Origin of the sequence: Streptomyces sp. NPDC013187 (assembly GCF_042899705.1) — a bacterium.
Taxonomy (GTDB): domain Bacteria; phylum Actinomycetota; class Actinomycetes; order Streptomycetales; family Streptomycetaceae; genus Streptomyces; species Streptomyces hawaiiensis_A.
The window spans coordinates 302,931-531,604 of sequence record NZ_JBIBAF010000001.1 but is presented as its reverse complement, the minus strand read 5'-3'; the positions used below and the strand labels follow the sequence as shown (position 1 = coordinate 531,604).

The 228,674-nt window shown below is 70.4% G+C and carries 198 protein-coding genes, 4 tRNA genes, 5 pseudogenes and 1 riboswitch (1 of these 208 only partly in view); of the genes and pseudogenes, 119 read left to right on the top strand and 88 right to left on the bottom strand.

The features are described from left to right. Positions 1–14, top strand: the end of a protein-coding gene (locus ACFY5B_RS02480; protein WP_389963339.1) for a DUF5926 family protein. The gene continues 976 nt to the left of window position 1, outside the view; 14 of the gene's 990 nt are visible here — the last part of the coding sequence; its start codon lies beyond the left edge, outside the window; it ends in the stop codon at positions 12–14. 251 nt (positions 15–265) lie between these two features. Here the strand turns inward: ACFY5B_RS02480 and ACFY5B_RS02475 are convergent, their stop codons facing one another. Then, positions 266–1,078 carry a hypothetical protein gene (locus ACFY5B_RS02475; protein WP_389963336.1) on the bottom strand — a complete coding sequence of 271 codons (813 nt, stop codon included), beginning with the start codon at positions 1,076–1,078 and terminating at the stop codon, positions 266–268. Positions 1,079–1,133: 55 nt separating this feature from the next. Then, on the bottom strand, positions 1,134–1,799 hold the full coding sequence (locus tag ACFY5B_RS02470; protein ID WP_389963333.1) for a bifunctional DNA primase/polymerase: 666 nt from the start codon (positions 1,797–1,799) through the stop codon (positions 1,134–1,136). 504 nt (positions 1,800–2,303) lie between these two features. On the opposite strand from ACFY5B_RS02470, the gene ACFY5B_RS02465 reads away from it, so the two are divergent. Further along, positions 2,304–3,818 (top strand): PP2C family protein-serine/threonine phosphatase, encoded by a 1,515-nt coding sequence (locus ACFY5B_RS02465; RefSeq protein ID WP_389963330.1) that lies wholly within the window; start codon positions 2,304–2,306, stop codon positions 3,816–3,818. 76 nt (positions 3,819–3,894) lie between these two features. After that, entirely contained in the window at positions 3,895–5,385 is a 1,491-nt protein-coding gene (locus tag ACFY5B_RS02460) for an aminopeptidase P family protein (protein ID WP_389963327.1), read from the top strand. Positions 5,386–5,412: 27 nt separating this feature from the next. On the opposite strand, the gene ACFY5B_RS02455 is transcribed toward ACFY5B_RS02460, so the two are convergent. Beyond that, the gene (locus ACFY5B_RS02455) at positions 5,413–6,330 is read right to left on the bottom strand and encodes a triphosphoribosyl-dephospho-CoA synthase (protein WP_389963323.1); all 918 of its coding nucleotides are present in this window, start codon (positions 6,328–6,330) and stop codon (positions 5,413–5,415) included. A 285-nt stretch (positions 6,331–6,615) separates the two neighbouring features. On the opposite strand from ACFY5B_RS02455, the gene ACFY5B_RS02450 reads away from it, so the two are divergent. Beyond that, positions 6,616–9,609 carry a glycine--tRNA ligase gene (locus ACFY5B_RS02450; protein ID WP_389963320.1) on the top strand — a complete coding sequence of 998 codons (2,994 nt, stop codon included), beginning with the start codon at positions 6,616–6,618 and terminating at the stop codon, positions 9,607–9,609. A gap of 72 nt (positions 9,610–9,681) precedes the next feature. On the opposite strand, the gene ACFY5B_RS02445 is transcribed toward ACFY5B_RS02450, so the two are convergent. Further along, positions 9,682–10,146: an ATP-binding protein gene (locus tag ACFY5B_RS02445; RefSeq protein ID WP_389963317.1), complete on the bottom strand. Its 465-nt coding sequence runs from the start codon at positions 10,144–10,146 to the stop codon at positions 9,682–9,684. Between the two features lie 244 nt (positions 10,147–10,390). Between ACFY5B_RS02445 and ACFY5B_RS02440 the strand changes: the two genes are divergently transcribed. From ACFY5B_RS02440 to ACFY5B_RS02400, 9 genes are all read left to right on the top strand, one after another. Then, a complete protein-coding gene (locus ACFY5B_RS02440; RefSeq protein WP_389963314.1) occupies positions 10,391–11,212 on the top strand; it encodes a hypothetical protein in 822 nt (273 codons plus the stop codon). Positions 11,213–11,329: 117 nt separating this feature from the next. Beyond that, the gene (locus tag ACFY5B_RS02435; RefSeq protein WP_389963312.1) at positions 11,330–12,073 is read left to right on the top strand and encodes a YcnI family protein; all 744 of its coding nucleotides are present in this window, start codon (positions 11,330–11,332) and stop codon (positions 12,071–12,073) included. A gap of 95 nt (positions 12,074–12,168) precedes the next feature. Next, positions 12,169–12,822, top strand: a complete 654-nt coding sequence (locus ACFY5B_RS02430; protein ID WP_389963309.1) for an SCO family protein — start codon at positions 12,169–12,171, stop codon at positions 12,820–12,822. Further along, entirely contained in the window at positions 12,819–13,292 is a 474-nt protein-coding gene (locus ACFY5B_RS02425) for a copper chaperone PCu(A)C (RefSeq protein WP_389963306.1), read from the top strand. Before ACFY5B_RS02430 ends, ACFY5B_RS02425 begins: the two co-directional genes overlap by 4 nt. 13 nt (positions 13,293–13,305) lie before the next feature. Next, entirely contained in the window at positions 13,306–15,354 is a 2,049-nt protein-coding gene (locus ACFY5B_RS02420) for a copper resistance CopC/CopD family protein (RefSeq protein WP_389963303.1), read from the top strand. A gap of 6 nt (positions 15,355–15,360) precedes the next feature. Then, the gene (gene efeB, locus ACFY5B_RS02415) at positions 15,361–16,659 is read left to right on the top strand and encodes an iron uptake transporter deferrochelatase/peroxidase subunit (RefSeq protein WP_389963300.1); all 1,299 of its coding nucleotides are present in this window, start codon (positions 15,361–15,363) and stop codon (positions 16,657–16,659) included. 62 nt (positions 16,660–16,721) lie between these two features. After that, entirely contained in the window at positions 16,722–17,654 is a 933-nt protein-coding gene (gene pheA, locus ACFY5B_RS02410) for a prephenate dehydratase (protein WP_389963297.1), read from the top strand. 540 nt (positions 17,655–18,194) lie between these two features. Then, positions 18,195–19,472, top strand: a complete 1,278-nt coding sequence (serS, locus tag ACFY5B_RS02405; protein ID WP_389963294.1) for a serine--tRNA ligase — start codon at positions 18,195–18,197, stop codon at positions 19,470–19,472. Then, positions 19,469–20,287 carry an HAD family hydrolase gene (locus tag ACFY5B_RS02400; RefSeq protein ID WP_389963291.1) on the top strand — a complete coding sequence of 273 codons (819 nt, stop codon included), beginning with the start codon at positions 19,469–19,471 and terminating at the stop codon, positions 20,285–20,287. Before serS ends, ACFY5B_RS02400 begins: the two co-directional genes overlap by 4 nt. A gap of 78 nt (positions 20,288–20,365) precedes the next feature. Here ACFY5B_RS02400 and ACFY5B_RS02395 read toward each other — a convergent pair. The 6 genes from ACFY5B_RS02395 to ACFY5B_RS02370 form a co-directional block, all read right to left on the bottom strand. Next, a tRNA-Ser gene (locus ACFY5B_RS02395) sits at positions 20,366–20,453 on the bottom strand. A gap of 336 nt (positions 20,454–20,789) precedes the next feature. After that, the gene (locus ACFY5B_RS02390; protein WP_389963288.1) at positions 20,790–21,053 is read right to left on the bottom strand and encodes a hypothetical protein; all 264 of its coding nucleotides are present in this window, start codon (positions 21,051–21,053) and stop codon (positions 20,790–20,792) included. Between the two features lie 100 nt (positions 21,054–21,153). Further along, positions 21,154–21,873, bottom strand: a complete 720-nt coding sequence (locus ACFY5B_RS02385) for an ABC transporter permease (RefSeq protein ID WP_389963285.1) — start codon at positions 21,871–21,873, stop codon at positions 21,154–21,156. A 9-nt stretch (positions 21,874–21,882) separates the two neighbouring features. After that, positions 21,883–22,794: an ABC transporter ATP-binding protein gene (locus ACFY5B_RS02380; protein ID WP_362045795.1), complete on the bottom strand. Its 912-nt coding sequence runs from the start codon at positions 22,792–22,794 to the stop codon at positions 21,883–21,885. Then, entirely contained in the window at positions 22,791–23,708 is a 918-nt protein-coding gene (locus ACFY5B_RS02375; RefSeq protein ID WP_389963282.1) for an ABC transporter permease, read from the bottom strand. The genes ACFY5B_RS02380 and ACFY5B_RS02375 overlap by 4 nt, the downstream gene beginning before the upstream one ends. Then, positions 23,698–24,666 (bottom strand): ABC transporter ATP-binding protein, encoded by a 969-nt coding sequence (locus ACFY5B_RS02370; protein ID WP_344460895.1) that lies wholly within the window; start codon positions 24,664–24,666, stop codon positions 23,698–23,700. Before ACFY5B_RS02370 ends, ACFY5B_RS02375 begins: the two co-directional genes overlap by 11 nt. A gap of 168 nt (positions 24,667–24,834) precedes the next feature. Between ACFY5B_RS02370 and ACFY5B_RS02365 the strand changes: the two genes are divergently transcribed. The 4 genes from ACFY5B_RS02365 to ACFY5B_RS02350 all read left to right on the top strand — a co-directional run bounded on the left by ACFY5B_RS02365 (position 24,835) and on the right by ACFY5B_RS02350 (position 29,312). Next, positions 24,835–26,592 (top strand): SDR family oxidoreductase, encoded by a 1,758-nt coding sequence (locus ACFY5B_RS02365; RefSeq protein WP_389963280.1) that lies wholly within the window; start codon positions 24,835–24,837, stop codon positions 26,590–26,592. 143 nt (positions 26,593–26,735) lie between these two features. Further along, the gene (locus ACFY5B_RS02360; RefSeq protein ID WP_389963277.1) at positions 26,736–27,284 is read left to right on the top strand and encodes an RNA 2'-phosphotransferase; all 549 of its coding nucleotides are present in this window, start codon (positions 26,736–26,738) and stop codon (positions 27,282–27,284) included. Positions 27,285–27,367: 83 nt separating this feature from the next. Beyond that, the gene (locus ACFY5B_RS02355; RefSeq protein WP_389963274.1) at positions 27,368–28,270 is read left to right on the top strand and encodes an LLM class flavin-dependent oxidoreductase; all 903 of its coding nucleotides are present in this window, start codon (positions 27,368–27,370) and stop codon (positions 28,268–28,270) included. 172 nt (positions 28,271–28,442) lie between these two features. Beyond that, on the top strand, positions 28,443–29,312 hold the full coding sequence (locus ACFY5B_RS02350) for a Cof-type HAD-IIB family hydrolase (RefSeq protein WP_389963272.1): 870 nt from the start codon (positions 28,443–28,445) through the stop codon (positions 29,310–29,312). Positions 29,313–29,406: 94 nt separating this feature from the next. Here the strand turns inward: ACFY5B_RS02350 and ACFY5B_RS02345 are convergent, their stop codons facing one another. The 4 genes from ACFY5B_RS02345 to ACFY5B_RS02330 all read right to left on the bottom strand — a co-directional run bounded on the left by ACFY5B_RS02345 (position 29,407) and on the right by ACFY5B_RS02330 (position 36,631). Continuing rightward, positions 29,407–30,468, bottom strand: coding sequence for a peptidoglycan DD-metalloendopeptidase family protein (locus ACFY5B_RS02345; protein WP_389963269.1), 1,062 nt, complete (start codon positions 30,466–30,468; stop codon positions 29,407–29,409). Positions 30,469–30,569: 101 nt separating this feature from the next. Further along, on the bottom strand, positions 30,570–34,085 hold the full coding sequence (cydD, locus tag ACFY5B_RS02340) for a thiol reductant ABC exporter subunit CydD (RefSeq protein ID WP_389963266.1): 3,516 nt from the start codon (positions 34,083–34,085) through the stop codon (positions 30,570–30,572). Positions 34,086–34,097: 12 nt separating this feature from the next. Continuing rightward, positions 34,098–35,102, bottom strand: coding sequence for a cytochrome d ubiquinol oxidase subunit II (cydB, locus tag ACFY5B_RS02335; RefSeq protein ID WP_389963263.1), 1,005 nt, complete (start codon positions 35,100–35,102; stop codon positions 34,098–34,100). Between the two features lie 20 nt (positions 35,103–35,122). Beyond that, complete coding sequence (locus ACFY5B_RS02330; protein ID WP_389963260.1) at positions 35,123–36,631, bottom strand: cytochrome ubiquinol oxidase subunit I; 1,509 nt, start codon at positions 36,629–36,631, stop codon at positions 35,123–35,125. A 148-nt stretch (positions 36,632–36,779) separates the two neighbouring features. Between ACFY5B_RS02330 and ACFY5B_RS02325 the strand changes: the two genes are divergently transcribed. Next, positions 36,780–37,172: a cyclophilin-like fold protein gene (locus ACFY5B_RS02325; RefSeq protein ID WP_389963257.1), complete on the top strand. Its 393-nt coding sequence runs from the start codon at positions 36,780–36,782 to the stop codon at positions 37,170–37,172. Positions 37,173–37,221: 49 nt separating this feature from the next. On the opposite strand, the gene hisC is transcribed toward ACFY5B_RS02325, so the two are convergent. Continuing rightward, positions 37,222–38,301, bottom strand: a complete 1,080-nt coding sequence (gene hisC / locus ACFY5B_RS02320; RefSeq protein ID WP_389963254.1) for a histidinol-phosphate transaminase — start codon at positions 38,299–38,301, stop codon at positions 37,222–37,224. 431 nt (positions 38,302–38,732) lie between these two features. Here hisC and ACFY5B_RS02315 point away from each other — a divergent pair, with 431 nt between their 5' ends. The 3 genes from ACFY5B_RS02315 (at position 38,733) to ACFY5B_RS02305 (ending at position 42,257) form a co-directional block, all read left to right on the top strand. Beyond that, the gene (locus ACFY5B_RS02315; protein WP_389963251.1) at positions 38,733–39,845 is read left to right on the top strand and encodes a LacI family DNA-binding transcriptional regulator; all 1,113 of its coding nucleotides are present in this window, start codon (positions 38,733–38,735) and stop codon (positions 39,843–39,845) included. 276 nt (positions 39,846–40,121) lie between these two features. Continuing rightward, positions 40,122–41,207 carry a metallophosphoesterase gene (locus ACFY5B_RS02310; protein ID WP_389963692.1) on the top strand — a complete coding sequence of 362 codons (1,086 nt, stop codon included), beginning with the start codon at positions 40,122–40,124 and terminating at the stop codon, positions 41,205–41,207. Positions 41,208–41,390: 183 nt separating this feature from the next. Continuing rightward, a complete protein-coding gene (locus ACFY5B_RS02305; protein ID WP_389963248.1) occupies positions 41,391–42,257 on the top strand; it encodes a hypothetical protein in 867 nt (288 codons plus the stop codon). Between the two features lie 198 nt (positions 42,258–42,455). Here ACFY5B_RS02305 and thiC read toward each other — a convergent pair whose 3' ends face one another. Further along, positions 42,456–44,240 (bottom strand): phosphomethylpyrimidine synthase ThiC, encoded by a 1,785-nt coding sequence (thiC, locus tag ACFY5B_RS02300; protein ID WP_389963245.1) that lies wholly within the window; start codon positions 44,238–44,240, stop codon positions 42,456–42,458. Beyond that, positions 44,233–44,422, bottom strand: a riboswitch (TPP riboswitch). (Overlaps the previous gene by 8 nt.) Positions 44,423–44,494: 72 nt before the next feature. On the opposite strand from thiC, the gene ACFY5B_RS02295 reads away from it, so the two are divergent. Next, positions 44,495–46,264 (top strand): YibE/F family protein, encoded by a 1,770-nt coding sequence (locus ACFY5B_RS02295; RefSeq protein ID WP_389963242.1) that lies wholly within the window; start codon positions 44,495–44,497, stop codon positions 46,262–46,264. A gap of 127 nt (positions 46,265–46,391) precedes the next feature. Here the strand turns inward: ACFY5B_RS02295 and ACFY5B_RS02290 are convergent, their stop codons facing one another. From ACFY5B_RS02290 to ACFY5B_RS02275, 4 genes are all read right to left on the bottom strand, one after another. Next, a complete protein-coding gene (locus ACFY5B_RS02290) occupies positions 46,392–46,826 on the bottom strand; it encodes an SsgA family sporulation/cell division regulator (RefSeq protein ID WP_033309865.1) in 435 nt (144 codons plus the stop codon). Between the two features lie 98 nt (positions 46,827–46,924). Then, on the bottom strand, positions 46,925–47,662 hold the full coding sequence (locus ACFY5B_RS02285) for an IclR family transcriptional regulator (RefSeq protein ID WP_389963689.1): 738 nt from the start codon (positions 47,660–47,662) through the stop codon (positions 46,925–46,927). Between the two features lie 317 nt (positions 47,663–47,979). Then, a complete protein-coding gene (locus ACFY5B_RS02280) occupies positions 47,980–48,192 on the bottom strand; it encodes a DUF5326 family protein (protein ID WP_020271174.1) in 213 nt (70 codons plus the stop codon). Between the two features lie 165 nt (positions 48,193–48,357). Continuing rightward, on the bottom strand, positions 48,358–48,675 hold the full coding sequence (locus ACFY5B_RS02275; RefSeq protein WP_389963238.1) for a cupin domain-containing protein: 318 nt from the start codon (positions 48,673–48,675) through the stop codon (positions 48,358–48,360). A gap of 60 nt (positions 48,676–48,735) precedes the next feature. Between ACFY5B_RS02275 and ACFY5B_RS02270 the strand changes: the two genes are divergently transcribed. The 5 genes from ACFY5B_RS02270 to ACFY5B_RS02250 all read left to right on the top strand — a co-directional run bounded on the left by ACFY5B_RS02270 (position 48,736) and on the right by ACFY5B_RS02250 (position 52,578). Beyond that, positions 48,736–49,113 (top strand): phage holin family protein, encoded by a 378-nt coding sequence (locus ACFY5B_RS02270; RefSeq protein WP_344460579.1) that lies wholly within the window; start codon positions 48,736–48,738, stop codon positions 49,111–49,113. A 6-nt stretch (positions 49,114–49,119) separates the two neighbouring features. Next, on the top strand, positions 49,120–49,611 hold the full coding sequence (locus ACFY5B_RS02265) for a low molecular weight protein-tyrosine-phosphatase (protein WP_389963235.1): 492 nt from the start codon (positions 49,120–49,122) through the stop codon (positions 49,609–49,611). Further along, positions 49,608–50,864 carry a cystathionine gamma-lyase gene (locus ACFY5B_RS02260; RefSeq protein ID WP_389963232.1) on the top strand — a complete coding sequence of 419 codons (1,257 nt, stop codon included), beginning with the start codon at positions 49,608–49,610 and terminating at the stop codon, positions 50,862–50,864. The genes ACFY5B_RS02265 and ACFY5B_RS02260 overlap by 4 nt, the downstream gene beginning before the upstream one ends. Before the next feature lie 194 nt (positions 50,865–51,058). After that, a complete protein-coding gene (locus tag ACFY5B_RS02255; RefSeq protein ID WP_389963229.1) occupies positions 51,059–51,964 on the top strand; it encodes a LysR family transcriptional regulator in 906 nt (301 codons plus the stop codon). A gap of 131 nt (positions 51,965–52,095) precedes the next feature. Then, positions 52,096–52,578, top strand: coding sequence for an NUDIX domain-containing protein (locus ACFY5B_RS02250; RefSeq protein ID WP_033309872.1), 483 nt, complete (start codon positions 52,096–52,098; stop codon positions 52,576–52,578). Between the two features lie 9 nt (positions 52,579–52,587). Here ACFY5B_RS02250 and ACFY5B_RS02245 read toward each other — a convergent pair whose 3' ends face one another. Continuing rightward, complete coding sequence (locus ACFY5B_RS02245; RefSeq protein WP_389963226.1) at positions 52,588–54,228, bottom strand: globin domain-containing protein; 1,641 nt, start codon at positions 54,226–54,228, stop codon at positions 52,588–52,590. Positions 54,229–54,798: 570 nt separating this feature from the next. Here ACFY5B_RS02245 and ACFY5B_RS02240 point away from each other — a divergent pair. Next, positions 54,799–55,662 carry a GNAT family N-acetyltransferase gene (locus ACFY5B_RS02240; RefSeq protein WP_389963223.1) on the top strand — a complete coding sequence of 288 codons (864 nt, stop codon included), beginning with the start codon at positions 54,799–54,801 and terminating at the stop codon, positions 55,660–55,662. A 51-nt stretch (positions 55,663–55,713) separates the two neighbouring features. On the opposite strand, the pseudogene ACFY5B_RS02235 reads toward ACFY5B_RS02240, so the two are convergent. After that, positions 55,714–55,848 (bottom strand): annotated as a pseudogene (locus tag ACFY5B_RS02235) (heme-binding protein); the annotation flags it as partial. A 37-nt stretch (positions 55,849–55,885) separates the two neighbouring features. Next, a complete protein-coding gene (locus ACFY5B_RS02230; protein ID WP_389963220.1) occupies positions 55,886–57,094 on the bottom strand; it encodes an MFS transporter in 1,209 nt (402 codons plus the stop codon). A gap of 142 nt (positions 57,095–57,236) precedes the next feature. On the opposite strand from ACFY5B_RS02230, the gene ACFY5B_RS02225 reads away from it, so the two are divergent. Together ACFY5B_RS02225 and ACFY5B_RS02220 are read left to right on the top strand one after the other, a co-directional pair. Further along, complete coding sequence (locus ACFY5B_RS02225) at positions 57,237–57,701, top strand: MarR family winged helix-turn-helix transcriptional regulator (protein ID WP_389963217.1); 465 nt, start codon at positions 57,237–57,239, stop codon at positions 57,699–57,701. A 62-nt stretch (positions 57,702–57,763) separates the two neighbouring features. After that, positions 57,764–58,216, top strand: coding sequence for a GNAT family N-acetyltransferase (locus ACFY5B_RS02220; protein WP_389963214.1), 453 nt, complete (start codon positions 57,764–57,766; stop codon positions 58,214–58,216). 58 nt (positions 58,217–58,274) lie between these two features. Here the strand turns inward: ACFY5B_RS02220 and ACFY5B_RS02215 are convergent, their stop codons facing one another. Both ACFY5B_RS02215 and dnaB read right to left on the bottom strand, forming a co-directional pair. After that, the gene (locus ACFY5B_RS02215; RefSeq protein ID WP_389963211.1) at positions 58,275–59,660 is read right to left on the bottom strand and encodes a serine hydrolase domain-containing protein; all 1,386 of its coding nucleotides are present in this window, start codon (positions 59,658–59,660) and stop codon (positions 58,275–58,277) included. A gap of 71 nt (positions 59,661–59,731) precedes the next feature. Further along, entirely contained in the window at positions 59,732–61,213 is a 1,482-nt protein-coding gene (gene dnaB, locus ACFY5B_RS02210) for a replicative DNA helicase (RefSeq protein WP_344460601.1), read from the bottom strand. Between the two features lie 460 nt (positions 61,214–61,673). Between dnaB and ACFY5B_RS02205 the strand changes: the two genes are divergently transcribed. After that, positions 61,674–63,011 carry an MATE family efflux transporter gene (locus tag ACFY5B_RS02205; protein ID WP_389963208.1) on the top strand — a complete coding sequence of 446 codons (1,338 nt, stop codon included), beginning with the start codon at positions 61,674–61,676 and terminating at the stop codon, positions 63,009–63,011. Positions 63,012–63,179: 168 nt separating this feature from the next. On the opposite strand, the gene rplI is transcribed toward ACFY5B_RS02205, so the two are convergent. The 4 genes from rplI to rpsF form a co-directional block, all read right to left on the bottom strand. Then, a complete protein-coding gene (gene rplI / locus ACFY5B_RS02200; protein ID WP_389963205.1) occupies positions 63,180–63,626 on the bottom strand; it encodes a 50S ribosomal protein L9 in 447 nt (148 codons plus the stop codon). Between the two features lie 18 nt (positions 63,627–63,644). Further along, positions 63,645–63,881, bottom strand: coding sequence for a 30S ribosomal protein S18 (gene rpsR / locus ACFY5B_RS02195; RefSeq protein ID WP_003949403.1), 237 nt, complete (start codon positions 63,879–63,881; stop codon positions 63,645–63,647). A gap of 45 nt (positions 63,882–63,926) precedes the next feature. Then, positions 63,927–64,520 (bottom strand): single-stranded DNA-binding protein, encoded by a 594-nt coding sequence (locus tag ACFY5B_RS02190; RefSeq protein WP_344460605.1) that lies wholly within the window; start codon positions 64,518–64,520, stop codon positions 63,927–63,929. A gap of 71 nt (positions 64,521–64,591) precedes the next feature. Beyond that, positions 64,592–64,882, bottom strand: a complete 291-nt coding sequence (rpsF, locus tag ACFY5B_RS02185; RefSeq protein ID WP_030847098.1) for a 30S ribosomal protein S6 — start codon at positions 64,880–64,882, stop codon at positions 64,592–64,594. A gap of 261 nt (positions 64,883–65,143) precedes the next feature. Between rpsF and ACFY5B_RS02180 the strand changes: the two genes are divergently transcribed. The 3 genes from ACFY5B_RS02180 (at position 65,144) to ACFY5B_RS02170 (ending at position 67,852) form a co-directional block, all read left to right on the top strand. After that, the gene (locus tag ACFY5B_RS02180) at positions 65,144–65,449 is read left to right on the top strand and encodes a hypothetical protein (protein WP_389963202.1); all 306 of its coding nucleotides are present in this window, start codon (positions 65,144–65,146) and stop codon (positions 65,447–65,449) included. 168 nt (positions 65,450–65,617) lie between these two features. Beyond that, positions 65,618–66,739 (top strand): peptidoglycan bridge formation glycyltransferase FemX, encoded by a 1,122-nt coding sequence (femX, locus tag ACFY5B_RS02175; protein ID WP_031137685.1) that lies wholly within the window; start codon positions 65,618–65,620, stop codon positions 66,737–66,739. A gap of 81 nt (positions 66,740–66,820) precedes the next feature. Next, the gene (locus ACFY5B_RS02170; protein ID WP_053670130.1) at positions 66,821–67,852 is read left to right on the top strand and encodes an alanine racemase; all 1,032 of its coding nucleotides are present in this window, start codon (positions 66,821–66,823) and stop codon (positions 67,850–67,852) included. Positions 67,853–67,980: 128 nt separating this feature from the next. Here the strand turns inward: ACFY5B_RS02170 and ACFY5B_RS02165 are convergent, their stop codons facing one another. Both ACFY5B_RS02165 and ACFY5B_RS02160 read right to left on the bottom strand, forming a co-directional pair. Beyond that, on the bottom strand, positions 67,981–69,492 hold the full coding sequence (locus ACFY5B_RS02165) for a glycosyltransferase family 87 protein (RefSeq protein WP_389963686.1): 1,512 nt from the start codon (positions 69,490–69,492) through the stop codon (positions 67,981–67,983). Positions 69,493–69,613: 121 nt separating this feature from the next. Beyond that, the gene (locus ACFY5B_RS02160) at positions 69,614–71,884 is read right to left on the bottom strand and encodes a transglycosylase domain-containing protein (RefSeq protein ID WP_389963683.1); all 2,271 of its coding nucleotides are present in this window, start codon (positions 71,882–71,884) and stop codon (positions 69,614–69,616) included. Between the two features lie 786 nt (positions 71,885–72,670). Here ACFY5B_RS02160 and ACFY5B_RS02155 point away from each other — a divergent pair. From ACFY5B_RS02155 to ACFY5B_RS02140, 4 genes are all read left to right on the top strand, one after another. Continuing rightward, positions 72,671–73,354 (top strand): PadR family transcriptional regulator, encoded by a 684-nt coding sequence (locus ACFY5B_RS02155; RefSeq protein WP_389963198.1) that lies wholly within the window; start codon positions 72,671–72,673, stop codon positions 73,352–73,354. Positions 73,355–73,398: 44 nt separating this feature from the next. Further along, entirely contained in the window at positions 73,399–74,481 is a 1,083-nt protein-coding gene (locus ACFY5B_RS02150) for an inositol-3-phosphate synthase (protein WP_389963195.1), read from the top strand. An 89-nt stretch (positions 74,482–74,570) separates the two neighbouring features. Continuing rightward, positions 74,571–75,833 carry an MFS transporter gene (locus tag ACFY5B_RS02145; RefSeq protein ID WP_389963192.1) on the top strand — a complete coding sequence of 421 codons (1,263 nt, stop codon included), beginning with the start codon at positions 74,571–74,573 and terminating at the stop codon, positions 75,831–75,833. A gap of 121 nt (positions 75,834–75,954) precedes the next feature. After that, the gene (locus ACFY5B_RS02140) at positions 75,955–76,467 is read left to right on the top strand and encodes a hypothetical protein (protein ID WP_389963189.1); all 513 of its coding nucleotides are present in this window, start codon (positions 75,955–75,957) and stop codon (positions 76,465–76,467) included. A 118-nt stretch (positions 76,468–76,585) separates the two neighbouring features. On the opposite strand, the gene ACFY5B_RS02135 is transcribed toward ACFY5B_RS02140, so the two are convergent. Continuing rightward, positions 76,586–78,031, bottom strand: a complete 1,446-nt coding sequence (locus ACFY5B_RS02135; protein WP_389963186.1) for a CCA tRNA nucleotidyltransferase — start codon at positions 78,029–78,031, stop codon at positions 76,586–76,588. 268 nt (positions 78,032–78,299) lie between these two features. Here ACFY5B_RS02135 and ACFY5B_RS02130 point away from each other — a divergent pair, with 268 nt between their 5' ends. The 7 genes from ACFY5B_RS02130 (at position 78,300) to trxA (ending at position 88,148) form a co-directional block, all read left to right on the top strand. Beyond that, positions 78,300–80,714 (top strand): DUF6049 family protein, encoded by a 2,415-nt coding sequence (locus ACFY5B_RS02130; protein ID WP_389963183.1) that lies wholly within the window; start codon positions 78,300–78,302, stop codon positions 80,712–80,714. Positions 80,715–80,757: 43 nt separating this feature from the next. Next, positions 80,758–83,097 carry a murein biosynthesis integral membrane protein MurJ gene (gene murJ, locus ACFY5B_RS02125; RefSeq protein ID WP_389963180.1) on the top strand — a complete coding sequence of 780 codons (2,340 nt, stop codon included), beginning with the start codon at positions 80,758–80,760 and terminating at the stop codon, positions 83,095–83,097. A 140-nt stretch (positions 83,098–83,237) separates the two neighbouring features. Next, a complete protein-coding gene (locus tag ACFY5B_RS02120; protein ID WP_389963177.1) occupies positions 83,238–84,953 on the top strand; it encodes a protein kinase family protein in 1,716 nt (571 codons plus the stop codon). A gap of 24 nt (positions 84,954–84,977) precedes the next feature. Beyond that, positions 84,978–85,703, top strand: a complete 726-nt coding sequence (sigM, locus tag ACFY5B_RS02115) for an RNA polymerase sigma factor SigM (RefSeq protein ID WP_389963174.1) — start codon at positions 84,978–84,980, stop codon at positions 85,701–85,703. Beyond that, complete coding sequence (locus tag ACFY5B_RS02110) at positions 85,700–86,638, top strand: anti-sigma factor family protein (RefSeq protein ID WP_389963171.1); 939 nt, start codon at positions 85,700–85,702, stop codon at positions 86,636–86,638. Before sigM ends, ACFY5B_RS02110 begins: the two co-directional genes overlap by 4 nt. Positions 86,639–86,801: 163 nt before the next feature. Further along, the gene (trxB, locus tag ACFY5B_RS02105; protein ID WP_389963168.1) at positions 86,802–87,770 is read left to right on the top strand and encodes a thioredoxin-disulfide reductase; all 969 of its coding nucleotides are present in this window, start codon (positions 86,802–86,804) and stop codon (positions 87,768–87,770) included. Between the two features lie 45 nt (positions 87,771–87,815). Beyond that, positions 87,816–88,148: a thioredoxin gene (gene trxA, locus ACFY5B_RS02100; RefSeq protein WP_030847066.1), complete on the top strand. Its 333-nt coding sequence runs from the start codon at positions 87,816–87,818 to the stop codon at positions 88,146–88,148. A 90-nt stretch (positions 88,149–88,238) separates the two neighbouring features. On the opposite strand, the gene ACFY5B_RS02095 is transcribed toward trxA, so the two are convergent. The 9 genes from ACFY5B_RS02095 to rpmH all read right to left on the bottom strand — a co-directional run bounded on the left by ACFY5B_RS02095 (position 88,239) and on the right by rpmH (position 95,184). Continuing rightward, on the bottom strand, positions 88,239–88,856 hold the full coding sequence (locus ACFY5B_RS02095) for a GNAT family N-acetyltransferase (RefSeq protein ID WP_389963165.1): 618 nt from the start codon (positions 88,854–88,856) through the stop codon (positions 88,239–88,241). A gap of 312 nt (positions 88,857–89,168) precedes the next feature. Next, a complete protein-coding gene (locus ACFY5B_RS02090) occupies positions 89,169–90,281 on the bottom strand; it encodes a ParB/RepB/Spo0J family partition protein (RefSeq protein ID WP_389963162.1) in 1,113 nt (370 codons plus the stop codon). Continuing rightward, entirely contained in the window at positions 90,278–91,354 is a 1,077-nt protein-coding gene (locus ACFY5B_RS02085) for a ParA family protein (RefSeq protein ID WP_344460899.1), read from the bottom strand. Before ACFY5B_RS02085 ends, ACFY5B_RS02090 begins: the two co-directional genes overlap by 4 nt. A gap of 265 nt (positions 91,355–91,619) precedes the next feature. Next, entirely contained in the window at positions 91,620–92,336 is a 717-nt protein-coding gene (gene rsmG / locus ACFY5B_RS02080; protein ID WP_351640897.1) for a 16S rRNA (guanine(527)-N(7))-methyltransferase RsmG, read from the bottom strand. Between the two features lie 125 nt (positions 92,337–92,461). Next, a complete protein-coding gene (locus ACFY5B_RS02075; protein ID WP_344460642.1) occupies positions 92,462–92,974 on the bottom strand; it encodes a R3H domain-containing nucleic acid-binding protein in 513 nt (170 codons plus the stop codon). 15 nt (positions 92,975–92,989) lie between these two features. Next, positions 92,990–94,279: a membrane protein insertase YidC gene (gene yidC / locus ACFY5B_RS02070; RefSeq protein WP_389963158.1), complete on the bottom strand. Its 1,290-nt coding sequence runs from the start codon at positions 94,277–94,279 to the stop codon at positions 92,990–92,992. 3 nt (positions 94,280–94,282) lie between these two features. Then, positions 94,283–94,657 (bottom strand): membrane protein insertion efficiency factor YidD, encoded by a 375-nt coding sequence (gene yidD / locus ACFY5B_RS02065; protein ID WP_389963155.1) that lies wholly within the window; start codon positions 94,655–94,657, stop codon positions 94,283–94,285. Continuing rightward, complete coding sequence (gene rnpA, locus ACFY5B_RS02060) at positions 94,654–95,025, bottom strand: ribonuclease P protein component (protein WP_078615240.1); 372 nt, start codon at positions 95,023–95,025, stop codon at positions 94,654–94,656. Before rnpA ends, yidD begins: the two co-directional genes overlap by 4 nt. A gap of 21 nt (positions 95,026–95,046) precedes the next feature. Beyond that, the gene (rpmH, locus tag ACFY5B_RS02055; RefSeq protein WP_005482975.1) at positions 95,047–95,184 is read right to left on the bottom strand and encodes a 50S ribosomal protein L34; all 138 of its coding nucleotides are present in this window, start codon (positions 95,182–95,184) and stop codon (positions 95,047–95,049) included. A gap of 374 nt (positions 95,185–95,558) precedes the next feature. Between rpmH and dnaA (ACFY5B_RS02050) the strand changes: the two are divergent. The 10 genes and pseudogenes from dnaA (ACFY5B_RS02050) to ACFY5B_RS02005 all read left to right on the top strand — a co-directional run. Continuing rightward, positions 95,559–95,909: pseudogene (gene dnaA, locus ACFY5B_RS02050) on the top strand (chromosomal replication initiator protein DnaA); the annotation flags it as partial. A gap of 75 nt (positions 95,910–95,984) precedes the next feature. After that, a pseudogene (dnaA, locus tag ACFY5B_RS02045) lies at positions 95,985–97,700 on the top strand (chromosomal replication initiator protein DnaA); the annotation flags it as partial. A gap of 936 nt (positions 97,701–98,636) precedes the next feature. After that, a complete protein-coding gene (gene dnaN / locus ACFY5B_RS02040) occupies positions 98,637–99,767 on the top strand; it encodes a DNA polymerase III subunit beta (protein ID WP_344460650.1) in 1,131 nt (376 codons plus the stop codon). Positions 99,768–99,972: 205 nt separating this feature from the next. Then, positions 99,973–100,848, top strand: a complete 876-nt coding sequence (gene gnd, locus ACFY5B_RS02035; RefSeq protein WP_389963149.1) for a phosphogluconate dehydrogenase (NAD(+)-dependent, decarboxylating) — start codon at positions 99,973–99,975, stop codon at positions 100,846–100,848. Between the two features lie 73 nt (positions 100,849–100,921). After that, positions 100,922–102,043: a DNA replication/repair protein RecF gene (recF, locus tag ACFY5B_RS02030; protein WP_352097338.1), complete on the top strand. Its 1,122-nt coding sequence runs from the start codon at positions 100,922–100,924 to the stop codon at positions 102,041–102,043. Continuing rightward, the gene (locus ACFY5B_RS02025; RefSeq protein WP_389963145.1) at positions 102,040–102,606 is read left to right on the top strand and encodes a DUF721 domain-containing protein; all 567 of its coding nucleotides are present in this window, start codon (positions 102,040–102,042) and stop codon (positions 102,604–102,606) included. The genes recF and ACFY5B_RS02025 overlap by 4 nt, the downstream gene beginning before the upstream one ends. Before the next feature lie 431 nt (positions 102,607–103,037). Further along, positions 103,038–105,098, top strand: a complete 2,061-nt coding sequence (gene gyrB / locus ACFY5B_RS02020) for a DNA topoisomerase (ATP-hydrolyzing) subunit B (RefSeq protein ID WP_351638148.1) — start codon at positions 103,038–103,040, stop codon at positions 105,096–105,098. Between the two features lie 42 nt (positions 105,099–105,140). Then, on the top strand, positions 105,141–107,735 hold the full coding sequence (gyrA, locus tag ACFY5B_RS02015; protein WP_389963142.1) for a DNA gyrase subunit A: 2,595 nt from the start codon (positions 105,141–105,143) through the stop codon (positions 107,733–107,735). 19 nt (positions 107,736–107,754) lie between these two features. Next, a complete protein-coding gene (locus tag ACFY5B_RS02010) occupies positions 107,755–108,552 on the top strand; it encodes a DUF3566 domain-containing protein (protein ID WP_389963139.1) in 798 nt (265 codons plus the stop codon). Positions 108,553–108,665: 113 nt separating this feature from the next. Further along, positions 108,666–108,739 (top strand) — tRNA-Ile (locus tag ACFY5B_RS02005). Positions 108,740–108,918: 179 nt separating this feature from the next. On the opposite strand, the gene ACFY5B_RS02000 is transcribed toward ACFY5B_RS02005, so the two are convergent. Then, entirely contained in the window at positions 108,919–109,278 is a 360-nt protein-coding gene (locus ACFY5B_RS02000) for a DUF6344 domain-containing protein (protein WP_389963136.1), read from the bottom strand. A gap of 337 nt (positions 109,279–109,615) precedes the next feature. Between ACFY5B_RS02000 and ACFY5B_RS01995 the strand changes: the two genes are divergently transcribed. Then, complete coding sequence (locus tag ACFY5B_RS01995; RefSeq protein ID WP_003999697.1) at positions 109,616–109,744, top strand: DLW-39 family protein; 129 nt, start codon at positions 109,616–109,618, stop codon at positions 109,742–109,744. Between the two features lie 280 nt (positions 109,745–110,024). Next, complete coding sequence (locus ACFY5B_RS01990) at positions 110,025–111,311, top strand: hypothetical protein (protein WP_389963133.1); 1,287 nt, start codon at positions 110,025–110,027, stop codon at positions 111,309–111,311. 157 nt (positions 111,312–111,468) lie between these two features. On the opposite strand, the gene ACFY5B_RS01985 is transcribed toward ACFY5B_RS01990, so the two are convergent. Together ACFY5B_RS01985 and ACFY5B_RS01980 are read right to left on the bottom strand one after the other, a co-directional pair. Continuing rightward, the gene (locus ACFY5B_RS01985; RefSeq protein WP_389963130.1) at positions 111,469–112,938 is read right to left on the bottom strand and encodes a protein kinase; all 1,470 of its coding nucleotides are present in this window, start codon (positions 112,936–112,938) and stop codon (positions 111,469–111,471) included. Between the two features lie 279 nt (positions 112,939–113,217). Then, a complete protein-coding gene (locus tag ACFY5B_RS01980; protein WP_030846998.1) occupies positions 113,218–113,766 on the bottom strand; it encodes a DNA-binding protein in 549 nt (182 codons plus the stop codon). 182 nt (positions 113,767–113,948) lie between these two features. On the opposite strand from ACFY5B_RS01980, the gene ACFY5B_RS01975 reads away from it, so the two are divergent. Beyond that, positions 113,949–114,021, top strand: a tRNA-Ala gene (locus ACFY5B_RS01975). A gap of 156 nt (positions 114,022–114,177) precedes the next feature. On the opposite strand, the gene ACFY5B_RS01970 is transcribed toward ACFY5B_RS01975, so the two are convergent. Beyond that, a complete protein-coding gene (locus ACFY5B_RS01970; RefSeq protein ID WP_389963127.1) occupies positions 114,178–114,879 on the bottom strand; it encodes a DUF5324 family protein in 702 nt (233 codons plus the stop codon). Between the two features lie 338 nt (positions 114,880–115,217). Here ACFY5B_RS01970 and ACFY5B_RS01965 point away from each other — a divergent pair, with 338 nt between their 5' ends. Both ACFY5B_RS01965 and ACFY5B_RS01960 read left to right on the top strand, forming a co-directional pair. Beyond that, positions 115,218–115,745, top strand: coding sequence for a peptidylprolyl isomerase (locus ACFY5B_RS01965; RefSeq protein ID WP_389963124.1), 528 nt, complete (start codon positions 115,218–115,220; stop codon positions 115,743–115,745). Positions 115,746–115,856: 111 nt separating this feature from the next. Then, positions 115,857–116,747 (top strand): rhomboid family intramembrane serine protease, encoded by an 891-nt coding sequence (locus ACFY5B_RS01960; RefSeq protein WP_389963121.1) that lies wholly within the window; start codon positions 115,857–115,859, stop codon positions 116,745–116,747. Positions 116,748–117,001: 254 nt separating this feature from the next. On the opposite strand, the gene crgA is transcribed toward ACFY5B_RS01960, so the two are convergent. Next, positions 117,002–117,256, bottom strand: coding sequence for a cell division protein CrgA (gene crgA, locus ACFY5B_RS01955; RefSeq protein ID WP_030846986.1), 255 nt, complete (start codon positions 117,254–117,256; stop codon positions 117,002–117,004). Positions 117,257–117,395: 139 nt separating this feature from the next. On the opposite strand from crgA, the gene ACFY5B_RS01950 reads away from it, so the two are divergent. The 6 genes from ACFY5B_RS01950 to ACFY5B_RS01925 are packed head-to-tail and all read left to right on the top strand — an operon-like array spanning position 117,396 to position 121,658. Continuing rightward, entirely contained in the window at positions 117,396–118,178 is a 783-nt protein-coding gene (locus ACFY5B_RS01950; RefSeq protein ID WP_389963118.1) for a DUF881 domain-containing protein, read from the top strand. A gap of 20 nt (positions 118,179–118,198) precedes the next feature. Next, the gene (locus ACFY5B_RS01945) at positions 118,199–118,876 is read left to right on the top strand and encodes a class E sortase (protein WP_389963115.1); all 678 of its coding nucleotides are present in this window, start codon (positions 118,199–118,201) and stop codon (positions 118,874–118,876) included. Between the two features lie 17 nt (positions 118,877–118,893). Continuing rightward, positions 118,894–119,091, top strand: a complete 198-nt coding sequence (locus ACFY5B_RS01940; RefSeq protein ID WP_037668147.1) for a hypothetical protein — start codon at positions 118,894–118,896, stop codon at positions 119,089–119,091. Beyond that, positions 119,088–119,726, top strand: coding sequence for an aminodeoxychorismate/anthranilate synthase component II (locus tag ACFY5B_RS01935; RefSeq protein ID WP_104779146.1), 639 nt, complete (start codon positions 119,088–119,090; stop codon positions 119,724–119,726). Before ACFY5B_RS01940 ends, ACFY5B_RS01935 begins: the two co-directional genes overlap by 4 nt. Then, positions 119,723–120,895: a class E sortase gene (locus ACFY5B_RS01930; RefSeq protein ID WP_389963112.1), complete on the top strand. Its 1,173-nt coding sequence runs from the start codon at positions 119,723–119,725 to the stop codon at positions 120,893–120,895. The genes ACFY5B_RS01935 and ACFY5B_RS01930 overlap by 4 nt, the downstream gene beginning before the upstream one ends. Positions 120,896–120,908: 13 nt before the next feature. Next, entirely contained in the window at positions 120,909–121,658 is a 750-nt protein-coding gene (locus tag ACFY5B_RS01925) for a class E sortase (RefSeq protein ID WP_389963109.1), read from the top strand. 99 nt (positions 121,659–121,757) lie between these two features. On the opposite strand, the gene ACFY5B_RS01920 is transcribed toward ACFY5B_RS01925, so the two are convergent. The 7 genes from ACFY5B_RS01920 to ACFY5B_RS01890 form a co-directional block, all read right to left on the bottom strand. Next, positions 121,758–122,789, bottom strand: coding sequence for a restriction endonuclease (locus ACFY5B_RS01920; RefSeq protein WP_389963106.1), 1,032 nt, complete (start codon positions 122,787–122,789; stop codon positions 121,758–121,760). A 196-nt stretch (positions 122,790–122,985) separates the two neighbouring features. Next, entirely contained in the window at positions 122,986–125,022 is a 2,037-nt protein-coding gene (gene pknB / locus ACFY5B_RS01915) for a Stk1 family PASTA domain-containing Ser/Thr kinase (protein ID WP_389963104.1), read from the bottom strand. A gap of 169 nt (positions 125,023–125,191) precedes the next feature. Continuing rightward, positions 125,192–126,670: a peptidoglycan D,D-transpeptidase FtsI family protein gene (locus tag ACFY5B_RS01910; RefSeq protein WP_389963101.1), complete on the bottom strand. Its 1,479-nt coding sequence runs from the start codon at positions 126,668–126,670 to the stop codon at positions 125,192–125,194. Further along, positions 126,667–128,115 carry an FtsW/RodA/SpoVE family cell cycle protein gene (locus tag ACFY5B_RS01905; RefSeq protein ID WP_389963098.1) on the bottom strand — a complete coding sequence of 483 codons (1,449 nt, stop codon included), beginning with the start codon at positions 128,113–128,115 and terminating at the stop codon, positions 126,667–126,669. The genes ACFY5B_RS01910 and ACFY5B_RS01905 overlap by 4 nt, the downstream gene beginning before the upstream one ends. 22 nt (positions 128,116–128,137) lie before the next feature. After that, complete coding sequence (locus ACFY5B_RS01900) at positions 128,138–129,691, bottom strand: Stp1/IreP family PP2C-type Ser/Thr phosphatase (protein WP_389963095.1); 1,554 nt, start codon at positions 129,689–129,691, stop codon at positions 128,138–128,140. A 140-nt stretch (positions 129,692–129,831) separates the two neighbouring features. Next, positions 129,832–130,347, bottom strand: coding sequence for an FHA domain-containing protein (locus ACFY5B_RS01895; protein ID WP_107456460.1), 516 nt, complete (start codon positions 130,345–130,347; stop codon positions 129,832–129,834). A gap of 10 nt (positions 130,348–130,357) precedes the next feature. Continuing rightward, positions 130,358–131,227, bottom strand: coding sequence for an FhaA domain-containing protein (locus ACFY5B_RS01890; protein WP_389963092.1), 870 nt, complete (start codon positions 131,225–131,227; stop codon positions 130,358–130,360). 471 nt (positions 131,228–131,698) lie between these two features. Between ACFY5B_RS01890 and ACFY5B_RS01885 the strand changes: the two genes are divergently transcribed. Then, positions 131,699–131,782: transfer RNA gene (locus ACFY5B_RS01885), tRNA-Leu, on the top strand. Between the two features lie 105 nt (positions 131,783–131,887). Here the strand turns inward: ACFY5B_RS01885 and ACFY5B_RS01880 are convergent. The 3 genes from ACFY5B_RS01880 to ACFY5B_RS01870 form a co-directional block, all read right to left on the bottom strand. Further along, on the bottom strand, positions 131,888–132,421 hold the full coding sequence (locus ACFY5B_RS01880) for a winged helix-turn-helix transcriptional regulator (protein ID WP_389963089.1): 534 nt from the start codon (positions 132,419–132,421) through the stop codon (positions 131,888–131,890). A 69-nt stretch (positions 132,422–132,490) separates the two neighbouring features. Continuing rightward, positions 132,491–134,929: an FtsX-like permease family protein gene (locus ACFY5B_RS01875; RefSeq protein ID WP_389963087.1), complete on the bottom strand. Its 2,439-nt coding sequence runs from the start codon at positions 134,927–134,929 to the stop codon at positions 132,491–132,493. Next, positions 134,923–135,648 carry an ABC transporter ATP-binding protein gene (locus ACFY5B_RS01870; protein ID WP_389963084.1) on the bottom strand — a complete coding sequence of 242 codons (726 nt, stop codon included), beginning with the start codon at positions 135,646–135,648 and terminating at the stop codon, positions 134,923–134,925. Before ACFY5B_RS01870 ends, ACFY5B_RS01875 begins: the two co-directional genes overlap by 7 nt. A gap of 157 nt (positions 135,649–135,805) precedes the next feature. On the opposite strand from ACFY5B_RS01870, the gene ACFY5B_RS01865 reads away from it, so the two are divergent. From ACFY5B_RS01865 to ACFY5B_RS01850, 4 genes are all read left to right on the top strand, one after another. Then, positions 135,806–137,077, top strand: a complete 1,272-nt coding sequence (locus tag ACFY5B_RS01865; RefSeq protein WP_389963081.1) for a sensor histidine kinase — start codon at positions 135,806–135,808, stop codon at positions 137,075–137,077. Beyond that, the gene (locus ACFY5B_RS01860) at positions 137,067–137,726 is read left to right on the top strand and encodes a response regulator (protein ID WP_389963680.1); all 660 of its coding nucleotides are present in this window, start codon (positions 137,067–137,069) and stop codon (positions 137,724–137,726) included. Before ACFY5B_RS01865 ends, ACFY5B_RS01860 begins: the two co-directional genes overlap by 11 nt. A gap of 97 nt (positions 137,727–137,823) precedes the next feature. Next, positions 137,824–138,540, top strand: a complete 717-nt coding sequence (locus ACFY5B_RS01855; RefSeq protein ID WP_389963078.1) for a ScbR family autoregulator-binding transcription factor — start codon at positions 137,824–137,826, stop codon at positions 138,538–138,540. Between the two features lie 118 nt (positions 138,541–138,658). Beyond that, positions 138,659–139,951, top strand: a complete 1,293-nt coding sequence (locus tag ACFY5B_RS01850) for a cytochrome P450 (protein ID WP_389963075.1) — start codon at positions 138,659–138,661, stop codon at positions 139,949–139,951. On the opposite strand, the gene ACFY5B_RS01845 is transcribed toward ACFY5B_RS01850, so the two are convergent. Then, a complete protein-coding gene (locus tag ACFY5B_RS01845; RefSeq protein ID WP_389963072.1) occupies positions 139,952–140,875 on the bottom strand; it encodes an NAD-dependent epimerase/dehydratase family protein in 924 nt (307 codons plus the stop codon). Then, entirely contained in the window at positions 140,872–142,182 is a 1,311-nt protein-coding gene (locus tag ACFY5B_RS01840; RefSeq protein WP_389963069.1) for a ScbA/BarX family gamma-butyrolactone biosynthesis protein, read from the bottom strand. The genes ACFY5B_RS01845 and ACFY5B_RS01840 overlap by 4 nt, the downstream gene beginning before the upstream one ends. Before the next feature lie 157 nt (positions 142,183–142,339). Here ACFY5B_RS01840 and ACFY5B_RS01835 point away from each other — a divergent pair, with 157 nt between their 5' ends. The 4 genes from ACFY5B_RS01835 to ACFY5B_RS01820 all read left to right on the top strand — a co-directional run bounded on the left by ACFY5B_RS01835 (position 142,340) and on the right by ACFY5B_RS01820 (position 146,180). Next, positions 142,340–143,044: a ScbR family autoregulator-binding transcription factor gene (locus ACFY5B_RS01835; RefSeq protein ID WP_389963066.1), complete on the top strand. Its 705-nt coding sequence runs from the start codon at positions 142,340–142,342 to the stop codon at positions 143,042–143,044. A gap of 210 nt (positions 143,045–143,254) precedes the next feature. Further along, the gene (locus tag ACFY5B_RS01830; RefSeq protein WP_389963063.1) at positions 143,255–144,694 is read left to right on the top strand and encodes a DUF2252 domain-containing protein; all 1,440 of its coding nucleotides are present in this window, start codon (positions 143,255–143,257) and stop codon (positions 144,692–144,694) included. A gap of 275 nt (positions 144,695–144,969) precedes the next feature. Then, positions 144,970–145,797 carry a hypothetical protein gene (locus ACFY5B_RS01825; RefSeq protein WP_389963060.1) on the top strand — a complete coding sequence of 276 codons (828 nt, stop codon included), beginning with the start codon at positions 144,970–144,972 and terminating at the stop codon, positions 145,795–145,797. 53 nt (positions 145,798–145,850) lie between these two features. Next, a complete protein-coding gene (locus tag ACFY5B_RS01820; protein ID WP_053670196.1) occupies positions 145,851–146,180 on the top strand; it encodes a rhodanese-like domain-containing protein in 330 nt (109 codons plus the stop codon). Between the two features lie 27 nt (positions 146,181–146,207). On the opposite strand, the gene ACFY5B_RS01815 is transcribed toward ACFY5B_RS01820, so the two are convergent. Beyond that, on the bottom strand, positions 146,208–147,341 hold the full coding sequence (locus tag ACFY5B_RS01815; protein ID WP_389963057.1) for an acyl-CoA dehydrogenase family protein: 1,134 nt from the start codon (positions 147,339–147,341) through the stop codon (positions 146,208–146,210). Between the two features lie 295 nt (positions 147,342–147,636). Between ACFY5B_RS01815 and ACFY5B_RS01810 the strand changes: the two genes are divergently transcribed. The 3 genes from ACFY5B_RS01810 to ACFY5B_RS01800 are packed head-to-tail and all read left to right on the top strand — an operon-like array spanning position 147,637 to position 150,352. Continuing rightward, on the top strand, positions 147,637–148,404 hold the full coding sequence (locus ACFY5B_RS01810) for a DUF5819 family protein (RefSeq protein ID WP_389963677.1): 768 nt from the start codon (positions 147,637–147,639) through the stop codon (positions 148,402–148,404). After that, positions 148,401–149,612, top strand: a complete 1,212-nt coding sequence (locus ACFY5B_RS01805) for an HTTM domain-containing protein (RefSeq protein ID WP_389963054.1) — start codon at positions 148,401–148,403, stop codon at positions 149,610–149,612. Before ACFY5B_RS01810 ends, ACFY5B_RS01805 begins: the two co-directional genes overlap by 4 nt. Continuing rightward, entirely contained in the window at positions 149,609–150,352 is a 744-nt protein-coding gene (locus ACFY5B_RS01800; protein WP_389963051.1) for a TrmH family RNA methyltransferase, read from the top strand. The genes ACFY5B_RS01805 and ACFY5B_RS01800 overlap by 4 nt, the downstream gene beginning before the upstream one ends. Positions 150,353–150,424: 72 nt before the next feature. On the opposite strand, the gene paaN is transcribed toward ACFY5B_RS01800, so the two are convergent. Then, positions 150,425–152,116: a phenylacetic acid degradation protein PaaN gene (gene paaN / locus ACFY5B_RS01795; protein ID WP_389963047.1), complete on the bottom strand. Its 1,692-nt coding sequence runs from the start codon at positions 152,114–152,116 to the stop codon at positions 150,425–150,427. A 160-nt stretch (positions 152,117–152,276) separates the two neighbouring features. Here paaN and ACFY5B_RS01790 point away from each other — a divergent pair, with 160 nt between their 5' ends. Next, positions 152,277–153,794: a 3-hydroxyacyl-CoA dehydrogenase gene (locus tag ACFY5B_RS01790; RefSeq protein ID WP_389963044.1), complete on the top strand. Its 1,518-nt coding sequence runs from the start codon at positions 152,277–152,279 to the stop codon at positions 153,792–153,794. Next, the gene (locus tag ACFY5B_RS01785) at positions 153,791–154,381 is read left to right on the top strand and encodes a TetR/AcrR family transcriptional regulator (RefSeq protein WP_389963041.1); all 591 of its coding nucleotides are present in this window, start codon (positions 153,791–153,793) and stop codon (positions 154,379–154,381) included. The genes ACFY5B_RS01790 and ACFY5B_RS01785 overlap by 4 nt, the downstream gene beginning before the upstream one ends. A gap of 78 nt (positions 154,382–154,459) precedes the next feature. Here ACFY5B_RS01785 and ACFY5B_RS01780 read toward each other — a convergent pair whose 3' ends face one another. Then, a complete protein-coding gene (locus tag ACFY5B_RS01780; RefSeq protein WP_389963674.1) occupies positions 154,460–154,945 on the bottom strand; it encodes an Lrp/AsnC family transcriptional regulator in 486 nt (161 codons plus the stop codon). Positions 154,946–155,135: 190 nt separating this feature from the next. On the opposite strand from ACFY5B_RS01780, the gene pdhA (ACFY5B_RS01775) reads away from it, so the two are divergent. From pdhA (ACFY5B_RS01775) to ACFY5B_RS01750, 6 genes are all read left to right on the top strand, one after another. Next, positions 155,136–156,287, top strand: coding sequence for a pyruvate dehydrogenase (acetyl-transferring) E1 component subunit alpha (gene pdhA, locus ACFY5B_RS01775; protein ID WP_352096433.1), 1,152 nt, complete (start codon positions 155,136–155,138; stop codon positions 156,285–156,287). Next, positions 156,284–157,288, top strand: coding sequence for an alpha-ketoacid dehydrogenase subunit beta (locus ACFY5B_RS01770; protein ID WP_389963038.1), 1,005 nt, complete (start codon positions 156,284–156,286; stop codon positions 157,286–157,288). Before pdhA (ACFY5B_RS01775) ends, ACFY5B_RS01770 begins: the two co-directional genes overlap by 4 nt. Then, complete coding sequence (locus tag ACFY5B_RS01765) at positions 157,288–158,727, top strand: dihydrolipoamide acetyltransferase family protein (RefSeq protein ID WP_389963036.1); 1,440 nt, start codon at positions 157,288–157,290, stop codon at positions 158,725–158,727. Before ACFY5B_RS01770 ends, ACFY5B_RS01765 begins: the two co-directional genes overlap by 1 nt. An 86-nt stretch (positions 158,728–158,813) precedes the next feature. Further along, entirely contained in the window at positions 158,814–159,797 is a 984-nt protein-coding gene (locus tag ACFY5B_RS01760; RefSeq protein ID WP_389963034.1) for an NTP transferase domain-containing protein, read from the top strand. Beyond that, the gene (locus ACFY5B_RS01755; RefSeq protein ID WP_389963031.1) at positions 159,794–161,182 is read left to right on the top strand and encodes a molybdopterin molybdotransferase MoeA; all 1,389 of its coding nucleotides are present in this window, start codon (positions 159,794–159,796) and stop codon (positions 161,180–161,182) included. The genes ACFY5B_RS01760 and ACFY5B_RS01755 overlap by 4 nt, the downstream gene beginning before the upstream one ends. Next, entirely contained in the window at positions 161,179–162,288 is a 1,110-nt protein-coding gene (locus tag ACFY5B_RS01750) for a potassium channel family protein (protein ID WP_389963028.1), read from the top strand. Before ACFY5B_RS01755 ends, ACFY5B_RS01750 begins: the two co-directional genes overlap by 4 nt. 138 nt (positions 162,289–162,426) lie before the next feature. On the opposite strand, the gene ACFY5B_RS01745 is transcribed toward ACFY5B_RS01750, so the two are convergent. Further along, positions 162,427–163,275 (bottom strand): ABC transporter permease, encoded by an 849-nt coding sequence (locus ACFY5B_RS01745; protein ID WP_389963026.1) that lies wholly within the window; start codon positions 163,273–163,275, stop codon positions 162,427–162,429. Then, positions 163,272–164,291 carry an ATP-binding cassette domain-containing protein gene (locus ACFY5B_RS01740; protein WP_389963023.1) on the bottom strand — a complete coding sequence of 340 codons (1,020 nt, stop codon included), beginning with the start codon at positions 164,289–164,291 and terminating at the stop codon, positions 163,272–163,274. The genes ACFY5B_RS01745 and ACFY5B_RS01740 overlap by 4 nt, the downstream gene beginning before the upstream one ends. A 171-nt stretch (positions 164,292–164,462) precedes the next feature. Here ACFY5B_RS01740 and ACFY5B_RS01735 point away from each other — a divergent pair, with 171 nt between their 5' ends. Continuing rightward, positions 164,463–165,452, top strand: coding sequence for an NAD(P)H-quinone oxidoreductase (locus tag ACFY5B_RS01735; protein WP_389963020.1), 990 nt, complete (start codon positions 164,463–164,465; stop codon positions 165,450–165,452). 203 nt (positions 165,453–165,655) lie between these two features. Here the strand turns inward: ACFY5B_RS01735 and ACFY5B_RS01730 are convergent, their stop codons facing one another. Beyond that, complete coding sequence (locus ACFY5B_RS01730) at positions 165,656–165,901, bottom strand: hypothetical protein (RefSeq protein ID WP_389963017.1); 246 nt, start codon at positions 165,899–165,901, stop codon at positions 165,656–165,658. Here ACFY5B_RS01730 and ACFY5B_RS01725 point away from each other — a divergent pair. The 3 genes from ACFY5B_RS01725 to ACFY5B_RS01715 all read left to right on the top strand — a co-directional run bounded on the left by ACFY5B_RS01725 (position 165,852) and on the right by ACFY5B_RS01715 (position 167,350). After that, positions 165,852–166,250 carry a hypothetical protein gene (locus tag ACFY5B_RS01725; protein WP_389963015.1) on the top strand — a complete coding sequence of 133 codons (399 nt, stop codon included), beginning with the start codon at positions 165,852–165,854 and terminating at the stop codon, positions 166,248–166,250. The genes ACFY5B_RS01730 and ACFY5B_RS01725 overlap by 50 nt on opposite strands. Before the next feature lie 247 nt (positions 166,251–166,497). Then, complete coding sequence (locus tag ACFY5B_RS01720; RefSeq protein WP_389963012.1) at positions 166,498–166,725, top strand: hypothetical protein; 228 nt, start codon at positions 166,498–166,500, stop codon at positions 166,723–166,725. A gap of 85 nt (positions 166,726–166,810) precedes the next feature. Further along, the gene (locus tag ACFY5B_RS01715) at positions 166,811–167,350 is read left to right on the top strand and encodes a bacterial proteasome activator family protein (protein ID WP_362043632.1); all 540 of its coding nucleotides are present in this window, start codon (positions 166,811–166,813) and stop codon (positions 167,348–167,350) included. 76 nt (positions 167,351–167,426) lie between these two features. Here the strand turns inward: ACFY5B_RS01715 and ACFY5B_RS01710 are convergent, their stop codons facing one another. Continuing rightward, positions 167,427–169,073, bottom strand: a complete 1,647-nt coding sequence (locus tag ACFY5B_RS01710; protein WP_389963009.1) for a protein kinase — start codon at positions 169,071–169,073, stop codon at positions 167,427–167,429. 357 nt (positions 169,074–169,430) lie between these two features. Here ACFY5B_RS01710 and ACFY5B_RS01705 point away from each other — a divergent pair, with 357 nt between their 5' ends. From ACFY5B_RS01705 to ACFY5B_RS01680, 6 genes are all read left to right on the top strand, one after another. Further along, complete coding sequence (locus tag ACFY5B_RS01705; RefSeq protein ID WP_389963006.1) at positions 169,431–171,023, top strand: protein kinase; 1,593 nt, start codon at positions 169,431–169,433, stop codon at positions 171,021–171,023. Positions 171,024–171,418: 395 nt separating this feature from the next. Continuing rightward, complete coding sequence (gene pdhA, locus ACFY5B_RS01700; RefSeq protein ID WP_389963003.1) at positions 171,419–172,615, top strand: pyruvate dehydrogenase (acetyl-transferring) E1 component subunit alpha; 1,197 nt, start codon at positions 171,419–171,421, stop codon at positions 172,613–172,615. A 1-nt stretch (position 172,616) separates the two neighbouring features. Continuing rightward, positions 172,617–173,594, top strand: coding sequence for an alpha-ketoacid dehydrogenase subunit beta (locus tag ACFY5B_RS01695; protein ID WP_062928023.1), 978 nt, complete (start codon positions 172,617–172,619; stop codon positions 173,592–173,594). Positions 173,595–173,604: 10 nt separating this feature from the next. Further along, positions 173,605–175,062: a dihydrolipoamide acetyltransferase family protein gene (locus tag ACFY5B_RS01690; protein WP_389962999.1), complete on the top strand. Its 1,458-nt coding sequence runs from the start codon at positions 173,605–173,607 to the stop codon at positions 175,060–175,062. A 248-nt stretch (positions 175,063–175,310) separates the two neighbouring features. Further along, a complete protein-coding gene (locus ACFY5B_RS01685; RefSeq protein WP_389962996.1) occupies positions 175,311–177,545 on the top strand; it encodes a glycoside hydrolase domain-containing protein in 2,235 nt (744 codons plus the stop codon). 144 nt (positions 177,546–177,689) lie between these two features. After that, complete coding sequence (locus ACFY5B_RS01680; protein ID WP_389963672.1) at positions 177,690–178,439, top strand: hypothetical protein; 750 nt, start codon at positions 177,690–177,692, stop codon at positions 178,437–178,439. A gap of 206 nt (positions 178,440–178,645) precedes the next feature. Here ACFY5B_RS01680 and ACFY5B_RS01675 read toward each other — a convergent pair whose 3' ends face one another. Further along, positions 178,646–179,545: a D-alanyl-D-alanine carboxypeptidase family protein gene (locus ACFY5B_RS01675; RefSeq protein ID WP_389962993.1), complete on the bottom strand. Its 900-nt coding sequence runs from the start codon at positions 179,543–179,545 to the stop codon at positions 178,646–178,648. A gap of 208 nt (positions 179,546–179,753) precedes the next feature. Between ACFY5B_RS01675 and ACFY5B_RS01670 the strand changes: the two genes are divergently transcribed. Both ACFY5B_RS01670 and ACFY5B_RS01665 read left to right on the top strand, forming a co-directional pair. Next, entirely contained in the window at positions 179,754–180,404 is a 651-nt protein-coding gene (locus ACFY5B_RS01670; protein ID WP_389962990.1) for a GntR family transcriptional regulator, read from the top strand. After that, positions 180,401–181,696 (top strand): nitrate/nitrite transporter, encoded by a 1,296-nt coding sequence (locus tag ACFY5B_RS01665; protein ID WP_389962987.1) that lies wholly within the window; start codon positions 180,401–180,403, stop codon positions 181,694–181,696. Before ACFY5B_RS01670 ends, ACFY5B_RS01665 begins: the two co-directional genes overlap by 4 nt. A 6-nt stretch (positions 181,697–181,702) precedes the next feature. Here ACFY5B_RS01665 and ACFY5B_RS01660 read toward each other — a convergent pair whose 3' ends face one another. Continuing rightward, a complete protein-coding gene (locus ACFY5B_RS01660) occupies positions 181,703–182,437 on the bottom strand; it encodes an SAM-dependent methyltransferase (RefSeq protein ID WP_389962984.1) in 735 nt (244 codons plus the stop codon). A gap of 232 nt (positions 182,438–182,669) precedes the next feature. Continuing rightward, positions 182,670–183,494, bottom strand: a complete 825-nt coding sequence (locus tag ACFY5B_RS01655) for a maleylpyruvate isomerase family mycothiol-dependent enzyme (RefSeq protein ID WP_389962981.1) — start codon at positions 183,492–183,494, stop codon at positions 182,670–182,672. A gap of 181 nt (positions 183,495–183,675) precedes the next feature. Here ACFY5B_RS01655 and ACFY5B_RS01650 point away from each other — a divergent pair, with 181 nt between their 5' ends. Beyond that, positions 183,676–184,473, top strand: a complete 798-nt coding sequence (locus ACFY5B_RS01650) for a carbon-nitrogen family hydrolase (RefSeq protein WP_389962978.1) — start codon at positions 183,676–183,678, stop codon at positions 184,471–184,473. 213 nt (positions 184,474–184,686) lie between these two features. On the opposite strand, the gene ACFY5B_RS01645 is transcribed toward ACFY5B_RS01650, so the two are convergent. Together ACFY5B_RS01645 and ACFY5B_RS01640 are read right to left on the bottom strand one after the other, a co-directional pair. Beyond that, a complete protein-coding gene (locus ACFY5B_RS01645) occupies positions 184,687–185,178 on the bottom strand; it encodes an LURP-one-related family protein (RefSeq protein ID WP_344460791.1) in 492 nt (163 codons plus the stop codon). After that, positions 185,175–186,173, bottom strand: coding sequence for a GlxA family transcriptional regulator (locus ACFY5B_RS01640; RefSeq protein WP_389962975.1), 999 nt, complete (start codon positions 186,171–186,173; stop codon positions 185,175–185,177). The genes ACFY5B_RS01645 and ACFY5B_RS01640 overlap by 4 nt, the downstream gene beginning before the upstream one ends. Before the next feature lie 51 nt (positions 186,174–186,224). Here ACFY5B_RS01640 and ACFY5B_RS01635 point away from each other — a divergent pair, with 51 nt between their 5' ends. Then, positions 186,225–186,617, top strand: a complete 393-nt coding sequence (locus ACFY5B_RS01635) for a cupin domain-containing protein (RefSeq protein WP_389962972.1) — start codon at positions 186,225–186,227, stop codon at positions 186,615–186,617. A gap of 142 nt (positions 186,618–186,759) precedes the next feature. Here the strand turns inward: ACFY5B_RS01635 and ACFY5B_RS01630 are convergent, their stop codons facing one another. The 4 genes from ACFY5B_RS01630 to ACFY5B_RS01615 all read right to left on the bottom strand — a co-directional run bounded on the left by ACFY5B_RS01630 (position 186,760) and on the right by ACFY5B_RS01615 (position 191,291). Next, positions 186,760–187,014 carry a DUF6458 family protein gene (locus ACFY5B_RS01630; protein ID WP_389962969.1) on the bottom strand — a complete coding sequence of 85 codons (255 nt, stop codon included), beginning with the start codon at positions 187,012–187,014 and terminating at the stop codon, positions 186,760–186,762. A gap of 88 nt (positions 187,015–187,102) precedes the next feature. Continuing rightward, positions 187,103–188,425: a M18 family aminopeptidase gene (locus tag ACFY5B_RS01625; RefSeq protein WP_389962966.1), complete on the bottom strand. Its 1,323-nt coding sequence runs from the start codon at positions 188,423–188,425 to the stop codon at positions 187,103–187,105. Between the two features lie 77 nt (positions 188,426–188,502). Beyond that, positions 188,503–190,329: an acyl-CoA dehydrogenase gene (locus tag ACFY5B_RS01620; RefSeq protein ID WP_389962963.1), complete on the bottom strand. Its 1,827-nt coding sequence runs from the start codon at positions 190,327–190,329 to the stop codon at positions 188,503–188,505. Positions 190,330–190,463: 134 nt separating this feature from the next. After that, positions 190,464–191,291 carry an intradiol ring-cleavage dioxygenase gene (locus ACFY5B_RS01615; RefSeq protein WP_389962960.1) on the bottom strand — a complete coding sequence of 276 codons (828 nt, stop codon included), beginning with the start codon at positions 191,289–191,291 and terminating at the stop codon, positions 190,464–190,466. 122 nt (positions 191,292–191,413) lie between these two features. Between ACFY5B_RS01615 and ACFY5B_RS01610 the strand changes: the two genes are divergently transcribed. Then, the gene (locus tag ACFY5B_RS01610) at positions 191,414–191,878 is read left to right on the top strand and encodes an SseB family protein (protein WP_030846788.1); all 465 of its coding nucleotides are present in this window, start codon (positions 191,414–191,416) and stop codon (positions 191,876–191,878) included. Positions 191,879–191,919: 41 nt separating this feature from the next. On the opposite strand, the gene ACFY5B_RS01605 is transcribed toward ACFY5B_RS01610, so the two are convergent. Then, positions 191,920–192,657 carry a TetR/AcrR family transcriptional regulator C-terminal domain-containing protein gene (locus tag ACFY5B_RS01605; RefSeq protein WP_389962957.1) on the bottom strand — a complete coding sequence of 246 codons (738 nt, stop codon included), beginning with the start codon at positions 192,655–192,657 and terminating at the stop codon, positions 191,920–191,922. Between the two features lie 156 nt (positions 192,658–192,813). Between ACFY5B_RS01605 and ACFY5B_RS01600 the strand changes: the two genes are divergently transcribed. The 3 genes from ACFY5B_RS01600 (at position 192,814) to ACFY5B_RS01590 (ending at position 196,626) form a co-directional block, all read left to right on the top strand. Continuing rightward, positions 192,814–194,316 carry an MFS transporter gene (locus ACFY5B_RS01600; RefSeq protein WP_389962955.1) on the top strand — a complete coding sequence of 501 codons (1,503 nt, stop codon included), beginning with the start codon at positions 192,814–192,816 and terminating at the stop codon, positions 194,314–194,316. Between the two features lie 174 nt (positions 194,317–194,490). Next, a complete protein-coding gene (locus ACFY5B_RS01595) occupies positions 194,491–195,468 on the top strand; it encodes a pirin family protein (protein ID WP_389962952.1) in 978 nt (325 codons plus the stop codon). An 84-nt stretch (positions 195,469–195,552) separates the two neighbouring features. Continuing rightward, complete coding sequence (locus tag ACFY5B_RS01590; protein ID WP_389962949.1) at positions 195,553–196,626, top strand: AI-2E family transporter; 1,074 nt, start codon at positions 195,553–195,555, stop codon at positions 196,624–196,626. Here the strand turns inward: ACFY5B_RS01590 and ACFY5B_RS01585 are convergent. Next, positions 196,581–198,719: a SpoIIE family protein phosphatase gene (locus ACFY5B_RS01585; protein ID WP_389962946.1), complete on the bottom strand. Its 2,139-nt coding sequence runs from the start codon at positions 198,717–198,719 to the stop codon at positions 196,581–196,583. The genes ACFY5B_RS01590 and ACFY5B_RS01585 overlap by 46 nt on opposite strands. Positions 198,720–198,897: 178 nt before the next feature. Between ACFY5B_RS01585 and aspS the strand changes: the two genes are divergently transcribed. From aspS to ACFY5B_RS01565, 4 genes are all read left to right on the top strand, one after another. Next, positions 198,898–200,661, top strand: coding sequence for an aspartate--tRNA ligase (gene aspS, locus ACFY5B_RS01580; protein WP_389962943.1), 1,764 nt, complete (start codon positions 198,898–198,900; stop codon positions 200,659–200,661). A gap of 117 nt (positions 200,662–200,778) precedes the next feature. Continuing rightward, the gene (locus ACFY5B_RS01575; protein WP_389962940.1) at positions 200,779–201,747 is read left to right on the top strand and encodes an intradiol ring-cleavage dioxygenase; all 969 of its coding nucleotides are present in this window, start codon (positions 200,779–200,781) and stop codon (positions 201,745–201,747) included. A 179-nt stretch (positions 201,748–201,926) separates the two neighbouring features. Beyond that, positions 201,927–203,270, top strand: coding sequence for an MFS transporter (locus ACFY5B_RS01570; protein ID WP_389962938.1), 1,344 nt, complete (start codon positions 201,927–201,929; stop codon positions 203,268–203,270). A 50-nt stretch (positions 203,271–203,320) separates the two neighbouring features. Next, entirely contained in the window at positions 203,321–203,740 is a 420-nt protein-coding gene (locus tag ACFY5B_RS01565; protein WP_389962936.1) for a hypothetical protein, read from the top strand. Positions 203,741–203,756: 16 nt separating this feature from the next. Here ACFY5B_RS01565 and ACFY5B_RS01560 read toward each other — a convergent pair. The 6 genes and pseudogenes from ACFY5B_RS01560 to ACFY5B_RS01535 all read right to left on the bottom strand — a co-directional run. After that, positions 203,757–203,987: pseudogene (locus ACFY5B_RS01560) on the bottom strand (Uma2 family endonuclease); the annotation flags it as partial. Positions 203,988–204,171: 184 nt separating this feature from the next. Continuing rightward, the gene (locus ACFY5B_RS01555; RefSeq protein WP_389962933.1) at positions 204,172–204,612 is read right to left on the bottom strand and encodes a hypothetical protein; all 441 of its coding nucleotides are present in this window, start codon (positions 204,610–204,612) and stop codon (positions 204,172–204,174) included. Positions 204,613–204,625: 13 nt separating this feature from the next. Next, a complete protein-coding gene (locus tag ACFY5B_RS01550) occupies positions 204,626–205,567 on the bottom strand; it encodes a hypothetical protein (protein ID WP_389962931.1) in 942 nt (313 codons plus the stop codon). Positions 205,568–205,652: 85 nt separating this feature from the next. Continuing rightward, positions 205,653–206,018 (bottom strand): PH domain-containing protein, encoded by a 366-nt coding sequence (locus tag ACFY5B_RS01545; RefSeq protein WP_053670278.1) that lies wholly within the window; start codon positions 206,016–206,018, stop codon positions 205,653–205,655. A 177-nt stretch (positions 206,019–206,195) separates the two neighbouring features. Continuing rightward, positions 206,196–207,911 (bottom strand): methionine--tRNA ligase, encoded by a 1,716-nt coding sequence (gene metG, locus ACFY5B_RS01540; protein ID WP_389962927.1) that lies wholly within the window; start codon positions 207,909–207,911, stop codon positions 206,196–206,198. Positions 207,912–208,058: 147 nt separating this feature from the next. After that, entirely contained in the window at positions 208,059–210,080 is a 2,022-nt protein-coding gene (locus ACFY5B_RS01535) for a VWA domain-containing protein (RefSeq protein WP_389962924.1), read from the bottom strand. 279 nt (positions 210,081–210,359) lie between these two features. On the opposite strand from ACFY5B_RS01535, the gene ACFY5B_RS01530 reads away from it, so the two are divergent. Continuing rightward, positions 210,360–212,456, top strand: coding sequence for a PhoX family protein (locus ACFY5B_RS01530; RefSeq protein ID WP_389962921.1), 2,097 nt, complete (start codon positions 210,360–210,362; stop codon positions 212,454–212,456). Positions 212,457–212,502: 46 nt separating this feature from the next. Here the strand turns inward: ACFY5B_RS01530 and ACFY5B_RS01525 are convergent, their stop codons facing one another. Continuing rightward, a complete protein-coding gene (locus ACFY5B_RS01525; protein ID WP_389962919.1) occupies positions 212,503–213,462 on the bottom strand; it encodes a LysR family transcriptional regulator in 960 nt (319 codons plus the stop codon). A gap of 172 nt (positions 213,463–213,634) precedes the next feature. Here ACFY5B_RS01525 and snpA point away from each other — a divergent pair, with 172 nt between their 5' ends. Then, entirely contained in the window at positions 213,635–214,312 is a 678-nt protein-coding gene (gene snpA, locus ACFY5B_RS01520) for a snapalysin (RefSeq protein ID WP_389962917.1), read from the top strand. Positions 214,313–214,382: 70 nt separating this feature from the next. Here snpA and ACFY5B_RS01515 read toward each other — a convergent pair whose 3' ends face one another. After that, entirely contained in the window at positions 214,383–215,384 is a 1,002-nt protein-coding gene (locus tag ACFY5B_RS01515; protein ID WP_389962914.1) for an endonuclease/exonuclease/phosphatase family protein, read from the bottom strand. Positions 215,385–215,426: 42 nt separating this feature from the next. Beyond that, a complete protein-coding gene (locus ACFY5B_RS01510) occupies positions 215,427–216,236 on the bottom strand; it encodes an alpha/beta fold hydrolase (RefSeq protein ID WP_389962911.1) in 810 nt (269 codons plus the stop codon). Between the two features lie 79 nt (positions 216,237–216,315). Between ACFY5B_RS01510 and ACFY5B_RS01505 the strand changes: the two genes are divergently transcribed. Further along, complete coding sequence (locus ACFY5B_RS01505) at positions 216,316–217,662, top strand: PLP-dependent aminotransferase family protein (RefSeq protein ID WP_389962908.1); 1,347 nt, start codon at positions 216,316–216,318, stop codon at positions 217,660–217,662. On the opposite strand, the gene ACFY5B_RS01500 is transcribed toward ACFY5B_RS01505, so the two are convergent. After that, the gene (locus tag ACFY5B_RS01500; protein ID WP_389962905.1) at positions 217,559–218,527 is read right to left on the bottom strand and encodes a hypothetical protein; all 969 of its coding nucleotides are present in this window, start codon (positions 218,525–218,527) and stop codon (positions 217,559–217,561) included. The genes ACFY5B_RS01505 and ACFY5B_RS01500 overlap by 104 nt on opposite strands. A 151-nt stretch (positions 218,528–218,678) precedes the next feature. Continuing rightward, positions 218,679–219,119: a hypothetical protein gene (locus ACFY5B_RS01495; protein WP_389962902.1), complete on the bottom strand. Its 441-nt coding sequence runs from the start codon at positions 219,117–219,119 to the stop codon at positions 218,679–218,681. A 229-nt stretch (positions 219,120–219,348) separates the two neighbouring features. On the opposite strand from ACFY5B_RS01495, the gene ACFY5B_RS01490 reads away from it, so the two are divergent. From ACFY5B_RS01490 to ACFY5B_RS01470, 5 genes are all read left to right on the top strand, one after another. Beyond that, entirely contained in the window at positions 219,349–220,410 is a 1,062-nt protein-coding gene (locus ACFY5B_RS01490; RefSeq protein ID WP_389962899.1) for a hypothetical protein, read from the top strand. A 124-nt stretch (positions 220,411–220,534) separates the two neighbouring features. After that, complete coding sequence (locus ACFY5B_RS01485; protein ID WP_389962896.1) at positions 220,535–220,870, top strand: hypothetical protein; 336 nt, start codon at positions 220,535–220,537, stop codon at positions 220,868–220,870. 4 nt (positions 220,871–220,874) lie between these two features. After that, a complete protein-coding gene (locus tag ACFY5B_RS01480; RefSeq protein ID WP_389962893.1) occupies positions 220,875–223,403 on the top strand; it encodes a substrate-binding domain-containing protein in 2,529 nt (842 codons plus the stop codon). Continuing rightward, a complete protein-coding gene (locus ACFY5B_RS01475; RefSeq protein WP_389963669.1) occupies positions 223,403–224,815 on the top strand; it encodes an extracellular solute-binding protein in 1,413 nt (470 codons plus the stop codon). Before ACFY5B_RS01480 ends, ACFY5B_RS01475 begins: the two co-directional genes overlap by 1 nt. 128 nt (positions 224,816–224,943) lie before the next feature. After that, positions 224,944–225,516 carry a S1 RNA-binding domain-containing protein gene (locus ACFY5B_RS01470; RefSeq protein WP_389962890.1) on the top strand — a complete coding sequence of 191 codons (573 nt, stop codon included), beginning with the start codon at positions 224,944–224,946 and terminating at the stop codon, positions 225,514–225,516. Between the two features lie 14 nt (positions 225,517–225,530). On the opposite strand, the gene ACFY5B_RS01465 is transcribed toward ACFY5B_RS01470, so the two are convergent. Further along, on the bottom strand, positions 225,531–225,683 hold the full coding sequence (locus tag ACFY5B_RS01465; protein ID WP_389962887.1) for a hypothetical protein: 153 nt from the start codon (positions 225,681–225,683) through the stop codon (positions 225,531–225,533). A gap of 128 nt (positions 225,684–225,811) precedes the next feature. Between ACFY5B_RS01465 and ACFY5B_RS01460 the strand changes: the two genes are divergently transcribed. The 3 genes and pseudogenes from ACFY5B_RS01460 to ACFY5B_RS01450 all read left to right on the top strand — a co-directional run. Then, entirely contained in the window at positions 225,812–227,155 is a 1,344-nt protein-coding gene (locus ACFY5B_RS01460; protein WP_389962884.1) for a tetratricopeptide repeat protein, read from the top strand. A gap of 90 nt (positions 227,156–227,245) precedes the next feature. After that, positions 227,246–228,235: a permease gene (locus tag ACFY5B_RS01455; RefSeq protein WP_389962881.1), complete on the top strand. Its 990-nt coding sequence runs from the start codon at positions 227,246–227,248 to the stop codon at positions 228,233–228,235. Positions 228,236–228,466: 231 nt separating this feature from the next. Beyond that, a pseudogene (locus ACFY5B_RS01450) lies at positions 228,467–228,674 on the top strand (hypothetical protein); the annotation flags it as partial.

The window sequence follows — 228,674 nt, the reverse complement described above, 5'->3', positions numbered from 1 at the left end:
TCACGCTCAGCTGACCCCCGCCCAGGCGTCGGTCCGGCCGGTCCACCGGCCGGCCGCTCCCGGCACCCCGGCGGGTCACAACTCCCGTCGGGGACAAGCCAGTCGGTGACTGGAAAGGCGAGTTCGAATTTGCGAACCGCCGATCTCTTGTTACCGTTCCTGTAGCCCGGTTGCTGGTGCATCCCCCGTCGCCAGCAACCGGGTCTTTTCGTCTCCGCTTCCGTTCACGGAACGCAGCAGCTCTTCAACTGCCTGTTCTCGCAGGCTAGTTGCTTCCCGAGCGCAGCAGCAGCGGCCCCCGCCCGCCCCGCTCGGCGAACTCCGCTACGGCCGTGTACGCCGCCGGATTCCCGCGTGCGGGCTCCCGGGGCGTCTCGCACGTCCCCGGCTCGTCCTCCGCGCCCAGGGCACACGTCATGCGCACCGTGCGGTCGCCAGGGCCCATCAGGCTCAGCGCGGCGTCCAGCGCCTCGCCCGTCGTATTGCGGTAGTAGGTCCGCGCCCAGGTCTCCGCGCCCTGCGTCACCACACAGGTCTGCGCCTCGACGCCGTCGGGTGAGGAGAGTTCGGGACCGCAGCGCACGGCGGTCGACAGGCCCTGGCCGAGCGCCGGAAGGCCGGGCGCGCCGGAGGACGACTCGGGTGCCTTGTCGTCGGCACGTGAGGAAGGCCGTACGGCAGCGGAACCCGACGCGCGGGAGTCGGCACCGGAACCGAACGCGTGGGGGCCGGAACCGGACGCGCGGGAGTGAGCATCGGATTCGGACGCGCTGGAGTGAGCATCGGATTCGGACGCGCTGGAGTGAGCATCGGATTCGGACGCGCTGGAGTGAGCATCGGATTCGGACGCGCGGGAGTGGGCACCGGATTCGGACGTGTGGGCGCCCGCGCCCACCGAACCCGCCGCCCGCTCGGCCCCCGCCGAACCCGCCGTCCGCTTGGCCCCCGCCGACTCCACCGGCCCCGCGGACGCCACCGCAAGCGGCAGTGCGATCGCGCAGGCCGCCACGACGCCCGCGAGGGCGAGCAGTCTGATCTTTCGAGGGTCCCGGGAGCGGCCCCGGGCGTGACGCCGCATGGTTCCGGAACTTAACGCGCCGGGCCGGGCGCGGGGCTCGGCGCGCCCGACAGCCCTAGAACTCGGGCGCGCTCACACCCGTACGAGTGAGGGCTTCGACCACGGCGTCCACCACGGCCTCGACATCGGGCACCCACGGCGAGGCCGAGCCGGGCAGCGGCGCACGCTCCCAGCGGATCTCGCCCTGCCCCGTCTCGGAGGGCGGCAGGGCCAGGTACCCGCCCTCACTGTGGAAGCGGAGGGAGCCGGGCACGAAGTCCTTGGCGTACAGCAGCTCGCCGAGCTGCTCCATGGAGTACGGCTTGACGAGGATCGACCAGCGGTCGGGGGAGGCGACGACCGGGCCGAGCCGCATGCCCATCTGGTCGAGCGCCTTGAGGGCGCGGGCGGCCGGGAGGGCCGGCAGCGAGACCGCGCAGGGCGCGTGACCGCCGGTGGCCAGCACGATCGGCGCCGTCGGCCGGTTGCCCCACCACCAGCGCACCATGCGTCCGTCGGTGGTGGCCGCGAGGAGGCCGGGGTCGAAGGGGTGCGCGCCGGGCACCGTGCAGTCGAGGTCGGGGCAGCTGCAGCGGGAGTGCCCCTGCGGGTCCGCCGCCACGCCCGGGAGTACGGGCCACTGCCACTGCGTCGCGTAGGTCAGGGCCGCGTCGATCAGCTCAGGCTTCCCGTCGCCGCGCTGAGACAAGAGCCTGCGTCGCCTTCCGAGGATCTCGCGCATGAGCGCTCGTTCCTTTCCGTTGCACGCCTGGCAACACCGTGGTCCACATCACATCATGTGTCGATCGCTTCACTGTGCGTACCTGTTGGCGCATCACACCCCTGCGCGAAGCAAGGGGAACCCCTGTGGGTCGAGCTTTGGGCTGCCTCCGCGGCTGTCCCGCCCATACTGCGTCTGTCGAAAGCACGGGCGTGGCGTAGGGGTGGCGAAGTATGGCGTTTGCCGTCGCGCGTATTTCTCTCCGCCTCCGCCACGGGAGGATGGGGCACGGTCGTCGGTGGATAGGACGCCCGGTTCCGTCACCAGGTTCCGGGTGGTTCCCAACCACCCCTGGCCTTTACCGAGTACGTACCCATCACGACCGTTGTGACGCTCCGTCGAGCAAGCCCAGTCGACCGCAATAAGCCGTCCCCTGAGGCAGTTTTAAGCCAACTTTGCATTTCCGCAAGAGGAAGGGGAGTTGTTCCCTCGCACCTCACGGACACCAGGAATCCCGGCAGGACAATGCTGGACATCTCCTCACGAGTGCGTGTACATGTGGAGACACTGCTAGCGACGCAGAATGACATGGGGGTTTGCGATGCTTTTGAGCAGTACGTACCGGTTGGAAGGCCGGACGCCATGAACGCTCCGCACCCTCCGAAAGTGGCCGGAATCGATTCAACGGTTCCGGCGCCCGCACACACTGTCGCGCCCGTAGCGGCGGGCTCGTCCCCGGCCGTACCCGCGAACCCCCCGGCCCCTGCCGGTGCCGTGCTCCAGGACCGTCTCGCCGGCTGGGTCTCCGACCTCACCACCCTGCACGAGCTCACCGAACGCCTGGCCCGCACCACCACGCTCGACGAGGCGCTCCATGAAGTGCTGCGAGCCGGAGCCGCCCTGGTGGGTGCCCGGCGCGGCCTCGTCGTCATGGAACCCGGCGACGGACTCGGCCCCGACACCACCATCGGCCTGGGCCTCGCCCGCGCCGATCTCGGCCACATCGAGACAGTGCCGCGCAGCGCCCTGTCCTACGGCCGGATCCTCGACGGACCGCCGGGCGACGAGGGCGGCATCGCCGACCCCGACCTCTTCGCCCAGGAAGGACTCGACCCCCGCCACCGCGAGGTCGCGGCCCGCCTCGGTTACGCCGCCAGCTACGCCCTCCCCCTGACCGCCGACACCGCCGTCCGTCTCGGCGCCGCGGTCTGGCTCTACGACGAGCCCGCCGAACCGGGCGAGCGGCAGCGCCATCTCGCCGGTCTCTACGCGCGGTACGCCGCCGAGCACCTGGCCCGCCTCCTCGAACTGGAACGCACCCGGACGTCCATGGCCACGATGTCGGACGAACTGCTGCCCGCGCGGCTGCCCCGGGTCGGGGGCGTCCAGCTCGCGGCCCGGCACCGCACAGGACCGCGCGGCGGCGGCGACTGGTACGACGCGCTGCCGCTGCCCGACGCCGCCCTCGGTCTCGCCGTCGGATCCGTCACCGGCTCGGGGCCCAGCGCGGTCGCCGCGATGGGGCGGCTGCGGGCGTCGCTGCGCGCGTACGCCGTGATGGAGGGGGAGGACCCGGTCGCCGTCCTGTCCGACCTGGAACTGCTGCTGCGGCTGACCGAACCGGCCCGGTCGGCCACCGCGCTGTTCGGCTACTGCGAACCGGCCGCGCGCAAGATCACGCTGGCCGGTGCCGGGCACAGCCCGCCGCTGCTGATCGGACAGCGCCGCACCGAGTTCGTCGAGACCTCCGTCTCCGCCCCGCTGGGCATGCTCGCCTGCTGGGAGGCGCCCAGCGTGGAGATCCTCGCCGAGCCCGGAGAGACGGTTCTGCTCTACACCGACGGGCTGCTGCACCGCACCGGCGAGGCCACCGACCGCGCCTTCGCCCGGCTGCACGCGGCGGCGGCCTCAGTGCCGCGGGCCCTGCGCGGCGATCCCGGTGCCATCGCCGACCACGTTCTGCGGAGCGTGCTGCCGGACGGCCTGGACGCGGCCGACGGTGCGGAGGACGTCGTCCTGCTGGCGGTCCGGTTCGAGTAACGCCCCTCGTCATCGCCCTGGGCCCCCTTCCCCGCCGCCGTACAGTGGACGGTGGTCCAGTGCCGTATCGAGGAGGATGACCGTGGCGGAGGAGCTCACACCGGCAGTGCCTGATTCTGCTGTTGACGCAGCGGGCCCGGACGAGAGCGAAGAGCCGATCAAGCAGCGGAAGAACGGACTGTACCCGGGCGTGTCCGACGAGCTGGCCGAGAACATGAAGAGCGGCTGGGCCGACACCGAGCTGCGGGACCTCGAGCCCATCCCCCAGGCCGCCGAGACCGCCGCCCGCCGGGCCGCGCTCTCCGCGCGCTTCCCGGGCGAGCGTCTGGTGATCCCCGCGGGCAACCTGAAGACCCGCTCGAACGACACCGAGTACGCCTTCCGCGCCTCCGTCGAGTACGCCTACCTCACCGGAAACCAGACCGAGGACGGCGTCCTGGTCCTGGAGCCCACGGCCGAGGGCCACGAGGCGACGATCTACCTCCTGCCGCGCTCCGACCGGGAGAACGGCGAGTTCTGGCTGGACGGCCAGGGCGAGCTGTGGGTCGGGCGCCGCCACTCCCTCACCGAGGCCCGGACGCTGTACGGCATCCCCGCCTCCGACGTGCGCGAGCTGGCCGGCGCCCTGCGCGAGGCCACCGGACCGGTGCGGGTCGTGCGCGGGTACGACGCACGCATCGAGGCGGCCCTGACCGACAAGGTCACCGCCGAGCGCGACGAGGAGCTGCGGGTCTTCCTCTCCGAGGCGCGCCTGGTGAAGGACGAGTTCGAGATCGGCGAGCTGCAGAAGGCGGTCGACTCGACCGTGCGCGGCTTCGAGGACGTGGTGAAGGTCCTCGACAAGGCCGAGGCGACCTCCGAGCGGTACATCGAGGGCACGTTCTTCCTCCGCGCGCGCGTGGAGGGCAACGACGTCGGCTACGGCACGATCGCCGCGGCCGGGCCGCACGCCTGCACGCTGCACTGGGTGCGCAACGACGGAGCCGTGCGCTCGGGCGAGCTGCTGCTGCTCGACGCGGGTGTGGAGACCCACACGTACTACACGGCCGACGTCACGCGCACGCTGCCGATCAACGGCCGCTTCGACGAGATCCAGCGCAAGATCTACGACGCCGTGTACGAGGCCCAGGAAGCCGGGATCGCGGCGGTGAAGCCGGGCGCGAAGTACCGCGACTTCCACGACGCCGCCCAGCGGGTGCTGGCCGAGCGGCTCGTCGAGTGGGGGCTCGTCGAGGGGCCCGTGGAGCGGGTGCTGGAGCTGGGGCTGCAGCGGCGCTGGACGCTGCACGGCACGGGTCACATGCTCGGCATGGACGTGCACGACTGCGCGGCGGCGCGGGTCGAGGCGTACGTGGACGGCACGCTGGAGCCGGGCATGTGCCTCACGGTCGAGCCCGGGCTGTACTTCCAGGCGGACGACCTCACCGTGCCGGAGGAGTACCGGGGCATCGGTGTGCGGATCGAGGACGACATCCTCGTGACGGAGGACGGCAACCGGAATCTGAGTGCGGCGTTGCCTCGGCGTGCGGACGAGGTCGAGGCCTGGATGGCGTCCGTCAAGGGCTGAGTTCCGGGTGCGGGTGCATGGCGTCCGTCAAGGGCTGAGTGCCGGGTGCGGGTGCATGGCGTCCGTCGAGGGCTGGGTTCGGGGTGCGGGTGCGTGGGGGCTGTTCGCGCAGTTCCCCGCGCCCCCTACAGGCTTGAGGGCGTCCAGGAACAAGGCGCCTGTGAGCAGGGGCGCGCTGCCCCTCGGGGCCCAGGTGTGTTCCGTGAGGTCGGCGTCCAGGGCTCTCAGCGCCACCGCGCCGGGCTCCGTCGCCGTCCCGCCCGCGTCCAGGACGCCGCGCGCGCCTGCCTGGACGCGGCGTAGCCCCAGGGGCCCCGCTGTGTACAGCAGCTCGGTGTCCTGGAGGGTGGACATCACCGTGAGCAGGGCGTCCAGCCGGGCCTGGGGTTCGGTGGCGCCCTGGGCACGGGTCTCGGCGAGGGCGGTCAGGGCGCGGCGGACGTGCGGGAATCCCGCCCTGGCCTCTCCCTTCGCGCCGGCCGCACCGTAGCGGGCCGACACCGTGGAGCCGCGCGAGGGACGGCGCGGGGCGCGGCGGTCCGGGTGGGCGGCCAGCTGTTTGGCCAGGGCCATGGTGTCGGCCGGTGTGGCTCCCGGGCGCAGGGCTGCCGCCGCCACCAGCAGGCCCAGTGTCCACAGGGCGCCCCGGTGGCCGCCGCCCGCAAGCGCCACCGTGTGTTCCGTGGAACGGCCGATCGCGCCCAGGTCCATGCGGAGGCGGGCGCTGGGCTCGCCCGTGCGGCGGGCTGTGGCGGCCATGGCGATGAGGCCGGGGAGCAGTGCCTGGGCCGACCACCGCAGGTCGCTGTGGTCCCGGGCTGTGCGCTCCCGCGGGTCGGGCAGGCCCGGCTTGGGCGCCAGGGCCAACTGACCGACGAGTGCGTCGAAGGCGATCTGCGCGAGTGCCTCGTCCTCACGGCCGTTGCCGTACTGCGTTCCCGTCATGGGCCGGGACTGTAGGGGTGCCACCCATCAGACTGCTGGGCCCCGACTGTGGGCCGCCTGTGCATCGCCCCCTGGGGGCCGCGCCCCCAAAGGGGCGCGGGGAACTGCGCGACCAGCCACGCACAACCCGCACCCGCCCACGGCGATCCCGTGGCACCCACCCCCCGCGGCCCCTCCCCCGTATGCGTCCGACCGTTCGGTCAAGAAACAGCAGGTCAGCGGTAGTTGACGTATGAGATCATGGCCGACCTTGCCGGTCCGACTCGGGGAACAGGCGCGATCATCATGAAGAACGTATCGACGGCGCTGACCATGCAGGACGCCATCCTCACCCTGCAGAAGTACTGGAGCGACAACGGCTGCATGATCACGCAGCCGCTGAACACCGAGGTCGGAGCCGGTACGGCCAACCCGGCCACGGCACTGCGGGTGCTCGGTCCCGAGCCGTGGAGCGTCGCCTACGTGGAGCCGAGCGTGCGGCCGGACGACTCGCGTTACGGCGAGAACCCCAACCGCCTCCAGACCCACACCCAGTTCCAGGTGATCCTCAAGCCCGACCCGGGCAACCCGCAGGAGCTGTACCTGGGCAGCCTGCGCGCCCTGGGCGTCGACCTCAACGCGCACGACGTGCGGTTCGTCGAGGACAACTGGGCCTCGCCCGCGCTCGGCGCCTGGGGGCTGGGCTGGGAGGTCTGGCTGGACGGCATGGAGATCACCCAGTTCACCTACTTCCAGCAGGTCGGCGGCGTCGCCCTGGACCCGGTGTCGGTGGAGATCACGTACGGGCTCGAACGCATCCTGATGAACCTTCAGGGCGTGTCCCATTTCAAGGACATCGCCTACGCGCCGGGTATCACCTACGGCGAGGTGTTCGGGCAGAACGAGTACGAGATGAGCCGCTACTACCTCGACGACGCCGACATCGACACCAACCACCGGCTGTTCGAGTCGTACGCGGCCGAGGCCCGGCGCCTGCTGGACCTGGAGCTGCCCGTCCCGGCGTACACGTACGTGCTGAAGTGCAGCCACACCTTCAACGTGCTCGACGCGCGCGGGGCGATCAGCACCACCGAGCGGGCCAAGGCGTTCTCGCTGATGCGCGGGCTGACGCACGAGACGGCCAAACTGTGGGAGCGGCGGCGGGCCGCGCTGGAGCATCCGCTCGGGCTGGCGGCGGCTCCGGCCCCTGCCGAGCGCGCCATGCTTCCCAAGGTGCCCGGCGTCGAGACGCTGTTGTTCGAGATCGGCGTGGAGGAGCTGCCGTACGCCGACGTCCCCGCCACCACCGAAGCGGTGCGCGAGTCGGTCACCGCCAAGCTCGCCGCGACCCGGCTGGGGCACGGCGCGATCAACGTGATGGCCACGCCGCGCCGGATCGTGATCACCGTCGACGGTGTGCAGCCGCGCGAGCGCGACACCATGCGGACCGTGCGCGGGCCCAAGGTCGCCGCCGCCTACAAGGACGGTGCCCCCACACCCGCGCTGCTGGGCTTCGCCCGCAGCCAGGGCGCCGAACCGGCCGATGTGCGGGTCGTCGAGGTCAACGGGGTCGAGTACGTGGCGGTCACCCGGCACGAAGAGGGGCGTCCGGCCGTCGAGGTGCTCAGCGAGCTGCTGGCCGAGGTCGTCTCCGGGCTGCGGGCCGGGCGCAACATGCGCTGGAGCGACCCGGGGCTGTCGTTCTCGCGTCCCGTGCGCTGGCTGCTCGCGCTGCTGGGGCGCACTCCGCTGCCCGTGGTGGTGTCCTCCCTGTCGTCCGGCGACACCACCCGGGTGCAGCGGCAGGCGCCCTACCCGGAGGTCCGGGTGACCTCCGCCGAGGGCTACCCGCACTTCCTGCACATGCACGGCATCCTGCTCGACCGGGACGCCCGGCGCGGCGCGGTCGTGCGCGGGGCACTGGAGGCCGCCGCCGAGGTGGGCGGGCGCATCGACGTCGAGGGCCAGGCCGGGCTGATCGACGAGATCACCGACATCCTGGAGTTCCCGTACGCCGTGCGGGGCTCGTTCGACGAGCGCTACCTCGAACTGCCCGCGAGCGTCCTGACCACCGTGATGCGCAAGCACCAGCGCTATCTGCCGGTGCTGGACGGCGACCGGCTCATGCCGCACTTCGTGACCTTCGCCAACGCCCTGTGTGACGACGACGTGGTGCGGGCGGGCAACGAGGCGGTGCTGCGGGCCCGTTACGAGGACGCCGCGTTCTTCTGGCGGGCGGACCTGAAGGTGGCGCCCGAGGAGTTCCGGCGCCGGCTGGACAAGCTGACCTTCGAGGACCGGCTGGGGACGGTGGCCGACCGCGCCGTCCGGCTCGCCTCCCTCGCGCAGGACCTGGCCGGACGGGCCGGTCTCCCCGAGGAGTCGGTGGAGGTCGTGCGGCGGGCCGGCGCACTGGCCAAGTTCGACCTGGCCTCGCAGATGGTGATCGAGTTCTCCGGTCTGGCCGGGGTCATGGCCGAGGAGTACGCCCGACGGGCCGGGGAGTCCGCCGAGGTCGCCCGCGCGCTGGCCGAGATGGAGCTGCCCCGCTCCGCAGGTGGCGCCCTGCCGGCCTCGGACGCGGGGGCGGTGCTCTCTCTCGCCGACCGGTTCGACCTGGTGACGGGCATGTTCCTGATCGGCGCCGCGCCGACCGGGAGCTCCGACCCCTATGGGGTGCGCCGGGCCGCGATCGGGCTGCTCAACGTGTTGCGGAGCGTGCCCGCCGTGGCCGGGGTGCGGGTGAGCGAGGGTCTGCGAGCGGCGGCCGTACGGTATGCCGCGCAGGGCGTCGAGGTGCCCGCCGAGCGGGTCGCCGAAGCTGCCGAGCTCATCACCCGGCGCTACGAGCAGCAGCTCACGGACGCCGGGCACGAGCACCGGCTCGTCCAGGCCGTACTGGTGTGGGCCGACCGGCCCGCCCATGGCGATCGCACGCTCTCCACGTTGGAGCGGCATGTCGGCAGCGAGACGTTCGAGGCGCTCGCCGCCGCCTTCCAGCGGGTGGTGCGCATCCTGCCCGAGGGCGGTGTCGAGGCGGCCGACGGGTCCCTGCTGACCGCGCCCGCCGAAGTGGCTCTCGCCGAGAGCGCGCAGGCCGTACGTCAGGCGCTGCAGGGGCGGGAGGACGATCTCGGCGCGCTGATCGAGGTCTCCGCCCCGCTGGTCGAGGCGATCGGCATCTTCTTCGACGAGGTGCTGGTCATGGACCCCGACCCGGCGGTCCGGGCGGCGCGGCTGGCGCTGCTGACGGACGTGGCGGGGCTGGCACGTACGACGCTGGACTGGGGAGCGCTGTAGGGCTGCCACCAAAAGCGGTGTTTCACGTGGAACACGGCTGTTTCACGTGAAACACCGCCCAGCCGCGGGAGGTCAGACCGCCATCAGCGGGGCGTCGGAACGCCACTTCAGGACCTTGTCGAAGCTCACCACAGCTCCGCCCCGGCCCGGCTTGTTGCCGATGTGGACGTGGTCGGCGAGCTCCTCGATGAGACACAGCCCCCTGCCGTTCTCCGCGTCGGAATGCGCGGGACGGATCGGCGGGCGGGACAGCGCGGCGGAGGCCGCGGGGAAGCCCGGGCCCGCGTCGGCGACCTCGATCCGGCACTTCTCGCCGTCGAGGTACGCGGTGACCCGGTACGCCTCCGAGCCGGGACCCCGCCCTGTGTCCCCGCCGTGCTCCACGGCGTTCGCGCACGCCTCACTCAGGGCGACGGAGAGGTCGTAGGAGATGTCCGGGTCGACGCCCGCGGTCTCCATCGTGCCGATCAGGAGGCGGCGGGCGAGCGGCACGCTCGCAGCTTCGCGCCGCAGATGGAGTGACCACCAGATGCTCATGCTCCAGCCTCCTGGCTGCGGCTCGACATACCGTTACGTATTGCCCCGAGTCCCCCTGTGTAAGCGTGAAGTTGACGTGACGCCGCCCATACGGCGGATGCGCGCTGGTCCTGATCGGTGTATGCGGGGGAAGGTATGGGCGCATCCAGGGGCGCGCGGGACCAGAGCGTGACGTTCCGGTCGTACGGCATCTTGTGGACCTGCCGCACGAGGCCCTCAGGGCCAGTGCGATGATGAGCCCGCCATGACTGCCCCCCACGCGCGCGCGACGCGCTCCGGACACACGGTCCGGATCCTGCGGGCCGCGGTGTTCGCCGCGGTCTGCGTCGTGCTGGCCGGGGCAGGTCACGCGCTCGCCTCCTGCGACGGCATCCCGCTGTGGACGCTGGGTGCCGGATTCACGGGAGTGGCCGCGGTGGCGGCTCCGCTGGCCGGACGGGTGCGCTCGCTGGCGGGGATCACGTCGCTGCTCGCGGTCGGCCAGACGGTGCTGCACACGCTGTTCGGCCTCGGCCAGCACGGTACGACCGCCGTCACGTCCTCGGCGCCGACGGGCGGGAGCGACGCCGCGCTGGTCCAGCAGGCCGCGCGGTTCGTGTGCGGCACGACAGCGGCGGCGATCAGCCCGGCGCAGGCACACAGGATTCTCACCGACGCCCGGATCCAGCCGCCCACGGGTGCGCACACGCATCTGGCCGCGGACGCCACGTCCGGGTCGTCGGCGTCACTGTGGCCGTCCCTGCCGATGCTGCTCGGCCATCTCCTCGCGGCGCTCGCCGCCGGCTGGCTGCTGCGCCACGGCGACCTGGCTCTGCTGCGGCTCACCGAGCTGTCGGCACAGGGAGTCACCGAGGGGGCACTCATGCGCTCCCTGCGGGCCGCTCTGGCCCTGGTGCGCGCCCTGCGCGCCGGGCTTCCGGGAGCCCCGGAAGCCCGCCCGCTCACGGCGCACACCACTCGGTCCGCGCCCCCGATGCCTCGCACGGCGGAGCTCCAGCACACGGTGATCCGGCGCGGCCCGCCTGCCGCCACGGCTTCCGCAACCGCACTCGCCCTCGCCGCCTGACGCGACGCGACCACCAGCACTCCGCTCCCGCGGAGGAGGGGCCGCCGTCGTGCGGCACGCGCGTGTGCGCACCCCTCCTTCCACATCCAGACCGACTCACAGCGGAGTGCCCCTTCCATGAAGGCTTCCCGTATCGTCGCGGCCGGTGCCGCAGCCGGTATCACCGTTCTCGCCCTGTCCGCCCCCGCCTTCGCGCACGTCACCGTGCAGCCCGAGGGCACGGCCGCCAAGGGCGGCTACGCGGTCATCGACTTCAAGGTCCCCAACGAGCGCGACGACGCCTCGACCACCAAGCTCGAGGTGAACTTCCCGACCGACCACCCGCTGGCCTCCGTCATGCCGGAGCCCATGCCGGGCTGGAAGATCGACGTCACCAAGTCCAAGCTGGACAAGCCGCTGGAGATGCACGGCGAGAAGATCACCGAGGCCGTCTCCAAGGTCACCTGGACCGCCGACGGCAAGGGGATCGAGCCCGGCTACTTCGAGAAGTTCCCGCTCTCCGTCGGCCAGCTGCCCGAGGACACCGACCAGCTTGCCTTCAAGGCCCTGCAGACGTACTCCAACAAGGAGGTCGTCCGCTGGATCGAGGTGCCGCAGAAGGGCCAGGAGGAGCCCGACAACCCGGCCCCGGTGCTGGAGCTGTCCGCGGCCTCCGAGGACGGGCACCACGGCTCGTCCTCCGATGAGGACTCCGACGCCAAGTCGGCCGAGAAGACCTCCGCCCACACCGCCGCCGACGACTCCGCCTCCTCCGACGGCACCGACACCACGGCCCGTGTGCTGGGCATCGTCGGCATCGTGGTCGGCGCCGCGGGTGTCGCCTACGGCGTGCTCGCCGGGCGTCGGCGGTCCGACGCCTGAGGCTGCTTTCCGTTGACGGCGCGCGCCGGACCCCCGTCCCCGGGCGGGGGCATCCCCGGTGCGCGCCGGGTCACCGACATCTGGGACATTTTTCTATGCGCACCAAGACCTTCGCCGCGGCCGCGCTGCTCGCCGCCGCCTCCCTCACCCTGACCGCCTGCGGCAGCGGCGACGACAGCGACAAGCCCGTCTCCGTGGTGTCCGAGGAGGCCGGCTCCGACAAGGCCGCCACCGTCCTCGACAAGCCCTTCGAGAAGCCGGACCTTGTCCTCACCGACACGCAGGGCAAGAAGTACGACCTCCGCAAGGAGACCGCGGGCAAGCCCACCCTGATCTACTTCGGCTACACCCACTGCCCCGACGTCTGCCCGCTGACGATGAACAACATCGCCGTCGCCAAGAAGCAGCTGCCCAAGGCCGAGCAGGACGAACTCCGCGTGGTGTTCGTCACCACCGACCCCAAGCGCGACACCTCCGCCGAGCTCGGCAAGTGGCTCAAGGGCATCGACCCCGGCTTCGTCGGCCTCACCGGCGACTTCGCGACCATCCAGGCCGGCGCCCGCACCCTCGGCATCTCCATCGAGCCGACGCGCAAGGACAAGAACGGCAAGCTCATCTCCGAGCACGGCACCCAGGTCATCGCGTTTTCCCCGAAGACCGACGGCGGCTATGTGCTCTACGGCGAGGACGCCACCGTCGACGACTACACCAAGGACCTCCCCAAGATCGTCAAGGGGGAGAACCCGTGAGGCGGCGACTCGTCCCGACGGCCCTCGTCATAGCCGGAGCCCTGGCTCTGGCGGGCTGCGGCGGCTCTGGCTCCGACGGCGGAGGCGACTCGGGGAAGCCGGACCTCTCCGCCGACTCCGCCTACATGCCGCAGCCGGTGTCCGACGACATGGCGGCCGGCTTCCTCACCGTCACCAACAAGGGCGGCGCCTCCGACGAGCTCACCTCGGTCACCAGTGATATCGCCGGGCAGGTCACCGTGCACGAAACCGTGGACGGGGCGATGCAGGAGGTCAAGAGCCTCAAGATCCCCGCGGGTGGCCGGCTGGAGCTGAAGAGCGGCGGCGACCACCTGATGTTCGAGGAGCTGAAGAGCAAGCCGAAGGAAGGCCAGACGGTCTCCGTCGAACTGCACTTCGCGCACTCCGACCCGGTGAAGGTCGAGATGCCGGTGAAGCCGCCGACCTACACCCCGACGACCGGACACTGAGGGAGGGACCTCCGTGACACAGACCATCGCCCCCCGCGTCCGGGCACTGGTGCTGCTGCTCCTGGCCGCGGCCTGCGCACTCCTCGCCGGAGCCGGCCCGGCCTCCGCGCACGCCGCGGTGACCGGCAGCGACCCCGGGCAGGGGGCGGTGGTCGACAAGGCCCCGGCCCGGATCTCGCTCACCTTCTCCGAGCAGGTCGCGCTGTCCGACGACTCGCTGCGCGTGCTCGACCCCGAGGGCAAGCGCGTCGACACGGCCAAACCCGCCAACGTCAGCGGCACGACGTACGCCGTCCCGCTGCACTCGGGACTGCCCGACGGCACCTACACCGTGGCCTACCAGGTCGTCTCGGCGGACAGCCACCCCGTCGCCGGTGCCTACACCTTCTCCATCGGCGCCCCCTCCAAGACCTCCGTGTCGGTCTCCGGGCAGTCGACGGACGACGGGGTCGTGGGCTGGCTGTACGGCTTCGGGCGGTACGTGTCCTACGCCGGGTTCATCGTGATGGCCGGCGGCGCCGCCTTCGTGCTCGCCTGCTGGCGGCGCGGTTCCGGGGTGCGGCCGGTCCAGCGGTACGTCGTCTCCGGATGGGTCGCGCTCACCGCGGCGACCCTCGCGCTGCTGTTGCTGCGCGGCTCCTTCACGGGCTCCGGGAAGGTCGCCGACGTCTTCGACCTGTCCCTGCTCGGGCAGGTGCTGCAGACCAAGACCGGCGCGGCCCTGGTGTCCCGGCTGCTGTTGCTCGCCGCGGCGGCCCTGTTCATCGCGGTGCTCTTCGGCGCGTACGACAAGCGGGAAGACGCCCAGGAGAAGCGGGACCTGACCTTCGGGCTCGCGATCGGCGGCGTCGTCGTGGCCGCCGGGCTCGCGGCGAGCTGGGCCATGTCCGAGCACGCCTCCGTCGGTCTCCAGGCGGGCATCGCCATGCCGGTCGACGTGCTCCATCTGCTGGCCGTCGCCGCCTGGCTCGGCGGACTCGGGGCGCTGCTGGTCGCCCTGTACCGCGCGCCCGCCGAGACGCCCGTCGACGCAGCGGCCGTACGCCGCTTCTCCCGGGTCGCCTTCGGCAGCGTCCTCGCCCTGATCGCGACCGGGACGTACCAGTCCTGGCGCCAGCTCGGCTCCTGGTCGGCCTTCACCGACACCCGCTACGGCCAGCTCCTCCTGGCCAAGATCGCCCTCGTGGTCGTCCTGGTCGGCGTCGCGTGGATCTCGCGCCGGTGGACGGGGCGGCTGGCGGAGACGGCACCGGTGGAGGTGCCGGAGGTACGGGAGAAGGAGCGGGTCGGCGCGCGGGCGGACGGCGTGGAGAGCACCGGAGGCGTGGAGCCCCCTGCCGTCGGCACCGGGGACGCCCCCGGCAAGGGCAATGGGGACGCCCCAGCCGAGGGCGAGGGGGACGACGAGGCCGCCCCCGGCCTCGACACCGACGGGCGACCCGGCCCCCAGCCCGCCGACTCCGAAGCCGCCGGTACCGAACGCGCCGCACAGCTCGCCCGGCAGCAGGCAGCCAGGGACGCCGCACGGCGGAAGCGGGCCCGGGACGCGGACCCGAACCGCTTCGGACTGCGCCGCTCCGTCCTGACCGAGGCGGGCATCGCGATCGTGCTGCTCGCCGTCACCACCTTGCTGACGCAGACCGAGCCGGGACGCACCGAGCAGGAGGCCAAGGCGGCCACCTCGTCCTCCGCGTCCGCCTCCACCGACGCGGGCGCGTCCGGGGCGCTGACCCTGAACATGCCGTTCGACACCGGCGGCGAGGACGGCAAGGGCGTCGTCACGATCGACCTCGACCCCGCGCGGGTGGGCGACAACGAGATGCACGTCTACGTGGAGCGTCCCAACGGCCGGGCCTTCGACATCCCCGAGGTCAAGGTCGAGTTCACGTTGAAAGCCAAGGACATCGGGCCCCTGCCCGTCGTCCCCGACCACCTCGCGACCGGACACTGGTCGGCGAACGGAGTGCAGATCCCCATGGCCGGCGACTGGCAGGTCGACGTGACCGTACGGACCTCCGACATCGACGAGGTCACTGTCTCCAAGAACGCGCAGATCGGCTGAACGACCATGCCTGACCAGTCCCTTCCGAAGGCCCGTACCCCCGAGGCCGGCCCGGGGGAAAGCGAAACGGCCCGCGCCCACGAGGGCATCTCACGGCGGCGGCTGCTCGGTACCGCCGGTGCCACCGGACTCGTCCTCGGCACGGCGGGCGCCGCAGTGGGCTACGCCGCCGCCCCCTCCGAAGCGACCGCTCCGCTCACCTCACTCGGCACGGACCGGGCGATGTTTCACGGGAAACATCAGCCCGGCATCACCGACGGCCTCCAGGCACGCGGCCACCTCGTCGCCTTCGACCTCGCGGCGGGCGCCGGCCGCAAGGAGGCCGCCGCCCTGCTCCGCCGCTGGTCGGAGACGGCCCGGCGGCTGATGGCGGGTGAGCCGAGCAGCCACGAGGACACGGACGTCGCCCGCGACGCCGGGCCCTCCTCGCTGACGATCACCTTCGGCTTCGGCCACAGCTTCTTCGCCAGGACCGGCCTGGAGCAGCAGCGTCCGGCCGCCCTGGACCCGCTGCCCGAGTTCTCCTCCGACCACCTCGACAAGAACCGCAGCAACGGCGACCTGTGGGTGCAGATCGGCGCCAACGACGCCCTGGTCGCCTTCCACGCCCTGCGCGCGATCCAGAAGGACGCCGGCCGGGCCGCGAAGGTGCGCTGGCAGATGAACGGCTTCAACCGCTCCCCGGGCGCCACCTCCCACCCCATGACGGCCCGCAACCTGATGGGCCAGATCGACGGCACCCGCAACCCCAAGCCGGGCGAGGCCGACTTCGACCAGCGCATCTTCGTGCCGGAGAAGCCGGAGAAGGGCGACCCGGCCTGGATGGCGAACGGCTCCTACGCCGTCGTACGCCGGATCCGCATGCTCCTCGACGACTGGGAGCAGCTCTCCGTCAAGGCGCAGGAGGACGTGATCGGGCGCCGCAAGTCCGACGGGGCGGCCCTGTCCGGGGGCACAGAGACGACGGCGATGGACCTGGAGAAGACGGACGCCAAGGGCAACCTGGTCGTCCCGATCAACGCCCACGCCCGCATCACCCGGCCCGACCAGAACGGCGGCGCGGCGATGCTCCGCCGCCCCTTCTCCTTCCACGACGGCATCGACGCGGACGGGGTGCCCGACGCGGGTCTGCTCTTCATCTGCTGGCAGGCCGATCCCCTGCGCGGCTTCGTGCCGGTGCAGCGCAAGCTCGACCGCGGCGACGCCCTGTCGCGGTTCATCCGGCACGAGTCGAGCGGACTGTTCGCGGTGCCGGGCGGGGCCGCGGAGGGAGAGTACGTGGGGCAGAGGTTGCTGGAGGGGTGAGAGTTCACCCCTGTGTGTGCTTGTAGGGGATAGCGCTTCAGCGAGCCCATTAGGGTGAGGTCATGCCAGCGAGCTATGCGTATCTCGGCCCTGAGGGCACCTTCACCGAAGTCGCCCTGCGCACGCTTCCCGAGGCCGCCACCCGGGAGCTCATCCCGTACGTGTCCGTCCAGTCCGCGCTCGACGCGGTACGCGCCGGCGAGGCCGAGGCCGCGTTCGTGCCCATCGAGAACTCCGTCGAGGGCGGCATCACCACCACGCTCGACGAGCTGGTCGCCGGCGCGCCGCTGATGATCTACCGCGAGGTGCTGCTGTCGATCACCTTCGCGCTGCTGGTCCGCCCGGGCACGAAGCTGTCGGACATCAAGACCGTCTCCGCCCACCCGGCCGCGCAGCCACAGGTGCGCAACTGGCTGAAGAAGCACCTCCCGGACGCGCACTGGGAGTCCGCCGCCTCGAACGCGGACGCCGCACGACTGGTCCAGGAGGGCCAGTACGACGCCGCCTTCGCCGGGGAGTTCGCGGCCGCCCGCTACGGTCTGGAGGCCCTGGAGACACAGATCCACGACGCGGAGAACGCCCAGACGCGGTTCGTGCTGGTGGGCCGGCCCGCCCGGCCCGCGGCGCCGACCGGCGCCGACAAGACCTCGATCGTGCTGTGGCAGCGCGACGACCACCCCGGCGGCCTGCGTGACCTGCTGGGCGAGTTCGCCACCCGCGGCATCAACCTCATGCTGCTCCAGTCCCGGCCCACCGGCGCCGGCATCGGCAACTACTGCTTCTGCATCGACGCCGAGGGCCATATCTCCGACCGCCGGGTGGCTGACGCCCTGATGGGTCTGAAGCGGATCTGCCTCCAGGTGCGCTACCTCGGTTCCTACCCGCGCGCGGACATGCAGCCGGAGGATGTGCTGCCGCCGCAGCTGGGGACGTCCGACGAGGAGTTCGCGGGGGCGGCGGACTGGGTCGCGCGGTGCCAGGACGGGCGTTTCTAGTCCGGGTTCCCGCCCGTCATGAGCTGGTCGTACCTGCTGATTGTCGTTATCCACAGAAGTTATCCACAGGTCCGCTTCTCGACCTGGGGACAAGTCGACAACGAAGCGTGGGTCAGTCGACAAATCGCCCTACAGGCCCTTGATGCGCCCATCGCCGGGCAGGTCACCCTTCGTCCACTGTTTTCCCTTGCGTAACCCTTCGAGGTGACCCACTTCCACTCGAAAGTGAGAGAGGAGGGGGTTTGTCACGGGAATTCTTGGGACGGTCCGACCATTCGGAGTGATCAATTCCGTAGTCCACAGATCTTCCACACAGCCTGTGGATAACTCTTGCCCGGATGTGGATCGCTGTGGACAACCGAAGCCCAAGTCCCTTTCCGCCCAAGGGATTAGAGTCAAGAGGACGCCCGTCGGATGCCACGTTTCGGGGAGAGACCTCTCCTTTATTGACACTGCGTGCAATTCACTCATAACGGTACGTAAGGCGCGAGCGGAATAGTGAGTCGTGGGCGGTCGTCCCGCACCGGTAGCCTGGGGCACGTGATTGACCTTCGCCTGCTCCGTGAGGACCCCGACCGTGTGCGCGCGTCGCAGCGCGCCCGTGGAGAGGACGTCGCGCTCGTCGACGCCCTCCTGTCTGCCGACGAGCGGCGCAGGTCGTCCGGCGTCCGCTTCGACGAGCTCCGCGCCGAACAGAAGGCGCTCGGCAAGCTCATCCCCAAGGCGGCAGGCGACGAGAAGGCCGAGCTGCTGAAGAAGGCGGGCCAGCTCGCCGCCGACGTCAAGGCCGCCGACGCCGAACGCGACGCGGCGGCGACCGAGACCCAGGAACTGCTCCAGCGCCTCGGCAACCTCGTGCACCCGGACGTGCCCGTGGGCGGCGAGGAGGACTTCGTCACCCTCGAGACGCACGGCACGATCCGCGACTTCGACTCCGAGGGCTTCGAGCCCAAGGACCACCTGGCACTCGGCCAGCTCCTCGGCGCGATCGACGTCGAGCGCGGCGCCAAGGTCTCCGGCTCGCGCTTCTACTTCCTGACCGGCGTGGGCGCGCTCCTGGAGCTCGCCCTCGTGAACGCGGCGATGGCGCAGGCCACCGCGGCCGGCTTCACGCCGATGCTGACCCCGGCGCTGGTCCGCCCCCAGTCCATGGCGGGCACGGGCTTCCTCGGCCAAGCCGCACAGGACGTCTACCACCTCGCCGACGACGACCTCTACCTGGTCGGCACGTCCGAGGTGGCGCTCGCGGCGTACCACATGGACGAGATCCTCGACGCCGACCGCCTCCCCCTGCGCTACGCGGGCTTCTCGCCCTGCTTCCGCCGCGAGGCCGGCTCGCACGGCAAGGACACCCGGGGCATCTTCCGGGTGCACCAGTTCGACAAGGTCGAGATGTTCTCCTACGTCGCTCCCGAGGACTCGCAGGCCGAGCACCAGCGCCTGCTGGAGTGGGAGAAGCAGTGGCTGACGTCGCTGGAGCTGCCGTTCCGGGTCATCGACGTCGCGTCGGCCGACCTCGGCTCCTCGGCCTCCCGCAAGTTCGACTGCGAGGCGTGGATCCCGACCCAGGGCAAGTACCGCGAGCTGACCTCGACCTCGGACTGCACCGAGTTCCAGTCCCGCCGTCTGTCGATCCGCGTCCGTGAGGGCAAGCAGGTCCGCCCGCTGGCCACGCTCAACGGCACGCTGTGCGCCGTACCGCGCACGATCGTGGCGATCCTGGAGAACCACCAGCAGGCCGACGGTTCGGTGCGCGTGCCCGAGGTGCTGCGTCCGTACCTCGGCGGCCGGGAGGTCCTGGAGCCGGTGGCCAAGTGAGCGACACGGCTTCCCCGGACGCCTTTCCGTACCGGCTCGTCGCCACCGATCTCGACGGGACGCTGCTGCGCTCCGACGACACCGTGTCGCGGCGCACCCGTGACGCGCTCGCCGCGGCCACCGCGGCGGGCGCCGCGCACATCGTCGTCACGGGCCGCGCCGTCCCGTGGACCCGGCACATCCTCGACGACCTCGGCTACCAGGGCCTGGCCGTCTGCGGTCAGGGCGCGCAGGTCTACGACGCCGGCACGCACCGCCTGCTGACGTCGGTGACGCTGGACCGGCAGCTGGCCGGGGTGGCGCTGGCCAAGATCGAGGCGGAGGTGGGCCCGCTCCACCTGGCGGCGAGCCGCGACGGCCTCGACGGCGAGGTGCTGGTGGGCCCGGGCTACGCGGTACAGGGCACTTTGCCCGCCACGCCCTTCACGGACGCGTCGGACCTGTGGTCCGCGCCCCTGAACAAGCTGTACATCCAGCACCCGACGCTTTCCGACGACGAGCTCTGCGAGGCGGCCACGCGCACCGCCGGCGGTTTCGTCACCGTCACGATGGCGGGCGCGGGCATCGTCGAGCTTCTCCCCCTGGGTCTGTCCAAGGCGACGGGGCTGTCCCTGGCGGCTCGTCGGCTCGGTCTGAAGGCGGCCGACACGATCGCCTTCGGTGACATGCCCAACGACATACCGATGTTCGCCTGGGCCTCCTACGGCGTCGCCATGGCGGACGCCCACGAGGAACTGAAGGCGGTGGCCGACGAGGTGACGTCCTCCCACGACGAGGACGGCATCGCGGTGGTGCTGGAGCGACTGCTGGGCTGAACCCCGGGCCCGGTGGCCGGAGCCCGTTGCTCAAGGCCCGTACTCAGGACCCGAGGCTCAGGGCCCGATAGTGCGCGGCGGAGGATGCACGGATCGAACGTGCGCGGGCCTTTCCGACCCGACCACGGTTTAGCAAACCGGTGCCTTACCACTCGGCCAATCCTCCGGGTGGGCGGCCCACGCGATGTGCGATTCGCGTGCTCGAAGCGGCCGCCCCGGGCAGCTCCCCGTGTGGGCGGGTTCCACGGAGGGGTAGTGGCTACTCCGGATCCCGCCGCCGGCTGCCCTGAAGGGAGCTGGACGTACTGCCGTGCATGGACATCGTCCCGCTCCTCTCCCGGCTCGTGACTCCGGACCGATCGGGCCCGGCGCTGACGAGAACCACTCTGCCTGCCGGGCGAATTGGACGCCACTGAATAAATCGGCGGCGGAATCCGACCATGCGGGCGGTCGGTGGCCACCCACCGATCAGCCGTGTGAACGACGCTCCAGGTCGATACAGCTAGCGCCTGCGCCATCTGCGGCGGCGGGCCTTGCTGAAGAACCAGCCCGCGGGCGGCTCGTCGGACCGCCAGGGCTGCGGCTCCGGTTCCTCGCGGCTCCACTTCGCGGCGAGCATCCGGGCCCGGGCGGACGGCTCGGAGGTTTCGGCGGAGCGTATGAAGTCCTCGTCCAGGACGACACCGTCGAGGTCGTCCCGGGCGCCGTCACCGGGCCCGGAACCGTACTCCCCGCGGTCGTCGTACTGAGCGCTCTCGCCCGCCATTCCCGTCCTCCCAGCCGTCCAACTCCCGTGGTGCTTCCCTACATCCCGTTCGCCCAGTGTGCCCGGACGGAGGTGAAGCCCCCGTCAAGGCCGGGGCACGTCACTCCTCGCCCGCGAGCTTCAGGGAGCGCAGCTTCTGTCCGGCGTACCAGGTGGCCAGCACCGTGACGGCGACGAGCAGCACCGTCGCCGTGGTCAGGCCCACGTCCGAGGAGACCAGGTCCCCGCCGGACACCTTCTGGGCCACGGCCAGGGACCACTGCTGGACGCTGAGCGTGCGCGCGCCCGGCACCAGGGAACCGAACAGGGCCTCCCAGACCAGCGCGTAGACGAGGCCGAACACCACCGCGTGCCGGGAGACCGTGCCCAGCAGCAGGAACAGGGCCGCGTACGCGATGGACGCGACCAGCGCGGCCACCGTGTAGGCGACGGCGACCTGCTGGCCGTTGCCGTTCAGGATGAAGCCGGCGATGAGCGTCGGCACCGCGGAGAACACCATGGTCACCGCGATGGCGACGATCAGCTTGGTGAAGATGATCGTCGGCCGTTTGATCGGCTTGGACAGCAGGTACACCACCGAGCCGTCGTCGATCTCCGGGCCGATCGCGCCCGTTCCGGCGATGACGCCGATGATCGGCACCATAGTGGCGAGGGCTAGTCCGCCCAGCAGGTCGGACGCCGTCTGGTCGTCCGCTCCGGCCAGGGCACGCACCGCCACGGCGATCACGATCAGCAGCATCGGCAGGGCACCGAGGATGAGGGCCCGGCGTCGGCCGAGCAGGGCCCGGTAGGTGAGCCGGGCGACTGTGGGGTCGTACATCAGGGCCTCCTACGCCGCGACGAGGTACGAGAAGACGGACTCGAGGGACTCGTCGGACGGCGAGACCGTGAGCAGCCGGATGCCGTGGTCCCTGGCCACCCGCGGCAGCAGGGCCGTGAAGCGGCCGAAGTCGACGGCCTGGATGCGCAGCGCACCCTCGGCGAGGTCGACCTCGATGCCGGCCGTGGACGGGTCGGCGATCAGCGCGGCCGCGAGGGCGCGGTCGTCGCTGGAGCGCACCAGGTAGCGGTGCGGCCGGTCGGTCATCAGGCGGCGGATCTTGCGGAAGTCGCCGCTGGCGGCGTGCCGGCCGGCGACGACGACCTCGATGTGCCAGGCGAGTTGCTCGACCTCTTCGAGGATGTGGGACGAGAACAGGACCGTGCGGCCCTCGTCGCCCATGCGGCGCAACAGGTCCATCAGCTGCATGCGCTGGCGCGGGTCCATGCCGTTGAACGGCTCGTCCAGCAGGAGCAGGGAGGGGTCGTGGACCAGGGCGGAGGCCATCTTCACGCGCTGGCGCATGCCCTTGGAGTACGTCTGGATCTTGCGGTCCTGGGCGTACTCCATCTCGACCGTGGCGAGCGCCTTCTGGGCCGCCTTGGCACCGAGCCCGTGCAGCTCGGCGTTGGCCAGGACGAACTCCTTGCCGGTGAGGAAGTCGTACATCGCCTCCCGCTCGGGGACGACGCCGATGTGCTTGTAGATCTGCTCGTTGCGCCACACGGCCTGGCCGTCGAGGGTGACGGTGCCGGTGGAGGGGGCCAGGAAGCCGCCCATCATGTTGATGAGGGTGGACTTGCCGGCGCCGTTGGGGCCGAGCAGGCCCGTGACGCCGGGGCCGATGGTCATCGTGATGTCGTTGACGGCGACCACGTTGCCGAACCAGCGGGAGACGTGGTCGATGCTGAGCGTGGTCACAGTCCCACCTTCTTGTAGCGGCGCATCAGGAGGCCGTAGCTCGCCGCGATGAGGCCCAGGGCGACGAGGACGTAGACGACGCCCTCCGTGGTGCTCGGGCCCACCCCGCTGGGGGAGGCGGACGTCGCGCCCAGGAACGCGGACTGCACACCGTCGACGATCGTGATCGGCGAGAACAGCCCGATCCACGGCACGGCGTCGCCGCTGCCCTGGGCGTCGGCGATGGCCTGGAGGGTGGAGACCGCGCCGTAGGTGATGGTCAGCACGGCGATCACGGCCGCGATGCCGAAGCCGCGGCGCGGGGTGAAGGACGCGATGACCAGGCCGATTCCGGCGAAGAGCAGTGAGAGCAGTGCCACGGAGACGAGTCCCTGTGCGAATCCCTTGGTCTGGTCGGCGAAGTCGAGCTTCGCCAGCAGCGCACCCACGTAGAGGACGAGCAGGGGCGCCGCGGTGAGGATGAACAGCGCCGAGGCCAGTGCCGCGAACTTGGCGCGGACGTAGTCGGCGGTTTCGATGGGCCGCGAGAAGTACAGCGGAACGGTCTTGAAGCGCAGGTCCCGCGAGACCGACTGCGGTGCCTGTGAGGCGACATAGAGGCTGATGACCGCCTGCATGACGATCGCGTAGCGCGTGTAGTCCAGGGGCAGGGCGTTGGCCTTGGTGGCGACCGCGACGGCGACCATGATGGCCGCGGGCACGCACATCACCACGAAGAGCAGCATCGGCAGCACCTTGGACTTCACCGACCGGCCGAGGCCGTAGGAGCCGCGCAGGGACTGCGAGTACAGGGAGCGGCGGGCGTAGGCGCGGCCGAGACGCGGGCCGTCGTAGCTGCGGTAGCCGATGTTGTGGATGCGGGTCTGGTCGCCCGGTGCCGGGGCGGGTGCCCCCGTGGAGTGCTCAACCGCCATGGCCGACCGCCTCCTTCCGCTGCTCGCGCTCGTCGCTGCTGGTGAAGACCTCGGAGATGTGGTGGCGGCGCTGCTCCATGCGCACCAGGCCGAGTCCGAGGTCCGCGATCACGTCCCGGACGAGGTCGTACGTCTCCTCGCCCTGCGCGGTGAGCAGCAGGACGTGGCCGGCGCCCGGCAGGCCGCTGCCGTCCTCGACGGTCACTCCGCGTGCGTGCAGCGCCTCGCGGACCGCGCGGGTGCCGTCCGGGTGCTCGTCGGTGTCGGTGACCTCGATCGCGAGGGTCGTGGTGGTCTGCGTGAAGTCCGTGGTGGAGCTGGAGCGCAGGAGCTTGCCGCCGTCGACGACGACGACGTGGTCGCAGGTGCGCTCCAGTTCGCCGAGGAGGTGGGAGGTGACCAGGACCGAGATGCCGAAGTCGGTGTGGATGCGGCGGATCAGGCCGAGCATCTCGTCGCGTCCGACCGGGTCGAGGCCGTTGGTCGGCTCGTCCAGGAAGACCAGCTGCGGGTCGTGGACGAGGGCCTGCGCGAGCTTGACGCGCTGCTTCATGCCGGTCGAGTAGCCGCCGATGGGCCGGTAGCGCTCCTCGTACAGGCCGACGTGGCGCAGGGTGTCGGCGGTGCGCTCGCGCGCGGCGGTGGGAGGCAGGCCCGACATGCGCGCCATGTGGACGACGAACTCGGTGGCCGAGACGTCCGGCGGCAGGCAGTCGTGCTCGGGCATGTAGCCGACCCGCTCGCGGATGGCGGCGCCCTCGGTGGCGACGTCGAGACCGAGCACTTCGGCGCGGCCCTCGGTGGCGGGGGACAGACCCAGAAGGATCTTGATCAGTGTGGACTTGCCGGCTCCGTTGGCTCCGACGAGTCCGGTCACACCGGGCCCGACGTCCACGGAGAGCCGGTCAAGCGCGGTCACCCGGGGGAACCGCTTGCTCAGGCTTTCGGTCGCGATCACAGTCACCCCTCGAAGGTAGGGGCCGTGCGCGTGGCGGTCGTCACTCCGCAGAGCTGTATTGGGATCAGCCCTGAGTATTACGGGCCCCTAGGGGAGCTGGTCCTCCGGAGTTACCACGCTCGGGAAGCCCCTATTGACGAACTCTCTAACAACTGCCAGATTCGCCGGATGACGTTGCTGACGGGCGCGCGGGAGCGCTGGGTGCGGACCGGCGAAGTCGAGCTGTGCGTGGCCGAGATGGGTGATCCGGGACGGCCGACAGTCGTCCTGGTGCACGGCTACCCCGACAGCAAGGAGGTGTGGTCCGAGGTCGCCGGGCGGCTCGCCGGACGCTTCCACGTGGTCGTGTACGACGTCCGCGGCCACGGCCGGTCGTCGGCGCCGCGGCCGCTGCGGGGCGGGTTCACGCTGGAGAAGCTGACGGACGACTTCCTGGCCGTCGCGGACGCGGTGAGCCCGGACCGGCCGGTGCATCTGGTCGGGCACGACTGGGGCTCGGTGCAGGCCTGGGAGTTCGCCACCGTGCAGCGCACCAGGGGTCGCATCGCCTCGTTCACCTCGATGTCCGGGCCGTCCCTCGACCACTTCGGCCACTGGATCGACCGGCGGGTGAAGCGGCCCACCCCGCGCCGGGTCGGCCAGCTGCTCGGGCAGGGCGCCAGGTCCTGGTACGTGTACCTGCTGCATACGCCCGCGCTGCCCGAGCTGGCCTGGCGCGGCCCGCTCGGCAAGCGCTGGCCGCGGATGCTGGAGCGCGTCGAGAAGGTGCCCCGGGGTGACTACCCCACCGCGTCCCTCCCGTCGGACGCGGCCCACGGGGCCTGGCTGTACCGGGACAACGTCCGGCCCCGGCTGCGCGCGCCACGCCCGGACGCGCACGCCCACGCGCCCGTGCAGGTCATCACGCCCTTGGAGGACCGGTTCCTCTCGGAACGACTCCAGGATGAACTGGAGCAGTGGGTTCCGCAGCTCACCCGCAGGACGGTCCAGGCAGGGCACTGGATCCCGCGCACCCGCCCGGACCAGTTGGCCTCCTGGATCGACGAGTTCGTGACGTCCGTCGAGGGCGGCCGGGCTCCGGCGGTGGCGAGCGGCGCGCACGCCGAGCGGTTCGGCGGGCAGCTCGTGCTGGTCACCGGGGCGGGCAGCGGCATCGGGCGGGCGACGGCGCTCGCCTTCGCGGAGGCCGGAGCGCGCGTGGTGGCCGTCGACCGGAACGCCGGGGCGGCCGTCAGCACCGCCGAGAAGGCCCGTCTGCTGGGCGCCCCCGAGGCCTGGGCGGAGACGGTCGACGTCTCCGACGAGCCGTCCATGGAGAAGCTCGCCGAGAAGGTCACCACCGAGTACGGAGTGGTGGACGTCCTCGTGAACAACGCCGGGATCGGACTGTCCGGTTCCTTCTTCGACACCACCCCGGAGGACTGGAAGAAGGTCCTGGACGTCAATCTGGGGGGTGTCATCCACGGCTGCCGGCTCTTCGGCCGGCGGATGGCCGAGCGCGGGCAGGGCGGCCACATCGTCAACGTGGCCTCGGCCGCTGCGTACCAGCCGTCCCGGGCGCTGCCCGCCTACAGCACCTCCAAGGCGGCCGTGCTGATGCTCAGTGAATGCCTGCGGGCGGAGCTGGCGGGCCAGGGGATCGGCGTGACGGCGGTGTGCCCCGGGTTCGTCAACACGGCCATCACCTCGACGGCGCACTTCGCCGGAGTCGACGCCCGGGAGGAGAAGCGGCTGCAGAAGCGCGCCGCCCGTCTGTACGGACTGCGCAACTATCCGCCGGAGAAGGTGGCCCGTGCGATCCTGCGGGCGGTGACGCGCAATGTGGCAGTGGCGCCGGTGACACCGGAGGCGCGGGGTGCGCGCTGGCTGTCACGGTGGGCGCCGGGAGCACTGCGGGGCATCGCGCGGCTGAAGCCGCCGGTGTGAAGCGAGGCCCAAAACCCCTGCGGTGAGAGGAAGTTGTCCACAGAACCGCCAATTTCCCTGTGGATAACCATACTTGGCTGTGGATCAAACCTCCGAGATGAAACTCGATCGCGTGATGCGCATCTCTCCCGCACTCTGGAGGCATGGACGAAAGACGCACCGTGAAGGTGTCGAAGTACCTGTCGAAGCATCTGCGCCACCAGCCCGAACGCATCGGGCTCACGCTCGACGAGGCCGGCTGGGTCGAGATCGACACGCTGATCGCCGCAGCCACCGCGCACGGCTTCCGGTTCACCCGCGACGAACTGGACCACGTCGTCGCCACCAACGACAAGCGGCGCTTCGCCGTCGAGGGCACCCGGATCCGCGCCAGCCAGGGCCACAGCGTGGACGTCGACCTCGGGCTGGCACCGGCCACCCCGCCCGCGCACCTCTACCACGGCACCGTCGCCCGCAACCTGGATGCCATCCGGTCCGAGGGACTCCGTCCCATGAACCGGCACGCCGTGCATCTCTCGCCCGACCGGGACACGGCGACCCGTGTCGGAGCCCGCCGGGGGCAGCCGGTCGTGCTCGGGGTGGACGCGTCCGCCATGCACGCCGACGGCCACGTCTTCCACGTCAGCGCCAACGGGGTGTGGCTCACCCAGGCCGTACCGCCGCGCTACCTGCGCTTTCCCGGACCGCACTGACCGGGTGGTGTGACCAGACACTCAGGGTGACTGGTTTCACGTGAAACACGGGTGGCTCACCGGGCTCCCTTAGGCTCGATCTCATGAGTCTGCGCCTGAGCACCGTGATCCTCCCGTACCGCCGCTGGCACGAAGGCGGCCGTGCGGCCTGGACGCGCGCGGAGCAGCTCGGCTTCCACACCGCCTACACCTACGACCACCTGTCCTGGCGCACCTTCCGGGACGGCCCGTGGTTCGGCGCCGTGCCGACCCTCACGGCCGCCGCGAGCGTCACCGACCGGCTGCGGCTGGGCACCCTGGTGACCTCCCCGAACTTCCGGCACCCCGTGACGCTCGCCAAGGAGCTGATCTCCCTCGACGACATCTCCGGCGGGCGGGTCACGCTGGGCATAGGGGCGGGCGGCTCCGGCTTCGACGCCACCGCGCTCGGCCAGGAACCATGGACTCCGCGCGAGCGCGCCGACCGCTTCGCCGAGTTCGTCCCGCTGCTCGACCGGCTGCTCTGCGAGGACGCCGTCTCGTACGAGGGCGACTTCTACTCCGCCCACGAGGCGCGGAACATCCCCGGCTGTGTGCAGCGCCCCAGGCTGCCCTTCACGGTGGCGGCTACCGGGCCACGCGGGATGCGGCTCGCCGCCCGGTTCGGGCAGGCGTGGGTGACCACCGGCGACCCGAAGCTGTACGAGAGCGGCACGCCTGAACAGTCGGTTCAGGCCATTCGCGGCCAGGCCGAGCGGCTCGACGACATCTGCGCCGAGGTCGGCCGCGACATGACCGATCTCGACCGGGTCCTGCTCACCGGATTCACGCCGGACCGCGTCGGCCCGCTCCAGTCCCTGGACGCGTTCGTGGACTTCGCCGGACGGCACGTGGAGCTGGGCCTCACGGAAATCGTGATCCACTGGCCGATCCCCGACTCGCCCTTCGCCGCGGACGAGAAGGTCTTCGAGCAGATCGCGATGGAGGCGCCTGCGCAGCTGCGCTGAGGCGGACGGACGCGTCGGGGTTCTGCGGGGGCCCGCGTCGAGATCTCTCCCTGGGCCCCACCGCGGGCCCCTGCGGAGCGACTGCTCATGTGGGACTCCTGGTGGCAGCGGTATCCACTCACCTGTGCGGAGCCCCGCACGCCCGTGCAGACATGTGCGGGACAATGGCCGGGTGACCTCAGCGACCCGACAGCCCGAGACCGCGGCCGAGACCCTCCCGCCGCGACTGATCGCCACCGACCTCGACGGCACTCTGCTGCGCGACGACAAGTCGGTGTCCCCGCGTACGGTCGCCGCGCTGGCCGCCGCCGAGGAGGCGGGCATCGAGGTCTTCTTCGTCACGGGCCGCCCGGCCCGCTGGATGGACGTCGTCAGCGACCATGTGCACGGCCACGGCCTGGCGATCTGCGGCAACGGCGCCGCCGTGGTCGACCTGCACGGCGGCCCCGGTGCCCACCGGTTCGTGAAGGTGCGGGAGCTGGCCCGGGAGAACGCCCTGGACGCCGTACGGCTGCTGCGCGACGCGGCGCCGGGCACCGTGTACGCGGTGGAGCAGACATACGGCTTCTACCAGGAGCCGGCGTACCCGAAGCTGCACATGGAGATACCGGACAGCCTCGCCCCGGCCGAGGAACTGCTGGGCCCGGACCACCCGGCCGCCGCGGAACCGGTGCTGAAGATCCTCGCCTACCACCCCGAGATCGACCCCGACGCCTTCCTGACCCTGGCCCGCCTCGCCATCGGCGACCGCGCCAACGTCACGCGCTCCAGCCCCAGCGCCCTCCTCGAGATCAGCGGCCCGGGAGTGTCGAAGGCCAGTACTCTCGCGCTGTGCTGCGCCGAGCGCGGCATCTCGCACGAGCAGGTCGTCGCCTTCGGTGACATGCCGAACGACGTGGAGATGCTGACCTGGGCGGGCCGGTCGTACGCGATGGGCAACGCGCACCCCGACGTGATCGCCGCCGCCTCGGGCCGGACGGTGGCGAACAACGAGGACGGAGTGGCGGTCGTGATCGAGCAGTTGCTGACGGAAGTGCCGTAGCCCCCGAGCCGGGGTGCCGCAGAGGGACATCCCGTAGCCGCCGGAGCCGGAGTGTCGCTGAGGGGCACCCCGTAACCGCCGGAGCCGGAGTGTCTCAGAGGGGCACGCCGCGCGCTGCCAGCCACGAGACCGGGTTCACCGACGAGCCTGACTCCGCTGTGATCCGGGCCTCGAAGTGCAGGTGAGGCCCGGTGGAGTTGCCCGTGGTGCCCGACTGGCCGATCCACTGTCCGGGACTGACGTGCTCCCCCGGGTCGACCGCGAGGGAAGCGAGATGGGCGTACTGCGTGTAGTAGCCGCCTGCGTGCTCGAGCACGATCTCCATCCCGAAAGCACCGCCGCAGGACACCCTCACAACCCGGCCCGCGCCCACGGCCCGCACCGGCGTGCCGATCGGCACCGCGAAGTCCTGCCCGGTGTGCCGGTTCGACCAGCGCGCACCACCGCTGCCGTAGGACGCCGACAACTCGTAGGTCTCGACCGGCGCGACCCAGTCGTTCTCGGTGAACCCCGTCGCCGGCTGGTCGAGTCGGACGGCTCCGCGGCACGCCCCGGCGGCGGCCGCGGCGTCCGCCTGCCCTTGGAGCTGTGAGCGGGCCGTCTCCAGTTTCTGCTCGATGTCGGCCTTCAGAGCGGCGAGTCGAGTGTTGCGCCTCTCCAGCGCCTGCCATCGGTCCGCTGCCCTGGCCTCGTCCTTCGCCAGTCGCGCCTCGGCCCGCCGGTTTTTGGAGATCGCGTTGTTCACGGCGAGATCCGCCTGCGAGAAGGCATGCTGACCTCGCATCAGGCTGTCGGGACTGTCGGCGAGGATCATGTGCGCCGCCACCGGCAGGCCGCCGCTGCTGCGGTACTGCGCCCGGGCGATCCGGCCGAGGTCCTCGTGCAGAGCGGCGATGTGCCGCCGCTGCACGTCCAGGAGTTCCTCCGCCCGCTGGACCTCGGCCCGCTGGACCTCGGCCTCCTTGCGGCCGGCCTCGTACTGCTGCGTCGCCACCGCGGCCTCCTCGTACAGCCGCGCCACCTCGGCGCTGAGGGCGGTGTCCGCACCGGTGCCGCTGCCGGGTTCCTCGGGCGCTGCCGTCGGCCGGGCCGCCAGCACGGCCAGCGCACACAGCAGGACCGGAACCAGCAGCCGATGGCGGCGATATGAGCGCATGTCAGCGATCGTCGCCCAGCACCGCGGGCCCGGTCCTGTTCAGGTCCTACGGCCGGGGGACCGGCTGCGCCGAACGGCCCAGTGCACACCGTTCCCGGCCGCTACCGTGCTCCCACCAGCGACTCCGCAGCCGCTTCCCGCTCCGCCATCTCCCGCAGCGGCCCCTCCACTGCCAGCAGGTCCCCGAACCGGCCGCGCTGCACGACCCGTCCCCGGTCCAGCACGATCACCTCGTCGACCGCTTCGAGGCCCGCCATCCGGTGCGTGATGAGCAGCGTGGTCCGCCCCTCGGTGACGGCCAGCAGGTCGGCGGTGAGCGCGTCGGCCGTCGCCAGGTCGAGGTGCTCGGCGGGCTCGTCCAGCACCAGGACGGGGAAGTCGGCGAGCAGTGCCCGGGCCAGCGCCAGCCTCTGCCGCTGGCCTCCCGACAGCCGCGCCCCGTGCTCGCCGACGAGCGTGTCCAGACCGTCGGGCAGGCTGTCCGCCCACTCCAGCAGCCGGGCCCGGCCCAGCGCGGCGCGCAGCTGCTCCTCGGTGGCGTCCTTCCTGGCGAGCAGCAGGTTCTCGCGCAGCGAGCTGTCGAAGAGATGCGCGTCCTGCGCACACAGCCCGACGAGCCCTCGTACGTCGTCGCCGTGCAGCGCGGACGCGTCCACACCCGCGAGCGTGTACGAGCCCGCCTCCGCGTCGAGGAACCGCAGCAGCACCTGCGCCAGCGTGGTCTTGCCCGAGCCGGAGGGTCCGACCACGGCGATCCGGCGCCCCTCGTCGAGGGTCAGGTCGAGCCCGTCGAGCGCCTCCCGGTCCTGCCCCGCGTGCCGGGCGGTCAGTCCCTTGACAACGACCGGGAACGGCGACGCGGGCGCCTGCCGGAGCCGCTCCGGCTCCCTCACGGGCTCAGGGGCGTCCAGCACCTCGTACACCCGCTCCGCGCTGCGGCGCACGCGCTGCCGGTACTGCACGGCGAGGGGCATCCCGAGCACAGCCTCGAAGGCGGCGAGCGGGGTGAGGACGACGACGGCCATGGCCACGCCGTCGAGCCGTCCGGCGGCGACCGCCTGCGCGCCGGTCAGCGCCGCGCCCGTGACGGTCAGCCCGGAGATCAGCGCGGTGAGACCGTCGCCCAGGGCGGTGGCCGTGGCGGCGCGCGAGGCGATCCGGGTCAGCGCCCCGTCGGCCTTGCGGGCCTGGGCGGTCCGCGCGGGCAGTGCACCGGCGACGGTCAGCTCCGCGGTGCCGGTGAGCAGATCGGCCACGCGCGTCGCGAGGACCCCACGGGCGGGTGCCAGTTTGTGTTCGGCCCGCCGGGCCACCGCGCCGGTGATCAGCGGTACACCGACCCCCGCCGCCAGGAGCCCGGCCGCGAGCACCGCCCCGGCCTCGGGGAGCAGCCACGCGGTGAAGCCGGCCGACAGGGCCGACACGACCAGGGCCGCCCCGGCCGGCAACGACCACCGCAGCCAGTAGTCCTGCAGCGCGTCCACGTCCGCGACCAGCCGGGAGAGCAGATCGCCCCGGCGGACCCGGCGCAGTCCGGCCGGCGCCAGCCGCTCCAGCCTGCGGAACACCGCGACCCGGGTGTCCGCCAGCATCCGCAGCACGGCGTCGTGCGACACCAGCCGCTCGGCGTACCGGAACACGGCCCGCCCGATCCCGAACGCCCGCGTCGCGGTGACAGCCATCATCAGATACAGCACGGGCGGCTGCTGCGAGGCCCGCGAGATCAGCCATCCCGAAGTGGCCATGAGTCCCACGGCACTCCCCAGGGCGAGACTCCCGAGCAGCAGCGCGAGTCCCAGCCGCCCGCGCCGGGCACCGGACATCGCGCGGACGCGCGTGAGGACACCGCCGCGAGCCGACCCTCCGACGGACTCGGCCTGGGTGGGTGGCTCGACCTCGGCGAACCGCGTGCCGGCCGACCGGGCCGTGGCGAACGCCGCATCCACGGCAGCGGCGCTCCCGGGTTCCGAGGGCCGTGCCACCGGGTCCATGCCCTCCAGCCGCACCACCCGGTCCGCGACGTCCAGCAGCGCCGGCCGGTGCACCACCAGCAGGACCGTCCGGCCGGCCGCGAGCCGCCGCACCGCCGCGACGACCTCGGCCTCGGTGGCCCCGTCCAGCGCCGCCGTCGGCTCGTCGAGCAGCAGCACGGGCCGGTCGGCGAGAAAGGCGCGGGCCAGTGCGAGGCGCTGCCGCTGCCCGGCGGACAGCCCGGCGCCGTCCTCGCCGAGCACGGTCTCCACGCCCTCGGGCAGCGCGTCGACGAATTCCAGCGCCCCGGCATCCCGCAGCGCCCGCCGTACGGAGTCGTCGTCGGCGCCGGGCCGCGCCAGCCGTACGTTCTCGGCGATCGTCCCGGCGTAGAGATGCGGCCGCTGCGGCACCCACGCGATCCGGGAGCGCCACTGCTCCAGGTCGGCATCGACGAGGTCGACACCCCCGACCCGCACCCGCCCCTCCGCCGGGCGCACGAACCCCAGCAGGACGCTCAGCAGCGTCGACTTGCCGACGCCGCTCGGTCCCACCAGCGCGACCGTCTCCCCGGGCTCGACGCCGAAAGTCACGTTCGTGACGGCGTCCGCCGACCGCCCCGGGTAGCGCACGGTCACGCCCTCGAACGACAGCGCACCCTCCGGCACGGCCTCGGCGCCGGACGCCGGCCGGGGCGTCTCCAGTACCTCGAAGATCGCATCGGCGGCGGCGAGCCCCTCGGCCGCCGCGTGGTACTGCGCCCCGACCTGCCGCAACGGCAGATACGCCTCGGGCGCGAGGATCAGGATGACCAGGCCGATGTACAGGTCCATCTCTCCGTGCACCAGCCGCATGCCGATCGTCACGGCGACCAGCGCCACCGAGATCGTCGCGAGCAGTTCCAGGGCGAAGGAGGAGATGAAGGCGATCCGCAGCGTCCGCATGGTCGCCCGCCGGTACTCGCCGGTGATCCGCCGGATCGACTCGGCCTGCGCCTTGGCCCGGCCGAATACCTTCAGCGTCGGCAGTCCCGCGACGACGTCCAGGAAGTGCCCGGACAGCCGGGACAGCAACTGCCACTGCCGATCCATCCGGGACTGGGTCGCCCAGCCGATGAGCACCATGAAGACCGGGATGAGCGGGAGGGTGCCCACGATGATGGCCGCGGAGACCCAGTCCTCGGTGACGATCCGCGCCAGCACCGCTACCGGCACGACCACCGCGAGACCCAACTGCGGCAGATACCGGGAGAAGTAGTCGTCGAGGGCGTCCACCCCCCGGGTGGCCAGGGCGACCAGCGAACCGGTCCGCTGCCCGGCCAACCAGCCCGGCCCGAGCTCGGCGGAACGCTCCAGCAGCCGCCCCCGCAGCTCGGACTTCACCGCCGCGCTCGCCCGGTGCGCGGCGAGCTCGGTGAGCCAGCCGACCAGCGCCCGGCCGCCCGCGACGGCGGCCAACAGCACCAGGGGAGTGCCGAGTTCGGACACCGCCATACGGTGCTGGAACGCGCCGACCACCACCTCGGCGATGAGCATCGCCTGCACGATGACCAACCCCGCGCCCACCGCACCCAGGGCGACGACGGCCACCAGGAAGACACGGGTGGCGCGGGCGTACCGGAGCAGACGCGGGTCGATCGGTTTCACGTGAAACACACCTCAGTGCGCGGTCTCGGCGATGTGCTGCGTCCCTATCCGCTTGCGGAACACCCAGTACGTCCAGCCCTGGTAGAGCAGGACGACCGGGGTGGCGATCCCGGCACACCAGGTCATGATCTTCAGTGTGTACGGGCTGGACGAGGCATTGGTGACCGTCAGGCTCCAGTCCGGGTTTAGCGTCGACGGCATGACGTTCGGGAACAGCGTCAGGAAGAACATCGCCACCGTCGCCACGATGGTGAGCCCCGACAGCGCGAACGCCCAGCCCTCACGCCCGGCCCGGGCCGCGACCAGGGCCACGAGGAGCGAGGCCACAGCCACGACCATCGCCACGAGCGACGGACCATCGCCCCGGTCGGACTGCGTCCACAGCAGGAAGGCGAGCGCCAGCAGGGCGGTCACCACTCCGACGCGCAGCGCCAGCTTCCGCGCCCGCTCCCGGATCTCCCCGACCGTCTTGAGACCGACGAACACCGTCCCGTGGAAGGTGAACAGTGCCAGCGTGACCAGGCCGCCGAGCAGTGCGTACGGGTTGAGCAGGTCCAGGACGCCACCGGCGTAGTTGAAGTCCTGGTCGATCTTGACGCCGCGCACGATGTTCGCGAAGGCCACGCCCCACAGGAACGCGGGCAGCAGCGAGGCCCAGAAGATCGCCGTCTCCCAGTTGCGCTGCCAGTTCTCCTCGGGCCGCTTCACGCGGTACTCGAAGGCCACACCCCGGACGATCAGGCAGACCAGGATGAGCAGCAGGGGCAGGTAGAAGCCGGAGAAGAGCGTGGCGTACCACTCGGGGAAGGCGGCGAAGGTCGCGCCGCCCGCCGAGAGCAGCCACACCTCGTTGCCGTCCCAGACGGGCCCGATGGTGTTGATCAGCACCCGCTTCTCGGGCCGGTTGCGGGCGAGCAGCTTCGTGAGCACGCCGACCCCGAAGTCGAAGCCCTCCAGGAAGAAGTAGCCGGTCCACAGGACGGCGATCAGGACGAACCAGACGTCGTGCAGTTCCATGACTGTGCAGCTCCCTCGGCCTAGTACGAGAAGGCCATCGGCTTGTCGGCGTCACGGGAGTCGCCGCCGATCTTCGTGGGCGGGTTGAGGTCGGCCTCGGTGAGTTCCGGCGGGCCCGCCTTGACGTACTTGACCAGCAGCTTGACCTCGACGACGGCGAGAATCGCGTACAGCGTGGTGAAGACGACCATCGACGTGATGACCTCGGCCTGCGAGACACCGGGGGAGACCGCGTCGCGCGTCTGGAACAGGCCATAGACGACCCACGGCTGACGGCCCATCTCGGTGAAGATCCAGCCCCAGGAGCTGGCGATCAGCGGGAAGCCCAGGGTGAGGATCGCGATGCGCCAGTACCACTTGGTGAGGGTCGGGCCGAGCGCCTTCTTGGGCAGCAGGACGAGATGCGGTACCTCGTCGTCGCCCACCCTCAGGTGCTGCGGCAGCATGAACTTCTTGCGGGTCAACCACAGCCCGGCCAGGCCGATGGCGAACGACGTCATGCCGAAGCCGATCATCCACCGGAAGCCCCAGTAGGCGACGGGGATGTTGGGCCGGTAGTCCCCGGGCCCGTACTTCTCCTGCTCGGCCTTGTTGACGTCGTTGATGCCGGGCACGTACGAGGTGAAGTCGTCCTTCGCGAGGAAGGACAGCAGGCCGGGGATCTCGATGGCGACCTTGTTGTGGCCCTTGTCGACGTCGCCGATGGCGAAGACCGAGAAGGGTGCCGGCTTCTCGCCGTCCCAGAGCGCCTCGGCCGCGGCCATCTTCATCGGCTGCTGCTGATACATGATCTTGCCGAGGACGTCACCGCTGATGGCGGTGAGGAGGCCGCCGATGACGACGGTGACCAGGCCCAGCCGGAGGGAGGTCTTCATCACGAGGACGTGCTTCTTGCGGACCAGGTGGAAGGCGGCGATGCCGACCATGAAGGCGCCGCCGGTCAGGAACGCCGCGGTGAGCGTGTGGAAGACCTGGGCGAGCGCGGTGTTCTGGGTGAGCACCAGCCAGAAGTCGGTGAGCTCGGCCCGGCCCTTCGCCTCGTTGATCCGGTAACCCACCGGGTGCTGCATCCAGGAGTTGGCAGCGAGGATGAAGTAGGCCGACAGGATCGTGCCGATCGAGACCATCCATATGCAGGCCAGGTGGATCTTCTTCGGCAGCTTGTCCCAGCCGAAGATCCACAGGCCGATGAAGGTGGACTCGAAGAAGAACGCGATCAGTGCCTCGAAGGCGAGCGGCGCACCGAAGACGTCACCGACGAAGCGCGAGTAGTCGGACCAGTTCATGCCGAACTGGAACTCCTGCACGATGCCGGTGACCACACCCATCGCGATGTTGATCAGGAAGAGCTTGCCCCAGAACTTGGTGGCCTGGAGGTACTTCTCCTTCTCCGTCCGTACCCACGCCGTCTGCAGACCGGCCGTGAGCGCGGCCAGGGAGATCGTCAGGGGGACGAACAGAAAGTGGTAGACGGTGGTGATTCCGAACTGCCATCGCGCCAGGGTCTCCGGCGCCAAAGCCAGGTCCACGTCGCCGCTCCTTACACCGCTTGTGAAAGCGTTCACATTCACAAGCCATTATGCAGCACGGACTTTCGAGCACCTTGAGGGGGGCCCTGTCTCCCCCGTCACAGTCGAGCCCTTGGCCCAGACTTCAACATATTGTTGAATCGTCGGCATGCAGTCACCGATACCGCTACAGATACGGATCTCCTGGCCCGCGGGCCATCTCGACGCGTCGCTCGACGACACCCCGACCAGCCAGGCCCTGGTCAAGGCGCTGCCGCTCGTCTCCACCGCCCGCACCTGGGGCGAGGAGGTGTACTTCGACACGGGGGTGTCAGTTTCACGTGAAACAGGCGCCCAAGAGGTCGTCGAGCCGGGCACCGTCGCCTTCTGGACCGACGGCGATGCCCTCGCTCTCCCCTACGGGCCCACTCCGATCTCACGGGGTGATGAATGCCGCCTCGCCGGCCCGTGCAATGTCCTGGGCCGCTTCGACGGCGACCCCGGGCTGCTCGCGACCGTTCGGGACGGAGACCCCGTCCGCCTGGAACTCCTGGACGCCTGACCGGGCTGACGGGGAGTCGCGACTCCTCGCCGCCTGGCGGGCACAAGCCCTACTGCTCCTTGCGGAACCCTTCCGACACCTTCAGGAAGATGTCGTTCGCCTCGGCCTCTCCGACCGTCACCCGCACACCCTCGCGCGGGAACGGCCGGATCACCACACCCGCCTGCTCGCAGGCCTGCGCGAACGCGACCGTACGCTCCCCCAGCCGCAGCCACACGAAGTTGGCCTGGGTCTCGGGCACCGTCCAGCCCTGCGAGCGCAGCCCGTCGACCACGCGCGTGCGCTCACACACCAGCGAGCCGACCCGGCCGAACAGCTCGTCCTCGGCTCGCAGTGAGGCGATCGCCGCCTCCTGCGCGAGCTGGCTCACGCCGAAGGGAACCGCCGTCTTGCGCAGCGCCGCGGCCACCGGCTCATGGGCGATGGCGAAACCGACGCGCAGGCCGGCGAGGCCGTACGCCTTGGAGAAGGTCCGCAGGACACAGACGTTGGGCCGGTTCCGGTAGATCTCGACGCCGTCCGGCACCTCGGGGTCGCGGATGAACTCGCGGTACGCCTCGTCGAGGACCACCAGCACATCGCGCGGGACCCGGTCGAGGAAGCGCTCCAGCTCCGCTCGCCGCACCACCGTGCCGGTCGGGTTGTTGGGGTTGCAGACGAAGATCAGCCGGGTCCGTTCGGTGATCGCGTCGGCCATCGCGTCGAGGTCGTGCACATCCCCGGGCGTCAGCGGCACCTGGACCGACGTCGCGCCGCTGATCTGCGTGATGATCGGGTAGGCCTCGAAAGAGCGCCAGGCGTAGATCACCTCGTCACCGGGGCCTGAGGTCGCCTGGATCAGCTGCTGGGCGACACCGACCGAGCCGGTTCCGGTGGCCAGGTGGGAGAGAGGCACCCCGAACCGCTCGGACAGCTCGTTCATCAGGCCCGTACAGGCCATGTCCGGGTAGCGGTTGAAGTTGCAGGCCGCCGCCGTCACGGTCTCCATCACGCCCGGCAGCGGCGGATAGGGGTTCTCGTTGGAGGACAGCTTGTAGGCCACCGGACCACCTGCTGCGGCGGGCTTGCCCGGCTTGTAAGTGGGGATCCCCTCCAGCTCGGCGCGCAGCTTGGGGCTCGTCTCGCTCACCGCAGTCCTCCTCGTGAAGACCGGCGGCCCATGACCGCCGCCGACATCCAATACTCCTCACCTTATGAGGATTCGGCGCTGCTGCGTATAGCCACGACCGAGCGGCCGGCCTCGTCCTCCCCCGTCTCACTGGCATCTGGGGCATCACCGCACCAAGGCGTACGAATCCGGGGGCGCGCCACACATATATCTATGCGCCGGTGGTGCACGCCGTGGCGCGCATCCCCCGTGCAGGTGAGTTGAGACCTCTTCGCAACCTCGGCCAGTTGGCAGGCCCGTGCGCGCCGACACAACACGTACTGCTAAGAAAGCGCTCAACACCCATGACTTCCAAGGCAATTGAGGTTGAATGATCATGCAGAAACGTGCCTGTCAACGCGTGCATATGCGTCCGCACTACCCCACCGCATGAGCCCTACTATCGGCTCGCCATGACAGCAGCAGGGAAGCACCAGGTGAGCCGCGCGGAAACCTCACGACGAGGCAGTCGGCCGGGTCGGGCCGGCATCAGAGACGTGGCCGCCGCCGCCGGAGTCTCCATCACGACCGTCTCCGACGCCCTCAACGGCAAGGGACGACTCCCGGACGCCACCCGGCGCCACGTCCGGGAAGTCGCCGACCGCCTGGGCTACCGGCCCTCGGCCGCCGCCCGGACCCTCCGTACCGGCAAGTCGGGCCTCATCGGCCTGACCGTGACCACGTACGGGGATGAACCTTTCACCTTCACGGAGTTCGCCTACTTCGCCGAGATGGCGAGGGCCGCCACCTCCGCCGCGCTCGCCCGTGGCTACGCGCTCGTCATCCTGCCCGCGACCTCCCGCCACGACGTGTGGTCCAACGTCGCCCTCGACGGCACGGTCGTCATCGACCCCTCCGACCAGGACCCGGTCGTCAGCGAGCTCGTCCGGCAGGGCCTGCCGGTGGTCTCCGACGGCCGCCCGGCCGGTGAGCTGCCGGTCACAGCCTGGGTCGACAACGACCACGAGGCCGCCGTCCTCGGCATCCTCGACCACCTGGCCGACGCCGGCGCCCGCCGCATCGGCCTGCTGACCGGCACGACGACGGACACCTACACCCACCTGTCGACCACCGCCTACCTGCGCTGGTGCGAACGCGTCGGCCAGGATCCGGTGTACGAGGCCTATCCCGCGCACGATCCATGCGCGGGCGCCGTCGCCGCGGACCGGCTCCTCGCCCGGCCCGACCGGCCCGACGCGGTCTACGGACTGTTCGACCCGAACGGCACCGATCTGCTCGCCGCCGCCCGCCGCTACGGCCTGCGCGTCCCCGACGACCTGCTGCTCGTCTGCTGCAGCGAGTCCACGGTGTACGCCAACACCGAGCCACCCATCACCACGCTCTCCCTGAAACCCCGCCGCATCGGCACAGCGGTGGTACAGCTCCTCATCGACGCCATCGAGGGAGTGGAAGCCGACCACCCGGTGGAGCAGGTGATACCGACGGAGCTGATCGTGCGCACCTCGTCCCAGCGACGCCCGCCGCGCACGACGGTCAGCCCTCCGCGATCGCCCGAAGGCACGTAGGTTCCGCACGGGTAAGAGGAAGGTCGCCCTCCTGGGGAGAAACAGGGCCGGTCCCCCGGAGAGAAGGGATCGTTCTCGCGAAGAGAAGAAGAGCGCGGGCGGTCACACGATGGTCAAAGCCCGGCCCAATCGGGGCGAAAGCCGCGGTGAACTGGACTCTTGCTCTGATTCACCACCCCTGGGTCATCACATGGCGCGATCCGCATTCCTATGATGGGCCCACGACACCCGCGGGCCGCTACGACCAGGCAGTCCGATGCGGTGCAACGCGGCGCGATGGTGGAGGGGTCGATGACTCAGGGGGCCGGTCAGGGACCCGAGGTGGAGCGGACGGCGACGTTGCGCGACTTCCGGGTGCCCGCGTACGTCCACGAGGCCGGTCCGTACGTCCACAGCGTCCACCCCGAGGGCACCCCGCCGCCCGAGGAGACGTACCCCGAGGGATACACGCCGACCCAGCGCGACCTTCCCGTCGTCAACCGGGGTGACACTGTTCAGGTGACCGTGGATCCCGAGACCGCCGCCCCGCAGTCCACCACCGGGCAGGGCCCGCTGTACGTCGTGGGTGACGTGCACGGCTACCTCGACCAGCTGGTGTCGGCCCTCCAGGAGAAGGGCCTGCTCGACGCCGCCGGCAGCTGGTGCGCGGGCACCGCCCGGCTCTGGTTCCTCGGCGACTTCACCGACCGCGGCCCGGACGGCATCGGCGTCATCGACCTGGTCATGCGGCTGTCCGCCGAGGCCGCCGCGGCCGGCGGCTACTGCAAGGCGCTCATGGGCAACCACGAACTGCTGCTGCTGGGTGCGAAGCGATTCGGCGACACCCCCGTCAACTCCGGCGCGGGCACCGCCACCTTCCAGGCGGCCTGGCTGCTCAACGGCGGCCAGAAGACCGACATGGACCGCCTCCAGGACCACCACCTGCAGTGGATGTCCCGCCTGGACGCCGTCGAGGAGGTCGACGGCCACCTGCTCGTCCACTCCGACACCACCGCCTATCTCGACTACGGCCGCTCCATCGAAGAGGTCAACGACACCGTCCGCGAGACGATCACCCGCAACGACGCGGACGAGGTCTGGGACCTGTTCCGCAAGTTCACCAAGCGGTTCTCCTTCCGCGACGAGGGCGGCGCGGCCGCCGTGCGCTCCCTCCTCGATACGTACGGGGGCACCCGCATCGTTCACGGGCACAGCCCGATCCCCTATCTGCTGGGCGAGGTCGGCTCCGAGGACGACGAGGACAACCGCGACCCCGTGATCGAGGGACCGCACGTCTACGCCGACGGACTCGCCATCGCGATGGACGGCGGCGTGACCATGGCCGGAAAGTTGCTGGTCCAGCAACTGCCGCTCCATACGTGAACGTTCACCGGGCAGGCGTTCCCGGTCGGAGGACCGGGCCGGTGCGGGGTCAATTTCGGTAAACCCCCTGTCACCGCATACCGTCACCGCTCTACCATCGGCTTATCCGTAGCAGGCTCCCCTCCGTTTCTGCCCGACGGCTCGTCAGCATGCCGAGCCCCAAGCCCTACGGAGCATCGGGGGATGCACATGAACAGCGTTCCGCAGCACCTGCTGAGCGAGGACCGTCAGGAATACGAGCGGATCCTCGATGAGGCGCTGCGCTCCGCACCACACCGTCCGGAACTGGCCGCTGTCGGACAGCGGCTCAACCCCGAACAGCTGCGCACCATGGCGCTGAGCGCCACCGCGCTCATCACGGCCGCCGCCTCGACGGAGTACCAGCACTACGTCAAGGTCCGCGACGAACTGCGTCAGCCGGCATCGGCCGCCTCACCGGCCGTGCGCGGGTCCGACTCCTCCGAGGCGGGCTCGGGTGCGTCGGGGCTCGCCGCCACCGTGGGAGGGGTCGCCGAGACCACCGGCGCGGGCGCCGTCGCCGTCGTCGCCGTCCTCGCACCCGTCCTGGCCGGTACCGCCGCGGCGATCTTCCTGCTCGTCGGCTACATCCTGCGGATGCTCGACCCCGAGCAGGGGTTCGCCCGGACCATGCTCACCACGGGCTGGGTCTTCGGTGCCGTGACCGCGGTCGCGATCCTCGTCGCCGCGGTGGGGCTGCTGCTCACCGCTCTGCGGAACAAGCCCACGGCCGAGGGCGGGCCGTACGGCGAACTGCAGGGCGAGGTGGCCCAAGCCAAGGAGGCCTGGCACGAGGCCCTGCTGGAACGCGGCATCCTGCCTTTCCTGCGGGAGGCACTCGCCGACCCCGGCGCGGCCGCCGCGCTGCAGCACACGCCCTCGTCCACTCCGGTCAGCCGCATGCCGCACCTCGGCTACGACCGCCCGGGGTTCACCAGCCCGGACGACGGCGACCGCGGCTCGCGCCCCAGCTTCAGCAGCCCGGACTACACGAGCCCGGACTTCGGAGGGCCGGAGCACCAACCGGAGTAACCGTCGGAGCCCATGCCCGGCAACCCCACCCTTCACGGGCAGGCCGGAGTAACCGTCGGAGCCCGTCCGGGTACCCCGCCCTCCACGGGCGGAGAGACCCGGGCGGCTCCTCGCACGGCACCTCCACAGGCCGGGGCCCGTCGGCCCCGGGTCTGTGCGCGGCGCGGGGCCGGCCGGCCCCAGGCCTGTGCGCGGCGGTCAGTCCGCGATGGGCAGGTACACGCGGTTCCCGCTCGCCGCGAACTCCTTCGACTTCAGGGCCATGCCCTCCTCGACCTCGGCGCGTGTGCCGCCGTGTTCCCGGCGGATGTCCTGCGAGATCTTCATGCTGCAGAACTTGGGACCGCACATCGAGCAGAAGTGAGCCGTCTTGGCGGGCTCCGCGGGCAGGGTCTCGTCGTGGAACTCCCGTGCCGTGTCCGGGTCGAGGGCCAGGTTGAACTGGTCCTCCCACCGGAACTCGAAACGAGCGTCCGACAGCGCGTCGTCCCACTCCTGCGCACCCGGGTGGCCCTTGGCGAGGTCGGCTGCGTGGGCGGCGATCTTGTAGGTGATCACGCCGGTCTTGACGTCGTCACGGTTCGGCAGACCCAAGTGCTCCTTGGGCGTGACGTAACACAGCATCGCCGTGCCCCACCAGGCGATCATCGCGGCACCGATGCCGGAGGTGATGTGGTCGTACGCCGGGGCGACGTCCGTGGTCAGCGGGCCGAGCGTATAGAACGGAGCTTCATCGCAGATCTCCTGCTGAAGGTCGATGTTCTCCTTGATCTTGTGCATCGGGACGTGGCCCGGGCCCTCGATCATGGTCTGAACGTTGAAACGCTTCGCGATCCGGTTGAGTTCCCCGAGCGTGCGCAACTCCGCGAACTGCGCCTCGTCGTTGGCGTCCGCGATCGATCCGGGCCTGAGGCCGTCCCCGAGCGAGTACGTGACGTCGTACGCGGCGAGGATCTCGCAGAGCTCCTCGAAGTTCTCGTACAGGAACGACTCCTTGTGGTGCGCGAGGCACCAGGCCGCCATGATCGAGCCGCCCCGGGAGACGATGCCGGTCTTGCGGTTCGCCGTGAGCGGCACGTACGGCAGGCGTACACCCGCGTGGACCGTCATGTAGTCCACGCCCTGCTCGGCCTGTTCGATGACCGTGTCCTTGTAGATCTCCCAGGTCAGCTCCTCGGCCCGGCCGTCGACCTTTTCCAGGGCCTGGTAGAGCGGCACGGTGCCGATGGGCACGGGGGAGTTGCGCAGCACCCACTCGCGGGTGGTGTGGATGTTGCGGCCGGTGGACAGGTCCATGACCGTGTCGGCGCCCCAGCGGGTCGCCCAGGTCATTTTCTCGACCTCCTCCTCGATGGAGGAGGTCACCGCCGAGTTGCCGATGTTGGCGTTGACCTTCACCAGGAATCGCTTGCCGATGATCATCGGCTCGATCTCCGGGTGGTTGACGTTGGCCGGCAGCACGGCCCGACCTGCGGCGATCTCGTCGCGGACCACCTCGGGCGAGACGTTCTCCCGGATGGCCACGTACTCCATCTCGGGCGTGATCTCGCCGCGGCGGGCGTACGCGAGTTGGGTGACCGCCTCTCCGCCCCTGCCGCGGCGCGGCTGGCGGGGCCGGCCGGGGAAGACCGCGTCCAGGTTGCGGAGACCGCCACGGGGCGAGGTGTGCTTGATGCCGTCGTCCTCGGGACGGACGGGGCGGCCCGCGTACTCCTCGGTGTCGCCGCGGGCGATGATCCAGTTCTCGCGCAGCGGCGGCAAACCCCTGCGGACGTCGGTGTCGACGAGTGGATCGGTGTAGGGGCCCGACGTGTCGTACAGCGTGACCGCCTGGCCGTTGGTGAGGTGCACCTGACGGACCGGCACGCGCAGGTCGGGGCGGGTGCCCTCGATGTACGCCTTGTGCCAGCCGATGGACTTCCCGGCCTCCTGGGACGTCTCGTCCTGAACGGAGGCAGGCGTGCGTGCGTCCTTGTTGGTCATGAGACCTACTCCCTACGCCGGCATTACCCGGTAACAGGTTCGGCGGTCGACGCAGCGGTTTCCGTCCGGCGATGCTTCGTGTGAAACATCACTCGACTCCAGCGATGTTTCATGTGAAACATCGCTGGGACGGAGGTCAGCGCCCTCTCAGCCCGGTGCTCCGAGCTCCCGCGTGTACAAAAGGTGCCCCCACGCTAGCGGCAATTCTGGCGCGGTGAACAGAGGGCCCCCCTCGTTCTTGCGATGATCGGGCGGTGACCACGACGCAGCGTTCCTCCTTCCCACCGCCCGAGCCGCCCCGCGGATCCGGCGCCGGAAACGGCAACGGCCGTGGTGACGGCCATGATTTCGCCGCCGGGGCCGGACAGGGACCCGCCAGGGGGCAGGAACCGGCCAGAGAGCAGGGGCCGGCCAGGAGACAGAGCCCTGAGCTCGGGTACGGGCGGGACGCGGGGTTCGGTCCTGGTGACCCCGGTGGGTATGGGCCGGGCTCCGGCGGCGGCCGGGGCACCGGTTATCCCCGCGGTCATGCGGACCACAGTGGTCCCCTCGGTGGGCAGGGCTCCGGACCTGGCACCGGTGGCGGGTACGGATCAGGCCCCAGCGGAGGCGGCGGTCACGGCCACGGCGGAGGCGCCGGGGACGGCCCCGGTCCCGGCGGAGGCAACGAACAGGGTCACGGTCAGGGCGGAGGCGACGGGCACGGCCCCGGTTCCGGCTCGGGTGGCGGGCACGGGCATTCTCACAGTCACGGCCCGGCCACCCCGGTCTCCCTGCATCTGCGCAAGGTCATCGCGGCGATCCTGATCCCGTTCGCCGCTGCCGTGCTGGTCGGTCTCGCCGTGCTGTGGCCGGGCGGCGCTCCGGCGCACGAGCGCACCGGCGTCGGTTTCGACCGGCAGACGCAGGACGCCACGGTCACCAAGGTGGTCGAAGTGAGCTGTAAGGAGGCCGGCGCTTCGGGCGTGCCGCCGACCGGTGACACCTCCACGGCCGAGGGTTCCTCCGCGGTGCAGGAGGAGAAGGGCACCTGCAAGCGGGCGACGATCCGGGTCGACAGCGGTGACGACAAGGGCCGTACGTTCACCGAGATCGTCCAGCCCGACCAGTCCCGCCAGCTGCACGAGGGCCAGGAGGTCGTGGTCGCCTACGAGCCCTCGGCGCCGAAGGACCTGCAGTACTCGGTCACCGACATCAACCGCCGTCTGCCCATGGCCCTGCTCGCGGGCATCTTCGCCCTGGCCGTGGTGGTCGTCGGGCGGATGCGGGGTGTCATGGCGCTGGTCGCCCTGGCCATCAGCTTCATGGTGCTGAACTTCTTCATCCTGCCCGCGATCCTGCAGGGCTCCAACCCGCTGGTCGTGGCGGTGGTCGGCGCGAGCGCCATCATGCTCATCGCCCTGTACCTGTGTCACGGTCTGTCCGCCCGGACGTCCGTGGCGGTGCTCGGCACCCTCATCTCGCTGCTGCTGATCGGCATCCTCGGCTCGGTGTTCATCGACTGGGCCGCCCTGAGCGGGAACACCGACGACAACACCGGGCTGATCCACGGCCTCTACCCGACGATCGACATGAGCGGTCTGCTGCTGGCCGGCGTCATCATCGGGTCGCTCGGCGTGCTCGACGACGTGACGGTGACGCAGACCTCGGCGGTGTGGGAGCTGCACGAGGCCAACCCGTCGATGGGCTGGCGGGGCCTCTACCGCGCGGGCATCCGGATCGGCCGCGACCACATCGCCTCGGTCGTCAACACGCTCGTCCTCGCCTACGCGGGTGCCGCGCTGCCCCTGCTGCTGCTGTTCTCCATCGCGCAGAGCAGTGTGGGGACGGTGGCCAACAGTGAGCTGGTCGCGGAGGAGATCGTGCGCACGCTGGTCGGTTCGATCGGCCTGGTCGCCTCGGTGCCGGTCACCACCGCCTTGGCGGCGCTGGTGGTCTCGGCCGACCGCCCCGGCACGGAACCCTCCCCGGAGGCCTCCGTGGTCCCGGCCCGCGGGGGGCGGGGCAGGCGCCGCAAGCGCTGACGCCTGAGTGCCCGAGGCGTCCCGCCCGGTCGGAGGAAGATCGTAGGACGATCACAGGAAGAAGCGTTCCTGCACAGCTCGGCGGCGCCCGGTGAAGCGTTACTCCACCGTGCCGCCGGGCCATGTCTCAGCCGGCGCCCTGCTCGGCGAGGATGCGGTCCAGGGCCTCGTCGAGGTGCGCGTCGAAGTCGGCGAGCGAACCTTCCTGGCCCAGCGGCACCAGCTTGTCCGTACGGTCCAGGAAAGCGACGAGCGGTGCCGTCGAGGAACGGAACAACGCCTGGTCGCTGCCCACCTGAAGCCGGATCAACACCTCGCCCAACGCGTCGGGTTCGACGGGCGTGACGCGCACATCGCCCTCCCCGCACGGCCGGCCGACCCCGTCGATCAGCAACTCCCGCCCAAAAGCCCACGTCACCGGGGCATCACCGGGCAAGTGGAACGTCAGCCTGACGGCATAGGGATCACTGGACTCATAGCGCAGCTCCACCGGAATGCGGAAGGAGAGCTCCTCGGACACGAGAAAGCTCATCATGACCTCTGCTTGTACGGACTCGCGCATCGATAACCCCGTCAATCGCCGTTACTGGCCGGGAACGAACCTCTGACACTTGGTGGAATCTTGCTGAACGTACACAGCAGATCACAAGGAGTGAGTTTTCACATACTGATAGAGAGAGCGAGCGAGCCGAGCCGTCGCCCCATCTCTGCCTGCAACTGCCGGGCCGCGGGCAGCAGCCGGTCGGCCTGGTGTGCGGGGAGTGAGATGGCCATCGTCGCTGCCGTGGTGCCGAGGGTGAGGGGGATCGCGGCGCAGACCGCGCCCAGGGCGTACTCCTGGCGCTCGGTCACCGGCTCCATCCGCCGGATCCGCTCCAGGCGCCTGAGCAGGCTGTGGTTGTCGCGCACCGTGTAGGGCGTGAGGGGCTGCACCGGGTAGCGGTCGAGGTGGTCACGGCGTGCCTCCTCGTCCAGTTGGGACAGAAGGCACTGCCCGACGGCGTGCGCGTGCCCGGTCTCCCGGAAGTCGGCCCATTCCTCGACCGCCGGGTTGGCGGGGGTGTCGGAGACGCACATGACCTCGATCTCGCCCTCGCGGTAGACCGCGTAGTACACGGGCACGCCCAGGGTGTCCCGCCAGTGCGCCAAGGCGTCGACGATCGTGCTGCGACGTTTCTGCCGCGCCCCGCTGCCGCTCAGCCGCTCGGCCGCCTCACCGAGGAAGAACAGGCCCTTGTCCCGGCGCAGATAGCCCTCGTGCACCAGCGTGCGCAGCAGGTGATACGTCGTGGGCAGCGCCAGCCCGGTCTCACGGGCCAGTTGCTTGGCCGGAGCGCCGTACTCGTGCGCGGCGACCGTCTCCAGCAGGCGCATCGCGCGCTGCACGGACCCGATCAGGGTCGGTGGAGGCGGTGCGGCAGCGGGAGCAGGTGACCCGGAGGGCGCCGCCGAGCGGGGTTGCGCGGGGACGGTGCGGAGGTGGACGGGTGCGGTGTCAGCCGGGACCAAGGGGCTCTCCCGAAGCGCGAGGGGGCAGACCCGTGCGGGGAACACGGGTGGGGGTGAATGCCGCTCGCGGGGAAGTCCCCGCGTCGAGTTCCGGACTCTATTCGCCTGCCACCGCGTGCAGACGGCCCCGCCGGGAAACTTCCCCCGCCCGAGGGAACCGTTGATTCCAGGCGTTTCCCGCTACCCCCACCGGTTTCCCACCGGTCTCACCAGTCGCTGCGCGACGAGGAGCTCGAAGTGAACTTGCGTACGACGTAGATCAGCCCGCCGACCAGGGCCACGAAGACCAGCACCTTGAAGAGCAGTCCGATGACGAAGCCGACCACACTGGCGATCAGCCCGCCGAACACGACCAGGGCGATGACCGGCACCGCGATCCACTTCACCCACCACGGCAGTCCCGTGAAGATCTCTCGCATCGCCCTCGTCCTTACCTCTCCGCCCGTTCGAGTGCCGGGTCCTGTCGGTCCTGTCGGATCACTGTTGTCCTGCACTCGATGCTAGGTCCGGGAGGGGGTCGAACGGGTGCCTCACATCCCTTGTCCTCCCCTGACCGACCCCCTAGGGAACCCTGAGACGCCGCGTCAGCTCTCGGGCGGAGAGAAGACCACCAGCACCCTCAGGTCCTCGGTGATGTGGTGGAACTTGTGGGCGACGCCCGCCGGCACGTAGATCACGCTGCCGCGCGCCACCTGCGTCGTCTCCAGGCCGACGGTGATCGCGGCCCGGCCGCTCACAACGAAGTAGACCTCGTCCTGATTGTGCGGCTTCTGTGGATCCTGATCGCCCGCGTCAAGGGCGTACAAGCCGACCGACATGTTCTGCTCCCGCAGAAACTGCAGGTAGGCGCCCTTGTTGGCGGCGCGCTCCGCCTCCAGTTCATCCAGCCGGAATGCTTTCATCGCCTTGTCCGCCCCTGCCTCTTGTGCCCGTGTCCGATCAGGTCTGCCACGATCAGACACATGAAGAATTTCCTAGTCAAGACGATCGCGAACGCGGGCGCCCTGGCGGTCGCCGTATGGCTGCTCGACAAGATCACCCTGACCGGTGACAGCACGGGCAAGGAGTTCGCCACCCTGATCATCGTGGCGCTGCTCTTCGGCCTGGTGAACTTCCTGGTCAAGCCGGTGGTCAAGCTCCTCAGCCTGCCATTGCTGATACTGACCCTCGGCCTGTTCACGCTGGTCGTCAACGCGCTGATGCTGCTGCTCACCTCGTGGCTGGCGGACAAGCTCGACCTGAGCTTCCACGTGGACGGCTTCTGGACGGCTGTCGTGGGAGGCCTGATCATCTCGGTCGTCTCCTGGGCGCTGCACGTCATCCTGCCCGACGGGGACTGAGCGAACATGACGTACCGGGTCTGCTTCGTCTGCACGGGCAACATCTGCCGCTCGCCGATGGCCGAGATCGTGTTCCGCGCGCGGGTGGCTGAGGCCGGTCTCGACGAGCTGGTGGAGGTCGACAGCGCCGGTACGGGCGGTTGGCACGAGGGCGACGGCGCCGACCCGCGCACCGTGGCCGTCCTGGAGGACAACGGATACCCGGGCGGCCACACGGCCCGGCAGTTCCAGTCGTCGTGGTTCTCCCGCCTCGACCTCGTGATCGCCCTCGACTCCGGCCATCTCGGGGCCCTGCGCCGCCTCGCGCCCACCGAGCAGGACGCGGAAAAGGTACGGCTGCTCCGCTCGTACGATCCCGCCGCCGGCGACGACCTCGACGTACCGGACCCCTACTACGGGGGAATGGACGGCTTCGAGGAGTGCCTTGAGATGGTGGAAGCGGCGAGCACCGGTCTGCTCGCCGCAGTGCGCGAGGACCTGGAGGGACAGGCGGCATGAGTGATTCCGCGACGGGTGCAGGAAGTGGCGGGGCAGCTGCCGCAGATGACGCGACGGGTGCCGCGGGCGGGGTGACGGGCGCTGCGGGCCTGGCGGCGGGTGGGGTGACGGGCCCTTCGGGCCTGGCCGCTGGCGCCGGTGACGGCACGCGTGCGGTGCGGGCCGGGCTGCCGGAGCCGGTCAAGCACGAGCCCACCCTGCCCGGCCCGGTGTTCGCGGCCCACTTCCATCTCCCGGGCGACGTGACGGGTCCCTACACGTACGGCCGCGACGAGAACCCGACGTGGACGCTGCTGGAACGCGCTGTCGGCGAGCTGGAGGCGCCGGGCGGGGACGGCGCCGAGACGCTCATCTTCGCCTCGGGCATGGCGGCGATCTCGGCGGTGCTCTTCTCCCAGCTGCGCACCGGCGACGTGTGTGTCCTGCCCGACGACGGCTACCAGGCACTGCCGCTGGTCCGCGCCCAGCTGGAGGCATACGGCATCCAGGTGCGCACGGCGCCCACCGGCGGGGATGCCCAGCTCGACGCCCTCGACGGTGCGAGGCTGCTGTGGCTCGAGACCCCTTCCAATCCCGGGCTGGACGTGTGTGACATCAGGCGGCTCGCCGAGGCGGCACACGCTCGTGGTGCGCTGGTGGCCGTCGACAACACCCTCGCGACACCACTCGGTCAGCGTCCGCTGGAGCTCGGCGCCGATTTCGCGGTGGCCAGCGGCACCAAGCAGCTCACCGGCCACGGCGATGTCCTCCTTGGTTATGTGGTCGGCCGGGACGCCGAGGCCATGGCCGCCGTGCGCCGCTGGCGCAAGATCGTCGGTGCGATTCCCGGGCCCATGGAAGCCTGGCTCGCGCACCGTTCGATCGCGACGCTCCAGATGCGGGTCGACCGGCAGAGCGCGACGGCCCTGGCGGTCGCGAAGGCGCTGCGCGGGCGGCCCGAGGTGGCAGGACTGCGCTACCCCGGACTGCCCGACGACCCCTCCCACGAGATCGCCGCGCGGCAGATGCGGCGCTACGGCTGCGTCGTGTCGTTCACGCTGCCCACCCGCGCGCGTGCCGACCGGTTCCTCGACGCGCTGCGCCTCGTGGACGACGCGACGAGCTTCGGCGGTGTGCGGTCCACGGCCGAACGGCGTGGCCGCTGGGGCGGAGACGCGGTGCCGGAGGGCTTCATCCGGCTGTCGGTGGGCGCCGAGGATCCCGAGGACCTGGTGGCGGATGTGCTGCGTGCGTTGGACGAGTCGGCCGCCTGATCACCCCCACGGACGGTCCGAGCCTCCCCCCTCGTGGCTCGGACCGTCCGCCGGTTCCGCGCGCAAGAACCGCGCGACCAAGGCTAGTTGACTCTCTGTCAGTGTCCAATCACAGTAGCGACAGAGACCTATCGACTTATTTATAGTTGGGCACGCCCGGGGCAGGGAGCAGGGGCCTAAGAGGGGAGTGCGCGGTGGATCTGGCCTTGCTGCGGACCTTCGTGACCGTGCACCGGGCCGGCTCCTTCACCCGCGCCGCCGCCCTGCTCGGCCTCTCCCAGCCCGCTGTCACCTCGCAGATACGGACGCTGGAACGGCAGCTGGGCCGCCCTCTGTTTCTGCGGCAGGCCCGTGGCGTGACCCCGACGAGCATCGGCGACGAACTCGCCCACAAGGCCGCACCTCATCTCGACGCCCTGGTGGAGATCACCGAGACCGGCCTCGACGACGACTCCTCCTTACGGACGCTGCACCTCGCGGGTCCTCCGGAGTTCACCGCCGAACGAGCCCTGCCCGCCCTCACGGAGCTGACCGGCGAGGACGGCCAGGGCTTCGCCCTGCGCGCCTCCTTCGGGACCGCCGAGGAGACGCTGGAAGGGCTTTCCGCCGGGCACCACGATCTGGCCATCAGCACGGCTCAGCCACGCGGCGCCCTGCTCACGGCGACTGCGCTCTGCGACGAGGAGCACGTTCTGGTCGCCGCCCCGCGCTGGTCCGAGCAGATGGGGACCGGGCAGCCCGACCGCAGGCCGGAACCGGCCCTCGAGAAGATACCCGTGGTGGAGGTGCACGAGTCGCTGCCGTTCGTCTCCCGCTACTGGGTCTCCGTCTTCGACTCGCACCCGGCCGCCCCGGGCACCGTGATCGTCCCCGACCTTCGTGCGGTCCTGGCCTGCGCGGTCGCGGGCGCCGGGGTGGCGGTGCTGCCCCGCTATCTGTGCGCGGCGGCGCTGGAGCGGGGCGACGTCGTCGCGCTGCACGAGCCGGCGGTGCCGCCGCTGCGGACGTACTTCCTGGTGGTCCGGACCGGGACGCTCGCGATGCCCCACATCGCGCGGGCTCACGACTGGTTGCTGCGGTCCTCGGCCGACTGGTGCTGAGACGCTCGGAGACGCGCGCCGGGGTGCATTGACGTGCGTTGTGGGCGCTCCGGGCCGTGCCTCACTCTGGGAGCTCGACCGGTGACGTTTCGCGATGTTTCACGTGGAACCAGCCGGGCCACATTTCACTCATGACCGTCCGACCCGTGGTCAAGCGCACCGCCCGCGCCGTTCTGCTGGACGGTGCCGACCTGATCCTGATCAAGCGCACCAAGCCGGGTGTGGATCCCTACTGGCTCACCCCCGGTGGCGGGGTCGAACCCAGTGACTCGACCGTCGTCGATGCCTTGCACCGCGAGGTGTACGAAGAGCTCGGCGCGAAGATCACCGATGTGGTGCCCTGCTTCGTGGACACCATGGAGCACATAGGAGAGGACGGCGGCGCGACCGGGGTGAAGGTGCAGCACTTCTTCGTCTGCCGTCTGGAGTCCATGGACCCCTCCCTGCGCCACGGCCCCGAGGTGGACGAGCCGGTCGGCGAGTACGAGATCGTGCGCGTGCCCTTCACCCGGGTCGGAATCGCCTCCGTCCATCTCGTGCCGCTGTCGCTGCGGCACTACCTGGACGGCAACATCGAGGGAGTGCTCGCCATGCACGCGCCCGACCTGGGCTGAGACGCCTGATCAGCTTCCGGCCGCGACCAGTTCCTCGACGGAGTCGTGCCGTATGCGGTCCGAGGGGATACCGAGGTCCCGTAGGGCGTCCACACCACTGCGGATCATCCCGGGCGGGCCCGAGAGGTAGGCGTCGAACTGGTCCCACGGCCCGTAGGTCCGTATGGCGTCCGGCAGCTGCAGGTGCGCCTGCTGGTCGATGATCGCGCGGACCGAGAGCCAGGGGTGGGTCTGCTGGAGGCGGAGCATGGTGTCGATGTCGTACAGGTCGTGGTCCGTGCGGGCACCGTAGAAGACCTCGACCGACCGGCGGTCCCCGTGCTCGGCGACATCCTCGACCAGGGCCTTGATGGGCGCTATGCCCGTGCCGCCGCCCAGGCAGAGCAGGCCGTTGTCGGTGGTGTGGTCGACGGTCATGGAACCCGCGGGCGGGCCGAGGCGGATGATGTCGCCGGGGCGGGCGCGGTGCACCAGGGCGTTGGAGACCCAGCCGGCCGGGACGGCCTTGACGTGGAACGACAGCAGACCGTCGGACCGGGGCGCCGACGCGAAGGAGTAGTGCCGCCAGATCCGCGGCCACCAAGGCGTCTCCACGCTCGTGTACTGCCCGGCGAGGAACGGGTACGGCTGGTCGGGTCGGACGGTGACCACGGCGACATCCGGCGTTCGCAGGTCGTGCGTGACGATCTCGGCGTACCACCAGGCCGGGGCACGTAGTTCGTCCGCGGCCGCTGCGTCGATCATGACCTGGGAAATCGTGGTGTAGGCCCGGATCCAGGCCGCCTCCATCTCGGCGTTCCACACCCCGGCGGCGTACTTGCTCAGCGCGCCGATGAGGCACTCGCCGACGGCCGGGTAGTGCTCGGGCCGCGTCCCGTACTTTCGGTGGCCCCGACCGAGTTTTTGCAGGTAGTCGACGAGAACGTCCTTGTTGTCGATGTGCTCGGCGGCCGTGAGGAGCGCTCTGAGCAGCCGGTCCCGCTGGGTGTCCATCGCGGCCGGGAACAGCGACCGCAGGTCGGGGTGGCGGACGAAGAGCAGGGCGTAGAAGTACGACGTGACCTTGTCGGCAACCGACGCGACCTCGGCCATGGTGCGGCGGATGAGGAGGGCGTCGGGGGAACCCTCTTCGGCCGGTGCGGTGGCGGCCTGGTTCGGGGGTGGCACCGATGCCTGTTCCTGGGCGGGAACCCTCTCTTCGGGGACACTCCGGGGCGGGGCGACGGTGGAGGCGAAGGGCGTCGGGGTGAGCGCCGTGGGTGCGGGGCCGAGCGACGAGACAGTGGTGGGGCCGGACGCCGCGGCGGGGGACGGAGCGTGCTGTACGGCCGCAGGGGCGAGCGTGGGTATCGCGTCCGGATGTTCACGCCCTTGGTCGGGCCCCTCGGTGCCCGGGCTGCCGGATGCCGAACCGGGGGGCCCGGACGAGGTGTCTGCCGGTGCTTCCGGGACGGTTCCGGGCCTGCCCACCGGGCGTATCGCGGCCGGTCGGCGCCCTTCCGCCGTGCTGTCCAGTGTTCGAGCGGCGTCGCTTTCCGCTGCTGTCGTCGGGTTCTTGCGGGGTGTGAACCAGTCGCCCCCGCCGCCAGAAGTGCCGTTGTCGGCCGACGTGGTGGTCGGAGCGTCCATGGTGTGCCTCGCCTCGAGCATCTTTCGGTCGGTCTGCGCACTTCCGAAGTCGGAAGGTGCCTGCTTCCCCCGTGGACGGTCTGCGTTCCCATCCTTATCGCGGCCAATGCGGCCACATTCAACCCGTATTCCGGCTCCGTACGGACAAGTAGGGCGAGAGTGTGACATTGACCGCACTGGCTCTCGTCGAGCTTCCCACCCGGCTGGCCGCTTCCGGCGTATACCCGGAAACGCGGGTCTTAGATCTCTCCGTCCCGTTAGGCTGCATTGCCCTGCACTACCCCATACAGGACAGGGCGTCCCGTCCCGGATGCGAACCGGACTCGACCCTACCGGCCACTGTTGTGCACACAAGTCCCCCCTCCTCTCGTCACGAATGCGGGCACGACGCGAATCACCAAGTCCGTCAACCATGAGGCCCGAAAGCCCCGTTCAGCGCCTCGGCCGGGCGCCCGGCGTTCTTACCTGTTTCACGTGAAACATCCGGCACCGGTCGGCGTCCTGCGCGAGCGGCGACAACTGGCTAAAAGCTCGTACGTCTCCGCTGAAACAGGTGGACGTCAGGGGCCCTCGTCGGACAGCCTGACCTGCGTGCCGACTCCTTCCCTTGCCTCATTGCCCATCCGCCGTCTCACGCTGCACGATCAAGCCGCCTGCGCCGACTTGTCCGAGGACCGGGGGTGGCCACGGGAGGAGCACAAGTGGGGCTTCCTCCTCACGGCCGGGAAGGGATACGGCATCGACGACCCCGAGGGTGGCCTGGTGAGCGCCTGTGTCGTCACCGAGTACGGACCGCAGAACCCCGCCCTCGCCGCAGTCGGCATGGTCCTGGTCGCCGGACGGCATGCCCGGCAGGGCGTGGGACGCCGGCTGATGCGTCACGTCGTCTCGGCGATGGGCACCACGCCCCTCACTCTGCACGCGACGCCGAACGGCCGCCCTCTCTACGAGGAACTCGGCTTCAAGGTCACAGGACGGGCCGAGATGGTCCGCGGGCGCTTCACTCCCGGTGGATCGGAGCCGGAGGTGACCACCCGCGCCGCGACCGCCGAGGACCTCACCGCGATCCTCCGTCTCGACGAGCAGGTGTTCGGGAGCGACCGCACACACATCGTCACTCGATTGCCGGCTTTCGCCGACCAGTTGCGCGTGGCCGAGGACGGCGGGCGGATCATCGGGTACGCGGCCGCTTGGCCCAACATGGACACCCATGTCGTCGGGCCGCTCATCGCGCGCGACACCTCGGTGGCCCAGGCTCTCATCGCCTCCCTTGCCGCCCGCACCGACCGCCCCCTGCGCACCGACATCGACGTGCGGCACGAGGAACTCCTCGCGTGGGTGAAGGAGCGCGGCCTGCAATCCGTCGCCTTCAACTCGGTGATGGCGTACGGGATCGCCGAGTTGCCCGGCGACTGGAGCCGGCGGTTCGCGCCGGTCACGGTCGCGGCGGGCTGACGAGCCTCGATACGACGACGCCGGCTCCCCCGGGAACACGGAACCGGCGTCGTCGTGGTGCACCGGCACGCCGCCGGCGATGAACAGCAGCGGCCGGTCTAGCGCTGTCGGCAGCGCGTGGAAGAGGCCTCCGGGCTGCACCGCGTCCATCAGGTCGGCGGTGGGCGCATTCAGCCGGAGGGCCGTACCGGACCGTGGGGCCGGTGGGAGGGTGGTTCAGTGCTCAGTGGTGCACAGCGGCGCGCTGCTCGGCTGGTGCGGTCCCCCTGACGACGGTGCTGGGGCCACCGGCGCGGCGCTCCAGGGCAGCCGAGAGGAAGGCCAGGACCAGGGCGCCTGCGGCCAGGGCCGCACCGACCCAGTTGGGGGCGGTGTAGCCGAGGCCCGCCGCGATCACCAGGCCGCCGAGCCAGGCGGAGAGCGCGTTGCCGAGGTTGAATGCGCCGATGTTCACGGCGGAGGCCAGGGTCGGTGCGCCGTGCGCCTGGTCGAGAACGCGCTTCTGCAGCGGCGGCACGGTGGCGAAGCCCAGGGCACCGATCAGCGCGATGGTGATCGCCGAGAGCAGCTTGTCCTGGGCGGTGAGGGTGAACAGAGCCAACACGACGGCCAGGGCCCCCAGGGACACGTACAGCAAGGGCATGAGGGCACGGTCGGCGAACTTGCCGCCGACCAGGTTGCCGCCGACCATGCCAAGGCCGAAGAGGACCAGAAGCCAGGTGACGGAGCCGTCGGCGAAGCCCGCGACATGGGTCATCATCGGCGCGATGTACGTGATGGCCGCGAAGACACCGCCGAAGCCCAGGACGGTCATGGCCATCGCCAAGAGGACCTGCACGTTCTTGAACGCGGCCAGCTCATGTCGCAGACGCACGCCCTCCGCCTTGGGCAGGTCCGGGACGAGCCGGGCGATGCCGGTCAGGCCGACGACACCGAGAGCGGCGACGATGCCGAAGGTCACCCGCCAGCCGACGGACTGCCCGACGAGCGTGCCCAGCGGGACACCGACGACGTTGGCGACGGTCAGACCGGTGAACATCATCGCGATGGCACCGGCCTTCTTGTCCGGGGCGACGAGGTCCGCCGCGACGACCGAACCGATGCCGAAGAAGGCGCCATGGGCCAGCGAGGCGACGATCCGGCCGATCAGCATGACGGAGAAGGCCGGAGCGAGTGCCGAGAGCAGGTTCCCCACGATGAAGAGGCCCATCAGCAGCATCAGCATGCGCTTACGGGAGATCTTGGTGCCGAGCGCGGTCATCAGCGGTGCGCCGAACATGACGCCGAGCGCGTAGCCGGTCACCAGGTAACCGGCGGTGGGGATGGAGACGCCGTAGTCGGCCGCGACATCGGGGAGCAGGCCCATGATCACGAACTCCGTCGTTCCGATCCCGAAGGCCCCGATCGCGAGGGCCAGAAGCGCGAGAGGCATGGCGGGGTTACCTTTCCAGAAGATTGCAGGAGCGCTTAACGTGCGTCCACAATAGTTGCAGACGCGGGCTATATGCAAGCACCGTCAATTGCGGTCCTGCTCTATCCTGGGTGTCAGCCGCTCCGGGACGGAGGAAACGCCAATGACTGCGACGGACCCCGCGCTCACCGCTCTCGCCCAGAGCTGGTGCGCCCTCTCCCTGCTCCACGGGAGGATCGAGGCCCACATCGAGCGCGCCCTGCAGGCAGGGCACGACCTCAGCGCGCGCGAGTACTCCCTGCTGGACGTTCTCAGCCGGCAGCACGACGGCGACGGGGGCCATCTGCAGATGAAGCAGGTCGCCGACGCGGTCGTGCTCAGCCAGAGCGCCACCACGCGCCTGGTCACCCGGCTCGAAGACCGGGGGCTCCTGGAGCGCTACCTGTGCCCCACCGACCGCCGGGGCATCTACACCAACGTCACCGCGGCGGGCCTCGAGTTGCTGGAAGCGGCGCGTCCGACCAATGACGCCGCCCTGCGCGAAGCCCTCGACGAAGCGGCTGAGAACCCCGAGCTGGCACCGCTGGTCCGAGTCGTGGAGACACTGAAGGCTCCGCTGCCCGCATAGGGCACCCGAGCCCGGGCCGAGCGCGGCATCTGCGGACCGCCGGCTGTGCGTAAGGTGCGTCCATGGGAGATCTTGAGATACGTGCCGCCGACGACGACGACGTCTCCGCGATCGTCGCCATGCTCGCGGACGACCCACTGGGCGCACAGCGCGAGTCGCCGGACGACCTCGCCCCGTATCTGGCCGCGCTGGAGCGGCTCAGCGCCGATCCGAACCAGCACGTGGTCGTGGCGGTCCGAGAGGGCAGGGTCGTCGGCACGCTCCAGCTCACGATCATTCCCGGGCTCTCGCGACGCGGTGCGACCAGGTCGATCGTCGAAGGGGTGCGCATCCATGCGGACGAGCGCGGCAGCGGCCTGGGAACCCAGCTCATCGAGTGGGCGATCGACGAATCCCGCAAGGAGGGGTGCCAGTTGGTCCAGCTGACCTCTGACAAGACACGCGCCGACGCCCATCGCTTCTACGAGCGGCTCGGGTTCACGGCCTCCCACACGGGCTTCAAGCTCCAGCTGTGACCGAGGGGCGTGGGCGTCCTGTTCCACGTGAAACAGGACGCCCACGCGTCCCACCGCGCTAACCGATCCCGCGCCATCCCTCGGGGTCGACACCACCCGGCACAGGAGCGCCCTCGTCGTACGGCTGACGCGTGAACACGAACGAGCCGAGGTCCAGGTGGCTCACGCAGCCGTCCGGCCGCCGTACGGCCTTCAGAAGCTCGCCGGCGTAGTAGCCCTCCAGTCCCGTCCAGGTGCCGTCGCCGTTCGCGCGGAACCGAGAGCGACGGCCTCCGCCGGTCAACGGCCCCAGCGACACGAGCCCGTCGGCCGTCAGTCGCAGAGCGAATGCGTGGGTCCCCCAGTACCACTGCCCCGTCAGCTCCAGCAGTGACTGATCGACATCACGGAGCGGCTTCCACGGCGCGGGGATACGCGGCTCCGCCTCGACGACGATTCGGACCAGGTCGGCGGCGACGGGGAACAGCAGCGGTCCTGACGTGGAGTTGGCCAGGGCGATCGCCGCCACATCGTCCTCGACACTGATCATGAGGCACGCGAGGAAGCCGGGCAGCGACCCGGTGTGGCCGACAAGAGACCGCCCGTTCCGGCGCCGGATCTCCATGCCCAGGCAGTAGGCGTAACCACTCGCCACGTCCGCCGCCTCGTGAGGGGCGGCCGGCGTCCTCATCTCCCTCAGTGACCCGGCGCTCAGCACCCGCTCGTCGCCGTTGAGCAGGAAGGAGGCGAACCGCGCCAAGTCACCGGTCGTCGACCAGAGTTGACCGGCCGGTGCCATGCGCCCCAGATCCTCGGTGGGCTCGGGCAGCATCACGTCGGCCCAGGGATGCACGGCCCAGCCACCCGCGTGGGGCGCCTGCGGCCGCACGCTCGTGCGATGCAGTCCCAGAGGTTCGAGCACTTCACGCCGAAGGACGTCCTCCCAGGAAGCCCCGCGGAGCTTCTCGATGAGCGCGCCGAGCAGGGCGTAGCCCGGATTCGAGTAGTGGAACCGGCGGCCGGGCGGGGCCAGACGGGGTCGATCACCCAGTACGTCGGCCAGCTCGGGCCGCAGGGATCCGGGGCTTCGCTCCCACCACGGGCCCGGTGTCTCGGCTGCCAAGCCCCCTGTGTGCGCGAGGAGTTCGGCGACGGTCGCCTCCCCCACGCCGGTGCCCGGCAGATGCTTCTCCAGCGGATCGCCCAGATCCAGAGCGCCCTCGTCGCGCAGCCGGAGTACGAGAACCGCCGTGAAGGTCTTGGTGATCGAACCGATCCGGTACTGCACGTTCTCGTCCGGCGCATGCCCCTCCACCGAGGTCCGTGCGCCCGTCCACACCGTCGTACCGTCCCGCACGACGGCCGCGACGAGCGACGGAGCCCGCCCCTCGGCCTGCGCGACGGCGATCCGGTGCAACAGAGCGCGACGGGTTCCGGGAAGCAACTCTCCCTGAGATGTCGTCATGGGCCCAGTCCACCCGGCCGGGCAGCCCCGCGTCGAGCACATTGGGGCGGGGCCTGTGAGACCTGGTCGGATCAGGTCTGTGCCATGTCCACGAACCGTGAGTAGTGCCCCTGGAAGGCGACCGTGATCGTCGCCGTCGGGCCGTTTCGGTGCTTGCCCACGATGATGTCCGCCTCGCCCGCCCGCGGCGACTCCTTCTCGTACGCGTCCTCGCGGTGCAGAAGGATCACCATGTCGGCGTCCTGCTCGATGGAACCCGACTCACGCAGGTCGGACACCATCGGCTTCTTGTCCGTGCGCTGCTCGGGGCCACGGTTGAGCTGGGAGAGCGCGATCACCGGAACCTCCAGCTCCTTGGCCAGGAGCTTGAGGTTCCGGGACATGTCCGAGACTTCCTGCTGACGGCTCTCGGAGCGCTTGGAGCCCCCGGCCTGCATCAGTTGCAGATAGTCGATGATCACGAGCCTGATGTCGTTGCGCTGCTTCAGCCGACGGCACTTCGCGCGAATCTCCATCATCGACAGGTTCGGGGAGTCGTCGATGTAGAGCGGTGCGGACGAGACCTCGGGCATGCGGCGCGCCAGACGCGTCCAGTCCTCGTCCGTCATGGTGCCGGACCGCATGTGGTGAAGGGCCACGCGGGCCTCCGCGGACAGCAGGCGCATCGCGATCTCGTTACGCCCCATCTCCAGGGAGAAGATGACGCTCGGCAGGTTGTGCTTGATCGACGCGGCCCGGGCGAAGTCCAGGGCCAGCGTCGACTTACCCATGGCGGGACGGGCGGCGATGACGATCATCTGCCCCGGGTGCAGACCGTTGGTGAGCGAGTCGAAGTCCGTGAACCCGGTCGGCACACCGGTCATCTCGCCGCTGCGCGAGCCGATCGCCTCGATCTCGTCGAGCGCGCCCTCCATGATGTCGCCGAGCGGGAGGTAGTCCTCACTCGTGCGCTGCTCGGTGACCGCGTAGACCTCCGCCTGGGCGCGGTTGACGATCTCGTCGACGTCGTCGTCGGCCGCGTATCCCATCTGCGTGATGCGCGTACCGGCCTCGACCAGGCGGCGCAGGACGGCTCGCTCGTGCACGATCTCCGCGTAGTACGCCGCGTTGGCCGCCGTGGGCACCGTCTGGACGAGGGTGTGCAGATACGAGGCCCCGCCGACCTTGTTGATCTCGCCACGCTTGGTCAGCTCGGCGGCGATCGTGATGGGGTCGGCCGGCTCGCCCTTGGCATAGACGTCGAGGACGGCCTGGTAGATGGTCTCGTGGGCCGGCTTGTAGAAGTCGTGGCCCTTGAGGATCTCGACGACGTCGGCGATGGCGTCCTTGGACAGGAGCATGCCGCCGAGGACGGACTGCTCGGCGTCGATGTCCTGCGGCGGTACCCGCTCGAACGACGGGGGCGATCCACCGTCCCACGCCCCGTTGTCCCTGCCCCGCTCGTGCTGTTCGTCGCGGCCCCGGGCTCCGTCACCACGTCGGCGGGAAGCGGGCAGACGATCGCTGGGACCGCTGTCGGCCCACGGGTCGTCCAAGGGCTCGGAAATGCTCACCGAGCCACCTCCTCCCGTCCGCCGAAGCAGACCTAGCCGTGCCCCTCTTTTCTACGGCACGGCACTGACAAATAAGAGGCCCAACTCCGTTTGGCACGCGCCGGTTTTATGGCGTTTTGGAAACCGGCGGACGGAGCGGGCGCCGGACTACCGTAGGCCTGTCGGCACCGTCAGCCAATCTGGTTATCCACAGGCCATGTGGACGACGGCCCAGATGCTGTGGAGAACTCCGCGAAACCTGTGCACGACCCGGTGGACAGGCCTGTGAACAAGCCGCGACTCTCACTAGACCAAGCCCACTGACCTGCACCTTTGCCGTCCACGGGCTGTGCAGAAGAAAAACTTTCCCAACCGGCTCAAGATCACCTCGAACAGTACACAGCAGTGCGCACACCGAGACGAAAAGTAAGGGTCTCAAATCCTTTGCATCTCTTACCTGTGGACGATTAGATTGGTGCACATGACACAGGCCCCCGCGCGCCACCCCTCCGGCCGGAGACAGCACGATCGAGAGATCATCGCGCTGGCCGTGCCTGCCTTCGGTGCCCTCGTCGCCGAGCCCCTCTTTCTCATGGCCGACACCGCCATCGTGGGCCATCTGGGCACGGCACAACTCGCCGGTCTCGGCATCGCCTCGGCCCTGCTGATGACTGCCGTCAGCGTCTTCGTCTTCCTGGCCTACGCCACAACCGCCGCGGTGGCCCGTCGTGTCGGTGCGGGCGACCTTCAAGCCGCCATCCGACAAGGCATGGACGGCATCTGGTTGGCTCTGATCCTCGGCGCTGCCGTCATCGCCGCCGCGCTGCCCACGGCACCCCACCTCGTCGACCTCTTCGGCGCTTCGGACGCGGCAACCCCCTACGCGATCACATATCTGCGCATCTCCGTGCTCGGCATACCGGCCATGCTCGTCGTCCTGGCCGCAACGGGTGTCCTGCGCGGGCTGCAGGACACAAGAACCCCGCTCTATGTAGCCATCGCGGGCTTCGTCGCCAACGGTGCCCTCAATGCCGGTCTCGTCTACGGTGCCGATCTGGGGATCGCCGGTTCCGCGTGGGGCACCGTCATCGCTCAGTGCGGCATGGCCGCGGTCTACCTCGTGGTGGTTCTGAGAGGTGCACGCAAGCACGGGGCCTCACTGCGCCCGGATGCCGCCGGGATCAGAGCCTCCGCACAAGCCGGTGTCCCCCTGCTGGTGCGCACCCTCTCGCTGCGGGCGGTCCTGATGATCGCCACGGCGGTCGCCGCCCGTCTCGGGGATGCCGACATCGCCGCCCACCAGATCATCCTCTCGCTGTGGACCCTGCTGGCCTTCGCCCTCGACGCCATCGCCATTGCGGGGCAGGCCATCATCGGGCGCTACCTCGGAGCCGGTGACACCCAGGGCGCACGAGAAGCATGTCGCCGCATGGTGGAGTGGGGTATCGCCGTCGGCGTCGTCCTCGGCGTCATGGTGGTTCTCACCCGACCGGCGTTTTTGCCCTTGTTCACCAGCGACGCGGCCGTCAAGGACGTGGCGCTGCCCGCCCTGATCATCGTCGCCCTTTCCCAGCCGATCTCCGGCATCGTCTTTGTCCTGGACGGTGTACTGATGGGCGCCGGCGACGGCCCCTACCTCGCCTGGGCGATGCTGCTCACCCTGGCGGTGTTCACGCCGGCCGCTCTTCTGGTCCCGGTACTGGGCGGTGGGCTCACGGCCCTCTGGGCCACGATGACGCTGATGATGACGGTGCGGATGCTGACCCTGTCGCTCCGCACCCGCTCGGGCCGGTGGATCGTGACGGGCGCGACTCGCTGACCGTTTCACCTGAAACGCTGGCTGTTTCACGTGAAACAGGCAGTGCTCCACAGAACGCGGTGTTTCACGTGAAACATGGGGCCGACCGACGAGCCGGTGCCCAGCAGACACGAATGGGGCCGCACCCCTGAGGGTGCGGCCCCATCGCTTACTGCTTCAGCGCGGCACTCAGGCCGAGACGACCTCGATGTTGACCTTGGCGGCAACCTCGGGGTGCAGACGCACGGACGTCTCGTGAGCGCCCAGCGTCTTGATCGGCGAGCCGAGCTCGATGCGGCGCTTGTCGACCTCGGGGCCACCGGAAGCCTTGATCGCGGAAGCGATGTCGGCCGGGGTGACGGAACCGAAGAGACGACCGGCGTCGCCGGAGCGCACGGCCAGACGGACCTTGACACCCTCGAGCTGGGCCTTCACAGCGTTGGCCTGCTCGATGGTCTGGATCTCGTGAATCTTGCGAGCACGACGGATCTGCTCGACGTCCTTCTCGCCACCCTTGGTCCAGCGGATAGCGAACTTCCGCGGGATCAGGTAGTTGCGAGCGTAACCGTCCTTGACGTCGACGACGTCGCCCGCGGCACCGAGGCCGGAGACCTCGTGGGTGAGGATGATCTTCATGAGTCGGTCACCCTTCCCTTATCGCGCGGTGGAGGTGTAGGGCAGCAGCGCCATCTCACGGCTGTTCTTCACGGCCGTGGCGACGTCACGCTGGTGCTGCGTGCAGTTGCCGGTCACGCGGCGGGCACGGATCTTGCCGCGGTCGGAAATGAACTTCCGCAGCATGTTCGTGTCCTTGTAGTCCACGTACGTGACCTTGTCCTTGCAGAATGCGCAGACCTTCTTCTTCGGCTTGCGCACAGGCGGCTTAGCCATGGTGTTTCTCCTGTGTGATCAAGAAGTGTGAGTGCGAACCCACCCCTAGAAGGGGGGCTCGTCCGAGTAGCCGCCACCCTGGCCGCCGCCGGAGTTTCCACCCCAGCCGCCGCCACCGCCCTGGTTGCCACCGGCGGGAGCACCGGTCGCCCACGGGTCGTCGGCGGGAGCGCCGCCACCCTGCTGGCCGCCACCGGGGCCGCCGCCCCAGCCGCCGCCACCCTGGGCGCCGCCACCACCGCCGTAGCCACCCTGGCCACCCTGTCCACCGCGACCGCTGGTCTTGGTGACCTTGGCCGTGGCGTTGCGCAGGCTGGCGCCGACTTCCTCGACGTCCAGCTCGTAGACCGTGCGCTTGACACCCTCACGGTCCTCGTAGGACCGCTGCTTCAGCCGGCCCTGCACGATGACGCGCATGCCTCGCTGGAGCGACTCGGCGACGTTCTCCGCCGCCTGACGCCAGACCGAGCAGGTCAGGAAGAGGCTCTCGCCGTCCTTCCACTCGTTCGTCTGACGGTCGAAGGTGCGGGGGGTGGACGCGACACGGAACTTCGCGACCGCCGCACCGGAGGGGGTGAAGCGCAGCTCGGGGTCGTCGACAAGATTGCCGACAACCGTGATGACGGTCTCGCCTGCCATGGGGGAACCTCTCGGCGGGTTTGCTCTGGCTGCTTGCTACTCGAATCCCGGAATCAGCTGAGCTGGAAAGCTCAGTGGGTCTCGGGACGGAGGACCTTGGTCCGGAGGACCGACTCGTTCAGGTTCATCTGGCGGTCGAGCTCCTTGACGACCGCAGGCTCGGCCTGCAGGTCGATGACCGAGTAGATGCCCTCGGGCTTCTTCTTGATCTCGTACGCGAGACGACGACGGCCCCAGGTGTCGACCTTCTCGACCTTTCCGCCGCCGTCACGGACGACAGAAAGGAAGTTCTCGATCAGCGGAGAGACAGCGCGCTCCTCGACCTCGGGGTCGAGGATGACCATCACCTCGTAGTGACGCATGTGGAACCCACCTCCTTTGGACTCAGCGGCCACGGTCGTTCCGTGGCAGGAGGGTTGTGATGCGTAGCAACGGTATCGGCCACCACTGACAGTCGGGCTTCTGACGAGAAGCCCCCGCCATGACGTGGGCAGACACCGGTGCGGACGGTACAGAGTACCCGCACAGCGGCGTGCGGTTGAAATCCGGCCGTCAGGGCAGCCAATCTGTACACATCGGGTGTGTATGGCGCTACGATGCGCCGACTTCGCAGGAGGTGCCCTATGGCACAGGCATTGCGACCCAACACCGCCGGCGGCCTCTTCGCCACGGACGGCAAGCCCCACCCCCTCCAGGACGCCCTGCTCGCGGTGACCCTGGTGCTGGGCCTCATGTCGTTCCTCACGGCGATCATCGACGAGGACCTGCATCTGCTCAGCTCATGGGCCGGTCTCGTGGGCATCCTCACGGGTGCGTACGGCCAGTGGATCTCGGAGACGACCCGGGAGCGCTTCGGTCTCATCCTGGGCCTGGGCGCATCGGGCGTCGGGTTCTTCCTGGGCATGGCGCACGGCGGCCTCATCGGCTGAGGCCGGGACACCTCCTCATCTGAACACCGGGTCACGCCCCGGCCGGCCTCGGGCCGGGGCGAAGGTCCCGTACGCCCAACCGGCGCGCTCCCAAGGCGCAGTAGGCTTCGCGCGAGAGCCGGAGCCCCTGTACCCATGGGGACACACCAGCCCGAGGAGCGCCCCTAAATGAGCCTGACCCTGAGGACCATCAGTCGCGAGCAGCATCTGGCCTACATCCAGAGCCTGCCGTCGGCGAGCCACATGCAGGTCCCGGCCTGGGCTGACGTCAAGGCGGAGTGGCGCTCCGAGAACCTCGGCTGGTTCGACGACCGCACCGGCGAGATGGTCGGTGCCGGTCTGGTCCTCTACCGGCAGCTTCCCAAGATCAAGCGCTACCTCGCCTACCTGCCCGAGGGTCCGGTCATCAACTGGTTCGCGCCGAATCTGCAGGAATGGCTCGAACCGATGCTGGCGCACCTGAAGCAGCAGGGCGCGTTCTCCGTGAAGATGGGCCCGCCGGTGATCATCCGGCGCTGGGAGGCCCCCTCGATCAAGCAGGGCATCCAGAACCCGGACGTCAAGCGCCTGCGCGACATCGAGGCCGACCACATCGAGCCGCGCGCCTTCGAGGTGGCCGACAAGCTGCGCCGCATGGGCTGGCAGCAGGGTGAGGACGGCGGCGCCGGCTTCGGTGACGTCCAGCCCCGCTACGTGTACCAGGTGCCCTTGGCGAACCGCTCCCTGGAAGAGGTCCACAAGAACTTCAACCAGCTGTGGCGCCGCAACATCAAGAAGGCCGAGAAGGCCGGCGTCGAGGTCGTCCAGGGTGGCTACCAGGACCTCGAGGAATGGCAGCGGCTGTACGAGATCACCGCCGTGCGCGACCACTTCCGGCCGCGCCCCCTGTCGTACTTCCAGCGCATGTGGACGGCCCTCAACACCGAGGACCCCAACCGCATGCGGCTGTACTTCGCCCGTCACAACGGTGTGAACCTGTCGGCGGCGACGATGCTGATCGTCGGCGGGCACGTCTGGTACTCCTACGGCGCCTCCGACAACATCGGACGTGAGGTCCGGCCCTCGAACGCGATGCAGTGGCGGATGCTGCGCGACGCCTACGCGCTCGGCGCCACCGTCTACGACCTGCGCGGTATCTCCGACTCGCTGGACGAGACCGACCACCTCTTCGGTCTGATCCAGTTCAAGGTGGGTACCGGCGGCCAGGCGGCCGAGTACCTCGGCGAGTGGGACTTCCCGCTGAACAAGCTGCTGCACAAGGCGCTCGACATCTACATGTCGCGCCGCTGATGTCCTGTTCAGTGCTTCTATACCTCTGACACACGGAAACCGCCGATACACGGCACCACGAGAAAGGTTCCAGGTCCGGCCATGGCGCTCACGCTCTACGTCGACACCGCGCGCTGGCGTGCGCACCACAAGCACGTGCAGGAACAGTTCCCGGGCCTCGTACCGGTCTGCAAGGGCAACGGCTACGGCTTCGGGCACGAGCGGCTGGCGGAGGAGGCCACGCGGCTGGGTTCGGACGTCCTGGCCGTCGGCACGACGTACGAGGCCGCCCGCATCAAGGACTGGTTCGGCGGGGACCTGCTGGTGCTGACGCCGTACCGGCGGGGCGAGGAGCCGGTGCCGCTGCCGGACCGGGTCATCCGCTCCGTCTCGTCGATAGACGGTGTCTACGGCCTGGTCGGCGCCCGCGTGGTGATCGAGGTGATGTCCTCGATGAAGCGGCACGGCATCAGCGAGCAGGACCTGGCGCAGCTGCACGCCGCCATCGAGAACGTCCGCCTGGAGGGCTTCGCCATCCACCTCCCGCTGGACCGCACCGACGGCTCGGACGCCGTCGAGGAGGTCATCGGCTGGATGGACCGGCTGCGTGCCGCACGGCTGCCCCTGCACACCATGTTCGTCAGCCACCTCAAGGCCGAGGACCTCGCCCGGCTCCAGCAGCAGTTCCCGCAGACCCGCTTCCGGGCCCGCATCGGCACACGGCTGTGGCTGGGGGACCATGACGCCACCGAGTACCGCGGCGCGGTCCTGGACGTCACGCGCGTCGCCAAGGGTGACCGTTTCGGCTACCGGCAGCAGAAGGCGGCCTCCGACGGCTTCCTGGTGGTCGTGGCGGGCGGCACGTCACACGGAGTCGGCCTGGAGGCCCCCAAGGCCCTGCACGGCGTCATGCCGCGCGCCAAGGGAGTCGCCCGCGCCGGCCTCGCGACGGTGAACCGGAACCTTTCTCCGTTCGTCTGGGGCGGCAAGCAGCGCTGGTTCGCCGAGCCGCCGCACATGCAGGTCTCGATCCTGTTCGTCCCGGCGGATGCGCCCGAGCCGAAGGTCGGCGAAGAGTTGGTGGCCCATCTGCGGCACACCACCACGCAGTTCGACCGGATCGTGGATCGCTGACCGTCGGGCGCACCGTCCCTCGCAGTGCAGCAAGAAGGCCGTACACGGTTTCCCGTGTACGGCCTTCGGCGTCCCCGGCTACGGCCTCGCGCTGAGCCTTCCCGGCTACGGCGTCTCGCGCCGTTCGCTCAGAGCGAACCGCCCGTAGCGCCCGGCCTTCCCCACTCGACCGGTGTCGCGTCGAGCCGGGCAGTCTCCTGGTGCCGTGGGCGGGCCGCTGGACCGAGGACGAAAACGTCCTCGGCGCCGTCGAGGACTCCGCCCGAGGGATCGTCGTCACCGGACCGGCGCACCGGATCCCGCTCCGGCATGAAGATGTCGCGCACGACCATCACACACAGGTACAGCGTCCCCAGCAGATGCAGGCCGATGGCCCAGTGGTAGCCGTCGGTGGGCAGACCCTTGTGAGCCTCTCCGCTGGTCGTGTACGCGAGGTACAGCCAGATCCCCAGGAAGTACGCCACCTCGCAGGCCTGCCAGATCAGGAAGTCCCGCCACTTCGGACGGGCGAGAGCGGCCAGCGGCACCAGCCACAGGACGTACTGCGGCGAGTAGACCTTGTTGGTGAGGATGAACGCCGCGACGATCAGGAAGGCGAGCTGCGCGAACCGCGGGCGGCGCGGGGCGGTCAGTGCGAGGGCCGCGACGGCCGCACAGCACACCAGCATCAGCAGCGTCGCCAGGGTGTTGACGGTCTCGGTGCTGAGCGGGTCGTCGGAGTTCTGGGCCATGATCAGCCAGAAGGAGCCGAAGTCGACGCCCCTTTCCTGGCTGAACGTGTAGAACTTCGACCAGCCCTCGAACGCGAAAAGCATCACCGGCCCGTTCACGACGACCCAGGCGACGATCGCGCCCCCCAGAGCCGTCCCGAACTCGCGCCACCTGCCCGCGCGCCAGCACAACACCATCAGTGGCCCGAGAAGCAGGAACGGATAGAGCTTGGCGGCCGTGGCGAGCCCCAGCAGGACGCCGAAGGCGAGGGAGCGGCCACGTGACCACATCAGCATCGCCGCGGCCGTCAGGGCGACCGCGAGGAGGTCCCAGTTGATGGTCGCCGTCAACGCGGCGGCGGGCGCCAGGGCGACGAGCAGGCCGTCCCAGGGGCGCCGGGCGTGGGTGCGGGCCACGCAGACGGCGATGACGGAAGCGCACACCATGAGCATTCCGGCGTTGACCATCCAGTACCACTGCTCCTGGTCCTGAATGGCGCCGCTGCCGGGCGTGAGCCAGGAGGCGACCTCCATGAAGACGCCGGTGAGCACCGGGTACTCCAGGTACTGCATGTCGCCGGGAAGACGGTCGAAGTACGGCACGAGCCCGTCGGCGAAGCCGCGCCCCTGGTAGAGATGCGGGATGTCCGAGTAGCACGCGTGCGTGTACTGGGAGCTGGCGCCGAAGAACCAGGCGCCGTTGTAGCAGGGCGCCTTCTGGACCAGGCCGAGGGCGAACATGCCGATCGCCACCAACGCGATCACCCGCACGGGCGTCCACCAGGACGACCCGAGCAGGGCACGCCGCCCGAGCGGGCCGCCGATCAGCTCGCTGCCGGCCGCGGCGACCTCGTCCTCCTTGGTCGGCCGCACCGGCTCCCGCTCATGGACGCTCGCTTGCGTCGATTCTGCACTGGGCATGCCGCACATCCTGCCGTACGTGCCTAGGAATACGCCGAGGGCCGCCGTACCCCGAAGGGACGGCGGCCCTTGTTTCACGTGAAACACCCTCGCGTTTCACGTGAAACACCCAAGCCGGGCGATCTGTCGGCTATCCCTCAGGGCCTCCGAAGATGCCTCCGTTGCCGTTGCCCCTGCTGTTGCCGCCATCCAGGTTCGTATCGGTCGGCGTGGGCTCGGGGGAGACCCCTCCGTCCGTGCCTCCATTGTCGGTGCCGCCGTTCTGCGCGCCACCGTTGTCCTCACAGCCGAAGAACCCGCAGGTGTCGCTCGGCGACGGCGACGGAGACGAGCTCTCGGTCGGCGTGGGGCTCGGCGACTCGGTCACGGTCTCGCTGGGCTCCACACTGGGCGTCGGGGTCGGCGTCGGGGCGCCCACCTCGTCCTGGATCTCACCGATCTTCTCGGCCTCCGGGAAGCCGGGATCGTTCTCGCCCTTCAGCGCGGCCTTCATGTACTCGGTCCACACCAACGTGGGGACGTCACCACCGTGGATGGACTTCTCACCCGCGGTGCCGTTCATGGAGAGCAGCTTGGCGCTCTTGGGGTCCTCACGGAACATCGCGACCGAGGTCGACAGCTGCTGGGTGTAGCCGACGAACCAGGCCGACTTGTTCTCGTCGGTGGTACCGGTCTTGCCCGCCGCCGTGCGGCCGAGGGAGAGCGCCTTCTTGCCCGTACCGTTCTGAATGACGTTCTCCAGAACGTTCGTGACGTTGTTGGCCACCTGCTCGGGCATCGCCCGCGTGACCCTGGGCGGATCGAAGCCCTCGACCTCCCGGCCGTTGGACTTGACGCTCGTCACCGAGTACGGAGCGGCCTGCTTGCCCGCCGCAGCGAACGTCGCGTAAGCGTCGGCCATACGGATCGCACTGGGAGTCGACGTACCCAGCGCGAACGAAGCGTTGAGACCAGCGAAGCTGCTGTCCAGGATCCCGGCCTTCTCGGCCACGTCGGCCACGTTCTTCATCCCCACATCCATGCCGAGCTGCACAAACGGCGTGTTGACGGACTGCTCCATCGCCTTACGCAAGGAGATGTAGCCCCAGGGGTAGTCACTCTCGTTCTCCTGGAAGAAGGGCGTGTTGTCCTTCTTCAGGACGTAGCTTCCGTCGTTCTTCCTGACCTTGAGATGGTCGTTGCCGTTGTACTTGCTCAGCGGCGACACACCGACTCCGTCGCTCTTGTAAGTGCCGTGCTCCATCGCCGCCGCGAGCACGAACGGCTTCCACGTCGAACCGACGGGGACACCCGAGGTGTCCGCGTTGTTGTTGAAGTGGCCGTTCTCGTAACCGGCACCGCCGTAGAGCGCGACGATCGCGCCGTCATTGGGCTTCACCGATGCCGCACCGAACTGGACGTGCTTGTCCAGCTCGCGGTTCTCCGGGTCGAGCTTCTCCTTCTCGACCTTCTTGACGGCCTTCGCCAGCGCCTCGACCTTCTCCTTGTCGAAGGTCGTCTTGATCTGGTAGCCGCCCAGGTCGAACTGCTTCTCGGAGATGTTCGAGTGGTTCAGGACGTACTTCTTGGCCGTGTCCGCCAGGTAGCCGATCTGACCGGTCATGCCCTTCGACGCCTTTCGCTCGTCAGGCATGGGGTACTTCTTGATCGCGTCCTGGTACTCCTTGTCCGTGATCCTCTTGTCGTTGTGCATCTGCTCGAGGATCCAGGCCCACCGGTCCTTGGACCGCTTGGTGTTCTTGTCCTTGCTCGCGTTCTCGTCGATGCCCTCGTTGCCCGCGGGGTCGTAGTACGTCGGGCCCTTCAGAAGAGCGGCGAGGAAAGCGCACTCGCTCGCGTCGAGGTCATCCGCCTCCTTGCCGTAGTAGGCCTGGGCGGCGGCCTGAATGCCGTAAGCACCACGGCCGTAGTACGAGGTGTTCAGGTACCCCTGGAGGATGTCGTCCTTGGAGAGCTTCGTGCCCACCTTGATCGAGATGAACATCTCCTTGAACTTACGGCTGACCGTCTGTTCCTGGCTCAGGTAGGTGTTCTTGACGAATTGCTGGGTGATCGTCGAACCACCCTGCGTGTCACCGCCCCGGGCCATGTTCGCCAGGGCACGGGCGATACCCATGGGGTCGACACCGGAGTCGTCGTAGAAGCTCTTGTTCTCGGCCGAGATCACCGCCCACCGCATGGCCTTGGGGATTTTCGCGAGTGGGACGTTCTGCCGGTTCTGACCACTGCCCGCCGCGACCATCTGGCTGCCGTCGGCCCAGTAGTAGACGTTGTTCTGCGACCGCGCCGCAGCGTTCTCCTCGTTGGGGACCCCCACCATGGCGTATCCGATGCCCGCCACGGCCACCAGACTGCCGAAGAAGGCGATGCACAGTCCGGACACGAGCTTCCAGGACGGCATCCAGCGCTGCCAGCCGTACTTGCCGGCGCGCGGATAGTCGATCAGCCGCTTCTTGTCGGGAACGGCGGCCACGCGTCCTCTGCCCCGCCCGGGCCCATTCGGGCCACCGGGAGCGGCGCGCCGGCCGCCACGGGCCGGTTCGGCCGCTCTGCGACGGCTGCCACCCGTACTTCTCTGCGCCGCACGACGGGCCTCGGCACGGCCGCCGTACTGACGCTCCTCACCCCCCGAGTCGTAGGAGTCCGACCCATAGGAGTCGGACGGAGACCCGGTGGCGCCTCGCGGTGCCGCGCGGCGGCCGGAAGACGAGCCGGACTGGCCGCGTCGGGCCGCGGCACGTCCGCCTCCCTGCGGCTGCGGCGGTTTGCGACGGTGCTCGCTCATCGAACGACTACTCCTCGGGCAGGCGCACCCTTGCGCGCCTGGAAACGGCGGCTGGTTTCCGGTCCCCCCGAAGTACGGATGCGGTCGGCTCCGCATTCATCGGTCCCGCATGCACCCGTACTACACCGCAGACGACGACGCTCTCAGGCGTCACTCGGTTCCCGGTGATGTGCATGGCGCACAGACTACGCACCACCAAAACCTGCCGAGCCCCGAAGTTCACCTCAAATCAGGCAAGTCGCGTCGGACGAATCGGTGATGTGATCCCGTTCACCCACCCCCCTCTTGTCGCATCCGGAAGGCCGTTCTATCGTCGTGATGTATCGACTCGATACATCAGCTCGACACATCGGCCCGACACATCGGACTGATACACGCGCACCGCGGCGGGAGGAGGCGACGATGAGCCGGCGTTCCGGCATCCTCGAGTTCGCCGTCCTCGGCCTGCTCCGCGAATCTCCGATGCACGGCTATGAGCTGCGCAAACGGCTCAACACATCGCTGGGTGTGTTCCGTGCGTTCAGCTACGGGACGCTCTATCCCTGCCTCAAGACGCTGGTCGCCAACGGCTGGTTGATCGAGGAAACGGGCAGCACCACCGAGGACGCCCTCGCCGCCCCCCTCACGGGGCGCCGCGCCAAGATCGTCTACCGGCTGACGGCGGAGGGCAAGGAGCACTTCGAGGAGCTGCTCTCGCAGACCGGGCCCGACGCGTACGAGGACGAAACCTTCGCAGCCCGTTTCGCCTTCTTCGGGCAAACCTCACGCGATGTCCGTATGCGCGTGCTGGAGGGCCGCCGCAGCCGGCTGGAGGAGCGGCTGGAGAAGATGAGCGCTTCCCTGGCCCGGACCCGGGAGCGCCTCGACGACTACACGCTCGAGCTCCAGCGTCACGGGATGGAGTCCGTGGAGCGCGAGGTGCGCTGGCTGAACGAGCTCATCGAGAGCGAGCGGGCGGGGCGGGACCTCAAGGGTCCGGCCACCGGAGAGCCCGCTTCGCGTGACACCACATCTGGAACGCCGGGCGTCCTGCCCCGGCCGGGGGACGACCCCCGGCCGGATACGCCCGACGACACCGCCACGTGAGAGCCCACACAGGGCCTCACTCGTACACACAGGGAGCAACCGGAATGGGTTCGGTTCGCGTAGCCATCGTCGGTGTGGGCAACTGCGCCGCATCGCTGGTACAGGGAGTCGAGTACTACAAGGACGCCGACCCGGCGTCCAAGGTGCCGGGCCTGATGCACGTCCAGTTCGGCGACTACCACGTCAGCGACGTCGAGTTCGTCGCCGCGTTCGACGTGGACGCCAAGAAGGTCGGCCTCGACCTGGCGGACGCCATCGGCGCCTCCGAGAACAACACGATCAAGATCTGCGACGTGCCCAGCACCGGTGTGACGGTCCAGCGCGGCCACACCCTCGACGGCCTCGGTAAGTACTACCGCGAGACCATCGAGGAGTCCGCCGAGGAGCCGGCCGACGTCGTCCAGGTCCTCAAGGACAAGCAGGTCGACGTCCTCGTCTGCTACCTGCCCGTCGGCTCCGAGGACGCGGCGAAGTTCTACGCCCAGTGCGCCATCGACGCCAAGGTCGCCTTCGTCAACGCCCTTCCGGTCTTCATCGCCGGCACCAAGGAGTGGGCGGACAAGTTCACCGAGGCGGGCGTCCCGATCGTCGGCGACGACATCAAGTCCCAGGTGGGCGCCACCATCACGCACCGCGTGATGGCGAAGCTGTTCGAGGACCGGGGCGTCGTCCTGGACCGCACGATGCAGCTGAACGTCGGCGGCAACATGGACTTCAAGAACATGCTCGAGCGCGACCGCCTCGAGTCGAAGAAGATCTCCAAGACGCAGGCCGTCACCTCCCAGATCCGCGACCGCGAACTGGGCGAGGGCAACGTCCACATCGGCCCGTCCGACTACGTCGCCTGGCTGGACGACCGCAAGTGGGCCTACGTCCGCCTCGAGGGCCGCGCCTTCGGTGACGTCCCGCTGAACCTGGAGTACAAGCTCGAGGTCTGGGACTCCCCGAACTCCGCCGGCGTCATCATCGACGCCCTGCGCGCCGCGAAGATCGCCAAGGACCGCGGCATCGGCGGCCCGATCCTGTCGGCGTCGAGCTACTTCATGAAGTCCCCGCCCGTGCAGTACTTCGACGACGAGGCCCGCGAGAACGTCGAGAAGTTCATCAAGGGTGAGGTCGAGCGCTGACACGCCGCAACCAGTCGCTCCTGCCAGGGCTGTGAGGGTCCCCGGGTCGTACGTCCCGGGGACCCTCCCCGTATGTGAGGCTGGGCCCCATGGCCGTCGTCCGTGACCTGCGCGTCCTGTTGCGCTTCCAGGGTTTCCGGCGCCTGCTCGCCGTGCGTCTGCTGTCCCAGGGTGCCGATGGCGTCTACCAGGTCGCGCTCGCCGCGTACGTGGTCTTCTCGCCGGAGAAGCAGACCTCGGCGGCCGCGGTCGCCTCCGCGATGGCGGTGCTGCTGCTTCCGTACTCCCTCGTCGGCCCCTTTGCCGGTGTCCTGCTGGACCGCTGGCGGCGCCGTCAGGTCCTGCTGTACGGGAGCCTGTTGCGCGCTCTGCTGGCCTGCGCCACGGCCGTGCTGATCCTCAGTCCGGTTCCGGACTGGCTCTTCTACGTCTCGGCTCTGTGCGTCACCGCCGTCAACCGCTTCGTCCTTTCAGGCCTGTCCGCCGCGCTGCCGCGTGTGGTCGACGCCGATCGCCTGGTCATCGCCAACTCCCTGTCACCGACCGCCGGAACGCTGGCGGCGACCGCCGGCGGCGGACTCGCCTTCGTCGTACGCCTGGCGGTGGCGGACTCGGACGCCGCGGTGGTGCTCGTGGGGGCCGGGCTGTACCTGTGCGCGGCCCTGGCGTCGCTGAGCATGGCGCGGGAACTCCTCGGCCCTGACCGGCCCTTGCCACGCGAGCAGATCGGGACGGCCCTCACGGGCACCGCCCGCGATCTGGCGGCAGGTGTACGCCACCTGGCCGCCCCCCAGCGCCGGGAGGCCGCCTGGGCCCTTGCGGCGATGTCGCTGATGCGGTTCTGCTACGGCGCCCTGCTGGTCATGCTGCTGATGTTGTGCCGGTACGCCCTCACCTCGACCACGGACGACGGACTGGCCCTGCTGGGGCTGGCGTTGGGCGTCTCCGGGGCGGGGTTCTTCGCGGCGGCCGTGGTGACGCCCTGGGCCGCGGGACGGCTCGGGCCGGGCCGCTGGATCGTCGTGTGCGCGGCCGCCGCGGCGCTGCTGGAGCCCGCTCTCGGGCTGCCGTTCGCCACCGCCCCCCTGCTGGCCGCGGCGTTCGTTCTGGGGCTGACGACTCAGGGCGCGAAGATCGCCACCGACACCATCGTCCAGTCCTCGGTGGAGGACGGCTTCCGTGGCCGGATCTTCTCGGTGTACGACGTCCTCTTCAACGTCTTCTTCGTCGGCGCGGCCGCGGTCGCGGCCCTGATGCTGCCACCGGACGGCCGATCGGCGCCCCTGGTGATCACGATCGCCGTTATCTACGCGGCAGTAGCTGTATCTATGACCCGCTTTGGCCGCCAGTAAGTGTCACATCAATGACACAGAGCCACTTCTGGCTACTGCGTTGTCAGTGGGGCCCGCTACCTTACGTGAGTCTTATTCGCGACATGTTCGCGTCACTCACCATGTTCGAGGGGGACCCCCAGTGACTACTCCGCCGCCCCAGGGCAATCCGTTCGCGCAGAACCAGCCCGCGGCTGCTCCCCAGGCTCCATTCCCGCCCCAGGGCGGTTACCCGCAGCAGCCCGGGCAGCCCGGCTTCCCGCCCCAGGGCGCGGCTCCGTACGCTCCGGTCCCCCCGCAGCCGTCCGGCCGCAAGCTCAGCTTCAAGACGATCAAGAACATAGTCGTGGTCATCGCCGTGGCCGCCATCGCCATCGTCGGTTACATGACCAGCCGAGACGACGCCAACACGGCCTCCGTCGGCGACTGCATGCACCGTGGCAGCACCAGCGACAACAACCCGGACCTCGAGGTCGTGAAGTGCGACGACGCGAAGGCCCAGTACAAGGTGCTGGCCAAGATCGAGGGCTCGTTCCTCACGGACACCCTGGCTTCGAGCAAGTGCGAGGCGGAAGCCAAGGACTTCCAGTACACGTACACCGAGAGTGGTGACGGCAAGGACTTCCTGCTCTGCCTGAAGGACTACAAGAAGTAGGCAGACGCACCGAGGGGCGCTGTTTCACGTGAAACAGCGCCCCTCGAGCTATGTCCGGCAGGTGGCAGGCCTCCGGCGGGGTCATGTTTCACGTGAAACATGACCCCGTTTCACAGCCTCAGCTCTCCTGCCCGGCCCACCACTCCTTGAGCGCGGCCACCGCGGCGTCGGGCTGCATGGGCCCGTTCTCCAGGCGCAACTCCAGCATGTGCTGGTACGCACGGCCGATGACCGGACCAGGGCCCACGCCGAGGATCTCCATGATCTGGTTGCCGTCGAGGTCCGGACGGATCGAGTCCAGCTCCTCCTGCTCCTGCAGCTTGGCGATCCGCTCCTCCAGCCCGTCGTAGGCCCGGGACAGAGCCGCCGCCTTGCGCTTGTTGCGGGTCGTGCAGTCCGAGCGGGTCAGCTTGTGGAGGCGATCGAGGAGCGGGCCGGCATCACGGACGTAGCGGCGGACCGCCGAGTCCGTCCATTCGCCGGTGCCGTACCCGTGAAAGCGCAGGTGGAGTTCGACCAGACGTGAGACGTCCTTCACCAGCTCGTTGGAGTACTTCAGAGCCGTCATGCGCTTCTTGGTCATCTTCGCCCCGACCACCTCATGGTGATGGAACGAGACCCGGCCGTCCTTCTCGAAGCGGCGCGTGCGCGGCTTGCCGATGTCGTGCAGCAGGGCAGCCAGGCGGAGGGTCAGGTCGGGACCGTCCTCCTCCAGCGCCATCGCCTGCTCCAGGACGATCAGCGAGTGGTCGTAGACGTCCTTGTGACGGTGGTGCTCGTCACGCTCCAGGCGCAGGGCCGGCAGCTCGGGCACCACGCGTTCGGCCAGGCCCGTCTCGACGAGCAGCGTCAGGCCCTTGCGCGGCTGCTGGGAGAGGATCAGCTTGTTCAGTTCGTCCCGCACCCGCTCGGCCGAGACGATCTCGATACGTCCGGCCATCTCCGTCATCGCCGTAACGACCTCGGGGGCGACTTCGAAGTCGAGCTGAGCCGCGAAGCGCGCGGCCCTCATCATCCGCAGCGGGTCGTCCGAGAACGACTCCTCAGGGGTCCCCGGAGTGCGCAGCACCCGCGCCGCGAGGTCTTCGAGCCCGCCGTGCGGGTCGACGAACTCCTTCTCCGGCAGCGCCACCGCCATCGCGTTCACCGTGAAGTCGCGGCGGACGAGGTCCTCCTCGATGGAGTCCCCGTACGACACCTCGGGCTTGCGCGAGGTGCGGTCGTAGGCCTCGGAGCGGTAGGTGGTCACCTCGATCTGGTAGCCGCCCTTGTGCGCACCCACCGTGCCGAAGGCGATCCCGACCTCCCACACGGCGTCCGCCCAGGGGCGGACGATCTTGAGGACGTCCTCAGGGCGTGCGTCGGTCGTGAAATCCAGATCGTTGCCGAGCCGACCCAGCAGCGCGTCCCGTACCGACCCGCCGACCAGGGCAAGTGAGAACCCGGCCTCCTGGAAGCGGCGGGCGAGGTCGTCGGCGACAGGGGCGACCCGCAGCAGTTCACTCACAGCGCGGTGCTGCACCTGGCTCAGGGCACTGGACGTTTCTTCGTTGGCATTCGGCACAACAGAAGAGGGTACGTGGCCCGGCCCGCCGTGAGCTCCTCCTATTTCCAACCTGCGCAAGCGTGGGGGCCCGCCCGCTTTACGCGCACAAGTAGAACTTTCGGTCTGTGGAGAAGCGTCTTCCCCCATAGAGTCCGATACCGGACAGTGAGGCACCCGACCGCGATCTTGTGGAGCGGACCGCGGCACTTCCCCTCAGCGGGCATCGTTACCATGCGTGGACGCACATTCCGACGACCACTGACGACGACTAGGGACGGACGAGCGCGTGGCCGAGGCGGCAGACTTCCAGGGGGCCAGTGCCTCACCTGCCCGCCGCTGGCTGCGGCGCACCGGGGCACTGCTCGCCGGCGCACCGCTGCTGGCCGGACTCCTCCAGTTGCCCGCCGCGACGACGGCGGAGGCGGCCGGGCAGGAGTCCTCGCAGGCCGCCGCCGGCACAGGCTCGGTGTCGGTCGCGGTCAATTCACTCAGCCCCAGTGCCCCCTCCGAGGGGGACACGGTGACCGTGTCGGGCACGGTCACCAACAACGGCAGGCAGACGGTGACCGGCGCCCACGTCGACCTGCAGGTGGGCCCCCCGCTCGGCACCCGATCGTCGATCGACACTCTGGCCAAGAAGAGCGACCACCTCCAAGGGCCCTCCGGCGAGAAGGTCGGCGGCAAGTACACGGAGAAGTTCTCGGCGCTCACCCCGGGCATCGCACAGCCCTTCAGCATCTCCGTGCCGGCCGACAAGCTGGATCTCGGCCGGGACGGCGTCTACCAGCTGGCCGTCACGCTGTCCGGGGAGAGCGCGGCACAGCCCTGGGACCAGGTTCTCGGTGTCCAGCGCACGTTCCTGCCGTGGCAGCCGGAAGAGGCCGGCACGAAGACGAAGACCACCTTCCTGTGGCCCCTCGTCTCAGGCGCCCACATGGCGGCCGAGACGGGATCGAACGAACAGCAGACCCCGGTCTTCCGCGACGACGAGCTCGCCCGGGAGATCGCCCCGGGCGGCCGCCTCGACCAGATGGTGTCGCTGGGCAAGGGCCTCGACGTCACCTGGGTGATCGACCCGGACCTGCTGGCGTCCGTCGACGCGATGACGCGGAGCTACCAGGTCCGCGGCGCGGACGGCACCACCACTCCTGGAAAGAACCAGGAACTCGCCAAGCACTGGCTGGCCGAGCTCCAGCAGGCGGTGACCGGCGAGGAGATCGCCGCCCTGCCGTTCGGCGACCCGGACCTGGCCTCCCTCGCCCACAACGGCACGAACGTCACCGGCTCGCTGAACCACCTGAAGGAGGCCACCGACGTCGCCGACGACACGGTGAACACGATCCTCCACGTGAAACCGTCCACGGACTTCGTGTGGCCGGTGGACGGCGCCATCGACCCGTCGATCGTGAAGGTCGCCACATCCGCGGGCGCCGACAAGGTGATCACCCGCAGCGACAGCCTCCAGGACAACCTGTCGTACACGCCCTCCGCTGCCCGGCCGATCGGCGGCGGCACCACGGCCGTCGTCGCGGACTCCCGGATGTCCACGGCGTTCCAGGGCGATCTGACCAAGGCCTCCGCCTCCACGCTCGCCGTGCAGCGTTTCCTGGCCCAGAGCCTGACGCTCGGCCTGCAGACCGGCAAGCAGCGCAGCGTCGTCGTCGCCCCGCAGCGCATGCCGTCCGTGAGCCAGGCACAGGCCATGGCCGAGGCGCTGGGGGCCCTCCAGGTCGGGAACTGGTCCGAGTCGCAGGACCTCACGGCCGCCGCCAAGGCCAAGCCTGACCCTGCCGCCAACACGAAGGTGCCGACGACGTATCCCCGTTCGTTGCGCGCCCAGGAGCTCCCGCAGGCCGCGTTCCAGCAGATCGCGACCACGCAGGGCAAGCTCGACAAGTTCAAGGTGATCCTGACCCGCCAGTCCCGGGTCGTGACCCCCTTCGGACGGGCCATGAACCGCGAGATGTCCACGTCGTGGCGCGGCAAGGACGTCGCGGCTCTGGCGTACCGCAACGGCATCGAGTCGTACCTGGACGGGCTCATCGACAGCGTGAAGCTGATCGAGAAGTCGGAGACCAAGCTCTCCGGCCGCAGCGCCGTGATCCCGGTGACCGTCCAGAACAACCTGGTGCAGGGCGTCGAGCACCTGGAGCTGCGACTCACGTCGAAGAACCCCACGCGACTCAAGATCGACGGCGACGCCTACGAGGAGCAGCCCGTCACCGTCAACGGTGGCCACGCCCAGTCGGTGAAGTTCACCACGTCGGCCAACGCCAACGGCCGGGCGGAAGTCGTCGCCCAGCTGTACACGGAGGACGGCCAGAGGTACGGCGCCCCGGTCACCTTCGACGTGCGGGTCACAGAGGTCACGCCCACCGTGATGCTGGTCATCGGCGGTGGTGTCCTGCTCCTGGTCCTCGCGGGCTTCCGGATGTACACCCAGCGCAAGCGCGCCGCCGCACGTGAGGCCGCCGAGGACGAGGCCGCCGAGGGCGAGACCACGGAGGCGGACGACGAGGTCGACGAGCCGCAGAGCCGGGCCGACGCTTCGCGGAACCCGGAGGTCTCCGGCGCACGTCTGGATGAGGAGTCCGGCGCCGGCTCGCGGGCGGACACCCCTGAGCAGCCGAGTGACCCGGCCCCGGACACCGCAGCGGAAAGCGCCGACCCGTCCGGCACGGGTGAGAGAGTGGACCGTTGAGAAATCGTGGCCGGTGGGCCCGGGACGATGAGGTGGGGTAACCATGAACGCGCCGTACGACGGTGACCGCGGCCGTGCCGCGGGCAGCTCGGGCTACCCCGATGCGGGCGGGCCCGAGGGCTCACCGCCCGAGCACGGCCAGGTGCCGCCGCAACCGCCCACGGACATCTACCTCCAGGACGCCTACGGTCAGGATCCCTACGGTCAGGACCCTTACGGTCAGGACCCCTACGGACAGGACCCCTACCGCGCTCAGGACCCCGCCGCGCAGGACCCGGCAGGCGAGGCGCACTACGACCGCGCCGCGCACCCGCCGCCCGCTCCCGGCACGTACCGGCCGCAGCAGAAGATGTACGGGCCGCCCGCGCAGTCGCCGTACGCGCCCGACCCGCAGGTGTGGGCACAGACGCCCGCCCCGGAGCCGGAGGGCCCGACGCGGCATCTGCCGTACGGCGACGATCCCCGCACCACCCAGTTCGTGGGCGTGGACGATCTCGTCTCCCAGGCGGGCGAGCCGCGCCAGGAACCGGACGCGTTCGCGCATCTCTTCCGCGACCAGCAGCAGAGCAGCGGTCACCCGTCCTACGAGTCGCCCTCCGTCCCCGGCCCGTCCGCGGCTCCAGGGCAGACGGCACAAGGCCCCTACGCACCGCAGGGCCCGTACGCGGCCACCGACCAGACCGTGGCGGTACCGGCCCTCGCGGACGCGGCACAGGATCCTGAGCCCGACGCCGCGCCCGCTCCGAAGAAGAGCGGCCGCGCGGCGGGCCTGATGAAGTCCAGCGCCGTGATGGCCGCGGGCACGATGGTCTCCCGCCTCACGGGCTTCGTCCGCTCCGCGCTGATCGTGTCGGCACTGGGCGTCGGCCTCCTCGGTGACACCTTCCAGGTCGCGTACCAGCTGCCGACGATGATCTACATCCTCACCGTCGGCGGTGGTCTCAACTCCGTCTTCGTGCCGCAGCTCGTGCGTGCCATGAAGGAGGACGACGACGGCGGCGAGGCGTACGCCAACCGCCTGCTGACCCTGGTCATCGTGACGCTCGGCGGGCTCACCGCGCTCTCGGTCCTCGGCGCGCCGCTCCTGATCCGCGTGCTGTCCAACGGGGTCGCCACCGACCCGGCGGCGAACCAGGTCGCCATTACCTTCGCCCAGTACTTCCTGCCCACGATCTTCTTCATGGGCATCCACGTGGTGATGGGCCAGATCCTCAACGCGCGCGGCAAGTTCGGCGCGATGATGTGGACCCCCGTCCTGAACAACATCGTCATCATCGTGACGCTGGGCATGTTCATCTACGTCTACGGCACCGCGGCCGACTCCGGGATGAAGGCCGCGAACATCCCGCCGGAGGGCCAGCGCCTGCTCGGCATCGGCGTCCTGCTCGGTCTCGTGGTCCAGGCGCTCGCCATGATCCCCTACCTGCGCGAGACCGGCTTCCGGCTGCGGCTGCGCTTCGACTGGAAGGGCCAAGGCCTCGGCAAGGCCGTCACGCTCGCCAAGTGGACGGTGCTGTTCGTCCTCGCGAACCAGGCCGGCGCCATGATCGTCATCCAGCTGTCCACCGCGGCGGGCAAGGCCTCACCGGTCGACGGCACCGGCTTCTCCGCCTACGCCAACGCACAGCTCATCTGGGGCCTGCCGCAGGCCATCATCACGGTCTCCCTCATGGCCGCCCTGCTGCCGCGCCTGTCGCGCTCGGCGGCGGAGGGCGACGGGGGAGCCGTCCGCGACGACATCTCCCAGGGCCTGCGCACCACGGCGGTCGCGATCGTGCCGATCGCATTCGGCTTCCTGTCCCTCGGCATCCCACTGTGCACCCTGATGTTCGGCTCCTCGGGCACCAGCGAGGCCACCAACATGGGCGTCATGCTGATGGCGTTCGGGCTCGGCCTGATCCCGTACTCCGTGCAGTACGTGGTCCTGCGCGCTTTCTACGCCTACGAGGACACCCGAACCCCGTTCTACAACACGGTCATCGTGGCCGCGGTCAACGCGGGCGCCTCGGCGGTCTGCTACTTCGTCATCCCGTCCCGCTGGGCCGTGGTCGGCATGGCCGCCTCGTACGGCCTGGCCTACGCGATCGGCGTCGGCGTCGCCTGGCGACGGCTGCGCAAGCGCCTCGGCGGGGACCTCGACGGCGCCCGGGTCCTGCGGACTTACGCCCGGCTGTGCATCGCGTCCGTCCCGGCCGCCCTGCTCAGCGGCGCGGCCTGCTACGGCATCGGCCACACACTCGGTCAGGGCCCCGCCGGCTCGCTCGTCGCGGTCCTGGCAGGCGGCGCCGTGCTGCTCGGGATCTTCTTCGTCGCCGCCCGCCGCATGCGCATCGAGGAGCTCAACTCCCTGGTGGGCATGGTCCGCGGACGCCTGGGACGCTGAGGCGGGGGGTAGGCGCACAACCATCGTCAGCCACCGCGTGTCGTGCATAGCGGCGGACTGTGGGCACAATTGGTTTCGGCGTCGCTCGGCGCGTATGGGACGCCGGCCGGCGCGTAATGGATGGGGAGGCAGGAACGACGGTGGCGGAACGGAGTACGGCTGCCGTCGACGTGGCAGACAACAGCGACGAGGCGTCGCTGACCGCACAGGCGGACCAGTCCACGGCCGACGGGGTGGCCAAGAACCGGGAGCGGGACACGGACAGCGACGAGGTACAGGAGAGCACCAGGACCGACGGTGCCGGAACGACCTCGCCTCCCGAACTGCACAGCGGTCACAAGCTCGCCAGACGCTACCGGCTCGAGGAGTGCGTCACCCGTCTGGACGGTTTCAGCAGTTGGCGGGCCGTGGACGAGAAGCTCCGCCGTGCCGTCGGCGTGCACATCCTGCCCGCGGACCACTCGCGGGCCCGCTCCGTCCTGGCGGCCGCCCGCTCCTCCGCCCTCCTGGGTGACCCGCGTTTCGTCCAGGTGCTGGACGCGGTGGAGGAGAACGACGTCGTCTACGTCGTCCACGAATGGCTGCCCGACGCGACGGAACTGACCACGCTCCTCGCCTCCGGCCCCCTGGAGCCCTACGACGCCTACCAGATGGTCAGTCAGGTCTCCTCCGCCATGGCTGCCGCCCACCGGGAGGGCCTCGCCCATCTGCGGCTGAATCCCAACGCCGTGTTGCGCGCCTCGACGGGCCAGTGGCGCATCCGCGGCCTCGCGGTCAACGCCGCCCTGCGCGGCGTCTCGTCCGACACCCCGCAGCGGACGGACACCGAGGCCATCGGCGCCCTGCTGTACGCGGCGCTCACCCAGCGCTGGCCGTACGAGAGCGATGCCTACGGCCTGTCGGGCCTGCCGAAGGACATCGGCCTGATCGCGCCCGACCAGGTGCGCGCCGGTGTGCACCGCGGTCTGTCCGAGCTCTCCATGCGCGCGCTCGTCAACGACGGCGCCACCGCGTCCCGGCACGAGTCGCCGTGCACCACGCCGGAGGAGCTGGTGAAGGCGATCGGTGAGATGCCCCGCATCCGCCCGCCGGAGCCGGCGTTCACCGCGCCGCCCGAGTACCAGCGCACGACGTACCAACAGGGCACCTACGGCCGTCAGACCCCGCGCCCCGGTGTCACGTCGATCGCGACCCCGCCGCCCCCGCTCCAGAGCCGCACGGGCAAGGCCCTGAAGTGGGCCGTCTCCGCACTCCTGATCGCAGCGCTGGGTCTCGGCAGCTGGCAGCTGGCAGACGCGCTGATGGACCAGGGCGGCAAGAACGACGAGCCGACCAAGACGCAAGACCACGAGGGCGGCGACAAGAACAAGAACGCGGCGCCGTCGAGGCCGATCCCCATCAAGGACGCCGAGGAGTACGTCGCCAAGGGCGACGCCCAGCACCCCGCCGACGTGGGCAAGACCTATGACGGCAACACTTCCACGGCCTGGCGGACCAGCAGCTACCTGGACGGTCCGAAGATGGTGATAAAGCCGGGTGTCGGCATCGTCTACGACCTCGGATCCGAGCAGAAGATCTCCGCCGCGACCCTGTCGCTGCGGTACGGCAACGACCACACCACGGCCGACCTGTACGCCACGGATTCCCTGGGTTCGTCGACGCCGCTGAGCTCCATGCGGAAGCTCGGCACCGCGACGACAAGCGGCACCTCCCTCAAGGTGAGCGTCGACAAGCCGGTGAAGAGCCGGTACGTCCTGGTCTGGCTCACTGCGCTGCCGTACTCCGGCGACGACCCGGCCAACTACAGCAACAAGGGATACAAGCAGGCCATCACCGAAGTGAAGTTCACGGGCTGAAAGCCGACCGAGGGAGGGGGGCCGATGACAGACCGCACCGAGCACAGCGGTGCCAGTGATCAGGATCTCCTCGCACGGCACGTCGAAGGCGACCCCGATGCCTTCGGCGAGATCGTCCGGCGGCATCGCGACCGGCTCTGGGCGGTCGCCCTGCGGACGCTCGGTGACCGCGAGGAGGCCGCTGACGCCGTGCAGGACGCCCTCGTGTCCGCCTACCGGGCCGCCCACACCTTCCGGGGCCAGTCGGCCGTCACGACATGGCTGCACAGGATCACGGTGAACGCCTGCCTGGACCGCGCCCGCAAAGCGGCTTCCCGGAAGACCTCCCCCGTGGACGACACCGAGCGCCTGGAGCAGCTGCTGGAGCCGCACGAGTCGGCTTCGGCCCCCGCCGAGCGCAACGATCTCCACCGGCAGCTCATCGAAGCCCTGGGGACCCTGCCGGCCGACCAGCGTGCCGCGCTCGTCCTGGTGGACATGCAGGGCTACCCGGTCGCGGAGGCGGCCCGGATTCTCGATGTGCCCACCGGCACGGTGAAAAGCAGATGCGCGCGTGGCAGGGCCAGACTCCTGCCGCTGCTCACCCACCTGCGGCCGCACAGTGGCGAGGAGGGCGAAAACCCGGGCGGAGGACGGAACCGGACGCAGGGGACAGCCGTCCCACCCGCAGCGGGGTCGCGCCGAACGGGGCCCCCGGACACAGGACCGACCGACTCAGCTGCTGTGAAGGGCGGAGGTGGACGAGCGTGACGTCGACGACAGACATGGCCGGGCACCCGGACGTCGCGGAGATCTCCGACCTCGCCGAGGGGCTCCTCCCACCGGCCCGGAGCACCGATCTGCGCGGGCACCTCGACGCGTGCGAACTCTGCGCGGACGTGTACGCCTCCCTGGAGGAGATCCGGGGACTGCTCGGCACGCTGCCGGGCCCGCCGCGGATGCCCGCCGACGTCGCGGGCCGTATTGATGCCGCTCTCGCCGCCGAGGCCCTGCTGAACGCCAACGGTCCGGAGTCCGCGGAGAGCCCGGAACCGGTGAGTGCTCCCCGTTCCGACGCTGCCCGTTCTCCCTCCGGGGACGACAGCGGTGCGCATGTTTCACGTGAAACATCGACACCTGCCGACCGGCCTGCCGGCCGCCCGCGCTCCTCCACCACCGGTCCCGGCCGCAAGGGCCGCACACGCATGGGACGCCACAGGGTCGCCGTCCTGGGAACCGTCTTCACGGTGGCCGCCCTGGGGCTGGGCTCCGTCCTGCTGTCATCCCTCGGCGACAACAAGCCCTCTCATGAGTCGGCAGGCGGACGGCAGACCACCGCCGCGGACACCTTCTCCGAAGGAAAGCTGCAGAAGCAGGTCACCGACCTCCTGGCCCAGGACAAGGCCAAGGGTGGCGGCTCTCGCACCCCCTTCGGCGCGGCGACGGCCCCCGGCACCAATCAGCCCAAGGTATCCAAGGAACCCGTGGTGCCCGGCTGCGTCCGCGAGGGCATCGGGCGGGATGATCCGGCACTGGCCACCGAGAACGGCGTCTACCAAGGGAAGAAGGCCATGCTCGTGCTGCTTCCCGACCCTTCCGACGCCACTCGGGTCACCGCCTACATCGTCGACGCGACGTGCGTGGATCACACGCCGTCCACCGCCACCGGCGAGGTGCTCCTGGAGCGCACCTACCCCTCCGTCTGAGCGAGCGCTCGTCTTCGCCCCAGGATCACCGCTTGGTGCCGCATCTCCGTGTGCCCGGACACAGTGGGAATGCGCGCCCCTTAGGATCCGTTGGGTGGGGTGAGAGGTCCTAGAGACGCTCCCACCGGTCGAACGACGCAGTCCAGAGACGAGGAATCAAGCCGTGAGCGACGTCCGTAACGTGATCATCATCGGCTCCGGGCCCGCCGGCTACACGGCGGCGCTCTACACCGCGCGCGCGTCGCTGAAGCCCCTGGTGTTCGAGGGCGCCGTCACCGCTGGTGGTGCGCTCATGAACACCACCGACGTCGAGAACTTCCCGGGCTTCCAGGACGGCATCATGGGCCCCGAGCTCATGGACAACATGCGCGCCCAGTCGGAGCGCTTTGGAGCCGAACTGGTCCCGGACGACATCGTGGCCGTCGACCTGAGCGGTGAGATCAAGACCGTCACGGACACGGCGGGCACCGTGCACCAGGCGAAGGCCGTCATCGTCGCCACCGGCTCACAGCACCGCAAGCTCGGTCTGCCGAACGAGGACGCCCTCTCCGGCCGTGGCGTGTCCTGGTGCGCCACCTGTGACGGGTTCTTCTTCAAGGACCAGGACATCGCCGTGATCGGTGGCGGCGACACCGCGATGGAGGAGGCGACCTTCCTCTCGCGGTTCGCCAAGTCCGTGACCATCGTCCACCGTCGTGACACTCTGCGCGCCTCCAAGGCGATGCAGGAGCGCGCCTTCGCCGACCCGAAGATCTCCTTCGTCTGGGACAGCGAGGTCGCCGAAATCCAGGGCGACCCGAAGCTCTCGGGTCTGAAGCTGCGCAACCTCAAGACCGGTGAGCTCTCGGACCTGCCGGTCACCGGACTCTTCATCGCCATCGGCCACGACCCGCGCACCGAACTCTTCAAGGGTCAGCTCGACCTGGACGAAGAGGGGTACCTGAAGGTGCAGGCACCGTCGACGCGCACGAACCTGACCGGTGTCTTCGGTGCGGGCGACGTGGTCGACCACACCTACCGTCAGGCGATCACCGCGGCCGGGACCGGCTGTTCCGCAGCTCTCGACGCCGAGCGCTACCTCGCCGCCCTGGCGGACGAGGAGCAGCCCGAGCCCGAGAAGACCTCCGTCTGACCTCCCCCTACCCGCCCCACGCACCAACCAGTTAAGGAGCCCGCCGTGGCCGGCACCCTGAAGAATGTGACTGACGACTCCTTCGAGCAGGATGTCCTCAAGAGCGACAAGCCTGTTCTGGTGGACTTCTGGGCCGCCTGGTGCGGTCCGTGCCGCCAGATCGCCCCCTCCCTCGAGGCGATCGCCTCCGAGTACGGCGACAAGATCGAGATCGTCAAGCTGAACATCGACGAGAACCCGGGTACGGCCGCCAAGTACGGCGTCATGTCCATCCCGACCCTGAACGTCTACCAGGGTGGCGAGGTCGCCAAGACCATCGTGGGCGCGAAGCCGAAGGCCGCGATCGTTCGCGACCTCGAGGAGTTCATCGCCGAGTGAATCGGCTGAGCCGTCGCACCGACGGCGCATGTTTCACGTGAAACACGAATGGGCCAACCCCTCCGGGTTGGCCCATTTCGTTTGACTGCACTACAGCGGTCGCAGCGCCGGCTCTTTCTGCACGGCTCCCAAGAGTCGGTCCAGTGCCATCTCGACGTCTTCCTTCCAGGAGAGCGTCGACCTCAGTTCCAGCCTCAGTCGGGGGTGAGTGGGGTGCTGGCGGACCGTCTTGAAGCCGACAGCCAGAAGGTGGTCTGCGGGCAGGACGCAGGCAGGTTCCTTCCAGCGCACGTCTCCGAAGGCTTCGATGGCCTTGAAGCCGCGCCGCAGAAGATCCTTGGCGACCGTCTGCACCATCACCCGCCCGAGCCCCTGTCCCTGGTAACCGGGAACGATGAACGCGGTCATCAACTGCACCGCGTCGGGCGAGACGGGGCTGGTGGGAAACGCCGTGGAGCGGGGAACGTAGGCGGGCGGGGCGTAAAGCACGAAGCCCACTGGCACGTCGTCGACATACACGACCCGCCCGCAGGAGCCCCAGTCCAGCAGAACCGCCGAGATCCAGGCTTCCTTCTCCGAAGCGGACGTGCCCGTCTCTACCGCGGCCTCACCGCTGACTGGGTCGAGTTCCCAGAAGACACACGAGCGACAACGCTTGGGAAGGTCCTGGAGGTTGTCCAGCGTGAGCGGTACGAGCCGGCGGCCCATGAAGGCTGTTCCTCGCTTCCTTCGCCCGCCGCCGCGTCGCGGGCGGCTGTCAGCGCACTCCGTTCTCTGAGGAGACTGCCGATGAATCCACCGACTGCTCCCAGCCCCAAACCGGCGCTCACCAAACCGGTGCGCCTTATGGTTCGCATGGCCCCTGCCTCCCTCTCAGAGGTGCTGCCCAGTGGTTGCGCCGTACCCAACGCATCGTATCCACGATGCGATTCCATCGATACCGCCAGAAAGGAACAGAGCGGGCCATGTTCCGGCACACACCGGACATCGCCCGCTCCGTCTCTCGCACTGCGGAGGTTCCTACGCCGGAGGCTCAGGATCGTTCTCCTCGGAGTCACCCTCCAGGAGACTCTTCTGCAGGACCGGCCCCTCGCCAGGAGCGAGTGAGCCGAGGATGCGTTCAAGGTCTTCCATCGAGGCGAACTCGACGGTGATCTTGCCCTTCTTCTGGCCCAGGTCGACCTTCACCCGTGTCTCGAAGCGGTCGGAGAGCCGCGTGGCGAGGTCGGACAGCGCGGGAGAGACCCTTGCGCCGGCACGCGGGCCCTTGGGCCTTTGAGTCTTCTGGGGCCGAGACCCCATCAAGGTCACGATCTCCTCGACGGCCCGCACGGAGAGCCCTTCGGCAACAATGCGGTGAGCGAGGCGGTCCTGCTCCTCCGAGTCCTCGACGGAGAGCAGTGCCCGCGCGTGGCCGGCGGAAAGAACCCCGGCGGCGACCCTTCGCTGCACGGCCGGGGAGAGCTTCAGCAGACGCAGGGTGTTGGAGACCTGAGGGCGGGATCGGCCGATGCGGTCCGCCAGCTGGTCATGCGTGCAGTTGAAGTCCCTCAGCAACTGGTCGTAGGCGGCTGCCTCTTCCAGCGGGTTCAACTGGGCGCGGTGCAGGTTCTCCAGCAGGGCGTCCAAGAGGAGCTTCTCGTCCTCCGTGGCGCGCACGATGGCCGGGATCGCCTCCAGCCCCGCCTCACGACAGGCCCTCCAGCGGCGCTCGCCCATGATGAGCTCGTAGCGGCCGGGACCCACCTGCCGTACGACGACCGGCTGGAGGAGCCCCACTTCCTTGATGGAGGTGATGAGCTCGGCCAGCGCGTCCTCGTCGAAGACATCACGCGGCTGACGCGGGTTCGGCGCGATGGAGTCGAGGGGAATCTCGGCGAAGTGCGCGCCGATGGGTGCTGCAGGCGGGGCAGGAGCAGTCGACTGCGTCGGCTCCTCTGTTTCACGTGAAACAGGCGGCAGCGTTGCTACCTTCGCCGCGGCCACCCCACGGTCGTTCGGCAGCACAGGCACTGCCGCGGGGGACGTGGACACAGCGTTCCCTGCCGCGGCCTGGGCCACCGACTTCTCCGTCGGTGCGGCAGGGATCAGTGCGCCGAGACCACGGCCCAGCCCCCTCCGTCGCTCGCTCACTGGATGCCCTCCACCATGCTCGGGTCGTTCTGCTGTACGCCGATATGGGCGTGCGTCGCGTCATAGCTGATGCCGACGCCCTTCAGCGCGATCTCTCGTGCCGCCTCAAGATAGGAGAGGGCACCACTCGATCCAGGATCGTAGGTCAGTACCGTCTGCCCATAACTCGGCGCCTCCGAGATACGGACGGAGCGGGGGATGCTCGTCCGCAGTACCTCGTCACCGAAGTGGGTGCGCACCTCTTCCGCGACCTGGGACGCGAGTCGCGTCCGGCCGTCGTACATGGTGAGCAGGATGGTCGACACATGCAGGGCGGGGTTGAGGTGCCCCCGCACCAGGTCGACGTTGCGCAGCAACTGCCCGAGGCCTTCCAGTGCGTAGTACTCGCACTGGATGGGGATCAGAACTTCCTGGCCCGCCACGAGGGCATTGACCGTCAGAAGACCGAGTGAGGGCGGGCAGTCGATGAGGATGTAGTCCAGCGGCTGTTCGTACGCCTGGATCGCGCGCTGCAGCCTGCTCTCTCGTGCCACCAGGGACACCAGCTCGATCTCCGCACCGGCGAGATCGATGGTGGCGGGGGCGCAGAAGAGCCCCTCGACATCGGGGACCGGCTGGACAACCTCGGAGAGCGGCTTGCTGTCGACCAACACGTCGTAGATCGAAGGGACTTCGGCGTGATGGTCGATACCCAGGGCTGTCGAGGCGTTGCCCTGCGGGTCGAGGTCGACCACCAGGACCCGGCCACCGTGCAGCGCCAGCGATGCGGCGAGGTTGACGGTCGTCGTCGTCTTCCCCACACCGCCCTTCTGATTGGCGACCACGATGATGCGCGTCTGCTCGGGCCGTGGCAGGCCTTCACCGGCACGCCCCAGAGCCTCCACCGCCAGTTGGGCAGCACGACCGATGGGAGTGTCGTCCATCGGAGGCGGTGTTTCACGTGAAACATCCGCCCCCATCGACTCGGTACGGGGACCGGGGACCGGATCGGTCATCGGTCCCGCGATGTTGGCGTCGGACCGCAAGGATTCACTCTCCTCGACTTCAGGCTCGCAATGAACAGAGCCTCCCATGTCTTCGGGGTCGCGAACCAGTGAGGCCTGGCGTTCTGTGGAGAAATCCACCTCTGTGGATACCTCAGGTCCCTCATCGAGTGAACCAAGAGGCTTTCGGTCGCGGGGTTCGGCCGCAGCGCGGCCACGACTGATGATGCCGTGCAGCAGTGAGCGACGTTTCACGTGAAACACGATGCACAGCAGCCGGGGCCGGACTGCCGCGACACTCCGGCTTGCATCTGTTTGGCAGCTTGTGTGGAGTACGTCTCGTCGTCAGGACGGATCAGCGCCGTCGGCGCGTCCGCCCCGTGCGAGCCGCCTTGGCCCGCTTCGCAGCGAAGCGCACACCGCCGGGACTCTCCCCGACCTCGACCCGTACGACGGTGGAGGTCGGGTCCACCACGCCCTCACCCACATGCAGGATGGACGTCTCCACCGCACCCAGCTTGCTCAGCGCCGCCGAAGCGCTCTTCAGCTCCTCCTCGGCGGTGTCACCCTTGAGCGCGAGCATCTCCCCGTACGGCCGCAGCAGCGGAATGCCCCAGGTGGCGAGCCGGTCGAGGGGCGCGACGGCTCGGGCCGTCACGACGTGGACGGGCTGAATCTTCCCCATGACCTCTTCGGCCCGGCCGCGCACGACCGTCACATGGTCGAGGCCGAGCAGCTCCACGACCTCGGTGAGGAAGTTGGTACGCCGAAGCAGCGGCTCCAGGAGTGTGATCTTCAGGTCCGTGCGGACCAGCGCCAGCGGAATGCCGGGGAGCCCGGCGCCGGAGCCGACGTCGCACACGGTCACGCTGTCGGGCACGACCTCCGAGAGCACCGCGCAGTTCAGCAGGTGCCGCTCCCACAACCGGGGCACCTCTCGCGGGCCGATGAGACCGCGCTGCACGCCCGCCTCTGCGAGCAGCTCGGCGTACCGCACCGCATCCGCGAAGCGATCACCGAACACCTCGCGCGCCTGCTCGGGCGCGGGGGGAAGCTCCGCTGCCTCCGTCACGGGGGACCGTCCTTCCGTACCGCGTCAGCGCACCCGGCGCCGACACCAGAACCACCAGAACTATCAGGCTGACAAAGTTCGGCCCCGCCTGCGCAACAGACGGGGCCGGGGAACGCTAGGGCCGCTCAGGCAGGCAGCACGACGACGAAACGCTGCGGCTCCTCGCCCTCGGACTCGCTGCGCAGGCCCGCGGCCTTGACCGCGTCGTGCACGACCTTGCGCTCGAAGGGCGACATCGGCTTCAGCTTGACGGCCTCACCGCTGCTCTTCGCCTCCGCGGCGGCCTTGGCGCCCAGCTCGGAGAGCTCGGAGCGCTTCTGGGCCCGGTACCCCGCGATGTCGAGCATCAGACGGCTGCGATCACCGGTCTCCCGGTGCACAGCCAGACGGGTGAGCTCCTGGAGCGCTTCCAGCACCTCGCCGTCGCGGCCGACCAGCTTCTGCAGATCGCGGCCGCCCGTGTCACTGATGATCGAGACGGAGGCACGGTCGGCCTCGACGTCCATGTCGATATCGCCGTCGAGGTCGGCGATGTCGAGCAGACCCTCCAGGTAGTCCGCCGCGATCTCGCCTTCCTGCTCCAGGCGAGTCAGGGTGTCTGCACCCTCGGCAGCGGCGGAGGTGGTGCCTTCCGTCACGGGATGGACTCCTTCTTACTTCTTGGACGGGGACTTGGGCCGCTGCGGACCCTTGCGCTGTCCGGACTGGGCCTTGCTGCGGGTACCGCCGGCGGGCTTCGCGCCGCCCTTCTTGGCAGCGGCGGCTGGCTTGGCGTCCTCAGGCTCGTCGGCCTTGGTCAGCGACGTCTTCGGCTCGCTCTCACCGGCCGCCTTCGGACCGACGGCGCCGCCGTGCTGCCGCTGCGACTTGCTCTGCCGCTTGGGCTGCTGACGCTTCGGGGTGCCGACGGCGGTGGTCGGCGTACCGTCCTCGGCCTGGGCTGCGGCCGCGGTGTCGCTCTTGATCACGGTGCCGTCGGCCTGGGCGGCCAGGCCGGCCTTGCTCAGGCCGTTGATGAACTTGCGCTCGAACTCGTTGCGGTCGCGGCCCTTGACGACGATCGCCTTCACGATGGCACGGTCGCGGCGCCGACCGACCTTCTCGTGCTGCGTGACGTGCTTGGTCAGGCGGTCGAGGTACGAGGCCTGGGCCTTGGAACCCGGGGTCGGGTTGTTGTGGATGACGTACATCTGCTGGCCCATGGTCCACACGTTGGTGGTCAGCCAGTAGACGAGGACACCGACCGGGAAGTTGATGCCGAAGACGGCGAACATGACCGGGAAGACGTACATCAGCATCTTCTGCTGCTGCATGAACGGGGTCTTCACCGTGGTGTCGACGTTCTTCGTCATCAGCTGGCGCTGCGTGTAGAACTGCGACGCCGACATCAGGACGATCATGACCGCGGTGACGATGCGGACGGTGGTCAGCGAGGCGTCGAGGGCGGCGACATCAGCGCTGCTGTCGGTGAACTTCGCGGCCAGCGGGGCCCCGAAGATGTGCGCCTTCTGCGCGCTCTCCAGCAGGCTCTGGTTGATGACACCGATGGTGTCGTTGTTCGCGATGCTGTTGAGCACGTGGTACAGGGCGAAGAAGAACGGGGACTGCGCCAGGATGGGAAGGCACGAGGAGAGCGGGTTGGTGCCCGTCTCCTTGTACAGCTTCATCATCTCTTCGGACTGACGCTGCTTGTCGTTCTTGTAGCGCTCCTGGATCTTCTTCATCTCGGGCTGCAGCGTCTGCATGGCCCGGGTCGCCTTGATCTGCTTCACGAAGAGCGGGATCAGGCAGATGCGGATCAGGATCACCAGGGACACGATCGACAGGCCCCAGGCCCAACCGGTGTCAGGGCCGAAGAGGGCGCCGTACACCGAGTGGAACTGGACGATGACCCAGGAGACGGGTGTGGTGATGAAGCTGAAGAGGCTGGCAATCGTGTCCACTAATCATGCTCCTTGGGCATGGGACGGTGTCTCTGCGGCCGGGCTCGAAGGACTCGACGGACTGGTGGGAGAAGTCCGTCCCTCGGTGGCCGGTCCGACGGCGGCGGGCCCGCCCTTGCGTGCATGCCACGCGTTGCGCAGCATTTCGTGCCACCGCGGGCGCTTGCGCGGCGGGACATGGTCCACACCGCCCAGCGACCACGGATTGCACCGCAGGATGCGCCAGGCTGTGAGTGCCGTTCCCTTGATGGCACCATGCCGGTCGATGGCCGTGAAGCCGTAGTGGGAGCACGACGGGTAGTACTTGCAGACCGGCCCGAGCAGCGGACTGATCGTCCACTGGTAGAGCTTGATCAGAGCCAGCAGCGGGTACTTCATCGCGCGCCCCCTCCCAGCAACCGCTGGAGAGCGGCGTCCAGGTCTCGGGCCAGCTGTGCATGGTCGGCGTCGCCCGATCCGGGCAGCGCTCGTACGACTACCAGGCTACCGGGGGGCAGCTGGGCGACTCGCTCGCGCATCAGGTGGCGAAGCCTGCGCTTCACTTTGTTGCGCACGACCGCGCCACCCACCGCTTTGCTCACGACGAAACCCGCACGCGTCGGGGGAGCGCTCTCCCCAGGCGCGTGCGGGTCCGTGGAACCGCTACGTAGGTGGACGACGAGGAGTGGGCGTCCGGCCCGGCGTCCTCGTCGTACCGCGGTCGCGAAGTCCTCGCGCCGCCTCAGCCGATGCTCGGTAGGCAGCACGACGTCATGACCTGATCAGGATCAGGCGGACAGGCTGGCGCGACCCTTGCTGCGGCGGTTCGCGAGAATCGCGCGGCCGGCACGGGTACGCATCCGCAGGCGGAAGCCGTGGGTCTTCGCGCGACGACGGTTGTTCGGCTGGAAGGTGCGCTTGCTCACTCGGGGGCTCCAGAAAGAATCGGTGGTTGCGGGGTGCCGTCCTGGCTGTCACCGTGCGCCCACGAGTAGCTCGCAGTTACGCCCGAGTGCACCGCTGACCGATCACCCAAATGATCTGTGCCCATCGGAGGCAGGCGGCAGCAGCCATCGACAACTCGACCTGGTTACGGTACGCGCGGCTACGCCATCCGGTCAAACCGGGAGTCGCCGGGAGACACTTGTCCACAGGCTGGGGACAACAACTTGAACCCTACCGGTCGCGCTGACTACCGTGACGGAACTCCGATTCGTTCCCTTATCCCTGCCCCACCCGATTTACATCCCGAGCCGTCCCAGAACCACACGTTCGTGGGACCTGTGAGAGAGCGTGCCCTGTGGCTGACGTACCTGCCGATCTTGCCGCAGTGTGGCCACGCGTATTGGAGCAGCTCCTCGGGGAGGGCCGCGGTCAGGGGGTCGAAGGGAAGGACGAGCACTGGATCCGGCGCTGCCAGCCGCTCGCGCTGGTCGCGGACACCGCGCTGCTCGCCGTACCGAACGAGTTCGCGAAGGGCGTACTGGAGGGCCGGCTGGCGCCGATCGTCAGCGAGACGCTGAGCCGCGAGTGCGGACGCCCGATCCGGATCGCGATCACCGTCGACGACTCCGCGGGCGAGCCGCCCGCCACCCCCGCGCCCCCGGCCCGCCCCCAGCAGCGCTACGAGGAGCCCGAACTCCCCTCCGCGCGCCAGGACCGCGACGCATACGAACGTCCGGACCGCGATGGCTACGACCGCCCCGAGCGTGACGGGTACGACCGCCCCGAGCGCGATGCCTACGACCGTCCGGACCGTGACGGATACGACCGCCAGGACCGTGACGGATACGACCGCCAGGACCGTGACGGGTACGACGGGTACGGCCGCCACCGCGCCGACCAGGCGCCCGGGCCGTCCGGCGACCAGCTTCCGCCTACGCGCGCAGACCAGCTTCCGACGGCCCGGCCCGCGTACCCGTCCGAGTACCAGCGCCCCGAGCCCGGTGCCTGGCCGCGGCCGTCGCAGCAGGAGGAGTACGGCTGGCAGCAGCAGCGCCTCGGCTTCCCCGAGCGTGACCCGTACGCGTCACCCGGGCAGGACTCGTACGGCTCCCAGGACGCGTACAACCCACAGGACCCCTACGGCTCCGGCTCCCAGAACGCGTACGGATCCAAGGGGTCCAAGGACTCCTACGGCCCGCCCGCACAGGACTCCTACGGCGCCTCCTCCCAGGACTACCGCCCGCAGCCGATGGAGCGCCCCTCCTACGAGCAGCCGCGCTCCGACTACGACAAGCCACGTGGCGACTACGACCAGCGCGACGCGGTGCGCCGGGAGCTGCCCGAGCCGCCCGCCGGCTCGGGCCACGTGCACCGAGGCGGCCCGGTGGGCCCGAACCTGCCGACGACCGGTGCGCCCGGCCCGCTGGCCGCGCAGCCCGCACCGGCGACCGGCCCGGGCGAGCCCACCGCCCGCCTGAACCCGAAGTACCTCTTCGACACCTTCGTCATCGGCGCCTCCAACCGCTTCGCGCACGCGGCCGCGGTCGCCGTGGCCGAGGCACCGGCGAAGGCCTACAACCCCTTGTTCATCTACGGGGAGTCCGGACTCGGCAAGACCCACCTGCTGCACGCGATCGGGCACTACGCACGCAGCCTCTACCCGGGCACGCGGGTGCGGTACGTCAGCTCGGAGGAGTTCACCAACGAGTTCATCAACTCCATCCGCGACGGCAAGGGCGACAGCTTCCGCAAGCGGTACCGCGAGATGGACATCCTGCTCGTCGACGACATCCAGTTCCTCGCGGACAAGGAGTCGACGCAGGAGGAGTTCTTCCACACCTTCAACACGCTGCACAACGCGAACAAGCAGATCGTGCTCTCCTCCGACCGGCCGCCGAAGCAGCTGGTCACGCTGGAGGACCGGCTGCGGAACCGTTTCGAGTGGGGACTGATCACGGACGTCCAGCCGCCCGAGCTGGAGACGCGGATCGCGATCCTCCGCAAGAAGGCCGTGCAGGAGCAGCTGAACGCGCCGCCCGAGGTGCTGGAGTTCATCGCGTCCCGGATCTCGCGGAACATCCGCGAGCTGGAGGGCGCGCTGATCCGGGTCACGGCGTTCGCCTCGCTCAACCGGCAGCCGGTGGATCTGGGGCTGACGGAGATCGTTCTGAAGGACCTCATCCCCGGCGGCGAGGACTCGGCCCCCGAGATCACCTCGACGGCCATCATGGGCGCGACGGCGGACTACTTCGGGCTGACCGTCGAGGACCTGTGCGGCACCTCGCGCGGCCGCGCCCTCGTCACCGCCCGGCAGATCGCCATGTATCTGTGCCGTGAGCTGACGGACCTGTCTCTGCCCAAGATCGGCGCGCTGTTCGGCGGGCGCGACCACACCACGGTCATGCACGCGGACCGCAAGATCCGCAACCTGATGGCCGAGCGCCGGTCCATCTACAACCAGGTCACGGAGCTGACCAACCGCATCAAGAACGGCTGACGGCGACGGCGGAACGCCGCTGAGGGCGCCCTCCTGTGGTTCCGGGGGCGCCCTTCTTCATGTCTCAGGAGGGGCCACAAAGCCTTGCGAGCCCCGCCCGGGGCAGTTCTCGGGCCCCGTCCCCACACATCCCCGGGCACCCGCTCGCAATCCACTGTTCGATTACTCGCCGGGTTACGGCCTCTCTCCACAGATTCGGGGACTTTCTGCCGTCCACATCCTGGGGACCGGGGAGTTGTCCAGATCGTGTCCACAGCGTCCGCTGTTGAAAGACCATCAGACCAGCTCAGGTGGTTGTGGATTGGTGGACGAAGGATCTCCACAGACTGTGGACGACGAGATGATCCACAGGCTGTGCATCGAGTTGTCCACCGGCCACCCACAGGCTGGGGGCAGTTGTCCCCAGCGATCGGTCGCTTCTCCACATGCCTGTCCACTGTTCGGCAACGCGACGCGCCTCCTCACCGGGTCGAGTGAAAGGCGTCACACGAAGGTGCCGGGTTGGGCTGTGGGAAAGCTGGGTAAAGCTGGGGATGGCGCTGGGGAGAACTCGCCTCCCCCTGTGCACGGCGTGTGCAGAACTTTCTGTTCTCCACAGATGCGCCCGGTTGTCCACCGCCTCCACCCACAGGCCCCGTGGACAAAATTCGCGCTCTGAGCTGGGCAAACGAGGTTATCCACGGTATCCACAGGCCCTACTACTACTCCCGACTAGAGAGAGCTGGGAATCCGTTTCGAAGGGGGCCCTGTGCACAACTCGCTCTTCGGTGCCCGGCTGCCCCTCGTCACGACTTGACCCCGAGAGGCACCTACTGTCAGTGCGGTGCGTCAGACTGGTCCCCGGTGTCCTCCCCCTCACAGGGACCGACGGCACCGAGACAGACGACGAGGGCCAGGCAGAGCGAGAAGCGCCGGCAACAGCAGGAGGCGGCAACAGTGAAGATCCGGGTGGAACGCGACGTACTCGCGGAGGCAGTGGCCTGGGCGGCACGCAGCCTCCCGGCCCGTCCGCCGGCGCCTGTCCTCGCCGGCCTCCTGCTGAAGGCCGAGGAAGGTCAGCTGAGCCTGTCCGGCTTCGACTACGAGGTCTCCGCACGGGTCTCCGTGGAGGCCGAGGTCGAGGAGGAGGGCACGGTCCTGGTCTCCGGCCGCCTGCTCGCGGACATCTGCCGAGCGCTGCCCAACCGCCCGGTGGAGATCTCCACAGACGGTGTACGGGCGACCGTGGTCTGCGGCTCGTCCCGGTTCACACTCCACACCCTGCCTGTGGAGGAGTACCCGGCCCTGCCCCAGATGCCGAACGCGACGGGCACGGTCCCCGGCGAGGTCTTCGCCTCCGCCGCCGCCCAGGTCGCCATCGCGGCCGGCCGTGACGACACGCTGCCCGTCCTCACCGGTGTGCGCATCGAGATCGAGGGCGACACCGTCACGCTGGCGTCCACCGACCGCTACCGCTTCGCGGTCCGCGAGTTCCTGTGGAAGCCGGAGAACCCGGAGGCCTCCGCGGTCGCCCTGGTGCCCGCCAAGACGCTCCTGGACACCGCCAAGGCCCTGACCAGCGGTGACCAGGTGATCCTGGCGCTGTCCGGCTCGGGCTCCGGCGAGGGCCTGATCGGCTTCGAGGGCGCCGGCCGCCGTACGACGACCCGCCTGCTCGAGGGCGACCTCCCGAAGTACCGCACGCTGTTCCCGACGGAGTTCAACAGCGTCGCCGTCATCGAGACCGCCCCCTTCGTGGAGGCCGTCAAGCGCGTGGCCCTGGTCGCCGAGCGCAACACCCCGGTGCGGCTCAGCTTCGAGCAGGGCGTGCTCATCCTGGAGGCCGGTTCCAGCGACGACGCACAGGCTGTGGAAAGGGTTGACGCCCACCTCGAGGGCGACGACATCTCGATCGCCTTCAACCCGACGTTCCTGCTGGACGGCCTGAGCGCCATCGACTCCCCGGTGGCCCAGCTGTCGTTCACGACGTCCACCAAGCCCGCGCTGCTCAGCGGCAAGCCGGCGCTGGATGCCGAGGCGGACGACGCCTACAAGTACCTGATCATGCCGGTCCGCCTCAGCGGCTGAGCCGGCCACCGGCCCGGAGTCAGGCCGGGGATCAGGGGGTTGTCCACAGGCTGAGGACAACCCCGCAGGTGAGGGCGTACGACTGAGCGCGTATGCCCACAGATGTGCGCGAGCGTCCGGGTTTAGGGTCGGACGCGGGTACGAAAGTGCCTCGCGGTACGCACGTGCCGCCACGCCACGTCGCAGAACCTAAGGAAAACAACTGATGGAGCTCGGTCTCGTCGGCCTCGGCAAGATGGGCGGCAACATGCGCGAGCGGATCCGCCGCGCAGGTCACACCGTCCTCGGATACGACCGCAACCCGGACCTCGCCGATGTCCACAGCCTGGAAGATCTTGTGGGCAAGCTCAGCGGGCCGCGCGTGATCTGGGTGATGGTCCCCGCGGGCGAGGCCACGCAGACCACGATCGCCCGGCTCGCCGAGCTGCTGGAGCCGGGCGACGTGGTCGTGGACGGCGGCAATTCCCGCTGGACCGACGACGTCAAGCATGCCGAGGAGCTGGCGGCCAAGGGCATCGGTTTCGTCGACTGCGGGGTCTCCGGCGGCGTCTGGGGCCTGGAGAACGGCTATGCGCTGATGTACGGCGGCGACAAGGAGCACGTAGCCAAGGTGCAGCCGGTCTTCGACGCCCTCAAGCCGGAGGGCGACTCGGGTTCGGTGCACGCGGGCAAGGTCGGTGCGGGCCACTTCGCGAAGATGGTCCACAACGGCATCGAGTACGCGATGATGCAGGCTTATGCCGAGGGCTGGGAGCTCCTGGAGAAGGTCGATTCCGTGACCGACGTCCGGGAGGTCTTCCGCTCCTGGCAGGAGGGCACGGTCATCCGCTCCTGGCTGCTCGACCTCGCGGTCAACGCGCTCGACGAGGACGAGCACCTGGACGAGCTGCGGGGTTATGCACAGGACTCCGGCGAGGGACGCTGGACTGTGGAGGCCGCCATCGACAACGCGGTGCCGCTGCCGGCGATCACCGCGTCGCTGTTCGCGCGGTTCGCCTCCCGCCAGGAGGACTCGCCCCAGATGAAGATGATCGCGGCGCTGCGGAATCAGTTCGGCGGCCACGCGGTCGAGAAGAAGTAGTCCAGACGAGAAGAAGTAGTCCACAGGGCTGCACGGCAGTCCACAACCGTCCGGGGAGGTCGGCGAAACGACCATGCACGTCACGCATCTGTCGCTGGCCGACTTCCGCTCGTACCCCCGGGTCGAGGTCCCGCTCGACCCCGGGGTGACGGCCTTCGTCGGGCCGAACGGGCAGGGCAAGACCAACCTCGTCGAGGCCGTCGGCTATCTCGCCACCCTCGGCAGTCACCGGGTCTCCTCCGACGCCCCCCTGGTGCGCATGGGCGCCGAGCGCGCGATCATCCGGGCCCAGGTCCGGCAGGGCGAGCGGCAGCAGCTGGTCGAGCTGGAGCTGAACCCGGGGCGAGCCAACCGGGCCCGCATCAACAGGTCGTCGCAGGTCAGGCCGCGTGACGTGCTGGGGATCGTACGGACCGTGCTGTTCGCACCCGAGGATCTCGCGCTGGTCAAGGGCGACCCCGGTGAGCGGCGCCGTTTCCTCGACGAGCTGATCACCGCGCGGTCTCCGCGGATGGCCGGGGTCCGTTCCGACTACGACCGGGTCCTCAAGCAGCGCAACACCCTGCTGAAGTCGGCCGCGCTGGCCCGCAGGCACGGCGGTCGCACGATGGACATGTCCACTCTGGACGTGTGGGACCAGCATCTCGCGCGCGCGGGAGCCGAGTTGCTCGCCCAGCGGCTGGACCTGATCGCGACGATCCAGCCGCTGGCCGACAAGGCCTACGAGCAACTCGCGCCCGGCGGCGGCCCGATCGCGCTGGAGTACAAGCCGTCCGCGCCCGGTGAGGCGCACACCCGCGAGGACCTCTTCGAGCAGCTGATGGCGGCGCTGGCCGAGGCCCGCAAGCAGGAGATCGAGCGCGGTGTCACCCTGATCGGCCCGCACCGGGACGACCTGCAGCTCAAGCTCGGCCAGCTTCCCGCCAAGGGCTACGCCTCCCACGGCGAGTCCTGGTCCTACGCGCTGGCGTTGCGCCTGGCCTCGTACGACCTGCTGAGAGCGGAGGGCAACGAGCCGGTGCTGGTGCTCGACGACGTCTTCGCCGAGCTGGACACCCGTCGCCGTGAGCGCCTGGCGGAACTGGTCGCGCCGGGCGAGCAGGTCCTGGTGACGGCCGCGGTCGACGACGACGTACCGCATGTGCTGTCCGGGACGCGGTTCGCCGTGTCCGAGGGGGCGGTGGAACGCGTATGACGGAGAACACACCCGGCGGGACCCCGAGTCCCTCTCAGGGCTCCGGCGGGGCGCCGAAGCCTCCCGAGCCGTCCGGTGTCGACCTCGCGCGCGTGGCGCTGCGCGCAGCCAAGGACGCCGCACGCGCGCGGGGGGACGCGGCGCAGCAGAAGAAGCAGGCGCGCCGCGGCGGTCTGCGCTCCGGCGCGCGCGCCGACGGACGCGACCCCATGGCGCTCGGGTCCGCGATCAACCGGCTGATCACCGAACGCGGCTGGGAGGCGCCGGCCGCCGTGGGCGGGGTGATGGGCCGCTGGCCGCAGATCGTCGGCGAGGACGTGGCCAAGCACTGTGTGCCGGAGAAGTACGACGAGGACGAGCGTGTGCTGACCGTGCGCTGTGACTCGACGGCCTGGGCGACGAACCTCCGGCTGCTCGCGCCCACGCTGGTCGCGCGTTTGAACGAGGACCTGGGCCACGGCCGGGTGAAGCTGATCAAGGTGCAGGGCCCCGGCGGCCCCGCCCGCCGCTACGGCCCGTTGCGCGCCCCCGGCAGCACCGGTCCGGGCGACACCTACGGCTGATCGGCACCGGTTTCCCACCCGTCGACAGCACGTGACTGACATCACATCAAGGGCTTCCGGCGGCTCTTCCGGAGCGCCGGAGGCAACTCTGTCGTGTGCCCGCACACGGTTGCGAATCACGACCTGACTCCGAAGTAGCCAAGGGTTGACGGCCGGAAGCGCTGAGTGCCTCCGTGAGCCTCTTGGAGCCCCCATCCGCATATCGGGAGTCGGGCGAGACCCATCGAGGGCGGCACATGCGGACTCAGGTACCGGCAAACCCCCATCAGTGTCAGTGCTACCGGTAGACTGGAAGCAATCCCGCCCCACTCGTGGGGACCGTCCGGGAAAAGCTGAGCAACGCTGATCAAGGCTTACCAACGCAACATGCCGCAGCCGCTCCGGCAACCCGCCGACGAGCCTGGCTCGTGCTGTGCCAGAAAGGGCGCTTCGTGGCCGATTCCGGCAACCCCAACGAGAACATTCCGTCCACCGACGAAGGCGTGAGCAGCGAGGCGATCACCTCCCACAGCGAGGTCACCGCCTCGTACGACGCCAGTGCCATCACCGTCCTCGAGGGTCTGGACGCGGTCCGCAAGCGACCCGGCATGTACATCGGCTCGACCGGTGAGCGCGGCCTGCACCACCTGGTGCAGGAGGTCGTCGACAACTCCGTCGACGAGGCCCTCGCCGGTCACGCGGACACGATCGACGTCACGATCCTCGCCGACGGTGGCGTGCGCGTCGTGGACAACGGCCGTGGCATCCCGGTCGGCATCGTCCCCTCCGAGGGCAAGCCGGCCGTCGAGGTCGTGCTGACCGTGCTGCACGCGGGCGGAAAGTTCGGCGGCGGCGGCTACGCGGTCTCCGGCGGTCTGCACGGTGTGGGTGTCTCCGTCGTGAACGCCCTGTCGACCAAGGTGTCCGTCGAGATCAAGACCGACGGCTACCGCTGGACCCAGGACTACAAGCTGGGCGTCCCGACGGCCCCGCTCGCCCAGCACGAGGCCACGGACGAGCACGGCACCACGGTCGTCTTCTGGGCCGACCCGGACATCTTCGAGACCACCGACTACTCCTTCGAGACGCTGTCGCGGCGTTTCCAGGAGATGGCGTTCCTCAACAAGGGTCTGCGGATCAACCTCACCGACGAGCGCGAGTCGGCGAAGGCCACTGCCGGTGCGGACGAGGCGGGCGAGGACGAGAAGCACGAGGTCAAGAGCGTCTCGTACCACTACGAGGGCGGCATCGTCGACTTCGTGAAGTACCTCAACTCCCGCAAGGGAGACCTGGTGCACCCCACCGTCATCGACCTCGAGGCGGAGGACAAGGACCGGAGCCTGTCCCTCGAACTCGCGATGCAGTGGAACGGCGGCTACAGCGAGGGCGTGTACTCGTTCGCCAACATCATCCACACGCACGAGGGCGGTACGCACGAAGAGGGTTTCCGCGCCGCGCTGACCTCGCTGATCAACAAGTACGCGCGCGACAAGAGGCTGCTGCGCGAGAAGGACGACAACCTCACGGGCGACGACATCCGCGAGGGTCTGACGGCGATCATCTCGGTCAAGCTGAGCGAGCCGCAGTTCGAGGGCCAGACGAAGACCAAGCTGGGCAACACCGAGGTCAAGACCTTCGTGCAGAAGGTCGTCTACGAGCACCTCACGGACTGGCTGGACCGGAACCCCAACGAGGCCGCGGACATCATCCGCAAGGGCATCCAGGCGGCCACCGCGCGCGTGGCGGCCCGCAAGGCCCGTGACCTCACCCGCCGCAAGGGACTGCTGGAGACCGCGTCCCTGCCGGGCAAGCTCTCCGACTGCCAGTCGAACGATCCCACCAAGTGCGAGATCTTCATCGTCGAGGGTGACTCCGCCGGCGGCTCGGCCAAGTCCGGCCGCAACCCGCAGTACCAGGCGATCCTCCCGATCCGCGGCAAGATCCTGAACGTCGAGAAGGCGCGGATCGACAAGATCCTGCAGAACCAGGAGATCCAGGCGCTGATCTCGGCCTTCGGCACCGGAGTCCACGAGGACTTCGACATCGAGAAGCTGCGCTATCACAAGATCATCCTGATGGCCGACGCCGACGTCGACGGCCAGCACATCAACACCCTGCTGCTGACCTTCCTGTTCCGCTTCATGCGGCCCCTGGTCGAGGCCGGACACGTGTACCTCTCCCGCCCGCCGCTCTACAAGATCAAGTGGGGCAAGGACGACTTCGAGTACGCGTACTCCGACCGCGAGCGCGACGCCCTGATCGAGATGGGCCGCAACGCGGGCAAGCGCATCAAGGACGACTCGGTGCAGCGCTTCAAGGGTCTCGGTGAGATGAACGCCGAGGAACTGCGCATCACGACCATGGACCAGGAGCACCGCGTCCTCGGCCAGGTCACCCTCGACGACGCCGCCCAGGCCGACGACCTGTTCTCGGTCCTCATGGGCGAGGACGTGGAGGCCCGCCGCGCGTTCATCCAGCGCAACGCCAAGGACGTCCGCTTCCTCGACATCTGAGTCGGTCTCAGCTGACCGCACCCGGAAGGATTTTCACCAGCAATGACCGACGAGAACACTCCCGTGACGACGCCCGAGGGTGACGCCCTGGCCATGCGCGTCGAGCCCGTCGGGCTCGAGACGGAGATGCAGCGCTCGTACCTCGACTACGCGATGTCCGTCATCGTCTCGCGTGCGCTGCCGGACGTCCGCGACGGCCTCAAGCCCGTCCACCGCCGTGTGCTGTACGCCATGTACGACGGCGGCTACCGCCCCGAGCGCGGCTTCTACAAGTGCGCCCGCGTCGTCGGCGACGTCATGGGCAACTACCACCCGCACGGCGACTCCTCCATCTACGACGCGCTCGTGCGCCTCGCCCAGCCCTGGTCGATGCGCATGCCGCTCGTCGACTCCAACGGCAACTTCGGTTCCCCGGGCAACGACCCGGCCGCGGCCATGCGGTACACCGAGTGCAAGATGGCGCCGCTGTCGATGGAGATGGTCCGTGACATCGACGAGGAGACCGTCGACTTCACGGACAACTACGACGGCCGCTCCCAGGAGCCGACCGTCCTGCCGGCCCGCTTCCCGAACCTGCTGATCAACGGCTCGGCCGGTATCGCGGTCGGTATGGCGACCAACATCCCGCCGCACAACCTGCGCGAGGTCGCCGCCGGCGCCCAGTGGTACCTGGAGAACCCCGAGGCCTCGCACGAGGAGCTGCTCGACGCGCTCATCGAGCGCATCAAGGGCCCGGACTTCCCGACCGGCGCGCTCGTCGTCGGCCGCCGGGGCATCGAGGAGGCGTACCGCACCGGTCGCGGCTCCATCACCATGCGTGCGGTCGTCGAGGTCGAGGAGATCCAGAACCGCCAGTGCCTGGTGGTCACGGAGCTGCCGTACCAGGTGAACCCCGACAACCTCGCCCAGAAGATCGCCGACCTGGTGAAGGACGGCAAGATCGGCGGCATCGCGGACGTCCGCGACGAGACCTCCTCGCGCACGGGCCAGCGCCTGGTCATCGTGCTGAAGCGGGACGCGGTCGCCAAGGTCGTGCTGAACAACCTGTACAAGCACACCGACCTGCAGACCAACTTCGGCGCCAACATGCTGGCCCTGGTCGACGGCGTGCCGCGCACGCTCTCCCTGGACGCGTTCATCCGCCACTGGGTGACGCACCAGATCGAGGTCATCGTCCGCCGTACGCGCTTCCGGCTGCGCAAGGCCGAGGAGCGGGCGCACATCCTGCGCGGTCTGCTGAAGGCCCTGGACGCCATCGACGAGGTCATCGCGCTGATCCGGCGCAGCGACACCGTCGAGATCGCCCGCGGCGGCCTGATGGACCTGCTGACGATCGACGAGATCCAGGCCAACGCCATCCTCGAGATGCAGCTGCGCCGACTGGCCGCCCTGGAGCGCCAGAAGATCGTCCAGGAGCACGACGAGCTCCAGGCGAAGATCAACGAGTACAACGAGATCCTGGCCTCCCCGGTCCGCCAGCGCGGCATCGTCAGCGCGGAGCTGGCCGCGATCGTCGAGAAGTTCGGCGACGACCGCAAGACGACGCTGATCCCCTACGAGGGCGACATGTCCATCGAGGACCTGATCGCCGAGGAGGACATCGTCGTCACGGTCACCCGGGGCGGCTACATCAAGCGCACCAAGACCGACGACTACCGCGCCCAGAAGCGCGGCGGCAAGGGCGTGCGCGGCACGAAGCTCAAGGAAGACGACATCGTCGACCACTTCTTCGTGTCCACCACGCACCACTGGCTGCTGTTCTTCACCAACAAGGGCCGGGTCTACCGGGTCAAGGGCTACGAGCTGCCGGACGCCGGCCGGGACGCGCGCGGTCAGCACGTCGCCAACCTGCTCGCCTTCCAGCCGGACGAGGCGATCGCCGAGATCCTGGCGATCCGCGACTACGAGGCGGTTCCCTACCTCGTTCTGGCCACCAAGGCCGGACTTGTGAAGAAGACGCCTCTGAAGGATTACGATTCGCCCCGTTCCGGCGGTGTGATCGCCATCAACCTCCGCTCGATGGAGGACGGCTCCGACGACGAACTGATCGGTGCCGAGCTCGTTTCGTCGGACGACGATCTGCTTCTGATCAGCAAGAAGGCGCAGTCGATCAGGTTCACCGCATCGGACGACACCCTGCGGCCCATGGGCCGTGCCACCTCGGGCGTCAAGGGCATGAGCTTCCGCGAAGGCGACGAGCTGCTCTCGATGAATGTTGTTCGACCCGGTACGTTCGTGTTCACTGCCACAGACGGCGGGTACGCGAAGCGGACCGCCGTCGACGAGTACCGCGTCCAGGGTCGCGGCGGCCTCGGCATCAAGGCTGCCAAGATCGTCGAGGACCGTGGGTCCCTCGTCGGCGCGCTGGTGGTCGAGGAGACCGACGAGATCCTCGCCATCACGCTGTCGGGCGGTGTGATTCGTACGCGGGTCAACGAGATCAGGGAAACCGGCCGTGACACCATGGGCGTCCAACTGATCAATCTGGGCAAGCGCGATGCCGTCGTGGGCATCGCTCGCAACGCCGAGGCGGGGCGCGAGGCGGAGGAGGTCGACGGCGATGTGGTCGTCGACGAGACCGCTGAGGACGCCGTGACCACCGGCACGGACGAGGGTGAGGCGCCCTCGGCCGAGTAGGCACGAGGAGTGAGTCAGCGTGAGCGGAGCCACGGGCGCCGGACCGGCCGGAACCTCGAGGGGTACGGAAGCGGACGACGGCGGCCGTGGCTCCGCCGCGCGTGCGGCGGACCCGCACACGACCAACCTGAAGGCGATCAAGTCCCCGACCAAGGACGAGCCGTCGCCGGACGTGCATGGATCACAGGGGGGAACTGTGACGGACACCCGAGGTCCGCAGACCAAGCAGGCCAAGGGCGATGCGGGTTCGTCCGCCTCCGGAGGGCAGCCGCAGCCGGCCGGGCAGGAGCCGGGCACGGCCTCGCCCCTGCCCGGGGAGCGGCAGACGAAGCAGCAGGCCGGGCCGTACCACCCGCCGCAGGCCTACCCGGCACAGCAGCAGGCGGCGGCCGGGGACGGCCCCGATGCCGTACGGCGTCCCCGCACAGGGGTGCGTACCACTCCGCGCGTCCGCAAGGCGCGGCTGCGGGTGGCCAAGGCCGACCCGTGGTCGGTGATGAAGGTCAGCTTCCTGCTCTCCATCGCCTTGGGCATCTGCACGATCGTCGCGGCCGCCGTGCTGTGGATGGTCATGGACGCGATGGGCGTGTTCTCGACGGTCGGCGGCACGATCTCCGAGGCCACCGGCTCGAACGAGTCCAACGGCTTTGACCTGCAGGCTTTCCTGTCGCTGCCCAACGTCCTGATGTTCACGTCGGTCATCGCGGTCATCGACGTGGTCCTGGCGACCGCCCTCGCGACGCTCGGCGCGTTCATCTACAACCTGTCCGCGGGCTTCGTGGGCGGCGTGGAGCTGACGCTCGCCGAGGACGAGTGACGTCACCTTCGTCGTTGTCCTGACGGTGGCCCGACAACCGATTTTGGGACTTCCCATGTCGTGCGCTAATCTTCAGGAGTCAGCGCGCGGGACACACCCCCGCAAAGCGCGGCGGGGCTATAGCTCAGTTGGTTAGAGCGCATCCCTGATAAGGATGAGGCCACAGGTTCAAATCCTGTTAGCCCCACAGCGAAAGACCCTCAGTCGAATGCGGCTGGGGGTCTTTGTCGTCTATTGGCTTCGGCGGCCGGGGCGAGGCAGGCCCCGCCCTGAAGTCGGGGCCGTCGGGTCGGGGCATGCGTAAGCCCGGCCGCTCTGCCGAGCTGCCGGGCTTTGTACGCAGATCGCTTGGTGTCGTTCCGGGGGTCAGCGCTGGAGGGGCGTGAGATGGTCCGCCTCGGGATCGGGGTCCTCGTCGGTGCAGTGGGTGCCGGGGGAGGACGCCGTGTCCGCGGGCGAGCGGTGCCGGCAGCGGGGGGTCTTGCCGTGGGCCTCGGCGCGGATGCGCTGCTTCATAGTGGGGGGCAGGGCCTTCGGAGAGGACCGGGAAAACGTCGTCGGTGCCGTCCGCTGCTGCGGGATGCTCGCGCCGTTGCTGTTGCTCTTCTGCTCGGTCTGCGGTACGGCCGCGGCGGCGGTCGTGGTGACGAGTCCGAGCGCCGTGCACAGCGCGAGGAAGGCGGTGACGATGGTGGTCCACAGCTTCATGACCTTGTTCCGGGCCATGGCCCCTCACTTTCGGGTCGGGCGATTTGCGTACTTTCCTCATCATGTGTATGGGGGTCGAGAAGTGGTGGACCTTCGCCCGTGGCGCGTCGATGTTCCGATGAACACCACCCGTATGGGCGCAAGGGGGGTGAAAAGGTGAGGAGAGGGTCGAAGACGGGTCAAAGTCACCGTCCGTCAGGGTGTGATCACCCTCCGATCGGAGCGGTGTACTCCGCTTCTATCCCGTTTCCCGAGAGGGGAGTTGAGGGCCGACTCAGGTCACCGATCGGTATCGGCCGGTGTGTATAGTCGGGCGCCAGAGGTCCCCTACGTCAAGGAAAGACGAGGTCGCGCGGTGAAGAAGCTTCTCCTGGTCGCACTGGCCGCCATCGGCGGGCTCCTCGTGTACCGCCAGATCCAGGCGGATCGCGCCGAGCAGGATCTGTGGACGGAGGCGACTGACTCCGTTCCCACGGGTTCGTGAGTCACGACATCCCAGACCGAGCACACCCCGGCCGCCTCGCGGTCGGGGTTTTGTGTGCCGAGGGCCGGTCGTGACGCCGGCCGGCGCGGCAGGATGGGCCACGGATCACGGCTCTGCGGTCCGGCGACGGTGAGCGTCCGGCGACGGTGTGCGGGGTCCGGCGACGGTGTGGGGTCCGGCCAACGGGGTGCGGTTCGGCGACAGTGAGGGGTGGCGCGTGAGGGGACGGTGCCGTACGGCGTGGCGGCGACGCGCGGGGGCGCGGCGCGGACGTCCGGCCATGGCCGTGCGCGTCGGCGCCGCTGCGGTGATCCTGGGGACGACAGCGGCCGTGGTGCCGGCGCGGGCCTCCGCCGCCGCGGGGCAAATCTCCGGCACACCGAGCCCATACGCCTTCACCCACGGCGCGCAGCACGTCCAGGGAGCGAGGAGCACCGGGGACGCCGAACTCCTGAAGCCCGGCGAGGCCTACAAGAGCTCCCTGCCGGGCAACGGCAAGGTCAACTACCGCCTCGACCTCGACGCCACGTCCAACGCGTACGTCTCCGTCACCGCCGTCCCCTCCCCCGACAGCACCGTCTCCGTCATCGACGGGGTCAAGGTGACCGTGCAGGACGCCGAGGGCAACACCTGCTCCGTCGACAACACGAGCTTCGGGGCCGCTCGCAGCCCCCATCCCGTCGCGGCGTGGGGCATGCGCGAGATCTCGCCCAACCGCCCGCTGTGCAAGAAGCCAGGTGCGTACTACGTGTCCGTCGAGCGCGTCGACCCCCAGGGCGAGGGCTCCTCACCGGACGTCTGGGACCTGGAACTCGTCGCCATGACGGAACCGCGGACGGTGCGGACCGGGGCGACCAGCGCACCCGACGTGTGGAACTCCGCCACGCCCCAGCCGCTCCAGGGCGAGGCCGAGCACCGCAAGGGCGGCGCGGGGTTCACCGGGGCGACCCCCCTCGACCAGGGAGTCTGGCGGGACGACATCCGGCCCGGCCAGACCCTCTTCTACGAGGTGCCGGTCGACTGGGGACAGCAGATCTCCGCCACCGCGGACCTCGGCAGCTCGGGCACCAGCGCCACCGGCTACACGTCCGACGCGCTGGATTTGACCCTCTACAACCCCGCACGCGGTGAGGTCGCCGACGTGGGCGTCGGCTACAACGGCGGCCAGAATTCCAGAAGCCTGCCTCCCCTGCCACCGGTCGACCACGCCAACCGCTACTCCGCCGCCGCGCAGGTGAGCGCGATGCGCTTCGCCGGCTCCTACTACCTCGTCGCCCACCTCTCGGAGGGCGTCGCCGACGCCTTCGGCGACGGGCCGTTCAAGATGACGCTGCGCGTGACGGTGAGCGGGGAGCCGCGGGGCGGCCCCGAGTACGCGGGGGAGTCCGTGCCGAAGGATGTCTTCGAGGTCTCGGACGAGGACCGGGAGGCGGCCGCGGAAGGCGTGGCCGCGGGCGATGACACCGCCATGAGGGCGCTCGCCGTGGGCGGCATCGGCACCGGGAGCGCACTGCTCGTGGGACTCGGGGTGTGGAGCCTTGTGGCCCGACGCAGGAGCGTCGCGTAAGGGAGCGCCGACGGGCCCCCGGGGCTGTCGGCCGACCGATCGCTCCGATGCAGCTCAGGGCTGTCCCATCGCACCGATGCAGGCCTGGACTGCCCGATGGCTCAGATGCAGGCCAGGGCCGCTCGATAGCCCCGATGCGGCCAGTGCTGCCGATCGCTCAGATGCGGGTCAACGCCCAGAAGCCCACGGCGTAGCAGGCCAGCGCGAGGAGCAGCAGCGGTACCGCCACCTTGGCCGGAGGCCCCGGCCGGGACGGCCGGTGTGCCCGGTGCCGGGAGGGGGTCTGACCGCTCGGCGGGGCCGTCGGTGTCCGGGCGGTGTACGAGGCTGTGGAGGCCTCCGTGCGGTAGTGCTCCGCGGGGGGCAGGGGAGGGCCGGAGTACACCGGGGGGAGTGGCTGTGCGGAGGACAGCCGGTGTGTGGGGTCGTAGGAGGAGACGGGTGCCTGCCGGTGCGGGGCGTGGACCGGGGAGGGCTGGGACGGCCCGGCCGTGGGAGACGAGGTGGCGGTGGGCTGTGGCGGCGGCAGATGGAAGCTGCCGGTGTCCGACATGGAGGGCGGCCGCGCCGGGTCGGCGGTGTGCCGCGGATCGGACGACACCGACGGTGCGCGTTGCCGGTGGGGCTCGGAATGCTGCCCGCCCGGGGCCGGCAGCCCGCCCTCGTCGTGCCCGTGCCGAGACTGCTCCCCGCTCGTCCCCGAGTGGTCGGACGGCTCCTCCCTCGGGCCCAGCCCCTTCGCTCTCTCCAACGGCCCCTCGGGCGCGAACCCCCTCGGCAGCGGGCCCAGTTGGTCGAAGATCTCGATCAGCTCGTCGTCCGGGCCGGGCTCCGGAAGCAGCTCCACGGCGGCGGCGAGTGCCTTGCGCGCACCCGTGGCCGTACGGAACCGCGCCTCCGGATCCGGCTGGAGCAGCATGGCCACCACCTGCCACAGCGGCTCAGGAATGCCCTTCGGTGCGCCGGGCGTCCCGTGCTCGGCGAAATACTGGATGAGCGCCTTGCTGTCCGGCTTGGCGCCCTCCAGCAGGTACAGCGCGACCAGTCCCACGGCGAACAGGTCGGCGGGAAAGTCCGGTTCGGCGCCCATCATCTGCTCGGGCGCGAGATAACCGGGCGTCCCCACCACGAGGTTGGTCTCGGTCAGTCGGGGCTCGCCCAGCCGCATCGCGATGCCGAAGTCGGACAGCCGCAGCCGCGGCCGGCCCGTGCCGGTGGCCTCCAGCAGCACATTGGCGGGTTTCACATCACGGTGGACCACGTCCTCCGCGTGCACCGCGGACAGGCCCGACAGCAGCTGGTCGAGCAGCGTGCAGACGAATGCCGGCGGGAGGGGGCCGTAGTCCCCGACGAGGTGCACGAGGGATCCGCCCGCGACCAGGTCCATGGTGAACAGGACCTTGTCGTCGTCGGCGGCCCAGCTGGTCGGGGCGAGCACATGCGGGTGGTCGATCCGCAGAGCCTGTTCCCGCACGAAGCGCAGCAGTGAGTGCGCGTCGCTCTGGAGCAGGACCTTGGCGGCCACATAGCGACGGCGGCGGTGGTCCCAGGCACGCCAGACGGCACCGACCCCTCCGCGTCCGATCGGGTCGACCAGTTCGTACCGGCCGGCGAAGACCTCACCCATGGCTGTACGTCGCTCCTCCCCCTGCGGCTTCCCCCCTTGCTTCCCCCTCGGCGAGCACTACGACTCCCCGACAGGTGAAACGACTCCCCCGAAACCCAGCTCCCCCCGAAACCCAGCTCCCCCGAGCCCCCCGGCTCCCCCGATGAGTGATACATCCCCCTCGCGTCGACCGGTCCCCCGTACGGAACACGCCCCCTCGTGCCCGTCCGACCGCGACGTGTCCCCCGTCACCTCACCCACGCCCGCTGCCGAACCCCCTTCGGCGGCCGGGCGGTGGGATCAGCTCTGGTGGGACTGGTAGTGCGAGACCGCGTCCGAGGTGCGGCCGGCCCCGTAGACCCGGAGGAACTCTGCCAGCTCCGGATGGGTCGGGGCGAGGGTGTCGGCGGCGTCGATGATGTCGCCCGCCGCCGCGACCGACCGCAGCAGCGACTGGATCTCGCGCACGACGCGCTTGACCGTGGGCGCCCCCGAACTGCTCGTCGTCTGCGTGGTGTTGCTCAGCACCGAGCCCCCCTGTGACTTCTTGATCTCCTCCATCCGCTCGGTGGCCTCGGCCGCACTCACGCTGCCGTCCGCGACCTGCCCCGCCAGGTCCTGCAGCAGCTGAACCCGCTGCACCACGGCGGGATTGCCGATCTTCGCGCGCTGACCGCTCATCAGCTGCGACAGCATCGGTGCGGACAGTCCCAGAACCCCCGCGAGACGAGCCTGGTTGAGACCAAGATCGTCGATGAGCCTACGGAAGAGCGCCCCCAGTGGCTCCCCGTACCAGTTCCGCTGCAGTTCCCGCGCTCTTGCGGTCGCTTCCTGCTGTGCGGCGTCCATTGCGTCTCCCCATCGCTTCCCCATGTACGGCGGTTCGCGGTAGCGAACCACGCCGAGCATCTTACGGAGAGTGGTCGACGACGGGGACCCCCAATCTTTTTGCGGAACCACGGGGGTGACCCGGTACTCTGGTCTCCGACGCCCGCCGGGACAAGGTTTTCCCCGGCCGGACGTCCCCTTCCGGGGCCTTAGCTCAGTTGGTAGAGCGCTGTCTTTGCATGGCAGATGTCAGGGGTTCGACTCCCCTAGGCTCCACTCTGAGAACGCCCTCCGAACTGCGGAAACGTGGTTTCGGAGGGCGTTTCTGCGTGCCCGGGCCGATACCGGGAGCACGTGTTTCACGTGAAACAGCCCGGCGGGGCGGGAGACCCTCAAGTCTCCCGCCCCGCCGGGCTGTTGGATCCGGCGCCCTCAGGAACGGTCGTCGCGGCGGGCGGCCTCGTCCTCGGCCTGCTTGGCTTCGACCTCCGGGTCCAGGACCGACGGGCCGGTGCCGTCCACGGACGACAGGCGCCCCGACTCGGGGACCTCCGTCGCGGCCGGCGGCTCCACCAGCCAGTCCGGATTGGCCTGCTTGTCCCACCACTTCCACGCGGCGAAAGCACCGCCCGCGACCGCACCCAGGATCACCAGCGTCTTCGCGGCCTTACCGGCCTTGGCCCGCCGTTCGTGCTTGCGGACCAGCTTCTGGATCTCCTTGGGTGAGACCTGCCCGCGCAGCGCGGACATGGCGGCCATGCTCCGGGCCGCGGCCTCGGTCGTGACAGGCACGGCCGCAGCCACCGCCTGCTCGATCCTCGGTCGCGAGTACTCCGCCGCCTGGCGGGCAGCCTTGCGAGTACGTTCGGCGGCTTCCTGGGCGGCCTGGTCGACCTTCGGCGGCACATGCGTGCGGGCCTGCTCCAGATACGGCTGCACATGGGTGCCGTACTGGACGCGCGCCTGCCCTGCGGCCTGCGTCACCTTGGGCGCTAGCCGTACGCGTGCCTCGTGTGCGTAGTGCGCGGCCCTGTCCTTGGCCGTGTCGGCGTAGGGCGCCACCACTTCCGCGGCGTGCAGCACGCTGTCCTTCGCCGAACCAGTCGCGGCGCGCACGCTGTCGATGCGGGTCACGGGTTCCTCCTCCTCGGTGGCGTACGGTATTTCGACTTTCCACCCTTTTACGGATCATGCCTCCCGGCGCACGACCAGGCATGCGCGGAAGAGCATCCGGGTCACGAGAACCGGCATCCGGAGCCGATCACGTGCGATAGCGGGATGAATAGGGGACAACAGGAGCTTGTCGTCGACAATGCCACGGATCGCTGCCGAGCGCCCCCGCCCCGGGGCTACTCGACTGGTTTTCTGTGAACGCCGCCGAGGGTTTCCCCCCGCTGCACCCAGGCCGGGCGACGCGGCGGCCCGTCCGTGCGAGGATCAGGGAGTCACGGAAAGACAACGGAAGGCACATCGTGGCCGAGCAGCTCTACGCCACCCTGAAGACCAATCACGGCGACATCGAAGTCCGGCTCCTGCCGAACCACGCGCCCAAGACGGTCAAGAACTTCGTCGAGCTCGCCCAGGGCGAGCGGGAGTGGACCCACCCGGAGACCGGCGCGAAGACCACGGACAGGCTCTACGACGGCACGGTCTTCCACCGGGTGATCAGTGGCTTCATGATCCAGGGCGGCGACCCGCTGGGCAACGGCACCGGCGGCCCCGGCTACCAGTTCGAGGACGAGTTCCACCCCGACCTGCGCTTCGACAAGCCCTACGTGCTGGCGATGGCCAACGCCGGCCCGGGCACCAACGGCTCGCAGTTCTTCATCACCGTCTCCCCGACGGCATGGCTGAACCGCAAGCACACCATCTTCGGCGACGTCACCGACGCGGCGAGCCAGAAGGTCGTCGACACCATCGCCACCGCCCAGACGAACCCGCGCACCGACCGGCCGCTCAACGACGTGATCATCGAGTCGGTCGTCATCGAAACCCGCTGAGCGCGAAGGCTTCCACCGGGAACCGCGCGAGGCTCCCGCAGGGAACCAATCGCCCCGCTCATCCGTAAGGATGAGCGGGGCGGGCTTTTCTCACACGACCTAGGGGAGACCATGGACGACCAGGCTGCGGGCAGCCCGCAGGACGCCCACAGCGTCCCCATGTGCTACCGCCACCCGGACCGCGAGACCGGCATCCGCTGCACGCGCTGCGAGCGACCGATCTGCCCCGAGTGCATGGTCAACGCCTCTGTCGGCTTCCAGTGCCCCGAGTGCGTCCGCACCGGCTCCGGCACGGGCCACTCGCCCACGGCCGCGCTGCCCCGGACGATCGCGGGCGGCTCGATCGCCGCCGATCCCCGACTGCTGACCAAGATCCTCATCGGCATCAACCTGGCCGTGTTCATCGCCGTCCAGGTCCACGAGTCGCTGCTGAACGACATCGTCCTGCTCGGCGCCTGGCCACCGGCGCCCTTCACGCCCACACAGGGCGTGGCAGGAGGCGAGTGGTACCGCATGGTGACGTCGACGTTCACGCACCAGGAGATCTGGCACATCGCGTTCAACATGCTCAGCCTCTGGTGGCTCGGCGGCCCGCTCGAGGCGGCCCTGGGCCGCGCCCGCTATCTGGCGCTCTATTTCATCTCCGGCCTCGCGGGCAGCGCGCTGGCCTACCTGCTGGCGTCCCCGACCACGGCGACCCTGGGCGCCTCGGGCGCGATCTTCGGCCTCTTCGGCGCGACAGCCGTACTGATGCGCCGGCTCAACTACGACATGCGGCCGATCATCGCGCTGCTGGTGATCAACCTGATCTTCACCTTCAGCCCCGGCTTCAACATCTCCTGGCAGGCCCACATCGGGGGTCTGGTCGCCGGTGTCGTCGTCGGATACGCCATGGTCCACGCCCCGCGCGAGCGCCGGGCGATCGTGCAGTACGGCACCTGCGCCCTGGTCCTGGGCGTGGTCGTGCTCATGACCGTTCTGAGGACGGCGCAGCTCGCCTGAGCAGGCGTTGTCCACAGCGGGTGCCGGATCTTGTGCATACGGTGCGGGAACACATGTGCCCCCTGTCACCGACCTGCGTATCCGCAGGTCAGGCAGGGGGCGAACATGTTTTCGAGTGCCGGTACTTCCGTCATACCGGCGTCAACGCCCAACGGGTTATCCACAGATCGTCTTCATTATCCCCATGTGGAAAACTGCTGTGGATAACTCAGCGAACACCCCTGGGCAGAACTGCGTTCACCGTGCGGTGACCGCTACTTCCACTGGGTCGAGACGCCGAATCCGGCGGCGATGAAGCCGAAGCCCACCACGATGTTCCAGTTGCCCAGCGAGTCGATGGGCAGGGATCCGTCGGTGACGTAGAAGACGACGATCCAGGCCAGGCCGATGAGGAACATGGCCAGCATGACGGGCGCGACCCAGGCACGGTTGCTGAGCTTGATGGCGGTCGTCTGCTTCGCAGGCGGCGGCGTGTAGTCGGCCTTCTTGCGGATACGTGACTTCGGCACGAGGGTCTCTCCTGTCGATGCGCTGCGTGGCCGCGCAGGTAACTGGGTCGGTCTCGGGGCAGCGTGAGGGGACTCCGATTGCTCCCCCGGGCGTCCGTTAGCGTAGTGCTTCCGCCGCGCCGAAGGAGATAAGGGTACGTTGAGCAATTCTGCCGACTCCCCCGGGACGGGATCCACCCCTGAGCGCGCGCGGCGTTTCCGGCCTGTGCGCATCCTCACGGCGGCCGTGTTCGCTCTCGCGGGGCTCATTTTCTTCACCAGCTTCAACACGGCCAAGGGCACCAACATCCGCACGGACACCTCCCTGCTGAAGCTGTCCGACCTCATCCACGAGCGCAGCCGTGAGAACGGTGAGCTGGACGAGACCAACGGCACCCTGCGCCAGGAGATAGAGACCCTCGCCGAGCGCGACGACGGCAGCACCAAGGCGGAGGACGACAAGCTCACCGCGCTGGAGAAGCGCGCGGGCACGCAGAAGCTCACGGGCGAGTCGCTCTCGGTCACCCTCAACGACGCCCCGCCGGACGCCACCGCCAAGCTCCCCGGCTATCCCGAGCCGCAGCCGGATTACCTGGTCATCCACCAGCAGGACCTCCAGGCCGTGGTGAACGCGCTGTGGCAGGGCGGGGCCAAGGGGATCAAGGTCATGGACCAGCGGCTGATCTCCACCAGCGCGGTGCGCTGCGTGGGCAACACCCTGATCCTGCAGGGTCGCGTCTACTCACCGCCGTACAAGATCACGGCGGTCGGGAACCCGGGCAAACTCCAGAAGGCGCTCGCGGCCTCGCCGGCGATCCAGAACTACATGGTCTACGTCAATGTCTACGGGCTCGGATGGAAAGTCGAGGAGAACGGCCCGGTGACTCTGCCCGGCTACTCGGGCACAGTGGATCTGCATTACGCGAAGCCTGTGGAGCAGTAGCCGGACCGGGGGAGCTGCCGGTGCGCGTGATCGTCAGGACCGTCAGCGAACTCTGCATCACCGTCGGCAGCCTGATCGTGCTGTTCGTCGTTTACGTGCTCTTCTGGACCGGCGTGCAGGCCGACGGCGTCATGGACGACCAGATCGACGTGCTCCGGAAGGAGTGGTCGAAACCCCGTCCGCCGGCCGGCGGCTCGCCCGCGGGCCCTGTGAGACCCGCGCCCTACGCCAAGGGCAGGCCTTTCGCGATCATGTACATCCCGCGGCTCGGTTTCACGTGGAACAAGCCCGTGCTCGAGGGCACCGCCGTCGGCACCCTGAAGAAGGGCCTGGGCCACTATGCCGAGACGGCTCAGCTCGGGCAGAAGGGGAACTTCGCGGTCGCCGGCCACCGCCGTACCTACGGCGACCCCTTCAAGGACTTCCCCGAGCTCAGGCGGGGCGATGCGGTGGTGCTGACCGACGGTACGACCTGGTTCACGTATCGGATCGACAAAGGCCCGTACAAAACAGTCCCGTCCGACATCGAGGTGATCGACCCTGTCCCACGTATTTCCGGGTACACGCGTTCGGGCCGGTATCTGACGCTGACCACGTGCGAACCGGAATGGGGGCATAGTCATCGGCTGATCGTCTGGGCGCACCTGGACTCCACTCAGCCCGTGGAGGCCGGGAAACCAGAGGCGCTGCGCCGTTAGTCTGGTGGCTGTACGGCGTGGGTCTGGTGCCGTGGTACGACGGAAGGGACGGCATGTACGGCTGGATCTGGCGGCATCTGCCGGGAAACACGTGGGCGAAGGCAGTGATCTCACTCGTCCTGGTAGTGGCCGTGGTCTACGTCCTCTTCCAGTACGTCTTCCCGTGGGCGGAACCGCTGCTGCCCTTCAACGATGTGACGGTGGACAACCAGTGAGCGCGCGCATTCTCGTCGTCGACAATTACGACAGCTTTGTCTTCAACCTGGTCCAGTACCTGTACCAGCTGGGCGCCGAGTGCGAGGTTCTGCGCAACGACGAGGTGTCGACCGCGCACGCGCAGGACGGTTTCGACGGGGTCCTGCTCTCCCCGGGCCCCGGCACGCCGGAGCAGGCCGGTGTGTGCGTGGACATGGTCCGGCACTGCGCCGACACGGGTGTCCCGGTCTTCGGCGTGTGCCTCGGCATGCAGTCGATGCAGGTGGCGTACGGCGGTGTGGTGGACCGCGCGCCTGAGCTGCTGCACGGCAAGACGTCGTTGGTCGAGCACGGCGGTGGCGGTGTCTTCGCGGGCCTGCCCTCCCCCTTCACGGCGACGCGCTACCACTCGCTGGCCGCCGAGCCGGCCACGGTTCCGGCGGAGCTGGAGGTCACGGCGCGCACGCACGACGGCATCGTGATGGGCCTCAGGCACCGCGAACTTCCGGTCGAGGGAGTGCAGTTCCACCCAGAGTCGGTGCTGACCGAGCATGGGCACCGGATGCTGGCGAACTGGCTGGTCGAGTGCGGCGACCAGGGTGCGGTGGCGAGGTCGGCCGGGCTCGCCCCGGTGGTGGGCAGGGCCACGGCGTGACCGCGCTGCGCCCCGAGCGCGAGTCCGACACCTCGTACGGGCAGCAGTCGTACGGGGTGTCGGGTGCGTTCGAGGACTGGTCGGGCGGGGGGTACGGGGCGTCGTCGCGGCAGGAGCCGTATCCGTCGGGGCCGGGAGCGCGGCCGCCGTCCGGTGTGCGGCATCCGGGGCAGTACGCGTCGTACGAGCCCGTCCCGGACGAGGCGTATCTGCCGCCCGTCGACGAGGAGACGGTGGCGCTGCGGATTCCGGATCCTCCTGCGGAGGACGGCGATCCCACAGTGGGTTCTGCGGCTTCTTCGGGCGCCCGGCAGGACGGATCCGCCCCCGGTGGCCGCGCGGCCCGCAGAAAGGCCGCCAAACGCCGTCACGGGCGCCATGGGGGTGCGGCGGACGCTCCGGCGGCTGCCCACGGGGGCAGCGCATCCGATTCCGGGAACCGGGCACGGGCGCCGCTGTCGCGGGTCGAGGCGCGGCGGCAGGCACGGGCGCGCAAGCCCGGTCCGGCGGTCGTCGCGAGCCGGGCCATTGGCGAGGTGTTCATCACGACCGGCGTGCTGATGCTGCTGTTCGTCACCTATCAGCTGTGGTGGACGAACGTCCGGGCGCATGCGGAGGCCGGCCAGGAGGCCAGCAGTCTCCAGGACGACTGGGCGAGCGGCAAGCGCAACCCGGGGGTCTTCGAGCCGGGGCAGGGTTTCGCCATCCTGCACATTCCGAAGCTGGACGTGGTGGTGCCGATCGCCGAGGGCACCAGCAGCAACGGCGTGCTGGACCGGGGGATGGTCGGCCACTACGCCGAGGGTGCGCTGAAGACGGCGATGCCCGGTGACAAGACGGGGAACTTCGGGCTCGCGGGCCATCGCAACACCCACGGAGAGCCGTTCCGGTACATCAACAAGCTCGCTCCGGGCGATCCGATCGTCGTGGAGACGCAGGACGAGTACTTCGTCTACAAGATGGCGTCGATCCTTCCGGTGACGCCGCCGAGCAACACGAGCGTGCTGAATCCCGTGCCCACGGGGTCCGGATTCACCAAGCCCGGCCGTTACATCACGCTGACCACGTGCACGCCGGAGTTCACCAGCAAGTACCGGATGATCGTCTGGGGCAAGATGGTCGAGGAACGGCCGCGCAGCAAGGGCAAGCCGGATGCGCTCGTCAGTTAAGGGCAGATGACCAGTGGCAGCGACCACCGACACGGACCACGAGAAGCACACCGGCGGGGCGTCCCGGCCGCCTGCGGCACGCCGCAGGCCCGGTCCGATCGCCATGACGGTCAGCTTCTTCGGGGAACTCCTCATCACGGCGGGCCTGGTCCTCGGCCTGTTCGTCGTCTACTCGTTGTGGTGGACGAACGTGGTCGCCGACCGGGCGGCCGGCAAGCAGGCAGACAAGGTCCGTGACGACTGGGCCCACGGCCGGGGCGGTCCCGGTGTGCTGGACACCAAGAACGGCATCGGTTTCCTGCACGTGCCGGCGATGCGGAACGGCGAGGTCCTGGTCGAGAAGGGCACGTCGAGCAAGATTCTCAACGACGGTGTCGCCGGCTACTACACCGACCCGGTCAAGGCGACCCTGCCGATGTCGGGCAAGGACGGCAACTTCTCCCTCGCCGCCCACCGGGACGGCCACGGTGCGAAGTTCCACAACATCGACAAGATCGAGAAGGGCGACCCGATCGTCTTCGAGACGAAGGACAAGTGGTACGTCTACAAGGTCTTCGGCATCCTTCCGGAGACCTCGAAGTTCAACGTCAAGGTCCTTTCCCAGGTCCCGGAGGAGTCCGGCAGGAAGAAGCCGGGCCACTACATCACGCTGACGACCTGCACGCCGGTGTACACGAGCACGTACCGGTACGTGGTGTGGGGGGAGCTGGAGCGGGTGGAGAAGGTGGACGCGGACCGGACACCGCCGAAGGAGCTGGGCTGACTGCGCTCCTGGTAGGAGGCTGGCCGCTAATATGACGGAGGCCCGAAGCCGCAACTTTGTCTTGCGGCTTCGGGCCTTTGTCACGGTCGGGCCGTCACGTCACTCCAGGACGGTCAGGGCCGCCCCGGCGCTCCATTCCTCCACCAGCCCGCGATGTACGGCGGTGATGCCGCTCTCGGCCGCGATGTTGAGGGCGTCGCGGGTGAAGGGGCAGGTCGCCACGAACAGGGCCACCTCGGAGTCGTGCAGGACCTTGGCCGCCCCGAGGAACTTCTGGATTTCGGGGCTGGTGATGGAGAGGTGGGGCGCGAACCTCTTGCACTGGGCGACGATGCGCCGCCCGTCGGCGGTGAGCGCGGTGATGTCGATGCCCCTGTCCCTTCCGCCGCCTTGCACGATGACGTCGGTGCAGCCGTCGCGGCGCAGCAGCTGGGCGATGTGTTCTTCGAACTCGCGCCCGTTCATGGCGTCCATGGCGGCCATGACTCCGGCGAGGGGGCGGTCCTCCCGGGGGGCTTCCAGCCGCTGCAGCCGGTTGTGGTGCTGCCGGAGCCGCTTCTCGATGCGCTGGACGCCTGCCCGGAGGGCGGTGAGCTCCCGTCGGTGCTCGCCCGAGGTTTCGATCAGGGCGTTGAACAAGGGGACGACGGTCCTGCCCAGGATGTGGGTGATGCGCTGGTCGATGTGTGCGTCGAGGGAGGCGGTGTCGGCCGAGGCAGGGTTTTCCACAGGCTGTGTGCGCGCCAGGTACTCCATGTCGAGGAGGTACACACGCACCTGACGTGCGACGTCGCTGTCTCGGAGCAGCATGGCGATGTTGAGGACGGCGCGGCGGGGGAAGAGCGCGAGGGATCGGGTGCGTGACTGGATTCCACTGAGGTTCTTGAAGGACCTCAGTTCTTCGCCGGTCAGCAACCGGTAGCCGCTTGCTTCCAGCTCGGTTCGGTGGTCCTTGACCAATGACTTGATGGCTTCGAGACCGACGTCGAAGTACGACGCCACCATCGCGGTCGTCACATGCATCCCGTCTGGCAGCAGAGACAGTGCTTTCACCCGGTCGAGCACGTCCGTGCGGTCGAGCACGCTGCCGCGCAGGGTCTGTGATTCCAGCAAGGCCGTTTCGTTGATCACGTTCTGTCCTCCGGCTCGTATGGCCGGGGTGCGGTTCCGATGCCCCACCCCACCGGGTGAACGAGTCGGGACATATGAAGACACGATCGACGGACGCACAGTCTTGCGAGGAAGGATGTCCTCGCCCTTGAAAGGCCAGAGCCCCCGGCCTCTGTGAGGCCGGGGGCTCTGGGGAGGGACGGTGTGGTGGGCGGGGTCAGTCGTCTTCGTTGCTGCCGTTGAGGCCGCCGAAGATGCCGCCGTTTCCGCCGCCGCCGCCGTTGTTGTTGCCGCCGTTGTCCTGGCCGAAGCCGACGGTCTGGAGGGTGATCGTCGTCCCTGCCGGGTCGTCGACCTCCTGGTTGGGGCCGGGGTTCTGGCCGGCGACGAGGGCGTTGTCGCTCTGGTCGCTGCCGTTCGCGAACTGGATGTTGGTGAAGCCCTGCTGCGCGAGGGTCTGCTTGGCCTGGCCGACCGTCAGGCCGACGACCTGCGGGACCTTGACCTTCTGCTGCTGCTTCTTCTTGCCGATCTGGATGTTGACCGACGAGTTCGGCTCGACCGACGTGCCGGCCTGGGGCGTGGTCTGGATGACCTTGCCGACCTGGCTGTCGTCGTCGGTCTCCACCTCGGTGCAGTTGCCGACCAGGTTGTTGGCCTGCATCTGCTGCTTGGCGGCGTTGCAGTCCCGGCCGAGCACGTCCGGCACGGTGGACTTCTGCGCCTCCTTGGCGATGGTCAGGGTGATCGTGGTGCCCTTTTCCACCTCTTCGCCCGTGGTGGGGTTCTGCTCCAGGACGGTGCCGGGTTTCTCGGGGGACGTCCGGGTTTCCGTTTCGACCTCGAACTTGTACTTGTCGCTCGCCAGCTTGTCCTTCGCCTCTTCGAGACTGAGGCCGGTGACGCTGGGCACCGTCACCTTGGGTGCCCCCGTCGACACGACCAGGGAGATGGTGTCGCCCTTGTTGACCTTCGTCTCGGCCGCGGGGTCCTGGGAGCAGATGCTGCCCTTGGCCTCGTTGTCGCAGGGCTTGCTGGAGAAGGACAGTTTGAGGTCGGAGTTCTCGGCCAGTTTCTGGGCGCCCTTCTTCGTCTCGCCGACGAAGTTGGGTGCCGCGACCTTGTCGTTGCTCACGCCTTCGCCGCTGACCGCCCACCGGCCGATCAGGATCGCACCGACCAGGACCAGGATGCCCGCCACCACCAGCAGGATCGTGGAGGTGTTGGACTTGCGCTGCTGACCGCGGCGCCGGTCGGGGCGGTCGTCGTAGCCGTAGCCGCCGTCGTCCGGGTTCATGGGGGGCAGCATGGACGTGGCACCCGCGCCGGAGTCCGCGCGCAGGGCCGTCGTCGGCTGGTCGTCGGGGTAGCCGCCGTAGCCGACCGCGCCCATCGCGGCCGTGGCGGCGACGGGCTGGCCGTCGAGGCAGGCCTCGATGTCGGCCCGCATCTCGTCGGCCGACTGGTAGCGGTAGTCCGGGTCCTTGACGAGCGCCTTCAGCACGATCGCGTCCATCTCGGGCGTGATCTCGGGGTCGAAGACGCTCGGGGACTGCGGTTCCTCGCGGACGTGCTGGTAGGCCACGGCCACCGGGGAGTCGCCGACGAAGGGCGGACGGACGGTCAGCAGCTCGTAGAGCAGACAGCCGGTGGAGTACAGGTCGGAGCGGGCGTCGACCTGCTCGCCCTTGGCCTGCTCCGGGGAGAGGTACTGGGCGGTGCCGATGACCGCGGAGGTCTGCGTCATCGTCATGCCGGAGTCGCCCATGGCCCGGGCGATGCCGAAGTCCATCACCTTGACCTGGCCGTTGCGCGTGAGCATGACGTTGGCCGGCTTGATGTCGCGGTGGACGATGCCGGCGCGGTGGGAGTACTCCAGGGCCTGGAGGATGCCGATGGTCATCTCCATGGACCGCTCCGGCAGCAGCTTGCGGCCGGAGTGGAGCAGCTCACGCAGGGTCGAGCCGTCCACGTACTCCATGACGATGTACGGGATCGACACGTTGTCGATGTAGTCCTCGCCCGTGTCGTAGACCGCGACGATCGCGGGATGGTTGAGCGAGGCGGCCGACTGGGCCTCCCGGCGGAACCGGGCCTGGAAGGAAGGGTCACGCGCGAGATCCGCGCGCAGCGTCTTCACCGCCACGGTGCGGCCGAGGCGGGTGTCATGCGCGAGGTAGACCTCCGCCATGCCACCACGCCCGAGCACCTGGCCCAGTTCGTACCGGCCGCCGAGGCGACGCGGCTCTTCCATAGCTACCTACCAGCCCTCTCCGTCGGTCCCGACCGGCACGCTTGTACGGTCGGAGGCTGCCGTCCGGGCCTACCGTACCCGGCTCGCTTTGTGTGATCTGGCCAAGCCCGTCAGCCGATACAGGACCGGTATCGCAACGTGCACCGATGTGAAGCAGGCGTGAGCGGGGTCACTTCTTGCTGTCGATGACCGCCTCCATCACGTTCCTCGCGATCGGGGCCGCGAGGCCGCCACCGGAGATGTCGTCGCGGACGGCGTTGTCGTCCTCGACGACGACCGCCACGGCGACCGGCGAGCTGTCGTCGTCGACCTTGGCGTAGGAGATGAACCACGCGTAGGGGTTCTCGCTGTTGTCGACGCCGTGCTGGGCGGTGCCGGTCTTGCCACCCACCTTGACGCCGTCGATCTTGGCGTTCGCGCCGGTGCCCTTGTCGACGACCGTCTCCATCATGGACTGGAGCTTCTGGGCGTTCTCGGGGGACAGAGGCTGGCTCAGCTCTTCGGGGTCGGTCTTCGCGATCGGGTCGAGGCCGGGCGACTGGAGCTCGTCGACCATGTACGGCTTCATCAGCTTGCCGTCGTTGGCGACGGCGGAGGCGACCATGGCCATCTGCAGCGGAGTCGCGGCGGTGTTGAACTGGCCGATGGAGGACAGCGCGGTCTGAGACGGGTTCATGTTGTCGGAGAAGACCGAGGCGTTGGCGCGGACCGGCGTGAACTGCTCCTCGTCGAAGCCGAACTTCTTGGCCATGTCCAGCATCTTGTCGTTGCCGAGGTCGGAGCCGATCTTGCCGAAGACGGTGTTGCAGGAGTACTGGAGGGCCACCCGCAGCGTCGCGTTCTTGCAGGGGATGTTGCCCTCGTTGGGCAGCTTGGTGGTGGTGCCCTTCATGATCCACGGGTCGGGCGAGTTGGTCTTGCCGTCCGGGTCGGTGTAGATGCCGTCCTCGAGAGCGGCGGCCGCGGTGACGACCTTGAAGGTGGAGCCCGGCGGGTAGGTCTCGCGCAGCGCCCGGTTGAGCATCGGGTTGGCCGGGTTGTTCTCCTTCTGCAGCTTCTTCCAGGCCTTGGTGTCCGTGGTCGTGGAGTTGCCGGCGAAGGACGACGGGTCGTACGACGGGAAGGAGGCCAGCGCCAGGATCTTGCCCGTGGACGGCTCCAGGGCGACGACGGCGCCCTTGCCGCCCTGCTTCTTCAGCCCGTTGTAAGCGGCCTTCTGCGCGGCGGCGTTCAGGGTGGTGACGACGTTGCCGCCCTGCTGCTTCTTGCCCGTGAGCATGTCGAGGGTGTTGCGGAAGAACAGCCGGTCGTCGTTACCGGTGAGGATGCCGTCCTCGAGGTTCTCGAGCTGGCTGGCGCCGAAGGCCTGCGAGGCGTAGCCGGTGACCGGCGCCCACATGGCGCCGTCCTTGTAGGTGCGCTTGAACTTGAAGTCGCTGCCCGACGATTCGGCGGAGCCGGTGATCGGCTCTCCGCCGACGATGATGTTGCCGCGGGGCGAGGCATAGCGCTCGATGGTGACGCGGCGGTTGTTCTTGTTGGTCCGGAGCTCGTCGGCCTGGACGTACTGGATCCAGTTGTCGCGGATCAGCAGTGCCAGAACGAGCAGGCCGCAGAAGATCGCGATCCGGCGCAGGGGCTTGTTCATGACGGGCGGACCACCTGGGTCATCTCGGCGTCGGGGTTGGCGGCGGGAGCGGGGGCCGGGCGGCGGGCCGTGTCGCTGATTCTCAGCAGGATGCCGATGAGGGCCCAGTTGGCGATCACGGAGGAGCCGCCGTAGGCCACGAAGGGCAGCGTCATACCGGTCAGCGGGATGAGGCCCATGACACCGCCGGCGACGACGAAGACCTGGAGGCCGAAGGCGCCGGACAGGCCGATGGCCAGCAGCTTGCCGAACGGGTCGCGGGCCGCGAGCGCGGTGCGCACGCCCCTCTCGATGATCAGGCCGTACAGGAGCAGGATCGCCATGACGCCGGCCAGCCCGAGTTCCTCGCCGAAGGTGGCGAGGATGAAGTCGGAGTTGGCGGCGAAGCCGATGAGGTCGGAGTTGCCCTGTCCGAGGCCGGTGCCGAGGGTGCCGCCGGAGCCGAAGGCCCACAGGGCTTGCATGGCCTGTTCGGAGTGGACGATGCCGTCCTGGACGCCCGCGCGGGAGAGCTCGAACTCATGCATCGGGTCGAGCCAGGCTTGCACACGCGTCTGGATGTGCGGCTCGAAGCTCGCCACGCCGACGGCACCCACCGCGGACATCAGCAGACCGAAGACGATCCAGCTGGTCCGCTCGGTGGCCACGTACAGCATGATGATGAACATCCCGAAGAACAGCAGGGATGTACCGAGGTCGGTCTCGAAGACCAGGATGAGGATCGAGATGACCCAGACGACGAGGATCGGACCCAGGTCGCGGCCGCGCGGCAGGTACAGGCCCATGAAGCGGCGGCTGGCCAGGGCCAGGGCGTCTCTTTTGACCATGAGGTAGCCGGCGAAGAACACCGCGAGGGCGATCTTCGCGAACTCACCGGGCTGGAGCGTGCCGAGGCCGGGAATCTTGATCCAGATCTTGGCGCCGTAGATGTTCGCGCCGAGCCCGGGCACGAGCGGCAGGACCAGCAGCAACAGCGCGCCGGCCATGGAGATGTAGGTGTAGCGCTGCAGGACGCGGTGGTCCTTGAGGAAGACCAGCACGACCGCCAGCAGGGCGACGCCCATCGCGGAGTACAGCAGCTGACGCGGTGCGGCATCGGCGTAGTTGCTGAGCTTCTTCGACTGGTCCAGCCGCCAGATCACCACCAGTCCGAGCCCGTTCAGCAGGGTCGCCAGCGGCAGCATCAAGGGGTCGGCGTACGGCGCGAACTTCCGGACGACGAGATGCCCGACGCCCGCGAGCAGTCCGAGCCCGAGCCCGTAGCTCAGCAGGCCCGGAGGCACCGAGTCGTGGAGGGCCAGGCCGACGTTGGCGTAGGCGAACACCGGGATGACGACGGCGAACACCAGGAGCGCGAGCTCGGTGTTGCGCCGGCTCGGCGCGCCGATGGCGCCGATCGTGGACGTGTGGTGCGTCGGCGAGTGCGACGTATTCGTACCGCTCATCGTGTGACAGGGCCTCTCACGGCTACTGCTTACCGCACAGCGAGACGACCTTCTGCTCTTCCTCCGAGAGGCTGGGGCCGGGGCTGGGGGTGGGTGCGGTCGTGGTCGGGGGCGTGGACTTCTCCGGGGCCGACGGTGAACCCGACGGGCTGGACGGGTTCGGCGTCGGTGTGGCCTTGGACGTGAAGGAGGCGGGAGTGGTTCCCGTGGTGCCCCCGGCCTCGCCTTCGCCGGTCTTGGAGTTGTTCTTGCTCTCGGCTTCGCGCCGCTGCGCTTCCTTCTTGCACGCGGAGGCCTGCACCGACAGTTCCTGGATCTTCGCCTGGGCGTTCTTGAGACCGCCCTCGGGAATGGTCGCCTCGACCTGCTTCTGCTGGTAGGGCGGCAGGTACTTGAGTTCGATCTCGGGGTGGTCCTTCTCGACGTCCGAGAGCGAGATCCAGGCGAGGTCCTGGCTGATGCCCCGGTACAGCGCGACGTGTTCGTCCTCGGTGCCGACGTAGTACTGCGTCTGCGTCCAGCGGTATCCGCCGTAGAGTCCGCCGCCGACGACGGCCAGCGCGAGGGCGCCGTAGAGGGATCTCTTCAGCCAGCGGCCCTTCTTGCGGCGGGGCTTGGTGAAGTCGTCGTCGCCGTAGTCGAATCCGTCCGCGGGGATGTAGCCGGTGGTGTCGCCGGACCCGGGCGGGCCGAACTCGCCGCCTCCGCCGCCGCGGCCGTGGCGGCCGAGCCCGGAGGCGCGGCCGGCGGGGGTCTGCATGATGCCGTTGTCGTGCAGCTGGTGCTGGTTCTCGGCGACGGCGCCGACCACGACGGGGGTGTCGGACAGCTGGCCCGCGAGGGTGTCGCCGGTGTCGAGGTCGAGGACGTCGGCGATGATGACCGTGATGTTGTCCGGGCCGCCGCCGCGCAGCGCCAGCTCGATCAGGTTCTGGACGGTCTCCTGGGGGCCCTGGTAGCTGGCGAGGGTGTCCTCGAGGGTCTGGTGGGAGACCACGCCGGACAGGCCGTCGGAGCAGATCAGGTAGCGGTCGCCGGCGCGGACCTCGCGGATGGACAGGTCCGGCTCGACGTGGTCGCCCGATCCGAGGGCGCGCATCAGCAGCGAGCGCTGCGGGTGCGTGGTCGCTTCTTCCTCGGTGATGCGGCCCTCGTCGACCAGGCGCTGCACCCAGGTGTGGTCCTGGGTGATCTGGGTGAGGACGCCGTCGCGGAGCAGGTAGGCGCGCGAGTCGCCGACGTGGACCAGGCCGAGGCGCTGGCCCGTCCACAGCAGGGCGGTCAGGGTGGTGCCCATGCCCTCCAGCTGGGGGTCGTCCTCGACCATGGAGCGCAGCTGGTCGTTGGCGCGCTGTACGGCCGTGCCGAGCGAGGTGAGGATGTCGGAGCCGGGGACGTCGTCGTCGAGGGCGACGATGGTGGAGATGGCTTCGGAGGAGGCGACCTCACCGGCCGCCGCGCCGCCCATGCCGTCGGCGATGGCGAGCAGGCGCGGGCCGGCGTATCCGGAGTCCTCGTTGCCCTCCCGGATCATGCCCTTGTGCGATCCGGCCGCGAAGCGCAGTGACAGACTCATGCGCACCTCGCCTGTCGGCTCCGGGTACAGCCGGTCGTGTCGAGCCACACTGCCCACCCTCCGGTCGGGAGCGCGCGGGGGGCCGGGGTGGGGCCCGCCACTGCGTGCTCGCTCCGCTCGCGCCTATCCATGATGTAGCACTACTTCCGCAGCTCGATGACGGTCTTGCCGATGCGGATCGGCGCGCCCAGCGCAATCGGTGTGGGAGTCGTCAGCCGGGACCGGTCCAGGTACGTGCCGTTGGTGGAGCCGAGGTCCTCGACGATCCACTGGCCGTCGCGGTCCGGATAGATCCTGGCATGGCGGCTGGAGGCGTAGTCGTCGTCCAGCACGATCGTCGAGTCGTGCGCGCGGCCCAGGGTGATGGTCTGGCCCTGGAGCGCGACCGTGGTGCCGGTGAGGGTGCCCTCGGTCACGACCAGCTTGGTGGGGGCGTTGCGGCCCCGGCGGCCGCCGGCGGGCTGCTGGCGCTGCGGCGGCGGTGCCTGGCGGGCGGCGGCCTGTTGCTGCTGGCGGCCCGCCTCGCGGCGCGAGCCGCGCTGGGTGACACGCGTACCGAAAAGGTCGCTGCGGATGACCTGCACGGCCACGATCACGAACAGCCACAGTACGGCCAGGAAACCCAGCCGCATGACCGTGAGGGTCAGCTCTGACATTGCCCCCGCTTCACCCTTCGGCTTGCCGGTAAATGATGGTGGTGCTGCCCACGACGATCCGCGAGCCGTCGCGGAGCGTAGCGCGGGTGGTGTGCTGCCCGTCCACCACGATGCCGTTGGTGGATCCGAGATCCTGGATCGTCGAGGGCGTTCCGGTCCGGATCTCGCAGTGCCGGCGGGAGACGCCGGGGTCGTCGATCCGCACGTCGGCGTCGGTGCTGCGGCCCAGCACGAGTGTTGCGCGGGAGATCTGGTGGCGGGTGCCGTTGATCTCGATCCAGTGGCGGGTGCGTCCGCCGGCGGCCGGGGCGGCCGGGGACCGCTGACCGCTCGCGGCGGGCGGGTAGCCGTAACCGCCGGGGCGGCCGCCGGGCGGCGGCGCGGCCGGCATGGGCGGGGCGCCGGAGGGTGCGGCGGCGGGCGGGTAGCCGTAACCGCCGGGGCGTGCGCCCTGCGGGGCGGCGGGCGCGGCGGCGCCGCCTGCCGGGCCGCCCTGCTGGCTGCTGGAGGAGGCGAGCGTACGGCTGCGCACCCGGTACAGGCCGGTGTCGAGGTCGTCCGCCTTCTCCAGGTGCACCTTGATCGGGCCCATGAAGGTGTAGCGCTGCTGCTTGGCGTAGTCGCGCACCATGCCGGCGAGCTCGTCGCCGAGCTGGCCGGAGTAGGGGCTGAGCCGCTCGAAGTCGGGCGTGCTCAGTTCGACGATGAAGTCGTTGGGTACGACCGTCCGGTCGCGGTTCCAGATCGTGGCGTTGTTGTCGCACTCGCGCTGGAGCGCTCCGGCGATCTCCACGGGCTGGACCTCGGACTTGAACACCTTGGCGAAGGTGCCGTTGACCAGACCTTCGAGACGCTGCTCGAACTTCTTCAGGACTCCCATGAGGCACCTCCTCCGTAGCTGCCGTCCTGTGTACTGCCCTGCTTGCCGCTTGGCTGGTACTGCTTACTGATCGTATCCACGCGCCGCTCGATCGGCTGGTTCCCCCTGTCAGCACCGCCGACGGGTGTCGACGCATGACGAAGTTCCCTGTGGAGCTCCTCTTCGAACTCCTCCGGTGGTACTGCTGCGCGTATCCGCCTCCGGTATGCCTGACAAGGATCGTAGAGGCGGCTGAAGACCAGTGTCCCGCACCTGACTGTGGACCCCGACCCCTCCTGCGGAGACGGCGGGTACCGGTACGAGGTTGATACGTGAACCGGTACGCGTTGATACGTGGCAGGGACATCGAAGGTTCGGCAGGGGGTCTGCCTGCGGGGATAAGGGATGTGAACCCACCCCTTCCAGCGTGCTAATGTTCTGGGTGTCGGAAGGCGCCGGCCCCAAGGGGCAGACGCCCAGGACACACCCAATGCGCGGGTGGCGGAATAGGCAGACGCGCTGGATTCAGGTTCCAGTGCCCGCAAGGGCGTGGGGGTTCAACTCCCCCCTCGCGCACCGTCAAGAACGGGCGGCATCGATCAGATGCCGCCCGTTCTTCGTGTATGCGGATGTGACGGTTGTCTCGGGGCCGGTCCGGGTTCCGGCTGTGTGAGGAAGCTCTCAGGCCTGGTCGGCCCGGCCGTCTCCCAGTGTCCGCCCCGGGGCGAAGCGTTCCCGCACGGCCGGGTCGTCGAGGAGGCGGGGCGGGTAGCCGGGGCCGGTGCGGGCGGTCATGTCCCGCTGCCGCAGGGGCTCGCCGCAGGCGGAGCAGACGACCCGGGCCTCGGTGTCGTGGGCGCAGGGCCGGTGGTGCAGGACCACCGGGGCCCCCTCGTCGCCGGCCAGCCAGCGGTCGCCCCAGGCGTTGATCGCGGCGAGGACTCCGAAGAAGTCGCGGCCCTTGTCCGTAGGCAGGTACTCGTGGCGCACCGGGTCCCGCTGGTAGACGTGCCGCCGCAGCAGGCCCTCGGCCTCCAGGCGCCGCAGCCGGTCGGTGAGGGTGTTGCGGGCGATGCCCAGGGTGCCGATGAAGCCGTCGAAGCGGGATTCGCCGTAGAAGACCTCGCGCAGCACCAGGAGGGTCCAGCCGTCGCCCAGGATGTCCGCGGTGCGGGCGATCGAGCAGGGCCAGGTGCTGAACGAGGTCCGTCTCATGAGTTCACTGTAGAAGGCCGTCCCCTTTTTGGTCTCATGATGAGATCGACCCTCCCGGGCGGGGGCGGGTCATTGGCGCATCCCCGCGAGGTCCGCCGGGCGGCGGCGCAGGGCGAGGGCGGCGGGGACGGTCGCGCAGACGACGGCCAGCAGGGCACAGGCGGTCGCCGTCGTGGCGAGAGCCTGCCACGGGAGGGTGACGGTGGGCCTCACCGACAGCAGGCCGAGGGCGCCCCACATGCCGGCCAGGTTGACGCCCGTGACCAGCACGCCCAGGAGCGCACCGGCCGCGGTGGCCGTCAGGGCCTCGGCCGCGGTCAGCCGCAGCACCTGCCGGCGGGTGGCCCCGGTCAGCCGCAGCACGGCCAGGTCGCGGACCCGGTCGGCGGCCGCCATGACCGTGGTGTTGGCCACGGAGATGCCCGTGTAGAGCAGAGCGATGCCGAGGACCAGGAAGACGCCGAGACGGGTGTTGCGGTTGGTTTCCGGCTGGGTGGCGTGCATCCACGCGTCCCGGGTGAGGACCCGGCCGCCTCCCGTGCCGGCCGCCTCGCGCAGGGCGGCGGCCACGGTACCGGGGGCGGCGCCGTCCTCGAGGGCCACCTCCACGCGGTCGACCGTGGCGCCCGGGGCGTTGCGCGGGGTGACGTAGACGCCGTTGCCGCCCGTGCCGGTGGGCATCACCGCGGCGATGCGGAGGGTGCGGGGTGTTCCGTCGCCGAGCCATACCCGGACCCGGTCGCCCACCCGGTGCCGCTGCCACTCCTCGTTGACGATGATCGAGTCGTCGTCGAGGTCGCTTGTCCGGCCCGCGTCGATCGGCAGGCGGCTGGTGGCCGCCAGGTCGGCGGGGATCGCGGCGCGGGCGTCGGAACGGATCAGGGCCACGCCGTCCTCCAGAACGGTGACGGCCGTCGACGACGTCGGTGAGATCCGCGCGCCCGGTACCGCACGCAGCCTGCTCAGGGTGGCGGGGTCGAAGCCCTGCCCGGCGGCCGGGGTGACGACGAAGGCGGCGGTGGTGCGCTCGCTCGTCTCGGTGGACTTCGCGTGGTTCAGGGTCTCGGTGGCGCCGAGGAGTGAACCGGCGAGTGCGACCGTGACGAGGACGGGGGCCGCGAGGGCGGCGGTACGGCGTACTCCGGTGGCCGTGTTCTGTCGGACCAGCATGCCCACGGCCGAGGGGAGGCAGGTCAGCAGGCGGGTCAGGGGCCGCAGCACCAGGGGCGCGAGCAGGGCGGCCGCGGTGATCAGCAGCATGGGGCGGATGATGTACGTCTTGCGGTGGATCAGGTCGGACGGGTCGCTGGTCAGGGACAGGGTCAGGGTCACGGCGGCCGTGATGAGGAGGGCCGCGCCGCAGAGCAGGCGTCCCCGGGTCAGGGGGCCGCTGTCCGCCGCCGCCTCCCGCAGGGCCTCGGTGGGGGCGGTGCGGCCTGCCCGCCAGGAGGCCGCGGTGGCTCCGCCCAGGGCGACGAGCAGGCCCGTCCAGAAGGCCGCGTGATAGGGCCAGGTGTGCTCGCCGATGGTGAACCAGGCCGGGGCGAGGCCCTCTTCGACCACCCGGGCCGCCAGCAGCGGTGCCCCGTAGGAGCCCAGCGCGCAGCCGGCGGCCGAGGCGAGGACGCCGACGGCGAGGGCCTCGGCGAGGACGGACCGGCGGAGCTGGGCGGGACTCGCTCCGGCGGTGCGCAGCAGGGCGAACTCCCTGCGGCGCTGGGCGACCGCGAAGGCGAAGGTCGACGCCACGACGAAGACGGACACGAAGGCGGTGACGCCACCGGCGGTGCCGAACAGGGAGTTCATCGCGGTGAGCGCCTCACGGTCCCGGGCCGGGTCGGCGTCGGCGAGGCGGCGTGCCGTGCCGGTGAGCACCTGGGCGCTGTCGCCCACCGCCGCCCGTACGGACGCCGGGTCGGCTTTCACGACCAGCTGTGTGGTGGGCGGGTGCAGCTGTGCGGCGCGGGTGTCCGTGAAGAACACGGCGTTCTCGAAGCCGCGCGGGGTCAGCGTGCCTACGACGCGGACGGTGCCCGCATCGGTGCGGATCCGTTGGCCCGGGCGCGCCCAGTCGCCGGTGACGGTGACCTCGCCGGCCGTGCGGGGTGGCCGGCCGGTGGCGAGGTCGTAGGGGGCGAACGCGGCGGTGGACCAGGGGTGGCCCACCAGTTCGGCGGGGCCGCCCTGCGCCCGGACGGGGAACGAGCGGTCCGCGACGACCGGGCCCAGCGTGCGCAGCCGGGCGACGGTCGTGGCCGGTACGGGACGTGGGTGCGCGAGCCGGGACTCCCGGACGCCGATCGGGGTCGGTACGCGCAGGGTGTCCTGTCCCTTGACCACGACCGGCGCGGCGGCGAAGCGTTCGGGACCGCGCTCCGGGGCGGTGGCCGTCGAGGCCAGGGCCAGGCCCATCACGGTGAGCAGCGCCACGCCCAGCGAGAGCGCGACGAAGCTGCCGGTGAAGGTGGCCCAGCGGGCGCGCAGGGTGCGCAGGGTGACACTCAGCACGGCACGGCCTCCAGGCGGGTCATGCGGGTGGCGATGGAATCGGCGTCGGCGTCCGTCAGCTCCCCGCTCACGCGGCCGTCGACGAGGAAGATCACACGGTCGGCGTACGCGGCGGCCACCGGGTCGTGCGTGACCATGACGACCGTCTGGCCCTCGCGGTCGACCATGCCGCGCAGCAGGCCGAGCACCTCGCGGCCGGTCCGGGTGTCCAGGGCGCCGGTCGGTTCGTCGCCGAACAGCACGTCGGGCCGGGTGATCAACGCGCGGGCCAGGGCGACGCGTTGCTGCTGGCCGCCGGAGAGCTGGGCCGGCCGGTGTCGGGCCCGCTCGGCGAGACCGACCTGTCCGAGTGCCTGGCGCACCCGGGCGGTGGGGACGCGGCGGCCGGCCAGGCGCAGGGGCAGGGCCACGTTCTGTTCGGCGGTCAGCGAGGGCAGCAGGTTGAACGCCTGGAAGACGAACCCGACGCGCTCGCGCCGCAGCAGCGTCAGCCGCCGTTCGCTCAGCCCGGTCAGCTCTGTGCCGCCGACGGCGACCGACCCGGAGGTGGGCCGGTCCAGCCCGGCCGCGCACTGGAGCAGCGTGGACTTGCCGGAGCCGGAGGGGCCCATGACGGCGGTGAAGGTCCCGGCGGGGAACGACAGGGAGACCCCGTCGAGTGCGGTCAGGGATCCGTATCTCCTGGTGACCGAGTCCAGTCGGACGGCGTCGTGTGTCATGGGTTCCCCCTGGTGTCGGTGTCGATCTCCACGAAACCGTGCGGGGGTGGGCCGGCGCAGTGCGGCAGGGCCTAGACCTGGGGTAGGGCCAGGCATACCCCAGGGGCTCCGCCTGATCCCATGGCCGCGGCCCGGAGCGGCTTCTACGGTGATCCCCATGCACCCTCGGAATGTGTGGCAGGCCATGTCCCGCCCCGGTTATCTGCTGTCGGCGTGGCCGTGGCGGTCGGCCGCCTACCTGCTCACCGGCGCGCTCATCGGTGTGGTCGTGCTGGTGGGGATCGTGCTCTCGGCGGTGACCGGCGGGGTGCTCGCACTCGTGCTGGTGGGGCTGCCGTTGCTGCTCGGGACGGCCCTGGCGGGCATTCCGGTGGCGGCCCTCGAGCGGTACCGGCTGCGGCTGGTCGACGCGGACCCGGCGCCCGACCCGCACGAGGCGCCGCGGGAGCCGGGGCTGCGGGCCTGGCTGGCGACGCGGTTGCGGGAGCGGGCCACCTGGCGGGAGCTGGGCCACGTCCTGCTGTTCGCGGGGCTGTTGTGGCCGGTCGACGCCCTCGCGTTCGCCGTCTTCCTGCTGGGGCCGTTCACCGTGGTGGCGACTCCCCTGCTCATGGCCGTCCTCGGCGAGGCGAAGGTCCTCAAGGTGTGGCTGGTCACCACCTGGCCCACTGCCGTGGGGTGCGCCGTCCTCGGCCTGGTCCTGCTGGCGGTGGGTGTCTGGCTGCTGGGCGTCGTGGCCGGGGCCCGGGCCGGGCTGACCCGGCTGCTGATCGCGCCGCGGGAGGCCGACCTGGGGGCCCGCGTGGTCGAACTGGCCCGCTCCCGGGTGCGGTTGGTGGACGCCTTCGAGGCGGAGCGGCGGCGGATCGAGCGCGATCTGCACGACGGGGCGCAGCAGCGGCTCGTCGCCCTGACGATGACGCTCGGGCTGGCCCGCCTCGACGCCCCGCCCGGTCCGCTCGCCGACCAGCTCGCCAAGGCACACCAGGAGGCCGGCACGGCCCTCGCGGAGCTGCGCGAGCTCATCCACGGCATCCACCCCAAGGTCCTCGCCGACTTCGGGCTCGAAGCGGCCGTCGCCGACGCGGCCGACCGTTCGGCCGTGCCCGTGGACGTCGACCTGGAGCTGCCCGGGCGGCTCTCCCCGGCGGTCGAGGCCGCCGCCTACTTCGTGGTGTGCGAGGCGCTCGCCAACGTGGGCCGGCACAGCGGGGCGAGCCGGGCCGAGGTGAGCGGCGGGCATCGCGACGGGCGGCTGCTGCTGCGGATACGCGACGACGGGTGCGGTGGGGCGCGGGCCGGGGAGGGCAGCGGGCTGACCGGGCTCGCCGACCGGGTGTCGGTGCTCGATGGCAGACTCTCCCTGTCCAGTCCGCCCGGCGGACCGACCGTGCTGCGTGTGGAGATCCCTTGTGAACCTGCGAGTTGAGCGGCCGCTGCGCGTCGTCCTGGCGGAGGACAGCGTGCTGTTGCGGGACGGGCTCGTCGGACTGCTGGAGCGCTGCGGGCACCAGGTCGTCGCGGCCGTCGGGGACGCCGAGGCGCTCGTCGCGGCCGTCGGGGAGCACGACCCGGACGTGGTCGTGACGGACGTGCGGATGCCGCCCGGCTTCCAGGACGAGGGCCTGCACGCGGCGGTGCGGCTGCGCCAGGAGCGGCCCACGCTGCCCGTGCTGGTCCTCAGTCAGTACGTGCAGCGCCGGTACGCCGCCGACCTGCTGGACTCCGGCGACGGCACGGGCGTCGGCTATCTCCTCAAGGACCGCGTCGGCCAGGTCGAGGAGTTCGTCGAGGCGCTCGGCGAGGTCGCGGACGGCGGCACGGTCGTCGACCCCGAGGTCGTACGGCAGTTGCTGCGCCGTCGCCGTGATCCGCTGGAGCGGCTCACCCCGCGTGAGCGGGAGGTGCTGGCGCTGATCGCGGAGGGCCGGTCGAACAGCGCGATCGCCCGTGAACTGGTGGTCTCCGAGGCGGCGGTGGGCAAGCACGTCTCGGGCATTCTCACCAAACTGGACCTGCCGCCTGCCGACGCCACCCACCGCCGGGTGCTGGCCGTGCTGGCGTATCTGCGGACCTGAGAGCGGTCTCAAGGCCGTTGCGGGGTCGGCACGTTGTATAAAAACCAGCGAGTTGGTTTCATTGCGTCGCCATCAGAGCCGTGCAGGGGAGCCACGGGTGACCAAACAGGACCGGGCCGTCCGGACCCGTCTCGCGCTGATCCGGTCTGCTGCCGAGCTGTTCGAGGACCGGGGGTACATCCGGGCCGGGCTGGCGCAGATCAGTGCGGGGGCCGGCGTCAGCTCCGGTGCGCTGCACTTCCACTTCGCCAACAAGGCCGCCGTCGCCGAGGCCGTGGAGCACGCGGCGGCCGATGCCCTGTGCGGAGCCGCGGATCGCGCCCGGGAGGGTGACGGCCACGCCTTGCAACGTCTCGTGGACGTCACCCACCACGTCGCCCGGCTGCTGTGTGCCGACGTGGTGGTGCGGGCCGGGCTGCGGCTGAACGCCGAGAGGGCCGCCGGGCGGGCGCGGGACCTGCGCCGGGAATGGCGGGAGTGTGTGCGCGGGCTGCTGGCCGAGGCGGAGCGCCGGGGTGAACTCGCCGCCGGTGTCACGCCGCAGCGCACCGGCGCCGTCGTCCTCGCGGCCACGACCGGCATGGAGGTGCTGGCCCGGGAGGACCAGGGCTGGCTCGCCCGCCCCTCGCTGACCGACCTGTGGCTGCTGCTGCTGCCGTGTGTGGCGGCACCGGGTCTGGTGGGGGTGCTGGATCCGGCGGGAAGCGGTTCGGTGGAAGGCGGTCCTGAGGGGGACGGACCGGCGGGGAGCGGGTCGTCGGCTGATTCGGGTCCTCAGACGGAAGCGCGCCGGGTGGGGCTCGCGCTGCGGTAGGGGCGGGCCCCTGCCGACCGTAGGTGAAGCCATGACCAAAACAAACCGGATGCCAAGTTTTTCCGGCCTGCTGATCGCACGATGGTCCCCCAGCCCCTGGACCGAGGAGCGATGAGTCATGGCAGAACAGCAGGCCTGCCCCTTCCTGTCGATCGACCCGTCCGGTCAGGACCTCTACGGCGAGATATCCCGCATCCGTGCCCGGGGCCCGGCCGTGGAGGTCGAACTCCCCGGCGGCGTACGGGCGTGGTGGATCAACGGCCTGGAGCTGAACAAACGGCTCCTGGCCGGCCCGGAGACGAGCAAGGACGCCTTCCGGCACTGGCCGGCGTGGATCAACGGGGACGTCTCCCGCACCTGGCCGCTCGCCATCTGGGTCTCGGTGCGCAACATGGTCACCGCCTACGGCCCCGACCACAGCCGGCTGCGCAAGCCGATGGCCGCCGCGTTCACCAAGCGCCGCGTCGACGCGCTCATGCCGCGCGTCCAGGAGATCGTCGACCGGGCGCTGGACGCACTGGCGGGCCTGCCGGAGGGCGAAGTCGTCGACCTGCGGGCTGCGTTCGCGGCGCCGATCCCGCACGAGGTGGTGTGCGAGCTCTTCGGCGTGCCGCCCGGCCAGGACGGCCCGCGCGCGGACCTCTACCAGATCATCAACCGCTTCTTCGACACCGCCATCTCCCTGGAGGACGCCCAGGCCAACGCTGTCGACCTCTACGGCACGCTGACCGCGTTCCTCCAGCACAAACGCGAGCACCCGGCCGACGACCTGACGACGGCGCTCATCGCCGCGCGCGACGAAGGCAGCTTCAGCGAACAGGAGTTGATGGACAATCTGATCCTGCTGCTCACCGCCGGTTTCGAGACCACCGTCAACCTCATCGACAACACCGTGCACAGCCTCCTCGCCCACCCCGACCAGCTCGCCCTCGTCCGCTCCGGGCGGGCCACCTGGGAGGACGCCCTGGAGGAGTCACTGCGCTTCGAGGCGCCGGGTGCCATGTCGGGGCTGCGCTACGCCGTGCAGGACATCGAGATCGAGCCGGGCCTGACCATCCCCGAGGGCGACCCGCTCGTGGTCTCCTTCGCCGGTGCCGGGCGCGACCCGGAGCGGCACGGGCCCGGCGCGGACCGGTTCGACATCACCCGCGGCACCAGCCGTGACCACGTGTCCTTCGGCCACGGCGTGCACCACTGTCTGGGCCGGCCCCTGGCCATGGCCGAGGCGACCGTGGCCCTGAGGTCGCTGTTCGCGCGCTTCCCGCGGCTGGCCCTGGCCGACCCGTCGCATCCGCCGAAGCGGCTGCGGTCCATCATCTCCACCGGTCACGAGGAGCTGCCGGTGCTGCTGCGCGGCCCGGGCCCCGGCCCGCGCCCGGAGGAGCCGGCGGCGCAGGTGCAGGCGGAGTGATCAGGAGACCTTCCGGCCCTGGAGGAACGCGCGGTACCAGGGCGCCGCGCGGGTGAACCCGGCCTCGAACCCCTCGCCGGGCGAGCAGTCGAAAGCCTTCCAGAACGTGTCGTCCACGAACCAGTGGTCGACGGTGAGCATGCCGAGGTGGTGAAGGGCGAGCGGTGACCCGGCGGCCCGGTCGAGGGCGGTGGCGACGTCCACGGCCGCACCGCCGCCGGGCTCCCCCAGTTCCCGGGACACGGCGGCCAGCAGGTCCGCGACCGCCACCGGCTCGGGGTGGTTCACGTGGTGCACACCGCCGCCGGGCGCCGGGGAGAGCGCGGCGGCCACGACCGCACGGCCCAGGGTGTCGACGTCGATCATCGACTGGAGCGCCGCGCAGCCGGCCGGGGTGGCCGACAGCTCGTTCATCAGCCACACCAGGCCGGGGATCACCCAGCGGTCGCCCTCGCCGTACACGAGGTGCGGGCGCAGCACCAGGCCGCCCGCGTCGAGGACGTACCGTTCTGCGGCGGCCCGGGTGCGGCTGGTGGGTGACGCGGGCGCGATCGGGACCTCTCCTGGGCGTACGCCGCGGAAGGGGCCCCGGCCGTGCACGGCGGCGGTACTGACGTACACGATCCGGCGCACTCCGGCGCGCACGGCCTCCTCGACCAGGGCCCGGGTGCCGTGGTCGTTGACCGCCTCGACGGTCTCGGCGTCGCCGGCGACCCGCGTGGCGCAGTGCACCAGGACGTCGGTGTCGGCGCAGACGCCGCGCAGGGAGGGCGGGGCGCACAGGTCGCCGTGCACGTACTCGGGCCCCTGCGGTGCGTGCCGGGACAACAGGCGTACGTGGACGCCCGGTTGCCGCTGCGCCGTGGCCGCGACCCGTCCACCGACGAAGCCGCTCGCGCCCGTGATCAGGATCCTGAGTGTCACGGCAGGGACCGTACCCGCGCGGGCCGGGCGGAGGTCAGGGTGGCGGTGAATACGGACTCGCCGTCCTGCCGCCCCGACACCCGTACGGTCGCCTCCCCGGGGCGGTCGGCCAGCACCTCGGTCTCGATGCGGCAGGGGCTGTGCAGTTCTGCGTACCGGCTGAAGTCGGCCGTCATCCTGCTCGGCAGGAAGGGGCGCAGGCCGGACGCGGCGGTCGCGGCCTGGCGGGCCGCCTCGAACAGGACCATGCCGGGGACGTGGTCGTTGGGCCGTGGGAAGAGGACCGGGTGGCCGGTGTCGACGCGCAGGTTCCAGACACCGGGGCGGTCACCGGGAGCGAGGACGACGTCCTCGGCGCGGGCTCGGCCCGCGGTGTGCGGCGCTATGCCCGCCAGGAGGGGAACCGGCCGGTCCGAGGCGTCCAACCTGTCCGCCCGCAGGCGGCGGTAGGCGCGCTGTGACGTGCAGGCGGTGCTTCCGGTGCCGCGGGCGACGAGCCGCCCCGCGCGGCGAAACTCCATCGTGGTCCGCATGCTGTGCAGCCCGCGGCCGCTGCGGCGGACCTCCGAGCACACGACGTCGAACTCGACCGGTTCGGCGGCGTCCGCCAGCAGAAGCGCGGTCGGGTCGAAGCGGAGCGTCATGTCCCACATGACGAAGTGGGTGTCGGCCGGGGCACCGAACTCGGCGTGCGCCAGCACCATCGAGGCCTGCCGCAACGTTTCGCCCACGACCATCGGGTCCTGGTGCCGGTCGTCCACGGGGCCGAAGAAGGGGTGGGCGGCCGGCCAGTGCGCGGTGAAGCGGAAGCGGCTGTCGGAGATTCGGGTCCACCGGGTGGGGAAGACGTCCGTCTCAGTGGTGCGATGGGCGAGTTCCTTGGTGACGACGGCGGCGGCGGTGCGGGAGTGGGGGGCGGAGCGTCCGGTGACGGGGGAGGGCGGCGCGGGTTCTTGGGCTACTTCGGCCGATGCCGGGGGTTTGGCGGGGGTGGTGGCCGGGGGTGCGGGTGCTTCGGCAGCGGGAGCCGGGGGTGCGGATGCTTGCGCCGTGGCTGCCGTGACTGCCGTGGCTTCCGTGGCGGCTGGGGCAGCTGGGGCCTCGGCAGCGGGAGCCAGGGGTGCGGCTGCTTGGGCCGTGGCTGCCGTGGCGGCTGGGGCTTCGGCGGCGGGGCGGGGTGGGGCGATCCCCCGGGGGGCGGTGGCCTGTGGCGGGTTCTCGACGGTCGTAGCGCTTGCGTTTGCCGGACGGCCCTCGCGTCCGGTCTGATCCTCCGTGAGTGCGCTCGAAGGCCCTGTCTGCGGCATGAGAACCCCCAGATCGGCTGCCTGGCCGCGGTCGACGCTTGACTAAGATACGGACGAGCCGGTTTTTTTCAAAGGGTGAGCCAAGCCCTGGAAGAGGCTCTCGCGCCCTCGCCACACAGCGACTTCACAGGGATCGACGAAGATCAGGAGGCATCCGATGGCGCGACAGGAGCGCGCGATCCGCACCCGGCGGACCATCCTGGAGGCGGCCGCGGCCGTCTTCGACGAACGCGGCTACACCTCGGCGACCATCGGCGAGATCCTGGACCGGGCCGGCGTCACCAAGGGCGCGCTGTACTTCCACTTCGGCTCCAAGGAAGAGCTGGCGCTGGGGGTGTTCGAGGAGCAGCTCGCGATCACGCTCCCGCCCCAGTCCAGCAAGCTCCAGGAACTGGTCGACTCCGGTCTGGTGATGGCCCGCCGGCTGCGATCCGAACCGCTGGTGCGGGCCAGTGTGGGGCTCGCCCTCGACCAGGGGGCCATGGACCTCGACCGCACCCCGGCCTTCCGGATGTGGATCGACCAGAACACGCAGCTGCTGACCGAGGCGAAGGCGCGGGGCGAGCTGCTCCAGCACGTGGACGTCGCGGAGACGGCCGAGCTGCTGGTCGGCAGTTTCTCCGGGGTGCAGCTGCTGTCCCAGCTGCGCTGCCAGCGGCAGGATCTGGAGCGCCGTGTCGTCGTGCTGTTCGAGCACTTCCTGCCCAGCATCACCGTGCCGGCGGTGCTGGCCCGGCTCGACATCTCGGTGGACAGGGCCGAGCAGGTGCTGGCGCAGGTCCTGACGGAGGAGGAGGCGGCGGCGGCCGTGCCGGCGCGGGCCTCCGTGCCCGCTCAGGCCCCCGTGTCCTCGGGGGCGTAGCCGCTGCCGTACGGGGCCGCTGCCGTACGGGGCCGCTGCCGTACGGGACCGCTGTCGTACGGGGTGACAACCGTATGGGACCGCTGCCGTACGGGCTCGGCGTGGGTGTCCACAGCGGTGGAGTTGTCCACAGGGTCTGACGCGTTTCGGCCACCGGTTGTACGGTCGGCACGAGTTGATGTTCGTGCGCGTGCGGGGGAGGCGGTCGGGATGACCAACATCGGAGCTCAGGGCGAGAGCGGGACCACGGCGAGGGCCGGAGCCCCACGCAGGCTGCCCCGGGTGCGTGGCTTCGCCGAGTGGCCGGCCGCCGGGTCGCCCAAGGACGAGGGCAAGGCCCTCCGGAAGCAGGTCCCGCGCAGCTCGCACGCCTCGCTCGACCTGGACGCGTCCCGGCCCGACGCGGTGAGCGCCGTGGAGGAGTCGGGCCGCGGACGGCTGCCCGAGCTCACCCCGATCCGTGTCGGGCGCATGGCCGCCACACCCTTCGCGTTCCTGCGCGGCTCGGCGGGACTCATGGCGTACGACCTCGCGCGCACGCCCATGACCAGGATCCGGGCGCAGCTCTGTGGCGACGCCCACGCGGCCAATTTCGGCCTGTACGGCGACGCGCGCGGCGGCCTGGTCATCGACCTGAACGACTTCGACGAGACGGTGCCCGGCCCCTGGGAGTGGGACCTCAAACGACTCGCGGCCTCCTTGGTGCTCGCGGGCCGGGTGGCCGGAGCCGACGAGGACCAGTGCCGCAAGGCGGCCTACGACGCGGCCGGCGCCTACCGCAGGACCATGCGGCTGCTGGCCGGGCTCCCCGTGCTGGACGCGTGGAACGCCATCGCGGACGAGGAGCTCGTCTCCCACACCGACGCCCATGATCTGCTCGGCACGCTGGAGCGGGTCTCCGAGAAGGCCCGCCACAACACCAGCGGCCGCTTCGCGGCCAAGTCGACCGAGGCCACGGAGGACGGCGGGCGCCGGTTCGTGGACGCGCCACCGGTGCTGCGGCGCGTCCCGGACGCCCAGGCCGCGGCGGTGGCCGCGTCCCTGGAGGAGTACGTCGGCACCCTTCAGGAGGACCGCCTTCCGCTCCTCGCCCGGCACGCGGTGCACGACGTCGCCTTCCGTGTCGTCGGTACGGGCAGTGTCGGCACCCGGTCCTACGTCGTGCTGCTCCTGGACCACCGGGGCGAACCGCTGGTGCTGCAGGTCAAGGAGGCGCGGGCGTCGGCGCTCGTGCCGCATCTGGCGACGGCCGGTTTCGAGACGCCGGAGGCCGGCCACGAGGGCCGGCGGGTCGTGCTGGGCCAGAAGCGGATGCAGGTCGTGAGCGACAACCTGCTGGGCTGGACGACGGTGGACGGGCTGCCCTTCCAGGTCCGCCAGTTCCGCAACCGCAAGGGCAGCGTGGATCCGGCCGCCCTGGCCACCGACCAGCTGGACGACTACGGCCGTATGACCGGTGCCCTCCTGGCGCGTGCGCACGCGCACAGCGCCGATCCGCGGCTCATCGCCGGGTACTGCGGGAAGAACGAAGAGCTGGACGAGGCGATGGCGGCCTTCGCCGTGGCCTACGCGGACCGGACCGAGGCGGATCACTCGGAGCTGCTGGCGGGGGTGCGGGCGGGGAAGGTCGCGGCGGAGATGGGGGTGTAGGGGATGGGGGTGTAGGCGACGGGGGCGAGTGGCTACGCGCTGCGGGCTGCGGGTCATGGGCTTGCGGGTGCGGGTGCGGGTGCGGGTGCGGGTGCGGGTGCCGGTGCGGGTGCCGGTGCCGGTGCGGGCTCCGGATGCGGCTGCGGGCCGCGTCGCTGGGTGCCGTCGGAGTCAGCCGACGCAGCCCACGGCGCCGGCGACGGTCGGTGTGCCGCCTCCCGGGTCTGTTCTCCTCCCGGGCGGGTCCTGGTCAGTGCGTCGCCTAGGCTGGTCGGGTGACGACCCCGGAAGCTGAGCAGGATGGTGGCGACGCCGCACGGCCCGAGGCGCGGCTGGAGCGGGCCGTGCGGGCCGCCGAGCAGGCGTTGATCGAGTACGAGATCGCGGTGGAGACCTTCCGCGTCGAGGTCGAGAACTTCTCCCGGCTGCACGAACAGAAGCTCGGCCCGCTGTACGCCCGGCTCGAAGAGCTGGACGCCCGGATCCTGGAGGCCAGAGCCGCCCGCAGCGGCGACCCCGCGGACCGGCAGCGGGCGGAGGAGGCCAGAGCGCGGCTCGCCCCGATCCCCGGCGTCGAGGAACTGCTGCACGGCTGGATGGACGGCGGCGGTCTGTTCCCCGAGGCCTCGGCGATGCTCACGGACCAGCCGGTCCGCCCTCCGCAGCGGGTCCGCCCCAGCGAGGAGGCCCGCAAGCTCTACCGCGACCTGGCCCGCAAGGCCCACCCGGACCTGGCGCAGGAGGAGAAGGAGCGCGCGCGGCGCGAGGAGTTCATCACGCGGGTCAACGCCGCCTACGCCCGGGGCGACGAGGCGGAGCTGCGCGAGCTCGCCGCGGAGTGGGCCAAGGGACCCGAGCTGAAGCGGGGCCCCAGCCGCGCCGAGGAGCTCTACGCCCGCCTCGAGTGGCTCGCCCAGCGCAAGGAGCTGCTCGGGCTGCTGGCCAGGGAGCTGGAGGACAGCGCCATCGGCCACATGCTCCAGCTGGCCCCGGACGACCCGGACCGGCTCCTGGAGGAGATCGGGCAGGGCCTGCTCACCCAGGTCACCGAGCGGGAGACGGAGCTGGCCGCGCTGCTCGACAGCGGCCAGGGCCAGGGCTGAGCCGTGCCCCGGCCGGTTCCGGTAGCGTCGGACGCATGAGTCTTGGAGCTGGTGTGCCCACGGTCGCGGTCGCGGACCTCAAGGACGGTGACTTCCTGCTGGACGTCCGGGAGGACGACGAGTGGAAGGCCGGCCACGCCGCAGGGGCGCTGCACATCCCGATCAGCGAGTTCGTCGCCCGGTACGGCGAGCTGACCGAGGCCGCCCCGCAGGACGGCCGGGTCCATGTGATCTGCCGTTCGGGCGGCCGGTCCGCCCAGGTCACGATGTACCTGGCCCAGCAGGGCGTCGACGCCGTGAACGTCGACGGCGGCATGCAGGTGTGGGAGGCGGCGGGCCGTCCCGTCGTGACGGACGACGGGCAGCAGGGGTTCGTCCTCTAGGGAGAGCCCGCGGCCCTGTGCCGTGGATCAGGCCGGTGGGTGGGCGGCCAGGAGGTCGCCCAGGGCCTCCTCGTGTGCCGCGGCCGGGCCGAGTGAGAGTTCCAGGTGCTTGGCCCAGGCGTGGTAGCGGTGCAGGGGGTAGTCCACGTCGGCGCCGAACCCGCCGTGCAGATGCTGCGCGGTCTGCACGACCCGGCGGACGCCCTCCGCCGCCCAGATCTTGGCGACGGCCACGTCACCGGCGGCGGGCAGCGGCCCCGGGGTCCCGGAGGCGATCCGCCACGCGGCCTGCCACAGCGTTGCCTCCATCGCGCGCAGGTCGATGTAGCGGTCGGCGGCCTGCACGGCGACGGCCTGGAAGGTCGCGATCGGGAACCCGAACTGCTCCCGTTTGCCCGTGTACTCCCCGGTCATCCGCAGCACGCGCTCCCCGAGCCCGAGGGCCAGCGCACACGTCCCGGTGGCCAGCAGATCCCGCAGCCACTCCCACGCCCCGTCGGTGTCGATCACGTCCCGGGCCGTGAGCCGTGCCGATACCAGGCGCAGCTCACCGAGGCGCTCGCCGCTGGTGGAGAACTGCTCGGCGAGGTGGGCCCCCTCGTGCCCGCGCGGCACCAGGGCCAGTACGGTCCGGCCGGTCCCGGTGTGCGCCGGGACGAGCGTGACGTCCGCGTCGTAGGCCCATGGAATCGCCGTCTGCACGCCGTCCAGCACCCAGGTCCCGCCGTCCTGCCGGGCGGTCACGGACTGTTCGGCCGGGTCGTGGCCGGTGCGGCCGTGCGCGGCGACGGTCAGGACGGTCTCGCCCCGGCCGGCCCGGGCGAGCAGGTCCGCCTTCGCCTCCTCACCGCCGTAGGCCTGGACGGCCGCGGCTGCCGCGCTGCTCTCCAGCAAGGGGACCCTGGCCAGTACCTGTGCCGACTCCCGGAGCACCAGGCAGAGCGCGATGGCGTCCAGGCCGGCCCCGCCGTACCGCGCGTCGAGCAGCAGGCTCAGCAGGTCGGCGTCGGCGAGCCGGGCCCACAGGGCGCGGTCGTACGTCTCGGCGACGGCGCCCGGGGTGAGGGCCGGGCTGGGCACGGCGTCGGGGGCGACCCCGGCGAACACGCCCTTCGCCGCCTCGGCCGCCGCCTGCTGCTCCTCGGTGAAGGTGAAGTCCACGGTGGCTGTCCTTCCGGCGATCCCGTTGAGCTGACGGGGCGTCAAGATAGAACAGGTTCTAGAAGAAGGGAATGGGTGTACGGGCGGGCGCCGTAGGGTGTCACTCGCCGCACGGTCGGCCTCCCCGGTGTGGCGATGGCCACGGCGGGAGGGGTGGTCAGGGGCTGTGCGCGGGAGGGTCTGCTGAGTACCGTGCCCGTGCCGATGCCGTGCGCAGTGCCGTGCGGGCGGTGTGACGCCCTAGCGGCCGGCCGGGCGGACGGAACGACGGACCGGGATCGTGGAACGGGGCGGAATGGACGTGTACGACGAGGGCTCGAACGCCCGGCACGGCCCGGACGCGCCGAGCGGTCCGACCCCGCCCGCGGAGCCGGACGTAGCGGTGGACCGGCCCGGTGAACCCCGTACCGGCATCGCCGCGCTCTCGCTCCGCTACCAGATCGGTGTCGCCCTGGCACTCGCGGTCGTCGCCATCGGGGTGTGCGTGCACCTCGGGATGACGTTCCTGCATGTCGCGCCGGCGAACACGGTCACCAGGGCGCACGGCGAGGCCGTCGACGACTGGATCTATCCGGAGTTCGAGCAGAACTGGAAGCTCTTCGCGCCGAACCCGCTCCAGCAGAACATCTCGATCCAGGTCCGCGCCGGGGTCCGCGGGCCGGACGGCATGACGTCGACCACCGGCTGGTACGACCTGTCCGCCGAGGACGGCCGGGCCATCGACGGCAACCTGCTGCCCAGTCACACCCAGCAGAACGAACTGCGCCGGGCCTGGGACTTCTACGTCGCCACGCACGACGGCGAGAACCGCCCCGTGGGCCTGCGCGGAGCGCTCTCGGAGTCGTATCTGCGCCGGATCATGGTGCTGCGCCTCCACGACGACGACGCGGTGCGGGCCGCGACCGGGGGCGCCGGTGTCATCGAACGGGTGCAGGTGCGCTCCCGCACCAGCAATGTGCCGCCGCCCGGGTGGAGCCGGGAGAAGGTCTCCACGACGCCGTCCTACCGGGAGCTGCCGTGGTGGAGGGTGCCGCGGGACGAGGCCGAGGGAGGGGTGCGGTGAACCGCTTCTCGCTGGCCGTCTCGGGCGCGATAGCCCGCGTCACCGAGGCCGCCCTGGGCCCCTACCAGACGGCCGTCATCCGCATCGGGTTCAGCGCCACCTGGCTGCTGTTCCTGCTCCGCGAACTCCCCCACCGGCACGAGCTGTACGGTCCCGACGGCCCCTGGAGCTGGGGTCTCGCGCAGCAGCTGGTCGGGTCCAACGGTTCCTTCACCGTCCTGATGTGGTCGGACGGCCGGGTCTGGTTCGAGATCGTCTACGCGCTCGCGGTGCTCTCCAGTGCCCTGCTGATGCTGGGCTGGCGCACCCGCACCATGTCGGTGCTGTTCATGGTCGGTGTGCTGTCGCTGCAGAACCGCAGCGTCTTCATGGGCGACGGCGGCGACAACGTGCTGCATCTGATGTCGGTCTACCTGGTGTTCACGCGCTGCGCCCAGGTGTGGTCGCTGGACGCCGGGCGGGCGGCGCGGCAGCGGGCGGCCCGTGCGCGGGGCGAGCGGGTCACGGACCGGACCGGACCGGTGCTGTGGGGCGTGTTCGGGCTCGTGCTGGTCGCGGTGACCCTGGCCGGCCGGATGCAGGGCGACTGGCTGATACCGGCGCTGCTGTGGACCGTGTGGGTGGTGCAGGGCCTGTGGTGGCTGGTGGGGCGCCGGGCCCGGACCGGTGAGCCGCGGATCCTGCTGGACGTCATCGGCAACATCGTGCACAACGGCGCCCTGCTCGTGATCATGGCGGAGGCGTGCCTGATCTACGCGACGGCCGGCTGGTACAAGGTGCAGGGCTCCCGCTGGCAGGACGGCACCGCGGTCTACTACCCGCTCCACCTGGAGTACTTCTCGCCTTGGCCGGCGCTGGCGGACCTGCTGTCCGCCAGCGGCACGATGGTGATGCTGGTGACCTACGGGACGGTCCTGGTGCAGGTCGCCTTCCCGTTCACCCTGTTCAACCGGCGGGTGAAGAACGTCCTGCTGGCGGTCATGATGACCGAGCACGCGGTGATCGCCGTGGTCCTCGGTCTGCCGTTCTTCTCGCTGGCGATGATCGCGGCGGACGCGGTGTTCCTGCCGACGGGCTTCCTGCGCCGCCTGGGCGAGCGGGCGGCACGCGCGCGTGACCGGCTCGCGCGCCGGGGCGGGCGGGTGCCCCTGCCCGGGCAGCGTGCCCGGGAGAACCGCGGTGCCGAGCACGTAGGCTCCGGGACATGACCGACCCCGTGACCCGCTGGCACCGGCTCGCCGGTGACACCGTCCTGCTCGACGGGTTCCACGCCCTCAAGCACGCGTTGCGTTTCGGGGCGGAGGTGCCGGTGGCGGTCACGGCGGACCGGGCCGCCGCATTGGCCCTCGCCGAGGAACTGGCCCCGGACGTGCGGGATGCGCTGGCCGGGCTGCTGACGGAGGTGCCGTACGGGACGTACACGTCGTTCGTGCCCCGCCCGCACCCGACGGCGGTGGCCGCGCTGGCGGTACGGCCCTCCCGTGAGTCCAGCCTCGCGAAGTTGGCCCGCACCCCCCGCACGACCCCGGTCGTGGTCCTCGACAACCCGCGCAACCTGGGCAACGCGGGCGCGGTGATCCGTCTGGCCGCCGGTTTCGGGGCGACCGGTGTGGTGACGACCGGGACGGTCGACCCCTGGCACCCGACGGTCGTGCGGGGCGGGGCGGGGCTGCACTTCGCGACGACGGTGGAGCGGCTGACCGTCGACGAGCTGCCGCCCGGCCCGCTGTTCGCCCTGGATCCGGAGGGCGACGACATCCGGGGCGTGAAACTCCCGGACGACGCCGTCCTCGCGTTCGGCTCCGAGCGCACGGGCCTGTCGGCCGAGCTACGCACCCGGGCCGACCATCTCCTGTCCCTCCCGATGCGCCCCCAGGTCAGCAGCTACAACCTGGCGACGAGCGTGGCGATGACCCTGTACCACTGGAGTTTCGGGGCGTCCCTTTAGGGGCGCGGGGAACTGCGCGACAAGCCACTGCGCGCCGGCAGACGCACGATCACCGCACCCCCCGGGGGGCTCCTAGGCGTCCCGCCGCACCTCGACCACCCGGAACCGGTTGGCCACGAACGCCCCGTCACACAGCGCCGCACTCGCCGCCGGATTGCCGCCCGACCCGTGGAAGTCGGAGAACGCGGCCGTCTGGTTCACGTACACCCCACCCGTGAGGTTCAGCGACAGCTGCGCCGCTTCCTCCAGGCAGACTTCCTGCACGGCCTGTTCGACCTCGGGGTCGGTCGTGTACGCCCCGACGGTCATCGCGCCCTTCTCACGGACGGTCCGCCGCAGCAGCTCCGCGGCGTCCTCGGCGGAGTCGACGGCCACGGCGAAGGACACCGGCCCGAAGCACTCGCTCATGTACGCGGCCTCGTCGTCCGGCTTGGCCCCGTCCAGCTTGACGATCACCGGCGTACGGACGACGGCCCCCGGGAAGTCCGGGTTGGTGATCTCGCGGGAGGCCAGGGCGACCTCGCCCAGCCCGGGGGCGGCCTCCAGACGGGCCTTCACGTCCGGGTTGACGATCGCGCCGAGCAGCGCGTTCGCCCGGGCGTCGTCGCCGAGCAGCCCGTCGACGGACCTGGCGAGGTCCGCGACGACCTCGTCGTAGGACTTGGGGCCCTGGTCGGTGGAGATGCCCTCGCGGGGGACGAGGAGGTTCTGCGGGGTGGTGCACATCTGGCCGCTGTACAGGGACAGCGAGAACGCCAGGTTGGAGAGCATGCCCTTGTAGTCGGACGTGGAGTGGACGACGACCGTGTTGACGCCGGCCTTCTCCGTGTAGACCTGCGCCTGGCGGGCGTTGGCCTCCAGCCAGTCGCCGAACTCGGTCGAGCCCGTGTAGTCGATGATGCGGATCTCGGGGCGCAGCGCGAGCGTCTTGGCGATGCCCTCGCCGGGGCGTTCGGCGGCCAGCGCCACGAGGTTGGGGTCGAAGCCGGCCTCGGCGAGCACCTCGCGGGCGACCTGCACGGTGAGGGCGAGCGGCAGCACCGCGCGCGGGTGGGGCTTGACCAGGACCGCGTTGCCGGTGGCGAGGGAGGCGAACAGGCCCGGGTAGCCGTTCCACGTGGGGAAGGTGTTGCAGCCGATCATCAGGGCGATGCCGCGCGGGACCGGCGTGAACTGCTTGTTCATGGCCAGCGGGTCGCGCTTGCCCTGCGGCTTGGTCCACTCGGCGTTGTCGGGCGTGCGCACCTGCTCCACATATGCGTAGGCCACCGCCTCCAGGCCGCGGTCCTGCGCGTGCGGGCCGCCCGCCTGGAACGCCATCATGAACGCCTGGCCGGAGGTGTGCATGACCGCGTGGGCGAACTCGTGCGTCCGGTCGCTGATGCGCTTGAGGATCTCCAGGCAGACCACCGCGCGCTGCTCCGCGCCCGCGTCCCGCCAGGCCCGCTGTCCGGCCTTCATGGCGGGCAGCAGCACGTCGAGGTCCGCGTGCGGGTACGTCACGCCCAGGTCGACGCCGTAGGGGGACGTCTCGCCGCCCACCCAGTCGTCCGTGCCCGGCTGGCCGAGGTCGAGGCGGGAGCCGAGCAGGGCGTCGAATGCGGCCTTGCCCGCCGCCGCGTCCAGGCTGCCGTTCTCCCCGTAGGCCTTGGGGTGCTCGGGGTGCGGGGACCAGTAGGCGCGGGTGCGGATCGCTTCCAGCGCCTGGTCGAGGGTGGACCGGTGCCGGGCGATCAGCTCGTGCGCCGAGAGTGCGGCGGTCATGGGTGACCAACTCCTCGTCTCAAGAACTCCTCGTCGAGTTCATGACCTGGGCAGAAACCTGGGCAGGAACACTCGGACAGAGCTAGAGTAACCGAACGATCGGTCGGTTCAAGGGGGTCCGCCGCATCTGTGGAAAACCCCGTGCGGGAGGATCGCGCACATGACAGCACTCGACCTCAGCAGCCCCGTGGCCGTCGTCGGCACCGGCACCATGGGCCAGGGAATCGCCCAGGTCGCGCTGGTCGCGGGCCATCCCGTACGGCTGTACGACACCGTCCCAGGGCGGGCCCGGGAGGCGGCCGACGCGATCGGTACCCGTCTGGACCGGCTCGTCGAGAAGGAGCGGCTGACCGGCGCAGACCGGGACGCCGCCCGGGCCCGGCTGCTGCCCGCCGAGGACCTCGCCGAGCTCGCGGACTGCGCCCTGGTCGTCGAGGCCGTCCTGGAGCGGCTGGACGCCAAGCAGGCGCTGTTCGGCGAGCTGGAGGGCATCGTCTCCGATGACTGCCTGCTCGCCACCAACACCTCGTCGCTGTCCGTCACCGCCATCGGCGGCGCCCTGCGTGCTCCCGGCCGGTTCGTCGGACTGCACTTCTTCAACCCCGCGCCGCTGCTGCCCCTGGTAGAGGTTGTCTCCGGCTTCGCCACCGACGTCACCTACGCAACACGCGCGTACGAGACCGCCCGCGCCTGGGGCAAGACGCCCGTGGCCTGCGCGGACACCCCCGGCTTCATCGTCAACCGCATCGCCCGGCCCTTCTACGCCGAGGCCTTCGCGGTGTACGAGTCGCAGGGCGCCGACCCGGCCACCATCGACGCCGTGCTGCGCGAGTCGGGCGGCTTCCGGATGGGCGCGTTCGAGCTGACCGACCTGATCGGCCAGGACGTCAACGAGTCGGTCACGCGCTCGGTCTGGCAGTCCTTCTTCCAGGACGTGCGCTTCACACCGTCCCTCGCCCAGCGGCGCCTGGTCGAGTCCGGCCGGCTCGGCCGCAAGACCGGCCACGGCTGGTACGACCACGGTGACGGCGCCGAGCTCCCCGACCCGGACACCGCCGACCAACGGCAGCCGCCCGCGTACGTCGTCGCCGAGGGCGACCTGGGCCCGGCCGCCGAGCTGCTGGCGCTGATCCGCGAGGCGGGCATCCCGGTCCGTGACGAGGACGAGGACAGCGGCAGCCGCCTGGTGCTGCCGAGCGGCGGGCAGCTCGCCCTCGCCGACGGGCAGACCTCCGTGGAGTTCCGCGACGTCGTCTACTTCGACCTCGCGCTCGACTACCGCAAGGCCACCCGGATCGCCCTGTCCGCCTCCCAGGACACCTCCCCGCAGACCCTCGCCGAGGCCATCGGGCTCTTCCAGGCGCTCGGCAAGCAGGTCAGTGTCATCGGCGACGTACCGGGCATGATCGTCGCCCGCACGGTGGCGCGGATCATCGACCTGGCGCACGACGCCGTCGCCAAGGGCGTCGCCACCGAGGAGGACATCGACACCGCGATGCGCCTCGGGGTCAACTACCCCCTGGGCCCCTTCGAATGGAGCCGCCGGCTCGGACGCTCCTGGGCCTACGCGCTCCTGGACGACCTCCACCTGCGCGACCCCTCGGGGCGCTACGCGCCCTCCCTGGCGCTGTACCGCCACGCCCACGCCTCCGACAAGCGGGAGGGCACCGCCTCATGACCACCGCCAAGCGCGACACCTACACCCCGGACACGCTGCTGTCCGTCGCCGTCCGGGTGTTCAACGAGCGCGGCTACGACGGCACCTCCATGGAGCACCTCTCCAAGGCGGCCGGCATCTCCAAGTCGTCGATCTACCACCACGTCACCGGCAAGGAGGAGCTGCTGCGCCGGGCCGTGGACCGGGCGCTGGACGAGCTCTTCGGGATCCTCGACGAGGAGCCCGCGCGCGTGGGGCGGGCCTCGGACCGTCTGGAACACGTCGTCCGGCGGATGGTCGAGGTCCTGATCACCGAGCTGCCCTACGTGACCCTTCTGCTGCGGGTGCGCGGCAACACCGACACCGAGCGGTCGGCCCTGGAGCGGCGCCGCGACTTCGACCACCGGGTCGCCGACCTGCTCAAGGCGGCCGCCGCGGACGGGGACGTGCGCGCCGACATAGAGGTCCGGCTGGTGACCCGGCTGGTCTTCGGTATGATCAACTCGATCGTCGAGTGGTACCGGCCGGACGGGCGCGGCATGAGCGAGCGCGAGGTGGCCGACGCGGTGGTGCAGCTGGCCTTCTCAGGCCTGCGCAAGGCCGGGTGACCCGGGCCTGTCAGCCCTGCGGGCTCCGGGTCCTCCTCCTCGCGTTCCTCGCGAGGCCGCGCGAGGAGGGGAGTGCACCTACCCCTGCGGCTCCAGGTCCTCCTCCTCGAACACCAGCAGCGTGCGTGTGCTGAGCACCTGCGGGATCGCCTGGAGCCGGGTCAGTACCAGCTCGCGCAGGGACCGGTTGTCGGAGACGTGGACCAGCAGCAGCACGTCGAAGTCGCCGCCCACCAGGGCGATGTGGGAGGCGCCGGGCAGCTGTCTGAGTTCCTCGCGCACCGTCCGCCAGGAGTTCTGGACGATCTTCAGCGTGATGTACGCGGAGGTGCCCTGGCCTGCCCGCTGGTGGTCGACCCGGGCGCCGAAGCCACGGATGACACCGTCCTCGACGAGCCGGTTGATGCGGGCGTAGGCGTTCGCCCGGGAGACGTGGACCCGCTCGGCGACCGACCGTATCGAGGCCCGCCCGTCCGCCTGGAGCATGCGCAGGATGTCCTGATCTATGGCGTCCAGGGGCCGTGGCGGCGGCAGCGCGGCGCTGTCGTCCTGGCCTTCGGCCATTTGTTCAGATGCCACCTGCGCCGACCTCCCCGCCATGGACGTACTGCGTCCATCTCAGGCTGTGGAGAACCGTTTGTCCACAGCCTGAGGGCACCCATAGCCAAATTGTGCCGTCGACCGAACAATCGGTAGGTGAGGCGGGTCACAGCCGACGCGCCTCTTCGAGCCGCTCCCACGAGGAGGTGCCGTCATGACGGTCATGGAGCAGCGGGGCGCGTACCAGCCGACCCCGCCGCCCGCCTGGCAGCCCCGGACGGATCCCGCGCCGTTGCTGCCCGACGCCGAGCCGTACCGCGTCCTCGGCACCGAGGCGGCCGCCAAGGCCGACCCCGAGCTGCTGAGGACGCTGTACGCGCAGCTGGTGAAGGGCCGCCGCTACAACGCACAGGCCACCGCCCTCACCAAGCAGGGCCGTCTCGCGGTCTACCCCTCCACCACCGGCCAGGAGGCCTGCGAGGTCGCCGCAGCCATGGTCCTCCAGGAGCGCGACTGGCTCTTCCCGAGCTACCGCGACACGCTCGCCGTGGTGGCCCGGGGCGTGGACCCCGTCGAGGCGCTCACCCTGCTGCGCGGCGACTGGCACACCGGCTACGACCCCTACGAGCACCGGGTCGCCCCCCTGTGCACCCCCCTCGCCACCCAGCTGCCGCACGCCGTCGGACTCGCGCACGCCGCCCGCCTCAAGGGCGACGACGTCGTCGCGCTCGCCATGGTCGGCGACGGCGGCACCAGCGAGGGCGACTTCCACGAGGCGCTGAACTTCGCCGCCGTCTGGCAGGCCCCGGTCGTCTTCTTCGTGCAGAACAACGGCTTCGCGATCTCCGTCCCGCTCGCCAAGCAGACCGCGGCCCCGTCGCTGGCCCACAAGGCCGTCGGCTACGGCATGCCCGGCCGCCTGGTCGACGGCAACGACGCCGCGGCCGTGCACGAGGTGCTCTCCGACGCCGTACGCCACGCCCGCGCGGGCGGCGGCCCCACCCTCGTCGAGGCGATCACCTACCGCGTCGACGCCCACACCAACGCCGACGACGCCACCCGCTACCGCGGCGACGCCGAGGTCGAGACCTGGCGCGAGCACGACCCGATCCGGCTGCTGGAGCGCGAGCTGACCGGGCGCGGCCTGCTCGACGAGGCCGGCATCGAGGCCGCACGCCAGGACGCCGAGACCATGGCCGCGGCCCTGCGCGAGCACATGAACCAGGACCCGGTCCTGGACCCCATGGACCTGTTCGACCACGTCTACGCCGAGCCCACCGGGCAACTGCGCGAGCAGCGCGATCAGCTGCGGGCCGAGCTGGAGGCCGAGGCCGACACCGCTCCGGAGGGGGGCACGCACCGATGACCACCGTCGCCGTCAAGCCGGCCACCATGGCGCAGGCCCTCACGCGCGCGCTGCGCGACGCCATGGCCGCCGACCCCGCCGTACACGTCATGGGCGAGGACGTCGGCACCCTCGGCGGCGTCTTCCGCGTCACCGACGGCCTCGCCAAGGAGTTCGGCGAGGACCGCTGCACGGACACCCCGCTGGCCGAGGCGGGCATCCTCGGCACGGCCGTCGGCATGGCCATGTACGGCCTGCGCCCGGTCGTGGAGATGCAGTTCGACGCGTTCGCCTACCCGGCGTTCGAGCAGCTCATCTCGCACGTGGCGCGCATGCGCAACCGCACCCGCGGCGCGATGCCGCTCCCGATCACCATCCGCGTCCCCTACGGCGGCGGCATCGGCGGCGTCGAGCACCACAGCGACTCCTCCGAGGCGTACTACATGGCGACTCCGGGGCTCCATGTCGTCACGCCCGCCACCGTCGCCGACGCCTACGGGCTGCTGCGCGCGTCCATCGCCTCCGACGACCCGGTCGTCTTCCTGGAGCCCAAGCGGCTGTACTGGTCGAAGGACTCCTGGAACCCCGAGGAGCCGGCGCCCGTCGAGCCGATCGGCCGCGCCGTGGTGCGGCGCCCGGGCCGCAGCGCCACGCTCGTCACGTACGGGCCGTCCGTCCCCGTCTGTATGGAGGCCGCCGAGGCGGCCCGGGCCGAGGGCTGGGACCTCGAAGTCGTCGACCTGCGCTCCCTGGTGCCGTTCGACGACGAGACGGTGTGCGCCTCGGTCCGGCGCACGGGACGCGCGGTCGTCGTCCACGAGTCGGGTTCCTTCGGCGGGCCGGGCGGGGAGATCGCGGCCCGGGTCACGGAGCGGTGCTTCCACCACCTGGAGGCGCCGGTGCTGCGGGTGGCCGGGTTCGACGTCCCGTATCCGCCGCCGATGCTGGAGCGTCACCACCTGCCCGGTGTGGACCGGATCCTGGACGCCGTGGGGCGTCTGCAGTGGGAGGCCGAGAGCTGATGGCACAGGTGCTCGAGTTCAAGCTGCCCGACCTCGGTGAGGGTCTCACCGAGGCGGAGATCGTGCGCTGGCTGGTCGAGGTCGGCGATGTCGTCGCGATCGACCAGCCGGTCGTCGAGGTCGAGACGGCCAAGGCGATGGTGGAGGTGCCCTGCCCCTACGGCGGTGTCGTCACGGCCCGCTTCGGGGAGGAGGGCACGGAACTGCCCGTCGGGGCACCGCTGATCACGGTGGCCGTGGGCGAGCGGCCCGCATCCGGCGCCGATGACACCGGCTCGGGGGGGTCGGGCAACGTCCTGGTCGGTTACGGCACCTCCGAAGCGCCCGCGCGGCGCCGCCGGGTACGGCAGGAGTGGCGGGTGTCCGGCGCGTCCGCGCCGGCCGGTCAGGCCGGTGCCTCCGGGCCGCTGAACGGCCGGGCCGACGCCGCCGCGTCCCCGGCCGACGCGCAGGCGCAGGCCGGTGGCCCCGCGACGACCGTGAACGGTCAGGCCGGTGGCCCCGGCCCGGAGGACGGCCCGGTCCCCGTGATCTCGCCCCTGGTGCGCCGACTGGCGCGGCAGAACGGCCTGGACCTGCGGGAACTGACCGGCTCGGGTCCCGACGGGCTGATCCTTCGGGCGGACGTGGAGTACGCCCTGCGGGCAGCCGGGCAGGGCGTGACGGCACCGTCGGCGGAGCCGCACCCGCGCGTGTCGCGGGCAGCCGTGCCCCAGCCCACGGTGGCCTCGTCGGCGGCATCGGCGCCCGGCGAGATCCGCACCCCGCTCAAGGGCATCCGGGGCGCCGTCGCCGACAAGCTGGCGCGCAGTCGCCGCGAGATTCCCGACGCCACCTGCTGGGTGGACGCGGACGCCACGGAGCTCATGCGGGCGCGCGCGGCCATGAACGCGGCCGGCGGACCGAAGATCTCCCTCCTGGCCCTGCTGGCCCGGATCTGCACCGCGGCCCTCGCCCGCTTCCCCGAGCTCAACTCCACGGTCGACGCGGAGGCCAGGGAGGTCGTCCGGTTCGACCATGTGCATCTGGGCTTCGCGGCGCAGACCGACCGGGGCCTGGTCGTCCCGGTCGTACGGGACGCGCAGGCACGCGACGCCGAGTCGCTGACCGCCGAGTTCGTCCGGCTGACCGAGGCGGGCCGGACGGGGACGCTGACGCCGGGCGACCTCACCGGCGGGACCTTCACGCTGAACAACTACGGTGTCTTCGGCGTCGACGGCTCCACCCCGATCATCAACCACCCCGAGGCCGCCATGCTCGGCGTCGGCCGCATCGTCCCCAAGCCGTGGGTGCACGAGGGCGAGCTGGCGGTGCGGCAGGTCGTCCAGCTCTCGCTCACCTTCGACCACCGGGTGTGCGACGGGGGCGTGGCGGGCGGCTTCCTGCGGTATGTCGCGGACTGCGTGGAACAGCCCGCGGTGCTGCTGCGGACGCTGTGATTCCTGTTCCTTGTCCGAGCTGGTCTTCGTGATCGCGTCGCTTCCCCCGCGTTCCGTGTGATCGCGGGGGCACGCATACTCGGGGGGTGACCGCCTACGAGTCCATCGGTGAACCCGGCGCCGCCACCGGTCCCGCACACGGGGCCGGCCCCGCCCGGTACGACGCCGTCGTACTCGCCGGCGGTGCCGCGCGGCGCCTGGGCGGCACGGACAAACCCGGTGTGCGGGTGGGCGGACGGCCCCTGCTCGACCGGGTGCTCGCGGCCTGCGCCACCGCTCGCACCACCGTCGTCGTCGCCGCGCCCCGGCCGACCGCACGGCCCGTGACCTGGGCCCGCGAGGACCCGCCCGGCGGCGGACCGCTCGCCGCGCTCGACGCCGGGCTCCGCCACACCACGGCCGAGCACGTCGCCGTGCTCTCCGCCGACCTGCCGTTCCTTCAGGAGCCGACCGTGGGCCGTCTGCTGAGCGCACTGCGGGCGAGCGGCTCCGACGGTGTGCTGCTGACCGACCCCGCAGGCCGTGACCAGCCGCTCGTGGCCGCCTACCGCGCGCCGCGGCTGCGCGAGGAGCTCGCGCACCTCGCCGGCCGGCACGGCGCTCTCGACGGTCTCCCCCTGCGGCGCCTCACCGCCGAGTTGGACCTCACCCGCATCTCCGACCCCGTCGCGTCCTTCGACTGCGACACCTGGGACGACATCGCCACCGCCAGGGCACGTATCAGGGAGCATGGGCACGTGTTGGATGAATGGATTTCCGCCGTCAAGGACGAACTGGGGATCGACCTCGATGTCGACACCCGCGGCCTGCTCGACCTCGCCCGCGACGCCGCCCACGGGGTGGCCCGGCCCGCGGCGCCGCTGACCACCTTCCTCGTCGGCTACGCGGCCGCACAGGCGGGCGGAGGCCCCGAGGCGGTCACCGAGGCCGCCCGCAGGGCCGCGGCCCTCGCCGACCGCTGGGCGCAGGAGAGCACCTCCGAGGCCGAGCCCTCCGCTGACGGCTCGAAGCCCCCTCAGGGCGACGTGGCCCCCGACGCCACGCCCGACACCCGCCCGGACGCCGGATGACCCCGCACAGCGCCCGTGCCGGTGAGGACGCCGAGGACCTCGACGTCGAGGAGGTGCTAGCCCTCGTGAGGAACAGCAACGGCGACCACCTGCCCGACCCCGCAGCGCGAGGCGAGACGGGCAGCGCACACACCTCCCACCAGCCTGATCCCCCCGCCCGGCCCGGCACCCGCCACCGCGCCACCCCCTGGCCCGAGGCCCGGGCCCGGGCCGAGCGCGCCGGCCGCGACACCGCCCGGGCCGCCCGCCGCGCGCCCGTCTCCGCGCCCCTCGGCACCGCCCTCGGCCTGACCCTCGCCGCCCCGCTCGACGCCCTCACCGACCTCCCCTCCTTCGACACCTCAGCGATGGACGGCTGGGCGGTGTGCGGCCCCGCCCCCTGGCACGTACGGGACGAGGGCGTCCTCGCCGGGCACGCCGCGCCCGGGCCCCTCACCGACGGCGAGGCCGTCCGGATCGCCACCGGCGCCCGCATCCCGCCGGACACCACCGCGGTTCTGCGCAGCGAGCACGGCCGCACCGACGACAAGGGCCGCCTGTACGCGACCAGGGTCGTCGTCCCCGGCCAGGACATCCGCCCGCGCGGCCAGGAATGCCGTACCGGCGACCAGCTCCTCGCCGTCGGCACGCTGGTCACCCCGGCCGTCCTCGGACTCGCGGCGGCGGCCGGGTACGACACGGTCACCGCCGTTCCTCGCGCCCGCGCCGAAGTCCTGGTCCTCGGTGACGAGTTGCTCACCCAGGGTCTGCCGCGCGACGGTCTGATCCGGGACGCGCTCGGCCCGATGCTGCCGCCCTGGCTGCGGGCGCTCGGCGCCGAGGTCACCGCCGTACGGCGCATCCGTGACGACGCCGACGCCCTGCACGAGGCCGTCACCGCGTCCGAGGCCGACGTCATCCTCACCACCGGCGGCACCGCGGCGGGCCCCGTCGACCACGTGCACCCCACGCTGCGCCGGCTCGGCGCCGAACTCCTCGTGGACGGCGTCGAGGTGCGCCCGGGCCACCCCATGCTGCTGGCCCGCATCACGCAGACCCAGCACCTCGTGGGCCTCCCGGGCAACCCGCTCGCCGCCGTCTCCGGCCTGCTGACGCTCGCCGAGCCCCTGTTGCGAGTCCTCGCGGCGCGCCCGGCCCCCGAGCCGTACACGATGCCGCTCCGGGACGCCGTGCACGGTCACCCGCACGACACCCGGCTCGTCCCGGTCGTCCTGCGCGGCGACGAGGCCGTCCCGCTGCACTACAACGGCCCCGCGATGCTGCGCGGTATCGCGGCGGCCGACGCGCTGGCCGTGGTCCCGCCGGGCGGCGCCCGTCCGGGGCAGGAGGCGGAACTGCTCGACCTGCCCTGGGCCTCCGGAGGAATCGGGGTGTGTTTCACGTGAAACTTCCGGGCCAGGACGCGATCGCCCGCCAGGCCGACGAACATCTGGTGACCCATCGGGTGAAACTCCCGAGGAAAGTGGTGGAGCACCCGATCCGCCAGGTCGCCAAGCGGCTTTCCATGGCGCTGTTCGTCCTCGTCCTGACCGCGCTGATCGTCTACGCCGACCGCGACGGCTACAACGACAACGCGGGCGGCGGCATCAGCCTCCTCGACGCGTTCTACTACGCGACCGTCACGCTCTCGACCACCGGCTACGGTGACATCACCCCGGCGAGCGAGAGCGCCCGGCTCACCAACATCCTCGTCATCACGCCCCTGCGGGTGCTGTTCCTGATCATCCTGGTCGGCACCACCCTCGAAGCCCTCACCGAACGCACCCGGGATGAATGGCGACTGACCCGCTGGAGGTCCACGTTGCGCGATCACACCGTCGTCATCGGCTTTGGCACGAAGGGCAGGTCGGCGATCCGGACCGTCTGCGCGACGGGTCTGAAGAAGGAGCAGGTCGTCGTGGTCGACCCGAGTTCCAAGGTGATCGACGCCGCGACCGCCGAGGGCTACGCGGGCATCGTCGGGGACGCGACCCGCAGCGAGGTGCTGAACCGGGCCGAGGTGCACAAGGCGCGTCAGATCATCATCGCGACCCAGCGCGACGACACGGCGGTCCTGGTGGCGCTGACGGCACGGCAGCTCAACCGCGGGGCGAAGATCGTGGCCACCGTGCGGGAAGAGGAGAACGCCCCGCTGCTCAAGCAGTCCGGCGCCGACGCGGTCGTCACCAGCGCCAGTGCCGCCGGCCGGCTGCTCGGCCTGTCGGTGCTCAGCCCCTCCGCCGGCATGGTGATGGAGGACCTCATCCAGCAGGGCAGCGGGCTCGACATCGTGGAACGGCCGGTGGTGAAGGCCGAGGTGGGCAAGACGCCGCGGGAGGTCGCCGACCTGGTGGTCAGCGTCATACGCGGGCACCGGGTCCTCGGCTACGACGATCCGTCCGTCGGACGGCTGGAGCTGACCGACCGTCTCATCACGATCGTGCGGAAGACCCCGGCCACCCAGGTCGCGCCGGACATCCGCCCGATGCCCCCGATGCCCCGCAACAACTGACGGACAAGCGGCCGGCCGTCCCGCACCCGTTTGGTGTGTGACGGCCGGCCGTCCCGCTTCCGCCCGGTGTGTGACGGCCGGCCGCCCCGCACCCCCGTCCGGTGCGCGACGGCCGGCCGGAAGTCCGGGCCCGCGGTGCTACTTGCGGTTGTACAGCCGCATCGTGACCGGCCCGAAGACCAGCACGAACAGCGCCGCCCAGCCCAGCGACCAGGCGACCTCGTCCGCCGGCCAGTCGCCGCCCATCAGGCCGCGCACCGCCGACGCCAGATGTGTGATGGGGCTGTTGTTCACGAACGCCTGCAGCCAGCCCGGCATGGTCTTCGGATCCACGAACACGTTGGACAGGAACGTGAGCGGGAAGATCACCATCATGCTGACGCCCATCACCGACTTCTCGGTGCGCAGCATCAGCCCGAACATCGTCCAGATCCACGAGAAGGCGAACGAGAACGCCACCAGCAGGGCGATCCCGGCGAGCACACCGGCGACCCCGCCGTCCGGCCGGTAGCCGAGGATCATGCCGACGGTGAGCATCACGACCGACGCGATCGTGTACCGCAGGGCGTCACCGAGCAGATAGCCGACCATCGTCGACGGCCGCCAGATCGGCAGGCTGCGGAACCGGTCGAAGACGCCCTTCTCGATGTCGGTGTTCACGGAGACACCCGTGTACATCGTGATCATCACGACCGACATCACGAGGATGCCCGGCAGCAGGAACTGGATGTACTCCTTCGGCGACCCGGCCAGCGCCCCGCCGAACAGGTACGTGTACATCAGCACCATCATGATCGGGAACGCCGTGACGTCGAAGAGCTGCTCCGGCACGTGCTTGATCTTGAGGATGGCCCGCCAGCCGAAGGTCATGGAGGCCGACCACGCGCTGGGCCGCGGCGGCCGCTCCTTGGTGACGAGCAGGGCGGCGAGCGACTCGGCGCTGACCGGGGCGAGCTCTGTGCTCTCGGTGGTCGTCGCGGTGCTCATGCCGCCACCTCGTCCTTCGGGTCGTCGGAGCGGTCGGAGGAGTCGTGCGTGTCGTGTCCGGTGAGGGCGAGGAACACTTCGTCCAGGCTGGGCTGGCCCAGCGAGAAGTTGTCGACGGTGATCCCGGCGCGGGCCAGCTCGCCCAAGGCGCGGGACGCCTGCCCGGCCGCGGAGTCGTCGCTCGCCGCCGTACCGAGGCGGGCGGTGAGGGCGACCGGGTCGGGCTCCTGCTGCACCTGCGCGTCCAGGGCGCGGCGCAGCAGCTCTGCCGCGAGGTCGCGCTGGTCGGGATCGCGCAGCCGCAGATGCACGGACCCGGCCCCGACGGACGACTTCAGCTCGCCCTTGGTGCCCTCGGCGATCACCTTGCCCCGGTCGATGACGGCGATCCGGGACGCCAGCTGGTCGGCCTCGTCCAGGTACTGCGTGGTCAGCAGCACGGTGGTGCCCTGGGCGACCACGGCCCGCACGATCTCCCAGACCTGGTTGCGGCTGCGTGGGTCCAGGCCGGTGGTCGGCTCGTCGAGGAACAGCAGGTCGGGGGTGTTGAGGATGGACGCGGCGATGTCGATGCGGCGTCGCATGCCGCCCGAGTAGTGCTTGACCTGCTTCGCTGCCGCGTCCGTGAGCCCGAAGGCCTCGAGGAGCTGGGCCGCGCGCTCGCGGGCGGCCTTCTTGTGGTGGCCGAGCAGCCGGCCCAGCAGGACCAGGTTCTCGGTGCCGGTGAGGTCCTCGTCCACCGACGCGTACTGGCCGGTCAGGCTCACGCGGCCGCGCACCTCGTCCGCCTCGCGGACGATGTCGTGTCCGAAGACATGCGCTTCGCCGCCGTCCGGCCGCAGGAGTGTGGCGAGCATCTTCACGGTGGTGGTCTTGCCGGCGCCGTTCGGGCCGAGGACGCCGTAGACCGTGCCCGCGGGCACGGACAGGTCGACGCCGTCGACGGCCCTCGTCTCGCCGAACGTTTTCACCAGGCCCGCGGTCTCGATCGCCAGGCCGGACATCTGCGTGCTCATGCTTCGGGTCCTTCCGCGTGCTTGGGCTACGCATGGAGAGACCTTTACCGTCGCGCAAACTCATCGGTGACGCACATGGGTTTTCGCCGGGACCGGACCAATGGCGCAGGGGCCGGGGGGACCGGAGACGGAGGGGACTCCGTCCGGGGACCGAGGGGTACGGTCCCTTGCATGCATGCGATCACGATTCCCGAACCTGGTGGGCCCGAGGCGCTGGTCTGGGACGAGGTCCCGGACCCCGTGCCCGGCGAGGGCGAGGTCCTGGTCGAGGTGGCGGCCGGCGCCGTCAACCGGGCCGACATCCTGCAGCGGCAGGGCTTCTACGAACCGCCGCCCGGCGCGTCCCCCTACCCCGGCCTGGAATGCTCCGGGCGGATCGCCGCGATCGGCACCGGCGTCTCCGGCTGGAGCGTCGGCGACGAGGTCTGCGCGCTGCTCTCCGGCGGCGGCTACGCCGAGAAGGTGGCCGTCCCGGCCGGGCAGCTGCTGCCCGTGCCCGAGGGCGTCGGCCTGACGCAGGCCGCGGCACTGCCCGAGGTGACCTGCACCGTCTGGTCGAACGTCTTCATGGTCGCCCATCTGCGGCCCGGCGAGACGCTCCTCGTGCACGGCGGCTCCAGCGGCATCGGGACGATGGCCATCCAGCTGGCCAAGGCCGTCGGCGCGCGGGTGGCTGTGACGGCCGGTACGGAGGAGAAGCTTCAGCGGTGCGCCGAGCTGGGCGCCGACATCCTGGTCAACTACCGGGAGCAGGACTTCGTCGAGGAGGTCAGGAAGGCGACGGACGGCGCCGGTGCCGACGTCATCCTCGACAACATGGGCGCCAAGTACCTGGAGCGCAACGTCAAGGCCCTCGCCGTCAACGGCCGGCTCGCGATCATCGGTATGCAGGGCGGCGTGAAGGGCGAGCTGAACATCGGCGCCCTGCTGGCCAAGCGGGCCGCCATCAGCGCGACGTCCCTGCGGGCCCGGCCCCGGGAGGAGAAGGCCGCCATCGTCGCGGCCGTTCGCGAACACGTCTGGCCCCTGCTCGCGGGCGGCCATCTGCGCCCGGTCGTCGACCGCGAACTCCCGATGCGGGACGCCGCCGCCGCGCACCGGGTGGTGGAGGAGAGCGGCCACATCGGAAAGGTGCTGCTGATCGCCCCTCAGGGCGCCTGAGACTCGCCGGGCCCGCCCGGCCTGGCCGGTCCGCCCCTCAGGGCGCCTGAGACTCGCCGGGCCCACCCGGCCTGCCCGGTCCGCCCCTCAGGGCGCCTGAGACTCGCCGGGCCCGCCCGGCCTGCCCGGTCCGCCTCTCAGGCCGTGTCCGTGAGGTCCCGTCCCCGCCCTCCGGGCGGACGACGGGACTCGGCGGACGCGCCCTACACCCGCCGCAGCCGCAGCGCCACGAACGCCAGGGCCAGTCCCAGGCCGATCAGGACCAGGCCGCTGCCCAAGGGGAGGATGCGCAGGACCTGGCCGACGGGGCGTTCCGCGGTCGCGGCTTCCCGTACGGGCTGTTCCGACGCAGTCGCGGGTACCGGGTCGGTCTCCCGCGGCTCCTCGGGGAGGGCCGTGGTGTCGGAGAGGCCCGGCTCCTCCTCCGCCTCCGGCCGTCCCGGCCGCACCCGGCCCTCTCCTGCCCTGCTCCCGGCCCGCGAGGGCGCACCGGCGTCGGAAGGGGTCGCCCTCGCCGCCGCGGCCGGGGAAGCCGCCCGGGCCGAGGGGGCGGCCAGGGGGGACGGGGCGGACCGGGACGAGGAAGCCGTCCGGGGCGACGGGGTGGAACGGGACGACGGAGCCGTCCGGGACGAGGCCGTCGGACGGGACGACGGTGTGGGCGGGGCGGAGGGGGCCGATGAGGCGGGCCCGGGCGAGGGGGTGGCGAGGGTCCCGGACCCCGCGTTCCACGCCTCCTCCGGCTTCGCCGAGTCCGCCGAGCCCGTCTCCTCGTCGTACGTGCGGGCAGCCCCGTAGGACGGGACGGATCCGAGGGGTGAGACGGCTGCGCCGGCCCCCAGGGCGAGGATCATTCCCGTCGCCCGCAGCGCGCGTAGCCATGGAGTCACGGGGGTGACCCCCTCCCGCCGTGCCCGGTAGGGCAGAAACGGCAAGTTCGGTCATATAGTGGCAATCAGCCTCACACTGCCCCGCGCTCCCGGCACTCCGGGTTCGGCCGACGGACGGAATGTGGCCGGGGGAATGCACGACCATGTGCGCCTGCGTGCCGAGGCCCGGCCCCGGAGCACGCTGGGGAGCCCTCCGGGCCCGGAGCACGCTGGGGAGCCCTCCAGGCCCGGAGCACCCGGGGGAGCCGGCCCGGCTGCTCGTCCGGGAGCAGCTCGTCTTCCAGGACGAGGCCGAGGTCCGTCGGCCGGACCACTGCGAGGCCCGCCTGCTCCGGTTCACCCGCGAAGAGGAAGCGCCCTCGCCGGAGCAACCCGAAGCGTGACCGACTCGTCTCCTCCAGCGCGGTGGATCAGCCTCCTGTGGGGGCACCACGGAGGTGAGGTGCAGGCGTGCGACAGAATGGCGACATGGAGATGCCGAGGAACGAACGGTCGTCGGAGAACCCGCAGATCCTGGTCGTGGGCCAGGACGGCATGGCGCTCGGTGGCGGCAGCGCAGACGAGGACTCCCGCGAGACCCCGGTCACGGAACAGGTGGAGCAGCCCGCGAAGGTCATGCGGATCGGCAGCATGATCAAGCAGCTGCTGGAGGAAGTGCGCGCGGCTCCCCTCGACGAGGCCAGCCGGGTCCGGCTCAAGGACATCCACGCCAGCTCGGTGAAGGAGCTGGAGGACGGCCTGGCGCCCGAGCTGGTCGAGGAGCTGGAGCGGCTCTCCCTGCCCTTCACGGACGAGACGACCCCCAGCGACTCCGAGCTGCGCATCGCGCAGGCCCAGCTCGTCGGGTGGCTGGAGGGGCTCTTCCACGGGATCCAGACGACGCTGTTCGCCCAGCAGATGGCGGCGCGTGCCCAGCTGGAGCAGATGCGCCGCGCCCTCCCGCCGGGAGTCGGCGACGGCCTCGACGAGCAGCACCCGGGCGGCCGGTCCGGCGGCCCCTACCTGTAGACGGCCGCAGGCCGCACGGAGTGGACGAAGGGCCCGGCAGCCGAAGCCGCCGGGCCCTTCCGCGCGTCGGGGGACCTCAGTAGGGCGGGTTGCCCGTCGAGACGCTGAGCTCGATCTCGGGCATGTCCTTCGGGTCGACGTCGGTGTCGGCGGACGGGAACTGGTTCATGACCGTGCCGTCGCCGTAGGTGTTCTCGTCGACCTTCTTCTCGTTCACTTCCCAGCCGGCGGCCTGGAGACAGGCCTTGACCGACTTGATGTTCTTGAACTTGAAGTCCGGGATCTTGATCTTGTCGGGGTCGTTGTACGACTCCCGCGGCTCCGTGCACTCCTCGGAGTCGATCGTCTTCGCGGTGTCCGGGCCGCGGTAGCCGGGCTTCTTCTCCGCGGACGCCGAGGGGATCGCGCCGTTGTCGCCGCCCTTGGCGTCCTCGCCGCCGCCGTTCAGCAGCAGGGCCGTGACGAGGCCGCCGACCGCGACGACGGACACGATGATCGAACCGATGATCACCGGCTTGTTGTTCCTGCCACCGCCGGAGGAGGCGGTCGCGGTCTGGGGCGACAGGTTGTACGGCGGCGTCGTCGTCGACGGTCCGGGCTGCGGGGAGTACCCCGCCGGGGACGGCGTCTGGTAGCCGCCCTGCTGCGGATAGCCGTACGCCGGGTTCGGCCCCGTCGGGGCGGGTGTGCCGTACGGGTTCGGGGGCGGGGTCGGCTGGTACGGCGTCTGCACCTGGCCCGAGGGCGCCGGGGTCGCCTGGTCGACCGGCGGGAACACGGCGGAGCCGACGCCCGCGCCGCTCGGGGCCTGGGTGCCCGGGACGATGCTCGGCGGCGCGGCCTGGAAGGACGCGGCCACCCGCAGGCACTCGTCGCGCATGGCCTCGGCGCTGGGGAAGCGTTCGTTCGGGTTCTTCTTCAGCGCGCGGGCGATCAGCGCGTCCACGGCCGGGGGCAGGGAGCGGTTGACCGAGGACGGAACCGGCGGCTCCTCCTGCACGTGGGCGTACGCGATGGCCAGCGGCGAGTCCGCCTCGAACGGCAGCCGCCCGGTCACCAGTTGGAACAGCATGATGCCGACCGAGTACAGGTCGGAGCGGGCGTCCACACCGCGGCCGAGGGCCTGTTCCGGCGAGAGGTACTGCGGCGTTCCGACGACCATGCCGGTCTGCGTCATCGACGTCACACCGGACTGCATGGCGCGCGCGATGCCGAAGTCCATGACCTTGACCACGGCGCGCTTGGTCATCATCACGTTGCCCGGCTTGATGTCGCGGTGGACCAGGCCCATCTCGTGGCTGATCTCCAGCGCGGCCAGCACGTCCGCGGTGATCTTCAGCGCCTTGTCGGCGGGCATCGCGCCCTGCTGCCGCACGTCCTCGTCGAGGACCGAGCCGAGCGGGCGGCCCTCCACGTACTCCATGACGATGTACGGCGTCGTCATGCCGTCGAGGGTGTCCTCGCCGGTGTCGAAGACCGACACGATGTTGGTGTGCGTGAGCTTGGCCACGGACTGGGCCTCGCGGCGGAACCGCTCGCGGAAGGCCTGTTCCCGTCCGAGATCCGTGTGAAGTGTCTTGATGGCGACCTGCCGGTCGAGCACGCTGTCGTACGCGAGGTGCACCGAGGCCATGCCACCCTGGCCGAGGAGGTCACGCAGCTGATAGCGGCCGCCGGCGAGCGCCCGCCCCGCGTGCTGGCCCTGTGCGCCGTCCTGGCTCATGTTCCGTTTCCCCCGTAGCCCTTGAGGCGCCGCCGACTTGCGCTGATCCGCCGCGGATCCGTCGTTGATCCAGACCGCCATTCCCGGCCAAGTCTGCCCCAGGGCACCGACACGTCAAGCTCGGTGCCCGTTCCGTGACCGTACGCGAAAGAAGCGTCGCGGAAGCGTTACCGGGGGCGTACGGCCGGGACACAGAATTTGCACGACGGTAAGGAGTGAAGGTTTCATGGCCGGTCCGTCTCGTGCCGGTCCCGGTGCCCCTTCTCGGGCCGGAGGCTTGCGCGGAGGCTGTAGCGTGGCCGACGGAGACCGTAACAACACCGCGCGCACCGCGGGCAGAAACGACGGCGAGGACTGATGGCACAGCAGCAGCGCGCTCAGGGCCCGTCCGACCCCGAGGGCACTGGCGGCGGCATGTCGGAGGCGCCGGAGTCCTGGGGGAACGGCGGACTGGTCGGGGACGGCCGGTACCGGCTGACCCGCAGACTCGGCCGGGGCGGCATGGCCGAGGTGTTCGCAGCCGAGGACGTCCGTCTCGGACGCACCGTCGCGGTCAAGCTGCTCCGCTCCGACCTCGCCGAGGACCCGGTGTCCAAGGCGCGCTTCACGCGCGAGGCCCAGTCGGTGGCCGGTCTCAACCACCACTCGATCGTCGCCGTGTACGACTCCGGCGAGGACTTCGTCGGCGGCCAGTCCGTGCCGTACATCGTCATGGAGATCGTCGAGGGCCGCACCATCCGCGACCTGCTGCTGAACGCGGAGGCCCCCGGCCCCGAGCAGGCGCTGATCATCGTCTCGGGCGTCCTGGAGGCGCTCGCCTACTCGCACCAGCACGGCATCGTGCACCGCGACATCAAGCCCGCCAACGTCATCATCACGCACAACGGCGCCGTGAAGGTGATGGACTTCGGCATCGCCCGCGCCCTGCACGGCGCGTCCACGACGATGACGCAGACCGGCATGGTCATGGGCACCCCGCAGTACCTCTCCCCCGAGCAGGCGCTCGGCAAGGCCGTCGACCACCGCTCCGACCTGTACGCGACGGGCTGCCTGCTCTACGAACTCCTCGCGCTGCGTCCGCCGTTCACCGGCGAGACCCCGCTGTCCGTGGTCTACCAGCATGTCCAGGACATCCCCACGCCGCCGTCCGAGGCCTCCGACGCCTGCCCGCCGGAGCTGGACGGCCTGGTCATGCGCTCCCTCGCCAAGGAGCCCGACGACCGCTTCCAGACGGCGGAGGAGATGCGCGGTCTGGTCCAGTACGCGCTCCAGATGCTCTACGACCAGGGCGGCCACACCGGCACCTGGAACACCGGCCCCGTCGCCGCGCACGAGGGCCGGAACACCCCGTCGGGCGGCTTCGCCGGTGCGACGGCCGTGATGGGCCACCCCGATGTCTCCGGCACCACGCAGATCCCCTCGCCGATCCTGCCCGGCGGCTACGGCGGCGGGGACGACGGCGGCTTCGAGGGCCACGGCAACAGGGGCAGCGGCCGCGGCAAGCTCTGGGTCCTCGCCGTGCTCGCGGTGATCGCCATCGCCGCGGGCGTCGCCCTGGCACTGCAGAACACCGGCGGCGACAAGGACGGCCCGAGCAAGGAGCAGAAGCCGACCGCCTCGCAGACCGAAGAGAAGAAGACGCCCAGCGAGACCCCGAGCGACGAGGACACCGGCGCGCCGACCGACACGAACACGGACACCGGAACCGGCACCGGCTCGGGCAACGGCAACTGGACGCCGACCTACAAGCCGTCCCCCACGCTCTCGCAGAGTGCTCCCGCCTCGCCCACCGGCGAGCCGACGGACGACCCGACCAGCGCGGAGCCGACCGGCGAACCGACCGGCGAGGAGCCCACCGACCCGGGCACCCCGACCGACGACACCGGTGGTGCCGACGGCGGCGGCACCACGGAGGGCATCGTCGGAGGCGCGGACGGCGGCGCAGGCTGATCCCGCTGCTCAGCGGCATGATCCACGCGCGCGTGGGACCCGGGGACGGGGCCCACGCGCGCGTGCCGTTTTGGGCACGCCGAAAAGAGGACTCTTCCCGTGACCTGGGTCACCGGGTTAACGTGCGGTTGCTCCGGCCTCCTGCAAGGCTGTGACCAGGGCCCCTTCCACGCCTTTCCGATTTACTTGGATATCCAAGCAAAATCGCAGGTCAGGTGGGGTTTCACAGAAATGTGGCGCACTGGGTAACGTGCTTTCTGCAGGGCGCTCGCCGGGGCACCTGCAACGCCTGTTCCCGGCTGAGCGGCACCCACCCCGTGCCCCGGTGGCCGAGAACAGGTGAGCCGCACTGGCCTACCGGCAACCCCGGGGGCCGGACCGACGGAGGAGCACACGTGACCGTGGAGAGCACTGCCGCGCGCACACCGCGACGCAGCGCCGGAAGCAAGGCCGGCACCACCGGCACCAAGCGCACCACCCGCACGCCTGCCAAGAAGGACGCCAAGAGCACCGAGCCCCAGCTCGTGCAGCTGCTGACGCCCGAGGGCAAGCGCGTCAAGAACGCCGAGTACGACAAGTACGTCGCCGGTATCACTCCGGAAGAGCTGCGCGGCCTCTACCGCGACATGGTGCTCACCCGCCGCTTCGACGCCGAGGCCACCTCCCTGCAGCGCCAGGGCGAGCTGGGCCTGTGGGCGTCGCTGCTCGGTCAGGAGGCCGCCCAGATCGGGTCCGGCCGGGCCACCCGGGAGGACGACTACGTCTTCCCGACCTACCGCGAGCACGGCGTGGCCTGGTGCCGCGGCGTCGACCCGGCCAACCTGCTCGGGATGTTCCGCGGTGTGAACAACGGCGGCTGGGACCCCAACAGCAACAACTTCCAGCTGTACACGATCGTCATCGGCTCCCAGACGCTGCACGCCACCGGCTACGCGATGGGCGTCGCCAAGGACGGCGCCGACAGCGCGGTGATCGCGTACTTCGGCGACGGCGCCTCCAGCCAGGGCGACGTGGCCGAATCGTTCACCTTCTCCGCGGTCTACAACGCCCCGGTCGTGTTCTTCTGCCAGAACAACCAGTGGGCCATCTCCGAGCCGACCGAGAAGCAGTCCCGTGTGCCGATCTACCAGCGGGCCCAGGGCTTCGGCTTCCCGGGCGTCCGGGTGGACGGCAACGACGTGCTCGGCGTCCTCGCGGTCACCCGGTGGGCCCTGGAGCGGGCCCGCAGCGGCGAGGGCCCGACCCTCGTCGAGGCGTTCACCTACCGCATGGGCGCCCACACCACCTCCGACGACCCGACCCGCTACCGGGGCGACGAGGAGCGCCAGGCATGGGAGGCCAAGGACCCGATCCTGCGGCTTCGCCGGTACCTGGAGGCCTCAAACCACGCGGACGAGGGATTCTTCGCGGAACTGGAGGCCGAGTCCGAGGCGTTGGGCAAACGAGTGCGCGAGGCGGTCCGTGCCATGCCGGACCCGGACCACTTCGCGATCTTCGAGAACGCCTACGCGGACGGACACGCGCTCGTCGACGAGGAGCGCGCCCAGTTCGCCGCGTACCAGGCGTCGTTCGCCGACGAGGGGGGTAACTGAGATGGCCGACAAGATGGCACTGGCCAAGGCGATCAACGAGTCGCTGCGCCGCGCCCTGGAGTCCGACCCCAAGGTCCTGATCATGGGTGAGGACGTCGGCAAGCTCGGCGGTGTCTTCCGGGTGACGGACGGCCTGCAGAAGGACTTCGGCGAGAGCCGCGTCATCGACACCCCGCTCGCCGAGTCGGGCATCGTCGGCACGGCGATCGGCCTGGCCCTGCGCGGCTACCGCCCGGTGGTGGAGATCCAGTTCGACGGCTTCGTCTTCCCGGCGTACGACCAGATCGTCACGCAGCTCGCGAAGATGCACGCCCGCTCGCTGGGCAAGGTCAAGCTCCCCGTCGTCGTGCGCATCCCCTACGGCGGCGGCATCGGCGCGGTGGAACACCACTCCGAGTCGCCCGAGGCGCTCTTCGCGCACGTGGCGGGTCTGAAGATCGTCAGCCCGTCGAACGCGTCGGACGCGTACTGGATGATGCAGCAGGCCATCCAGAGCGACGACCCGGTGATCTTCTTCGAGCCCAAGCGCCGCTACTGGGACAAGGGCGAGGTCAACGCGGAGGCGATCCCGGGCCCGCTGCACAAGGCCCAGGTGGTCCGCGAGGGCACCGACCTGACCCTGGCCGCCTACGGCCCGATGGTGAAGCTCTGCCAGGAGGTCGCGGACGCGGCCGCCGAGGAGGGCAAGAACCTGGAGGTCCTGGACCTGCGCTCGGTCTCCCCGCTCGACTTCGACTCGATCCAGGCGTCGGTGGAGAAGACGCGCCGGCTGGTCGTCGTCCACGAGGCCCCGGTGTTCTTCGGCTCCGGCGCGGAGATCGCCGCCCGGATCACGGAACGCTGCTTCTACCACCTGGAGGCCCCGGTGCTCCGGGTCGGCGGCTACCACGCCCCGTACCCGCCGGCCCGCCTGGAGGAGGAGTACCTGCCGAACCTGGACCGGGTACTGGACGCCGTCGACCGCTCGCTGGCGTACTGAGGAGAGGGTCGTGACGACGATGACGGAAGCGTCCGTGCGCGAGTTCAAGATGCCCGACGTGGGCGAGGGACTCACCGAGGCCGAGATCCTCAAGTGGTACGTCCAGCCCGGTGACACGGTCACCGACGGCCAGGTGGTCTGCGAGGTCGAGACGGCGAAGGCGGCCGTCGAGCTGCCCATCCCGTACGACGGTGTGGTCCGGGACCTGCACTTCCCCGAGGGCACCACGGTCGACGTGGGCACGGCGATCATCGCGGTGGACGTGGGCGGCGGCAGCGCCGCACCCGCGCCCGCCGCCGAGCAGTCGGCCGCCGAGCGCCCCGCGGCGGCCGCACCCGCCGAGGAGCCGAAGGCGGCGGGCTCGGGACGCCAGCCGGTGCTGGTGGGCTACGGGGTGGCGACCTCGTCCACCCGCCGCCGCCCCCGCAAGGGCCCGGAGGTCCCGGTCCAGCAGGCCTCGACGGCGATCCAGACGGAGCTGAACGGCCACGCGCCGGCGGCCCCGGCAGCGCCCGCTCCGGCGGCGCCCGCCACGGCTGCTCCGGCCGCCCCGTCGGGCGGGGAGCGCCCGCTGGCCAAGCCGCCCGTCCGCAAGCTCGCCAAGGACCTGGGCGTCGACCTGACGACGGTGGTCCCGACCGGCCCGGACGGCATCATCACCCGCGAGGACGTGCACGCGGCGGTCGCCGCGGCCGTACCGGCGGCCCCCGAGCCCCAGGTCGCGCCCGCCCCGGCCGTGGCCCAGGCTCCGGCGTCGTACGACACCACGCGGGAGACCCGCATCCCGGTCAAGGGTGTCCGCAAGGCGACGGCGGCGGCGATGGTCGGCTCGGCGTTCACCGCGCCGCACGTCACGGAGTTCGTGACGGTCGACGTGACGCGCACGATGAAGCTGGTCGAGGAGCTGAAGGCGGACAAGGAGTTCGCGGGGCTGCGCGTGAACCCGCTGCTGCTGATCGCCAAGGCGCTGCTGGTCGCGATCCGCCGCAACCCGGACGTCAACGCGTCCTGGGACGAGGCCGCCCAGGAGATCGTGGTCAAGCACTACGTGAACCTGGGCATCGCGGCCGCGACCCCGCGCGGCCTGATCGTGCCGAACATCAAGGACGCCCACGCCAAGACGCTGCCGCAGCTGGCCGAGTCGCTGGGCGAGCTGGTGTCGACGGCAAGGGACGGCAAGACGTCCCCGGCGGCGATGCAGGGCGGCACGGTGACGATCACCAACGTCGGCGTCTTCGGCGTCGACACGGGCACGCCGATCCTCAACCCCGGCGAGTCCGCGATCCTCGCGGTCGGTGCGATCAAGCCGCAGCCGTGGGTCCACAAGGGCAAGGTGAAGCCCCGTCAGGTCACCACCCTGGCGCTGTCGTTCGACCACCGCCTGGTCGACGGCGAGCTGGGCTCGAAGGTGCTGGCCGACGTGGCGGCGATCCTGGAGCAGCCCAAGCGCCTGATCACCTGGGCGTGAGCCGACCGCGGCGGCCCCCTGTCCCTTCGGGCGGGGGGCCGCCGGCGTGCTGTCCGGAGGGTGAACCAGCGGTTCACCGAGGATCACAACAATCTCCGGGAACCCACCCAAGTACCGCACAGTAAGCGGTTTATCCGGACATACGATCAAGCTCACCACGAGATCGACCACTCGCCCGGCGTCCCGGGGGAGTCCGGTTCCGGGCTGCGACGGGCGCGGTCACTCCCTCGAAAGCGAGTGAACCCCCCATGCGCGACGCGATGGTGCTCAAAGCCCAGAGATTCGTGAACTCCGTCTACGGCAGCCGTACCGGCACGACCGTGCAGGAGACCGGCGAGGCCGACTGGGCGACCCTGTACGCCCTGACCCGCGCCCTGCAGTACGAGCTGGGCATCACGGCGTTCTCCGACAGCTTCGGCCCCACCACGCTCTCCACCCTGACCGCCAAGTACCCGAAGCTCGACGCGGACACCGTTCCCTCGCCCGACTTCTGCCGCATCATCCAGGCCGGCCTGTACTGCAAGGGCTACGACGGCGGCGACCTCGACGGCACGTACGGCACCCGGGTGCGGGAGGCCGTGACCCGGCTCAAGACCGACATGGGCGTGGAACAGGCCTACCCCGGCGCCGCCTTGACGCCCAAGGTCTTCAAGGCACTGCTGACGATGGACTCCTACGTCCCCGGCGCCTCGGGCACCGGACAGGTGCGGGCCGTCCAGCAATGGCTCAACGGCCGCTACGTGAACCGGCAGGACTTCTTCGTCATCGCCTGTGACGGGCTCGTGTCCCGGGACACCGCCAAGGCGCTGCTCTTCGGCGTGCAGTACGAGCTGGGCATGGCCGACGGCACCGCCAACGGCAACTTCGGGCCCGGCACCCAGTCGGGGTTGAAGGCGCATCCCGTGAAGCAGGGTGACAAGGGCGTCTTCGTCCAGCTGTTCTCCGCCGGGATGGTCCTGAACCGGCGCCCCGCCGCCCTCACCGACACCTTCGACTCCTCCCTCGCCGCTGCCGTCCGGGCCTTCCAGACCTTCGCGGCGCTCCCGGCCACGGGGGAGGGCGACTTCACCACCTTCGCCTCCCTGCTGGCGTCCTTCGGCGACCAGTCCCGCCCCGCCAAGGCCTGCGACACCATCGCGAAGGTCACCCCGGCCCGGGCGGCCGTGCTCAAGGCGGCCGGGATCACCTACGTCGGGCGCTACCTCACCAACCCGAGTGCCACCTCCCTGCCGGAGAAGGCCATCCAGCCGGGCGAGCTCGCCACCATCGCCCAGCAGGGCCTGCGCTGCTTCCCGATCTACCAGACCGTCAACAACGACGCCTCGGACTTCGACTACGTCGCCGGGCGGACCGCCGGGTACGCGGCGGTCAACGCCGCCCGCGACCACGGCTTCCGGCGGGGGACACGGATCTTCTTCGCCGTCGACTTCGACGCGATCGACGCCGAGATCACCGCGAACGTCCTGCCCCACTTCAAGGGCGTCAAGGAGGCGATGGCGGACTCCGGGCATCCGTACGAGATCGGGGTCTACGGCTCCCGCAACGTGTGTGCACAGGTCGGCGCGGCCGGTTACTCGACCGCGAGTTTCGTCGCCGACATGTCCTCGGGCTTCGAGGGCAACGCCGGGCACCCGCTGCCGCCGGACTGGGCCTACGACCAGTTCGCGATCCGCACCCTCGGTTCCGGGGACGGGCAGTTCGAGGTCGATGCGAACAACGCCTCGGGGCGCGACACCGGGCAGAATGCGTTCGACCGGCCGCGGCCCCCCGTCCCGGACGTCGCCTTCGACGAGCGCCAGGTGCCGGCGCTGCGGGCCGACCTCTCGCGCTACATGCAGTCGATCGGCCGTCCCGACACGGGCGGCATCGGCGGTGACGCGCGGCTCTACACCAACGCGCAGGCCGTCGCGGCGATCCAGGACCAGGACGGGCTGATCACCGAGCTGTCGAAGACGTACTCGATGCGCAAGGCGCTGATCCAGACGGTCGTCTACTGGGCCATGCGCGACTACGGCCTCGACGCCCAGTCCACCGACCAGCAGGTCGCCGACCACCACCTCACGGGCTCGGGCTCCGTCAAGGACTCGCACACCGGCATCGGCGAGATCAGCGCGGCCGACGCCATCCAGGCCTGGAACCACTGCATCGGCTGGGGTTTCGCCACCGGTGACCACCGTGACCCGGCCAAGGACGCCGACCTGTGGACCGTGTGGCAGCAGCTGAACAAGGACAACGCGTTCAGTGTGCGCACCGCGGCGCTGATCCACCTCTGGGGCACCCGCGGCAGGCCCGGCGGGCAGTTGCCTCCCGGCGACCGCGTCACCACCCCGCGGTCCATGCGCCTCGACCTCGTCGAGTTCGAGATCACCGAACTTCTGCGCCGCTACCGGGCCTGGGACCCCGACGTGGACTCCCAGACGCACCAGAGCCTGGCCGTCTACCAGATCTTCGAGAAGTACAACAGCATCCTCCGCAACGCCTGAGCGCGTACGCGCAGAGAAGCTCAAGCAGAGAACCTCAAGCAGAGACCCTCAAGCAGAGAACCTCAGGAAGAGACTCCGTTGAAGCTCAGCCTCCCCCGCCTTTCCCGCAGACCGTCGGCGCCCGGCGCCGCCCACCGCAGGAGCCTGTCCCGCCGTGCCCTGCTCGGCCGTATCGCCGCCGTCGGCGGTGCCGTGGGCGTCGCGGCCCTCCCCCTGTCCCATTTCCTCTCCCAGGCGTACGCCGACGCGAACAACCCGATCCCGGCCCGGGTACGGGACGCCCTGCGCAGCGCGCAGGACCGGACCCGGCGCGTGCTGGCCGGCTCGCGCTCCCACAACGGCTGGGAGATGGAGAACGTCGCCGACGACGGCGGCACCGTCTACACCCGCCCCGTCCCCGGCACCCCGCTCACCGGCGTCGCCGTGCGCATGGGCGATGTGGAGACCGTCCTCGTCCACCTGGTGCGCCGGTTCCACTACGAGGTCGACCCGCTGCGCCGGGGCGACGTCGTCGGATGGCACGACCCGGCCGGCCTCGCCAGGAGCCGGCCCGAGTCCAATCTGGCGTCCGGCACGGCTGTGCGGATCCGGCCCGGCTTCTATCCGCGCGGCGCCCGGGGCGGCTTCTTCCCGCAGCAGGAGGTCGTGATCCGCGACATCCTCGCAGAGCTCGACGGCGTGGTCCGCTGGGGCGGCGACGACCGTACGCCCGACGAGTCGCTGTTCGGCATCGACGTTCGCCCGGACGACCAGCGGCTGGTCCGGGTCGCGGCGCGGATCCGCGGCTGGCAGCTGGAGCCGGGAGCCGGTGCGGGCGCCCCGGTGAACGTGCTGTCGGGCGCCCGGCGCAAGGCGGCCCGGGCGCTGCAGCGCCGCCAGCGCACCGCGGCATGACCTCCGTATGACGGGGACTTCCGTATGGCGGGGACTGCCGTATGACGAAGACGGCCGTATGACGGGCACTGCCGTATGACGCAGACGGTCGTATGACGGGCACTGCCGTATGACGCAGACGGTCGTATGACGAAGGGGGCTCCGCCGCGGTGTGCGGTGGAGCCCCCTTGTCGTCCCGCTTGTGCCGTCCTGCTTGTGACGTCGCCCTAGCTGGTGAAGCCGTAGTTGAGCAGCTTCGTCGCGTCCGCCTTGCGCGCGTCCAGGCCGGTCGAGGCGAGGACCGTGCCGATGACGGTCTTGCCGTTGCGGGTGGCGGCGAAGACCAGGCAGTACTTCGCCTCCGGGCCGGAGCCGGTCTTCACGCCGATCGCGCCGCTGTAGCTGCTGAGCAGCGGGTTGGTGTTCTCCCACGGCGCCATCGTCCGCGTACCGCCGGTCTTGGTGGTCGTCTTCGCCGTGTACTTCTTGGTCTTGACGACCGTGCGGAACGTGGAGTTCTTCATCGCGGCGCTGGCGAGCTTGGTCAGGTCGCGCGGCGTGGAGTAGTTGGCGCCGTGGCCGATGCCGTCGAACGAGTCGAAGTGGGTGTTCTTCAGACCCAGGTTCTTGGCGGTGGTGTTCATCTTGCCGATGAACGACTTCACGCGCGCCGAGCGCGTCGAGCCCGAGCCGAACTTGTCGGCGAGCGCGTACGCCGCGTCGCAGCCGGACGGGAGCATCAGCCCGTACAGCAGCTGGCGGACGGTGACCTTGTCGCCGACGATCAGCTTCGCGTTGGACGCGTAGTTGTTGTCGACGATGTAGTCGCTGTACGCCTTCTGGATCGTGACCTTGCTGTCCATGTTCAGGTTCGACTGCTTCAGCACCACCAGGGCGGTCATGATCTTGGTGGTCGAGCCGGTCGAGCGGCGCGTGTCGGCCGCCTTCGTGTACAGGGACTTGCCGGTCGCGTTGTTCATCACATAGCCGCCCTTGGCGGCGATGGAGGGCGCCGAGGCGGCCTGCGCCGGCGCGACGGTGAGGGCGCCGGTCGCGAGCATGGCGCCGGTGGTGACGGCGACGGCCGCGGCTCTGCGGAGACGAGTGCCCTTAATGCCGGTTATCAAGTGAAGTACCCCGATTACGTCGAATGCCTCAACGGTGCGGCCGAGTTGAGGACGAGGGGAAAGGGGCCGCACGTGTCTGACTCGTAACTAGCACACGTGGTTGTGCTGTTGCCGAGGGGGATCCCCCCTTTGCCACGGATGTGTGACATTCAAGTCCGCATACTGGACGTATCCATGCATGCGTACCTGTTGTATCTATGCTGTCCGCATGACCCTGGCCGTGAAGCAACCGCCCGCCGCCGACCGCGTCTACGCCCATGTCAAACAGGGCGTCCTGGAGCGCCGCTACGAGGGCGGGTCCCTCCTCACCGAGGGAGAGCTCGCCGAAGCCGTCGGAGTGTCGCGCACGCCGGTCCGCGAGGCGCTGCTCCGGCTGGAGGCCGAGGGGCTCATCCGGCTCTACCCGAAGAAGGGCGCCCTCGTCCTGCCCGTCTCCGCGCAGGAGATCGCCGATGTCGTCGAGACGCGGCTGCTCGTCGAGGAGCACGCGGCGCGCAAGGCCGTGCCCGCGCCGGCCGGGCTCATCGAGCGCCTGGAGGAGCTGCTGGCCCGGCAGAAGAAGCAGGCCGTCGCCGGGGACTTCGCCGGGGCCGCCGTCACCGACCGCTGCTTCCACGCCGAGATCGTCCGCAGCGGCGGCAACGAGATCCTCTCCCGCCTCTACGACCAGCTGCGCGACCGCCAGCTGCGCATGGGCGTCGCCGTCATGCACTCCCACCCCGACCGCATCGCCAAGACCCTCGCCGAGCACGAGGAGATCCTCGACGCCCTGCGCTCCGGTGACGCCGAGGCCGCCGTCGGCCTCGTCCACCGGCACATCGGCTGGTTCTCGCACCTGGCCCGGGGGGAGGTCCGATGAGCGCCGTCGCGATACCCGGCGACCCGCCGGGCGGCCGCCGGGCCCTGGCCGTCTGGGGTGTCGGCGTCTCGGTCTACTTCGTCGCGGTCATCTTCCGCACGTCCCTGGGCGTGGCCGGCCTCGACGCCGCCGACCGCTTCCACGTGAACGCCTCGGCCCTGTCCACCTTCTCCATCCTCCAGCTGCTGGTCTACGCGGGCATGCAGATCCCCGTCGGCCTGCTGGTCGACCGGCTCGGCACCAAGAAGGTGCTGGCGCTCGGCGCGGTGCTGTTCACCGCCGGGCAACTGGGCTTCGCCTTCTCCCCGTCGTACGGCACGGCGCTCGCCTCCCGGGCGCTGCTCGGCTGCGGTGACGCGCTGACGTTCATCAGCGTGCTGCGCCTGGGCAGCCGCTGGTTCCCGGCCCGGCGCGGGCCGCTGGTCGCCCAGTTCGCGGGCCTGGTCGGCATGGCCGGGAACCTCGTCTCCACGCTCGTGCTGGCCCGGCTGCTGCACGGCATCGGCTGGACGGCGGCGTTCGCGGGCAGCGCGGCCGCCGGTGCCGTGGTGCTCGTCCTGGTGCTGCTGTTCCTCAAGGACCACCCGGAGGGCCAGGAGCCCGAGCCGCTTCCGCACCAGGGGGCGGCCTACGTGCGGCGGCAGATCGCCGCCTCCTGGCGGGAGCCCGGGACGCGGCTCGGCCTCTGGGTGCACTTCACCACCCAGTTCCCGGCGATGGTGTTCCTGCTGCTGTGGGGGCTGCCGTTCCTCGTCGAGGCGCAGGGGCTGTCCCGGGCGGTGGCCGGTGAACTGCTCACCCTCGTCGTCCTGTCGAACATGGTGGTGGGCCTGGTCTACGGCCAGATCGTCGCCCGGCACCACGGGGCCAGGCTGCCGCTCGCGCTCGGCACGGTCGGTACGACCGCGGCCCTGTGGGCGGCGACCCTCGCCTACCCGGGCCCCCACGCCCCGATGTGGCTGCTGATCGTGCTGTGCACGGTGCTCGGGGCGTGCGGACCGGCGTCGATGATCGGCTTCGACTTCGCCCGCCCGGCCAACCCGCCCGAACGGCAGGGCACCGCCTCCGGCATCACCAACATGGGCGGCTTCGTGGCCTCCATGACCACGCTGCTGGCGATCGGCGTCCTCCTGGACGCCACCGGCGACGACTACTCCCTGGCCTTCTCGGTGGTGTTCGTGCTCCAGGCGGTCGGTGTCTCCCAGATCCTGCGGCTGCGCGGGCGGGCGCAACGGCGGGAGCGGGAGCGGCTGGTGGCGAGCCGCGTGGAGACGGTGCACGTGCCCGTGTGACGTCCGTCAGGCGGTCGGTACGAGGGTGAGGTACGCGAGGCCGAGGATGCCGCGGTAGGCGAGCCACCGGGCCCGGTGCCGGTCGGCGCGCTGCCGTGTCTCCTCCGCCAGGGGGTGACGGGGGTGCTCGGCGAGCCACACCTCGGTGTCCGCGAGGTACCCCGACTCGAACGCCTCCCATTCGTCGAGGCTCGCGGTCTCCGTCCACTCGGGCCGGAACCCGGCCTCGATCGCCAGGTCGATGAGCGTCGCCAGGCCGTGGTGGTCGGTGAGGGCCGCGTCCGGCCACATGCGGGACAGTTCGTCGGGAGTGGGGGTGCGCTCCCAGAAGCCCTCGCCGAGGAGGACGCGGCCCCGGTCGGTGACCAGGCGGCGGAGTTCCGCGAGCGCCTTCGGCAGGTCGTCCCCGAGGGCCTGGCTCGCTCCCACGCACAGGACGAGGTCGGCGGGGCCCCGGGTGGTTCCGGTGGCGGACTCCTCCAGGAACCGGACCCGGGACGCCAGGCCGCGCTCGTCGGCGGCCTTCCGCCCGCGCGCCAGATCGTCGGTGTCCAGGTCGATGCCGGTGCCGGTCGCCTCCGGCGCAGTGGCCAGGACGCGGAGCATCAGCTCGCCCGCGCCGCAGCCGATGTCCAGGACGGTGGTGGGGTGGTGGCGGGTGAGGCGCTGTACGAGGTCGGCCGCCCTCGCCTCTGAGAGCGGGCCGTGGAAAGTGAGGCGGGTGCGGTGGGGTGGGGTCATGCCGGGGGACGCTACGGGGGTTGTGGGGCAGCGGCACGGGGTTTTTCGGTGCTCGGCGTTCGTGCTGGGGGCGGGTGGGTCCGCAGCCCGGCGTAGCGGGGTGCCTCCCCCAAGCTCTCGGCTTCGCTCGAGCAGGGGGGACCCCCACGCCCACCCGTGCCGCCCCTGGCTTCCTGGCGGCACCCATGCCCGCAGCGGGGCGGCACGCATGCCCGCAGCGGAGGGGGGATCCCTACTGCGTCACCGTGAAGTTGTTCAGGATTGCCGCCGTCAGCTCTGGGTCGCCCTCTGTCTTCAGGCGGTCGGAGACCGACTCCGGGGTCACACGGCCGCAGGCCAGACGGACGTACGTCTCCCAGTCGAGGGTGATGGTGGCGGCGGGGCCGAGGGCCGGGGCCGTCTCCAGGGTGCCGCGGCCCTGGATGTCGACGCGGATCGTACGCAGAAACTCGACGGGCCCGTGCACGTCGAAGACGATCGCCGAACTGCGCGGTGCCTGCGCGTCCTCGGCGACCACGCGCGGGAGTTCGCCGAGGAGCACGTCACGGGCGACCAGCGCGCCGGGGGAGTCGAGGTTGCCGGGCCGGCCGAGGGCCGTGCGCAGGTCCTGCTCGTGCACCCACACGTCGAACGCGTGCCGCCGCATCGACTCCTCCAGGGTGAGCTCGCTGCCGTGCGGCCCTCGTACCTTCGTGCCCGGGTCACGCGACTCGTTCCGCAGCTGCCGGTTGCGGCGGATGATCACGTACTCCAGCTCGGAGGTCATCTCCGGTGCCGTGTGGTGGCGGCGGACGTCGACCTGCATCTCCATGTAGCGCTGGTGCTCGTTGGTGACGTGGAAGAGGTCGCGCGGGAGGCTGTGGATGGGCCGCGGGTCGCCGAGCATCTCGCAGTCCAGACCGATGACGTGGGAGACCACGTCCCGCACCGACCACCCGGGGCACGGCGTCCGCCGGTTCCACTCGGCCTCCGGGAGCGGCTGGAGCAGCTCGGATATCGCTTCGATGGAGTGGGTCCAGGCGTCGGCGTAGGGCTGGAGGGCGGGATGCAGACTCACGGAACGGGACCCCTCGGCGGTTCGGTCACGGGCAGGTGGTGGCGGCGTTGCCAGTGGGAGGTGGCGGCTGTCGGCGGGCGTCTCGCGAGCTAAGTTACGCTGCTCCGAGGCACCCCGGCAGTGCTTTCGTGTGACGATCGTAGGCCCGTGTGGACGGCTCGAATGCCAGGACGGTGGTAGTGTGCGCGCCTCTGTGATCCAGATTGCCGTGAACGAGGACGAATCGGTCGAAGCGCGCCGCCGACGCGTGGCGGCGCTGGTCCGGGAGCAGTCCGGAGCCGATCTCGTCGTCCTGCCGGAACTGTGGACCACGGGCGCCTTCGCCTACGAGGAGTTCGGGCGCGAGGCCGAGCCGCTCGAGGGGCCGACGTACGAGGCGATGGCGAAGGCCGCGAGCGACGCGGGCGTGTGGCTGCACGCGGGTTCCATCCCGGAGCGGGACCCTGACGGGCCGCTCTACAACACCTCCCTCGTCTTCTCCCCCTCCGGCGACCTGGCCGCCGCCTACCGCAAGATCCACCGCTTCGGCTTCGACAAGGGCGAGGCCGTGCTGATGGGCGCGGGTACCGAGCTGGTGACGGTGCGTCTGCCCGAGACGACCCTGGGCCTGTCCACCTGCTACGACCTCCGCTTCCCCGAACTCTTCCGCGGTCTTGTGGACGCCGGTGCGGAGACGCTCGTGGTGTCGGCGGGGTGGCCGGAGCGCCGCCGCTCCCACTGGACGCTGCTGGCCCAGGCACGGGCCGTTGAGAACCAGTCGTTCCTCCTCGCCTGCGCGACGGCCGGGACACACGCCGGGGTTCCCCAGGCCGGTCACTCGATGGTGGTCGACCCGTGGGGCGAGGTGCTGGCGCAGGCCGGTGCCGGCGAGGAGGTCCTCACGGTGGAGTTCGACCCGGGGAAGGTCGCCACCACCCGGGAGCAGTTCCCGGCGCTGAAGGACCGACTGCTGGGACTCCAGCCTCCTCGCCGGCCCTGAGGACGGGCGCGACCCCTGAGGACGGGCGCGACCCCTGAGGACGGGCGCGACCCTTGAGGACGGGCGCGACCCTTGAGGACGCGCGGCCCTTGAGGACGGGCGCGGCCCTTGAGGACGGGCGCGGCCCTTGAGGGCGGGCTCGGGCTCTGGGGGCGAGCGCGGGCTCTGAGGGCGGCCCCGGGTTCTCGAAGCAAGCGCCCGGGTGGCTCAGGCTCAGTCCTCCCGCTCCTTCTCCGCCAGGTGGATCACGCACACGGCCACCGCGATCAGCAGCGCCGGATCCGCGTCCTCGCGGACGACGTCCACGCCGTAGGTGTCCCGCAGGGTCAGCCATCGCCGTGAGATCACGGCCAGCAGCTCACCGTCGTACTCGACGGCGAACTCCCGGTCGAGGATCTTTCCGCTGACGTCCAGCTCGTGGCCGTCGGCCAGGGACACCCGGTAGTGGTTGCGCAGCAGGGACAGCCGTTTCCTGCGGATCGTCGCCAGCGGCTCCCCGCCGCGCTGGAGCACCATGGTGTCGCGCAGGGCGAGCATCTTCTGGTGGATGTCGACGAGGACGCGCCCCTGGGTGTCCTTCAACTCCCAGGTGTCCCGCAGCCGCAGGGCCTTGCCGTCGACGAGGAACACCTTGCTGCCGCGGTCGTCCTCGATCCAGTAGTCGTCACCGAAGCCGAGGAGCCGGTCGTACACGAGGAATCTCATGACACCAGGGCTTCCCCGCGGCCCGGCCTGAAACGCCGCCTGTAGGCCGACGGGCTGAGCCCGGTCACCTGCCGCAGCCGTGCCCGCAGATTGGCGGCCGTTCCGAGCCCACTTTCTGCCGCCACCACGTCCATCCGCTCCTCGCCCCGCTCGATGAGCCGGCAGGCCAGCGCCACGCGCTCCTCGGTCAGCCACGCCAGCGGGGTGGTGCCGAGCTGTGCGCGGAAGCGGCGATGAAGCGTGGCGGGGCTGACCCGCGCTCGGGCGGCCAGGTCCGCGACCGCCAGGGGCTCCCCCAGCCGCTCCTGCGCCCACGCCAGCAGCGGGGCCAGGGACTCGTCCCGCACCTCCGGGACCGGCCGCTCGACGAACTGTCGCTGCCCCCCGTCGCGGTGTGCGGCGAACACCAGCCGGCGGGAGACGTGGTTGGCCATCTCCGCACCGTGGTCACGCCGCCAGATGTGCAGCCCGAGGTCGAGCGCGGCCGCGCTGCCGGCGGCGGTGAGGAGATCACCCTCGTCGATGAACAGCACGTCCGGCTCCAGCAGCACCTCCGGGTGCAGCCGCCGGAAGGCGTCCGCCCAGCGCCAGTGGGTCGCAGCCCGCCGCCCGGCCAGCAGCCCGGCCTCCGCGAGGGCGAAGGTGCCGGTGCAGAAACTCATGACCCGGGCGCCACGCACGTGTGCGCGCCGTATGGCGTCGAGAACGTCGGGGGCGCGCGGTACGACGTTGTCCGGTCGGCCCGGGACGACCAGCGTGTCCGCCTCCGCCACGGCGTCCAGGCCCCGGACGCCGGTGAGCGTGAAGAACCCGTGGTTCATCCGGATCTCCGGCGTGGGCGCGCACAGCGTCACCTCGTACAGAGGCGACGGCAGCCCCAGCTCCGGCCGGGGCAGCCCGAACAGTTCGGTGGCCACCCCGACCTCGAAGGGATTGGTGCCCTCGTCCACGATCACGGCGACCCTGTGGGGGCGCTGCGAGGATCCTTGCGACATGTGCGACTCCTATCACTCGCACGGCCTCCACGGCACCCGCAGGATCACCTCATGACCCAGGAACCCATCGCCCTCGCCCGCGCCCTTGCCGCCTTCTCCGACCGCTGGAGTCCCCGCATCGTCACCGCCGTGAACGACTACGACGTCCGGATCGCCAAGGTGGAGGGCGAACACGTCTGGCACGTCCACGAGCACACCGACGAGTTCTTCCTCGTCCTCGACGGCGAATTGCACATCGCCCTGCGCGAGCCGACGGGCGAGCGCGCGGTGGTCTTGCCCCGGGGCAGCGTCTTCACGGTGCCGCGCGGCACCGAACACAAGCCGTCCGCCTCCGTCCCCACCGCGATCCTCATGTTCGAACCCACCGACACCCTCACGGTCGGCGACCGCCACGACGAGGTCCCGGACCGCGTGGACGCCACTAGGGGGCATGTGTTGGGGTGAACACCCCTGGCCATCCCACCGAACTGCCGCACAGCGGTGAGGGCGCGGGGGACCGACTGCCCCGCGCCCTCGCACTCGACCCTTCCGCACCGGAGGGTGTGCCGCAGATCTTCGTGAATGGACGCCCGAGGGTGTCCGGGGGTCAGACCCCGTAGCCGTCGCTGTAGCCGTCGCGGCGGTGGTGGTGTACCCCCGGGTCGTCCACGACCGGGGTCGTGGGGGGCACCACCACGCGTCGGCGCCTGGCGATGCTGCTGAACGTGGTGACGCCGATCAGTCCGACGATCATCAGGATGATGCCGACCAGGTCGAGGTTGACCCCCTGCATGTCCCAGTCGGTCGCGAACGTGAGGATGGCTCCCACGGCGATGAGGATGATGCATCCGCCGAGGCCCATGTGTGTCGCCTCCCTGTACGGTCCGGTCGTTCCGGTCCCGGAACACCGGGTACCCCCGAAGGGAACACCCATGCGGTGACGGCCCGTTCTACCTCTCGAGGAACGCCGCCAGCGCGCCCGCCAGCAGGAACGGGTCGTCGGCGCCGCACAGTTCGCGGACGCTGTGCATCGACAGGATGGCCACGCCGATGTCGACGGTCCTGATGCCGTGCCGGGCGGCGGTGATCGGGCCGATCGTGGTGCCGCAGGGCATGGAGTTGTTGGAGACAAACGACTGGAAGGGCACGTCGGCCGCCTCGCAGGCCGCCGTGAACTCCGCGCGGCCCGAACCGTCCGTGGCATAGCGGTTGTTGACGTTGACCTTGAGGATCGGGCCGCCGTTGACGCGCGGGTGGTGCGTCGGGTCGTGGCGCTCCGCGTAGTTGGGGTGCACGGCGTGGCCGGTGTCGGAGGACAGGCAGACCGTGCCGGCGAAGGCGCGGGCCCGGTCCTCGTAGGAGCCGCCGCGGGCGAAGACCGAGCGTTCCAGCACGTTCCCGAGGAGCGGTCCGTCCGCGCCGGTGTCCGACTGGGAGCCGTTCTCCTCGTGGTCGAAGGCGGCCAGGACGGGGATGGACGCCGGCTGCGACGAGGACGAGGCGACGGCCGCCAGGGCCGCCGTGCCGGCGTGCACCGACAGGAGGTTGTCCATCCGCGGGCCGGCCAGCAGCTCGCGGTCGCGGCCCAGGTAGGCGGGCGGTTCCACGGAGTGCGTCATGAGGTCCCAGCCGGTGACCTCGCCCGCCGGGATGCCGGCCGTCTCCTCCAGGAAGGCGATCAGGTCGCCGTCGCGGACGTCCCGGCCGAGGCCCCAGACCGGCTGCATGTGCCGCTGCTTGTCGAGCTTGAGGCCGTCGGCCGTGACCGAGCGGTCCAGGTGGATGGCGAGCTGCGGAACGCGCAGCAGCGGCCGGTCGACGTCGACCAGGCGCGTCGAGCCGTCGCGCAGGGTCAGCCGGCCCGCGATGCCGAGATCGCGGTCCAGCCAGGAGTTGAGCAGCGGTCCGCCGTAGATCTCCACGGCCACCTGGCGCCAGCCGTGCGCCCCGGTGTCGGGGAGCGGCTTGACGCGCAGGTTGGGGGAGTCGGTGTGGGCGCCGACGATCCGGAACGGCGTGTGAGGCGCCGCGCCCTCCGGCACGTACCAGGCGACGATCGCGCCGCCGCGCAGCACGTACCTGCCGCCGCTCCCCGCGGCGGAAGCCCCTGACGCCACCGCGTCCCAGGCGTCCGTCTCGGCGACCTGCTTGAAGCCTGCCTTCTCCAGTCGCTCGGCGGCGTTCGCCACGGCGTGGTACGGCGAAGGGCTCGCCGCCAGGAAGGTCATGAGGTCGTCGGTGTGGCCGCGGTCGAAGCGGGCTCGTTCGGTCATGGGGTTCACTCTAACGACGGACGAGGGCCCGTTCCCGGGGTAAGGGAACGGGCCCTCGAACAGAGGACGTGAAAGATCTAGAACGCGGCCTCGTCCAGCTCCATCAGGTCCAGCTCGACACCCTCGGCGACCTTGCGGGCCAGGGTGACGCCCGGCAGGACGTTGGCGGCGAAGAACTTCGCGGCGGCGATCTTGCCGGTGTAGAAGGCCTTGTCCTTGGCGGAGGCCGTCTCCAGCTTCTCGGCGGCGACCGCGGCGCCCTTGAGCAGCAGGTAGCCGACGACGACGTCACCGGAGGCCATCAGCAGGCGGGTGCTGTTGAGGCCCACCTTGTAGATGTTCTTGACGTCCTGCTCGGTGGCCGCGAGGTCGGTGAGCATCAGGCCGACGATGGCCTCCAGCTCGACGGCGGCCTTGGCGAGGTGCTCGCGGGCCGCGCCGAGCTCCTCGCCGCCCTCACCGAGCGCCAGGAACTTCTTGATGTCCTCGGCGAGGGAGTTCAGCGCGGCGCCCTGGTTGCGGACGATCTTCCGGAAGAAGAAGTCCTGGCCCTGGATGGCCGTGGTGCCCTCGTAGAGGGTGTCGATCTTGGAGTCCCGGATGTACTGCTCGATCGGGTACTCCTGCAGGAAGCCGGAGCCGCCGAAGGTCTGCAGCGACTGGGCGAGCTGCTCGTAGCCCTTCTCGGAACCGTAGCCCTTGACGATGGGCAGGAGCAGGTCGTTCAGGGCCTCCAGGGCGGAGACGTCCTCGCCGGCGGCCTCCTTGACCTGGATCTCGTCCTGGATGGAGGCGGTGTAGAGCACCAGGGCGCGCATGCCCTCGGCGTAGGCCTTCTGCGTCATGAGCGAGCGGCGCACGTCGGGGTGGTGGGTGACGGTGACCTTGGGCGCGGTCTTGTCCATGAAGTTCGCCAGGTCGGGGCCCTGGACGCGCTCCTTGGCGTACTCCAGGGCGTTGAGGTAGCCCGTGGAGAGCGTGGAGATCGCCTTCGTGCCGACCATCATGCGGGCGAACTCGATGATGCGGAACATCTGGCGGATGCCGTCGTGCTTGTCGCCGATCAGCCAGCCCTTGGCGGGGTGCTGGTCACCGAAGGTCATCTCGCAGGTGTTGGAGGCCTTCAGGCCCATCTTGTGCTCGACGTTCGTGGCGTAGACGCCGTTGCGCTCGCCCAGCTCGCCGGTCTCGAAGTCGAAGAGGTACTTCGGGACGAGGAAGAGGGACAGGCCCTTGGTGCCGGGGCCGGCGCCCTCGGGGCGGGCCAGCACGTAGTGGAGGATGTTCTCCGACATGTCGTGCTCACCGGACGTGATGAAGCGCTTCACGCCCTCGATGTGCCAGGAGCCGTCCTCCTGCTGCACGGCCTTGGTGCGGCCGGCGCCCACGTCGGAGCCCGCGTCGGGCTCGGTGAGCACCATCGTGGAGCCCCACTGCTTCTCCACGGCGACCTTGGCTATGTGCTTCTGGACCTCGTTGCCCTCCTCGAAGAGGATGCCGGCGAACGCCGGGCCCGAGGAGTACATCCACACGGCCGGGTTGGCGCCCAGGATCAGCTCGGCGTAGGCCCAGATCAGGGAGCGGGGCGAGGTGGTGCCGCCGATCTCCTCCGGCAGGCCGAGGCGCCAGTACTCGGAGTCCATGAAGGCCTGGTAGCTCTTCTTGAAGGACGCGGGGACCGGCGCGGTGTTGGTCTGCGGGTCGAAGACCGGCGGGTTGCGGTCGGCGTCGATGAAGGACTCGGCCAGCTCGTTCTCCGAGAGGCGCGTCATCTCCTCCAGGATGCTCTTCGCGGTCTCGACGTCCATCTCCTCGAACGGGCCGGTGCCGTACACCTTGTCGCGCCCGAGTACTTCGAAGAGGTTGAACTCGATGTCGCGGAGATTCGACTTGTAGTGCCCCATGGCGACGGCTCCCGGCTCCGTAGAGAGATCGGCGAGGCACTGGATCCTCGCGCTAGTTCACGTACCAACAAGTAGCTACGATGATGCTACCCGCCGGTAATAAGAAGCAACCCCGATCCGTCATCTGTGACAGGTCACACCGGAACGGTCAATGCCGCGGTGTAGCCGTCCCTCGCGCTGCCCGTCATCGTCGCCAGCTGCCGTTCATGGCCGTCGCTGAAGATGCTGTCGTCCTCCAGCGAGAGGCTGGACAGGTTCCGCACACTCGCGTCGTAGCCGTCCGAGGCGTAGACCGTGTCGCACACGTCCTGCGGGAAGGCGAGCTGCGAGGTGTTCGTGATCGACGTCGCCGCGGTGGCGTCGGCCAGGCTGCCGTAGACCTCGAAGTGCAGGTGCGGCCAGCGGCCCGGGTAGCAGCCCGGGAAGATGCTGGTGAACGTGACCCGGCCCCGGTCGTCCGTCTCCTGCACGCCCCGCAGGTAGTTCTCCTCCGTGACGCCCTCGGAGTACAGGGAGTAGGCGCCGTCCCGGTCGCAGTGCCAGAGGTAGACGGCCGCGCCCTTCTTCGGCGTCCCGCAGCCGGAGGCCGCGTCCACCACCGTGAGCCGGATCGTCAGGGGCACGCCCTCGGCTCTGCCGCCCGCGGAGTCGCCGAAGCTCCGGGTGATGTCGCTGCGGACGACACCGCTCTCCTTCAGTACGTTCACGCCGTTCGAGCCGTCGCCGGGGAAGGGCCCGGCCGTCTCCTCGGGGATCTCCGCACACCCCGTGGACGAGGAGGAGGGGGACGCCGAGGTGCCGGCCTTCGAGGTGCAGCCCGCCAGCGGGACCAGGCTCGCGCCCGCCATCAGCCGGATCATCCGGCGGCGGGCCAGGACGGGCAGGTCGTGGGAGAGGCCCCCGTCGTGCGCGGGCGGGCCCCCGTCGTGCGCGGCCGGGCCCTCGTCATCGCGTGCGTTCATGCCACGACGCTACGAGCGCGGACCGCGGCGATCCACAGACCGGGCGCTGTCGACTCGCTGTCGGTTTGCCGGGACCGCCGTACCGGCCCGCCGGCCGGTCCGCTCTCGGTACGCTTGCGCTCATGTACGGCTACGACCAGACAGCGGGCCCGCAAGGGCAGTACGCCCCTCCGCAGCAGCCGATGTCCGGCGGGTACGGGCAGCAGCCGCCGCTGTACCCCGAGCCGTCCCCGCCGTCCCTCACGGACGCGGTGCGCGCCTTCACCACCGGGCAGATGGCCGCCGAGGACTTCCAGCAGGTCTTCGCCACGTCGAAGGTCTACTGCCCGCGCGGCGACAACCCCGGCTTCCTCGCCCTGCACAACACCCAGCAGCCGGTGATCCCGATGTTCAGCACGCTCAAGGAGCTGCGCCGGTACGCGGGCAAGGAGTCCAAGTACTTCGTGATCACCGGTGCCGAGGTGCTGGACCTGCTGCCGACCGGCTACGGCTTCGTCCTCGACATGGAGGGCGAGCACCGCATGGTGTTCGACGCGAAGGCAGTCGAGCAGATGGTCGAGTTCGCGATGCGCCGGATGTATGGCTAGACGCCATTGCCGCGCGGATGGCGGCTGAGACCCGGACGTAGTCACTTCGGCAGGCGCAGCGCCAGGCCGTCCAGGACGACCTCCAGGCCGTAGGTGAACTTGTCGTCGCGCAGCTTCGCGGGGTCGGAGGCCTGCGCGGAGGTCTCGGGCCCGGCGGCCGCCAGGTGGTCGTAGCCGGCCGAGGCCTGTTGGGCCGCGGGCAGCAGCCGGGCGACGAACTCCGACTCGCTCTCGCCGGAGCGGGCGACCGTGGTGAGCCACGCGGCCTCGGTCGTGCTCATGCCGATGACGTACGAGAAGACGGCGTCGATCGCCCGGCTCGGCTCCGGGAATCGCGCGGCGGTGAACAGGGCCGCCAGCCGCTCCGAGAAGTTCATGTAGTTCGGACCGAGGTAGGCGAGCCCCGCCTGCCCCAGGACCAGGGTCAGCCAGGGGTGCCGTAGCGCCGTCGTGCGGAAGGATCCGGCCGCCTCGGTCACCGCCGCGCGCCAGTCGGGGCCGCCCGCCGGCGGGACGTGGATCTCGGCGGCGACCTCGTCCACCGCGAGTTCCATCAGCTCGTCCTTCGTCGCGACGTGCCGGTACAGCGAGGTCGCTCCCGCGTTCAGGCGCGCGCCGAGCTTGCGCATGGAGAGCGCCTCGATGCCCTCGGCGTCGAGCATCGCGATCGCCTCGCGCACGATCGCGTCCCGGCTGAGCGCGGGCTGGTCGGTCCGGCGCTGCTCGCGGGTCCATACGGACGGGATCGGGTTCTTGTCCGTCGCCTTGCTTCTGCTCATGGGCGCTCCTCCTGAATGACCAATCGCGCTGAATGACCCATCGCGTGCGAACAGCGTGCGCAACCAGCGTACAGAACGCAAGGGTTGCGCACACCGTTCCGCTGTGCGTACAGTGTTCGCATCGAAGGAACGGTGTTCGCGGGAGGGGAAGAGGACATGGAAGCTCGCAATCCACGCCGCTGGTGGATCCTGATCGTGCTGTGTCTCAGCACGCTGGTCCTGGTCGTCGACAACATGGCGCTGACGGTCGCGGTGCCCACGCTGACCGAGGACCTCGGGGCGAGCGCCCAGGACATGCAGTGGATCCTCGACTCCTACACCCTGGTCTTCGCCGGACTGTTGCTGACCTCGGGAAGCCTCGGGGACCGGTTCGGGCGCCGGAGGGTGATGCTGATCGGGCTGCTGCTGTTCGGCGCGGCCTCACTGGGGGCGGTGTTCTGCTCCAGCCCGGGTGAGCTGATCGCGGTGCGGATCGCGATGGGCGTCGGCGGCGCGCTGATCATGCCCTCGACCCTGTCGATCCTGATCACCGTCTTCGACGAGGACGAGCGGCCCAAGGCGATGGCGGCGTGGGGCTCGGTGTCGATGCTGGGGCTGGTCGGCAGCCCGGTGCTCGGCGGCGTGCTGATCGACCACTTCGCCTGGCAGGCGATCTTCCTGATCAACGTCCCGATCGTCGGCCTCGCGCTGCTGGCCGGTGTGCTGCTGATGCCGGAGTCGAAGGCGCCGTGGCAGAAGCCGGACCCGCTGGGTGCGGTGCTGTCGGCGGTGGGCATGACGGCCCTGGTGTGGTGGATCATCGAGATCCCTCAGCACGGCGCGTTCGAAGGCCGCTCCCTGATCGTCCTGGCCGTGGCGGTGCTCGCCCTGGCCGGCTTCGTGACCTGGCAGAACGTGACCCCCTCGCCGATGGTCCCGCTGGTCCTCTTCAAGCACCGCAACTTCAGCGGCGGTTCGCTCTCCCTGGCGCTCGTCCAGATCGGTAACGCCGGTCTGCTGCTGGTGCTGACCCAGTACCTCCAGTTCGTCCTCGGCTGGTCCGCGGTCAGGGCGGGCCTGGCCTTCCTGCCGCTGGCCGTGGCCGCGCTGGCCGGCAACGCGGCCGGGGCGCAGCTCGCCGCCAAGGCGGGCAACCGGTTCGTCATCCTCGGTGGGATGCTGCTGATGGCCGCGTCCTTCGGACTGCTGACCACGCTCAGCGCCGACAGCGGCTTCACGGTCCCGGCCGTGGCGCTAGGGATCCTGGGCCTGGGCGCCGGGCTGGCGATGCCGGCCGCGGTGGCCGCGCTGATGGGCACCATCCCCGAGGACAAGGCCGGCGTCGGCTCCGCCCTCAACGACACCATCCAGCAGTCCGGCACCGCCCTCGGCATCGCGATCCTCGGCTCCCTGCTCTCCGGCGGCTACACGGACGAGATGCCGGCCGGCGCCCCCGAGCAGGCCCGGGAGTCCATCGGCGGTGCGCTGGCCGTCGCCGGCGGTGACGCGGGGCTGGTGCGGGCGGCCCGGGAGGCCTTCGCCGCCTCGATGTCGACGACCTTCACGATCAGCGCGCTCGGGGTCCTGGCCGCGGCGGTCGTCGCCACGCTGGTCATGCGGGACCGCAGGACGCCCGCTCCCGCCGACGCCGCGAGCGAGGAGCGCGAGCTGGTCGCCTGACGCGGACGCCCGAGGGCCGTCACCCCGCAACGGGGTGACGGCCTTTCGCCGTGCCGGTCTCCCGTGGTTCGCTGCGCCGTCCCCCGGGTGGGAATGCCCTCCGGTTTTTCTCTGTTCAGGGTGGCAAGAAGTTCAACGCTCAACTAAACTGGGCGTACACGAGGAGGAACCGACATGCCTGCAGTGACCGTCGAGAACCCGTTGACGCTGCCCCGCGTGACCGCTCCGGCCGACGCCGTGGCACGTCCCGTACTTGCCGTCACGACCGCTCCGAGCGGTTTCGAGGGCGAGGGCTTCCCGGTGCGCCGGGCGTTCGCGGGGATCAACTACCGCCATCTGGATCCGTTCATCATGATGGACCAGATGGGCGAGGTGGAGTACGCGCCGGGCGAGCCCAAGGGCACCCCGTGGCACCCCCACCGCGGCTTCGAGACCGTCACCTACATCATCGACGGTATCTTCGACCACCAGGACTCCAACGGCGGTGGCGGCACCATCACCAACGGCGACACCCAGTGGATGACCGCGGGCTCGGGCCTGCTGCACATCGAGGCCCCACCCGAGCATCTCGTCGTCTCCGGCGGGCTCTTCCACGGCCTGCAGCTGTGGGTGAACCTCCCGGCCAAGGACAAGATGATGGCCCCGCGCTACCAGGACATCCGCAGCGGCTCGGTCCAGCTGCTCACCTCCCCCGACGGCGGCGCGCTGCTGCGCGTCATCGCCGGTGAGCTGGACGGCCACGAGGGTCCCGGCATCACGCACACGCCGATCACGATGGTCCACGCGACCCTCGCGCCGGGTGCGGAGCTGACCCTGCCGTGGCGCGAGGACTTCAACGGCCTGGCGTACGTCCTGGCGGGCAAGGGTGCGGTCGGTGCGGAGCGGCGCCCGGTCCACATGGGCCAGACCGCCGTCTTCGGCGCGGGCGGTTCGCTGACCGTCCGCGCGGACGAGAAGCAGGACGGGAACACGCCGGACCTGGAGGTCGTCCTGCTCGGCGGGCAGCCCATCCGCGAGCCCATGGCCCACTACGGCCCGTTCGTCATGAACACCAAGGACGAGCTCATGCAGGCCTTCGAGGACTTCCAGAAGGGCCGCCTGGGCACGGTCCCGGCGGTGCACGGGATGACCGCGAGCGGTCCGCAGGACTGACGTGGGACGGGGCGGCTGACGTCCCGTCACCCTGGCGGGCCTCCCCGGCGGGACGGCCCGCCCGGGGCGTGATCGGGTGGGCATGTGCATGCCTCCACCCCGGTGCTCCCCGAGCCAGCCCGGCGTTTCGCCGCCTGGTGTGCCGTTCTGCTGCTCCTCGCCGGAGTCGTCTACGTCGGGATCCGGCTCGTCGTGGAGTTCCGGACCGCCGTCGTGCCCGTGCTGCTCGCGCTGCTCGGGACGGCGCTACTCGGGCCGCTGCACCGACGGCTGGTGAAGGCCGGGGTGCACCGGTCGGTCGCGGCCGGGCTCACCTGTGTCGCGGTGGTCGCCGTGGTCGGCGGGGCCGTGTACATCGTGGTCGCCGCGCTCATCGACACCGGCGACGAGATCGTCGCCTCGCTCAAGGAGGCCGCCCGGGGTGTCTCCGAGCACTTCGGGGCGGCCGGCACCTCGCTGGACGACCTCGCCTCGAACGCCCGGGAACTGCTGGGGAAGTTCGGCGGTACGGCCGCCTCCGGCGTGATCAGCGGCGTCAGCGTGGTCGGCGAGTCCATCGCCATGGCCGTCCTCGCGCTGCTGCTCGTCTTCTTCTTCCTGCGCGACTCCGACAAGGCCGCCGGGACGCTGCGTTCCCTGGCGCCCCGTGGGGCGGCCGGCACCCTGGAGGCCATGGCGCGGCGGGCGCTGAGGGCCGTCGAGGGGTTCATGCGCGGCACCACCCTCATCGCCCTCATCGACGCGCTCTGCATCACGGTCGGGCTGCTCGTCCTGGATGTGCCCGGCGCGGCCGGACTGGGCGCCCTGGTCTTCGTCGGCGCGTACATCCCCTACCTCGGCGCCTTCATCTCGGGCGCTGTGGCCGTGCTGGTCGCGCTGGCCGACCGGGGGTTCGTCATCGCGCTGTGGGCGCTCGGCGTGGTCCTCGCGGTGCAGGTGCTGGAGGGGCATGTGCTCCAGCCGATGATCCAGAGCCGGACCGTGCAGATGCATCCGGCGGTGGTGATGGTGACGATCACGGCCGGGGCGTCCGTCGCCGGAGTCCTCGGCATGCTGCTGGCCGTCCCGCTCACGGCGGCGGCCTTCGGCGTCGTCCAGGAACTGCGTACCCGCTACGGCGACCAGGAGCCGTCGCCCGAGCCGTCCACCGACTCGTAGAGCTCGAACCAGATGCTCTTGCCCTCGCCGCGTGGCTCCACCCCCCAGGCGTGCGCGAGCAGTTCGATCAGCACCAGGCCGCGGCCGGAGGACGCCAGTTCCCCGGGGCGGCGTCGGTGCGGCAGGTCGTCGCCGGCGTCCGTGACCTCGATCCGCAACCGTCGCCCACCCACCTCGCCGGTGATCTCGGCGACCAGCAGCGCGTCGGAGTCGGTGTGCACGAGGACGTTCGTCAGCATCTCCGACAGCAGCAGCACCGCCGAGTCGACCTGGTCGCGCGAGACCCAGTCGTGCAGCAACTCGCGCAGCTGCTGGCGGGCGACGGCGACCCGCTCGGGCTCGGCCTGCGCGACGGTCAGCACCGAGCGCCGCACCGGAGGCCGTACGGTCATCGCGTCGCCGCAGCCGCAGCCCGCGCCCTCCCGGCTCAGCAGCAGCAGCGCGATGTCGTCCTCGCGGCGGTCCGCCAGCGGGCCGGTGGTGTGGTGCGAGGACGGCCCGTGCACGGCCTGCACGAGGCTGTCGGCGAGCTCCTCCAGATCGCCCTTGTGCTCCTCCAGGATCACGCGCAGCCGCCGCCAGCCGGTCTCCAGGTCGTGGCCGCCGGTCTCGAGCAGGCCGTCCGTGCAGATCAGCATGGTCTCGCCGGGTTCCAGGGTGAGCCGGGTCGTGGGGTAGTCGGCGTCCGGGTCGATGCCCAGCGGCAGCCCGCCCGACGTCGGCCGGGTCAGCACCGTGCCGTCGGCCATCCGGATCGCCGGGTCCGGGTGCCCGGCGCGGGCGATGTCCAGCACCCCTGTCGCCGGGTCGACCTCGACGTACACGCACGTGGCGAAGCGTGGATCGGCCGGGTCCTCGTCGCTGATGCCGTGCAGGAAGCGGGAGGCGCGCGACAGCACCGCGTCCGGGCGGTGGCCCTCCGACGCGTAGGCCCGCAGGGCGATCCGCAGCTGGCCCATGAGGCCCGCCGCCCGTACGTCATGGCCCTGCACGTCACCGATGACCAGCGCGAACCGCCCGCTGGGCAGCGGGATCACGTCGTACCAGTCGCCGCCGACCTGGAGCCCGCCGCCGGTGGGGACGTAGCGGGCCGCGACGCTCATGCCCGGGATTCGCTGCTGTCCGAGTCTCGGCAGCATCGTGCGCTGGAGGCCGTCGGTCAGTGCCCGCTCGCTCTCGGCCAGGCCCGCCCGGGTCAGGGCCTGTGCCAGCATCCGGGCCACCGTCGCCAGCACGGACCGCTCGTCCGGGGTGAACGCCACCGGGTAGGTGAACGCCGCCATCCACGCCCCCATCGTGCGCCCGGCCACGGTCAGCGGGAGGAACGCCCAGGAGCGGCGGCCGAAGCGCTCGGCGAGCGGCCAGGTCAGGGGGTAGCGGGCCTTGTACTGCTCGGCGGAGGACAGGTAGACGGCCCGGCCGGTCCGCACCACCTCGGCGGCCGGGTAGTCGGTGTCCAGCGGCATGTCCGAGAAGGGGTTCTCGGTGCCCCGCTGCTGCCCGTGGTGGCCGATGATCGTCAGGCGATCGCCCGATACGCCGAACACGGCCAGCCCGTCCGGCGAGAACCCGGGCATCGACAGGTTCGCCGTGACCCGCAGGACCTCCTGGGTGGAGCGCGCCTCGGCCAGGGCCCGGCCCGCGTCCAGCAGGAACGCCTCCCGGGAGCGCCGCCAGTCGCCGGTCACCGCACTGCGCCCGGCCGGGGTGCCCGGTGTCGGCTCGGTGACCTCCTGGAGCGTGCCGATCAGCCGGTACGCCTTGCGGGCCCGGTCGAAGGACGGCTTGGAGCGGCTGCGGACGACCCGGACGACCCGGCCCAGCTCGTCCATGATCCGGATCCTGACCTCGGCGAGGGTGCCCTCGGCCACGGCCAGCTGGATCACACCGGTGATCTCGTTCCAGTCGACGGGATGCAGCCGGGCCCGGGCCTGGGCCTCCGTGAGGCTGACCTGCTCGGCGGGCAGCCCGAGCAACCGGGCCGCCTCGGCATCGACCGTGACCAGCCCGGTGGCGGTGTCCCAGTGCCACAGGCCGGTCGCGAGGGCGGCGAGGGCCTCCCCCACGGCGGGCAGAGGCTCGCCAGTGCGCATTGCCCTACTTTAAGAAGACGCGCTCGCACACTGCCACCGATGGGGACACGTGCCCGAACGGCGGTGACTGCGTGCTCGATCGAGAACTGAGGAGAGCTGATCTTCGCCTGCCCGGTACGCTGGGGAGGCGTTTCACGTGAAACACAGACCCCGATCAGCGAAGACTGGATGAACGACGATGCATCGGTACAGGTCCCACACCTGCGGCGAGCTCCGCTCCTCTGACGTCGGCAGCGACGTCCGGCTGAGTGGCTGGCTGCACAATCGGCGCGACCTGGGCGGCATCCTCTTCATCGATCTGCGCGATCACTACGGCATCACGCAGCTCGTGGCCCGTCCCGGCACCCCCGCCTACGAGGCCCTCGACAAGCTCTCCAAGGAGTCGACCGTCCGCGTCGACGGCAAGGTCGTCTCCCGGGGCACGGAGAACATCAACCCCGAGCTGCCGACCGGTGAGATCGAGGTCGAGGTCGGCGAGGTCGAGCTGCTCGGCGCGGCCGCCCCGCTGCCGTTCACGATCAACACCGAGGACGGGGTCAACGAGGAGCGGCGCCTGGAGTACCGCTTCCTGGACCTGCGCCGTGAGCGCATGCACAAGAACATCTTGCTGCGCACGTCGGTCATCTCGGCGATCCGGCACAAGATGACGGCGCTGGGCTTCAACGAGATGGCGACGCCGATCCTGTCCGCGACCTCCCCCGAGGGCGCCCGCGACTTCGTCGTCCCCTCCCGTCTGAACCCGGGCAAGTTCTACGCCCTTCCCCAGGCGCCCCAGCAGTTCAAGCAGCTGCTGATGATCTCCGGCTTCGACCGGTACTTCCAGATCGCGCCCTGCTTCCGCGACGAGGACGCACGCGCCGACCGCTCGCCGGGCGAGTTCTACCAGCTCGACATCGAGATGAGCTTCGTCGAGCAGGAGGACGTCTTCCAGCCCGTCGAGAAGCTGATGACCGAGCTCTTCGAGGAGTTCGGCGGCGGCCGCCACGTCACCTCGCCGTTCCCGCGGATCCCGTTCCGCGAGGCGATGCTGAAGTACGGCTCCGACAAGCCCGACCTGCGGGCCCAGCTCGAACTCGTCGACATCACCGACATCTTCGAGGGCTCGGAGTTCAAGGCGTTCGCCGGCAAGCACGTGCGCGCCCTGCCGGTGCCGGACGTCTCCGGCCAGCCCCGCAAGTTCTTCGACCAGCTCGGCGACTACGCCGTCTCGCAGGGCGCCAAGGGCCTGGCGTGGGTCCGCGTCGCCGAGGACGGCTCGCTGTCCGGCCCGATCGCGAAGTTCCTCACCGAGGAGAACGTCGCCGAGCTGACCAAGCGCCTGTCGCTCGCGGCCGGCCACGCGGTCTTCTTCGGCGCGGGCGAGTTCGACGAGGTCTCCAAGATCATGGGCGCGGTCCGGGTCGAGGCCGCCAAGCGTGCCGGGCACTTCGAGGAGGGCGTGTTCCGGTTCTGCTGGATCGTCGACTTCCCGATGTACGAGAAGGACGAGGAGACGGGCGCGATCGACTTCTCGCACAACCCGTTCTCCATGCCGCAGGGCGGTCTCGAGGCCCTGGAGACCCAGGACCCGCTGGACATCCTCGGCTGGCAGTACGACATCGTCTGCAACGGCGTCGAGCTGTCCTCCGGCGCGATCCGGAACCACGAGCCGGAGATCATGCTCAAGGCCTTCGAGATCGCCGGGTACGACCGCGAGACCGTCGAGGAGAAGTTCGCGGGCATGCTGCGCGCCCTCCGCTTCGGCGCCCCGCCGCACGGTGGCATCGCCCCGGGTGTCGACCGCATCGTCATGCTGCTCGCCGACGAGCCCAACATCCGCGAGACCATCGCCTTCCCGCTGAACGGCAACGCCCAGGACCTGATGATGGGCGCGCCGACGGAGCTGGACGAGGCACGGCTGAAGGAGTTGCACCTGTCGGTGCGCAAGCCGCAGCCGAAGTAGGCGAACGCCCGTGAGTGGCTCGGAACCGGCGCCGGTTCCGAGCCACTTTCGCGTCCAGGGCCTTCACCCAGCTCTCACCCAGGCTCCTGACAGCCGCGCTCTCTAGCTTCCTTTCCCATGACGGGACAGGAGACGGCCCCAGGGCCGAAACACAAGAGGGATCTGACGCGCCGCAAGGTCGTCGCCGCGGGAGCCGGTGCGGTGGTTGCGGCGGGCGTCGGCGGTTCGTTCGCGGCGGGCGCGTTCGCCGGCGAGGAGACGACGGCGGCCAAGGGGAAGACGGCCACAACCTCGGGCGAGGCCTGCTACAAGCTGACCTCCGAGACGACCGAAGGCCCCTACTACATCGACGCGGACAAGCTCCGCCGGGACGTCACCGAGGACCAGGAGGGCATCCCGCTCACCCTGCGTCTGAAGGTGATCGACGCCGACACCTGCAAGCCCGTGGCGAACGCCGCCGTCGACATCTGGCACTGCAACGCGCTGGGCGTCTACTCCGGGTACGAGGCGATGGGCAGCGGGGGAGGTGGCGGAGGGGGCGGCACGCCTCCCTCCGGTACGCCGACCGGCACCCCGACCGGGAGCCCCACGGGCTCGCCCCCGGTAGGCGGGGGCGGTGGGGGTCACGAGGAGCCCACCGACGACGAGCGCTACCTGCGCGGCACGTGGCGGACGGACAAGAAGGGCGAGGTCGTCTTCCGCACGGTCTTCCCCGGCTGGTACCAGGGGCGCTGCGTTCACATCCACACCAAGGTGCATGTGAACGGCACCTGGACCGACGCGGGCTACGAGGGCGGCACGACCTGCCACACCGGCCAGCTCTTCTTCGACGAGGCGTCCGTGCTGGCCACGGCCGAGGTCGCGCCGTACTCCACCAACACCACGACCCGCACGACCCTCGACGAGGACACCATCTACCCGGGCAACGGGGCCGAGGGCGGGTTGCTGAAGCTGAAGTACAAGAAGGGCGCCATCGCCAAGGGTGTCGTCGCCGCGCTCACCATGGGCATCGACCCCGAGGCGACGCAGGACGGCACGGGGGACTCGGTCCAGCCGGGCGCGTCGGCTTCGGCGACCGCGAGCTGACGCGGACCCCTTTCTCGCTGTGGGGCGGGAGTGAGCAGGCAAGTCCTGATCGTCCGCCCCACATTCACAACCATGGACTTCTGTCCCACCCGTTGACCCGGAAGGCGAGCCTCCCTAAGGTCCCTTCGAAACGCGTACGTGATTGCTGTTCATGTACGTGTACCGTAAGGGAGACAACGATGTCAGACGCCGTGACAGCGATACCCGAGGCCGAGCAACGGGCGGTGGGCAAGTTCCTGCGCCGCATGCTGCCGATCCTGGTCCTGATGCTGCTGGTCAACCAGATGGACCGGACGAACGTGGGCTTCGTCCAGGACGAACTGCGGGCCGACGTCGGAGTCAGTGCCACGGCCTACGGACTCGGCGCGGGCCTGTTCTTCATCGGCTACGCGCTGTTCGAAGTGCCGAGCAACATGTGGCTGGAGCGGTTCGGCGCCCGGGTCTGGCTGACCCGCATCATGATCACCTGGGGTCTGGTGATCGTGGCGATGTGCTTCATCCACAACGTGTGGATGTTCTACGGGCTGCGGTTCCTGCTCGGTGTCGCGGAGGCCGGCTTCTTCCCCGGTGTGCTGCTCTACTTCACCCAGTGGCTGCCGGACTCCAGCCGGGGCCGGGCCAGTGCGATCTTCCTGGGCGGCTCGGCGACGGCGTACATCGTGACCGGCCCGATCACCGGCGCGCTGCTGGAGCTGCACGGTGCGGGCGGCATCGCCGGCTGGCGCTGGATGTTCGCCCTGGAGGGCGCCTTCTCGATCTTCGTGGGCTTCATCGCCGGGTTCTTCCTCGTCTCGCGGATCCAGGACGCGACGTGGCTGACGCCGGAGGAGAAGGCCGCGCTGAGCGAGGCGGTGGCGCGGGACAGGGAGGCGCGTGACCGTGCTCCGTCGGTGTCCCGCTGGAAGCTGATCTTTCACCCGCAGGTGGCGGTTCTGACCTCTGTCTTCTTCGCGATGGCGCTCACCGGCTACGCGATCACGTTCTGGCTGCCGAGTCTGGTGGAGGAGATCGGCGGGCTGTCGCCCTTCCAGATCGGGCTGCTGTCGGCGATCCCCTGGATCTGCGCGGTGATCGCGATGTACACGATGAGCCACTTCACGGACCGGGCCCCCGACCGCCGCCCCTACCTGGCGATCGCCCTGGTCCTGTCCGCCACCGGCACGTTCCTCGCCACGCTCGGTTCCCCCTGGTTCGGCCTCGCCGCGCTCACTCTGGCGGCGGTGGGCGGCAAGTGCGCGGCCACCCTGTTCTGGCCGATGGCCCAGTCGGGCCTCGACCTGAAGATCGCGGCACCAGGTCTCGCCCTGGTCAACTCCTTGGGAAACCTCGGTGGTTTCGTGTCGCCGACCCTGTTCGGCTACCTGAAGGACACGACGGGGAGTACGAACGGGGGCCTGTACACGCTCTCGGCGGCGTCGATCCTGGCGGTGATCGGGGTGGCGTTCGTGCGGCACACCAAGCGGGGCGAGCAGATGGGCACCCGTGGGCGTGCGGCGGTTTCGGGGGAGGCGGCTGTGCGGTAGGCGCGACGGCTCGTGGTAAGCGTGGTCGTCCGAACGGGAACGGGGGACGTGTGGACGACCACGAGGACCAGATCCTGGCCGATGAGCTTGCGGCTCTGGCTGCCGCTGCCGGGGCCTGGGGCGGCTTGACCCGCTTCGTGGCCAAGCTGATGCGGAAGAACGTTCAGGAGATCGACCTGGTCGTCGCCCTGCCGTTCGACGACGCCGTCGAGCACGTTGCCTCGGTACTCGAACGGGCAGGGCGAACGGTCGGCCCTGTGCCGGAATCCGGTGAGGGGCAACGGACGCTCCGGGTCGTCGTCGGCGGTGGCGCCGGCGGCCTGAACCCGGTCGTCGTCACCGCCCGGGTGACCGGCGGCGGGGCGCCCGACTCGGAGGTCAGGCTCCGTGCTGCTGCCAAAGAGGGCTTGGTCAGGCAGCGTGCGGGCGAGCGGACCGCTACCCGTCTTGCGGCGCTGCTCACGACGTAGAAGTCTTGTCAGAGGCTCAGCGCTGCTCGCCGGTGCCGTCTTCGTAACGCGGCAGGCCTTCGGTGGAGATCGTCCAGTCGGCGATGGTGACGTCCTCCCCGTAGACGAAGTCCTTGCGGGTGGCATAGCGGGGGCCGTCGGGGGTGGCGTGGATGTCGGTGAGGACCGTGCCGGTGCTGGTGCGGGGGTCGAAGATCGCGTAGACGGGGACGCCCATGAGCGGGTAGTCGCGCATCTTGGTGACCCACGAGACGGAAGTCGCGTCCGGGGAGCCGGCCGTCGCCCCCCGGCACCGTGCACGTCCGCGACTCCAAGGTCCTCGATGACCCCCGACTCTCGAACGCGCCGGGCGCCTGGGCGGACTTCGTGCCCTACGTCGAGGAAGACCGTCAGCGCGCCACGAACTGGGTCAGGATCGCCTCTTACGCCACTCAGGGGGCGGTCGGCTGGGTGTGGTCGGCCTCTGCGGTGAACAGTTCCTCCGGTGTGTCCACCGTGATGGCGCGGTCGAAACAGCGAGTGAGAGTGGCCGGGTCCGGACACAGGTGGAGAGGGCGGAAGACCTCCTTGGGTACGTCGATGTCACGCATCTCGAGGAGTCGCAAGACTGCTGCGGCCCACGCCGCCGTGTATCCGGCGGCGAACCCCCTGACCCATTCCTCGTCCCCGTGTTCGTCATCGGGCCGGTTGTCCACCCTGGCCCGGATGCGGGCCATGTCCTGGAGCGAGATGGAGCCGTGTTGTCTCAGTTCCTCCAGCCCGGAACGGAGGTCTCCGGCTACTCGCTCCGGCGGAATGCCCAAGCCCATGGATGTCAGAGTGAACCGGAGCAAGTCGTGTAGTTCCGGTGTGGTGTCCGGATCGTCGATCATGATCGCCCCGTGTTCAGGTCTCGGTCCGGTCCGCGGCGGGCTCCGTGTCCTCGGCGAACAGCTCGTCGACGCTCTCCACGTGGGGCGTCCGGTCCAGCCAGCGATTGAGGAGGTCGAGGTCGGTGCAGCCGGCGATGCGGTCCCGGGCTTCCTGGGGGACGGAGACGTTCCGCGCTTCAAGGAAGCGGAGGATGGCCTTCGCTTCGCCCCTGGCCTCGCCCCTGGCCTCGCCCTTGGCTTCGCCCTTGGCTTCGCCCTCGAGGTAGGCCTTCTCCATCACCGTGCCCCGGCCGGGGAAGTAGTTGACGAACGTCACGATGTCCCTCCATTTGTCTCCGGCGGGGGTGTCCCCCAACGCCGAGTCGAGAAACTGAAAGAAGTAGCTGGCGGCGTTCCAGTCCATCCCTGCGAGGGCACGGCCCAGTGCGTCCAGTATGGCGTCGATGTGGGGGCTGTTGGCGTGAGCCAGAGCCGAGGAAACGGCCATCGCCGGCTTCTCCGCCGCGGTCCTCGGATCGGTGATCACCGGGAGGTTGTCCGGCCCGACGACCAAGGGGTACGTCATCTGGGCGGTCCAGCCACGCGTGCCACAGGAGAAGGGGCCGGTCGCCCACTTGGTCGTGGCCCGGTCGCGGCAGACGGCGAGCAGGAGAACCGGCAGGCCGTACTTCGCCTGGAGGTAGGAGATGTAGTAGGGCCAGCTCGATTCCTTCTTGGTGTCCCTTCTCTCCTGCGCCTCCACGGCGAGCAGGAAGTCCTCCCCGTCGGACGGGCCGATGCGCAGCACGGTGTCGATGTGGCGCGCCAGGGGTCTGGCTTCCGTCACGTCGGTGCCGATCGCGTAGACGGCCGCCTTCTCGGGAAACGCGATGCCCAGCGCCCCGAAGACCGGGGAAAGGATCTCAGGCCGCTCCTGGAAGATCCGGTGCATGCCTTCATGGGCTGATGTGACCATGTGGGCCATGTAAGTGGGCAGAAGGCCGTATTTCCGGCGGATGGACGGCGTTCACTCTTTCGAGCCGGGGAGAAACGTTCCCGGGCTACCGCGCCACGAACTGGGTCAGGATCGCCTGGACCTCGTAGATGTCGACGCCCTTCGTGAAAGTCTTCTCGATGGGGGCCGGGGTGCCGGAGATCCAGATTTTCAGCTCGGCGTCCAGGTCGAACGTGCCGGCGGTCTCCACCGAGAAGTGGGTGATGCTGCGGTAGGGGACCGAGTGGTACTCGACCTTCTTGCCGGTGATGCCCTGCTTGTCGATCAGGATCAGGCGGCGGTCGGTGAAGAGGATGGTGTCGCGGATCAGCAGGAACGCCGCGTGCACCTGCTCACCGTGGCCGAGGAGGCGGGCGTAGTCCTGCTGGGCCGACTGCGGGTTCACGGTGTGCGCGTTGCCGAACAGTGCCATGGTGTCCCCCGTTTGGTTGACCGGACCGTTGGTTGACCAAGTCGTTTGGTCGGCCGGATGCCTTGCTCATCCTACGAACGGAGGCCCGTCAAGGCGATGAGCCTGGGGACGAGCCGATCCGGGAAACACGTCCGCCCCCAGGAGGAGAATCCCCTAGGGGCGGGTGCGGGGCGGGAGTTACGCCGACTCGCCGCCGAAGCGCTCCTTGTACGACTCCAGGTCCTCGTCCGTGAGCTTGGCGAACAGGACCGGCGGGATGGTGAAGGGGGTGCCGGCGGGGACGATGGTGAGGGACTTCGCCTCGTCCCGGGTGACCCAGGTCGCCGTGTCGTTCTCCAGGGAGAACGCCTCGCGCATCTTCTTCGCCGACGTCGGGATGAACGGCTCGGAGACCACCGCGTAGAGGTGGATCAGGTTCATCGCCGTACGGAGGGTGAGGGCCGCGCCCTCCGGGTTGGTCTTGATCTCCAGCCAGGGGGCCTTCTCCTCCAGGTAGGAGTTGCCCGCCGACCACAGGGCGCGCAGCGCGGCCGCCGCCTTGCGGAACTGGATGGCCTCCATCTGCGCCTCGTACTCCGCGAGCAGGCGGGCGATCTCGTCGCCCAGCTTCGCCTCCGCCTCGCCGGGCTCGGCGCCCGCCGGGACCTCTTCGCCGAAGCGCTTCTTGGAGAAGGACAGGACGCGGTTGACGAAGTTGCCGAGGGTGTCGGCCAGGTCCTTGTTCACCGTGGCGGTGAAGTGCTCCCAGGTGAAGGACGAGTCGTCCGACTCCGGGGCGTTCGCCATCATGAAGTAGCGCCAGTAGTCGGCCGGCAGGATGTCGAGGGCGTCGTGCGTGAAGACGCCCCGGCGCTGCGAGGTCGAGAACTTGCCACCGTAGTAGTTCAGCCAGTTGAAGGCCTTGATGACGTCGACCTTCTTCCACGGGGCGCGGGTGCCCAGCAGGGTCGCCGGGAACATCACGCTGTGGAAGGGGACGTTGTCCTTGCCCATGAACTGCGTGTAGTGGACGTTCGCGTCCGACTCCCACCACCAGGAGCGCCAGTCACGGTTCTCCGGGTCCTGGTCCGCCCATTCCTTCGTCGCGCCGATGTACTCGATCGGGGCGTCGAACCAGACGTAGAAGACCTTGCCCTCCGCGGCGAGGTCCGGCCAGGTGTCGGCCGGGACCGGGACGCCCCAGTCCAGGTCGCGGGTGATCGCGCGGTCGTGCAGGCCCTCCGTGAGCCACTTGCGGGCGATGGAGGAGGCGAGGACGGGCCAGTTGTCCGCCCGCTCGTCGACCCACGCCTCGACCTCGCCGGCCAGCACCGACTGCAGGAGGAACAGGTGCTTGGTCTCGCGGACCTCCAGGTCGCTGCTGCCGCTGATCGCCGAGCGGGCGTCGATCAGGTCCGTCGGGTCCAGGACGCGCGTGCAGTTCTCGCACTGGTCGCCACGGGCCTTGTCGTAGCCGCAGTGGGGGCAGGTGCCGATGATGTACCGGTCGGGCAGGAAGCGGCCGTCGGCGTTCGAGTACACCTGGCGGATCGAACGCTCCTCGATGAAGCCGTTCGCCTTCAGCTCTCGGGCGATCTCCTGGGTGATCTCGTGGTTCTGCGGGGAGGAGCTGCGGCCGAAGTAGTCGAAGGCCAGGCTGAAGCCGTCGTAGATCGCCTTCTGCTGGTGGTGCGCGTCCGTGCAGAACGCGTCCACCGGGATGCCCTGCTCCTTGGCGGCCAGCTCCGCGGGGGTGCCGTGCTCGTCCGTCGCGCAGATGTAGAGGACCTCGTGGCCCCGCTGGCGCAGGTAACGGGAGTAGACGTCCGCCGGGAGCATGGACCCCACCATGTTGCCCAGGTGCTTGATCCCGTTGATGTACGGAAGGGCGCTGGTGATGAGGTGTCGAGCCATCGCGGGCTGCTCCCAAGTCGCTACGTGGGGTGACGATCTCGTGGTCTCGGTCGTCTACGGAACCTTGAAATCGTAGCTGACACGGGTACGCCGCCCGCCTCCCGTTTTACGGGGTGGGAAGCGGGCGGCGTCGTGAGCGGTGGGTGGCTACGGGCGCCAGTTCGCCAGGACGCCCTCGTAGAGCTCCTTGTCCGTGAGCTCGCGGGGGGTTTCGCCGGCGAGGAAATGGGACGTGTTGGGGGTCTTGAGCTTGCGGAGGTAGTCGAAGGCCTTGTTCTCCGGGTCTCCGAAGGCGACGAAGGAGAAGAAGACGGCGGGGTGGGTCTTGGCGGCGTCGGTGAGGGCCTGGGTGGCGGGGGTCTTCGCGTCCGGGGCGCCGTCGGTCTGGAAGACCACGAGGGCGGGGGTGTCGGGGCCCGCCGCCGTCTTGTCGTGGTGGGCGAGGACCGCTTCCACCGCTGCGTGGTAGCTGGTGCGGCCCATGCGGCCGAAGCTCGCGTGCAGGTCGTCGATCTTGTTCTCGTGCTCGGTGAGGGTGATCTCGCCGGTGCCGTCGAGTTCGGTGGAGAAGAAGACGACCGGGACGGTGGCCTCGGGGTCGAGGTGGGCCGCGAGGGCGAGGGTCTGCTCGGCGAGGGCCTGGGCGGAGCCGTCCTTGTAGTACGGGCGCATGGAGGCGGAGCGATCGAGGACGAGGTAGACCTTGGCGCGGGTGCCGGTGAGGTCGTTCTTCTCGAGGGTGGTGGTGGCGGCCTTGTAGGCGGTGGTGAGGCCGGGGGCCTGCTTCTTGAGGGCGGTCAGGGTGAGGGCGGGTTCGGCCTCGGCTTCGCCTTCGGCCGTGTTCTTCTTCCCACCCGCACCACCCGTGCTGCTTTCGTCGCCGGGTGCGGGTGGCCCCTGCGGGGCGCTGTCGCCGTCGGCGGCCGCGGGTTCGGGGGCCTTTGCGGACTTCGTCCCCTGTTCGGCCTGTTCGGCCTGTTCGGCCTTGGCCGCGGGCGCGGCCTTCGCCGTGGCCTTGGCCGTGGTCTTCGTCGTGGTCTTGGGCTTGGCCTTCGGCTTCGTCTCTACAGACGTCTTGTCGGCGGTCACCGCGTCGGACTCGGCCTCGGGGGTCTTCTCGGACTTCGTCCCGGTGTCGGCTTCGGCCTTGGGCGCGGCCTCGGGCTCAGCCTCGGCTTCGGCCTTGGGCGCGGCCTCGGGCTCAGCCTCGGCTTCGGCCTTGGGCGCGGCCTCGGGCTCAGCCTTGGCCTCGGTCTTGGGCGTGGCCTTGGGCGTGGCCTCGGCTTCGGCCTCGGGTTCAGCCTTGGCCTCGGCCTTCGGCGCGGCCTTCCGTGTGGCCTTGGGCTCGGGCTTCGGCTTCGCGGCGGCTGCGGGCTCGGGCTTCGGCTCGGCCTCGGCCTCGGCCGTCGGCTCGGGGTTCGGCTCTGCGGGCGTCTCTGCCTGTGACTCGGGCTTGGCTTCCGCCTTCGCCTCCGTCTTTGCCGGTGCGTCGGCCCCGGCCGCCTTCTTCGCGTCCTTCTTTGCCGTGGCCTCCGACTGTGCCTCGTCCGCGGAGCTGTCCTCCGGCTTCTTCGGCGTCGTCGGCTTCGGCTCCTCGCTCGTCGCCGGGGCGGCTGCAGCCTGCTCCTGCTCCGGCTTCTCCGTCGTGGCCTCGTCCGTCACCGTCGGCTCCTCGGCGACCGGCGTCTCCGCCACGGCAGGCTCCGCGTCCGTGGTCTTCTCCGCCACGGCAGGCTCCGCCTTCGGCTCCTCGACAGCCGTCGGATCCTCGTCAGGGGCCTTCTCCCCAGCCGCCGATTCCCCAGCAGTCGCCGATTCCTCCGCCGCAGTGCCCCGCTCCCCCTCCGTCGACCGGGTCGGCCTCGGGACCGTCACGTGGTCGAAGGCCGCCGAGACGAGGTCGTGTTCCCCGGAGTCCGACGTGCGGGGCTCGGGGACGCCGGCCGAAGGCGTGGGGTTCGGTTCCGGGGAGGGAGTCGGGACCTTCGGGTCCGTGGCGGGGGGTGACGCCGGGGCGAGGGTGGCGTCGCGGCCGGTGTCCTCGCTGGTCGGACCCTCGGTTCCGCCGGTCTCACCGGCGGTCGCCGTACGCGCCGCATCCTCCGCCTCGGCGGTTTGTGACTTGCGGGATCGTCCGAACGCGTTCCGCAACCGAGTGAGAATGCCCATGTGCGCGCAACCCTTCGCGTGAGTTGAAGCCCGTCAATCCCTGGCCAGGACGGACACGTAAGGTTAGCGGCCCTCCTGCGTGATCTTGGGCAGGGTCTGTTGTCCCAGGCCCAGCCTGTCAAGAGCGCATCCGGCCGGTGCAGGTGTCGCCGGTCTGAATCGGCGCAACACCCGTACGGCAGCCGGGGGTTCATCCGGCGTTCACCCGGGCGCCCGACTACCGCACGTATGTGCCCCTACGGTCACGCTGACACCAAGGGCATCCCAGGGGAGAGTAAAGTGCGCAAGCTGCTGCCGTTGATCGGAACTCCGTCCGGTTCGCATCCCGGCGGCCGGTCCGCCATGACGTGTCGTTTCCGATGTGGTGACGCCTGCTTCCACGAGGTGCCCAACACCAGCTCCAACGAGTACGTCGGTGACGTGATCGCCGGTGCGATCGGCCGCAGGTCGATGATGCGCGCCGCGGCCGTGGTGACCGTGGCCGCCGCCGGAGCGGGTGCCGCCGGTGTCGCACAGGCTCCGCGGGCCGCCGCGGCCCCGGCCGCCGGCGCCCCGTCCGCCGCCGGCGCGTCCGACGTCGCCCGGCGCAAGCACAAGGGCGCGCGCGGGCTGCGCTTCGCGCCCGTGGCGCCCAACACCGCCGACACGGTCACCGTGCCGGAGGGCTACCGGCAGAACATCGTCATCCGCTGGGGCGAGCCCATCCTGCGCGGCGCGCCCGCCTTCGACCCGGAGAAGCAGACCGCCAGGGCCCAGGCCGGGCAGTTCGGGTACAACTGCGACTTCCTCGCCCTGCTGCCGCTGCCCGGGGAGCGGAACAGGCAGCTGCTCGTCGCCAATCACGAGTACACCGACGAGATCCTGATGTTCCGCGGGTACGACGCCGCCCGTCCGACCCGGGAGCAGGTCGAGGTCGCCTGGGCCGCGCACGGGCTGTCCGCCGTCGTCGTCGAGGGGGACCGGAAGACCGGCAAGCTCACCCCGGTCCCCCGGCACCAGCTGAACCGGCGCGTCACCGCCACCACCGAGTTCCGGCTCACCGGGCCCGTCGCCGGGTCCGAGCTGGTGAGGACGTCCGCCGATCCGAGCGGCACCAAGGTGCTCGGCACGATCAACAACTGCTCGGGTGGTGTCACCCCGTGGGGCACGACCCTGCACGGCGAGGAGAACTTCAACCAGTACTTCGCCAACAGCGGCCGGGCGACCGACAAGCGGTACGGCATCGGCACCGGGGCGAGCGAGCGCAAGTGGGAGAGGTTCGACAAGCGGTTCGACGTCGCCCAGGAGCCGAACGAGGTGCACCGGTTCGGGTACGTCGTGGAGTTCGATCCGTACGACCCCACCTCCACGCCCCGCAAGCACACCGCCCTCGGGCGGTTCAAGCACGAGGCAGCGACCGTGCGGCTCACGCACGACGGGCGTCCCGTCGTGTACTCCGGTGACGACGAGCGGTTCGACTACTTCTACAAGTTCGTCGGCAGCAAGCGGATGCGTCACGGCTCCTCCCGTGCCGTCCGCGAGCACAACCTCTCCCTGCTCGACGAGGGGACGCTGTACGTCGCCAAGCTCACCGGCGACTCCCCGGCGATCGAGATCGACGGCACCGGCAAGCTGCCCGGTGACGGCGAGTTCGACGGCAGCGGTGAGTGGATCCCGCTGGCCACCGCCACCGCGAAGGGTGCCGTCTCGCACGTGGACGGAATGAGCGCCGAGGAGGTGTTCGTCTTCACGCGGCTCGCGGGTGACAAGGTGGGCGCCACCAAGATGGACCGGCCCGAGGACATCGAGCCCAACCCGGTGACCGGCAAGGTGTACGTCGCCCTCACGAACAACAGCAACCGGGGCGTCGGCTCCAACGCCACGGCGGACGAGGCCAACCCGCGCAACGCCAACAAGCACGGGCACGTGCTGGAGCTCACCGAGCGGTGGAACCGGCCCGAGAGCACCCGGTTCGCCTGGTCGCTGTTCCTCGTCGCCGGTGACCCGGACGACCCGGCGACCTACTTCGCCGGGTACCCGAAGGACGCCGTCAGCCAGATCTCCTGCCCGGACAACGTGGCCTTCGACCCGCACGGCAACCTGTGGATCTCCACCGACGGTGCCCAGCTCGGCTCGCACGACGGCCTGTTCGGTGTGGCGACCCGGGGTGAGCGGCGCGGCGAGCTCAAGCAGTTCCTGACCGTGCCGAAGGGCGCCGAGACCTGCGGCCCCATCGTCCAGGACCGGCGTGTCCTGGTCGCCGTGCAGCACCCGGGCGAGATCGACGGCGCCTCGGTGGAGAAGCCGGCCAGTGCATGGCCCGACGGGCCGGGCACGTACGTCCGGCCGGCTGTCGTGGCCGTGTGGCGTGCAGACGGACGCGACATCGGCGTCTGAGGCACCTGGCAGCAGGGGTTCGTCCGAGCCGTTCGGCAGCAGACGTTCAGGGAAGGGCCGGGCTCGGGGGTCTCAGCGGGCCCCCTGGTGCCGGCCGTTCCCGCTCCAGCCACTCCCGGTAGGCCGGTGCCTGCCGGGCCACCTCCCCGTACGCCTCCTCCAGCGCGGGGTAGACGCCGTCCAGGACGGTCTCCGTGCGGGCCGCGGCGAGCAGCCGTACGCCGAGCGGATCGCCCTTCAGGCGGCGTACCGCCATGTCGGGACGCGGGCTGCGGGTGGGCTGGCAGACGGTGACGACCTCGCCGGTCGCGACCAGGGCGTCGGCCGTGTGGTAGTCGCCGTGCAGGACGTGCGGGCTGACGCGGGCGGCGCGGAACATCCGCTGGACGGCGTCCCATTCGCCGTCGACCGTGGGGTCGATCATCCAGCGGTCGGCGGCCAGGTCGGTCAGCTCGACCTCCTGCTTGGCGGCTGCCGGATGGTCGACGGGCAGGGACACGCACTGCGGTTCGCGCTCCACCAGGACGCGCAGCCGGAGCTCCGCGGGGATGCGCAGCGGGCAGCCCTCCACCTCGTGCACGAAGGCGACGTCGAGCTGGCCGTCGGCGACCATGCGGAGCAGGGCGTTGGGGGAGACGTTCATGTGGAGGCTGGGGTTTCGGCCGTGGGCGCGCAGCCGGCGCAGCCAGCCCGCGAGGGCCTTGCTCGCCGTCGAGCCGATGCGGAGCTCGGTGCCGCCGGACGCCGCCGCCCTCGCCTCGGTGACCAGCGCGTGCAGGTCGGCCATCAGGGGGCGGGCCCGGCTGAGGACCAGGCGGCCCAGCGGGGTGGGGCGGCAGCCGGTGTGCGAGCGCAGGAAAAGCGGTCCGCCCAGTTCCTGCTCGATACGGCGCAGTTGGGTGCTCAACGACGGCTGGGCGACGCCCAGCTGCCGGGCGGCGCGGTGCAGACTGCCGGTGTCGGCTATGGCGCACAGCGCGCGGAGGTGCCTCACCTCGAGCTCCATGCTCTGTGAGGCTAAAGCGGAAGCGCGGCGTTAACCAGCCGCATAATTCATTGCTAAACCAGGTGAACTGGGCAGTCGATAACCCCGTCCTATCCCTGGTTGCCATCATCACAGGCGCCGCACAGGCATCGAGACTCACCGGTGAGACTCAACCCCACCCAAGGAGTCCTCGATGCGAAAGTCCCTGTCCTCCCTGGCGGTTCTCGGACTCGGCCTCACGACGGCCGGACTCGGAACGGCTGCCCCCGCCGCGGCGTCCCCGGTCGCGGAGCCCCACGCCGGGTTCGTCGCCCAGTCGTCCCAGTCCGCCCGGTCCGCCGACTCCGACGCGAGCAGAGCCTTCTTCCAGGCGGTCCTGAAGTCCGTCGCCGAGAAGCGCGCCGAGAACCCGAGTGCCACCGCGGCCGTCACCGTCGTCTACGACGCCTCCCGCGCGCCCACGTTCAGCGCCCAGATAGCGCGCAGCACCCAGATATGGAACAGCTCGGTGTCGAACGTGAAGCTCCAGTCGGGCTCCGCGTCGGCGGCCGACTTCAGCTACCGGGAGGGCAACGACTCCCGCGGCTCGTACGCCTCCACCGACGGCCACGGCAGCGGCTACATCTTCCTGGACTACCGGCAGAACCAGCAGTACGACTCCACGCGGGTCACCGCACACGAGACGGGTCACGTCCTCGGTCTTCCCGACCACTACTCGGGCCCGTGCAGTGAGCTGATGTCCGGGGGCGGGCCCGGCCCGTCCTGCACCAACGCGATCCCGAACGCGACCGAGCGGTCCCGCGTCAACCGGTTGTGGGCCAACGGCTTCGCGGCGGCGATGGACAAGGCGCTGGAGAAGTCCGCCCGTTGATACCCCCATGCGGATGCGGCCGCCCTGCCACGAGGGGCGGCCGTATTCGTGTGGGCGCACCGGGCCCGGGTCAGCGGCGCTCGTGGAGCGTGAGGTCCGTGACGACCGCCCGGTGGTCGGTGTCGGCCAGGTCCAGGATGCGGGTGCGGCTCGCGCCGAAGTCCTTCGACACCAGGACGTGGTCGATCTGCACGCCGAACGTCGGGGCCGTCCGGGCCGGCCAGGTGGCCGTGCGGTCGGCGCCGTTCAGGCGGGAGGCGTCGCGCAGGCCGGTGTCGAGGATGCGGCGGAAGGCCGCGTGGTCCTGGGAGGCGTTGAAGTCTCCGGCCAGGACGAGAGGGGTGCCCGGGTCGGCGCCGGCCGCGTCGCGCAGGGCGCCGAGCTCCCGGCGCCAGAGGTCCACCTGGCCGGGCAGCGGCGGCATGGGGTGGGCGAGCTGGAGCCGTACGGGGTGCCCGTCGACGTCGGCGACCGCCCCGGGCATGCCCATCGTGCCGGGCACGCCCGCGGTGGGCCGGAGCGGGAAGCGGCTGAGGATGACGGAGCCCTCCGAGCCGCCGCCCTCCACGGCCCGGCGGTGCGGGTAGTCCTGGGAGAGGTCCCGCTTCAGCAGCGCGTCGCACGCGGAGTCGCACTCCTCCACGAAGACCACGTCCGGCTTCTCGCGGCGGACGGTGGCGAGGAGGGAGCCGGTGCCCTGGCCGAACTCGACGTTGGAGGTCAGGACGCGCAGGTCGGCGACCGGGCGGCCCGAGGGGTGGTCGACCTTGCCGTACGGCTCGATGTACCAGGCCAGCAGGCCGAGCAGGACCACGCCCCAGAGCGTGCCGAGCCACCGGCGGGACAGCAGCGTGAGCAGCAGTCCCACGGCGGTGGGGGCGAGCAGCCAGGGGAGGAAGGCGAGGAGCTGCGGGACGGGTGTCATGCCGTCGCTGTCGGCGGCCCGGAAACCGACGAGCGCACTCACTCCGGCGAACAGCAGGCCGGCGCACCAGGCGCCGGGCCGCCGCCCGGGCGGGCGGTGCTCGCGCCCGTCGTCCCCGGCGGTCCACTCGGCAGCGGCGGTGTCCAAGGCCCGGCCTTCCGTTCGCGGGTGGGATGCCCGAATACTCCCTCAAAGACGGGGCGCGACGGAGGAAGGTTGCCGGGCGTCGACCCGGGCCAGGAATTCCTCCAGCGCGTGGTCGAACACCTCCGGGCGTTCCAGGTTCGGCATGTGTGCCGCGCCCTCGACGATGTGCAGCCGGGAGTCCGGGAGGGCCGCGTGCATCGCCCGGGCGTCGGAGACCGGTGTGAAGGTGTCGTCGGCCCCCACGACGACCAGGGCCGGGACGGAGACGCGCGGCAGCAGGGCGGTGTAGTCGGGGCGGCGGGCCCGGGCGCGCAGGGCCGCGGCGGCGCCCTCGGGGGCGGTGGCGGTCATCATGCCGTGGACGTGTGCCTTGACCTCGGCGGACGCGTACGGGGCGACCATCCGCTCCAGGACCTCGTCGGCGTAACCGCGCATGCCCTCGGCGAGGAGGCGGTCCGCCATGGTGTCGCGGGTGCGCACGCCCTCGGGGGTCTCCGCCGACGGGAAGGTGTCCGCGAGGACCAGGCCGCGGACGCGCTCGGGGAACAGGCGGTAGCAGTCCATGACGATCTGCCCGCCCATCGACAGGCCCGCGAGGACGAACGACTCGACCTTCAGCTCGTCCAGCAGGGCCTCGACGTCCCGGGCGAAGCCCGAGAAGTCGGTGACGGCCGGGGTGGTCGGGGAGGAGCCGTAGCCGCGCAGGTCGGGGGCGATGACGCGGCGGGTACCAGGGAACCTGTCGAGCTGCGGGGCCCACATCGTGCGGTCGAAGGGATGGCCGTGGACGAGGACCAGGGGAACCCGATGGGTATCGGGCCCTTTGTCCTCGTATGCGAGGAAGGGTGCCATGCCGTCGACCCTAGGACGCCCAACTACTCGGTGCAATAAGATCTTTGCTCTCGGTGCAATCCAAGGGGGAGACCGGCCGATGAGTGACTACCGGCGTATCGCCGACCGCATCGCCGACGACATCGCCACCGGACGGCTGCGGCCGGGCCAACGGCTGCCGCCGCAGCGGGCGTTCGCACGGCGGCGGGGCATCGCCCCGTCGACGGCCGGGCGGGTCTACGGCGAACTCGTGCGACGGGGCCTGGTCGTCGGGGAGGTCGGGCGAGGCACCTTCGTACGGGCCGCACCGGACGGCCCGGCGGGGCAGGCGCTCACCGAGCCCGGCCCGGCAGCCACGCCCGTGAACCTGGAGCTCAACTACCCCGTCGCGCCCGGCCAGCCGGAGCTGCTCGCCCCCGTGCTCGCACCGCTGCTGCGTCCCGACGTGCTGGCCGAGGCGCTGTTACCGGCGGCCGCCACCGGCACCGCGGCCGCCCGGGAGGCCGCGGCCACCGTGCTCACCACCCCGGGCTGGCGCCCCGCCCCGGAGCGGCTGCTGTTCACCGGCAACGCCCGGCAGGCCATCGCCGCCGTGCTGGCCTCGCTGGTCCGGCCGGGCGGCCGGATCGGGGTGGAGCAGCTGACGTATCCGCTGGTCAAGGAGATCGCGACGCGGCTCGGCATCACCCTGGTCCCGCTGGCCGGGGACACGGCCGGGCTGCTCCCGGAAGCCGTCGCCGCCGCGCACCGCTCGGCGCCGCTGTCCGCCCTCTACGTACAGCCGACGCTGCACAACCCGACGTCCCGGACGACCAGCCGGTCTCGGCTGCTGCAACTCGCCCAGCTGCTGCACGACCTGAACCTGCCCGTCGTGGAGGACCGCATCTGGTCGTTCCTCCGGGACCCCGGTGATCCGCTCGCCGTGCACGCCCCGGCCCTCACCCACGTCGTCGACGGGCTCTCCAAGCGGGTCGCCCCGGGGCTCACCGTCGGATTCCTCGTCGTGCCGCCGCATCGGGTCGCCGCCGTGGCCGACGCGGTGCGGTCGGGCGGCTGGAGCGCGGGACGGTTCGCGCTGGAGGCGGCCGTGCGGTGGGCCGGGGAGGGGACGGTGGCGCGACTGGTGGCGGCCAAGCGGGCGGACGCGGCGCGACGGCAGCGGATCCTCGCCGAGGAACTCGCGGGCTTCGCCGTACGGTCCGACCCGGCCTCCTGCTTCGCCTGGTGGGAGCTGCCCGCCCCGTGGCGCGCGGACACCTTCACGGCCGCCGCCGCCGCGCACGGCATCGCCGTCACGCCCGGCCCCGCCTTCGCCGTCGCCCCCGGGCACACCCCCGATGCCGTCAGGCTCGGGCTCGCGTCGGCTCCGGAGCCGGATCTGCGACGGGCACTGCGGACCCTCGCCCATGTCGCCGCGCGGCGAGCCGGGGACCGTACCGGCCCGTGACCCAGGCACCGGCCACCACAACCAGGCCCAGCACGCACAGCAGCCAGGACACCGTGCGCAGGGTGGCCGTGAGGGCGTCGTAGACCGCTCCCGCGGCCGGGCGGTGCAGGGCGTCGGGCAGGTCGGCGAGGGTGAGGCGGCGGCCGATCGCGACGGCGAGGACCAGCAGCGCGCCGCCCAGCGCCGTACCGAGCCCGAGGGCGGCGACCGCGCGGCGGCGGCACGTGGCGACGGCGATCCCGGCGACCGCGAGGACGGCGGCGGTGAGCGGCAGCCAGAAGGCGGCGGTGTCCAGCACGTGGTACCCCTTGCGCAGTCGGTCCGCGTCGTCCGCCGGGAGCACCGGGATCCGCGTGTGCGTGACCGGGATGCGGTGGGCGAACGGCACGTGGTCGTCGGCGAGTCGCTGTTTGAACCGGGCGATGACGGGAGCGGGGTCGACGGTGACCGGGGCGCCGCGGGCGCCGTCGTCGCGCAGGGCGCGCAGCACCGCGTCGTGCACGGCCCGGTTCGCCGCGTCCCAGGCGGCGCGATACGCCTCGGTGCGGGTGAAGGAGCGCGCCGCGTCGTGCACGAAGGGTCCGACCGCCCCGCGCAGCGGGCCGGTGTCGGCCTGGCGTCCGACCTCCCGCAGGACACCGTCCCCGACGGCGTCCGCGACCGCGCGCCGCACGTCCGGGTCCACGGCGAGCGGGGCCATCGTCCGGACCCAGCGGCCGGTGTCGGTGAGTCCGTGGGCCGCCCAGGACGCGAGCGCCCCGAACGGCACGAGCAGGCACGCCAGGACCAGCAGAACGGCCGACAGGACGTTCCGCGATCGTGGGGGCGCCTTCCCGGCCAGGGGCGCCCGGTCGCGCTCGGACACCCTTTCAGGCAAGACGCCCCGGGCCGGGCCCGCGAGCGCTGCGACGCCGTCCGGCCGCCCGCCTGGCCCGCCGCAGCGCCCTCCACCTGCGAGAAACGGCTTCGGGGGAGCCCGTCGGCGGGCTCCCCCGAAAGGGTGTCCAGAGCCTCCTTCAGCCGATGCGCCGGCCCGCGGCGTCCTCGTGCGTGTAGTAGCGGTAGAACATCATCGCGAGGACCCCGGCCCCCACCACCAGCCCCACGCCGCTGGAGCTGTACACGGACGCACCGGTCTGGTTGTAGAGGAAGCCGACCGCGCAGCCCGTGAAGACGAACCAGCACGCCGCGTGCAGTTCGCGGGGCAGCCGCGGGGCCAGCTGCCACACGGCGGCGAACAGCACGGCGAACACGAGGGCCGTGACGAAGCCGAACAGCAGGTTCCAGCCGGTGATGGGCCCGCCATGACGCTGGTTGGCCGCGGCCCAGAAGCCGTAGATCAGTCCGAGGACGACGGGCAGCGCCACTTTCGCGACGGCGTGGGTGCGCGCACCGAAGACATCGGGCCTGCGACGTTGCGTGATCATCTTGCGTGAGGCGGGTGCCGCATGAGCCATGACAGCTCTCCTCTCTGTCCCTGCCCCTGGAACCAGGGCACACCGGCGCACAGCCCCTGGCAAGTCGGCGGAGCGAACCGGCACGGGAACGCGGCCGGTGCGGTCCGCGGCGACGGGCGCACGGGGGGGGCGAAGCCCCCGAAGGCGGACGTTTGCGGTCCTGAGACCCACCTTCGCAGCCGCAGCGGTTACCGTGCTGACGTACGTGATCGACACAGGGGGTGGGGCGATGCCCGGAACCGTGCTGCTGCTGGCGGCCTCGCCGGTGGGCAAGGGACGCCTGGTGGACGCCGCCTCCGTGCTCCCCGTCCTCGCCGCCGTGGCGCCCGCCGTGCTGTCCGGCACCGACACCGCGAACGTCGTCGAACTCGCCGACCCGCTGGAGCCGCAGGCCGTCCTCACCCGGCTGCGCGCCGCCGCCGCGGCCCCCGGCCCGCTCACCGTGTACGTCACCGGCCAGCTTCAGCTCGACCGCCGCCAGCGCCTGCCGCACCTCGCGCTGGCCCGCACCACCCCCTCCACCGCCCGCTACACGGCCTTCCCCTGGCACTGGTTCCGGGAGGAACTGCGGCTCAGGCCCGCAGGCGCCACCACCCTCCTGCTCGACCTGCACGCCGATGCCGAGAGCTGGGAGCTGCTGCGGAGCACCCCGCTGGACTCGGGGCGGGGCAACGCCGTCCACGGGCGCATCGCGCCGCCGCCGTCCAGACGCAACGTCGCCCAGCCGTCGTACATGAAGGCCGTCGCGACCATCCTGCGCAGCGGGTTCCGGCCGCCGGTCGAGCAGTTGCACCAGCAGGCCCTGACGCGGATCGCGCCGGAGAGCGCGGGCACGGACCTGGTGCTGAGCACGCCCGGCCCGGCGGGCGGGGATCCGCACGCCGCGATCACCGCCGCCGTCCAGTCCGGCCGGCACGCCGACGCCGACACGCTCGCGGCCCGGCACGAACAGGCCGCGGTCATCGCGCACGGGCCCGCGTCCGAGGAAGCCCTGCACTGGGCCGAAGTACGGGCCGATCTCGCGATGTTCGCCGGGGACGCCGCCCGCAGCTGCCGTACCTGGCTGATGATCGCCACCGCCCGCCTGAACGCCGGGCAGGCCCCGGACGCCCCCGCCGTCGAGGCCGCCGTGGACCGTGCGCACCACCAGTGGGGTCAGGTCCGCGATCCCGCCCGCGCCCGCGAACTGGGCTCCGAGCTCGCCGCGTTGCGCGGACGGGTGCCCGGGCGGCGCGAGGGGGCGCTGGACCACGTGCAGCGGCAGCTGAGGCAGTTGCAGACCCAGGGCTGAGCCGTGTGCGCCGTGTGCCCCTGGCGTGAAGGGGGCGTGCAATCGCTTGTGCCGGTCACGTCACGGGTCTGCCGCCGGGGCCTGACCCGGTGTCATGATGTCGGGCATGACAGAGGGGGACGAAGTGGCTGTCTTAGGCGTGCGCGTCCGGCTGGGCGCCGGCGGGACCGTGGACGATGTCAGAGCTCTGAAGACGTGGCTGGAGCGGGAAGAGCCGCTCGCGGAACTGCTCTCCGAAGAGAAGCTGAGCATCGAGGCGCAGACCAGCACCGCCGGGGCCAAGGGGCGGCTGGGACCCGACCTCGAACTCGTGCTGAAACTCCTCGGTGACGTCGTCACGGTCGCGGCGCTGACCGAGTACACCGCACGCGCCGTGAAGACCTGGACGAACAACCGCCGAAGGCTCCAGGGCGGGGATCCCGAGCCACAGATCCGCACACTGGACGCCGACAGGGAGTAGGCCGGTGAGTCGCTTCGACCCGCGCGGCGAAGTGAACCGGGCCCTGCTGGCCGCTGTGTCCGAGTACGACCACACGGCACCGGATCCACAGGGCGTCACCGGCCAGCTCCCCGCCGTGCGGCACAACCGGACGACACTCGAGGACGCGCTGCACCGGAGCACCGTGTTCGGTGCGCACGAGGTGCGGGCCCTGGCCTCCCCGACCCCGGACGAGTTCACGGGGGCGCTCCGCCGCGCCTGCCAGGAGGCCAGGGGGCTGCTGCTGGTCTACTTCGCCGGGCACGCCGTCACCTCCACCTCCGGCAACGAGCTGCACCTCCAGATGCGTACCGCCCGCGTCCTCGCGGGTGACGGGCTGCCCGGCTCGGTGAGTTTCAGCGAGGTGCTCGGCGAGCTCGTCGAGAGCCGCGCCCAGCAGGTGGTGGTGATCCTCGACTGCTGCTACGCGGGCAACGCCGCGGAGATCTGGCACCGCTTCGACGATCCGAAGCGGAAGCACAAGATCCTGCTCCTGATGAGCGTGCAGCCCAACCGCTGCATCCCGGGCGGGGACGCGGAGGTCGCCACGCCGTTCACGCGCGAGGTGGTGCGGGTCCTCGACGCGGGCGGGGAGGTGTGGCTCTCCGAGCTGTACGCCGCGGTGAGGGAGCGGATGGCCGCCGCGAAGTACAAGGCGGAGGCCGACGACTCGCAGAGACCTCAGGCGCTGGCGCCCCCGTGGGACCCGGACGCGGACGTGTTGCTGGCGGCAGGACCGGTGGGCCCGCGCGACGACACCGAGGACACGTTCGGCTGGTTCTCCTGGCTCCGGCGTCCGCTCGCCCGCGTCCGGGAGTCCATCGGCCTGTTCGGCCGCACCGTTCTGGCGCTTCTGCTGGCGTTCGTCCTGATCGGCGCCGCCGGTTACGGAGTCCTGGTCCTGACCGGGGGGTCCGGCCCCTGCAAACCGCCCCTGGAGCTGCGGGTCCTCACCGACCCCGACCTGGAGCCGGCGATGCGGGCGGCCGCGGACGCCTACCTCGCATCGGACGCCAACACCACGGAAGACGGCTGCCCGCGCAGCGGCGTCACCGTCTACAGCGCCGGTGCCGCTCATGTGGTGACCGCGCTGGGCGAGCACTCCGACCCCTGGCAGCAGCCGAGGGAGGACGTCAACCCGCAGCGGGACATCGGCCCGCAGCCGGACGTGTGGATCCCCGCGACCCGCGCGGACGTCGACCGGGCCACCGACGCGCAGGTGGAACGCGTCTTCGCCCGGCTGGAGCCGGACGACGGGCCGTTCGCGTACTCACCGGTCGTGCTGGCCGTCCCGGAGGGTCTCGACACCGGCGTCCCGGCCACCGGGTGGTCGCTGCCGAAGCTGGTCAGGGCCCTGAAGGACTCGGACGGCAAGGCACAGGTGCGCAGGCCCGATCCCGAGTTCAGCGACTCGGCGCTGCTGGCGACGGTGGGGCTGTACGGCGACGGGGCCGATGTGCGCGGCGCCGAGGGGCTGATCAGCCGGGCGGGACGGCCCGAGCCCTCGGCCGTCAGGCTGCTGTGCACGCTGCCCGCGGACGACGCCGCGGACGACCGCAGCGCGGTCCTGGTCCCGGAGTTCCTGCTCAGGAGCGGCGTCGGCTGTCACTCGGTCACGCGCGCCGAGCGCACCGCCGTCTACCCCGACGACGTGCCCGGTCTGGAACCGACGTTCGTGCGGGTGCGCTGGGAGGGCGGCGACCGGGACGTCCAGGCGCGGGACGACAGGGTGGACCGGTTCCGCGACTGGCTGGCGGGGAAGGGCGGCCGGGAGGTGCTCGGCCGGCAGGGATTCAGGTCCGCGACGGGCGAACGGGAACCGCTCGCCGGGAAGGGGTCCGACCACGGGCTGACCGATTCCGTTCCGCCGGCGGACCCCGCCGAGGCGACACAGATGGACAGGACGCTGGAGCGGTACGGCAACGCGCACGGACCTGGCCGCGTCCTGTACCTCCTCGACGGCTCCGGCTCGATGGCCGGTCTGTGGGACGGCCCCAGCGGCGGCCCCGGCATCCTCAAACAGACCCTGACGGGGCTCGGCAGGGGGGACGAGTACGGGGTGTGGGCGGTGCACGGGGTCAAAGGCCCCACGCACACCGGACTGCTCGACTTCGGCAGGCACTCCCGCGCGGAGGCGGAGAAGGCACTCGGGACCGGCAGGGGAGGCGCCGAGGTGCGGGACGCGGAAGCCGATCCGCGCGCCGCCCTGCTGGACGCCCTGGCGTTCATGCGGGAGCGCGGCGCGGGCGACGAGCGGCCGCAGCTGATCGTGTACCTCACCGACGGCGAGGACGACAACCGCCTGGCCGGCGATCGCCTCCGCGAGGTGGAGGACCGGGCACGCGAGTCGGGCGTGCCCGTGGCCATGGTGATGCTGAAGAGCGGGGGCTGCGACCGGGACCGCCCCGGCACGCGCGTCGCGGAGGCCGCGCAGGGCCGCTGCCTGGACGCCGGGGACGACCTCGTGCCCGCGCTGCGCGACGAGGTCGCCCGCATCGGAACGGGGGAGGAATGATGGTCCGACGGCTGCCGGCCGCCCTGCTCGCGTTGCCGTCCCTGCTGACCCTGCTGTTCCTGGCCGCCTGCACCGGCGGTGACGCGCGGGAAGAGCCGCCGGACGCCGACAACCGCCGCCGGATCGTGGTGGCCAGCGGACAGGACGTGACCGGCAAGAACGGCATCCGCCAGCAGCTCATCGACGTCTGGAACGCCGAGGAGGGCCCGCAGGGCTTCGAGGCCCGGCTGGTGGAACTGCCCGGTTCCGCCGACCAGCAGCGCAGCCAGCTGCTCGGCGCCCTCCAGTCCGGCAGCGCCGAGTACGACGTGGTGAACCTGGACGTGACCTGGGTTCCGGAGTTCGCCGACGCGGGCCTGATCCGCCCGCTGACCGACGCGGCGGTCAGGTCCCCGGACGACATCATCCCGTCCGTGGACAGAACGTCGTACTGGAAGGGCAAGCGGTACGCGGTCCCGTTCAACAGCGACGCCGGCCTGCTGTACTACCGCAAGGACCATCTGCGGGAGGCCGGTGTCTCCCGGACCGACCTCAGCGACGGGGTCACCTGGGACGAACTGCGGGACCAGATCGACGCCGTCAAAGGGCACTTCGGCTCCCAGGGCCACGAGGGCTGGTCCACCCAGCTCGCCCCGTACGAGGGCCGCACGGTCAACGCGATCGAGGCGTTCACCTCGGCCGTGCCCGGACTCCGGCTGACCGACGGCGACGGCGAGTACGCGGCGACCGTGGAACAGCTCACGGCGGGTGTGGCCGAACTGCGTGCGCGCACGAGCCCGCCGTACACCCTCGACGAGGCCTCCGAGTCGCGCGAGGCCGAGTCGCTCAGTGCCTTCGCGGAGGGCCGCACGACCTTCCTGCGGCACTGGCCGTACGTCTACCCCACCCTGCACGAGACCTACGGGGAGAACCTGGGGGTGACCCGGCTGCCCGGCAAGGCGGTCCTGGGCGGGCAGAACCTGGCCGTCACCTCCTCCACGTCCGAGCAGCGGGCCGCGAAGGCGGCGGAACTGATCGCGTTCCTGACCGACCCGGACAGCGAACGCTGCCTGCTGCGCGCCGGCTTCGCCGCGACCCGCGTCTCCGCCTACCAGGAACCCGGCACCGCTCCCCCGTGCCGGCACGCCCCGGCGTACGCCGAGACCCCTTCGGCGTCGCCCACCGGCGAGGGCACCGTCCGCCTGCCCCCCGACCGGATCGCCGACGGTGTCAGCTTCTCCCGCGACATCCTGCTGCCGTCTCTCCGCGAGGGCGTGCACCGCCCACGCACTCCGCTGTACGGCGCGGTGACGCACACTCTCATCACCGAACTGGACGCCCTGTACGGCCCGAGCCCGAGTGCGGGCCGACCGGGCGACGCGCAGATCGCGAAAGGCCTTGACGAGGCGTTGAGCAAGGTCTTACCGGGTTAGCCGGAGCTGCGCGCCGACGCGGACGAGATCTGCGCGGTCCTGCGGATCGGGGGCGGCGCGGCAGGCCTCGGCAAGGCCTTGGCCGAAGAACCAGGCGATGAGTGACATCGAGATGAAGGATGTGCAGCATGCTGGGCGGACGGTCGGAGAACCCGGAACTGTGGGCGTTTTTGGAGTCGATTCGCTGCGGTGAGCTCCTTTCCGGCACCGTCACCGCGATCGAACGGTTCGGCGTGTTCGTAGCGCTGGACGACGGTCCCGGCCACCCGCTCTTCCCCGGCGTCGGGTTCATCTCGGTCCCCGAACTGTCCTGGCGACGTATCGAAGCAGCCTCCGACGTCGTGCGGGTCGGACAGCGGGTCTCCTGCGAATTCCTTCAGTTCGACACCTGGAACCTGGAGGCCAGGCTGTCCTTGCGAGCGACGCAGCCGGACCCCTTCCAGGCGTTCGCCGACGGGGTCGTGACGGGGCGGAAACTGCACGGACAGGTCACCAAGCTGGTCCCGTTCGGCGCATTCGTCCAGGTCGCCGACGGAATCGAGGGACTGGTCCACCTGCGAGAGCTCGCGTGGACGCCCGTGCGGACGCCGTCGGATGTCGTCCGGGTCGGCGACGAGGTCACGGTCGTCGTCACCGAGATCGACGCGGAGCGACGCAGGCTGACCCTCTCCCGGCGGCAGGCCTCCTCCGAGTGCCGGTGACCCACCCCGGCGCTTCAGCGGGAGTTCGCCACAACCTGGGGTTCCGTCTGGGGTGTCTCCGCTCGGGCCGGTCCCGCGTTCGCCGCGAGCAGGAGGGTCGCCACCGCGACGAGGGCGGCGGTGAAGCCTCGGGCGTACCGCTCGGCGGTGCGTGTGCGTTCGAGCACGGCGACCTCGCAACAGGGGCGGCGACTACGGCGGCAACGTATTAAGCGGGTTCGACAATCCGGCTTAACACTCTGTTTAACCTAGGGGCAGTTCCGGGCGAACGGCAAGAGCCACAGGGGGAGTTGGCGTGGGGGAGCGTGACGATCCGGGGACCATCGGGCGCCGGGTGCAGCGGTTGCGTGTGGAACGCGGACTGACACAACGGCAGTTGGCGGAACCCGTGTACACACCGGCCTACATCTCCACCCTCGAGTCGGGCCGGGTACGGCCCTCCGACGACGCGCTGCGGCACCTCGCGGAGCGGCTCGGCGTCGCCTTCGACGAGCTCGCCGGCGGGCGCTCGGCCCGGCTCGTCACCGGGCTGCGGCTGCGGCTCACCGAAGCCCAGCGCACCGTGGCCGACGGCGAGGCCGAGGCGGCCGCCGAGCAGTACGCCGAGCTGCTCGCCGAGGCCGAGACGCACGGCCTGCCGGCCGAGCGGTCCGCCGCCCTGCTCGGACTCGGCGAGTGCGCTCTGGAGACCGGCGAACTCGTCACCGGTCGGCAGTACTTCGAGCGGGCCGAGGAGTGCCTGGCCGGCGCGCCCCTGCCCGCCCGGGTCCCGGCCCTGCGTGGCCGGGCCGTCGCGCACTACCTCGCCGGTGAACTCCGGTACGCGGTCCACCTGCTGGAGACCACCCTCGACGAACTGAACCGCGGCGGACTGCACGACCCGGACGCCCTGCTGCTGCTCTACGCCAGCGCGATCGGCCCCTACATGGACATGGGCGCGCACGCCCGCGCCGCCCAGGCCGCCGAGCTCGCCCTGGCCCTCGCCCCGCAGTCCGGCGACCCCGCCCTGGTCGCCCGCATGCACCGCTCCGTCGCCCGCACCCTGGTCGCCGAGGGCCGCCTCGCCGAGGCCGACGCCTCCCTGGCCAAGGCGGCCGAGCTGTACCGGGGCCTGCAGATCCGCACCGAACTGGCCAACTGTCACTGGATGCGCGGCTACGTCTACGCCCAGGACGGCCGACTGGAACGCGCCGAGGAGGAGCTGCGGCAGGCCCTCGGCATGCTGTCCGCCCGGCGCGCCGCCCTCTACAGCAGCCAGGTCACCGTCGAGCTGGCCGACGTGCTCCACCGGCGCGGCCGGTCCGACGAGGCGGCGGCCCTGCTCTACGACGTCCTCGGGCACCTGTCCCCCGAGCGCGGCGCCGTCCACTCCGCCGCCGCCCACCGGCTGCTCGGCATCATCGCCGAGGACGCCCGCCGCACGGAGGACGCCGAGGAGCACTACGTCCGTGCCCTGAGCCTGCTGGAGCGGGCCGGTGCCGCCGGTGACCTGGCCGACCTGTGCCGGCTGCTGGGCGACCTGCTGCGCAGGACCGGGCGCGTGGAGGCCGCCCTGGACGCCTACCGGACGGGCCTCGGCCACCGCACCGCCCCCGGCACCACCACCCTCGGGCCCGCGCCCGCACAGCCTCCTCTGTGAGGAAACCGAGTCCTCGCACAGCCGTGCGGGTTAGCCTCCCTCCGGGGAAGTGAACGACCGGGGCGGGCGCGCGTGGAGAACCGACGGACGATGACCGACGGCATACGGCTGGGCCTGCGGGCCCTGGTGTACGCCGTCCTCGCAGGTGCCGCGCTGCTCGCCGTCGGGACGGTGGTCTCGGTGCTCGGGCCCATGCTGGCGCTCGACCTCTACACCCCTCCGGTCGCGGCCTGGTGGACCGTGTTCACCGCGATCACCGTCCAGGGGGTGCCGTTCCTGCTGCTGGGCACCGTCGTGTCGGCGGCGATCGGGGCGTTCGTGCCCGAGCGGGTGTTCCAGCGGCTGCTGCCCCGCCGTACGGTGCTCGCCGTGCCGGTCGCGGGAGCGGCGGGGGTCGTGCTGCCCGGCTGTGAGTGCGCCTCCGTGCCGGTGGCGGGGAGCCTGATGCGGCGGGGCGTCGCGCCGGCGGCCGCGCTCGCCTTCCTGCTGTCGGCGCCCGCGATCAACCCCGTCGTGCTCGTGGCGACCTCGATCGCCTTCCCGGGGCAGCCGGAGATGGTCCTCGGCCGGCTGCTCGCCTCGCTCGGCACGGCCGTGGTGATGGGCTGGCTGTGGGCGCGGTTCGGTCGCGAGGAGTGGTTGCGGCTGCCGAAACGGACCGGGGGGCAGCCGACGGGTGGCGGTCCGCGCGCCTTCGCCTCGGGACTTCAGCACGACTTCCTGCACGCGGGCGGCTTCCTCGTCGTCGGGGCGGCGGCCGCGGCGACGTTCGCCGTCGTCGTACCGCGGTCGCTGCTGGAGGTGTTCACCGGGTCGGCCTGGCTGTCGGTGCTGCTGCTCGCGCTGCTCGCGGTCGTGCTGTGCGTGTGCAGCGAGGCCGACGCGTTCGTGGCGGCGTCGCTGAGCGGCTTCTCACCGACCGCGCGGCTCGCGTTCATGGTGGTCGGGCCGATGGTGGACCTGAAGCTGATCGCGCTCCAGACGGGCACGTTCGGCAGGGCCTTCGCGGTGCGGTTCTCGGCGGCGACGTGGGTGGTCGCCGTGGCGAGCAGCGTCCTGGTGGGGTGGTGGCTGCTGTGAGGCGTTACGGACCCGCCGTGCTGCTCGCGCTCGTGGGTGCGGCGATCCTGCGGGTGTCGCTCTTCAGCGAGCTGTATCTGCGGTACGTCCAGTCGGGGCTGCGGCCGTATCTGGTGGCGTCCGGGGTGGCACTGGTGCTGCTGGGGACGGCGTCGGCGGTGATGACGACCCGGGTGGACGACGAGCACGAGCACGAACACGAGGACGACGGCGGTCGCACAGAGTATGGCCATGACCCGACCGGGCACGGTCACGGCTCCCCAGGGCACGGTCACGGCTCCGCAGGGCACGGTCACGGCTTTGCAGGGGACGGTCATGGCTCCGCAGGGCACGGCCCCGGTTTCGCAGGGCACGGTCACGGCTTTGCAGGGGACGGTCATGGCTCCGCAGGGCACGGCTCCGGCTTCGCAGGGCACGGTCACGGCTTTGCAGGGGACGG

What these genes read in the sequence shown, in the direction of transcription:
- ACFY5B_RS02475 (WP_389963336.1), bottom strand. Translation starts at nt 1,078, where the DNA reads ATGCGGCGTCACGCCCGGGGCCGCTCCCGGGACCCTCGAAAGATCAGA.
- ACFY5B_RS02470 (WP_389963333.1), bottom strand. Translation starts at nt 1,799, where the DNA reads ATGCGCGAGATCCTCGGAAGGCGACGCAGGCTCTTGTCTCAGCGCGGC.
- ACFY5B_RS02465 (WP_389963330.1), top strand. Translation starts at nt 2,304, where the DNA reads ATGCTGGACATCTCCTCACGAGTGCGTGTACATGTGGAGACACTGCTA.
- ACFY5B_RS02460 (WP_389963327.1), top strand. Translation starts at nt 3,895, where the DNA reads ATGACCGTGGCGGAGGAGCTCACACCGGCAGTGCCTGATTCTGCTGTT.
- ACFY5B_RS02455 (WP_389963323.1), bottom strand. Translation starts at nt 6,330, where the DNA reads ATGACGGGAACGCAGTACGGCAACGGCCGTGAGGACGAGGCACTCGCG.
- ACFY5B_RS02450 (WP_389963320.1), top strand. Translation starts at nt 6,616, where the DNA reads ATGAAGAACGTATCGACGGCGCTGACCATGCAGGACGCCATCCTCACC.
- ACFY5B_RS02445 (WP_389963317.1), bottom strand. Translation starts at nt 10,146, where the DNA reads ATGAGCATCTGGTGGTCACTCCATCTGCGGCGCGAAGCTGCGAGCGTG.
- ACFY5B_RS02440 (WP_389963314.1), top strand. Translation starts at nt 10,391, where the DNA reads ATGACTGCCCCCCACGCGCGCGCGACGCGCTCCGGACACACGGTCCGG.
- ACFY5B_RS02435 (WP_389963312.1), top strand. Translation starts at nt 11,330, where the DNA reads ATGAAGGCTTCCCGTATCGTCGCGGCCGGTGCCGCAGCCGGTATCACC.
- ACFY5B_RS02430 (WP_389963309.1), top strand. Translation starts at nt 12,169, where the DNA reads ATGCGCACCAAGACCTTCGCCGCGGCCGCGCTGCTCGCCGCCGCCTCC.
- efeB (WP_389963300.1), top strand. Translation starts at nt 15,361, where the DNA reads ATGCCTGACCAGTCCCTTCCGAAGGCCCGTACCCCCGAGGCCGGCCCG.
- pheA (WP_389963297.1), top strand. Translation starts at nt 16,722, where the DNA reads ATGCCAGCGAGCTATGCGTATCTCGGCCCTGAGGGCACCTTCACCGAA.
- ACFY5B_RS02390 (WP_389963288.1), bottom strand. Translation starts at nt 21,053, where the DNA reads ATGGCGGGCGAGAGCGCTCAGTACGACGACCGCGGGGAGTACGGTTCC.
- ACFY5B_RS02385 (WP_389963285.1), bottom strand. Translation starts at nt 21,873, where the DNA reads ATGTACGACCCCACAGTCGCCCGGCTCACCTACCGGGCCCTGCTCGGC.
- ACFY5B_RS02375 (WP_389963282.1), bottom strand. Translation starts at nt 23,708, where the DNA reads ATGGCGGTTGAGCACTCCACGGGGGCACCCGCCCCGGCACCGGGCGAC.
- ACFY5B_RS02365 (WP_389963280.1), top strand. Translation starts at nt 24,835, where the DNA reads ATGACGTTGCTGACGGGCGCGCGGGAGCGCTGGGTGCGGACCGGCGAA.
- ACFY5B_RS02360 (WP_389963277.1), top strand. Translation starts at nt 26,736, where the DNA reads ATGGACGAAAGACGCACCGTGAAGGTGTCGAAGTACCTGTCGAAGCAT.
- ACFY5B_RS02355 (WP_389963274.1), top strand. Translation starts at nt 27,368, where the DNA reads ATGAGTCTGCGCCTGAGCACCGTGATCCTCCCGTACCGCCGCTGGCAC.
- ACFY5B_RS02345 (WP_389963269.1), bottom strand. Translation starts at nt 30,468, where the DNA reads ATGCGCTCATATCGCCGCCATCGGCTGCTGGTTCCGGTCCTGCTGTGT.
- cydB (WP_389963263.1), bottom strand. Translation starts at nt 35,102, where the DNA reads ATGGAACTGCACGACGTCTGGTTCGTCCTGATCGCCGTCCTGTGGACC.
- ACFY5B_RS02325 (WP_389963257.1), top strand. Translation starts at nt 36,780, where the DNA reads ATGCAGTCACCGATACCGCTACAGATACGGATCTCCTGGCCCGCGGGC.
- ACFY5B_RS02315 (WP_389963251.1), top strand. Translation starts at nt 38,733, where the DNA reads ATGACAGCAGCAGGGAAGCACCAGGTGAGCCGCGCGGAAACCTCACGA.
- ACFY5B_RS02310 (WP_389963692.1), top strand. Translation starts at nt 40,122, where the DNA reads ATGGTGGAGGGGTCGATGACTCAGGGGGCCGGTCAGGGACCCGAGGTG.
- ACFY5B_RS02305 (WP_389963248.1), top strand. Translation starts at nt 41,391, where the DNA reads ATGCACATGAACAGCGTTCCGCAGCACCTGCTGAGCGAGGACCGTCAG.
- thiC (WP_389963245.1), bottom strand. Translation starts at nt 44,240, where the DNA reads ATGACCAACAAGGACGCACGCACGCCTGCCTCCGTTCAGGACGAGACG.
- ACFY5B_RS02290 (WP_033309865.1), bottom strand. Translation starts at nt 46,826, where the DNA reads ATGCGCGAGTCCGTACAAGCAGAGGTCATGATGAGCTTTCTCGTGTCC.
- ACFY5B_RS02280 (WP_020271174.1), bottom strand. Translation starts at nt 48,192, where the DNA reads ATGCGAGAGATCTTCACGGGACTGCCGTGGTGGGTGAAGTGGATCGCG.
- ACFY5B_RS02275 (WP_389963238.1), bottom strand. Translation starts at nt 48,675, where the DNA reads ATGAAAGCATTCCGGCTGGATGAACTGGAGGCGGAGCGCGCCGCCAAC.
- ACFY5B_RS02270 (WP_344460579.1), top strand. Translation starts at nt 48,736, where the DNA reads ATGAAGAATTTCCTAGTCAAGACGATCGCGAACGCGGGCGCCCTGGCG.
- ACFY5B_RS02265 (WP_389963235.1), top strand. Translation starts at nt 49,120, where the DNA reads ATGACGTACCGGGTCTGCTTCGTCTGCACGGGCAACATCTGCCGCTCG.
- ACFY5B_RS02260 (WP_389963232.1), top strand. Translation starts at nt 49,608, where the DNA reads ATGAGTGATTCCGCGACGGGTGCAGGAAGTGGCGGGGCAGCTGCCGCA.
- ACFY5B_RS02250 (WP_033309872.1), top strand. Translation starts at nt 52,096, where the DNA reads ATGACCGTCCGACCCGTGGTCAAGCGCACCGCCCGCGCCGTTCTGCTG.
- ACFY5B_RS02245 (WP_389963226.1), bottom strand. Translation starts at nt 54,228, where the DNA reads ATGCTCGAGGCGAGGCACACCATGGACGCTCCGACCACCACGTCGGCC.
- ACFY5B_RS02230 (WP_389963220.1), bottom strand. Translation starts at nt 57,094, where the DNA reads ATGCCTCTCGCGCTTCTGGCCCTCGCGATCGGGGCCTTCGGGATCGGA.
- ACFY5B_RS02225 (WP_389963217.1), top strand. Translation starts at nt 57,237, where the DNA reads ATGACTGCGACGGACCCCGCGCTCACCGCTCTCGCCCAGAGCTGGTGC.
- ACFY5B_RS02220 (WP_389963214.1), top strand. Translation starts at nt 57,764, where the DNA reads ATGGGAGATCTTGAGATACGTGCCGCCGACGACGACGACGTCTCCGCG.
- ACFY5B_RS02215 (WP_389963211.1), bottom strand. Translation starts at nt 59,660, where the DNA reads ATGACGACATCTCAGGGAGAGTTGCTTCCCGGAACCCGTCGCGCTCTG.
- ACFY5B_RS02205 (WP_389963208.1), top strand. Translation starts at nt 61,674, where the DNA reads ATGACACAGGCCCCCGCGCGCCACCCCTCCGGCCGGAGACAGCACGAT.
- rplI (WP_389963205.1), bottom strand. Translation starts at nt 63,626, where the DNA reads ATGAAGATCATCCTCACCCACGAGGTCTCCGGCCTCGGTGCCGCGGGC.
- rpsR (WP_003949403.1), bottom strand. Translation starts at nt 63,881, where the DNA reads ATGGCTAAGCCGCCTGTGCGCAAGCCGAAGAAGAAGGTCTGCGCATTC.
- ACFY5B_RS02190 (WP_344460605.1), bottom strand. Translation starts at nt 64,520, where the DNA reads ATGGCAGGCGAGACCGTCATCACGGTTGTCGGCAATCTTGTCGACGAC.
- rpsF (WP_030847098.1), bottom strand. Translation starts at nt 64,882, where the DNA reads ATGCGTCACTACGAGGTGATGGTCATCCTCGACCCCGAGGTCGAGGAG.
- ACFY5B_RS02180 (WP_389963202.1), top strand. Translation starts at nt 65,144, where the DNA reads ATGGCACAGGCATTGCGACCCAACACCGCCGGCGGCCTCTTCGCCACG.
- femX (WP_031137685.1), top strand. Translation starts at nt 65,618, where the DNA reads ATGAGCCTGACCCTGAGGACCATCAGTCGCGAGCAGCATCTGGCCTAC.
- ACFY5B_RS02170 (WP_053670130.1), top strand. Translation starts at nt 66,821, where the DNA reads ATGGCGCTCACGCTCTACGTCGACACCGCGCGCTGGCGTGCGCACCAC.
- ACFY5B_RS02165 (WP_389963686.1), bottom strand. Translation starts at nt 69,492, where the DNA reads ATGTGCGGCATGCCCAGTGCAGAATCGACGCAAGCGAGCGTCCATGAG.
- ACFY5B_RS02160 (WP_389963683.1), bottom strand. Translation starts at nt 71,884, where the DNA reads ATGCCGTCCTGGAAGCTCGTGTCCGGACTGTGCATCGCCTTCTTCGGC.
- ACFY5B_RS02155 (WP_389963198.1), top strand. Translation starts at nt 72,671, where the DNA reads ATGAGCCGGCGTTCCGGCATCCTCGAGTTCGCCGTCCTCGGCCTGCTC.
- ACFY5B_RS02150 (WP_389963195.1), top strand. Translation starts at nt 73,399, where the DNA reads ATGGGTTCGGTTCGCGTAGCCATCGTCGGTGTGGGCAACTGCGCCGCA.
- ACFY5B_RS02145 (WP_389963192.1), top strand. Translation starts at nt 74,571, where the DNA reads ATGGCCGTCGTCCGTGACCTGCGCGTCCTGTTGCGCTTCCAGGGTTTC.
- murJ (WP_389963180.1), top strand. Translation starts at nt 80,758, where the DNA reads ATGAACGCGCCGTACGACGGTGACCGCGGCCGTGCCGCGGGCAGCTCG.
- sigM (WP_389963174.1), top strand. Translation starts at nt 84,978, where the DNA reads ATGACAGACCGCACCGAGCACAGCGGTGCCAGTGATCAGGATCTCCTC.
- ACFY5B_RS02095 (WP_389963165.1), bottom strand. Translation starts at nt 88,856, where the DNA reads ATGGGCCGCCGGCTCGTACCGCTCACGCTGGACAACCTCCAGGACCTT.
- ACFY5B_RS02085 (WP_344460899.1), bottom strand. Translation starts at nt 91,354, where the DNA reads ATGGGAGGCTCTGTTCATTGCGAGCCTGAAGTCGAGGAGAGTGAATCC.
- yidD (WP_389963155.1), bottom strand. Translation starts at nt 94,657, where the DNA reads ATGAAGTACCCGCTGCTGGCTCTGATCAAGCTCTACCAGTGGACGATC.
- gnd (WP_389963149.1), top strand. Translation starts at nt 99,973, where the DNA reads ATGGAGCTCGGTCTCGTCGGCCTCGGCAAGATGGGCGGCAACATGCGC.
- recF (WP_352097338.1), top strand. Translation starts at nt 100,922, where the DNA reads ATGCACGTCACGCATCTGTCGCTGGCCGACTTCCGCTCGTACCCCCGG.
- ACFY5B_RS02025 (WP_389963145.1), top strand. Translation starts at nt 102,040, where the DNA reads ATGACGGAGAACACACCCGGCGGGACCCCGAGTCCCTCTCAGGGCTCC.
- gyrA (WP_389963142.1), top strand. Translation starts at nt 105,141, where the DNA reads ATGACCGACGAGAACACTCCCGTGACGACGCCCGAGGGTGACGCCCTG.
- ACFY5B_RS02000 (WP_389963136.1), bottom strand. Translation starts at nt 109,278, where the DNA reads ATGGCCCGGAACAAGGTCATGAAGCTGTGGACCACCATCGTCACCGCC.
- ACFY5B_RS01990 (WP_389963133.1), top strand. Translation starts at nt 110,025, where the DNA reads ATGGCCGTGCGCGTCGGCGCCGCTGCGGTGATCCTGGGGACGACAGCG.
- ACFY5B_RS01985 (WP_389963130.1), bottom strand. Translation starts at nt 112,938, where the DNA reads ATGGGTGAGGTCTTCGCCGGCCGGTACGAACTGGTCGACCCGATCGGA.
- ACFY5B_RS01980 (WP_030846998.1), bottom strand. Translation starts at nt 113,766, where the DNA reads ATGGACGCCGCACAGCAGGAAGCGACCGCAAGAGCGCGGGAACTGCAG.
- ACFY5B_RS01960 (WP_389963121.1), top strand. Translation starts at nt 115,857, where the DNA reads ATGGACGACCAGGCTGCGGGCAGCCCGCAGGACGCCCACAGCGTCCCC.
- pknB (WP_389963104.1), bottom strand. Translation starts at nt 125,022, where the DNA reads ATGGAAGAGCCGCGTCGCCTCGGCGGCCGGTACGAACTGGGCCAGGTG.
- ACFY5B_RS01910 (WP_389963101.1), bottom strand. Translation starts at nt 126,670, where the DNA reads ATGAACAAGCCCCTGCGCCGGATCGCGATCTTCTGCGGCCTGCTCGTT.
- ACFY5B_RS01905 (WP_389963098.1), bottom strand. Translation starts at nt 128,115, where the DNA reads ATGAGCGGTACGAATACGTCGCACTCGCCGACGCACCACACGTCCACG.
- ACFY5B_RS01900 (WP_389963095.1), bottom strand. Translation starts at nt 129,691, where the DNA reads ATGAGTCTGTCACTGCGCTTCGCGGCCGGATCGCACAAGGGCATGATC.
- ACFY5B_RS01895 (WP_107456460.1), bottom strand. Translation starts at nt 130,347, where the DNA reads ATGTCAGAGCTGACCCTCACGGTCATGCGGCTGGGTTTCCTGGCCGTA.
- ACFY5B_RS01890 (WP_389963092.1), bottom strand. Translation starts at nt 131,227, where the DNA reads ATGGGAGTCCTGAAGAAGTTCGAGCAGCGTCTCGAAGGTCTGGTCAAC.
- ACFY5B_RS01880 (WP_389963089.1), bottom strand. Translation starts at nt 132,421, where the DNA reads ATGAGACGGACCTCGTTCAGCACCTGGCCCTGCTCGATCGCCCGCACC.
- ACFY5B_RS01870 (WP_389963084.1), bottom strand. Translation starts at nt 135,648, where the DNA reads ATGACACACGACGCCGTCCGACTGGACTCGGTCACCAGGAGATACGGA.
- ACFY5B_RS01865 (WP_389963081.1), top strand. Translation starts at nt 135,806, where the DNA reads ATGCACCCTCGGAATGTGTGGCAGGCCATGTCCCGCCCCGGTTATCTG.
- ACFY5B_RS01850 (WP_389963075.1), top strand. Translation starts at nt 138,659, where the DNA reads ATGGCAGAACAGCAGGCCTGCCCCTTCCTGTCGATCGACCCGTCCGGT.
- ACFY5B_RS01840 (WP_389963069.1), bottom strand. Translation starts at nt 142,182, where the DNA reads ATGCCGCAGACAGGGCCTTCGAGCGCACTCACGGAGGATCAGACCGGA.
- ACFY5B_RS01835 (WP_389963066.1), top strand. Translation starts at nt 142,340, where the DNA reads ATGGCGCGACAGGAGCGCGCGATCCGCACCCGGCGGACCATCCTGGAG.
- ACFY5B_RS01830 (WP_389963063.1), top strand. Translation starts at nt 143,255, where the DNA reads ATGACCAACATCGGAGCTCAGGGCGAGAGCGGGACCACGGCGAGGGCC.
- ACFY5B_RS01810 (WP_389963677.1), top strand. Translation starts at nt 147,637, where the DNA reads ATGGACGTGTACGACGAGGGCTCGAACGCCCGGCACGGCCCGGACGCG.
- ACFY5B_RS01800 (WP_389963051.1), top strand. Translation starts at nt 149,609, where the DNA reads ATGACCGACCCCGTGACCCGCTGGCACCGGCTCGCCGGTGACACCGTC.
- paaN (WP_389963047.1), bottom strand. Translation starts at nt 152,116, where the DNA reads ATGACCGCCGCACTCTCGGCGCACGAGCTGATCGCCCGGCACCGGTCC.
- ACFY5B_RS01790 (WP_389963044.1), top strand. Translation starts at nt 152,277, where the DNA reads ATGACAGCACTCGACCTCAGCAGCCCCGTGGCCGTCGTCGGCACCGGC.
- ACFY5B_RS01785 (WP_389963041.1), top strand. Translation starts at nt 153,791, where the DNA reads ATGACCACCGCCAAGCGCGACACCTACACCCCGGACACGCTGCTGTCC.
- ACFY5B_RS01780 (WP_389963674.1), bottom strand. Translation starts at nt 154,945, where the DNA reads ATGGCCGAAGGCCAGGACGACAGCGCCGCGCTGCCGCCGCCACGGCCC.
- pdhA (WP_352096433.1), top strand. Translation starts at nt 155,136, where the DNA reads ATGACGGTCATGGAGCAGCGGGGCGCGTACCAGCCGACCCCGCCGCCC.
- ACFY5B_RS01770 (WP_389963038.1), top strand. Translation starts at nt 156,284, where the DNA reads ATGACCACCGTCGCCGTCAAGCCGGCCACCATGGCGCAGGCCCTCACG.
- ACFY5B_RS01765 (WP_389963036.1), top strand. Translation starts at nt 157,288, where the DNA reads ATGGCACAGGTGCTCGAGTTCAAGCTGCCCGACCTCGGTGAGGGTCTC.
- ACFY5B_RS01755 (WP_389963031.1), top strand. Translation starts at nt 159,794, where the DNA reads ATGACCCCGCACAGCGCCCGTGCCGGTGAGGACGCCGAGGACCTCGAC.
- ACFY5B_RS01745 (WP_389963026.1), bottom strand. Translation starts at nt 163,275, where the DNA reads ATGAGCACCGCGACGACCACCGAGAGCACAGAGCTCGCCCCGGTCAGC.
- ACFY5B_RS01740 (WP_389963023.1), bottom strand. Translation starts at nt 164,291, where the DNA reads ATGAGCACGCAGATGTCCGGCCTGGCGATCGAGACCGCGGGCCTGGTG.
- ACFY5B_RS01735 (WP_389963020.1), top strand. Translation starts at nt 164,463, where the DNA reads ATGCATGCGATCACGATTCCCGAACCTGGTGGGCCCGAGGCGCTGGTC.
- ACFY5B_RS01715 (WP_362043632.1), top strand. Translation starts at nt 166,811, where the DNA reads ATGGAGATGCCGAGGAACGAACGGTCGTCGGAGAACCCGCAGATCCTG.
- ACFY5B_RS01710 (WP_389963009.1), bottom strand. Translation starts at nt 169,073, where the DNA reads ATGAGCCAGGACGGCGCACAGGGCCAGCACGCGGGGCGGGCGCTCGCC.
- ACFY5B_RS01705 (WP_389963006.1), top strand. Translation starts at nt 169,431, where the DNA reads ATGGCACAGCAGCAGCGCGCTCAGGGCCCGTCCGACCCCGAGGGCACT.
- ACFY5B_RS01695 (WP_062928023.1), top strand. Translation starts at nt 172,617, where the DNA reads ATGGCCGACAAGATGGCACTGGCCAAGGCGATCAACGAGTCGCTGCGC.
- ACFY5B_RS01685 (WP_389962996.1), top strand. Translation starts at nt 175,311, where the DNA reads ATGCGCGACGCGATGGTGCTCAAAGCCCAGAGATTCGTGAACTCCGTC.
- ACFY5B_RS01670 (WP_389962990.1), top strand. Translation starts at nt 179,754, where the DNA reads ATGACCCTGGCCGTGAAGCAACCGCCCGCCGCCGACCGCGTCTACGCC.
- ACFY5B_RS01665 (WP_389962987.1), top strand. Translation starts at nt 180,401, where the DNA reads ATGAGCGCCGTCGCGATACCCGGCGACCCGCCGGGCGGCCGCCGGGCC.
- ACFY5B_RS01660 (WP_389962984.1), bottom strand. Translation starts at nt 182,437, where the DNA reads ATGACCCCACCCCACCGCACCCGCCTCACTTTCCACGGCCCGCTCTCA.
- ACFY5B_RS01645 (WP_344460791.1), bottom strand. Translation starts at nt 185,178, where the DNA reads ATGAGATTCCTCGTGTACGACCGGCTCCTCGGCTTCGGTGACGACTAC.
- ACFY5B_RS01640 (WP_389962975.1), bottom strand. Translation starts at nt 186,173, where the DNA reads ATGTCGCAAGGATCCTCGCAGCGCCCCCACAGGGTCGCCGTGATCGTG.
- ACFY5B_RS01635 (WP_389962972.1), top strand. Translation starts at nt 186,225, where the DNA reads ATGACCCAGGAACCCATCGCCCTCGCCCGCGCCCTTGCCGCCTTCTCC.
- ACFY5B_RS01630 (WP_389962969.1), bottom strand. Translation starts at nt 187,014, where the DNA reads ATGGGCCTCGGCGGATGCATCATCCTCATCGCCGTGGGAGCCATCCTC.
- ACFY5B_RS01625 (WP_389962966.1), bottom strand. Translation starts at nt 188,425, where the DNA reads ATGACCGAACGAGCCCGCTTCGACCGCGGCCACACCGACGACCTCATG.
- ACFY5B_RS01620 (WP_389962963.1), bottom strand. Translation starts at nt 190,329, where the DNA reads ATGGGGCACTACAAGTCGAATCTCCGCGACATCGAGTTCAACCTCTTC.
- ACFY5B_RS01615 (WP_389962960.1), bottom strand. Translation starts at nt 191,291, where the DNA reads ATGAACGCACGCGATGACGAGGGCCCGGCCGCGCACGACGGGGGCCCG.
- ACFY5B_RS01610 (WP_030846788.1), top strand. Translation starts at nt 191,414, where the DNA reads ATGTACGGCTACGACCAGACAGCGGGCCCGCAAGGGCAGTACGCCCCT.
- ACFY5B_RS01605 (WP_389962957.1), bottom strand. Translation starts at nt 192,657, where the DNA reads ATGAGCAGAAGCAAGGCGACGGACAAGAACCCGATCCCGTCCGTATGG.
- ACFY5B_RS01600 (WP_389962955.1), top strand. Translation starts at nt 192,814, where the DNA reads ATGGAAGCTCGCAATCCACGCCGCTGGTGGATCCTGATCGTGCTGTGT.
- ACFY5B_RS01595 (WP_389962952.1), top strand. Translation starts at nt 194,491, where the DNA reads ATGCCTGCAGTGACCGTCGAGAACCCGTTGACGCTGCCCCGCGTGACC.
- ACFY5B_RS01585 (WP_389962946.1), bottom strand. Translation starts at nt 198,719, where the DNA reads ATGCGCACTGGCGAGCCTCTGCCCGCCGTGGGGGAGGCCCTCGCCGCC.
- aspS (WP_389962943.1), top strand. Translation starts at nt 198,898, where the DNA reads ATGCATCGGTACAGGTCCCACACCTGCGGCGAGCTCCGCTCCTCTGAC.
- ACFY5B_RS01575 (WP_389962940.1), top strand. Translation starts at nt 200,779, where the DNA reads ATGACGGGACAGGAGACGGCCCCAGGGCCGAAACACAAGAGGGATCTG.
- ACFY5B_RS01570 (WP_389962938.1), top strand. Translation starts at nt 201,927, where the DNA reads ATGTCAGACGCCGTGACAGCGATACCCGAGGCCGAGCAACGGGCGGTG.
- ACFY5B_RS01555 (WP_389962933.1), bottom strand. Translation starts at nt 204,612, where the DNA reads ATGATCGACGATCCGGACACCACACCGGAACTACACGACTTGCTCCGG.
- ACFY5B_RS01550 (WP_389962931.1), bottom strand. Translation starts at nt 205,567, where the DNA reads ATGGTCACATCAGCCCATGAAGGCATGCACCGGATCTTCCAGGAGCGG.
- ACFY5B_RS01545 (WP_053670278.1), bottom strand. Translation starts at nt 206,018, where the DNA reads ATGGCACTGTTCGGCAACGCGCACACCGTGAACCCGCAGTCGGCCCAG.
- metG (WP_389962927.1), bottom strand. Translation starts at nt 207,911, where the DNA reads ATGGCTCGACACCTCATCACCAGCGCCCTTCCGTACATCAACGGGATC.
- ACFY5B_RS01535 (WP_389962924.1), bottom strand. Translation starts at nt 210,080, where the DNA reads ATGGGCATTCTCACTCGGTTGCGGAACGCGTTCGGACGATCCCGCAAG.
- ACFY5B_RS01525 (WP_389962919.1), bottom strand. Translation starts at nt 213,462, where the DNA reads ATGGAGCTCGAGGTGAGGCACCTCCGCGCGCTGTGCGCCATAGCCGAC.
- snpA (WP_389962917.1), top strand. Translation starts at nt 213,635, where the DNA reads ATGCGAAAGTCCCTGTCCTCCCTGGCGGTTCTCGGACTCGGCCTCACG.
- ACFY5B_RS01510 (WP_389962911.1), bottom strand. Translation starts at nt 216,236, where the DNA reads ATGGCACCCTTCCTCGCATACGAGGACAAAGGGCCCGATACCCATCGG.
- ACFY5B_RS01505 (WP_389962908.1), top strand. Translation starts at nt 216,316, where the DNA reads ATGAGTGACTACCGGCGTATCGCCGACCGCATCGCCGACGACATCGCC.
- ACFY5B_RS01495 (WP_389962902.1), bottom strand. Translation starts at nt 219,119, where the DNA reads ATGGCTCATGCGGCACCCGCCTCACGCAAGATGATCACGCAACGTCGC.
- ACFY5B_RS01490 (WP_389962899.1), top strand. Translation starts at nt 219,349, where the DNA reads ATGCCCGGAACCGTGCTGCTGCTGGCGGCCTCGCCGGTGGGCAAGGGA.
- ACFY5B_RS01475 (WP_389963669.1), top strand. Translation starts at nt 223,403, where the DNA reads ATGGTCCGACGGCTGCCGGCCGCCCTGCTCGCGTTGCCGTCCCTGCTG.
- ACFY5B_RS01470 (WP_389962890.1), top strand. Translation starts at nt 224,944, where the DNA reads ATGCTGGGCGGACGGTCGGAGAACCCGGAACTGTGGGCGTTTTTGGAG.
- ACFY5B_RS01455 (WP_389962881.1), top strand. Translation starts at nt 227,246, where the DNA reads ATGACCGACGGCATACGGCTGGGCCTGCGGGCCCTGGTGTACGCCGTC.